Annotated in this window: 221 protein-coding genes, 1 tRNA gene and 1 pseudogene (2 of these 223 only partly in view); 82 read left to right on the top strand and 141 right to left on the bottom strand. The window is 50.6% G+C overall.

The features are described from left to right. The 3 genes from IE055_RS01335 to surE form a co-directional block, all read left to right on the top strand. A protein-coding gene (locus IE055_RS01335; protein ID WP_229794067.1) for a serine hydrolase domain-containing protein crosses the window boundary here: on the top strand, positions 1 to 225 show its 3' portion. 969 nt of this gene lie to the left of the window's left edge; the window shows 225 of its 1194 coding nt (coding positions 970–1194); its start codon lies beyond the left edge, outside the window; it ends in the stop codon at positions 223 to 225. A 25-nt stretch (positions 226 to 250) separates the two neighbouring features. After that, positions 251 to 1630: a peptide MFS transporter gene (locus tag IE055_RS01330; protein WP_189398206.1), complete on the top strand. Its 1380-nt coding sequence runs from the start codon at positions 251 to 253 to the stop codon at positions 1628 to 1630. A gap of 191 nt (positions 1631 to 1821) precedes the next feature. Next, the gene (gene surE, locus IE055_RS01325) at positions 1822 to 2685 is read left to right on the top strand and encodes a 5'/3'-nucleotidase SurE (protein ID WP_189398205.1); all 864 of its coding nucleotides are present in this window, start codon (positions 1822 to 1824) and stop codon (positions 2683 to 2685) included. A gap of 108 nt (positions 2686 to 2793) precedes the next feature. Here surE and IE055_RS01320 read toward each other — a convergent pair whose 3' ends face one another. The 6 genes from IE055_RS01320 to IE055_RS01295 all read right to left on the bottom strand — a co-directional run bounded on the left by IE055_RS01320 (position 2794) and on the right by IE055_RS01295 (position 8772). Then, complete coding sequence (locus IE055_RS01320; protein ID WP_189398204.1) at positions 2794 to 3933, bottom strand: PepSY-associated TM helix domain-containing protein; 1140 nt, start codon at positions 3931 to 3933, stop codon at positions 2794 to 2796. Between the two features lie 54 nt (positions 3934 to 3987). Further along, complete coding sequence (locus IE055_RS01315; RefSeq protein ID WP_189398203.1) at positions 3988 to 4704, bottom strand: hypothetical protein; 717 nt, start codon at positions 4702 to 4704, stop codon at positions 3988 to 3990. 6 nt (positions 4705 to 4710) lie between these two features. Further along, positions 4711 to 6093, bottom strand: a complete 1383-nt coding sequence (locus IE055_RS01310; RefSeq protein ID WP_189398202.1) for an OprO/OprP family phosphate-selective porin — start codon at positions 6091 to 6093, stop codon at positions 4711 to 4713. 59 nt (positions 6094 to 6152) lie between these two features. Further along, positions 6153 to 6605: a hypothetical protein gene (locus IE055_RS01305; protein ID WP_189398201.1), complete on the bottom strand. Its 453-nt coding sequence runs from the start codon at positions 6603 to 6605 to the stop codon at positions 6153 to 6155. Between the two features lie 111 nt (positions 6606 to 6716). After that, positions 6717 to 8156: an amidase gene (locus tag IE055_RS01300; protein WP_189398200.1), complete on the bottom strand. Its 1440-nt coding sequence runs from the start codon at positions 8154 to 8156 to the stop codon at positions 6717 to 6719. Between the two features lie 46 nt (positions 8157 to 8202). Continuing rightward, a complete protein-coding gene (locus tag IE055_RS01295) occupies positions 8203 to 8772 on the bottom strand; it encodes a GNAT family N-acetyltransferase (protein ID WP_189398199.1) in 570 nt (189 codons plus the stop codon). 250 nt (positions 8773 to 9022) lie between these two features. On the opposite strand from IE055_RS01295, the gene IE055_RS01290 reads away from it, so the two are divergent. Further along, entirely contained in the window at positions 9023 to 10147 is a 1125-nt protein-coding gene (locus IE055_RS01290) for a PepSY-associated TM helix domain-containing protein (RefSeq protein WP_189398198.1), read from the top strand. A 555-nt stretch (positions 10148 to 10702) separates the two neighbouring features. On the opposite strand, the gene IE055_RS01285 is transcribed toward IE055_RS01290, so the two are convergent. From IE055_RS01285 to IE055_RS01270, 4 genes are all read right to left on the bottom strand, one after another. Next, positions 10703 to 12811, bottom strand: coding sequence for a TonB-dependent receptor (locus IE055_RS01285; RefSeq protein WP_229794066.1), 2109 nt, complete (start codon positions 12809 to 12811; stop codon positions 10703 to 10705). Positions 12812 to 12924: 113 nt separating this feature from the next. Further along, complete coding sequence (locus IE055_RS01280; RefSeq protein ID WP_189398197.1) at positions 12925 to 16197, bottom strand: amidohydrolase family protein; 3273 nt, start codon at positions 16195 to 16197, stop codon at positions 12925 to 12927. A gap of 50 nt (positions 16198 to 16247) precedes the next feature. After that, the gene (locus IE055_RS01275; RefSeq protein WP_189398196.1) at positions 16248 to 19529 is read right to left on the bottom strand and encodes an amidohydrolase family protein; all 3282 of its coding nucleotides are present in this window, start codon (positions 19527 to 19529) and stop codon (positions 16248 to 16250) included. A gap of 189 nt (positions 19530 to 19718) precedes the next feature. Next, positions 19719 to 20660, bottom strand: a complete 942-nt coding sequence (locus IE055_RS01270) for a right-handed parallel beta-helix repeat-containing protein (RefSeq protein WP_189398195.1) — start codon at positions 20658 to 20660, stop codon at positions 19719 to 19721. Positions 20661 to 20968: 308 nt separating this feature from the next. Here IE055_RS01270 and IE055_RS01265 point away from each other — a divergent pair, with 308 nt between their 5' ends. After that, entirely contained in the window at positions 20969 to 22159 is a 1191-nt protein-coding gene (locus IE055_RS01265) for an acyl-CoA dehydrogenase (RefSeq protein WP_189398194.1), read from the top strand. 74 nt (positions 22160 to 22233) lie between these two features. After that, a complete protein-coding gene (locus IE055_RS01260) occupies positions 22234 to 23586 on the top strand; it encodes an aldehyde dehydrogenase family protein (RefSeq protein WP_189398193.1) in 1353 nt (450 codons plus the stop codon). A 76-nt stretch (positions 23587 to 23662) separates the two neighbouring features. Here the strand turns inward: IE055_RS01260 and IE055_RS01255 are convergent, their stop codons facing one another. The 11 genes from IE055_RS01255 to IE055_RS01205 form a co-directional block, all read right to left on the bottom strand. Continuing rightward, the gene (locus IE055_RS01255; RefSeq protein WP_189398192.1) at positions 23663 to 23806 is read right to left on the bottom strand and encodes a hypothetical protein; all 144 of its coding nucleotides are present in this window, start codon (positions 23804 to 23806) and stop codon (positions 23663 to 23665) included. Positions 23807 to 23839: 33 nt separating this feature from the next. After that, positions 23840 to 24145, bottom strand: coding sequence for an SDR family NAD(P)-dependent oxidoreductase (locus IE055_RS01250; protein ID WP_268244525.1), 306 nt, complete (start codon positions 24143 to 24145; stop codon positions 23840 to 23842). A gap of 303 nt (positions 24146 to 24448) precedes the next feature. Beyond that, the gene (locus IE055_RS01245; protein WP_189398190.1) at positions 24449 to 24835 is read right to left on the bottom strand and encodes a queuosine precursor transporter; all 387 of its coding nucleotides are present in this window, start codon (positions 24833 to 24835) and stop codon (positions 24449 to 24451) included. A gap of 419 nt (positions 24836 to 25254) precedes the next feature. Then, positions 25255 to 28110 (bottom strand): pectinesterase family protein, encoded by a 2856-nt coding sequence (locus IE055_RS01240; RefSeq protein ID WP_189398189.1) that lies wholly within the window; start codon positions 28108 to 28110, stop codon positions 25255 to 25257. A 42-nt stretch (positions 28111 to 28152) separates the two neighbouring features. Beyond that, a complete protein-coding gene (locus tag IE055_RS01235) occupies positions 28153 to 29067 on the bottom strand; it encodes a sugar kinase (RefSeq protein WP_189398188.1) in 915 nt (304 codons plus the stop codon). Between the two features lie 8 nt (positions 29068 to 29075). Next, the gene (locus IE055_RS01230; RefSeq protein WP_189398187.1) at positions 29076 to 29867 is read right to left on the bottom strand and encodes a gluconate 5-dehydrogenase; all 792 of its coding nucleotides are present in this window, start codon (positions 29865 to 29867) and stop codon (positions 29076 to 29078) included. A gap of 2 nt (positions 29868 to 29869) precedes the next feature. After that, the gene (gene kduI / locus IE055_RS01225; RefSeq protein WP_189398186.1) at positions 29870 to 30721 is read right to left on the bottom strand and encodes a 5-dehydro-4-deoxy-D-glucuronate isomerase; all 852 of its coding nucleotides are present in this window, start codon (positions 30719 to 30721) and stop codon (positions 29870 to 29872) included. 3 nt (positions 30722 to 30724) lie between these two features. Further along, positions 30725 to 33151, bottom strand: a complete 2427-nt coding sequence (locus IE055_RS01220; RefSeq protein ID WP_229794065.1) for a DUF4861 family protein — start codon at positions 33149 to 33151, stop codon at positions 30725 to 30727. Between the two features lie 21 nt (positions 33152 to 33172). Next, positions 33173 to 34468: a TRAP transporter large permease gene (locus tag IE055_RS01215; RefSeq protein ID WP_189398184.1), complete on the bottom strand. Its 1296-nt coding sequence runs from the start codon at positions 34466 to 34468 to the stop codon at positions 33173 to 33175. Continuing rightward, a complete protein-coding gene (locus IE055_RS01210) occupies positions 34465 to 34935 on the bottom strand; it encodes a TRAP transporter small permease (protein WP_189398183.1) in 471 nt (156 codons plus the stop codon). The genes IE055_RS01215 and IE055_RS01210 overlap by 4 nt, the downstream gene beginning before the upstream one ends. 8 nt (positions 34936 to 34943) lie before the next feature. Next, the gene (locus IE055_RS01205) at positions 34944 to 35927 is read right to left on the bottom strand and encodes a TRAP transporter substrate-binding protein (protein WP_189398182.1); all 984 of its coding nucleotides are present in this window, start codon (positions 35925 to 35927) and stop codon (positions 34944 to 34946) included. A gap of 172 nt (positions 35928 to 36099) precedes the next feature. Here IE055_RS01205 and IE055_RS01200 point away from each other — a divergent pair, with 172 nt between their 5' ends. Then, complete coding sequence (locus IE055_RS01200) at positions 36100 to 37584, top strand: glycoside hydrolase family 28 protein (RefSeq protein ID WP_189398181.1); 1485 nt, start codon at positions 36100 to 36102, stop codon at positions 37582 to 37584. 61 nt (positions 37585 to 37645) lie between these two features. On the opposite strand, the gene IE055_RS01195 is transcribed toward IE055_RS01200, so the two are convergent. After that, on the bottom strand, positions 37646 to 40342 hold the full coding sequence (locus tag IE055_RS01195; protein ID WP_189398180.1) for a TonB-dependent receptor: 2697 nt from the start codon (positions 40340 to 40342) through the stop codon (positions 37646 to 37648). A 370-nt stretch (positions 40343 to 40712) separates the two neighbouring features. Here IE055_RS01195 and IE055_RS01190 point away from each other — a divergent pair, with 370 nt between their 5' ends. The 12 genes from IE055_RS01190 to IE055_RS01135 all read left to right on the top strand — a co-directional run bounded on the left by IE055_RS01190 (position 40713) and on the right by IE055_RS01135 (position 55171). Then, positions 40713 to 40913 carry a hypothetical protein gene (locus IE055_RS01190; protein WP_189398179.1) on the top strand — a complete coding sequence of 67 codons (201 nt, stop codon included), beginning with the start codon at positions 40713 to 40715 and terminating at the stop codon, positions 40911 to 40913. Positions 40914 to 40964: 51 nt separating this feature from the next. After that, complete coding sequence (locus tag IE055_RS01185) at positions 40965 to 41993, top strand: LacI family DNA-binding transcriptional regulator (RefSeq protein ID WP_189398178.1); 1029 nt, start codon at positions 40965 to 40967, stop codon at positions 41991 to 41993. A gap of 198 nt (positions 41994 to 42191) precedes the next feature. After that, positions 42192 to 43628: a glycoside hydrolase family 28 protein gene (locus tag IE055_RS17985; protein WP_189398177.1), complete on the top strand. Its 1437-nt coding sequence runs from the start codon at positions 42192 to 42194 to the stop codon at positions 43626 to 43628. Next, the gene (locus IE055_RS01175) at positions 43625 to 45088 is read left to right on the top strand and encodes a UxaA family hydrolase (RefSeq protein WP_189398176.1); all 1464 of its coding nucleotides are present in this window, start codon (positions 43625 to 43627) and stop codon (positions 45086 to 45088) included. Before IE055_RS17985 ends, IE055_RS01175 begins: the two co-directional genes overlap by 4 nt. 25 nt (positions 45089 to 45113) lie before the next feature. Further along, positions 45114 to 46538 (top strand): glucuronate isomerase, encoded by a 1425-nt coding sequence (gene uxaC, locus IE055_RS01170; protein WP_189398175.1) that lies wholly within the window; start codon positions 45114 to 45116, stop codon positions 46536 to 46538. Continuing rightward, positions 46535 to 48049, top strand: a complete 1515-nt coding sequence (locus tag IE055_RS01165; protein WP_189398174.1) for a mannitol dehydrogenase family protein — start codon at positions 46535 to 46537, stop codon at positions 48047 to 48049. The genes uxaC and IE055_RS01165 overlap by 4 nt, the downstream gene beginning before the upstream one ends. 196 nt (positions 48050 to 48245) lie before the next feature. Next, positions 48246 to 48638: a MerR family transcriptional regulator gene (locus tag IE055_RS01160; RefSeq protein ID WP_189398173.1), complete on the top strand. Its 393-nt coding sequence runs from the start codon at positions 48246 to 48248 to the stop codon at positions 48636 to 48638. 31 nt (positions 48639 to 48669) lie between these two features. Then, the gene (locus IE055_RS01155; protein WP_189398172.1) at positions 48670 to 49839 is read left to right on the top strand and encodes an isovaleryl-CoA dehydrogenase; all 1170 of its coding nucleotides are present in this window, start codon (positions 48670 to 48672) and stop codon (positions 49837 to 49839) included. Positions 49840 to 49843: 4 nt separating this feature from the next. Then, entirely contained in the window at positions 49844 to 51454 is a 1611-nt protein-coding gene (locus IE055_RS01150) for a carboxyl transferase domain-containing protein (protein ID WP_189398171.1), read from the top strand. 2 nt (positions 51455 to 51456) lie between these two features. After that, positions 51457 to 52245: an enoyl-CoA hydratase/isomerase family protein gene (locus IE055_RS01145; protein ID WP_189398170.1), complete on the top strand. Its 789-nt coding sequence runs from the start codon at positions 51457 to 51459 to the stop codon at positions 52243 to 52245. Between the two features lie 19 nt (positions 52246 to 52264). Further along, positions 52265 to 54250 carry an acetyl/propionyl/methylcrotonyl-CoA carboxylase subunit alpha gene (locus IE055_RS01140; RefSeq protein WP_189398169.1) on the top strand — a complete coding sequence of 662 codons (1986 nt, stop codon included), beginning with the start codon at positions 52265 to 52267 and terminating at the stop codon, positions 54248 to 54250. Between the two features lie 21 nt (positions 54251 to 54271). Then, positions 54272 to 55171, top strand: a complete 900-nt coding sequence (locus tag IE055_RS01135) for a hydroxymethylglutaryl-CoA lyase (RefSeq protein ID WP_189398168.1) — start codon at positions 54272 to 54274, stop codon at positions 55169 to 55171. A gap of 58 nt (positions 55172 to 55229) precedes the next feature. On the opposite strand, the gene IE055_RS17920 is transcribed toward IE055_RS01135, so the two are convergent. Further along, positions 55230 to 55355 (bottom strand): hypothetical protein, encoded by a 126-nt coding sequence (locus IE055_RS17920; protein ID WP_268244519.1) that lies wholly within the window; start codon positions 55353 to 55355, stop codon positions 55230 to 55232. On the opposite strand from IE055_RS17920, the gene acnA reads away from it, so the two are divergent. After that, entirely contained in the window at positions 55354 to 58023 is a 2670-nt protein-coding gene (gene acnA, locus IE055_RS01130) for an aconitate hydratase AcnA (RefSeq protein WP_189398167.1), read from the top strand. The two genes, IE055_RS17920 and acnA, sit on opposite strands and share 2 nt — an antisense overlap. A gap of 109 nt (positions 58024 to 58132) precedes the next feature. On the opposite strand, the gene IE055_RS01125 is transcribed toward acnA, so the two are convergent. From IE055_RS01125 to hutC, 6 genes are all read right to left on the bottom strand, one after another. Beyond that, positions 58133 to 58909: a hypothetical protein gene (locus tag IE055_RS01125; RefSeq protein ID WP_189398166.1), complete on the bottom strand. Its 777-nt coding sequence runs from the start codon at positions 58907 to 58909 to the stop codon at positions 58133 to 58135. 132 nt (positions 58910 to 59041) lie between these two features. Next, a complete protein-coding gene (locus tag IE055_RS01120) occupies positions 59042 to 59329 on the bottom strand; it encodes a type II toxin-antitoxin system RelE/ParE family toxin (protein WP_189398165.1) in 288 nt (95 codons plus the stop codon). Further along, entirely contained in the window at positions 59326 to 59592 is a 267-nt protein-coding gene (locus IE055_RS01115; RefSeq protein ID WP_189398164.1) for a CopG family ribbon-helix-helix protein, read from the bottom strand. Before IE055_RS01115 ends, IE055_RS01120 begins: the two co-directional genes overlap by 4 nt. Before the next feature lie 121 nt (positions 59593 to 59713). Next, positions 59714 to 61240, bottom strand: a complete 1527-nt coding sequence (hutH, locus tag IE055_RS01110; RefSeq protein WP_189398163.1) for a histidine ammonia-lyase — start codon at positions 61238 to 61240, stop codon at positions 59714 to 59716. 21 nt (positions 61241 to 61261) lie between these two features. Then, positions 61262 to 62935, bottom strand: coding sequence for a urocanate hydratase (hutU, locus tag IE055_RS01105; protein WP_189398902.1), 1674 nt, complete (start codon positions 62933 to 62935; stop codon positions 61262 to 61264). Positions 62936 to 62972: 37 nt separating this feature from the next. Beyond that, positions 62973 to 63704: a histidine utilization transcriptional repressor HutC gene (gene hutC / locus IE055_RS01100; RefSeq protein WP_189398162.1), complete on the bottom strand. Its 732-nt coding sequence runs from the start codon at positions 63702 to 63704 to the stop codon at positions 62973 to 62975. Positions 63705 to 63801: 97 nt separating this feature from the next. Here hutC and hutI point away from each other — a divergent pair, with 97 nt between their 5' ends. Beyond that, a complete protein-coding gene (gene hutI, locus IE055_RS01095; RefSeq protein ID WP_189398161.1) occupies positions 63802 to 65061 on the top strand; it encodes an imidazolonepropionase in 1260 nt (419 codons plus the stop codon). Next, a complete protein-coding gene (hutG, locus tag IE055_RS01090; RefSeq protein ID WP_189398160.1) occupies positions 65054 to 66043 on the top strand; it encodes a formimidoylglutamase in 990 nt (329 codons plus the stop codon). Before hutI ends, hutG begins: the two co-directional genes overlap by 8 nt. Positions 66044 to 66061: 18 nt before the next feature. Here hutG and IE055_RS01085 read toward each other — a convergent pair whose 3' ends face one another. Next, positions 66062 to 66658, bottom strand: coding sequence for a hypothetical protein (locus IE055_RS01085; RefSeq protein ID WP_189398159.1), 597 nt, complete (start codon positions 66656 to 66658; stop codon positions 66062 to 66064). Positions 66659 to 66720: 62 nt separating this feature from the next. Then, positions 66721 to 67722 (bottom strand): adenosine deaminase, encoded by a 1002-nt coding sequence (locus IE055_RS01080; RefSeq protein ID WP_189398158.1) that lies wholly within the window; start codon positions 67720 to 67722, stop codon positions 66721 to 66723. Between the two features lie 113 nt (positions 67723 to 67835). Between IE055_RS01080 and IE055_RS01075 the strand changes: the two genes are divergently transcribed. From IE055_RS01075 to IE055_RS01065, 3 genes are all read left to right on the top strand, one after another. Continuing rightward, positions 67836 to 68546, top strand: coding sequence for a nucleoside 2-deoxyribosyltransferase (locus tag IE055_RS01075; RefSeq protein WP_189398157.1), 711 nt, complete (start codon positions 67836 to 67838; stop codon positions 68544 to 68546). Positions 68547 to 68622: 76 nt separating this feature from the next. After that, positions 68623 to 69918 (top strand): NCS2 family permease, encoded by a 1296-nt coding sequence (locus IE055_RS01070; RefSeq protein WP_189398156.1) that lies wholly within the window; start codon positions 68623 to 68625, stop codon positions 69916 to 69918. Positions 69919 to 69955: 37 nt separating this feature from the next. Further along, positions 69956 to 70513, top strand: a complete 558-nt coding sequence (locus IE055_RS01065; protein WP_189398155.1) for a phosphoribosyltransferase — start codon at positions 69956 to 69958, stop codon at positions 70511 to 70513. A gap of 58 nt (positions 70514 to 70571) precedes the next feature. On the opposite strand, the gene IE055_RS01060 is transcribed toward IE055_RS01065, so the two are convergent. After that, a complete protein-coding gene (locus IE055_RS01060) occupies positions 70572 to 71387 on the bottom strand; it encodes an SDR family NAD(P)-dependent oxidoreductase (RefSeq protein WP_189398154.1) in 816 nt (271 codons plus the stop codon). Between the two features lie 119 nt (positions 71388 to 71506). On the opposite strand from IE055_RS01060, the gene IE055_RS01055 reads away from it, so the two are divergent. Together IE055_RS01055 and IE055_RS01050 are read left to right on the top strand one after the other, a co-directional pair. Further along, positions 71507 to 72202, top strand: coding sequence for an SDR family oxidoreductase (locus IE055_RS01055; protein WP_189398153.1), 696 nt, complete (start codon positions 71507 to 71509; stop codon positions 72200 to 72202). 96 nt (positions 72203 to 72298) lie between these two features. Then, positions 72299 to 73405: an S-(hydroxymethyl)glutathione dehydrogenase/class III alcohol dehydrogenase gene (locus IE055_RS01050; protein WP_189398152.1), complete on the top strand. Its 1107-nt coding sequence runs from the start codon at positions 72299 to 72301 to the stop codon at positions 73403 to 73405. A gap of 68 nt (positions 73406 to 73473) precedes the next feature. Here IE055_RS01050 and IE055_RS01045 read toward each other — a convergent pair whose 3' ends face one another. Continuing rightward, on the bottom strand, positions 73474 to 73950 hold the full coding sequence (locus IE055_RS01045) for a universal stress protein (RefSeq protein WP_189398151.1): 477 nt from the start codon (positions 73948 to 73950) through the stop codon (positions 73474 to 73476). 457 nt (positions 73951 to 74407) lie between these two features. On the opposite strand from IE055_RS01045, the gene IE055_RS01040 reads away from it, so the two are divergent. Next, positions 74408 to 75781 carry a class II fumarate hydratase gene (locus IE055_RS01040; protein ID WP_189398901.1) on the top strand — a complete coding sequence of 458 codons (1374 nt, stop codon included), beginning with the start codon at positions 74408 to 74410 and terminating at the stop codon, positions 75779 to 75781. 34 nt (positions 75782 to 75815) lie between these two features. Here the strand turns inward: IE055_RS01040 and IE055_RS01035 are convergent, their stop codons facing one another. The 9 genes from IE055_RS01035 to IE055_RS00995 form a co-directional block, all read right to left on the bottom strand. Next, positions 75816 to 76232 carry a hypothetical protein gene (locus IE055_RS01035; RefSeq protein ID WP_229794062.1) on the bottom strand — a complete coding sequence of 139 codons (417 nt, stop codon included), beginning with the start codon at positions 76230 to 76232 and terminating at the stop codon, positions 75816 to 75818. Between the two features lie 16 nt (positions 76233 to 76248). Continuing rightward, positions 76249 to 78147, bottom strand: coding sequence for a DUF885 domain-containing protein (locus tag IE055_RS01030; RefSeq protein WP_189398150.1), 1899 nt, complete (start codon positions 78145 to 78147; stop codon positions 76249 to 76251). Positions 78148 to 78221: 74 nt separating this feature from the next. Further along, positions 78222 to 79568 (bottom strand): DUF4013 domain-containing protein, encoded by a 1347-nt coding sequence (locus IE055_RS01025; protein WP_189398149.1) that lies wholly within the window; start codon positions 79566 to 79568, stop codon positions 78222 to 78224. Continuing rightward, entirely contained in the window at positions 79565 to 80995 is a 1431-nt protein-coding gene (locus IE055_RS01020) for a rhomboid family intramembrane serine protease (RefSeq protein ID WP_189398148.1), read from the bottom strand. Before IE055_RS01020 ends, IE055_RS01025 begins: the two co-directional genes overlap by 4 nt. Before the next feature lie 218 nt (positions 80996 to 81213). Beyond that, complete coding sequence (locus IE055_RS01015) at positions 81214 to 82272, bottom strand: Glu/Leu/Phe/Val family dehydrogenase (RefSeq protein WP_189398147.1); 1059 nt, start codon at positions 82270 to 82272, stop codon at positions 81214 to 81216. Positions 82273 to 82311: 39 nt separating this feature from the next. Then, on the bottom strand, positions 82312 to 83670 hold the full coding sequence (gene lpdA / locus IE055_RS01010; protein WP_189398146.1) for a dihydrolipoyl dehydrogenase: 1359 nt from the start codon (positions 83668 to 83670) through the stop codon (positions 82312 to 82314). Then, positions 83671 to 84954 carry a dihydrolipoamide acetyltransferase family protein gene (locus IE055_RS01005; protein ID WP_189398145.1) on the bottom strand — a complete coding sequence of 428 codons (1284 nt, stop codon included), beginning with the start codon at positions 84952 to 84954 and terminating at the stop codon, positions 83671 to 83673. Between the two features lie 2 nt (positions 84955 to 84956). Next, entirely contained in the window at positions 84957 to 85970 is a 1014-nt protein-coding gene (locus IE055_RS01000; protein WP_189398144.1) for an alpha-ketoacid dehydrogenase subunit beta, read from the bottom strand. Between the two features lies 1 nt (position 85971). Beyond that, positions 85972 to 87204 carry a 3-methyl-2-oxobutanoate dehydrogenase (2-methylpropanoyl-transferring) subunit alpha gene (locus tag IE055_RS00995; RefSeq protein ID WP_189398143.1) on the bottom strand — a complete coding sequence of 411 codons (1233 nt, stop codon included), beginning with the start codon at positions 87202 to 87204 and terminating at the stop codon, positions 85972 to 85974. 231 nt (positions 87205 to 87435) lie between these two features. On the opposite strand from IE055_RS00995, the gene IE055_RS00990 reads away from it, so the two are divergent. Beyond that, a complete protein-coding gene (locus IE055_RS00990) occupies positions 87436 to 87912 on the top strand; it encodes an Lrp/AsnC family transcriptional regulator (RefSeq protein WP_189398142.1) in 477 nt (158 codons plus the stop codon). Positions 87913 to 87922: 10 nt separating this feature from the next. On the opposite strand, the gene panP is transcribed toward IE055_RS00990, so the two are convergent. The 4 genes from panP to IE055_RS00970 form a co-directional block, all read right to left on the bottom strand. Further along, on the bottom strand, positions 87923 to 89584 hold the full coding sequence (gene panP, locus IE055_RS00985; protein WP_229794061.1) for a pyridoxal-dependent aspartate 1-decarboxylase PanP: 1662 nt from the start codon (positions 89582 to 89584) through the stop codon (positions 87923 to 87925). A gap of 141 nt (positions 89585 to 89725) precedes the next feature. Further along, the gene (locus tag IE055_RS00980; protein WP_189398141.1) at positions 89726 to 90430 is read right to left on the bottom strand and encodes an SDR family oxidoreductase; all 705 of its coding nucleotides are present in this window, start codon (positions 90428 to 90430) and stop codon (positions 89726 to 89728) included. Next, positions 90427 to 91197: a queuosine precursor transporter gene (locus tag IE055_RS00975; protein WP_189398140.1), complete on the bottom strand. Its 771-nt coding sequence runs from the start codon at positions 91195 to 91197 to the stop codon at positions 90427 to 90429. The genes IE055_RS00980 and IE055_RS00975 overlap by 4 nt, the downstream gene beginning before the upstream one ends. Beyond that, positions 91198 to 91686: a 6-pyruvoyl trahydropterin synthase family protein gene (locus tag IE055_RS00970; RefSeq protein WP_189398139.1), complete on the bottom strand. Its 489-nt coding sequence runs from the start codon at positions 91684 to 91686 to the stop codon at positions 91198 to 91200. It abuts the gene before it with no gap. Positions 91687 to 91985: 299 nt separating this feature from the next. On the opposite strand from IE055_RS00970, the gene IE055_RS00965 reads away from it, so the two are divergent. Continuing rightward, positions 91986 to 92783, top strand: coding sequence for a hypothetical protein (locus IE055_RS00965; RefSeq protein WP_189398138.1), 798 nt, complete (start codon positions 91986 to 91988; stop codon positions 92781 to 92783). A 75-nt stretch (positions 92784 to 92858) separates the two neighbouring features. Here the strand turns inward: IE055_RS00965 and IE055_RS00960 are convergent, their stop codons facing one another. Beyond that, on the bottom strand, positions 92859 to 93515 hold the full coding sequence (locus IE055_RS00960) for a hypothetical protein (protein ID WP_189398137.1): 657 nt from the start codon (positions 93513 to 93515) through the stop codon (positions 92859 to 92861). A gap of 119 nt (positions 93516 to 93634) precedes the next feature. Between IE055_RS00960 and IE055_RS00955 the strand changes: the two genes are divergently transcribed. Then, positions 93635 to 95428, top strand: a complete 1794-nt coding sequence (locus tag IE055_RS00955; RefSeq protein ID WP_189398136.1) for an ABC transporter transmembrane domain-containing protein — start codon at positions 93635 to 93637, stop codon at positions 95426 to 95428. A gap of 69 nt (positions 95429 to 95497) precedes the next feature. Here IE055_RS00955 and IE055_RS00950 read toward each other — a convergent pair whose 3' ends face one another. Further along, positions 95498 to 95797, bottom strand: coding sequence for a YciI family protein (locus tag IE055_RS00950; RefSeq protein WP_189398135.1), 300 nt, complete (start codon positions 95795 to 95797; stop codon positions 95498 to 95500). Between the two features lie 2 nt (positions 95798 to 95799). Continuing rightward, on the bottom strand, positions 95800 to 96045 hold the full coding sequence (locus IE055_RS00945; protein ID WP_189398134.1) for a hypothetical protein: 246 nt from the start codon (positions 96043 to 96045) through the stop codon (positions 95800 to 95802). Positions 96046 to 96384: 339 nt separating this feature from the next. On the opposite strand from IE055_RS00945, the gene IE055_RS00940 reads away from it, so the two are divergent. Together IE055_RS00940 and IE055_RS00935 are read left to right on the top strand one after the other, a co-directional pair. Then, positions 96385 to 97317 carry an MBL fold metallo-hydrolase gene (locus IE055_RS00940; RefSeq protein WP_189398133.1) on the top strand — a complete coding sequence of 311 codons (933 nt, stop codon included), beginning with the start codon at positions 96385 to 96387 and terminating at the stop codon, positions 97315 to 97317. A gap of 34 nt (positions 97318 to 97351) precedes the next feature. After that, the gene (locus tag IE055_RS00935; RefSeq protein ID WP_189398132.1) at positions 97352 to 98083 is read left to right on the top strand and encodes an HAD family hydrolase; all 732 of its coding nucleotides are present in this window, start codon (positions 97352 to 97354) and stop codon (positions 98081 to 98083) included. A 372-nt stretch (positions 98084 to 98455) separates the two neighbouring features. Here IE055_RS00935 and IE055_RS00930 read toward each other — a convergent pair whose 3' ends face one another. Beyond that, positions 98456 to 99307: a LytR/AlgR family response regulator transcription factor gene (locus IE055_RS00930; RefSeq protein ID WP_189398131.1), complete on the bottom strand. Its 852-nt coding sequence runs from the start codon at positions 99305 to 99307 to the stop codon at positions 98456 to 98458. 158 nt (positions 99308 to 99465) lie between these two features. Between IE055_RS00930 and IE055_RS00925 the strand changes: the two genes are divergently transcribed. Continuing rightward, positions 99466 to 100632, top strand: coding sequence for an acyltransferase family protein (locus tag IE055_RS00925; protein ID WP_189398130.1), 1167 nt, complete (start codon positions 99466 to 99468; stop codon positions 100630 to 100632). A gap of 442 nt (positions 100633 to 101074) precedes the next feature. Here the strand turns inward: IE055_RS00925 and IE055_RS00920 are convergent, their stop codons facing one another. Next, positions 101075 to 101932 carry a LytTR family DNA-binding domain-containing protein gene (locus tag IE055_RS00920; protein ID WP_189398129.1) on the bottom strand — a complete coding sequence of 286 codons (858 nt, stop codon included), beginning with the start codon at positions 101930 to 101932 and terminating at the stop codon, positions 101075 to 101077. A 151-nt stretch (positions 101933 to 102083) separates the two neighbouring features. Here IE055_RS00920 and IE055_RS00915 point away from each other — a divergent pair, with 151 nt between their 5' ends. The 4 genes from IE055_RS00915 to IE055_RS00900 all read left to right on the top strand — a co-directional run bounded on the left by IE055_RS00915 (position 102084) and on the right by IE055_RS00900 (position 106671). Then, positions 102084 to 103100, top strand: a complete 1017-nt coding sequence (locus tag IE055_RS00915) for a helix-turn-helix domain-containing protein (RefSeq protein WP_189398128.1) — start codon at positions 102084 to 102086, stop codon at positions 103098 to 103100. Between the two features lie 174 nt (positions 103101 to 103274). Beyond that, positions 103275 to 104744 (top strand): alpha/beta hydrolase, encoded by a 1470-nt coding sequence (locus IE055_RS00910; protein ID WP_189398127.1) that lies wholly within the window; start codon positions 103275 to 103277, stop codon positions 104742 to 104744. Continuing rightward, positions 104741 to 105472: an ABC transporter ATP-binding protein gene (locus IE055_RS00905; RefSeq protein WP_189398126.1), complete on the top strand. Its 732-nt coding sequence runs from the start codon at positions 104741 to 104743 to the stop codon at positions 105470 to 105472. Before IE055_RS00910 ends, IE055_RS00905 begins: the two co-directional genes overlap by 4 nt. Beyond that, positions 105472 to 106671 (top strand): ABC transporter permease, encoded by a 1200-nt coding sequence (locus IE055_RS00900; RefSeq protein WP_189398125.1) that lies wholly within the window; start codon positions 105472 to 105474, stop codon positions 106669 to 106671. Before IE055_RS00905 ends, IE055_RS00900 begins: the two co-directional genes overlap by 1 nt. A gap of 74 nt (positions 106672 to 106745) precedes the next feature. Here the strand turns inward: IE055_RS00900 and IE055_RS00895 are convergent, their stop codons facing one another. Next, on the bottom strand, positions 106746 to 108638 hold the full coding sequence (locus tag IE055_RS00895; RefSeq protein WP_189398124.1) for a peptidylprolyl isomerase: 1893 nt from the start codon (positions 108636 to 108638) through the stop codon (positions 106746 to 106748). A 105-nt stretch (positions 108639 to 108743) separates the two neighbouring features. On the opposite strand from IE055_RS00895, the gene IE055_RS00890 reads away from it, so the two are divergent. Further along, positions 108744 to 109850, top strand: a complete 1107-nt coding sequence (locus IE055_RS00890) for an SAM-dependent methyltransferase (RefSeq protein ID WP_189398123.1) — start codon at positions 108744 to 108746, stop codon at positions 109848 to 109850. Here IE055_RS00890 and IE055_RS00885 read toward each other — a convergent pair. From IE055_RS00885 to IE055_RS00875, 3 genes are all read right to left on the bottom strand, one after another. After that, positions 109847 to 110998 (bottom strand): glycosyltransferase family 4 protein, encoded by a 1152-nt coding sequence (locus IE055_RS00885; RefSeq protein WP_189398122.1) that lies wholly within the window; start codon positions 110996 to 110998, stop codon positions 109847 to 109849. The two genes, IE055_RS00890 and IE055_RS00885, sit on opposite strands and share 4 nt — an antisense overlap. Positions 110999 to 111063: 65 nt before the next feature. After that, the gene (locus IE055_RS00880) at positions 111064 to 113223 is read right to left on the bottom strand and encodes a penicillin acylase family protein (protein WP_189398121.1); all 2160 of its coding nucleotides are present in this window, start codon (positions 113221 to 113223) and stop codon (positions 111064 to 111066) included. Then, positions 113220 to 113606, bottom strand: coding sequence for a VOC family protein (locus tag IE055_RS00875; protein ID WP_189398120.1), 387 nt, complete (start codon positions 113604 to 113606; stop codon positions 113220 to 113222). The genes IE055_RS00880 and IE055_RS00875 overlap by 4 nt, the downstream gene beginning before the upstream one ends. Positions 113607 to 113775: 169 nt before the next feature. Here IE055_RS00875 and IE055_RS00870 point away from each other — a divergent pair, with 169 nt between their 5' ends. Beyond that, positions 113776 to 114066 (top strand): hypothetical protein, encoded by a 291-nt coding sequence (locus IE055_RS00870; RefSeq protein ID WP_189398119.1) that lies wholly within the window; start codon positions 113776 to 113778, stop codon positions 114064 to 114066. A gap of 14 nt (positions 114067 to 114080) precedes the next feature. Here the strand turns inward: IE055_RS00870 and IE055_RS00865 are convergent, their stop codons facing one another. After that, a complete protein-coding gene (locus tag IE055_RS00865; RefSeq protein ID WP_189398118.1) occupies positions 114081 to 114515 on the bottom strand; it encodes a DUF1801 domain-containing protein in 435 nt (144 codons plus the stop codon). Positions 114516 to 114546: 31 nt separating this feature from the next. Next, entirely contained in the window at positions 114547 to 115422 is an 876-nt protein-coding gene (locus IE055_RS00860; protein ID WP_189398117.1) for an RDD family protein, read from the bottom strand. 139 nt (positions 115423 to 115561) lie between these two features. Between IE055_RS00860 and IE055_RS00855 the strand changes: the two genes are divergently transcribed. Next, a complete protein-coding gene (locus tag IE055_RS00855; RefSeq protein WP_189398116.1) occupies positions 115562 to 116899 on the top strand; it encodes a cytochrome P450 in 1338 nt (445 codons plus the stop codon). On the opposite strand, the gene IE055_RS00850 is transcribed toward IE055_RS00855, so the two are convergent. Beyond that, on the bottom strand, positions 116900 to 118297 hold the full coding sequence (locus tag IE055_RS00850) for an alanine/glycine:cation symporter family protein (RefSeq protein WP_189398115.1): 1398 nt from the start codon (positions 118295 to 118297) through the stop codon (positions 116900 to 116902). A gap of 16 nt (positions 118298 to 118313) precedes the next feature. After that, positions 118314 to 119021, bottom strand: a complete 708-nt coding sequence (locus IE055_RS00845) for an aspartate/glutamate racemase family protein (protein WP_189398114.1) — start codon at positions 119019 to 119021, stop codon at positions 118314 to 118316. A gap of 74 nt (positions 119022 to 119095) precedes the next feature. On the opposite strand from IE055_RS00845, the gene IE055_RS00840 reads away from it, so the two are divergent. After that, positions 119096 to 119899 carry a hypothetical protein gene (locus tag IE055_RS00840; RefSeq protein WP_189398113.1) on the top strand — a complete coding sequence of 268 codons (804 nt, stop codon included), beginning with the start codon at positions 119096 to 119098 and terminating at the stop codon, positions 119897 to 119899. Between the two features lie 3 nt (positions 119900 to 119902). Here the strand turns inward: IE055_RS00840 and IE055_RS00835 are convergent, their stop codons facing one another. From IE055_RS00835 to IE055_RS00815, 5 genes are read right to left on the bottom strand one after another with little or no spacing between them, the layout of a single operon-like run. Then, the gene (locus tag IE055_RS00835; protein ID WP_189398112.1) at positions 119903 to 120454 is read right to left on the bottom strand and encodes a PDZ domain-containing protein; all 552 of its coding nucleotides are present in this window, start codon (positions 120452 to 120454) and stop codon (positions 119903 to 119905) included. An 18-nt stretch (positions 120455 to 120472) separates the two neighbouring features. Next, entirely contained in the window at positions 120473 to 121129 is a 657-nt protein-coding gene (locus IE055_RS00830) for a hypothetical protein (RefSeq protein ID WP_189398111.1), read from the bottom strand. Continuing rightward, positions 121129 to 121764 (bottom strand): RNA polymerase sigma factor, encoded by a 636-nt coding sequence (locus IE055_RS00825; RefSeq protein ID WP_189398110.1) that lies wholly within the window; start codon positions 121762 to 121764, stop codon positions 121129 to 121131. The genes IE055_RS00830 and IE055_RS00825 overlap by 1 nt, the downstream gene beginning before the upstream one ends. 43 nt (positions 121765 to 121807) lie before the next feature. Then, positions 121808 to 123052 (bottom strand): winged helix-turn-helix domain-containing protein, encoded by a 1245-nt coding sequence (locus tag IE055_RS00820; protein WP_229794059.1) that lies wholly within the window; start codon positions 123050 to 123052, stop codon positions 121808 to 121810. Further along, positions 123025 to 123636, bottom strand: a complete 612-nt coding sequence (locus IE055_RS00815; protein ID WP_189398109.1) for a DUF938 domain-containing protein — start codon at positions 123634 to 123636, stop codon at positions 123025 to 123027. Before IE055_RS00815 ends, IE055_RS00820 begins: the two co-directional genes overlap by 28 nt. Before the next feature lie 321 nt (positions 123637 to 123957). Between IE055_RS00815 and IE055_RS00810 the strand changes: the two genes are divergently transcribed. Further along, the gene (locus tag IE055_RS00810; protein WP_189398108.1) at positions 123958 to 124491 is read left to right on the top strand and encodes a hypothetical protein; all 534 of its coding nucleotides are present in this window, start codon (positions 123958 to 123960) and stop codon (positions 124489 to 124491) included. A gap of 54 nt (positions 124492 to 124545) precedes the next feature. On the opposite strand, the gene IE055_RS00805 is transcribed toward IE055_RS00810, so the two are convergent. Next, complete coding sequence (locus IE055_RS00805) at positions 124546 to 125238, bottom strand: class I SAM-dependent methyltransferase (protein WP_189398107.1); 693 nt, start codon at positions 125236 to 125238, stop codon at positions 124546 to 124548. A gap of 105 nt (positions 125239 to 125343) precedes the next feature. On the opposite strand from IE055_RS00805, the gene IE055_RS00800 reads away from it, so the two are divergent. Then, positions 125344 to 125763, top strand: a complete 420-nt coding sequence (locus IE055_RS00800) for a GFA family protein (protein WP_189398106.1) — start codon at positions 125344 to 125346, stop codon at positions 125761 to 125763. Positions 125764 to 125782: 19 nt separating this feature from the next. Here the strand turns inward: IE055_RS00800 and IE055_RS00795 are convergent, their stop codons facing one another. After that, complete coding sequence (locus tag IE055_RS00795) at positions 125783 to 126103, bottom strand: hypothetical protein (protein WP_189398105.1); 321 nt, start codon at positions 126101 to 126103, stop codon at positions 125783 to 125785. Between the two features lie 345 nt (positions 126104 to 126448). Continuing rightward, positions 126449 to 126625 carry a hypothetical protein gene (locus tag IE055_RS00790; RefSeq protein ID WP_189398104.1) on the bottom strand — a complete coding sequence of 59 codons (177 nt, stop codon included), beginning with the start codon at positions 126623 to 126625 and terminating at the stop codon, positions 126449 to 126451. A gap of 156 nt (positions 126626 to 126781) precedes the next feature. Between IE055_RS00790 and IE055_RS00785 the strand changes: the two genes are divergently transcribed. The 6 genes from IE055_RS00785 to IE055_RS00760 all read left to right on the top strand — a co-directional run bounded on the left by IE055_RS00785 (position 126782) and on the right by IE055_RS00760 (position 132009). Continuing rightward, the gene (locus IE055_RS00785; RefSeq protein ID WP_189398103.1) at positions 126782 to 128158 is read left to right on the top strand and encodes a YiiX/YebB-like N1pC/P60 family cysteine hydrolase; all 1377 of its coding nucleotides are present in this window, start codon (positions 126782 to 126784) and stop codon (positions 128156 to 128158) included. A gap of 72 nt (positions 128159 to 128230) precedes the next feature. Then, entirely contained in the window at positions 128231 to 129154 is a 924-nt protein-coding gene (locus IE055_RS00780) for an isopenicillin N synthase family dioxygenase (RefSeq protein WP_189398102.1), read from the top strand. Then, positions 129151 to 130029: a ribokinase gene (locus IE055_RS00775; RefSeq protein ID WP_229794058.1), complete on the top strand. Its 879-nt coding sequence runs from the start codon at positions 129151 to 129153 to the stop codon at positions 130027 to 130029. The genes IE055_RS00780 and IE055_RS00775 overlap by 4 nt, the downstream gene beginning before the upstream one ends. 9 nt (positions 130030 to 130038) lie before the next feature. Next, positions 130039 to 131010 (top strand): nucleoside hydrolase, encoded by a 972-nt coding sequence (locus IE055_RS00770; protein WP_189398101.1) that lies wholly within the window; start codon positions 130039 to 130041, stop codon positions 131008 to 131010. 10 nt (positions 131011 to 131020) lie between these two features. Next, positions 131021 to 131608, top strand: a complete 588-nt coding sequence (locus tag IE055_RS00765) for a thymidine kinase (protein WP_189398100.1) — start codon at positions 131021 to 131023, stop codon at positions 131606 to 131608. 116 nt (positions 131609 to 131724) lie between these two features. Further along, positions 131725 to 132009, top strand: a complete 285-nt coding sequence (locus tag IE055_RS00760; RefSeq protein ID WP_189398099.1) for a hypothetical protein — start codon at positions 131725 to 131727, stop codon at positions 132007 to 132009. Positions 132010 to 132142: 133 nt separating this feature from the next. On the opposite strand, the gene IE055_RS00755 is transcribed toward IE055_RS00760, so the two are convergent. The 3 genes from IE055_RS00755 to IE055_RS00745 form a co-directional block, all read right to left on the bottom strand. Beyond that, positions 132143 to 132658 carry a hemerythrin domain-containing protein gene (locus IE055_RS00755; RefSeq protein ID WP_189398098.1) on the bottom strand — a complete coding sequence of 172 codons (516 nt, stop codon included), beginning with the start codon at positions 132656 to 132658 and terminating at the stop codon, positions 132143 to 132145. A gap of 187 nt (positions 132659 to 132845) precedes the next feature. After that, positions 132846 to 133619, bottom strand: coding sequence for a type I methionyl aminopeptidase (gene map / locus IE055_RS00750; protein ID WP_189398097.1), 774 nt, complete (start codon positions 133617 to 133619; stop codon positions 132846 to 132848). Then, positions 133619 to 133819, bottom strand: coding sequence for a ParD-like family protein (locus tag IE055_RS00745; RefSeq protein ID WP_189398896.1), 201 nt, complete (start codon positions 133817 to 133819; stop codon positions 133619 to 133621). Before IE055_RS00745 ends, map begins: the two co-directional genes overlap by 1 nt. A 177-nt stretch (positions 133820 to 133996) precedes the next feature. Between IE055_RS00745 and IE055_RS00740 the strand changes: the two genes are divergently transcribed. Then, a complete protein-coding gene (locus IE055_RS00740; protein ID WP_189398096.1) occupies positions 133997 to 134491 on the top strand; it encodes a hypothetical protein in 495 nt (164 codons plus the stop codon). Between the two features lie 9 nt (positions 134492 to 134500). Here the strand turns inward: IE055_RS00740 and IE055_RS00735 are convergent, their stop codons facing one another. Further along, a complete protein-coding gene (locus IE055_RS00735) occupies positions 134501 to 135250 on the bottom strand; it encodes a DUF481 domain-containing protein (RefSeq protein ID WP_189398095.1) in 750 nt (249 codons plus the stop codon). A gap of 189 nt (positions 135251 to 135439) precedes the next feature. Between IE055_RS00735 and IE055_RS00730 the strand changes: the two genes are divergently transcribed. After that, entirely contained in the window at positions 135440 to 135613 is a 174-nt protein-coding gene (locus IE055_RS00730; RefSeq protein WP_189398094.1) for a hypothetical protein, read from the top strand. Positions 135614 to 135637: 24 nt separating this feature from the next. Here the strand turns inward: IE055_RS00730 and IE055_RS00725 are convergent, their stop codons facing one another. The 3 genes from IE055_RS00725 to IE055_RS00715 all read right to left on the bottom strand — a co-directional run bounded on the left by IE055_RS00725 (position 135638) and on the right by IE055_RS00715 (position 138204). Continuing rightward, complete coding sequence (locus IE055_RS00725; protein ID WP_189398093.1) at positions 135638 to 135994, bottom strand: hypothetical protein; 357 nt, start codon at positions 135992 to 135994, stop codon at positions 135638 to 135640. A 217-nt stretch (positions 135995 to 136211) separates the two neighbouring features. Next, entirely contained in the window at positions 136212 to 136583 is a 372-nt protein-coding gene (locus tag IE055_RS00720; RefSeq protein WP_189398092.1) for a DUF2753 family protein, read from the bottom strand. Positions 136584 to 136797: 214 nt separating this feature from the next. Then, positions 136798 to 138204 carry a sugar porter family MFS transporter gene (locus IE055_RS00715; protein ID WP_189398091.1) on the bottom strand — a complete coding sequence of 469 codons (1407 nt, stop codon included), beginning with the start codon at positions 138202 to 138204 and terminating at the stop codon, positions 136798 to 136800. A gap of 312 nt (positions 138205 to 138516) precedes the next feature. On the opposite strand from IE055_RS00715, the gene IE055_RS00710 reads away from it, so the two are divergent. The 4 genes from IE055_RS00710 to IE055_RS00695 all read left to right on the top strand — a co-directional run bounded on the left by IE055_RS00710 (position 138517) and on the right by IE055_RS00695 (position 142774). After that, on the top strand, positions 138517 to 140604 hold the full coding sequence (locus tag IE055_RS00710) for a TonB-dependent receptor (protein ID WP_189398090.1): 2088 nt from the start codon (positions 138517 to 138519) through the stop codon (positions 140602 to 140604). Positions 140605 to 140686: 82 nt separating this feature from the next. Next, positions 140687 to 141355, top strand: a complete 669-nt coding sequence (locus IE055_RS00705; protein ID WP_189398089.1) for a PepSY-associated TM helix domain-containing protein — start codon at positions 140687 to 140689, stop codon at positions 141353 to 141355. A gap of 19 nt (positions 141356 to 141374) precedes the next feature. After that, the gene (locus IE055_RS00700) at positions 141375 to 141881 is read left to right on the top strand and encodes a DUF2271 domain-containing protein (RefSeq protein WP_189398088.1); all 507 of its coding nucleotides are present in this window, start codon (positions 141375 to 141377) and stop codon (positions 141879 to 141881) included. 32 nt (positions 141882 to 141913) lie between these two features. Further along, entirely contained in the window at positions 141914 to 142774 is an 861-nt protein-coding gene (locus tag IE055_RS00695) for a DUF4198 domain-containing protein (protein ID WP_189398087.1), read from the top strand. 16 nt (positions 142775 to 142790) lie between these two features. Here IE055_RS00695 and IE055_RS00690 read toward each other — a convergent pair whose 3' ends face one another. Beyond that, complete coding sequence (locus IE055_RS00690; protein WP_189398086.1) at positions 142791 to 142931, bottom strand: hypothetical protein; 141 nt, start codon at positions 142929 to 142931, stop codon at positions 142791 to 142793. Positions 142932 to 143057: 126 nt separating this feature from the next. After that, a complete protein-coding gene (locus tag IE055_RS00685; protein WP_189398085.1) occupies positions 143058 to 143258 on the bottom strand; it encodes a hypothetical protein in 201 nt (66 codons plus the stop codon). Positions 143259 to 143599: 341 nt separating this feature from the next. Here IE055_RS00685 and IE055_RS00680 point away from each other — a divergent pair, with 341 nt between their 5' ends. Further along, positions 143600 to 144061, top strand: coding sequence for a hypothetical protein (locus tag IE055_RS00680; RefSeq protein WP_189398084.1), 462 nt, complete (start codon positions 143600 to 143602; stop codon positions 144059 to 144061). A gap of 235 nt (positions 144062 to 144296) precedes the next feature. Beyond that, on the top strand, positions 144297 to 144761 hold the full coding sequence (locus IE055_RS00675) for a hypothetical protein (RefSeq protein ID WP_189398083.1): 465 nt from the start codon (positions 144297 to 144299) through the stop codon (positions 144759 to 144761). On the opposite strand, the gene IE055_RS00670 is transcribed toward IE055_RS00675, so the two are convergent. The 4 genes from IE055_RS00670 to IE055_RS00655 form a co-directional block, all read right to left on the bottom strand. Continuing rightward, the gene (locus IE055_RS00670; RefSeq protein ID WP_189398082.1) at positions 144758 to 147328 is read right to left on the bottom strand and encodes a serine/threonine-protein kinase; all 2571 of its coding nucleotides are present in this window, start codon (positions 147326 to 147328) and stop codon (positions 144758 to 144760) included. The two genes, IE055_RS00675 and IE055_RS00670, sit on opposite strands and share 4 nt — an antisense overlap. After that, entirely contained in the window at positions 147325 to 148272 is a 948-nt protein-coding gene (locus tag IE055_RS00665; protein WP_189398081.1) for an FHA domain-containing protein, read from the bottom strand. The genes IE055_RS00670 and IE055_RS00665 overlap by 4 nt, the downstream gene beginning before the upstream one ends. 265 nt (positions 148273 to 148537) lie before the next feature. Further along, positions 148538 to 151555 (bottom strand): HzsA-related protein, encoded by a 3018-nt coding sequence (locus tag IE055_RS00660; RefSeq protein ID WP_189398080.1) that lies wholly within the window; start codon positions 151553 to 151555, stop codon positions 148538 to 148540. 150 nt (positions 151556 to 151705) lie between these two features. Then, the gene (locus IE055_RS00655) at positions 151706 to 153307 is read right to left on the bottom strand and encodes a bifunctional AfsR/SARP family transcriptional regulator/alpha/beta hydrolase (protein ID WP_189398895.1); all 1602 of its coding nucleotides are present in this window, start codon (positions 153305 to 153307) and stop codon (positions 151706 to 151708) included. 263 nt (positions 153308 to 153570) lie between these two features. Between IE055_RS00655 and IE055_RS00650 the strand changes: the two genes are divergently transcribed. Together IE055_RS00650 and IE055_RS00645 are read left to right on the top strand one after the other, a co-directional pair. After that, positions 153571 to 154203, top strand: coding sequence for an RNA polymerase sigma factor (locus IE055_RS00650; protein WP_189398079.1), 633 nt, complete (start codon positions 153571 to 153573; stop codon positions 154201 to 154203). Positions 154204 to 154335: 132 nt separating this feature from the next. Continuing rightward, positions 154336 to 154995: a hypothetical protein gene (locus IE055_RS00645; protein WP_189398078.1), complete on the top strand. Its 660-nt coding sequence runs from the start codon at positions 154336 to 154338 to the stop codon at positions 154993 to 154995. Between the two features lie 42 nt (positions 154996 to 155037). On the opposite strand, the gene IE055_RS00640 is transcribed toward IE055_RS00645, so the two are convergent. The 14 genes and pseudogenes from IE055_RS00640 to IE055_RS00575 form a co-directional block, all read right to left on the bottom strand. Beyond that, positions 155038 to 156462: a nucleoside hydrolase-like domain-containing protein gene (locus IE055_RS00640; protein WP_189398077.1), complete on the bottom strand. Its 1425-nt coding sequence runs from the start codon at positions 156460 to 156462 to the stop codon at positions 155038 to 155040. Between the two features lie 939 nt (positions 156463 to 157401). Further along, positions 157402 to 157656 carry a hypothetical protein gene (locus IE055_RS00635; protein ID WP_189398076.1) on the bottom strand — a complete coding sequence of 85 codons (255 nt, stop codon included), beginning with the start codon at positions 157654 to 157656 and terminating at the stop codon, positions 157402 to 157404. Positions 157657 to 157763: 107 nt separating this feature from the next. Further along, positions 157764 to 158351 (bottom strand): hypothetical protein, encoded by a 588-nt coding sequence (locus IE055_RS00630; RefSeq protein WP_189398075.1) that lies wholly within the window; start codon positions 158349 to 158351, stop codon positions 157764 to 157766. Positions 158352 to 158463: 112 nt separating this feature from the next. Then, positions 158464 to 158958 (bottom strand): P-loop nucleotide/nucleoside kinase family protein, encoded by a 495-nt coding sequence (locus tag IE055_RS00625; protein WP_189398074.1) that lies wholly within the window; start codon positions 158956 to 158958, stop codon positions 158464 to 158466. Between the two features lie 268 nt (positions 158959 to 159226). Further along, positions 159227 to 159592, bottom strand: a pseudogene (locus IE055_RS00620) (ribosome small subunit-dependent GTPase A); the annotation flags it as partial. 622 nt (positions 159593 to 160214) lie between these two features. Next, positions 160215 to 160496 carry a barstar family protein gene (locus IE055_RS00615; RefSeq protein WP_189398072.1) on the bottom strand — a complete coding sequence of 94 codons (282 nt, stop codon included), beginning with the start codon at positions 160494 to 160496 and terminating at the stop codon, positions 160215 to 160217. Between the two features lie 254 nt (positions 160497 to 160750). Next, the gene (locus IE055_RS00610; protein ID WP_189398071.1) at positions 160751 to 161638 is read right to left on the bottom strand and encodes an AraC family transcriptional regulator; all 888 of its coding nucleotides are present in this window, start codon (positions 161636 to 161638) and stop codon (positions 160751 to 160753) included. Between the two features lie 208 nt (positions 161639 to 161846). Then, positions 161847 to 162098, bottom strand: coding sequence for a hypothetical protein (locus IE055_RS00605; RefSeq protein WP_189398070.1), 252 nt, complete (start codon positions 162096 to 162098; stop codon positions 161847 to 161849). A 351-nt stretch (positions 162099 to 162449) separates the two neighbouring features. Continuing rightward, positions 162450 to 162818, bottom strand: coding sequence for a DUF1493 family protein (locus tag IE055_RS00600; protein ID WP_189398069.1), 369 nt, complete (start codon positions 162816 to 162818; stop codon positions 162450 to 162452). A gap of 646 nt (positions 162819 to 163464) precedes the next feature. Further along, positions 163465 to 163977 carry a hypothetical protein gene (locus tag IE055_RS00595; RefSeq protein ID WP_189398068.1) on the bottom strand — a complete coding sequence of 171 codons (513 nt, stop codon included), beginning with the start codon at positions 163975 to 163977 and terminating at the stop codon, positions 163465 to 163467. 151 nt (positions 163978 to 164128) lie between these two features. Then, positions 164129 to 165025, bottom strand: coding sequence for a PhzF family phenazine biosynthesis protein (locus IE055_RS00590; protein ID WP_189398067.1), 897 nt, complete (start codon positions 165023 to 165025; stop codon positions 164129 to 164131). Positions 165026 to 165111: 86 nt separating this feature from the next. Then, positions 165112 to 165375, bottom strand: a complete 264-nt coding sequence (locus IE055_RS00585) for a hypothetical protein (protein ID WP_189398066.1) — start codon at positions 165373 to 165375, stop codon at positions 165112 to 165114. Positions 165376 to 165468: 93 nt separating this feature from the next. After that, positions 165469 to 165966: a hypothetical protein gene (locus tag IE055_RS00580; protein WP_189398065.1), complete on the bottom strand. Its 498-nt coding sequence runs from the start codon at positions 165964 to 165966 to the stop codon at positions 165469 to 165471. Between the two features lie 85 nt (positions 165967 to 166051). Then, positions 166052 to 166549: a DUF2306 domain-containing protein gene (locus IE055_RS00575; RefSeq protein ID WP_189398064.1), complete on the bottom strand. Its 498-nt coding sequence runs from the start codon at positions 166547 to 166549 to the stop codon at positions 166052 to 166054. A 335-nt stretch (positions 166550 to 166884) separates the two neighbouring features. On the opposite strand from IE055_RS00575, the gene IE055_RS00570 reads away from it, so the two are divergent. Beyond that, positions 166885 to 167205 carry a hypothetical protein gene (locus IE055_RS00570; protein WP_189398063.1) on the top strand — a complete coding sequence of 107 codons (321 nt, stop codon included), beginning with the start codon at positions 166885 to 166887 and terminating at the stop codon, positions 167203 to 167205. Here the strand turns inward: IE055_RS00570 and IE055_RS00565 are convergent. The 19 genes from IE055_RS00565 to IE055_RS00475 form a co-directional block, all read right to left on the bottom strand. After that, positions 167202 to 167747, bottom strand: coding sequence for a zf-TFIIB domain-containing protein (locus IE055_RS00565; RefSeq protein ID WP_189398062.1), 546 nt, complete (start codon positions 167745 to 167747; stop codon positions 167202 to 167204). The genes IE055_RS00570 and IE055_RS00565 overlap by 4 nt on opposite strands. 117 nt (positions 167748 to 167864) lie before the next feature. Continuing rightward, positions 167865 to 169334, bottom strand: a complete 1470-nt coding sequence (locus tag IE055_RS00560) for a hypothetical protein (protein ID WP_189398061.1) — start codon at positions 169332 to 169334, stop codon at positions 167865 to 167867. A gap of 277 nt (positions 169335 to 169611) precedes the next feature. Continuing rightward, positions 169612 to 169896 (bottom strand): hypothetical protein, encoded by a 285-nt coding sequence (locus IE055_RS00555; RefSeq protein WP_189398060.1) that lies wholly within the window; start codon positions 169894 to 169896, stop codon positions 169612 to 169614. A 69-nt stretch (positions 169897 to 169965) separates the two neighbouring features. Next, the gene (locus IE055_RS00550) at positions 169966 to 170424 is read right to left on the bottom strand and encodes a hypothetical protein (protein ID WP_229794057.1); all 459 of its coding nucleotides are present in this window, start codon (positions 170422 to 170424) and stop codon (positions 169966 to 169968) included. A gap of 64 nt (positions 170425 to 170488) precedes the next feature. After that, a complete protein-coding gene (locus IE055_RS00545) occupies positions 170489 to 170836 on the bottom strand; it encodes a hypothetical protein (RefSeq protein ID WP_189398058.1) in 348 nt (115 codons plus the stop codon). A 448-nt stretch (positions 170837 to 171284) separates the two neighbouring features. Continuing rightward, positions 171285 to 171737, bottom strand: a complete 453-nt coding sequence (locus tag IE055_RS00540; protein ID WP_189398057.1) for a hypothetical protein — start codon at positions 171735 to 171737, stop codon at positions 171285 to 171287. 132 nt (positions 171738 to 171869) lie between these two features. After that, on the bottom strand, positions 171870 to 172073 hold the full coding sequence (locus IE055_RS00535) for a hypothetical protein (protein ID WP_189398056.1): 204 nt from the start codon (positions 172071 to 172073) through the stop codon (positions 171870 to 171872). An 88-nt stretch (positions 172074 to 172161) separates the two neighbouring features. Next, positions 172162 to 172584: a hypothetical protein gene (locus IE055_RS00530; protein ID WP_189398055.1), complete on the bottom strand. Its 423-nt coding sequence runs from the start codon at positions 172582 to 172584 to the stop codon at positions 172162 to 172164. 82 nt (positions 172585 to 172666) lie between these two features. Further along, a complete protein-coding gene (locus IE055_RS00525) occupies positions 172667 to 173059 on the bottom strand; it encodes an ankyrin repeat domain-containing protein (RefSeq protein ID WP_189398054.1) in 393 nt (130 codons plus the stop codon). 97 nt (positions 173060 to 173156) lie between these two features. Continuing rightward, positions 173157 to 173867 carry a hypothetical protein gene (locus IE055_RS00520; RefSeq protein WP_189398053.1) on the bottom strand — a complete coding sequence of 237 codons (711 nt, stop codon included), beginning with the start codon at positions 173865 to 173867 and terminating at the stop codon, positions 173157 to 173159. 444 nt (positions 173868 to 174311) lie between these two features. After that, complete coding sequence (locus IE055_RS00515; RefSeq protein ID WP_229794056.1) at positions 174312 to 174986, bottom strand: ATP-binding protein; 675 nt, start codon at positions 174984 to 174986, stop codon at positions 174312 to 174314. Positions 174987 to 175075: 89 nt separating this feature from the next. Continuing rightward, positions 175076 to 175459 (bottom strand): hypothetical protein, encoded by a 384-nt coding sequence (locus IE055_RS00510; protein ID WP_189398051.1) that lies wholly within the window; start codon positions 175457 to 175459, stop codon positions 175076 to 175078. Between the two features lie 108 nt (positions 175460 to 175567). Then, complete coding sequence (locus tag IE055_RS00505) at positions 175568 to 176002, bottom strand: hypothetical protein (protein ID WP_189398050.1); 435 nt, start codon at positions 176000 to 176002, stop codon at positions 175568 to 175570. 82 nt (positions 176003 to 176084) lie between these two features. Beyond that, the gene (locus IE055_RS00500; protein WP_189398049.1) at positions 176085 to 176567 is read right to left on the bottom strand and encodes a hypothetical protein; all 483 of its coding nucleotides are present in this window, start codon (positions 176565 to 176567) and stop codon (positions 176085 to 176087) included. A 77-nt stretch (positions 176568 to 176644) separates the two neighbouring features. Beyond that, the gene (locus IE055_RS00495; RefSeq protein ID WP_189398048.1) at positions 176645 to 177040 is read right to left on the bottom strand and encodes a hypothetical protein; all 396 of its coding nucleotides are present in this window, start codon (positions 177038 to 177040) and stop codon (positions 176645 to 176647) included. A gap of 392 nt (positions 177041 to 177432) precedes the next feature. Beyond that, positions 177433 to 177519: transfer RNA gene (locus IE055_RS00490), tRNA-Leu, on the bottom strand. A gap of 344 nt (positions 177520 to 177863) precedes the next feature. Then, positions 177864 to 178337: a chemotaxis protein CheX gene (locus IE055_RS00485; protein ID WP_189398047.1), complete on the bottom strand. Its 474-nt coding sequence runs from the start codon at positions 178335 to 178337 to the stop codon at positions 177864 to 177866. Continuing rightward, complete coding sequence (locus IE055_RS00480; protein WP_189398046.1) at positions 178334 to 178702, bottom strand: response regulator transcription factor; 369 nt, start codon at positions 178700 to 178702, stop codon at positions 178334 to 178336. The genes IE055_RS00485 and IE055_RS00480 overlap by 4 nt, the downstream gene beginning before the upstream one ends. A 9-nt stretch (positions 178703 to 178711) precedes the next feature. Beyond that, positions 178712 to 180862: an ATP-binding protein gene (locus IE055_RS00475; RefSeq protein WP_189398045.1), complete on the bottom strand. Its 2151-nt coding sequence runs from the start codon at positions 180860 to 180862 to the stop codon at positions 178712 to 178714. Positions 180863 to 181248: 386 nt separating this feature from the next. Here IE055_RS00475 and IE055_RS00470 point away from each other — a divergent pair, with 386 nt between their 5' ends. Next, on the top strand, positions 181249 to 182088 hold the full coding sequence (locus IE055_RS00470; RefSeq protein ID WP_189398044.1) for a hypothetical protein: 840 nt from the start codon (positions 181249 to 181251) through the stop codon (positions 182086 to 182088). 71 nt (positions 182089 to 182159) lie between these two features. Here IE055_RS00470 and IE055_RS00465 read toward each other — a convergent pair whose 3' ends face one another. After that, positions 182160 to 182375: a hypothetical protein gene (locus IE055_RS00465; protein ID WP_189398043.1), complete on the bottom strand. Its 216-nt coding sequence runs from the start codon at positions 182373 to 182375 to the stop codon at positions 182160 to 182162. Positions 182376 to 182506: 131 nt separating this feature from the next. Between IE055_RS00465 and IE055_RS00460 the strand changes: the two genes are divergently transcribed. The 3 genes from IE055_RS00460 to IE055_RS00450 all read left to right on the top strand — a co-directional run bounded on the left by IE055_RS00460 (position 182507) and on the right by IE055_RS00450 (position 185597). After that, complete coding sequence (locus IE055_RS00460) at positions 182507 to 183736, top strand: MFS transporter (RefSeq protein WP_229794055.1); 1230 nt, start codon at positions 182507 to 182509, stop codon at positions 183734 to 183736. Between the two features lie 46 nt (positions 183737 to 183782). After that, entirely contained in the window at positions 183783 to 185231 is a 1449-nt protein-coding gene (locus IE055_RS00455; RefSeq protein WP_229794054.1) for a M20/M25/M40 family metallo-hydrolase, read from the top strand. A 66-nt stretch (positions 185232 to 185297) separates the two neighbouring features. Next, positions 185298 to 185597 carry a putative quinol monooxygenase gene (locus tag IE055_RS00450; protein ID WP_189398042.1) on the top strand — a complete coding sequence of 100 codons (300 nt, stop codon included), beginning with the start codon at positions 185298 to 185300 and terminating at the stop codon, positions 185595 to 185597. Here the strand turns inward: IE055_RS00450 and IE055_RS00445 are convergent. The 4 genes from IE055_RS00445 to IE055_RS00430 form a co-directional block, all read right to left on the bottom strand. Then, positions 185594 to 186022 (bottom strand): DUF3703 domain-containing protein, encoded by a 429-nt coding sequence (locus IE055_RS00445; RefSeq protein WP_189398041.1) that lies wholly within the window; start codon positions 186020 to 186022, stop codon positions 185594 to 185596. The genes IE055_RS00450 and IE055_RS00445 overlap by 4 nt on opposite strands. A gap of 73 nt (positions 186023 to 186095) precedes the next feature. Further along, positions 186096 to 186791 (bottom strand): helix-turn-helix transcriptional regulator, encoded by a 696-nt coding sequence (locus tag IE055_RS00440; protein WP_189398040.1) that lies wholly within the window; start codon positions 186789 to 186791, stop codon positions 186096 to 186098. Positions 186792 to 186837: 46 nt separating this feature from the next. Then, a complete protein-coding gene (queF, locus tag IE055_RS00435) occupies positions 186838 to 187680 on the bottom strand; it encodes an NADPH-dependent 7-cyano-7-deazaguanine reductase QueF (RefSeq protein ID WP_189398039.1) in 843 nt (280 codons plus the stop codon). 34 nt (positions 187681 to 187714) lie between these two features. Then, positions 187715 to 188968 carry a DUF819 family protein gene (locus IE055_RS00430; protein ID WP_189398038.1) on the bottom strand — a complete coding sequence of 418 codons (1254 nt, stop codon included), beginning with the start codon at positions 188966 to 188968 and terminating at the stop codon, positions 187715 to 187717. 106 nt (positions 188969 to 189074) lie between these two features. Here IE055_RS00430 and IE055_RS00425 point away from each other — a divergent pair, with 106 nt between their 5' ends. The 5 genes from IE055_RS00425 (at position 189075) to IE055_RS00405 (ending at position 194140) form a co-directional block, all read left to right on the top strand. Further along, complete coding sequence (locus tag IE055_RS00425) at positions 189075 to 189422, top strand: hypothetical protein (protein WP_189398037.1); 348 nt, start codon at positions 189075 to 189077, stop codon at positions 189420 to 189422. Positions 189423 to 189535: 113 nt separating this feature from the next. Then, on the top strand, positions 189536 to 190012 hold the full coding sequence (gene purE / locus IE055_RS00420; RefSeq protein ID WP_189398036.1) for a 5-(carboxyamino)imidazole ribonucleotide mutase: 477 nt from the start codon (positions 189536 to 189538) through the stop codon (positions 190010 to 190012). A gap of 4 nt (positions 190013 to 190016) precedes the next feature. Further along, positions 190017 to 191150: a 5-(carboxyamino)imidazole ribonucleotide synthase gene (locus tag IE055_RS00415; RefSeq protein WP_189398035.1), complete on the top strand. Its 1134-nt coding sequence runs from the start codon at positions 190017 to 190019 to the stop codon at positions 191148 to 191150. Between the two features lie 159 nt (positions 191151 to 191309). Then, the gene (locus IE055_RS00410; protein WP_189398034.1) at positions 191310 to 192773 is read left to right on the top strand and encodes a hypothetical protein; all 1464 of its coding nucleotides are present in this window, start codon (positions 191310 to 191312) and stop codon (positions 192771 to 192773) included. Positions 192774 to 192943: 170 nt separating this feature from the next. Further along, positions 192944 to 194140 (top strand): hydroxymethylglutaryl-CoA reductase, encoded by a 1197-nt coding sequence (locus IE055_RS00405; protein ID WP_189398033.1) that lies wholly within the window; start codon positions 192944 to 192946, stop codon positions 194138 to 194140. Between the two features lie 70 nt (positions 194141 to 194210). Here the strand turns inward: IE055_RS00405 and IE055_RS00400 are convergent, their stop codons facing one another. The 5 genes from IE055_RS00400 to IE055_RS00380 form a co-directional block, all read right to left on the bottom strand. Beyond that, positions 194211 to 194936: a proteasome-type protease gene (locus IE055_RS00400; RefSeq protein ID WP_189398032.1), complete on the bottom strand. Its 726-nt coding sequence runs from the start codon at positions 194934 to 194936 to the stop codon at positions 194211 to 194213. 64 nt (positions 194937 to 195000) lie between these two features. Continuing rightward, a complete protein-coding gene (locus IE055_RS00395; RefSeq protein ID WP_189398031.1) occupies positions 195001 to 195813 on the bottom strand; it encodes a transglutaminase family protein in 813 nt (270 codons plus the stop codon). Beyond that, entirely contained in the window at positions 195813 to 196763 is a 951-nt protein-coding gene (locus IE055_RS00390; protein WP_189398030.1) for an alpha-E domain-containing protein, read from the bottom strand. Before IE055_RS00390 ends, IE055_RS00395 begins: the two co-directional genes overlap by 1 nt. Positions 196764 to 196790: 27 nt before the next feature. Then, entirely contained in the window at positions 196791 to 198182 is a 1392-nt protein-coding gene (locus IE055_RS00385) for a circularly permuted type 2 ATP-grasp protein (RefSeq protein WP_189398892.1), read from the bottom strand. A 183-nt stretch (positions 198183 to 198365) separates the two neighbouring features. Then, positions 198366 to 199037, bottom strand: a complete 672-nt coding sequence (locus IE055_RS00380) for a Crp/Fnr family transcriptional regulator (RefSeq protein WP_189398029.1) — start codon at positions 199035 to 199037, stop codon at positions 198366 to 198368. Between the two features lie 86 nt (positions 199038 to 199123). Between IE055_RS00380 and IE055_RS00375 the strand changes: the two genes are divergently transcribed. Next, on the top strand, positions 199124 to 199939 hold the full coding sequence (locus IE055_RS00375) for a sterol desaturase family protein (protein WP_189398028.1): 816 nt from the start codon (positions 199124 to 199126) through the stop codon (positions 199937 to 199939). A gap of 3 nt (positions 199940 to 199942) precedes the next feature. Here the strand turns inward: IE055_RS00375 and IE055_RS00370 are convergent, their stop codons facing one another. From IE055_RS00370 to IE055_RS00350, 5 genes are all read right to left on the bottom strand, one after another. Next, positions 199943 to 201145: a right-handed parallel beta-helix repeat-containing protein gene (locus IE055_RS00370; protein WP_189398027.1), complete on the bottom strand. Its 1203-nt coding sequence runs from the start codon at positions 201143 to 201145 to the stop codon at positions 199943 to 199945. Positions 201146 to 201165: 20 nt separating this feature from the next. Further along, positions 201166 to 202113 (bottom strand): alpha-L-glutamate ligase-like protein, encoded by a 948-nt coding sequence (locus IE055_RS00365; RefSeq protein WP_189398026.1) that lies wholly within the window; start codon positions 202111 to 202113, stop codon positions 201166 to 201168. Positions 202114 to 202119: 6 nt separating this feature from the next. Next, entirely contained in the window at positions 202120 to 203619 is a 1500-nt protein-coding gene (locus IE055_RS00360; RefSeq protein WP_189398025.1) for an inactive transglutaminase family protein, read from the bottom strand. A 3-nt stretch (positions 203620 to 203622) separates the two neighbouring features. Continuing rightward, positions 203623 to 204312: a putative ATP-dependent zinc protease gene (locus IE055_RS00355; protein ID WP_189398024.1), complete on the bottom strand. Its 690-nt coding sequence runs from the start codon at positions 204310 to 204312 to the stop codon at positions 203623 to 203625. 82 nt (positions 204313 to 204394) lie between these two features. Further along, entirely contained in the window at positions 204395 to 205312 is a 918-nt protein-coding gene (locus IE055_RS00350; protein ID WP_189398023.1) for a glutathione S-transferase family protein, read from the bottom strand. Positions 205313 to 205551: 239 nt separating this feature from the next. Between IE055_RS00350 and IE055_RS00345 the strand changes: the two genes are divergently transcribed. Next, positions 205552 to 206976: a succinylglutamate desuccinylase/aspartoacylase family protein gene (locus IE055_RS00345; RefSeq protein WP_189398022.1), complete on the top strand. Its 1425-nt coding sequence runs from the start codon at positions 205552 to 205554 to the stop codon at positions 206974 to 206976. A 21-nt stretch (positions 206977 to 206997) separates the two neighbouring features. Here IE055_RS00345 and IE055_RS00340 read toward each other — a convergent pair whose 3' ends face one another. The 3 genes from IE055_RS00340 to IE055_RS00330 form a co-directional block, all read right to left on the bottom strand. Beyond that, positions 206998 to 209034: an extracellular catalytic domain type 1 short-chain-length polyhydroxyalkanoate depolymerase gene (locus IE055_RS00340; RefSeq protein ID WP_189398021.1), complete on the bottom strand. Its 2037-nt coding sequence runs from the start codon at positions 209032 to 209034 to the stop codon at positions 206998 to 207000. 249 nt (positions 209035 to 209283) lie between these two features. Then, positions 209284 to 209919: a TetR/AcrR family transcriptional regulator gene (locus IE055_RS00335; RefSeq protein WP_189398020.1), complete on the bottom strand. Its 636-nt coding sequence runs from the start codon at positions 209917 to 209919 to the stop codon at positions 209284 to 209286. Positions 209920 to 210014: 95 nt separating this feature from the next. Continuing rightward, positions 210015 to 210761: an SDR family NAD(P)-dependent oxidoreductase gene (locus IE055_RS00330; RefSeq protein WP_189398019.1), complete on the bottom strand. Its 747-nt coding sequence runs from the start codon at positions 210759 to 210761 to the stop codon at positions 210015 to 210017. A gap of 117 nt (positions 210762 to 210878) precedes the next feature. Between IE055_RS00330 and IE055_RS00325 the strand changes: the two genes are divergently transcribed. The 5 genes from IE055_RS00325 to IE055_RS00305 all read left to right on the top strand — a co-directional run bounded on the left by IE055_RS00325 (position 210879) and on the right by IE055_RS00305 (position 217844). Further along, complete coding sequence (locus tag IE055_RS00325; protein WP_189398018.1) at positions 210879 to 212297, top strand: sodium:solute symporter family protein; 1419 nt, start codon at positions 210879 to 210881, stop codon at positions 212295 to 212297. 197 nt (positions 212298 to 212494) lie between these two features. Beyond that, positions 212495 to 214747, top strand: a complete 2253-nt coding sequence (locus IE055_RS00320) for a TonB-dependent receptor (RefSeq protein ID WP_189398017.1) — start codon at positions 212495 to 212497, stop codon at positions 214745 to 214747. Positions 214748 to 214881: 134 nt separating this feature from the next. Continuing rightward, positions 214882 to 216444: a class I adenylate-forming enzyme family protein gene (locus IE055_RS00315; RefSeq protein WP_189398016.1), complete on the top strand. Its 1563-nt coding sequence runs from the start codon at positions 214882 to 214884 to the stop codon at positions 216442 to 216444. 1 nt (position 216445) lies between these two features. Next, positions 216446 to 217345, top strand: coding sequence for an alpha/beta fold hydrolase (locus tag IE055_RS00310; protein WP_189398015.1), 900 nt, complete (start codon positions 216446 to 216448; stop codon positions 217343 to 217345). A gap of 112 nt (positions 217346 to 217457) precedes the next feature. Then, on the top strand, positions 217458 to 217844 hold the full coding sequence (locus tag IE055_RS00305) for a TerB family tellurite resistance protein (RefSeq protein ID WP_189398014.1): 387 nt from the start codon (positions 217458 to 217460) through the stop codon (positions 217842 to 217844). An 80-nt stretch (positions 217845 to 217924) separates the two neighbouring features. On the opposite strand, the gene IE055_RS00300 is transcribed toward IE055_RS00305, so the two are convergent. From IE055_RS00300 to katG, 8 genes are all read right to left on the bottom strand, one after another. After that, complete coding sequence (locus IE055_RS00300) at positions 217925 to 218323, bottom strand: roadblock/LC7 domain-containing protein (protein ID WP_189398013.1); 399 nt, start codon at positions 218321 to 218323, stop codon at positions 217925 to 217927. 17 nt (positions 218324 to 218340) lie between these two features. Next, the gene (locus tag IE055_RS00295) at positions 218341 to 218877 is read right to left on the bottom strand and encodes a GTP-binding protein (RefSeq protein ID WP_189398012.1); all 537 of its coding nucleotides are present in this window, start codon (positions 218875 to 218877) and stop codon (positions 218341 to 218343) included. A gap of 4 nt (positions 218878 to 218881) precedes the next feature. Next, the gene (locus IE055_RS00290; RefSeq protein ID WP_189398011.1) at positions 218882 to 219637 is read right to left on the bottom strand and encodes a BLUF domain-containing protein; all 756 of its coding nucleotides are present in this window, start codon (positions 219635 to 219637) and stop codon (positions 218882 to 218884) included. A gap of 315 nt (positions 219638 to 219952) precedes the next feature. After that, positions 219953 to 220312, bottom strand: a complete 360-nt coding sequence (locus tag IE055_RS00285) for a hypothetical protein (RefSeq protein ID WP_189398010.1) — start codon at positions 220310 to 220312, stop codon at positions 219953 to 219955. A 560-nt stretch (positions 220313 to 220872) separates the two neighbouring features. Beyond that, on the bottom strand, positions 220873 to 221289 hold the full coding sequence (locus IE055_RS00280; protein WP_189398009.1) for a roadblock/LC7 domain-containing protein: 417 nt from the start codon (positions 221287 to 221289) through the stop codon (positions 220873 to 220875). 134 nt (positions 221290 to 221423) lie between these two features. After that, entirely contained in the window at positions 221424 to 222212 is a 789-nt protein-coding gene (locus IE055_RS00275; RefSeq protein ID WP_229794052.1) for a BLUF domain-containing protein, read from the bottom strand. Positions 222213 to 222385: 173 nt separating this feature from the next. Next, entirely contained in the window at positions 222386 to 222745 is a 360-nt protein-coding gene (locus IE055_RS00270; protein ID WP_189398007.1) for a hypothetical protein, read from the bottom strand. 217 nt (positions 222746 to 222962) lie between these two features. After that, entirely contained in the window at positions 222963 to 225176 is a 2214-nt protein-coding gene (gene katG / locus IE055_RS00265; RefSeq protein ID WP_189398006.1) for a catalase/peroxidase HPI, read from the bottom strand. Between the two features lie 354 nt (positions 225177 to 225530). Here katG and IE055_RS00260 point away from each other — a divergent pair, with 354 nt between their 5' ends. Next, positions 225531 to 225872 carry a hypothetical protein gene (locus tag IE055_RS00260; RefSeq protein WP_189398005.1) on the top strand — a complete coding sequence of 114 codons (342 nt, stop codon included), beginning with the start codon at positions 225531 to 225533 and terminating at the stop codon, positions 225870 to 225872. 39 nt (positions 225873 to 225911) lie between these two features. Here IE055_RS00260 and IE055_RS00255 read toward each other — a convergent pair whose 3' ends face one another. After that, positions 225912 to 226772 carry a LysR family transcriptional regulator gene (locus tag IE055_RS00255; protein WP_189398004.1) on the bottom strand — a complete coding sequence of 287 codons (861 nt, stop codon included), beginning with the start codon at positions 226770 to 226772 and terminating at the stop codon, positions 225912 to 225914. Positions 226773 to 226893: 121 nt separating this feature from the next. On the opposite strand from IE055_RS00255, the gene IE055_RS00250 reads away from it, so the two are divergent. From IE055_RS00250 to IE055_RS00235, 4 genes are all read left to right on the top strand, one after another. Continuing rightward, positions 226894 to 227286 (top strand): MAPEG family protein, encoded by a 393-nt coding sequence (locus IE055_RS00250; RefSeq protein ID WP_189398003.1) that lies wholly within the window; start codon positions 226894 to 226896, stop codon positions 227284 to 227286. A 6-nt stretch (positions 227287 to 227292) separates the two neighbouring features. Then, a complete protein-coding gene (locus tag IE055_RS00245; RefSeq protein WP_189398002.1) occupies positions 227293 to 228417 on the top strand; it encodes a hypothetical protein in 1125 nt (374 codons plus the stop codon). A 31-nt stretch (positions 228418 to 228448) separates the two neighbouring features. Continuing rightward, complete coding sequence (gene ybiA, locus IE055_RS00240; RefSeq protein WP_189398001.1) at positions 228449 to 228946, top strand: riboflavin biosynthesis intermediates N-glycosidase; 498 nt, start codon at positions 228449 to 228451, stop codon at positions 228944 to 228946. Between the two features lie 80 nt (positions 228947 to 229026). After that, positions 229027 to 229866, top strand: a complete 840-nt coding sequence (locus IE055_RS00235; protein ID WP_189398000.1) for a tetratricopeptide repeat protein — start codon at positions 229027 to 229029, stop codon at positions 229864 to 229866. A 6-nt stretch (positions 229867 to 229872) separates the two neighbouring features. Here the strand turns inward: IE055_RS00235 and IE055_RS00230 are convergent, their stop codons facing one another. Further along, positions 229873 to 230686: the 3' portion of a cupin-like domain-containing protein gene (locus IE055_RS00230; protein ID WP_189397999.1), read on the bottom strand. Its footprint extends 71 nt past the window's final position; only the last 814 of its 885 coding nucleotides appear in the window; its start codon lies off the right edge, out of view — the gene reads right to left on this strand; the stop codon is at positions 229873 to 229875.

Genomic DNA, 230686 nt, shown 5'->3' with positions numbered 1-230686 from the left:
GTAATTCCTTACGGTTACATGTGGTGGGCGATCGCTGATCAGCAAGGCTCATTCAACGACGGTGCATTCAGTGCGCGCGGAATTTTTGGACAACGTATTTATATTAACCCAAAGAAGAATATTGTTATCGTAGTGTGGAGCGCGCGACCTAAACCGATGAACACAGAACAAATAATCGACAACGAATTCTTTAGTGCCGCTACCGACTTTTACTGCCAGCGATAATCGAGCGCAACAACCCGGAATAATTATGAGTATAGATGCCTCTACGACCATGTCAGCCGATCAGCTAAGCGACACTGATTCTGCATTTTTAGGCCACCCGAAGGGCTTGGGCTACATTGTTTTTGCTGAGGCGTGGGAACGATTCTCGTTCTATGGCATGCAAGCGCTATTAATACTCTATCTTTCCAGTTATCTGTTACTTCCGGGCACGATTGAAAATGTTTTTGCGTTCTCCGGCTTTCGCGCCGCACTAGAAAGCGTATTTGGTCCGCTATCGACCCAAGCGCTCGCCACACAACTCGTGGGGCTATACATCGGCTTAGTGTACTTTACTCCGGTCTTAGGCGGGTTTATTGGCGATCGTTATATCGGCCGAACCAAGGCCGTTATTATCGGTGCAATCCTAATGGCTATAGGCCATTTTCTGATGGCTATCGAAGCTGCATTTTTGTTTGCCTTGTTGTTTCTGATTTTGGGTTCTGGGTTTCTTAAGGGCAACCTCACCGCTCAAGTCGGTCAGTTATATAAAGATGGCGATCAACGCCGCGACTCGGCCTATTCAATTTACACCATCGCTATTATTGTTGGTGCCTTCGCAGCGCCACTGATTTGCGGCACACTGGGGGAAGTCTACGGTTGGCATTACGGCTTCGGTGTTGCCGGAATCGGAATGGTGATTGGTATGATCATCTACATCTCAGGTCGACGCCATTTGCCGCAAGATTCTCAGTCAAAATCCGCCGGCAAACAAGCGCTCACACTGCAACCCGGAGACGGCAAACGAATCGCCCTGATTCTCTTACTGCTTGCCATCACCGCACTGTTCTGGACCGCCCAAACTCAGGTTTGGAACACGTACCCAATTTGGGTAAAAGGCCGAGTGGACCGCGAAATATTTGACCTAACTATTCCCGTCAGCTGGTTTCAATCAATCGACACCTTGGCGGTGTTAATACTGGCGCCAGTTGTGTTGTGGTTGTGGAAACGCCAGTCAAACCGCAACACCGAGCCCAGTGACTTAAACAAAATATCAATTGGTTTTCTTGTGTTCGGCAGCGCGTGTCTGTCGCTTGCTTACTCTGAACTATCTGGCAGCAGTGAGAAAATCAGCTTGATCTACCCAGTTATTTTCCATCTAATTTGCTCGGTCGGCTTTTTATATGCCAGCCCCACGATATTGTCATTGGTCTCTCGCTCTGCACCACAATCGGTCAATTCGGCACTGGTTGGCTGTTACTACTTGGCCATCTTCTTTGGCGGAATACTTAGTGGCTGGCTAGGGCGGTTTTATGAGGTCATGGCCCCGTCTGCTTTCTGGTTAATGCACGGTGCAATTGTCGCTTCCGGCGGCATACTGATTCTGTTTTTGCGTGGCCCCTTATTGACTGCATTAGTGAAAAAATAATTTGAACTGACTGTTCAATAGCATCGACTAATAATATTGATAGCGCCGCAAGTAGGTGCTATTGCCCCGTCAAGCTCTTGAATCCCCAAGGCCCCGTGCATCAGACTACAGCCTGATTCACGGGGCGCACCGGGAACAACTCGCCAACCCTAATTCCTCTCACATATACTACCGCCTTAAAGGAGACCGCTATGTGCCGACGTTCGCTCTTTACCCACTTACTGTGTTTTTCAATCGCTTTAGTCAGCACCTCATCGGCATTCGGCGCCGGTGCTAAAGGCTTTCGCATATTGCTGACTAACGACGATGGCATCAACGCGCAAGGCTTACAAGCACTGGTCAAAGCGCTTTCACCACACTATGACGTGGTGGTCTCCGCTCCAACAAAAAAGTGGGGCGGAAGAAGCCACGGCACATTGCTATGGGAAGGGCCAATGGAAGTTAGCGAATTCACATTAACAAATACCAACCCCGACACGCCCGCTTACCACGTGCCAGCCTATTCGGTTCAGGGTTTACCTGCCGATGCAGCGCGATTTGGTATCATCCAGCAACGCCAGAAAAAGCAAGCCGTCGATCTGCTCATCTCAGGCATTAATCACGGCGAAAATCTTGGCTCGTTGTCACATCTCTCTGGCACCATTGGCTCAGCCATGGAAGGCGCCTACTACGGCATTGCGGCTATTGCTGTGTCGATTGAAAGCAAAGCGGCCAAGGAGAATAAGTTTGACGCTGCCACGCAAGCTGTCTTAACACTAGTGGAAGCAATCCGAGAGAATGGCCTTCCCAAGGGAGTGGTTCTAAACGTTAACGTGCCGGAAAACACAAAAGGCGGCATACGCATTGCCCCCATGGATCACGATAACGTTAAAGTCGATGGCTTCACCAAAGCGGACGACAAATTCACGCCAATCTTCTCGTACCCGAAGGCGAATCTACCATACAGCGATATGACAGTGTATGAGGAAGGACAAATCGCGGTCACACCGATTCAGCTCGACTGGACTGATCACAAGACAATCAAAATGATGAACACTTGGAATCTAGACAAATAACACGCCAAACAGCGGCCGCATCGACACTGTGTAACCAAGCAACCTCTCTGATTTAGTTCACGCTTTGCACAGTGTCGGTTTACACACTCTGTCGGCCGCCATAACACTCTATCGGAAGCGCCTCCTAAACCACATACTCACGCCGAAAATAACCATCAGCGCGGTCATCAAACCAGTCAATGCGACCAACACCGAGCCCGCGGTTCCAGCGACTCTACCACTATGCAACGGCAAGCGGAGTGCGGCCACAAAGTCACCTGCAGTGTCACCAGCCGGGTCGGCGACCGCCAGTACCTCACCACTACCCGCTCCAACATACACCGTGATAGGTCCTAAACCGAGTGTGCCTGGCTGAGCCAAATTGACTCGGTATTGATTTGTGGACGCAGAGTACTTTACAACTCTAGGTAAAACAGCAAGTTGGTTGCGTTCAGCATACTCGACGGCTATCTCGAGCGCGCTAGAAAAGTCCACCGCATTCGCCGGCAACGATGCTTCATCAGCCACATCAGTTTTGCTGTAGGAGGATACGGTTTCGACAAGCGGATTAAATAGCTCGTCTTCCAAATTCATCGACAATCCTGTTAATGCGCTACTCAGCATCAACAGCCAACACCATAAGCCGATGCTTTTATGCAGTTGCAAAAACTTAACCTTCCAAGGGTAGCGCCACTGCACGGTCCAAGCACGTTTCCATTTCTTTAAAAATTGCTTACCTCGCGGCATTGTCAGGTACAAACCGATCAACGACATCAGCACCCACAGCAACGCAATGATGCCCATGATGCGACTACCCAAGGGCTTTGGCAACAACAGCCGGTTGTGCAGTTTATAGATAAACGGGATCAGGTTTTTTCTCTGTAAGCAGCACTCTCCCCACATGCGCTTACCTTTGATCTCTCCAGTAACAGGATTAATGAAGACTTCATCATAATCAATATCGTACGGCTCACCTGTTACTGGGTTATGTCTTGGCTCAACGTATGACACCAGAGCGTAGCTTGCGGCACTGACGATAGGCTGGTAGTTGACCCTTATGCGGGGATCGCTGGCTTCAATATGCGCTACCAGTTGCGTTGCCGAAAGGCTAGGTTCACCGACTTCGTCAATCACAAAAAGCTCGGGATTGAGCCAAATTTCAAAGCGATCCTGGAAGGCAATCACACTTCCGGTCAGGCCTGCGCACAGCAAAAACAACGCCATCCCCAACCCAAGATATCTGTGTAACTTAACTAAGCTAGTACGCATGGATAACCTCATCACCTAAATTCAATTTATTACTTTCGCTGCCGCAGTACGCCGCTAAAATTCCGCCGACAAACCTACCGTAATCCAAGTTTGACCGGTTGGTAGTGCATGCCCCTTTGGGTTAGCCAACCAACTGCGGTTAGCGCTGGCGAACACACTAGCGACCTCAGAAAGTGTCCAGTTCGCGTTTACCCCTGCCTGTGAGTAGTTTTCCTGCCCTGCAAAGCCAAAATCGAAGCCCTGCATGAGATATGGCTCGACACTAATTGACTCTGAGCCGAGATCAAACTCAGAACTTAGAAACAGCTCGACCACGCCGGCTGCGGCTTGCGTTGAATAGGTGTAGTCGACGCGGGGAACAATCCAAAAATCACGGTCAGCGCTGACGCTGAGGCTAAACTCATTGTCGGCTTCGCCTGTGTCCAGGAATATCAAGCGTGTATACCCAAGAGACACGTTCGCCACACCCAATTCAAAATCGTGAGTTATACCGAAGTTGAGTTCTTGGTACGATCCGCTATCGCTATCGCCAAACCAAATGCTAGTGCTAAGCGGTTGCCAATTCATCGCAGCTTGAACTGAGATCAAACCTCCGCTATCGAGGTTGTCTCTGGCTTGAGAGACATACTTGCTATGCTTTTCAATACCAAATTCGAACGCTGGTTTGGTCTCCACATCAGCTAAAACATCATTCCAATGCAGAACAGCGCAAAACAACACATAGCGGAGCAAGGCGGGGCCAAACCTTTGTTGACTTGTGCAGTCAATCAATTATCTTTACCACGTAACCTGACTGCGTACGGCAAAGGCATTGCCTTTGTGTGTGGCATACCCTTGGGGTAACACTTCGAGACTGTTATCAATCTCAAAGTGAACCCAATTAGCCGACAATCTTAGAAATGATTTTGGGTACCAATTCAATCCCACAGAAAGTGTCGACCCCTTACCACCGCTAATATCTCCACTGACGAGATCCATGTGGCTGCTGCGCAATGCTAGCTCGAGCGCACCCTTACCGCCCTCGCCCCAGCTAGTCGCTGGTACAACACCGCCGAATTTTCCGCGACTGCGGTCATAGTTGCGTTGCTCGCCACTGATTAACCAAGCCGCTTGCGCATAGCCGGTCACAAAACGTGACTCATCCAACTGCGTGTAATCCACTGTTTGCTCGCCAAATTCAGCTTGGAACAGCAGGCTATGATGCTGAAACGCCGCTTCCAAACCAACGTATTTCACGTCATTAGCGGCATGTTCGCCAGTATCAAATAGCGCAGCTAACTGATGACTCTCCGGGCGTGCCGAGACCCGATAATCTTCCTCACCAAGTGACACGTAATAGCTCGCTGCACCAAGATGCCAAGTATGATTCGAGTTGTGCAGCGGCGTCCACATAAGCCGTGTGGCCGCCTTCCAGCCTTCACTCTCACCCACTTCCGTGTCGAGCTGAGACTGACCGAACAAACCTGCGTTGAGCGACCAACGTTGGCCCTGGGTTTCAAACCCTAGCCCTACCGAACGCCCTAAGCTTAGTGAGTTATGCAGCGAGCGCTCCAAGAAGCTGTGATTTGAGTCGCTGGTTTCGTCATCGAGTGAAACCGAAGCTTCATGGTGCCCTAAGCGAATCGCCGTGTGATCACTCATTCGATATCGAACAAAAATATCCTCGTAGCCTATTTTGTCACCACCAAAATCCAACTCAGCCACATAGTCTAGCGATGGGGAAAATGCACCTTGAGCGCCTAATCTAACTCGCCGAATCTCGCTGGCTCGGCCATAGTCAGTTGTCTCAATATCACTGCGGGTCGCCATAATTTCGGTTTGAAATTTACCACGAAACTTAAATTGCGATTCACTTTCTGGCTGACTAAACTGAGGCGATGCCCCAGCCCAAGCCATAGCGCCACTTGCTGGGCTAACCACGGGTTTGGTTGCCCCTGTGACAGCTCCGACTTTAGAGTCCTCTTTAGATCCCACTTTTAATCCTGTAGCAGCGACGGCCTCAAGCCGGGCTAGCCTAGCCTTGAGTTCGTTTAACTGACGTTCCTGCGCATTCACCAGAGCCCGAATATCCGCCAGGCTGTCTTCTGCCACGGCCACAACTGGACATCCTGAAATTAAAGAAAGCACTAAAATGACGTGTGTGGATATGTTTCTGTACATAGCGAAAACCTGTTAAAAATTGTTCTTGATCATCATTAGTGATTGCAAATCCCAACCACTTAACGCGATACCTCAGAGTCACGCGTAAAGGTAAGCTCACCTTGGAGTTGCTCCCTGGCTAAATCGGCGACCCACTTTTCATTGATCCCCGCTGGCGTCAATGTCCATTCACTGCGGTATAAAAACCGGTTCCCAGAGCGCATTTGAACCCCATCACCTTGGCAATTAGCCTGCTTACGATCTGCTGACAACAAACACGTAGTCTGGTATACAGAGTAGACATCACGACCAGAAACAGTCAGAAACTGGCCATCTACCCGCACCGAGATATCTCCGCCTTCCCCATCGGTCCATGCACCGCTCCACGCCGTTTGTAACTCACTCGGCTCAACGCTAGCGACGTTAATAGAGGAGAAAAGGCTGCCGACCAGCAGCGCAGAAAACACGAAACCTCGACTACGGTCGTGGTGCAAGCGAGGCTTATAACTCAGTACAGTTTTAAAGATATTCATGTCTTACCTAATTGAAGGAGTGTTGAAAACCGAACGATTACTTTCCGCGCGACGACACAGGTGCGCAGGCATATGGTGGTCCGATATCGGATTGGCATTACACACATACTGCTACACCGACCAGGCGCTTAACGGCGGATGTTTATCACGCCACGGGCGGGCGGCCTCGAGTTCGCCAGCTAAACGGAACAATGTATCCTCACCACCATACGCAGCGGTAAACATCATGCCGATCGGTAAATTGCGTGGGTTCCAACACAGTGGCACGCTCATTGCGGGTACGCCTGTCACATTCGCCAACGGCGTGAAGGGACAGTAGCGCCACATTTGCTCAAGATACGCGTCAAGATCGCCTGAGTTCGCATCCAGTACCCCCAACTTGATTGGCGGTTGCGCTAAGGTTGGTGTCAGCATGACATCCCAGTCCTGCATAAAAGCGCCCAAACGCCGACCTAAATCAGTGCGAAATTGCAGCGCCTTAGATAAATCAACGCCACTTGTCGCCAAGCCTCGATGGTAAAGCGCGAGGTTACAACGCTCGACCGTTGTGTGATCAATTTCTCGGCACCTGTCGATGGCTGTCTGCTGGACCTCTGCCGCCATCGAGACCGCTAACATCGTGGTCACGTTGTGATGTAACTCTTGTGCGCTGTAATCAACAGAGGCGTTTACCACGTCATGGCCAAGATCACTCAGCAATGTTGTGGTCTCATCCAGCGCGGCTAGGCAATCTGGGTGCACGTTAATCCCTTGGGCGCGACCATCGCACACCGCAACTCTGAGGCGCTGCGGAGCTGCACTCACCTCTTGTAAGTAAGGACGCTTCTTAGGCGGCGCAGTATACGGCGCGCCGGTATCGACGCCACCACTAATATCTAACATGAGAGCGCTGTCTCGCACGCTACGAGTAATGGCATGATGTGTCATCAATCCATACCAAAACTCGCCGTCCGTTGGACCAGTTGGAACCCGCCCTCGACTCGGCTTTAAGCCAAATACCCCATTGCATGACGCAGGTACACGAATTGAACCGGCGCCATCGTTGCCATACGCAATTGGAATGATGCCTGCTGCGACTGCTGCCCCACCGCCGCCACCTGAGCCACCGCTAGAACGGCTTGCGTCCCATGGATTACGGCATGGCCCATGCAGTTGCGACTCTGTGGTCAGCGATGATGAAAACTCCGGCACATTGGTAGTACCCATGGGAATAAGGCCCGCCGCCTTGTAGCGCTTGACGACCTCAGCATCGAAGTCGATCACGGTACCGCGAGCCAAGCGACTGCCGAAGTCGCGCGCCACACCGTTGACATAGCCCACGCAATCCTTCATCGCCAATGGAACGCCAGCAAACTCAGCGGCATAATTTAGGTTGCGACTTTGCTCTGATGCTGATTCGGTTTGCACCGACACGAAGGCGTTTAATGGTTCATTGAGCTGAGCAACAAGTTGGTACGCAAGCTCGAGCAATTGCTGTGGATCGATCTCGCCGGCCTTTACAGACTGCGCTAACGTAAGCCCGTCACAATCAGCATACTGACTAAAATTCATTGCTTGTGCACCGAATTTGACAAAACAGTTCGGTAGAAGAATTTAGTCATGATTTAGCCTCTTCGGCGACAGCCGAGCGGAAGTCGTCGCGACTACAAAATGCCAACTGCGCGCGCTTTGTCGGCATCTCGACTACGCCTTGGTAGCAAAAACCTGCTTTTAGGTTCAAGGCGTGGATTTTTGAATTATCCGCATCCGGCTCAACCACGACTCGCTGCACTTGCGCGTGAGAAAAAATAAACTCAAGGATAAATTTGAACACATGCCAAGTGAACTTAGGCAACGGGGTTTGTGTCGGTGCAACAAGAATATGCATGCCGTAATCGCCTTGCTGAGCTTCATAGTACTCGGCGACATCATCGAGCTCAGCATTATAAAACTCAAATAAGAACACTGGAACTTGGTCAAAGCAGCCAATGAAGACCTGAGTGTTTTGGGTAGCCAATATTTTTTCGTACTCCATTGCCACCTGCTCCACACTGGTGTTCTGCAACATCCAAAATTTAGCGTGCGCGGCATTCACCCAAGCATGAATTAACGTTGCATCCGCGGTATTGCAATACGGACGAAGTGAAAACTGCCCTAATTCAGGCACACTTTTTTGGTAGACAAACACAGACAGTCTCCTCTCTCGATCAAACCCATCTAAGCGTTCAGCCGCGCAACTCACATTCACCAAATGTTTCGGTGTGTTTTAGCTTACCGGCTGGGAAGTTATAAGTTGTCAGTATAGAGAGATGAGCTGTATCAGGTAGTTGCTTAATCGCACACCATTGGTGACAAATTCACACCTGAGAAATTCGTCAAACCAGGCATACTAAAGCCTACAACAGCCACACTGACTGTCGGTAAACTGGAGAACAAGCATGGTCAAATTAATACTCACTCGTACCTACTGGCTAGCCTGCGCCACAACCGCATTTTTACTTGTTATTGCCGCCGTAACCGGTAGCGTACAGGCCTATTACTATGAGATCGATGAGTGGCTAAACCCCAACTTTTATCAAACCAATAACGAAGCGCCGATGATGCCGCCGGCGGACGTCATCGCCCTTTTCGAGGCACAGGTTCCAAGTGCCGAAGTTTGGTACCAACAAGTCGCTGAGGAACCGGGGCGAAGTAGTATGTTAGCGGTTTCTCAACGTGCGTCCTCAAGCGACCAAGTAGAACGTAAGCTTGAATACAACTATTACTATGTCGACCCCAGCAATGCTGAAATCATTGGCGCTCGGTCATGGGGTAAATGCTGTTTTGAACCAGAAAATTTGGTCAACTACCTGTATGAGCTTCACCACTCCTTAACCATACCCGGGGCACGCGGGTTTCAATTAGTCGGCGTGGTTGCCTGTTTATGGTTACTCGCCTGTTTGAGTCTGCTGGTGCGCGCCTTGATTGTGAAAAAAGGAGTGCCTTGGCTATCACTGTCAGCGCCTGCAACGATAATCGTCGCATTGATCATGCTGCCATTGTCCATCAGTAGCATCGCAATGAATTTTTCAGCTGAGATCTTCAAACCCATCACCTCTGTTTTCTCACCGGTTAAACCCAGTGTGTATGAAGAATATGGCAGCAAAGCTGAACAAGATTTTGGCGACCGCAATCTCAGTTATACCGATGCCTTTAACGTCGCCACAGTCGTAGGCGCACAACGCGACTGGTCGCAGCCTATTGGCGAGCTGTTTTACAGCCGAGCATATAACTTCTATGGAATGGCTTTTGGCAATCGAGACCCCAGCGGAATGGGCAACAATTGGCTGTACCTGAGCGGTGTCGACGGCCGCATTGTCGCAAGTAAAACACCTGCTCAGGGAACTGCTGGCGACCTGTTTTACTTCACCCAATTACCGCTGCATAGCGGGCGAATACTCGGGGCAGCCAGCCAGTTCTGGGTGTTTTTGGTTGGTTTACTCACCACAGCACTATCACTTAGAGTGTTCTTTTACGCATTGGCGCGAGGCTTAAAAGGCCGCGCATACCAACAGAATTCGTAGCTAATAATCGGTAACGATAGAGCCGTGCCAGGCCGATATATCACGACGGTTCGTACACGTCGGGACACTAAGCCGTCGAGGCCGAAGCAATAAACACCCAGTCTATGCCGCACATAAGGTTCAATTGCTAGCAGGATAGGCGCTCGCTAGATCGATCATTCAAACACAATCTATCGACGTGTTCCGTGTTCCGTGTTCCGAATAATGGCATCCAGAGCAACGCTAAGGATTTAGTCTTTTATTCACCTTGACAATCTAGCCGCTCAGCACGGACTCCGACGACGCGAACAGAAAGAACATACATATGAGCATTACTCTACCGAGGTTCAGCACAATGCTCGGTTGAGTTTGTATTCAGCGCAGGCCACTAATAACAGCGTTACTGACGGACTACCAAAGAAGGCAACTCGACTCTCGGCGATCCTTGCCTAGCAGATGCGGAATACGCCGCTAACTTAAGATGAGGAAATAGCTGTTGATTGAACAGGTCAACATTCTCAAGCCGACTATCCATACTACAATGGCTAGCCGACTTGAGAAGTCCTTGGGGGGACGTTAGAAATCGAAGCTGACTCTTAGGCCAATCGTACGAGGACGAGTACGATTAGCATTGTTCCAAGCATGATATGGGTCAATGTACTTATTCACATCGGTGAGATTCTGACCATATAACTCAAGACGAATCCCATCGATGGTCATGCCTAAGCGTGCGTCTAAAAGACCAATGGCATCAGAAAACTGACCGATGTTCTCCACAGAGAAACTGGTTCGATCCACATATGGCATTTCGTCGCGATAGCTATAACCCAAGCGGAAGAAGCCCGGTTTGTCGGCGGACCAATTAAAGTTATACATCGCACCTAAGGTATAACTGTAGTCAGGCACGTAATCGATCGGGTCACCGACGATGTTGGCTGTGTCGGTGCCGCCAATTTCTTTGACTTCGGCGTCGATCACCGCCAGTGATGCATCAAATGAGAATGCATCTGTTACATGCCACTTCATCGACGCTTCAAAGCCTGCGACTTCAACCTTACCGATATTACTGACAAAGCTTTCAAAACCGCGACCTTCAATAAACACTAGACCCCGACGCAGCATTTCGTCGTACTCGGTATAGTAAACCGCCGCATCAAAATACAGTTTGTTTTCAAACAAGTTTGCTTTGTAACCTAGCTCATAACTCCAAAGCGACTCAGGGTCGAAGTCGGGTAATTCAACACCATTGAAGTCGAAGCCATTAAAGCCACCACTACGAAAGCCCTTAGCTGCGCTGGCATAAATATTCTTACCGTCACTTAAGTTGTAAGAGAGGTAAACTCGAGGATCGACTGAATCAAATGAGCCTGCTTGAACACCTGTGGAACCTTCAATAAGCTGAGTCTGATCATCTTCAAAGTAACGCGCACCAACGCCAACATTCAGTCTGTCGGTTAACTGATATGACATATCCGCAAATACCGACAAAGATTCGGAGGTGTCGTGTGTGTAGTAAGAAGAGACAAAAATATCCGGCCCAAACTCAGTCACTACTTCAGGAATATTTAGGTCCACCTCCATGTCGCGGTAAAATATGCCAGCGGTCCATTGTAAGCGACTGTCAGCATTTGAAACTAAGCGCAACTCCTGAGCAAACTGACTTCCGACGTTATTTCGATTGCTGTAGCCAGCGAGTGTTCCGCCATAAATAGTTTCTGGCCCACCAAAATATGAAAATGGGTAGTCCAGATCCATCTCCGCATAGGAGGTTGAACTCAACAGTTCTGCAAAACCAAGATCATAAGTTACTTCCAGGTTATATAAATCATAGTCCCAAACTTTTGGCTTCAACGTAAGGCCTGGGTCAGTTGGAACATAGACGGTTCGATCAGGCTGCTCATAGCCTTGGCCAAGCTCATACTCGGCGTTGTATTTAACCACCGTTGCTAGTACATCTAAACTATCTGTTGGTGTCCACAGTGCTTTGACACGCACGGTTGAGAGGTCTTCGCCATTACCGTCTTCGATTCCGGCCTCTGGCTGATCTTGCCAACCACCACCATCTTTAACATCAGCCACCACGCGAACCGCGAACTTATCCTCAACTACTGGCATGTTCAGGATTGCTGTCACTCCTAAACCAGTATCGCCGTCGGCAACAGAGTATGCATCACCTTGCAAACTGCCAGAAAACTCGTGAGTGTTCGGCCGCTTGGTAATGTAACGAATTGCACCACCAACAGCGCCTTGACCATAAAGAGTACCCTGCGGACCTTTGAGCACTTCAACTCGCTCTAGATCTAGTACTCGGGTCGGTAATACCTCATAGCCTGTTAGGGCCATGGGAATTTCATCTTGGTAGATGCTGGTAAGCGCACCACCGCCGTGAGCATTGGCGATTCCACGTAGAAAAATCTGGTAGCTACCTGGGCCGTCTTCACGCATGGTTAACCCTGGCACGGCGAATGACAAGTCTTGAATGGTGTCGATACCTCGCGTTTCTAACTCATCACCAGTTATAGCTGAAATGGCCATTGGCACATCAACTAAGCTCTGTTCGCGTTTACTCGCTGTAACAATAATTTCTTCTAATACTACCTGCTCGGCACTGGCTTCCACCGCTAGAGTCGTTCCGAACGCCGCGACTGCCATGACTATTGCCCTGTCTATTTTAGTTCTCTTCATAATTGTTATCCCAAGTGGGTTTTTCACTGAACCGTCATAGTAGCGTTACTTTTGTATAGTTAGGAAGTTGCCAAACAACACCGCAGCGGTGCATAAACATCACCATGAATCAGCTATTGGCCGGAAGCTGCCCGATTCCAACCTGAGTGAGTGTGATCTGGCTGCTCCCAATAGAACTTACTTCGAGGGCGGTTGTAGTTACCAATTTCATCCATGCTGTAACTGTCATAGAGTCGGCCACCAACCATCGTCTGACGCACCGACTTTGTATTCAGAATGTTATCAAGCGGGTTTTTATCTAATACTATCAAGTCGGCCAACTTGCCAACCTCAAGGCTGCCCAGCACCTGATTGAGGCCAAGGGTTGTAGCACCATTTAGCGTGGCGGCTCTGAGCACGCGCTCATTACTCATACCGCCTTCATTCAGCAACTGCATTTCCCAATGCATGGCCATGCCTTGCACTTGAGAGTGAGATCCCACATTCACCAATACGCCCGCGTCATCGAGTTTTTTAGTGGATCGAGCGACCGACCTGAAACCAATATCCCAGCGCTCATCATCTGCGTGCAAACTGGTCATTCCGCGTGCGTACAAAGGGGCGGCATACTGAATACCCAGCGGGCTATATCCGCTGGTGACTTCGGGCACAAAACTATCAATGCGAGGGTCTTCCCACGTTCGAGTGGTTTGGTAAATATAATTCTCGCCCAATATTTCACCGAACAATGCGACTAACGTCGGCGTGCTGGCGGTTTCACTGTGGGCAAATAATTGCACTACGTCATCATAGTAATTCGCGACTGGTAAATTGTGCTCGACGGTATTGTGACCATCGAGTATCGAGCTAATGTTGTTATAAAAATGACTCTCGCCTTCGACCGACACCATTATGCCTGCCGCCCGGGCCGCTTTGACTAACTGCTGGCGTTGACTACGTAATGGTTGGCGGTAACTCTTGATTGTGCTGCCGCCCAGCGCACGCTTGCGAGTCATGACTTTTTCAGCATCGGCTAAGTTTGAAATCGGCGTGTAGACTGAATCAACTTTGCCAGGCCGTCCATAAACCACACTGCCGACGCTTACCGTGCGCGGACTCACAATGACCCCAGCGCGTTGCATCTCGCCAGATGAGTAACTGGATAACTCAGACGAATACGGGTCAAAGTTTGTGGTGACACCAAATGCCAACGATGCGTAAAGCGCCGCCTGCTTTTGCGGAATACCTCCGGTTGATTCGTAATAGCAGCTTTCCACATGACCATGCATGTTGATTAGCCCAGGCATAATTGTTTTTCCATGACTGGGAATGACCTTGGCAGACTTAGGAATCTCAACCTGATCGACCGGCCCAACAGCAGCAATACGATCACCATCGACAAGCACGGTTCCGTTCTCGATTACATCACGGTCGGACATGGTAATAATACGCGCGCCGGTGAAGGCCAGCATTCCTTTTGGCACATCACGCTCGACCGTCAGGTCAATTGATACCGGCGCAGAATACGCTAAATCGTCAACCGAAAAACTGTTAAGCGTGTCACCTAACAACCAATAAAGCCGTTCAGAATCACTCGCCCAAGCTAGGTTATAGCCCCCTTCATCCGAGAGACGAACCAGCGGTGTGGCGGGCGCGTTGGCAGACACATTCATGGCACCACCGGCGTCATTCAGTGGCATGGCATAGTAGCTCTGTTGTTGCTTAAACCCAATCCACTTTAGATTTGGGCTGACGCTCAACTCGGTTCGATCGGCACCCGACAACACGGCATGCGTTCTTTTTTCATAGCCGCGTAAATTGACGCTCTGCAGCTCAGTCACCACAGCGCCATTTTGATAGCTGCTATGTTGCAAAAATAGTCGCCGATCATCGGGCGAAAATTGTAATTTAACGCCGGACTTAGCAACCAGTACAGGTGATGTTTTAGTGCGTATGTCGAGCAAGAACACGCCGCTGTCATTACCGAAGCCACCCATGCATTTACTGTCATCTTGAACCCGATAGGCAAGTGTTTGGCCGTCGTGAGAGAATACTGGCTCTCGGATCACACCTCGACTCTTAATCACAGCCCGCGCGTTACCACCAGCTGCTGACATCACGCGTATAACGCTGCCTTTTTCGTCATCCCATTCAACATACGCAATCTGTTTACCGTCACTCGAATAGGCTGGTTCAAACTCAAATGCCCGGGATTTAGTCAGCCGCTCTGGTTTGCCGTTTGGTAGTGATTTATGCCATAAGCGACCCAATGCATTGAACACAATTGTTTGTTGGTCCGGTGACACAGCTAAGTGCCGGATGGCTTTAACCGCTACGGTGTCTGTTTGTATTGCCGCACTGGCATCAAATCGAGTTGCCTGAGTAATTCGATGCTTGGCATCGACGGTGAAGGGAATCACATTGGCGCTCGCCGTGTGGGTATCCACTTTGTATAACTTTCCCTTACCCCAAATAGCGATAAAGCGCCCGTCAGGAAACCAACTGTACTGCGGATAATAAGTGCCTTGAGCTATCCATTCACCTTGAAGATCACGATCCAATTGATCGTACACTGGGCGTTGCTCTCCAGTTTCTAGGTCGTACACAAACAATATGGTCTTCGCTTTGACGCGTCGCACAAACGCAATTGTCTTGCCGTCTGGTGAAACTTGCGCCGTGGTAGCGCCACCAAAGCCCTTCAACAGTTCCTTAGTCTTACCTGTTTTAAGGTCGCGCTGCATAACCGCATGCACAGTATGGTTGGCATCGATATAGACCCCTGTACCTTCAGGGCCGCCGACCTTGTGCGTGTTATACAGGTATCGACCATCAGGGGAAAACTGGGCTTCAGTAATATTTTGAAATGCGCTAGGTGATTCAACTATCGGCCATCCAGCACCGCCTCCAAGGTGATACCCTCGCAGCTCTGAAGTAAAAAGATCAGAATACGCTGACGACAACTTGGTGGCAGCGATGTACTGACCTTCTGGGCTCCAAACGACGTTGGTTAACACGTCTTTGGTTTCACGCGTAACTTGGCGCGCTTGCGACCCATCTAACCTCGACACCCATGCATTATCGCTGCCACTCTCATCACTCACATACAGAAGCAAGTTGCCATCTGGACTAAAGCGCGGCATCCGCACCATCGCTGGGCCGCCATGAACTAACGTTGCTAGCCCACCAGTTGTTGGTAAGGTATAAATATCGCCTAGCAAGTCGAAGACCAATAAGTCACCGTCTGGATGCACATCAACACTCATCCAGGTTCCTTCTTCAAGGCGAAACGCGGCGTCAGTATACGGTTGACCGGTATCGCTAACGTCCCAGCCCAATACAAATGAGGGCCAACTTAACAACGCTAAGACTACACAGGAAAATCTATTGGCAATTCGGTTAATACGCATCGGGATCACTTTTGGTTACAACTACTAATAACGAAATTCTGACTCAACAATTACTGACCTGACCAGGCTTCGTTCCAATCAATACCCTTGTAATCGGGCAGCTCCCAATAGAACTTGCTTCGCGCACGATCGTAGTTACCAATCTCGTTCATGTTTAGGCTATCAAACAGGCGGCCATTGAGCATGGTGTAACGCACGCTATTGGTATTACTTATATCGTCGAGCGGATTGGCATCGAGCACGATAATATCGGCCAGCATACCCACTTGCAGAGAACCGATTTGAGTATCGAGCCCCAGGGTCTCAGCGCCGTTAACCGTTGCTGTTCGCAGGATTCGATGGTTGCTCATACCACCTTGCGCCATCGACTGCAGCTCCCAGTGCAACGCCAACCCAAAGACTTGCCCGTGTGAACCCGCGTTGATGGTTACACCAGCATCATCCAGTTTTTTAATTGAGCGGCTGACCGCACGAAACCCGATGTCCCAAATTTCTTCAGCGGCATGCAAGCCGGTCATACTGCGCACGTGCAAAGGCGCGCCGTAGGGCGTGCCAACCGGGCTGTAACTCGATGTTGTCTCTTGAACATAAGACTTAATTTTAGGCTCATCCCAAGCTTGAGTGGTCTGATACAGATAATTCTCTCCCATGATCTCCCCAAAGGTGACGTTCAAAGTTGGGGTATTCGCGATGTCGCTGTGTGCCATTAACTGCACAAGATCATCGTAATGGTTCGCAACCGGAATGTTATGTTCCAACGCCATGTGGCCATCAAGAATCATGCTGATGTCAAAATAGAAGTGGCTCTCACCTTCTGCATCGACCATTACACCAGCCTCGCGCCCGGCTTTAACCAGTTGCTGGCGCGCACGGCGCGATGGTTGTTTATAGCTCTTAATGATTCGACCATTTAGCGCTCGTTTACGACGCATGGTATTTTCCGCATCGGCGTACGTATAGAGCGGCACATAAGTGCGATCACCTTTTCCTGGGCGGCCGTAAACAACCTTGCCAGTGGAAATAAATCGCGGCCCGACCAGCTCACCAGCCTGCAGCATTTCGGTGGTTGCGTAGGCTGCCAGCTCCGAGGTGTACGGGTCATAGTTGGTGGTGACGCCGTACGCAGCGGCAGCATAATGGCTGGCGTGTTTCTGCGGCATGATGCCACCGTAATAACAGCAGTCGATATGCCCGTGCATATCAATCAAACCGGGCATCACCGTTTTACCGGTGGTATCAACCACGTGCGCATTTTCTGGAATCACCACATCGTCAGCTCGCCCAACACTCACGATGCGGTTGCCTTCAACCACCACCGTTCCTTGCTCGATAATCTGATCGCCATCCATTGTGATAAGCCGACCACCACGAAACGCCACCACACCACTCGGGCGATCCAGCGGCACATTCAAACCCACGGTCGCAAATGGCTGCGGCAGTGGCTTATCGTTGGTCGTCAACTCGGTTACGTCAACACGGTATAAATCGTCACCTAAATTCCAATTCAAGGTTCGCGAGTCGGATGACCACGTCAGGTTGTAGCCGCTGCCTTCGGTCAAGCGAAACGTCGGTACCGCGCCAGCCGTGGCAGATACCGGAGTTAAGCCTCCAGTTTCCTTGTAGGGCATCACATAATATTGCTGGTTTTCCTTAAAAGCGATCCATTTGCCATCTGGGCTGCGCGACAACTCGCTGCGGTCCGCGCCCAATGCTTGCGCGTGATCTCGGCGCTCATAGCCATCCACTGTCACACTCGAAATTGAGGTATTTTTAGACACCGTGCTAGTGAAGTAAATTCGCTCTCCGTCAGCTGAAAAGCTCGGCTTACTGGCGGCGTCACCGATTTGTTGGGCCTCTCCGCCAGAAACTGCAACAGTATACAAACCTGGCGTGGAGCGATAACCGCCTAAGCCGTTGCCGCCCTCTTCGATACTATAGACAATCGTCTTGCCGTCTGGAGAAAATGCCGGTTGGCGTATAACACCGCGGCTTTTGACCAGCGTTTTTTTACTGCCCCCGCTCGGCGATATCAACTGTAGCGCACTGCCCTTTTCGTCATCCCATTCAACATAAGCAAGACGGCGATTATTCGGCGAATAGGCTGGATCAAACTCAAACGAAGGCGATTGCGTGATGCGTTTAGGCGTACCATCTGGGAGTGCTTTTTTCCATAGACGACCCAATGCATTAAAGATCAGCTCGTCATTATCGTTTGCCACGGCAAGCTGCCGAATCGCTCTTACCTGAACACCGTCAGGCGTTAAGGTATCAGCAAACTTAGGCGACCGTATAATCCTGTGCTTAGTGTGAGCAACAAAGGGAATCTCTTTGGCAACACCGGAATCCATGTTTACTTTGAACAGCTTTCCTTTACCCCAAATCGCCACATGCGTGTTGTCTGGAAACCAGTCGAATTGCGGAAAGTAGACGCCTTGCTGATAAAAGTCTGCTTGTTGGTCGCGATCAAGTTCAGCATACACTGGCCGCTGCTCACCGGTCTGAAGGTCATACACAAACAGTATGGTTTTGTCTTTTACACGACGGACGAAAGCAAGCTTCTGGCTGTCCGGCGACACCTGAGGTGACAGCGCACCGCCAAAGCCTTTTATCAACGCAACGGTTTCACCCGTTTCAAGGTCGCGTCGCATAATGCCATAGTTGACATGATTCGCATCCACGTAAATATGATGGTCGACGAGCCGCTGGGTGTAGTACACGTATTTGCCGTCGGGCGATAAATTGGGTTCTTGAATATCACGTTTGTTTTCCGGCGCATCGACTAGGGTACGACCTAACCCACCGTCCAGATGGAATATGCGCAAGGAAGACGTTTTCTGATCATTAAACCCAAGGTCAACACTGGTGGCGACCACGTATTCACCGTCGGCACTCCACGCCGGATTGGTCAACATACTGTCGGCGACCACGGTGACCATTCGCGCATTACTTCCGTCTGCATTTGCCACCCAAACGCGGTCGTCACCACTTAGATCACTAATGTAAACCAGCTTACTGCCATCGGGACTAAAACTCGGTATTCGATCAATCGCCGCGCCGCCACTCACTAAACGCGCTTCACCACCTGTCGCCGGCAGACTATACAGGTCACCGAGCAAATCAAAGACGATAGTTTGACCGTCTGGACTGACGTCCAAACTCATCCACGTTCCTTCGTTCAGTGTAAATTCGACATCAATATACGGCTGGCCGGTATCACTTATGTCCCAGTCTTCGGCCTGCGCTAATAAATTTGCGCAAGCTAAGTAACAAGCCGTCAGCGCAACTAACCCAAGCCGTTTGACTGTTGACAATTTTTTCAAAAAACACGACATGTCGTCGCCTCCAAAAATAGTAATTATTTGCTGGTCATACCGACTAGCGATTCCACTTCCACACTAAACCGTCGCTGCTCTTCTGCGCTCTGCTGCACTCTTCTGCACTTGGCAACTGATGCGATCGAACGAGCAAACCACATCAATGATGAAACTCAAGCAAGCTCCACTCCAGTGCTTGCCCAATTGTTACAGAGCAGTAAAAGGTCGAGGGTCAGCATTTAGCATCGTGGCCCCAACGTTGATACGCTTGACCTTATCAACGACAAAGTTTGTGTCATTGCCCGACACATAGCTTTTATCGATTTCAATCGCGCCGTTTTCATCAGCGTTCAGTCCATACGGCTTGTTATTTAATACAACTGACTGGGTTACTGACACTCGCGCGTCATCACTGGCAAAAAGCCCGTCGTCTTGGTTCGCTTGGAACACCGATTGCCATATCACGACCTGCGACCTTTGGTACGCCGCCAAACCGGCCGACTCACTACCGGAAATTTCTGAGTTGCTAATACTGACGTTAGAGTCATCATTGGTCCAAACCCCAAGATGGCTATCAGTAATGGTTAAATTGGTAACATCGACCTTGGCATTTCCATGCACACTGAGCGCCATTTTTTGCACCTTCTGTATCGACACATCAGCGATCTTGGACTCCCCATTGATAATAAAAATACCATGGCCGTCGTAGATATCGTCTTCTTGAATGCCCCACTTAAAGTTCTGCAAGTTTAGGTTTTTGAAGCTAACTTGACTGTTTTTTGTCACGAAGCCATTGGCCGCACTGAGCGAGCCATCGATCACAACCTCGCCTTCACCAATAATCGTCAGCTGTTTATCTTCAATAAGTGTGTAAGCACGGATCTGCAGTTCATTCAGGGGCGTATCGCGATAGGTTTTAGGCTGGTAGATGCCCGGCTTAATGCGCAACACTGCACCAGATTCTGCCGCATCCACTGCCTGTTGAATGGCATCGCCGCCAGAAAAATCACAGTGCGCAAATTGCGAGGCATCCACACAAGCAGTCAACACGTTGGCGCTTGTGCTGACTGACTCTGAAGCCTCTGCCGAGGTGCTTGTTAACACCGCTATTGCGACACAAGCCAGCCACACCATTTTGATATTTTGCATTACCATCACCTTTCATTGCGTTTTTTTGAACCCGGCTCACGCTAGTCGAAGTTAAGCCAGATTAGTTATTTTTTATTGAGTTCATCATACGGCGAAGCGGCCAATCTTTGGAGATGCGAATAGTGACTTGGCTGGTGCTAGCAGCTCACCAGAACACTCATGTTTAGCAACTATTAACAAATCACATTCCAGTTTACTCTGCCAACTGTGAATTACGTTGCGGCCAGGTATACGCCCCAAGAGGATCCCTTGTGTGTGCTGCCGAGCAATAAAACTACCCAGCTTAAGATTTCAGCGGAGAATCGACCATGAGCACGCCTAAAAGACCTAACTTCGACTGGCAAGACCCATTCCAACTTGAACATCTGCTCACAGAAGAGGAGCAGTTAATTCGTGATACGGCGCGCAAGTACGCGCAAGAAGAGTTACAGCCACGCATTATTCAAGCGTACCGAGATGAGAGCACTGACCCAGCTATTTTTCGAGAGCTAGGTTCACTTGGGTTGCTCGGCCCGACCATTGAGGGTTATGGATGCTCAGGTGTAGGTTACGTAAGTTACGGCTTAATTGCGCGTGAAATTGAAAGCGTCGACTCTGGCTATCGGTCAATGATGAGCGTTCAGTCAAGTTTAGTAATGTACCCAATTTACGCCTTCGGCAGTGAAGAGCAGAGACAAAAGTACTTACCAAAACTGGCTAGCGGCGAGTCAATCGGGTGTTTCGGACTGACCGAACCAGACCACGGATCCGACCCGGGTAGTATGATAACCCGCGCTAAAAGCGCTCCAGGTGGCTACCGTTTAAACGGCGCTAAAATGTGGATTTCAAATTCCCCAATCGCCGATGTTTTTGTGGTGTGGGCCAAAACCGACGATGGCACCATACAAGGGTTTATTCTAGAAAAAGGTTACGGCGGCCTAAGCGCTCCAAAGATTGAGGGAAAATTGTCATTACGTGCATCTATTACTGGCGAGATCGTGATGCAAGACGTGTTCGTTCCAGAAGAAAATAAGCTACCCAATGTGCAAGGCCTGAAAGGGCCAATGAGCTGCCTGAACAATGCGCGCTTTGGCATCGCCTGGGGCGCATTAGGTGCTGCCCAAGCATGCTGGGAATCTGCCAGACAATACGTATTAGATCGAAACCAATTTGGTCGACCCTTGGCGGCAAACCAGCTCATTCAAAAGAAGCTGGCGGACATGCAAACAGAGATTGGACTGGGTTTACTGGGCTGTTTGCAAGCTGGGCGGCTAAAAGAACAAGACCAACTGGCGCCAGAACTAATCTCGCTTATCAAGCGCAATTCATGTGGCAAATCGCTCGATATAGCACGTGCCGCGCGAGACATGCTAGGTGGTAACGGTATCTCTGACGAGTTCCCGGTATTTCGACATATGGTGAATTTAGAAACAGTCAACACCTACGAAGGGACCCACGATATCCACGCACTTATCCTAGGTCGAGCGCAAACCGGCATTCAGTCATTTACTGGTCGGTAAACAAAATAGCAGTAAAACATACCCCTTTAATTATACCAATTAAGCATTAGCGGATTACTTTGGAAATCAATGCCATGTTAACTCTCACTACAATTTTGAATGACGCCCGTGCGGCACAAGCCGTTTTTGCACACTACTCTCAAGAGCAACTCGACGCGTGCGCGCGCGCCGCTGGCAAAGCACTTTACGACAACGCACAGGAACTGGCCGAAGATGCGGTAAACGAAACCGGCATGGGCAACGTTGCAGATAAAACGCTTAAAAACCAAAGTAAATCACGTAATGTTTGGCACTACCTAAAAGGCAAAAAATCGACCGGAATCATTGAACGGGACGAAACCAATAGCATGATCACCATTGCTCATCCAGCTGGTGTGGTTGGGGCCGTTACGCCGACCACCAGCCCAAGCATGACGATTATGTGCAATGTGATGTGCGCACTCAAAGGTGGTAATGCCATTGTGATTGCGCCGCACCCGCGTGCCAAAAAAGTGAGCGCTAAAACAGTCTCGATTATTAACGCTGAACTCGACAAACTTGAGGCACCAAAAAAATTGGTTCAGTGTATTGAGCAACCCTCGATGCAATTGACCAGCGAACTCATGGCATCGGTTGATGTGCTTGTCGCAACCGGCGGGCCAGCGATGGTCAAGTCAGCCTATTCCAGCGGCAAACCATCATTTGGAGTCGGAGCCGGTAACGTACAGACCATTTTCGATGTCGACGTGGACTACCAAGTGGCCGCACAAAAAGTCATTGCAGGGCGGTGTTTTGACAACGGCATAATCTGTTCAGGCGATCAAAGTATTATCATTCCTCAGACGCATTACCAGCAGGTTATCGACGCTTTTACCTCGCAAGGAGCCTACTACATTGAAGACCAACGCGAGGCTGACAAACTGCGTGACGCATTGTTCAAAGACGGTTACACCAACCCAGATTTAATCGGCCAGAATGTCCAAGTGATTGCTCAACACGCCGGACTTGATGTACCCAAAGCTGCAAAGTTAATTGTCGTAAAATCAAATGGCCGAGACGACGACGTATTACGCAGCGAGAAAATGTGCCCCGTACTGTCGGCGTTCGCCTACAAAGATCTCCACCAAGCAATCTCCATCGCCAAAACTAACCTAGAGGTAAGAGGAAAAGGCCACACCTGTGTTATCCATTCCAACACGTTAGAGCATATCGAAAAAATCGGCGCCGCATTACCGGTCAGCCGTATCGCTATCAATGAGGCTGGCTCTTTGTCGGTGGGCGGCACCTTGCAAAACGGCTTTGTGCCAACCGGCACGCTGGGCTGTGGGTTCTGGGGTAATAACTCGACATCGGAAAATTTAAATTACCAACACATGCTCAATGTGCAACGCATTGGCTTCACCATGAGCGATAAATCAGTGCCATCAGATGCGGAGATTTGGGCATAGCCGCTCAAGGCTAACGGCTTGATGGAAAACAGACGGCCTTTTGCACACCAAACCGCGAGCGCAGGATCCCACTCCCTCACGCTTCGATTTGCCCGAGGTTAGCATCAATATTGGCGCCGTTTATGACGGGGTTCTGGCTCGCAAACCAGATCGTGTCTGCGATCTCTTCAGGCTGTGCCAACCGTTTATGCGCGATTCCGGCGGTGATCTGTTGATACACCTCTGGATATGCCTCTAAATGTTATTTCAGCATTTAGATTTCGGTGAAGCCCGGACATACGGCAGCCGTGTGAATCAGGATTGCAGCAAGGTCCTGAAAACTTGCACACATTTGCCCAATGGCCGCGTGCTTCGATACAACACAGGCATGCGTGTTAGCGACCGCTTTACGCCCTAAGGTAGAGCTAATGTAAATTATCGATGAACCGGGTTTCATACGCGGTATTAACCGACGATTCAAAGCTGCGGGCGCCACCACGTTTAGCTCCATCACGCGCCGCAAGATTTCACTCTCTAAGGTTTGAACCGTTTCTTTAGTCATCATCGCCGCGTTGTTCACTAACACCAATTTTTCAGGCTCGCCAATTAAATTTAGCAGCTGAACCCTGTGTTGCTGTTCCAGTTTGGCTCCAATAAATCTATCGCCATATTCTCAACCTGCCGCAACTCACAGGGCGATCGAGATAAGTTAATAACACGAAAACCCGCTTGCAGATATCGCTTGGCGGTCGCTCAACCGATTCCTTTGCTCGCACCGCTTATAACTAATACCTGATTCATGATGTTTCTCCAGAGGGCAATTTATTTAAACCTAAATAAGGTCTAAGTGTGGCCACTAATCCATAGATAATGGGTGTATCGGCTATGGCTGAACATAGCTAAAAAGATAATTACTCAGCATCAAACCAAGCACGCGCGCCATATCGCCAGCCACAATGGCCGCGCCGAACGTAACTAAACTCACGGTAACTGAATCGACACCTTGGCTGACAATTGTGCCGCCATTCTTACGCAGCCAGTGATGTTCGCCACGGGTTTTTCGTTTGATCCAATGAAATAGAAATACGTCAACGTATTGGGCAAGTATGTATGCCAGCATTGAGGCCAGCACGGCACCGACGGTGATTGCGTAAACGAGCGCAAATAACTCAACATCGCCCCGCACGCTCGTGCCGTTTAGTGGGCCAACGTCATCCGCCAAAGGCAGTGTTTGCCAAGGTGCCTGACCGCTTACATCGACTGCTGGCAACGCGTTTCAGCATTATGAATGCTGTGCTCTAACCAGCTGAGCTACATAGCCAATTTTTCCTTATTGGCGGGAACGAAAGGTATCGTTAACCGACAATAGTATCCGTTGCCGACTTGAATTGAGAGGTGAACAAGTACACTTGCGCCGTCGGCTAGTCAAGCCTGCTTTGCACGTTTTTAGTGTTTCCGTGGATTTTCTTGAATTGGGGATTTTTTGTTTTTCAACGTGCCTCTCACTACTCGCATTTTGATGCACACCTCTGACGGAGATTACCACGCTTCATTCTCAATGACGGTGTTTGATTTCGATCATAAAATCACCAACGTCCATTCTGAGCATAGCGAAGAATCTCCACTCACCAGACGGCCACGCTGCGCTCGTAAAGACAGTGTTTGAGTTGGGTTACAAATACACCGAGGTCATTCTGAGCGAAGCGAAGAATCCCCGCTCTGTTCAATAATGAGCATTTCACTCGCGGCCAGCAAAAAGGCACCGATTCCATGCGCATCATCGCGCACGCGGTCCGTTGTCACATAATACTCGTAGCTACCACTGCGATAAGGTTCACCACCCAATCCAGCGGAGCGACAGACGTTGTTTAGGTGCACAACACCATCCTCCACCGAAATCAACTCGTCCAGCAAACCTTGATACCCACGCTCGGCGATCGGTAAATAAACCGAGTCCAACATCGATAAACGAACGCCTTTGGCGATGGCATACACAAACATCGCCGAGCCAGATGCCTCCAGCCAGTTGTCGGCGCGATGACCCTGATCAGGCACCTGATACCAAAGACCTGTTTGATGCTGATACGGCGCTAATGCCGCTACCAGCCTCTTGAGAATAGCGGCCAACGATTCACGACCTGGATGATCTGCGGGTAAATGTTCATAGGTATCAACCAACGCCATGGCATACCAGCCCATGGCGCGTGACCAGAACCCAGGTGCTCGACCAGTCTTCGGGTCAGCCCAAGGCTGGAGTTTACTTTCGTCCCAGGCGTGGTAAAGCAGGCCTGTCTCCGGGTCACGTGTCTCCATCTCGATGCGCACAAACTGCTGCACGCTGTCCTCATACACGGCAGGGACCGACTCAAATTCAGAAGCGTAACGCACATAGAACGGCTGTGCCATATACAGCCCATCAAGCCAGATTTGCCACGGGTATTTGCGTTTGTGCCAGAAACCACCGCTGTCTGTACGCGGTTGCCACCTGAGCTGTGTGCGCAGCTGGTCCATTGCCGATTTATAGCGCGCATCGCCGGTGTCGGCGTACAACTCAAACAAGATGTTGCCGGCATTAATCGAATCGATATTGAATTCGGTGAGATCCAATGACTCGATTCTGCCTGACTCATCGATAAAGTGATCTGCGTATGCTTTGGCGTAGCGACGAAACTGCTCCGCGTCGGCCTCAGGGGCATGTGTCGCCAACCGTTGCATCCCCATCAACACTAATCCGTGAGTATAACTCCAAACGTAGGCACCGTCTGACTTGCGCATCAGCCATGGTTTTGGGAATCGCTCGATATGCTGACTCGCCATACGCAGCGCGACCGGGGCATCGGTAGTTGGCTGATTCAGTGCTGCATTCCGCAACGGCGACTCAAACAAGCCCACTTGTGCTTTAATCTGCGCCAGTTTAGCTTCTGGATCCCAACGTGCACCAAAGGTGTCGCGCGCGCTGATTTTCGCCTGCTCAGCAGTGATATTGTTGTTCAGCCAAGCATAGGGTCGTCCCGCTTTCTGAGAGCCGAAATAGTATGCACGATCGCCCCAGAGATTGGCACGGTTTTTCGCCGGATCGTCGTAGGTAACGCGAAAAATCGGTAAATCGGCAAGATTGTCCGAGTAACGATTATTAATGAGATAGAACTGCGCGTCGTAGTGACGACGTCCGAGAATAAAATTCTCCACACCGTCGAAGGATGAGTTTTTTATCACCAATTTTTGATCTTCGGCGCGTTCACCATCATGCCAAATGGCCGCGGCACCACCGCGACTAAAGAATGTCGAGTCGGTAATGTAACTCCAACCGCGAGGGCAAACGAAATCGGTATAACCCTCGAAATAAGCCCGGCGGTGATAATACATCCCGGCGTCTTTATTCCACAGACTGACCGTGTCCGCACCGCCGGTGATGAAGACACTGTCTTCACTTAAGATTCGAGTACCGGAGAGCAAACGCAGGGCAAACTGGTGCGAGTGATCGCCGCGCACAATGCCATAATCATTTACCACACGCAGTTGCAAAAAGCTGAGGTCGCTGGCCTTAATATTGATGGTGGAAGCGCCCCAGTCGTCCGAGTGGTCCTGGCGCCAGTTTGCGCGTAACAAGCTGGTCTTGATGGTTGTCTTGTCTCGACCTTTGCCAACAATCGCCACATTGTCTCGCGTCATGAACAGCTGTTCGTCGAATACGCCTTCGCCAACTAAAATTACCGCGGGGCCGTCAGAACCGGCCAGTTTATCGAGTGCGTCTTGAATGCGTGTGGTGTCGCCGGAACCGTCTTGTTCAACGCGCAAAAATCGGGGAGTCGGCAGATCGAGCTGCAGCAAGCCTTGTTGGTTCAGAGACTGCGCCACCATGGCCGCGAGGCGGTATGCGCCGAATTGCGAAAAATGTGAGTTATCTTCAATCAGGCCGTCTTCACCTGGCAGGTGCAGATAAACCTGCTTGCTGGCTTCCTCACCCAGGCTGCTCACCCATTGACGACTGAGCTGGTTGAGGTCGATCAGTGCAATGCCTTCAGCGGCGGCTAAGGCTCTCATTGCCGCTGGGTAGTCTCCGTGCGTTGGCACTAATTTGCCATCTTCGAATTTGCGACGGACGATTGACGTTAATAGCACAGGTGTGGCTTTCTTTGCTCTAGCCATCGCCACATAGCGCATCAAAAATTCCTGATATTCGCCATCGGGGGAGGTGTAACGCTCCGGGCTGTGGTCCTTGGCATCGTTGTGACCAAATTGAATCAACACCAAGTCGCCTTCAACCACCGCAGACTCCAGTTCAGCAAAAAAACCTTCGTCGATAAAACTTCGCGAGCTACGCCCACCCTGGGCCAGGTTGTTCACTCGGTGTTTGCCGGTGTAAAAATCGGCGAGTGCCTGCCCCCACCCCATTCGTGGGAACACCTCAACGCCATAGTTGCTGGCGGTGCTGTCACCGGCAATATGCACGGTCTTGGCACTCACCACACTGGCGAGAAACATCAGCGGCAGCAACAACAGGTTTACCGAACGAATCACGTTACAACGGCCAGTCAACAGCATCAGAAAGACTCCGAGTGAAGAAACAAGCGCGCACCACGAAGGCTACGCAGGAATAATGGCACCACGGTGCTGGATCACGCGGGATGCCAGTTCATGACCACGTTGGCAGGCGGAAACGATATCGGCACCGCGCAATCTTGCGGCCAGAAAACCGGCATTAAACGAGTCGCCCGCAGCGGTGGTATCAACCGCCTCCGTCTTGATCGACGGGACGATTTCGGTGCCTGCTTCAGAGCGTGCCAGACACCCTTCAGCACCCATCTTGAGAACAATCTCACGTGCACCAAATTCGGTTATGGCATCAATCGCTTGCGCGGGGGATTGATAACCAAACAGATCACTTTCATCTTCATACGTGGGCAAGGCAATTTGACTCAAGCCGTACAAGCGTTGGAACACCGACTGCGCCGCATTCGGGCTTTGCCACAACGCCGGCCGATAATTACCATCAAACAATACGGCACCTCTATTGCGACTGTAGTCAACCAGAAAATCAATAAGTCGCTCTCGTGAGGCCTCCGGCAGAATCGCAAGACTGATGCCGGAGAGATAAATCGTTGGGAAGCTTCGCAGCATTGAAAACACATCACTGGCGCGCTTAAGGTCGTCGAATAAACGACTGGCTGGTGAGTGTTTGCGCCAATACAGAAATGAACGCTCACCCTGTGCGTCGACATTGATCATGTACATGCCAGGAACCGAGTTTGGCATCCGCACAACTTGATCACATGCTATGCCTTCCTGTTCCCAGCTTTCAAGTAACCAGGTGCTCAAGGCGTCATCACCGAGAGCCGTAATGTACGACGGTGCCATACCCGCACGCGCCATATAAATCGAGGTATTCAGGGTGTCGCCGCCGAACCCCATGTCCAGCGGCTTGGTATTGGTAAGACTGGCTCGATCTGCCGTGCGCAGTTCCAGCATACATTCGCCAATCACGGCAATGCGATCACTCATGGTGGAGCCTACTCGTTTGCCGGTTTACCGATCGTGGCCAGAATGCCACCATCCACATACAGCACTTGGCCGGTAACAAAGTTACTGGCGGCCGAGCTCAAAAAGACGGCTGCACCCTTAAGATCGTCGGGATCGCCCCACTTACCCGCTGGTGTTCGCTGCACGATAAAGTCATTAAATGGATGTCCATCGACACGGATCGGTGCGGTCTGACTGGTGGCAAAGTAACCCGGCCCAATACCATTTACCTGCACATTACTGGCGGCCCATTCTGTTGCCATGTTTCGTGTCAGCATCTTCAAACCACCTTTGGCCGCCGCATACGCACCCACCGAGTTGCGACCTAGTTCAGACATCATGGAGCAAATATTAATCACCTTGCCCCCGCCGCGTTTGATCATCGATGCCACCACTGGCTTGGTCATGATAAACACACCGGTCAGGTCAGTGCGAATCACGTCTTCAAACTCGTCGACCGCCATCTCGAGCAAAGGCACACGCTTGATGATGCCAGCGTTGTTCACCAGAATGTCGATAGGCCCAACCTCGGCTTCGATGCGCTTTACTGCGCTGCCGACTTCTTGCTCATCCGTGACATTAAAACGGTAACCATGTGCCTTGATACCGGCTTTTTCATACTCGGCGACGGCCGCTTTGATTTTTTCGTCGCTTGAATGACCATTAATAACCAGCGTAGCACCGGCCTCGCCCAGACCCATCGCCATTGCCATACCAAGCCCGTGCGTCGCACCGGTTACCAGTGCTACTTTACCGTGTAGGTCAAATAAGTCCTGCGCCACAATTATTCCCCTGAAGCAAAGTCGGATGGACTCAGTTTGTCCATATCGTCGTAGTCTAGGTTCTCACCTGCCATACCCCAAATAAAGGTGTAATTACAGGTTCCCGCGCCTGAGTGGATCGACCAGGTGGGCGAAATCACCGCCTCTTCATTGGCAACCCAAATATGGCGCGTTTCGTGTTTTGGTCCCATGAAGTGGCACACGGCCTGATCTTCCGGCAGCTCAAAATAAAAGTAGGTCTCCATACGACGCCCATGCGTGTGCGCCGGCATGGTATTCCAAACACTGCCAGGTTTGAGTTCGGTCATACCCATTTGCAATTGACAGGTTTCGACCACGCCCGTCACCAGCAGTTTGTTGATCACTCGGTGGTTCGATGTTTCCAGCGCGCCAAGTTCTAGCTTCTCAGCGTCGTCCAAACCCACTTTCTTGGTTGGATACGCGTGATGTGCAGTGGCTGAGTTCAGGTAAAATTTGGCCGGGTTTGCGCCATCGACACTCTCGAAAGTGACCTCTTTGGTCTGTGCACCGATATACAGCGCTTCTTTGTAGGCCAGATCATACACCGTGCCGTCTACCGTGATGCGACCCGCACCACCCACATTGATGGCACCCAATTCACGACGGTCTAGAAAATGTTCTGCCTTGAGCGGATTAACCGTATCCAAATCTAACGCTTTTGACACCGGACAGGCGCCACCAACGATAAAACGGTCAATTTGGGTATAAACCAGGTTGATTTGATCTGCAATAAATAGGCCGCCCACGTGGAAGTTCTCCCGCAATCGGGCCATGGTGTAATTGGGGTAATCGTCCGGGTGGACAGCGTACCGCTCTTGATAGTTTGTGCTCATAACTTACTCTTTTGAATTCAATAATTTAGCTATTTGTACGACCGCCATAATCGCAGGGCCATACCCTTTTGGATCGTCTGACACCAAACGTTCACTCATATAATAGTGATAACTGCCATCACGCCCGAATCCAAGCCCCGCCACCTCGCAAATATTGTCTAGGTGCCAATGCCCATTTGCGTCAATCGAAATAAACTCCGTTACTAGGCCGTTATAAGCTTTCTCCGCAGCCGATTGGTAAGAGGATGGCAAATACCCTTGATTAACGGCTTTAGCAAGAAAGTAGGTAAACATCGCCGTGCCTGAGGCCTCGAGATAATTACCTGTGGCATCTGGCATGTCAGTGATTTGATACCATGCACCGGACTCATCTTGGTATTTAAGAAGACTGTCGGCCAACTCGGGAATCATCGCCAGCAAGGGTTCCCGCAGCTCAGCACGTTCAGCAGGAATCACATCCAAGATATCCACCAATGCCATGGCGTACCAGCCTAAACCGCGAGACCAGAAGTATTTCGAGCGCCCAGTTTCTGAATCAGCCCAGACTTGCTGTTTGACTTCATCCCAAGCGTGATAATACAACCCGGACTGCGGGTCGCGCAGGCGTTCGCGTGCAATAATAAACTCATGCGCGGCGGCTTCCACTTTATGTGGATTCGATTGCATGTTACCAACGCCAGCTAAAAATGGCATTCCCATGTACACGCCGTCCAACCAAAGCTGATGCGGATACCTCTTTTTGTGCCAGTATGCGCCGTCTGAAGTTCGAGGATGTGTTTCAAGCGTGGTCGCCAAGGCATCAATCGCGGCGCGATACTTAGCATCGCTGGTGCGAGCGTACAACCTTTGTATCATCTTGCCCGAGTTGATGTCGTCGATATTATAGTTCTCAGGCCGATACCCCTTGATCGGCTCATCGTCACCAAGGTAGCTGTCCATAATAGATTTTGCGTAGGTGCTGAAACGTGGTTCACCTGTGAGTTGCGATACGTCATCCAGTGACTCCATTAACAGGCCAGTGGTGTACGTCCATTGAGTTCGTCGCTCACGCACGTCGTCGAACTTGCCGTAGATCAGGCTGTCTCCGCGCCGAGTGATTTCAGAATCAGCCAAATTCACCGCAATTGTTGTCGGCGACATTGCCAGTGCTTGCTTTGATTTCTCTGTGACAATTTGAATGCGCGGCGCCAGTGTACGTCGCTCGACTTCTTGGTTTAGGAACGCCAACAAGTCTGCCCTATTTTGAATGCGCTGATGCCCCCCTTCCCATAGTGCTCCGAATGCGTACTGTAAAGTGTTACCTCGGGGTTTCAACACCACCACATAACTACTCTTATCGCGTGTTTGTTCTAAGAAATCTCGTTTCTTAAACAGTAAGAACATGCCGAGTGTGTCGTCAAATAACGATTGCTTTCCGATACTGGCGACATAGCTCCAGGCCTCGCCGGTGATATCTAAATCGCCAGTGATCAACTCGGTATCAGGATGCGCAACCAGTCCTACCGCGATATTGTCTAGCGGTTCGGAGGTGCTCAGGTTTACATCGACGATTGGACTGCCTGCGCGCATCGATAAGCCCGCAGACATATCGACAATCTGATCACCGGTATTCCATTGTGAATAATCGATGGTCATCGCAGAATATAAAGGGCCATTGACATCAATGGCGACCGATCGAGGCCCAGTTTCCGACACCAGTACCACCTCACTGCCATTCCAGTACCCGTAACCGCCAGCACCCAGACTCGAGCCGACTTTCAAGATATCCGCACCCCAGTCTGCCATTTCGTGGTAGCTTTGATAGCCGTCCTGACCAACATCCTGCAACACCATTTTGTCGGTTTTCTTGCCGAAAATATCGAACCCGTTACGCCAGTCTAAGTACACTCGGTAACCAATTTTATCACTCTCAATACCAGGTCCTTCGTAGCGGATATATTCACTGTGGTCAGTGTATTGAGCGGGCGGAGTTACTTGATTCACATTTTTGAAGGTGCCGCCGAGGTATTTTTTGTCCTGCCATTCGCCATCTTGCTTGATTGACACCTCCGCTTGTGTGCGTTTAAGCGGGGCTGAAGGGTGCAAACGTGTGTCAATAGTAAATGACTTGGTCTCCGACGCTGCCAGTCGGGTCAAAAACGCCAGATCATCGTAATTACCATCGCCATCGTTATCGATCATCTGCGTTGGCACCGCTTGGGACCCGGCCCAAACCTGAACGGATTGGCCTTCTGGTACACCAAGTTGATTCAGACTAAGATGCACAAACACATCGTCACGAGCGAACAAGGATGGGTTACTGACATTTAAACTAGCCAATGGTTCAGCCTTACTGTGTGACAGTTCCGGCGCCGCCGAATTAGTCTCGAGCGTTGTGCTCGTGCAAGCCGTTAGTGCGGCCAGCACGGTGACAATTGGGAGCAATTTCATGTTTGTTTTCCTCACAGACGGTTAGTCAATCAAGCCGAACGCACGTGGCAACCACTCGCTCAGACCTGGAAAATACGTAACAGCCAATAACGCGACAAACATCGCGAGATACATTGGCATTAAGGGTTTTACAATAGATGCGACACGGGTCTTACCGACCGCACAAGCCACGAAAAGAACACCACCAACCGGCGGTGTGCACAAGCCAATAGAGAGGTTTAACACCATCATAATACCGAAATGCAACGGCGACATGCCCAGTGCGACTGCAACCGGTAACAGAATGGGTGTGAAGATCAGCACTGCTGGTGTCATATCCAAAAAAGCGCCAACCAATAATAAGATCAGGTTAATGATCAACAGAATAATGATCGGATTATCGCTCAGCATCAGCAGTGTTTCTGCGGCAATGGTCGGGATGTTCTCGTACGCCAAAATCCAAGACATGGCCGTTGAAGTCGCGATCAGCAACATCACGATGGCGGTTGTTTTGGCAGAATTTAACAACACAGCGAACAAGTCTTTAACCGCTACTTCACGATACACGAATACTGACAACACGAGCGCATACAAAACCGCAATCGCGCCAGCTTCGGTAGCCGTAAAGATTCCGCCTAAAATACCGCCGATGATGAGCACGATTAGGAATAAGCTTGGCAACGCAGCCGATGTGGTTCGTATCACCGTGGCAAATCGCACGCGTTCGCCCGCCGGGAAGTTAAACTTTTTAGCATACGCGGCACTCACCAACATCAGCCCGAGTGCCACCAGTATTCCGGGAAGATAACCGCCGACAAACAACGCGGAGATGGAAACCCCACCACTGGCGACTGCAAACACAATAAGAATGTTACTCGGCGGAATCAATAAACCCGTAGTCGATGACGCGGCCGTCAGCGCGGCGTTAAACTCACGTGGATAACCATCTTTCTCCATCACCGGCATCATAAAGCTGCCAATCGCTGAAGTAGCTGCCACCGCGGAGCCTGAAATGGCACCAAACAAAGTACATGAGATCACGTTCACAAACGCGAGACCACCTGGCAACATCCCCACTAATGACCGAGCAAAGTCGATCAACCGCCGCGCAATCCCACCCTGCCCCATCAACTGCCCAGAGAGAATAAAGAACGGAATCGCCAGCAATGAAAAACTATCCAGCCCGCCGGCCATACGTTGTGCGACTGTAGTTAAGGCGGGAAACAAGTCTATGGAAATGAGCATCGTGGCGACGGTGGCGATTCCAATCGAAAAAGCAATCGGCACGCCTGCCAGCAACAGGATGGCAAAGACCACAAACAAAACCAAGATACTCATACCACTACCTCTTGTTCAAGCGTCACCAGAAAGTACACGCTGTAATACACGATCATAAGTCCGCTTAACGGCAGTACCGCGTAGACCCATGCCATTGGAATGCCAAGTGTTGCCGTGGTTTGTTTGAGTTCGTAGGTCAACTGCACCAGCATCCCGCCACCAATGACCAACACCGCCAGCGCAAATAGACCACAACAAATATCACTGATGGCATACAAACGACGCTTGCCAAGGTCTCCGACTTTGTGGTGAAACAGGTCAAGACCAAGATGGGCTCGTTCACGATAGGCGTAAACGCCACCCAACAAACCGACCCAAATTAGCAACGTCAAGGCCACTTCTTCTGTCCACGGACTTGGATCGCCCAGCACATACCGCGACACCACTTGCCAACTCACAACGGCTACCATTAGCGCCATACACACGGCCACCAATGTCTGCACGAATTTATCTAAAATTGCTGTCATATCCGCTCCTATAACGCGTTGATGGCATTCAGCATGTCGCCAACTGGCGTGCCTTCGTACGCCGCTTTCATTTCAACCACTGCGTCCATGAATGGTTGTTTATCAGGACGGATAATTTCTACGCCACTGGCTTCAATCGCGGCCAGAGCGTCATCGCTGGCTTGCTGCCATAGCTCACCCTGAAACACCACACTGTCCTTCACGGCTTGTTGCAACCAAACCTGCTCTTGTTCAGACAAGCTGTTCCAAATATGCAAGCTCATCAGCAAGATATCTGGCACAAACGTATGCTCGTCCAAACTGTAATAACGACTGACCTCATACTGCCTTGAGAGAAACAGGCTAGGCGGGTTATTTTCTGCGCCATCAACGACCCCTTGTTGCAGAGCTGTATACAACTCGCCCCAAGAAATCGGTGTCGCAGCGCCTCCCATTGCTGCAATCATATCGACTGAAGTTTGGCTCTTTTGGACGCGAATTTTTAACCCTTTTAGGTCAGCTGGCGTAGTCACTGGCTTATCGGTCGTGTAGAAACTTCGGCTACCCGCGTCGTAATACCCTAAACCTCGCAATCTCACCTTCTCCGGCGCGAGAAGCAACGATTGACCCACCTTTGAGTCCAGTGCTTTACGAAAATGTGCGTGATCTCTAAAAACGTAAGGCAAACTGAATACCTTCATCTCCGGCACGAAACTTTCCAGCGGGCTGGAGGATACTTTTGTCATCGCTAAGCTGCCAATTTGCAGTAATTCAACCAGCTGACGCTCCGACCCTAACTGACCGCTGGGGTATATTTCGATCTTCATTTTGCCACCTGAATACAGATCAAGTCGCTCAGCCATATGCACCATTCCCTTATGGACGGTATGACCGGTATCGAGTGCATGACCTAGTTTCAAAACGGTCACATCACTCTGCCCTGCACACGATGCCAGCAAGGCGGATAACAGAATCGGCAAATAGCGCCAATTCCGAATTGTCGGATTATGCATTCCTCCTCTCCATGCCAGTTTGCCTGGCTTTTTAGTCTTTGCCACATGGGCCAGTTTTATCCGTCTAGTATATAGTAAAATTTGTGCCACCGGTAGCAATTTGATGCTACTTTAGGAGCCCGCTCTGTCATAAAAACGACAATTAGACACCACTATAAAAGGTAAAACATCGATGCCAAACAATGCAGATATTCACCGCCGCCAACTACTCAAAGGCGCGTGCGCGGTCGCGATCGGCAGCAGCCTGCCCGCCCGGCGGCTACACGCAAGCGACCGCGATACCCAATGCAACTTCGACGACGCCGTGGAGGAAATCAAAACCCGCTTATTACCACCTAGCTTCCCAGATCAACATTATACTATTACCCAGTTTGGCGCCGTTGGTGATGCAACCAAACTCTGCACAGACGCAATTAACAACGCTATAGCCGCCTGTCACGAAGCCGGTGGCGGGCGCGTCATGATCCCTGCTGGCATATATCGAACTGGCGCGATCCGCCTATTGAGCAACGTAGAACTACACCTTAAACCCGGTTCAGAGCTGCGCTTTTCACAAGCCACCGAAGACTACCTACCCATGGTCCAAACCTGGTTCGAAGGCGTGGAACTGATGAATTATCAACCACATATCTTCGCACTCAACGCGCGTAACATCGCCATCACCGGGCAAGGACTTCTTAATGGTGGCGCCACCTTTGATGGATGGTGGTCGTGGCGCGGCCCGCGCAGTTGGAAAGGTGCGATTTCGGGCACGTCAACCGGTTGGCAACCCGGCATGCCCTATCAAAAAACAGCCCGTAATCAACTGATGCAAATGGCCGCTGATGACGTGCCGGTCAACCAACGCCGGTTTGGCGACGGACACTACCTACGCTCTTCCATGGTGGAGTTTAACCGGTGCAGCAATGTGTTAATTGAGGGCGTCACGATCAAAGATGCGCCATTTTGGTCGGTCCACCCAGTGCTGTGCCGCAACGTGATCGCCAAAAGTGTGACCATACACAATCCAGTTGGCGCCAATGCGGACGGCATTGACCCTGAATGCTGCGAAGACGTGTGGATAGACAACTGTTACTTCAATAATGGTGATGATTGTATTTCGATTAAATCTGGCCGCAATCATGACGGCCGTCGCATTAACACACCAAGCCGAAATATTATTATCAGCGATTGTCACTTCGAATCAGAACGATCTGCAATCTCTTGCGGTAGTGAAAGCTCAGGGGGAATCGAGAACGTGTACGTCAGCAACGTTGTCGCCGACAAGGTCTTTCGCCTATTCCGTATTAAAACTAACGATCAACGCGGCGGCTATACGCACAATATCCATTTACACAGTATCAAAGTTCACCACGCACTAGAAAACCTGATCGAAGTGCAGGCTAATTTCGGTGAGCCACTGAAAGACGATCCGCTAGAACTTGCTGCTAAACAAAAGCATTTTCCAAGCATTCGCGGAATCCACATCCACAAACTGCAGTGCAAGAAAACCCAACGGGCACTCAATATAGTAGGCACCCAGAAGACCCCTGTTAAGGCACTGTCACTCAACTCAATACAAGTCAACTCCGCACAAAAGCCAAACATTGTACTTTGGGCACCGAACGCAATTGCCACCGATACGAACATCAATGGCACGCCTCTAAAGCTCAAATAAAAAAACCGACCGGCGAAACTCGCCGGTCGGCATCAAACACCAAGCTTTTGAGAGTGCTTATTTAAAAGTTTGCGCGTACGCCCACAAAGTACTGGCGTCCGGTGCTATTGATCTCGCGCACCAAGTTTTGTGAACCATTACCCGTAGTAAACAAACGCTCCTCTTCATCGGTTAGATTAATCACCTCTAAGGTAAAGGTAATATTGTCATTTAGATTGTAGAACGCACTTAAGTCCGCGTGTGTTGGGCCCGTCGTATTCTCGGAAAAGTTACCGTTACTGCCGATGTTACGCGTTACGTAGTCATCACGATTATTGAGAGAAATCCGCGCACCCCAACGGTCAACCTCGTAAAAAATTGTGAAGTTGTATGAGTCTTCGGACAAGCCCGTCAGTGGCGCAATCGTATTAACACCATCACGTACCACCACGGTCTCCGCTTCAACATGCGAGTAATTAGCGATTATGCCGAGATTCGACAACAAACCAGGCAGTGAGCTAAACGACTGTTGGTAGGCAATTTCAAAACCATCTAACTCTGTGCCTTCCGTGTTTGCCGATGAGCTATAACGCCAGATCAGACTTGGATCCAGTAGCTCAGGTTGCGATGCGTAGATATTGGCAACGATGGCACGATCTTCTGCACGCAGTGGCTCAAAGGTAGTTGGTGATGAGATGAAGCTGTCGATATCTTTACGAAAGTAACTAAACGCCAATACGGCATCGTCGTCGAAATACCATTCAGCCGCCAAGTTGATGTCGTCAGACAACAATGGGTCCAACTGCGAGTTACCACCGGCTACCGTGAAATTCACGTCAGTAATATCCTTAGATGGTGCAAGGCTGGATAAGCCAGGGCGCGTCATGGTTCTGGCCAAACCTAACCGTAGCAACAAGTTATCAGTCAAGTCATACGCAAGGTTCAAAGACGGCAGAAATTCACTGTAGTCATTGGTTTCAACGTTCCGCTCACCCGACGCGAGGAAACCTTGCGCCGTCACATCCGTGGTGACATAACGACCACCAATATTGAACCGCAGACCGCGGCCAGCCAGCTCAGTATCCAGATCATAATCGACATAAAAGCCGGTTGTTTCTTCCTGCACCACCCAGGTTTGTGAGCCCGGACCGCGCGAAACACCGTACGGCGCTAAACCAAACGCAGGAATCGCTTTATCAAAATCGAGAACAAGGAAATCCAGTTCCGTCGCATTTCCGTGCGCACCTAAATCGGTGAAAGAGAACACAGTACTCAAATCAGCCAAGTTGCGGGGATCGTTAGATGGGCGATCACCTTGCACACTGGATACTTCACGATCATTGTAGATTGCACCGATTTTTACCGAACTCGAATCACTCAACTGCCAATCCAAATCCAAGCGTGCTGTATCATTCTGGCGGTCAACGTTGAAACGGCGCAACTGCTCGCCATCAATGATTTCGAAGTTATCGATGCTGGTGACATCAATATCGTAATCCATGGCCGCGACGTCTGGGTTACCGGTGAAGTCGTAGCTAAAGTTGGTGCCCGTCGGCGTCTGGATATTAACGCGAAAAATGTCGTTCTGATAATCAGAAGACGCCGTTCCCACCATACCCGACAAGGACATGTTGTCGTTCAACTGATAATCAAAATCGATGGTGTACTGATCAAAATCAGTTACGTCCAAGGACTGACGACTCTCTGTTCGCAGGCCGACTCCGTCGAAATTACCTGCCAATGCAATTTGACCGGTTGAATCCAACACCACTGAGTTAGGTGTAATCGCGGGGTAACCGTAATCACCACTGCGTCGGAACTGCGCAAACGAGTTATAACTATTCGTCGTTGAGTCAAACTCTGAGTGAACCCAGTTGATCCCGATATCGAGGTCATCGTTTGGACGGAACTGAAGACCGGCACTTAGACCCAAACGGTCCTGGCTGTGACGAAAACTATCTTGACGCGGTAATCGTGGAAACCAGACCTCACGCAGATCAACGCCATTAAGCTCATTATTTGCGGCAAAGTCACGGTCCGGCTGCGCCCAGCGAACGGTACCAAAACCATCTTGAAACGTGGTGCGTTCAGTATAGGACGCTGACACCATATAACCGAAAGTCTGGTCTTCATTGGTATTACTGATTGTGGCCGTCAAACGCGGATCAGCCTCTTCTGACAGATCGTTGTAGCCCAGTTGCGCAGAAACCGATGAATTAAAGCCAGCTCGATCAAGCGGCTTCAGTGTGTACAGGTCGACGCTACCGGCAATACCACCTTCTTCTAACGAAGCACGTGCTGCTTTGTTTACGTCAATACGGTTAAAAAGTTCAGCTGAAAACACATTAAAATCGAACCCGCGGCCACGGTTTACGCCGCCGGAGCTATCCAAACCACCGGTTGATGCCGGCACTTCCATCCCATTGAGCGTAACATGGGTGAAACCGGCACCCAAACCACGCAGTGAAACCTGACGCCCTTCGCCGCCCTGACGGACAATCGCCACGCCGGGTATACGCTGAATCGCTTCAGCCAAGTTTAAGTCAGGCATTTTGCCGATGTCTTCGCTCACGATGCTCTCGCGTGCATTAACCGCATTCCGCTTCAGTTCAGTAGCGCGTTGCATACTTGCTCGGAAACCGGTAACGACCACTTCTTCAAGTGTTTCGACCTCGGGACTCGATGATTCTTGGGCCAAAACGGGTGCACTCCCCAACAGCAGACCACTTCCTGCCATAAGTGCAATCGCACGCGAAATGGAATTAAGGCGATATCGCATTTTTTTCTCCTCTGGAAATTATTATGGTAATTTTCTGGCGTTTTGCGGGCGGATTTTTCCGCTCTTCTTCGATTCCGACGCGCCCCTCTCGGCCGCGCCCAAGCACATAATTCACAAATTCCAACAAAATTGCAACCAAATAATGCCATCGGTGGCAATTTTTATTCAAATAGTTGGAGTACGCCAACAAATGTCGCCGGACTTCACGACAAATTATCGCAAAATAAAGGTTTTCTTGGAGCGATTTTGCACGACCTCGCTACATATCAATACCAGCTTCTGCTTCACAAGCTGGCAACTATGTAAAGAAAAACTTACCCATACTCACTATTTATACGACATAATGTGCCAACGGTAGCACACCTTATGAATGCCCTTCATCAAGTCTTCGACCTTGTTAGATACAACCGAGTTTCTGACATTAATGAAACGTGACGGCGGTCCAGCACCAGCTAACTTAATGCTCGACCACGATGCCCCACATCTGCGTCACCCAGGCAAAAAGGCGACTGAGCTTACCGTCATGCTATGGCAATCTGAAAGCCTGTGTTCTAATAAGCGGATTTACTGATCACAGCTTCAGCTCGATAACTGCGACAGAACCCAGCACAAGTAAAACCATATGAACGAGTTCAACGATCAACGCGCAACCATCAATGACGTAGCACGGCTTTCCGGTGTTTCAAAACGGACGGTATCTCGGGTAATCAACAACTCCCCAAAGGTCGGGAAGGCGACGCGACTCAAGGTGCAGAAGATTATTGATGACCTCAACTATAGCCCGAATGCGCAGGCACGCGGGTTGGCGGCCAGGCGTTCCTATTTACTGGGAATGATTTACGACAACCCAGACGCACTGTATATCAACGATGTACAGCGCGGCGTACTCAGCATTTGTCGCAAGTTCGGCTACGAACTCGTGGTGCACCCGTGCGACATGCAATCAGACACACTCATTGACGAAGCGGTCAGTTTTGTAAATCGATCCAAACTCGATGGGGTCATCATCCTGCCGCCTATCTCCGAAAATAACGACCTCGCAGGTGCGCTCGGCAGCGCGAACGTCAATTACGTTCGTCTGGCTTCCATCGCGCTTGACACTGCTCGACACGTAGTCATTTCCAATGAACGCTCAGCAGCTGCAGCGATGGCAGAATACCTGGTGAAACTCGGGCATCGCCGCATCGGATACATTTCTGGGCCACGTCGCATGCGTTCAACTCGAGAGCGGCTCGAAGGTTTTTGTGATGCATTAGAAAAACATGGGTGCAAACCAGACGACGACATGATCGCACTTGGCGCGTACACGTTTGAATCGGGCATTGAGTGCACTCGCAAACTGATGGCCAATACCAACCCGCCGACGGTCATCTTCGCCAGTAACGACGAAATGGCGGTCGGCGCGATCAATGCAGCGCAAGATATGGGCCTCAAGGTGCCGCGAGATCTCTCCGTTGCTGGATTCGATGACAGCATACTGGCATCCCGAATCATGCCGCCACTGACCACAATTCGCAGGCCAGTACAAGACATGGCACGGCACGCCGCGACCAAGCTGATTGCCAGCATTGACGGTCGCAATGACGAAGCCGACGTGTCCATTATCCTGGTTCCCGAGCTTGTCGAACGCACATCGACGCGCTCCTTGTAGAGCGCCACAAATCCATTTGATTGGGCGCAAGTGAGCCCTCAGCGCATAACAAGGTAAGCAAGAGTCCATGCCACCGCCCTCCAAAGTGGGCTTAAGAATAGTTTGCCAACAGATATTGCCACCGGTAGCAAAACCGACTATTCTTGCACTCGAGCATAATAAGAACCACACAAACCTCAATGAAGAGCCGCTAAAATCATGGTCTACACTTCGAGAAGAACACTACTAAAGGGGATCGCAGTCACATCGCTGGCACCGAGCTTACTGAGCGCATGTCAGCGGCCTGACCCTGCGCGTTCACCCGATGCTTGGCACATGGCCAAGCAAATTCGCCAGCGTATTCAGACCCCAACCATTCCAAACCAAGCGTTTGACGTACGCGAGTTTGGCGCAGTCGGCGACGGACAACACGACAGCAGTGAGGCCATTCAGGCTGCGATTCAGGCCGCCAGCGATGCCGGTGGTGGTCGTGTATTGATCCCGGAAGGCATATTCATTACCGGCCCCATTCACCTTGAAAACAACATAGACCTGCACATTACAAACCAAGCGACGCTGAAATTTGTCACCGATCCAGATCGATATTTGCCTGCCGTACTGACGCGCTGGGAAGGCGTCGAACTGATGGGCTTGTCCCCCCTAATCTATGCCCACGGCAAGCACAACATTGCCATAACCGGCGGCGGAACACTGGATGGCAGTGCTGATGAAAAGACCTGGTGGCCATGGAAATGGGCCGAAACCGAGGACAATCCACACACCCAGCATCCCGCACGGGCCGCACTGTTTACCGACGCCGAAAACGGTGTACCAGTCGCCGAGCGCATGTATGCAAAAGAAGCCTATCTGCGACCACCGTTCATTCAGTTTTACGCATGCGACCGTATCTTGATCGAGGGCGTGACCATCAAAGAGTCTCCGTTCTGGCTTATCAATCCAGTGTTGTCGAAGAACATCACCGTACGCGGGGTCACCTGCCACAGCTACGGTCCGAATAATGATGGTTGCAACCCAGAAAGTTGTACCGACGTGCTGATCGAAAACTGCCTGTTTGACACGGGCGATGATTGTATCGCCATCAAATCAGGCCGCAACGCGGATGGCCGTCGAATTAACCAGCCTTCCAAAAACATTGTGGTTGCGAACTGCAATATGAAAGCCGGCCATGGCGGCGTGGTCATGGGTAGTGAGCTGTCTGGCGGTATTGAGAATGTGTTTGTCGAAAACTGTCAGATGAGCAGCCCAGAGTTGTGGAGCAGCATCCGGATTAAGACAAATGCCATGCGTGGTGGTTTTGTACGCAATGTCAACGTGCGCAATATAGATATTGGGACCGTGCGCGACATGTTACTGATTAACTTTTACTACGAAGAAGGATTGTCTGGTGATTATGTGCCGGATGTTCGCGACGTGCATATACAGGATGTCCATTGCGCAAACGCGTCGCGGATTTTGAACGTTCGCGGTTTTGAGCACGCAAAAATCAATGACGTGATACTGGAGAATGTGACGATTGACCATGCGGATAAACCGTCGATCGTAGAAAATGTCGGTCGTGTCACGTTGAAAAACATGAAGGTAGACGGCCACCACATCGAAACACTGAGCGATCTTCCCACGGAGCCCGCAGCATGAGTGCATTGCAGGTTCACGCGAATGACAATGTTGGCGTTGCGCTCACCGACTTGGATGCAGCGACGCAAGTCCTCGGCGTCACCCTTCGACATGCTATTCCCAAGGGGCATAAATTCGCCCTGCGTGCCATTGCTCGCAATGAGGCCGTCACCAAATACGGTCACCCCATCGGCATTGCCACCCAAGCGGTGGCAGTCGGCGAGCATGTGCACAGCCACAACCTGACAACCGGACTACGCAGTGGCGACCAGTATCACTATGCACCACTAGCAGCGCCTGAACTAGCGCGCGACCCCAACAACACATTTGAAGGGTATTTGCGCGCCAATGGTCAAGCCGGTACCCGCAACGAGATCTGGGTGCTCAACACCGTCGGTTGCGTGAACGCCACGGCCGCCCGTGTCGCACGCGCATGTGAGGCCAGTGCCAGCGTAGAAGGAATCCATGCTTTTTCACATCCGTTTGGTTGCAGTCAACTGGGCGACGATCTGGATTACACACGAAAGATTATTAGCGCCCTGGCAGCCCACCCGAATGCCGGTGGCGTGGTCATCATCGGTTTAGGCTGTGAAAACAATCAGCTAAGCCGCTTGCTGGAAGACATTGATCCTATCTTTCATGAACGGATTCGCTCTTTTACCGCGCAAGAGGTCGAGGATGAAGAAGCCAGTGGCATGCGTTCGATCCATGATCTGATGGAAATTATGTCGCAGGATAAGCGCACCACCCTACCTGCTTCCAAGCTCGCCTTGGGAATGAAGTGCGGCGGTTCCGATGCGTTCTCAGGACTCACAGCCAATCCCTTAGTGGGGCTGATGACTGATCGCGTAACGGCGTTGGATGGCCGCGCCATCTTGACCGAGGTGCCTGAAATGTTTGGCGCGGAGCAGCTATTAATGAACCGAGCTGAAAACGCAGAGGTTTATGCGCAAACCGTTGAGTTGATCAATCAATTTAAAGATTATTTTACCGCGCATAATCAACCGGTGTCGGAAAACCCCTCGCCTGGGAATATCGCAGGTGGCATCACCACGCTAGAAGAAAAGTCACTTGGCGCCATTCAGAAAGGTGGATCGGCGGTGGTTCGCGACGTCATCGATTACGGCGAACGTGCAACACAATCTGGGCTCACGCTGTTACAAGCACCCGGTAACGATGCCGTGTCCTCGACCGCACTGACAGCGGCCGGGGCCAACCTGATCCTGTTCACCACTGGGCGTGGTACGCCACTGGGTTTTCCAGTACCTACCATCAAAATTGCATCCAACAGCGGCTTAGCTGAACGCAAACCGCGCTGGATCGACTTCAATGCCGGTGCCATTCTCGACGGCACGCCTTTGCCAGATGTAGCCGATCAGCTCTGGCAAACCATCCTTGACATTGCATCGGGTAAACCTGCATGCAATGAACGCAATGACTACCGCGAAATCGCGATATGGAAGACCGGTGTCACTCTATAAATTAGTAAAAAATTAAGTACAGACAATGACGACGAATAAGCACAGTCTACTGGACCCTAACCGCCTGTTTCCGGCGGACTCCGCATCGCGCGAGATCGCAATCCAGCTCTACAACACCATCAAAGATCGCCCGATAATCAGCCCTCATGGTCATACCGACCCCAGCTGGTTTGCTAATAACGAGTGCTTCACGGATGCCACTAAACTATTGTTGGTGCCAGATCATTATTTGTTCCGTATGCTGTATTCGCAAGGGATCTCGATGTCCAGCTTGGGGGTACCTCGCGTTGACGGCGGTGCGGTAGAAACTGACATGCGCAAAATATGGCACTGCCTAGCAGAGAATTACCATCTGTTTCGGGGCACGCCATCCTCTATGTGGATGGACCACGTCTTTTACGAGGTTTTCGGCCTAAACGAGCTCTTCTCCCCCGCAACCGCCGATTCGTTCTACGATCATATTTCAGCACAACTGCAAACCGATGCTTATCGACCACGCGCGCTGCTGGATCGCTTCAACATCGAATTGATAGCAACCACCGAAGGCGCTATTGATGAGCTGCCTCACCATCGTGCCATTGCCGGCACGGAGTGGGCAAAGCGCGTCATTACGACGTTCCGGCCAGATGATGCGATTGATCCGTCACGTGAAGATTTCATTGATAACGTTGCTCGACTTGGCGAATTGACCGGTGAAGATACCACCACCTGGACGGGCTATTTAGACGCCATGCGAGCACGGCGTGCAACGTTTCGCGAGCATGGTGCCACGGCCACCGATCACGGCCACCCGACGGCGGCCACCGCCGATCTGTCGCGCAGCGAGTGTGAAGCGTTGTTCAGCAAATGCTTATCCGGTCACAGCACCGCCGCGGAACAAGAACTGTTTCGCGCACAGATGCTGACTGAAATGGCTGGGATGAGCTTGGAAGACGGCATGGTCATGCAGATTCACGCAGGCGCGCGACGCAATGTGAATCAACAGGTATTTGAACAATTTGGTCGCGACAAAGGCGCTGATGTGCCGTCATCCACCAACTATCTAGACGGTTTGATCCCCCTGCTGAACAAGTACGGGAATGAGACCAAACTAAATATCATTCTGTTTACGCTGGATGAGACCACTTATTCACGTGAGCTGGCACCACTTGCCGGTCACTTTCCTTGCTTAAAACTAGGTCCACCATGGTGGTTCCACGATAGCCCCGAGGGCATGTTGCGCTTTCGTCAGCAAGCGACCGAATCAGCTGGATTTTACAATACCGTTGGCTTCAATGACGACACGCGCGCCTTCCTTTCTATTCCAGCCCGGCATGACGTTGCGCGTCGCATGGATTGCCGATTCCTGGCGACTCTGGTCGCGGAGGGTAGACTGCGTCTGCACGAAGCAGAGGAATTAGCACCAGCACTGGCCTATGACTTCGCCAAACAGGGATACAAGCTGTCATGAAATTGACGAATCAGGCTCTGGCCGACTTACCGACCGGAGTTCAGGGCCCACAGTACGACCACACAGCCCGCGATATTGGCATCGTACACCTTGGCATTGGCGCCTTTCACCGCTGCCATATGGCCGTGTACACCGATGATGTGATGGCTCAGAAATCCGGTGATTGGCGGATTCTTGGCGTGTCACTGCGCAGCCAAACCATTTCTGACCAGCTCAATCCACAAGACGGCTTATACTCAGTTGTGATCAAGGACAGCAGCAGTTCCACCACGCGTGTCATTGGCAGCGTGGCTGGCGTCTTGTTTGCACCACAGAACCCACAAGCGGTGATCCAGGCAATCGCCAAACCATCAACACAAGTTGTGTCATTGACAGTGACTGAAAAAGGCTATTGTCACGACCCTGCGACGGGCGAGCTAAACCAATCACACCCGGACATACAGCATGACCTGGCAGACCTTGCGCATCCTGTATCCGCAATTGGTTACCTGGCTGCCGGGCTGCAAGCACGCAGAGACGCCGACGCCGGGGCGATCACCATATTGAGTTGTGACAACCTGCCTGCCAACGGTCAGACTGTAGAAAAAATTGTCACCAAGTTCGCTGGCCTAGTGGACGTCAATTTAGTTGAATGGATCGGTCAGAATGTGAGCTTCCCAAGTTCCATGGTAGACCGGATTGTACCGGCGATGGAAGCGGCTGATAAACTCGCATTCGCACAACGCACTGGTCTTGACGATGCCGCCGTGCTGCAAACTGAACCTTTCACCCAATGGGTTATTGAAGACAGCTTTGCTGGTGAGCGCCCTAGCTGGGAACGCGCTGGTGCCACCATGGTATCCGATGTCGCCCCCTACGAAGACGCCAAATTACGTATGCTCAATGGCAGTCACTCCGCCCTTGCTTACCTTGGGTATCTCGCTGGTTTCAATTACGTACACCAAGTGATGGCAGAACCGGTTTTTCGCCAGTACGTCGACGACTTCATGCGCCAAGAAGCCGCAACGTCGCTGCACCTTCCAACCGGAATGGATATTGACGCTTACCGTCGGGAGTTACAAGACCGCTACGATAACAGCGCGCTACAACATCGTACTTACCAGATCGCGATGGACGGAAGCCAGAAAGTGCCACAGCGCCTACTTGGTACCTTGCGTTACCACCTGGCAAACGAAGGCCCCATTTCGGCAACCTGCATTGCCATCGCGGCATGGTTGAGATATCTCAAGGGCGAGGACGAGCGCGGCCAACCGTATGAGGTTCAAGACCCGATGGCCGACCGGTTCACTGCGATATTTGATGAAGTAACGGGCGACCCAAGCGCACTGGTGGATGCGCTATTACAAGTCCAAGCTGTGTTCGGCCAAGACTTGATCATCAACGCCCGCTTCACCCAAGAGCTAACCTACTGGTTTACACAGATATTGGAAAATGGCGTCAGCGAGACCCTCAGTCTTTATAGCACACAGCAGAATGAGGCCAATAAACACATTAACCGCGTTAACGCCTGAACCCACCAGTATTGATCGCAGCCAGCGAACCGACTCATTATCGGCGCTGCGCTACGATCCCGCCTCCCGACCATGATTCGCACTCGATAACACACCAGACTTAAGCGCATCTAGTTGACGTTTACGTAAACGTAACTTTTGCGTATACTGGTGTGACAACGGTTACTTAGGCGCGTTCGCGCCCACCCATTCCAACATGTCTAAACGTTACACGATCCGCGAACTGGCAGAAGAATTCGACGTCACCACCCGTGCGTTGCGTTTCTACGAAGAAAAGGGCTTGTTACAACCGGCCCGCAGCAAACAAACTCGCACCTACAGCGCTGCCGACCGCACTAGGCTAAAACTGATTTTACGTGGCAAACGACTCGGACTGACGCTGGAAGAAAGCAGCGGCATCATTCGCATGTATGACCCTGAGGCCGGCAACCGTCACCAACTCGAAACCCTGTTGAGCAAAATTCGAAATAAGCGTGCTCAATTGAGAGAACAGCAAAAAGATCTGGAGCTTATGTTGCTTGATTTGCGCGACGCCGAGGAGCGTTGCTTACAGGCACTGGCTACGGAACCCAAACGCGCCAATGGCTAAAGGCGCCAACCACTGATCACACCACACGACTATGACCACGACATTCCCTTCTCTGCAACACTTTCTGGGCGAAGAAATCGATATGCTGCGTGATATGACGCAGCAATTCGCGACCACTGAGATTGCCCCGCGAGCAGCGCAAATTGATCAAGACAACCTTTTTCCGGCAGATTTATGGCGTAAATTCGGCGATCTGGGCCTGCTCGGCATCACAGTCTCTGAGGAATACGGTGGTAGTGACATGGGGTATCTCGCGCATGTCGTCGCGATGGAGGAAATCAGCCGCGCGTCCGCTTCAGTCGGTTTGTCGTACGGCGCGCACTCTAACTTGTGCGTCAACCAAATCTTCAAGAACGGCAGCGAAGCACAAAAAAAACGCTACCTGCCCAAACTCTGTTCGGGTGAACACATTGGTGCTTTAGCCATGTCTGAACCCAATGCCGGCTCAGACGTGGTGAGCATGAAACTACGTGCTGACAAGCGCGGCGACCACTATGTGTTAAACGGTAACAAAATGTGGATTACCAACGGCCCAGATGCCGATACGTATGTGGTGTATGCCAAAACCGATGTCAACGGCGGCTCCAAAGGCATAACCGCGTTCATCATCGAACGCGGCTTCGAGGGGTTTAGCCAGGCACAGAAACTAGACAAGCTGGGGATGCGCGGATCCAACACTTGCGAGCTGGTATTCCAGGACTGCAAAGTGCCGCAAGAAAACATCCTCGGGTTTGAAGGTGGCGGGGTACGTGTGTTGATGTCCGGTTTGGATTATGAGCGCACCGTTTTGTCCGGTGGTCCCGTCGGCATCATGCAAGCCTGCATGGATCTGGTGGTGCCCTACGTGCATGAGCGCAAGCAGTTTAATAAGGCGATTGGTGAATTTCAGCTGATGCAGGGCAAACTGGCAGACATGTACGCAGCGTTAAGCGCCAGCCGAGCCTATTTGTACGCGGTTGCCCGGGCCTGCGATGCACAACACGAAAGTCGTAAAGACGCCGCCGCGGTCATTTTGTTCACCGCAGAACACGCCACACAACTGGCGCTGCAGACCATTCAAGCCCTAGGTGGCAATGGTTATATCAACGAATACCCTGCCGGACGCCTGCTGCGCGACGCCAAATTATATGAAATCGGTGCCGGTACGTCCGAGGTCCGTCGCATGCTGATCGGACGTGAACTGTTCAACGAGACGCGCTAAGCCGATGAACATACTGCAAAGCAAAGTCAACATCCGAGCCGCGGAGTTTGAGGCCAACGCCGCGCATATGCAGCAACAAGTCTCAGACCTGCATGCCCTAATCGAACAAATCAAGCTTGGCGGTGGCGAACAGTATCAGGCGCGCCACAAATCACGTGGCAAATTGCTGGTCCGTGAACGTATTGATGCCTTAATCGATGCGGGCTCGCCGTTTCTTGAGTTGTCGCAGCTTGCAGCGTATGAATGCTACCCAGGCGAACAAGTTGCGGCCGCCGGCATCATTACGGGTATCGGTCGCATCAATGGCAAGGAATGCATGATTGTGGCCAACGACGCCACGGTTAAAGGCGGCTCGTACTACCCCTTAACGGTCAAAAAGCACCTGCGCGCGCAGGCCATCGCGGAACAAAACCATTTACCCTGCGTATACCTAGTTGATTCGGGTGGCGCCAACCTGCCACGCCAAGATGAGGTGTTCCCAGATCGCGAACACTTTGGTCGTATCTTTTTTAATCAGGCCAACATGTCCGCGCAAAATATACCGCAGATTGCCGCAGTTATGGGCTCATGCACGGCCGGCGGTGCCTATGTTCCAGCGATGGCGGATGAATCAATCATCGTCAAGGATCACGCCACTATTTTTCTCGCTGGCCCGCCCTTGGTCAAAGCCGCCACTGGCGAGGTGGTATCGGCACAGGAACTGGGTGGTGCCGAAGTCCATTGCCGTGAATCGGGCGTGGCGGATCACTATGCAAATAACGACCATCACGCGCTGCAGCTTGCCCGCAATGCTGTCGGTCGTTTGAACCGCTCCACCGCATCGCAGTTGGATATTCAGCCCAGCAAGCCACCGCGCTATCCAGCCGAAGATCTGTATGGCATCGTACCAAAGGACATGCGCCAGCCGTTTGACGTACGTGAAATTATCGCACGCGTGGTTGATGACTCCTGCTTTGATGAGTTTAAACAGCTGTTCGGGACAACCTTAGTCTGTGGATTCGCACACATTCACGGCTACCCAGTTGGCATCGTAGCCAATAACGGCATTCTGTTCAGCGAGTCAGCTCAGAAAGGCGCGCATTTCGTTGAACTCTGCGCGCAACGAAAAATTCCCTTGGTATTCTTACAAAACATCACCGGCTTTATGGTCGGCAAACAATACGAAGCCGGTGGCATTGCTAAACACGGCGCCAAAATGGTGACGGCCGTGGCCTGTGCCAAGGTACCTAAATTCACTGTATTGATCGGTAACTCCTACGGTGCCGGCAACTACGGCATGTGTGGCCGCGCCTATGATCCCAACTTTTTATTTATGTGGCCGAACGCCCGTATTTCAGTCATGGGTGGTGAGCAGGCTGCTGGTGTACTGGCGCAGGTAAAAGCCACACAAAAAGAACGCAACGGCGAAACCTGGAGCAAAGAGGAGGAAGCCGCGTTTAAGCAGCCTGTCCTCGACACCTATGAACGTCAAGGCCACCCCTACTTCGCGTCCGCCAGACTTTGGGATGACGGCGTAATTGATCCAGCACAGACCCGCGACGTACTAGGCTTGGCGATTGCCGCCAGTCTTAACAAGCCGATTGAAAACACGCAGTTTGGCGTGTTCAGGATGTAAATATGAGTGATCATATTCGACTCGACATTGACACCCAGGGCGTGGCCACCGTGACTTTAACACGTGCGGAGAAACACAATGCCTTTGACGACACCGTAATCGCGGATTTAACGGCGGTTTTCACCCAACTGGACCGCAATGACGACGTCCGTGTTGTGGTGCTTGCAGCAGAAGGCAAAAGCTTCTCCGCTGGTGCTGATCTAGGCTGGATGCAACGTATGGCGAGCTACACGGAGGCTGAAAATCATGCTGACGCAATGGCCTTAGCCACCATGCTGCATTGCTTGTATAGCCTGTCAAAGCCCACGATCGCTGCCGTCCAGGGTGCTGCATTTGGTGGTGCTGTAGGCCTAGTCAGCTGCTGCGACATGGCGGTTGCCAGCGATCGCGCCAGCTTTTGTCTCAGTGAGGTCAAACTCGGCTTAATTCCAGCCACTATTTCGCCTTACGTGATACACGCCATCGGCACACGCATTGCTCGGCGCTACTTTCTCACTGCAGAGCGATTCGATGCGCATCAGGCCAAACACATGAATCTGGTGCATGAGGTCGTGAGCCCAAACGAGCTGGATAGCACAGTGACAACGCTGACTAAGTCCCTTCTGAGTAATAGCCCGGCGGCACTCACTGCTTGTAAAACACTGATCGATACGGTCGCGGCACAACCAATCTCAGCGCAACTACGCGAAGACACCAGTCGCCGTATCGCCGCCATTCGCGTGTCGGAACAAGGCCAGGAAGGTCTTACCGCCTTCTTACAAAAACGCGCCCCGAATTGGGTCGAACAATAAGCAGCCCACTGAGCACTGTATGTTTGAGAAAATATTAATCGCAAACCGAGGTGAAATTGCATGCCGAGTCATCAAGACAGCTCGACGCCTCAACATTCACACCGTGGCCGTCTATTCCGACGTGGACCAACAGGCCTTGCATGTTAAGTCAGCGGATGAAGCCATTCATATCGGTGCAGCGGCATCGAGCGAATCCTACCTGCGAGGCGAAAAAATAATCGCCGCCGCCAAAGCCACCGGCGCACAGGCAATCCATCCGGGATATGGCTTCTTGTCCGAAAATGCGGACTTTGCAGAACAGTGTGCGGAAAGCGACCTAGTTTTTATCGGCCCTCCCGCGAGCGCTATCCGCGCCATGGGATCTAAGTCCGCAGCCAAAGCGTTGATGGAAAAAGCCGGCGTCCCATTGGTGCCTGGCTACCATGGTGACGATCAGTCTGTGGAGGTACTTAAAGCTGCAGCGGATGAGATGGGTTACCCGGTTCTACTCAAAGCCGTAGCAGGCGGTGGTGGCAAAGGCATGCGCCAGGTCTGGGACAGCAGCGAATTCAACGTTGCGCTGGACGATGCAAAACGTGAAGCCAAAGCCAGTTTCGGTAATGGCGATATGTTGGTCGAGAAGTACCTGCAACAGCCGCGCCATGTGGAAGTACAAGTATTCTGCGACCAACACGGCAATGCAGTCTACCTGTTTGAACGTGACTGCTCGATTCAGCGCCGCCACCAGAAAGTATTAGAAGAGGCACCGGCACCTGGCATCACTGAAGACTTACGTCACCGTATGGGTGAAGCCGCGGTGCGTGCCGCGCTGGCGATTGATTATGTTGGCGCCGGTACGGTAGAGTTTCTGCTCGACGCCGACGGCTCATTCTATTTTATGGAAATGAATACGCGGCTCCAAGTTGAACACCCAGTGACGGAAATGATCACTGGGCAAGACCTGGTTGAATGGCAGTTACGCGTTGCATTGGGCGAACCTTTGCCGCTGCGACAGGAAGCATTGAGCATCCACGGCCATGCTTTTGAAGCACGCATCTATGCCGAAGACCCGACCAACAACTTCATGCCCTCCACGGGCAAACTGCGCTGTTTACAAACGCCGACCGAGAACGATTACGTGCGTGTCGACACCGGTGTGGTCGAAGGCGATGTGGTCTCACCTTTCTACGACCCAATGATTGCCAAGCTGGTGGTCTGGGGCCCGGACCGAGATACCGCCTTGATTCGACTGCGTGCGGCTCTGCGCGATTACCTGATCGACGGCCTGCACACCAATGTCAGTTTTCTTCATACTCTGGCTGGGCATCCAGCCCTACGTGCTGTCGAATTGGATACCGGGTTTATCGACACGCATCAAACTGACTTACTCAGTGACGCCACTCCAGACGCCACACACCAAGTTCTTGCGAGTCTTTATCTCACATTGAAACGTCACAATATGGGTACACAAACCGTGTCGCCCTGGACGCAAAATACCGATTGGCGACTCAATCAACCAGCCAGTTTTTCCATGCAGTTTGACTGGCAAGGCGAACCACTGTCATTTGAAGCCAAGACGCTCCACTCCGCATCGCTAACTGAATATCAACTCAAGCTGGGCGAAGATAAATACCTCGTGTCGGGCGAGATTCAAGACACTCTCTTGATCGCGACCATCAACGGTCATCAGCGGCGTGCGACGGTGGTGGCGCACAGCGACGGCTACACCCTGTTCGCCAACTCACCAACACCCTACGTCTTTAACATCAGCGCGCCAGATATTGGCCAGCAAGCTGAAGGCAACACGGGGGATTTTAGAGCGCCGATGAATGGCACCATCGTTGAAGTTAGCGTCACCAATGGGGCCCATGTAAAGCGCGACGATGTTCTGTTGGTCATGGAAGCCATGAAAATGCAGCACACCATCAAAGCACCTGTTGATGGCATCGTTAAAGAGATCTTCTGTGTGGTCGGCCAACTGGTCGATGGCGGCAGTGAGTTGCTGCAGTTTGATGCGGATGCGTAAACCTGAGGTTACAACCCAACTATGAGCAATTCAAACTCCGTCACTATTGTCGAAGTCGGCCCACGCGATGGCCTGCAAAATGAAGCGACGCTCATTTCCGTCGCCGACAAGGTGGCGCTGATTGAGCAATTAGCGAATGCTGGTCTGCGTAAAATCGAAGCTGGCAGTTTTGTGTCGCCCAAATGGGTGCCACAAATGGCCGACAGCGGCGCGGTATTTGACCAGTTAAAAAGAAAACCCGGCGTGGCGTACACCGCACTCACGCCGAATATGCGTGGGTTTGAAGCGGCGGTGGCTGCACGAGCGGATGAAGTCGCGGTATTTGGTGCCGCCTCGGAAGCCTTCTCGCAGAAAAATATTAACTGCAGTATCGAAGAGAGCATCGCGCGCTTCGAACCTGTTATGGCGGCCGCAAAAGCGGCGGGCATTCCCGTCCGTGGTTATGTGTCTTGCGTGGTGGACTGCCCGTACGACGGCGCAATCGATCCACAGCAGGTTACGCGAGTTGCCAAGCAGCTACTTGCACTCGGTTGTTACGAAATCTCGCTGGGCGACACCATCGGCACCGGCACACCCAATACAATTCGTCGCATGCTCAACGCGGTGTTGGAGGAAGTGCCAGCGGCGCAACTTGCCATCCATTGCCATGATACCTACGGCCAAGCGATCGCCAATATCCATACAGCGCTGGAGCTCGGCATTCGCACCGTGGATAGCTCGGTCGGCGGACTTGGAGGTTGCCCTTATGCCAAAGGTGCTGCTGGCAACGTCGCGACAGAGGATGTGGTTTATTTAACGCACGGGCTCGGATTTGCCACAGGCGTTGATCTGCCTAAGCTGGTAGAGACTAGTCATAACATTGCCAAGATCCTCGGTAAGCCAAATCAATCGAAGGTCGCCAATGCCATGCGCGTCGGCTAAGGCGCGAGATACATCTGTTGGGGTTCGAGCGTTAGCCTTGCGGTAAGCGAATTCCGGCTCACCGAATCGAGACATCGAAACCGTCTTGATGGTTCTCACACAAGCACAATGGCATACTGTTGGCACGCATGCCGTCAAAAAACTGGCGGCACCATACCACCGCGCTGACAACGGAGTGATCCATGAGCAATTCTTTCAATGCCCTGTCGACATTTACGGCCAATGGCAAAGAGTATTCGTTTTACAGCCTGCCAAAACTGGCTGGCGACCACAACATAGATAAACTCCCCTTTGCCCAAAAAATCCTGTTAGAGAATTTACTGCGCCTGGAGAACGGTGTGGACGTCACTCGCAGTGACATTGAAGCGCTGCTCAATTGGGACGCCACCGCCGAACCCGACACGGAAATCGCCTTCACACCAGCTCGCGTTCTGTTACAGGATTTTACCGGTGTACCCGCCGTCGTGGATCTGGCAGCAATGCGCGAAGCCGTCGAAGCTCTAGGTGGCGACGCCGAACAAATTAACCCACTGTCTCCAGTGGAGCTCGTGATAGACCACTCAGTGCAAATCGATCACTACGGCACCAAAGATGCGCTGGATCTAAACGCTAAAATTGAGTTTCAGCGCAATAAAGAACGCTACCAATTCCTCAAATGGGGCCAGACCGCTTTTCATAATTTTGCCGTCGTGCCACCTTCAACGGGCATCGTGCACCAAGTCAATCTGGAGTATCTGGCACGCGTCGTGTTCGAAAATCAGGTTGATGGAAAGTTACTAGCGTACCCAGACACCTTGGTCGGTACCGATTCACACACCACCATGATTAATGGTGTTGGTGTCTTAGGCTGGGGCGTTGGCGGCATTGAAGCCGAAGCGGCGATGCTCGGGCAACCGATATCGATGCTTATTCCACAAACCGTTGGTTTTAAACTAAGCGGGCAATTGCCTGAAGGCGCCACCGCCACGGATCTGGTGCTTACCGTGGTCCAAATGCTGCGCGAATACGGTGTGGTGGGCAAATTTGTTGAATTCTTTGGCGACGGTTTGGATCATCTGCCGGTGGCGGATCGCGCCACCATCGCCAATATGGCACCTGAGTATGGGGCCACCAGCGGTATTTTTCCGATCGACGACGAAGTATTGCGCTATCTGCGCTTGACCGGACGCGACGACAGCGAGGTTGCATTGGTGGAAGCCTATGCCAAAGCGCAGGGGTATTTCCGCACACCCGGTCTGCCCGAAGCTCGCTATTCCGGACTGCTCAGTCTGGACATGTCTACGGTGGAACCGAGTCTGGCTGGGCCCAAGCGGCCACAGGATCGCGTATTGGTCTCTGCTGCAAAGGCTGCGTTTCTCGACACCTTGGCCGAAATGACGGAGGAACAAAATGAAACCGTGGTGGTCGAACAGGGCGATGAACAATTTGAGTTAAAACACGGCGCAGTCGTCATTGCGGCGATCACATCTTGCACCAACACCTCTAACCCAGCGGTCATGTTGGGCGCGGGATTATTGGCCCGCAACGCAGCGGCCAAGGGTCTGACGGTTAAACCATGGGTTAAAACCTCGCTCGCACCGGGCTCTCAGGTGGTGACCGAGTATTTACGCCAAGCCGATGTGCTGGACGATTTGGAGTCACTTGGCTTTAACGTGGTAGGCTACGGCTGCACCACCTGTATCGGTAACTCCGGCCCGCTCCCGCCTGCGGTTGGTGATGCGGTGAGAAACAATAAGCTAGTGGTCGCATCAGTATTGTCTGGCAACCGCAACTTTGAAGGCCGTGTCCATGCCGACGTTAAAACAAATTATTTAGCATCGCCACCACTGGTAGTCGCCTACGCTATTGCGGGGCGCATGGACATCGATCTCTACAATGAACCACTTGGGCAAGATTCAAGTGGTACCGATGTGTTTTTGAAAGACATCTGGCCAAGCAACCACGATATCCAATCGGTCGTCGCCAGCACAGTCAATGCCAAGATGTTTAAAGACAGCTACGCCAGTGTGTTTAATGGAAACCCGCAATGGAATGCGGTAGATGCCCCTAAAGCGGCACGCTATGAATGGCAAGAGGACTCAACGTATATTCGAAACCCACCGTACTTTGAGGGCATGGGAATTGATGTGGATGCGGTAGCGGACATTCAAGGTGCTCGATGCCTGGCACTCTTGGGCGATTCCATCACAACCGACCATATTTCGCCCGCCGGCTCAATCTCGGCAGACAGTCCCGCAGCAAGATACTTGAATGAACAAGGTGTACAAAAGGCCGATTTCAATTCCTATGGATCACGTCGTGGTAACCACGAAGTTATGATGCGCGGGACCTTCGCGAATGTACGGCTACGCAATCAACTCGCACCGGGCACCGAAGGCGGCTGGACCACACATATTCCAAGCGGCGAAGTGATGTCGATCTTTGATGCCTCCATGCAATACCAGGAGAATGACACACCGCTGGTAGTGTTGGGCGGTAAAGAATATGGTACCGGCTCTTCACGCGATTGGGCGGCCAAAGGCACCTTACTGTTAGGCGTCAAAGCAGTTTTGACCGAGAGCTTTGAACGCATCCATCGCTCCAACTTAGTCGGCATGGGCGTGCTGCCTCTGAACTACATACCCGGTGAAAGCGCTGAATCTTTAGGTCTCACGGGGCACGAAGTGTTCGATATAAGCGGACTTGAAAACGGCCATGCCAAGCAAGTCACCATCACTGCCACTAATGCCGACGGTAACACAACGACGTTCCAAGCCCGCGTCAGACTGGATACCCCGAAAGAGGTTGAGTACTACCAACATGGTGGCATCCTGCACTATGTGCTACGCCAGCTGGCAGCGAAGAAGGACTAAGTCAAAAACTCTCTAGCACCGAACATAAACAGATTACAATCTTCTGGCTGCCGCTAATGAAATAATGAAGTAGCAGCCATTCCCCCAATCTGGGTTGTTTTAGGGCTATCTAATCAGGCACAACTAATTCTGTCTGTTGGTAGGTCAAGGTATTCGATTTTAGATACAAGAATTGAGCTCTCAACTTTTTGTCCTGACTCAGAGCAGCAAAGATAGTTTCATAATATGAATTAGGAATAAAGAGGAACGCCTTGATTATAGAAATCTCGTTTTCAATTCCTCGCCGTTTCATAAAGCTGATATTATCCAACTCAGCCTGATGAGGCTGACCAGACTGTTTAATACTCTCTTCTAGGCTTATTACAGTTTCCATAGATAGACTAATGTCAATGCAACTTCTCATCGTCGGATGCGTGTACTTGTTGAATGCGTTTTTATAGTCTTGAAAAATCTTTAGATAGTCCGGTGCTTTTGGGAAATGTCGCTTCTGCTGATCAGAAAATTTTCTGTCATGTTCGAGCTGGAGTTTATTTGGCAACTTTTTGCCATACAGGTGTTTGCTATAGAATTCATTTGCGGAAGCAACATCTTTACTATTGCTAAAGGATTGATGAATATCATCATCGAAGTCTGTAAGACACAGGGCAGTCAATAATGCGACATGCTCATGGTATGTCCTTAATGCCGAACATGCGACGGCTGCATAATCTTGATTTATGACTTGAGCAATAGCTTTTGATTGAAACATCACGGCTGGAATTAAGACTGCGAGGTTCCCCTTCTTAGACTCGAATTCATCTCCTTTGACTCTCATCACTTCAGCCAAAACCAAATCCAGCCATTCGTTCCATCCGGATATAAGCTGCACCAAGTTGTTATGTCTCATTCAAATTTAGCCTCGCAGATTGCGTTGGTTATGTATGGTTGGCTTTTAAGCAGCGCTAAGCAATCAAGAAAACACTTGAATTAAAACCTAGCATTTGATCTTTCATATAGCTCCACAAACCATGTCGAGACACTAAGAATCTTTTTCTGCTTCCCTGTTATGCCAGACTCGAAGAATATAGATATCCTTGTCCTCGATGAGGTAACGCACAGTGTAATCCCTGACATAAAGATCACGGATTAACTCTGGGTTGTCTGCTTTTATGACGGGTAACCCTAAGTAGGGGAAAATTTTTAAGCGTGCGATGCCCTCTTGGATATCAATTGCTATACGCTTTGCTGCGAAAGGGTTTTTAACTTCTATAAACTCGACGACGCGCTGCAAGTCGTTAACCGACTCTGAAGTAAATCTTACATTCATACTTCAGGTTTAGGTTTTCGCTCTTCAGTACCCCAAGAATTAAGCCAAACATTCACATCGTTCTCACTCATTGTTCTGCCCTGCCGGACTGATTCTAAAGCTTCGAGCGTGTCTTGCCATCGCGAATCTTCTAGCGACTGTTTAGCTAAAAATTCGATAATCGCCTGATTTATTAGGTAATTTTTACTACGATCCAGCTTCTTTGCCAGAGTCTCCAACGGTTTATCTAACTCTTCATTTAAACGAATACTGGTAACACGCATGTTCCACCTACGCTAAGACGTGATTTGTAATACAAAGTATTACAAATCACGACCATAAAGGCTAGGCCCGCATTCCAAGATCCGTTAGAGAAATTTGGGTGTTTACGGACAAACGGTCGACTTAAAACCCCAAAACGCCCGATTCAAGCACGGTCGATAACTTTTCGTTTTGCAGCAACTCAACCGCTCGCTCAATATCGGTCGCGAAGTAACGGTCTTTGTCGTAGAACAAAACCTCGGCGCGCAGAATTGATTTTGCTTGCTCGAGCGGTTCGCTGCTTTTGAGTGGTTGACGAAAATCGATTCCTTGTGCCGCGGCGAGCCATTCAACGGCCAAAATCCCAGCCACATTCTCGAAGATATCTGCCAGACGCCGACCAGCAAAGGTGGCCATCGACACATGGTCTTCCTGATTCGCTGAGGTCGGCAGCGAATCAATCGAGGCTGGATGTGCCAGAGTTTTGTTTTCACTGGCGAGCGCAGCGCTGGTCACTTGGGCAATCATAAAACCCGAGTTTACACCGCCGTTTTCAACCAAAAAAGGCGGCAGTCCACTGAGGTTTGAGTCGATTAGCAAGGCCATACGACGTTCCGATAACGAACCGATTTCCGCCAGTGCAATGGCCAGCATGTCAGCGGCCATGGCGACCGGCTCAGCGTGAAAATTACCGCCCGAGAGAATGGTGTCCGTGTCTGCAAAGACCAGTGGATTATCAGACACCCCATTGGCTTCCACCAGCAACACCTCGGCAGCGAATCGAATCTGCTGCAAACACGCGCCTAACACTTGTGGTTGGCAACGGAGTGAATAGGGGTCCTGCACTTTGTCGCAACCGGAATGACTGGCACCGATCTCAGACTCCAACAGCAGCGCACGATACGCACTGGCCACGTCTTTTTGCGCTTGATGACCCCGCGCGTCATGAATACGCGCATCAAATGGAACCCGTGAGCCCTTCGCCGCTTCTACCGACATTGCACCAATAATGGTTGACGATTTAAGCGCATTTTCGGCGTAGAACAAGCCTTGCAAAGCGAATGCCGTACTTGCCTGCGTCCCGTTCAATAGCGCCAGACCTTCTTTTGGTGCCAGGGTGATCGGCTCAATGTCGGCTATTTCGAGCGCACGTTTGGCCGAGATACGCTCACCTCGATAAAACGCTTCGCCTTCACCTAACAGGACAGCGCTCATGTGCGCGAGCGGGGCGAGATCGCCTGACGCACCGACAGAGCCTTTCTGCGGAATCGCCGGGTAGACTTCACTGTTTACGAGATGGATCAACGCATTAATCACGGACAGGCGAATGCCCGAGTAGCCACGCGCGAGCGAGTTGATTTTGAGCACCATCAGCAAACGCACAGTGCTTTCTGACATAAAAGCACCAATACCCGCTGCGTGTGAGAGCACAATGCTGCGTTGCAAGGTCTCCAATTCATCGGGGGCAATTTTGGTGTTGGCCAATAGACCAAAACCGGTATTGATACCATAGACCGTGCGCTGTTCTTTGATAACGTTGGCAACCGTGGCTGCAGCGTGCTCAATGGCAGTTTCACACGCCGGATCCAGCGACACCTGCACAGCATGACGGTGCACCAGTCTTAATTCATCCAGTGAAAGTGTTCCGGGGTTTATTTGTAGTGTGTGCATTTCCTAATTCTCTCGCAAAAATCAAACATCCAACATCGGTAAATCCAAGCCTTGCTCGCGCGCGCAGTCGATCGCAATCTCGTAACCAGCATCCGCATGACGCATCACACCCGTGCCCGGATCATTGCGCAGCACCCGGGCCACACGTTGTTGCGCTTCCGCCGTGCCATCACACACAATCACCATGCCCGAATGTTGACTAAAACCCATACCAACACCGCCGCCGTGATGCAAACTGACCCATGTTGCACCGCTGGCAGTATTCAGCATCGCATTCAACAAAGGCCAATCGGATACCGCATCGGAACCGTCCAACATGGACTCTGTCTCACGGTTTGGTGACGCCACGGATCCGCTGTCCAGGTGGTCGCGTCCGATTACGATCGGCGCTTTTAATTCACCGCTGGCAACCATTTCATTAAAGGCCAGACCCAAACGCGCTCGGTCTTTAAGGCCAACCCAGCAAATTCGCGCTGGCAAACCTTGAAACTGGATACGTTCACGTGCCATGTCGAGCCAGTTATGCAAATGTGGATCGTCCGGGATCAACTCTTTGATTTTGGCATCAGTCTTATAGATATCCTCTGGGTCACCACTCAAGGCAGCCCAACGAAATGGCCCGATACCTTGGCAGAATAAGGGACGAATATACGCCGGCACAAAGCCAGGAAAATCAAACGCGTTCTCCACGCCCTCTTCCAACGCCATTTGGCGAATATTGTTGCCATAATCCAGGGTTGCCGCACCGCGCTCCTGTAAAGTCAGCATTGCTTGCACTTGAATTGCCATCGAGACTTTAGCTGCTTTCACCACCGCCGCCTCGTCTTTCTTACGCATATCGGCTGCTTGACGCATACTCCACCCTTGCGGCAGGTAGCCGTTCAATGGGTCATGCGCACTGGTTTGATCAGTGACCACATCGGGGGTTATCCCACGTTTCACTAACTCAGGAAAAATATCAGCCGCATTGGCCAATAATCCAATCGAGGTTGGTTTTCCGGCGTGTTTGGCTTCTTCCAGCATCGCCAACGCCTGATCCAGGCTGGTGGCTTTTTGATCTAGATACCGCGTCTTGATGCGAAAATCGATTCGACTTTCATCAACCTCAACGTCGATCATTGAAAATCCCGCCATGGTTGCAGCCAATGGCTGTGCACCACCCATGCCACCAAGGCCAGCTGTTAGCACCCATTTACCGCTCGCGTCGCCACCAAAGTGCTTCTTTGCAACGCTCACAAACGTTTCATATGTCCCTTGCACAATGCCTTGAGAACCGATGTAAATCCAGCTGCCGGCTGTCATTTGGCCGTACATCATCAAGCCCTGCTTATCCAACGCGTTAAAGTGCTCCCAATTTGCCCAGTGCGGCACCAGGTTGGAATTGGCAATAATCACGCGCGGGGCATTCTCATGCGTTTCAAATACTCCGACTGGTTTGCCACTTTGCACCAACAAAGTCTGATTATTTTCCAGCCGTCGGAGCACCTCCACAATCTTGTCGTAGCAGGCCCAGTTTCGGGCTGCACGACCGATTCCACCGTACACCACAAGGTCTTGTGGATGCTCGGCTACCTCGGCATCAAGATTATTCATCAACATACGCAACGGCGCTTCTGTCAGCCACGATTTGGCACTCAGTTCAGTGCCAGTCGCGGCCTTGATACTGCGTTTGATATCAGTTCGATTCAAATTCATGGTATTCATAGTCAACTCAGATCAGTTAAGCCGCCGATCAAATCGACGACCTGGGGTTAAAGTTAAGATGCCCACCTAGCCGATAACGGTTTCCTGGGTGGATCAAGGTCGCGACGCTGACGATGCCGCGCGATGAATAAGTTCGGCGCGAGACCCGTAAACACGGGGTTACGGTGTCTACGCCGAGATGGTTAGGCAGATCCGCAATTCCGCTTTCAGCAGGCAAAATCGCATCGATGATATGATCCGCCTCGGTCAGTGGCGCGACCTGCGACAAGTATTCATGCGGGGTCATACTGGCGAAGTTCTGCTGCAAGTATTCCGGGGCGAGTTCGGGGTTGACCAAACGCTCCTCCAATTGAATAGGCTGTTCGTTTTCCAAAAATACCAGCATTGACCGAAACACCTCCGCAGGCGATTTCAAGCCCAGCCATTGCGCCTGAGAGTCGGTTGCTGCGCAGGCCTCTAATCTCAATTGCTGCACCGCAAACCGGTGACCACGTTCACGAATCTCGTCTGCAATATTGCGGATTTCAATCATTGAACTCATCGGTCTTGAATCCGCAACAAAGGTTCCTAAGCCCTGACTGCGAAACAAAAAGCCCGCATCCGACAACTCCTCCAACGCGCGCCGTGCAGTCATGCGACTGACGGAGAACTGTTCTGACAAGCGATTCTCGGATGCCACGCGCGTGCCTGGCGTCAGGGTTCCACTCTCGATCTGATCCAGCAGGTGTTGTTTAATCGCTTGGTATCTGGGTTCGCTCACAAGGTCAATCTCGACGGTACAATCTGCCGCACATACTACTTGTATATACAACACTATACAAGTAGTATGAATCGCACCACGCAACTGAGATGTATTTATGTCCGCGCAGACCAAACCACCACAGCTCGACTGGCTAATCCGCAACGCACGCGTTGCTACTCTGAGCGATTCTGAACACACCTACGGCGCGCTTAACAATGCCACGATTGGGCTCGCGGCAGGCAAAATCGCGGTAATTGAAAGCGATTCAAATGCAGCCGAGACCTTACATGCAACGAACGAAATCGACGCACAACGGCAATGGCTAACACCAGGGCTTATCGATTGCCACACACACCTCGTTTTTGGGGGTAATCGCGCACAGGAATTTGAGTGGCGCCTGCAAGGCGAGTCTTACCAAACCATTGCCCAGCGCGGTGGCGGTATCGTATCGACCGTGAATGCAACGCGCACATTGTCACAGGAAGCGTTGTTCGAGCAGTCCGCACCCAGGCTGGAGCGGCTACTGGAAGAAGGCGTGACCACGGTAGAAATTAAATCGGGGTACGGGCTCAATCTACAACACGAGACCGCCATGTTAACGGTGGCTCGTCGACTTGGCGAAGAATACCCCGTGACGGTACGCACGACGTTTCTCGGCGCACATGCCGTTCCACCCGAATTTCAAGCTGCAAGTAACCCAAAACAAGCTTATATCGATCACGTTTGCCAGGAAATGCTACCAGCTATTGCGGAATCCGGTCTGGCCGACGCGGTGGACGTATTTTGCGAGGGTATCGGGTTCAGCGTGGCGCAGTGCGAGCAGGTGTTCCGTGCGGCACAGGCGTTTCAGCTCCCGATTAAAGGCCATGTAGAACAACTTAGCAATTTACGCGGTGCGGTGGCAGCCGCCAAACACCATGCCATGTCCGTCGATCACATCGAATACCTGGCAAACGATGATGTGCACGTATTGAAGGACACGGTCGCTGTGTTATTGCCGGCCGCTTTCTACTTTCTGCATGAAACTCAAAAGCCGCCCGTCAACGCACTGCGCGCGGCAGGCGTGGCGATGGCAGTCGCATCCGACCTCAACCCAGGCACTGCGCCCATGGCCTCGCTCCTAAACGCGATGAATCAGGCCTGTGTGCTATTTGACCTTACCCCAGAAGAAGCCCTGCGTGGTGCAACCTGTCATGCGGCACGTGCACTGAAGTGCCACGACAAGGGTGTTATTCGCGTTGGTGCAGATGCAGATCTCGCACTCTGGGGCATTGATCACCCGGCTGAACTATCGTACGCAATCAACTTCCATCGACCTACAGCAGTCTGGCAAGATGGAAAGCTCAGCAAACAAGCACGAATGTCAAATGCGTGACCACCAATTTAAGCAACTTTGGCAGGGGCGGACCGACCCCGAAGGCGGGGCTGCCGGCCTGCGTTTGCACCAGCATGTCCAGCCTTACTCCAGCGCAGTTGCCCCCGGAGGGATAACGCTGGTGGGGCTCGCCTCGGATCTCGGTGTGCAATACAATCTGGGCCGCACTGGCGCCCGGGAAGGGCCACCAGCGATCCGTCGCTGTCTCGCCAATCTCGCTTGGCACGACACCACGCCCTGCTACGATGCCGGCGATATCGAGATCGAAATCCAAGCTGACCGTGAACCTCTCCAAACAGCGCAAAGAGCCTATGCCGGTGCGGTATACAACGCGTTATGTAACCAACAATTTGTGATTGGTTTGGGCGGGGGGCATGAAATAGCTTGGGGTAGTTACCAAGGTGCACGCCATTACTTGGATCATTGCGGCAAAGAGCGCGCGGTGCTTGGCATCCTCAATTTCGATGCCCATTTTGACCTACGGACGCCACCCGACGGCGTCGCTTGGCAGGGCAGCTCTGGGACACCGTTCTATCAGGTTAGCCAGGACTGCCAAGATCGCGATGTTGCTTTTGAGTATGCGTGTATCGGAATTAGCCGGGCCGCCAATACACGTGCGCTGTTCGACTTTGCTGCGTCGCACAATGTCAACTTTGTACTCGATGACGAGTGCGCACCGGCCACCTGCGCAGCCTTGGTCGCGGACTTGGTAGCTAAGGTGGATGCTTTGTATGTGACCGTCTGCCTTGATGCCCTTCCCGGTGACCTTGCTCCGGGGGTCAGCGCGCCAGCGGCCTTGGGAGTCTCGCTAACCACTGTGTTAGACACCCTTAAGTATGTTAAACATGCCTGCGCGGAACGTAACGTAAAATGGTTAATGCTCGATGTCGCTGAAATGAACCCGTCCTTGGACCAAGATAATCGCACCGCCCGAGTGGCGGCACGATTAATCTATGAGGTAATGAATCTAACGTCTACCTAACGGGTAGTAACGCGGTGCTTACATATCTTCTGCCAATTCACTGCAACTGCGCAATTTTTCGGATGAAACGCCGATTTCCTTCGCAACCATCTCTTCCGCACATTCACGATATTCTGCCAGGCCGGTATTCGACTCCAGATCCAGCGCATTGAGATTCAAGGTATCAGGCAATTTGCTGGAGCATGCTTTAATTAGTTGCATTTGGAAATCCGGTCCAACTTTCTCCGACATGCCAGCGACTTCATCTGTCGGCACACCAAGACAGTTTGCCACTTTCGCCTCTTGCTCCTGTTTGTACTCTGACATCTCAGCTTGGTATTCAGCATACGCTTCGGGCGACAACTGCTCTTTAAGCGCTTTGTCGTTATTGGCTTCGATATCAGCCTGAGCATCTTTAAGTCGCTGCATCATCGCCAGTTGGCTTTGCACAAACTCGTCTTTACTGATGGTGCCTTCCTGTTGGGCGAAGGTCGGGGCGACAACCGCCAATGAGCAACACGTGAGCCCAGCAGTCAGGATTAGGGTTAATTTTTTCATAATAATGGGTGCGGCATACGCCACCGTACTTGGGTTTGGGTTAGGGTAAACCGGCATCATACCCAACTTGGGATTCACGAGAATACACAGTGTCGATTCTGTAATCTTCGTTACTCTCGTTACGAGTCAATTTATCACTCCTAGTTGGCCAGCTGAACCAAATACATTTGTTTCTTCTGGTCAGACAGAAAACTGGCCTCAAACCCATTTCGAATCAGAGCCAGCGTCTGAGAACGGTCTAGTCCGAGTGCCACGTGCATGGCATGGTAGTTCTCAGACAAATAGCCACCGAAATACGCAGGATCGTCCGAGTTAACAGTCACACAGAGTCCCTTTTCAAGCAGTTGCAAGAGCGTATGGTCTGCCATACGCTCGAACACACGCAAACGTACGTTCGAGAGCGGGCATACGGTCAATGGTATGCGCGTTTCTGCCAAGTGCGCCATCAACTCTGGATCATCGACACACCGCACGCCATGATCAATTCTATCTACCTGCAAGCGCTTTAATGCCTGCCAAATGTAATCAGCTGGACCTTCTTCGCCGGCATGTGCCACCAAACGATAACCGCGCTCACGCGCCGCAGCATACAGACGTACGAACTTCTCGGGTGGATTTCCTAACTCGGCGCTGGCAAGTCCAATCGCGACAAACTGGTCTCGAAACTCATCCGCCGCAGTTAAGGTCTGCAGTGCGTCTTCCTCACTCAGGTGTCGTAAAAGGCTCAAAATCAAACCAACAGACTGCCCCCAATCGTGTTCGGCCTCGTCGACCGCCCGTGTGAACCCAGCCATCATGGTTGAGAAAGACACACCATTGGGGGCATAGGTTTGTGGTTCAATCATAATCTCGCAGTGCACAATATTTTGTTCGCGACAGACGAGCAAATAGTCCATCATCAAATGATAGAAGTCCTCTTCGTCACGCAACACTGAGGCACCCAAATAATACAGATCGAGAAAGCTCTGCAGGTTCTTGAATTGGTATGCGGCTTCCACCTCGCCGACTGAGGCATAGGGCAGACCAATACCATGTTTGGCGGCCAGTGATAACATGCGGTGCGCTTGTAAACTGCCATCCAAATGCAAGTGCAGTTCAGTTTTAGGTATTGTCGCTAGCCATTCAGCGTATTGATCAAGCATGAAAATTCACTCGTTTTTAGGAATTAGGAAGGTGAAGCGAACACAAATTATCGTCAACGTGGTAAGGTCATTATACGCATTTTTGTTCGACCAATTTACCGGAGTTTCTACTCGTGATTCGCTCTCGTTCCCGATATTTTTCAGTACATTTTTACTTCACTCTTACCTTCTTCGCCGCACTGTTAACGGCGACGGCACAGGCTAAAAACATTCCTGACGATGCCAAGCCGACCTACTACATTTACCTGGCCGGACCCGAAGTGTTTTTACCCGACCCAATCCAAGCTGGCGTCGACAAAAAACAAACCATCGAGCGACTAAATAAGGAGCATAACTGGCCTTTCACCTTGGTTGGCTTATATCCGATGGACAACGAAATCGATGATTTTGCGCCTGATTTTAAAACCGGCATGAAAATCTATCACGCGAATATAGACCTTATGAACAAGGCTCATTTTATAACTGCCAATATGGTACGCTTTCGCGGCCCTAGCATGGACGTTGGTACCGCATTCGAAATGGGTTACATGGCTGGCTTAAACAAACCCGTGTTTGCCTACTACGATGCCAAACCGTTTTATGGTAAAAACGAAGCACCTGGAATCTATGCCGAGCGCGTTGCTCGTCATTACCCTGTCGACGCAGACAATCCAGGTAAAGACGCTCACGGCCAGTCCATTGAAGATTTTCAAATGGCCGACAATTTGATGATGATCGGAGCGCTCGAATCTGGCCGTGGCGAGATCGCCAACAGTTTTGAAGCCGCAGTTCTGCAAATCGCGCAAACACTGCAGTCCCAACTAAAACAAGGCATCACTCACTAATCTGCTCATTTTCAGAGCATTCTCCAGCAAGGCGTACTCCGTTTGTCGCTTTGCTACTCGCCATGGTACGCAACGCATGAATAACTGGCTCAACAACTTTTTTGCGATTGAACGCAATCACAGCTCCATCCAGCGCGAACTCATCGCCGGATTGACAACGTTTCTGGCGATGGCTTACATCACGGTCGTCAACCCCGCGATCCTGTCAGAAGCCGGGATGGATTTCGGCGCCGTCTTCGTGGCGACCTGCTTAGCCGCTGCGCTTGGCAGTATCGCCATGGGGCTATTGGCTAACTATCCTATTGCGCTCGCACCGGGCATGGGGCAAAACGCTTTTTTTGCCTACGGCATCTGTATCGGAATGGGGCATAGCTGGCAAGTCGCTTTGGGGGCGGTTTTTATTTCCGGCGTGCTGTTCCTCATTATTAGCGTGCTGCCGGTACGCGAATGGCTAATTAACTCCATCCCGCGTTCACTTAAACTGGGTATGGCCGCGGGTATTGGTTTATTCCTTGCGATCATCGCCCTGAGCAATGGTGAGGTCGTGGTGGATAATCCGGCCACCCTGATATCGTTCGGCGATCTGACGCAGCCGGCGCCAATGTTGTTGATGCTTGGTTTCGCACTCATCGCCGCATTGACTGCTCGCGGCGTGGTCGGTGCCGTGGTCATCGGCATTCTGGTTGTCACTGTGATTGCCTGGGGAACTGGCCTCACTGAATTCAAAGGTGTGGTCTCTGCGCCGCCAAGTGCCAGCGCTCTGCTGGAGCTCGATATCAGTGGTGCGCTAAACGTCTCGATGCTGACTGTGATTCTCACCTTGCTGCTAATCGATGTATTTGATACCGCCGGCACACTGGTTGGGGTTGCCACGCGCGCAAATATGCTGGATGCCGACGGCAAGTTGCCACGCCTCAACCGCGCCTTACTGGCGGACTCATCCGCCACGGCTGCTGGCGCACTGCTCGGCACCTCGTCCACCACCAGCTATGTGGAAAGTGCTGCTGGTGTAGAGGCCGGCGGTCGCACTGGGCTTACTGCAATCGTGACTGGCGTTTTATTCCTGGCCTGCTTGTTCATCGCGCCATTGGCGCAAAGTATCCCCCCGTTTGCTACCGCGGCTGCCTTACTGTTTGTCGCCTGCATCATGGTGCGGTCATTGGCCGATTTGGAGTGGGATGACATAACCGATACTGCACCGGCGGTGGTCGCGGCAATCAGTATGCCATTGAGTTACTCAATCGCTGATGGCATTGGCTTAGGCTTTATCACCTACGCCGCCATTAAAACGCTAGCCGGACGCGCCTCTGAGTGTCCGTTGGCGGTCTATATCATTGCGATCATTTTCGCGTTAAAGTTCACCTTTTTATAATATGCGGCCAGCCATTTCGGGCTGCGACAACAGAATTATGGACAAGATATTTATTACTGCGGAGGAACTCCTGCGCGATTCCTTCAAACTTGCCAAACAGGTGTGTGAAGGCGAATTTAAACCCAATTTTATTATCGGCGTGTGGCGTGGTGGCGCACCTGTTGGGATTGCGATTCAGGAGTATCTGGATTACGCTGGAATACAGACTGACCATATTGCGATTCGTACCTCGTCGTACACCAATATTGATCAACAGGAAAAAACGGTACGCGTTCACGGACTGGACTACATCGTTGACAATATCAATGCCGACGATCGTGTCCTGCTGGTGGATGACGTGTTTGATTCCGGCCGCAGTATTTTGGCGATCCTAGAACGCCTGAAAAAGAAGACCCGTCGCAATATGCCAGAACAAATCAAAATCGCCTGTCCCTGGTATAAGCCAGCACGCAATCAAACCGACATTGAGCCAGATTATTACGTCAATGAGACCGACGGTTGGCTGGTATTCCCTCACGAGCTGAAAGGGCTAACATTGGAGGAAATCCAACAAGGCAAGCCAAATATCGCCGACACCCTTCCAACGATCAACTAACGCCCAATTCGGGACCACCGGAGGCGCTCGAAGAGGACCTCCGGTTGGTGCAGGCGAACTAGTGTACGCCGAAAATTTTGCGAAAATCCACCTGACCATGTTCGTCGACTACGGCGGCGCGATACCGCTGCATACCTTGCACCCAGCGATCCGGGTCATTAGCGCGATTCTGATAATACCCTGCCACCTCTGGGTGTGTCAGGATCATGAATCGCTCCTCGTCAATACCCTCTAAGATACGCTCAGCGCATTGCTCTGGCGTGATCACTCCCGGCAGATTCTGCTGCCGCTCAGCCTCCGAGATAGCTAGGATATTCGTGTTCACATATTGCGGGCAGACCACGGAGATTTTAACCCCTTGGTGACCATGTGCAATCGCAAGAGAATCAGCCAGTGATACTGCGGCATGCTTGGTGGCACTGTAGGCCGCGTCACCAATCTGGACTAACAAACCGGCTGCGGACGCAACATTAACTAAGTAGCCATCGCCACGCTCGATCATTTTAGGCAACAAGTTACGTGCCGCCCAGACATGCGCCATCACGTGTAATTCCCAGTTTTTCTGCCAAACCGCGTCATCAGCCGATGCGGCATGGCTCGGCTCACCGACGCCAAAACCCGCGTTCGAAACAAATAGGTCAATGGGTCCGACCGCGCCTTCAGCTTGCTCGATCAGCGCATCAATATTCAACGCGTTACTCACGTCGCATTGAACCGCATGCCCACCAATTTCACTCGCAAGTGACTGTGCCGCCTCCAGATTCAGATCAGAAACCACCACATTTGCGCCGCCAGCCGCAAGTGCACGACACAAAGCAGAACCAATCCCTCCAGCCGCGCCGGTGACGACAACACTTTTATTTTTTATTTTCATTCGGCGTTTATAACATCAAAATGTACGGTTGACTAACCCAATACATTTTCTCAACACGACTCAGACTATCCTAGGGGTCGACTTACTAAGTATCAATTCGCTCAGGATTCAATGTGCCAATGCCGGAACAAGACAATCAGCAAAAAACCAAAGTCATCATATACGGCGGCAACGGCTTTGTTGGTACCCATGTTGCCAAAGCCTTGGTGGAACGCGCTTGCGTGGTCTGCTTAAGTCGCAGTGGGCACAAACCCTTACACCTCAAAGATGAGGCATGGAGCGAACAGGTCCGTTGGTGTAAAGGTGATGCCGCTGATCCGGACGAAAAGTTACTTAGCACTGCGAATATCTTAATTTGCTTAGTCGGTGCGCCGCCTTTGCCAACATTTTCTGACCACGCCTATCAACAAGCCATACACCAGAATGGCATTACCAATCGCAACGCAATCGAAGCAGCCGCACGCGCAGGCATTCAACGCGTCATCCTACTGGGCGCCAAAATCCCTTGGCCAATGAACAATAGGTACTTTGGCTATGCAGAGGGCAAACGGCTTGCTTTCACAGCAGCGGAAGAATTCAGTCAACGTAACGATAGGCACTGTGCGATCGTCTTACAACCAGGCGTAATTTTTGGCACCCGACACAATACTGAAGGCCGCCAGATTCGCCTAGAACCCGTCATGAAACCATTTTCACGGGTATTCCCCGGGCACTTCGTGGCAGTTGAACGATTAGCCAACCGAATTGCTGACCTCGCTCTGGTATCCGCCGACACCCTTCCCAATTTCAGTGTTATCTCAAATCGAGCCATCTAGCAAATCAAGCCATTTCGCATTCTTAATCGAGCCGCGTATACTCGGGTGCAACACACGATCTAAGCACAATAACTCTCTATATCTTCGGAGGTCACTATGGATGTAAGAGCCGCTGTCGCACACGCAGCAGGTCAACCCTTAACCCTGGAAACAGTGCAGCTGGAAGGTCCGCAACCCGGTGAAGTATTGATCGAGGTCATGGCCACCGGCGTGTGCCATACTGATGCCTTTACGCTTTCAGGCGAAGACCCTGAAGGGGCATTCCCAGCGATTCTGGGGCACGAGGGCGCGGGCATCGTACGCGAAGTTGGACCCGGCGTGAAATCTCTCAAACCCGGCGACCACGTAATCCCCTTGTACACACCAGAATGTCGCGAATGTGATTACTGCTTGCACCCTAAAACCAATTTATGCCAAGCCATTCGCACTACTCAGGGTCAAGGCCTAATGCCTGATGGTACATCTCGATTCTCTCTGAACGGCAAGCCGATATTGCACTATATGGGCTGCTCAACGTTTGCCAATTTCACCGTTCTGCCAGAGATAGCGCTGGCCAAAGTTCGCTCAGATGCACCGTTCGACAAGATATGCTACATAGGGTGTGGTGTGACCACCGGCGTCGGCGCAGTGGTATTTGATGCCAAGGTCGAACCGGGGTCGAACGTCGTGGTGTTTGGTCTTGGTGGTATTGGCTTAAACGTTATTCAGGGAGCGCGCATGGTTGGTGCCAATAAGATTATCGGCATCGACCTCAATGAGAGCAAAGTTGGGATTGCACGTGAGTTTGGCATGACCGACTTTATCAATCCGAGTCAGACCGACGACCTGATAGAAGCGATCGCAGACCTCACCAATGGTGGTGCGGATTATTCGTTTGAGTGCATTGGTAACGTTAATACAATGCGTCAGGCACTGGAATGCTGTCATAAGGGCTGGGGCGAAAGCATCATCATTGGCGTGGCAGGTGCCGGCCAAGAAATTTCCACTCGCCCATTCCAACTGGTCACCGGTCGCGTGTGGCGTGGCACTGCATTTGGTGGTGCTAGAGGTCGCACCGACGTACCCAAAATCGTAGATTGGTATATGGACGGCAAAATCGACATCGATAAACTCATCACGCATAAAATGCCACTGGATGACATTAATGCAGCGTTCGATTTAATGCATGCAGGCGAGAGTATCCGCAGTGTGATTGAGTTCTGAGCTCAGTGATTACATCGTTGTAGACTTCCGGCCCAGACGGTTGGAAGTCTACGTTCTCGACAACCCGTCTACAAGGTCACTGCTAACACGTCGCAAGGCGATTGCTTCAAAAGATCTACTGCAGTCGAGCCGCTGAATAACAATGCTAAGCCGTGTCGACCGTGACTGCCGACGACAATTAGATCACTACCGTGTGCCTCCGCTTCAGAGTGCACTGCGCGGGCGATGTCGCCATCTTCAACCACTTTGGTTTCTACTTTCTCGATCGTCATGGCCGCGGCAATATCGACCAATCTGCGCCGCGCCAATTTCAGCGCCTCATCGTAATTTTCGGCCTCGGTATCGGGAATAATGCTGGCACCGCCCATGACACCTGGCGCCACCACTGGTGAAAACGGCTCCATCACATGAATCAGCATCACATCGGCATCAAACTGGGTAGCCAAGAGTTCTGCACGCCGACATACAGGTAGATATTCTTCATCATCCACAGCAACAAGAATCCGTGCATAAGACACTGCTTTGGGTTGGGCACTTTCGGACATAAGGACCTCGAATAAATTTAGCTGTTGCAGAGCAAGTTATTCTCAATAGCATACACCTGTCACAGAAAATTGCACAAGCCTGTCTGCAAACCAGCAACATTGACCGCTGCTTTCGCCCGTTGACCCAACCGAACAACACGGGACATGCACCAACAATGGTTGATTTAAACCATCAAAACTGGTGGATATGCCCCAAACAAATTTAAACCGCACGAATCACCTTGTGTGAAGGTTGGTTATCATCAATAGTTAGCGGCAATGTTAGGCAACAGAATTCAGTGTGCTATTTGGCATTTTTTTTGCTTATCTTTCTACGCAGACTGCAGCACCGACTGAGCACTGTAAACAGAGGCGCAACACCGAGGGGAACGCGCATCGACGATGAATAAAGAGAGCCGACGGCGAAACACAAAGATGCCCAGACTTTCAAACTAAATGAGGTAACATTATCGTGGGGATTAAGTTCAAGAGTCGCATAGAATCCGACAGTCTGGGTCGCGTCCGTGTTCCAGATGCCGCCTTGTACGGTGCACAAACGCAACGCGCTATCAATAATTTCAATATCAGTGACCTACGCTTTCCAGCCAGCTACATTCAAAGTTTAGCTTTGATTAAAAAAGTTGCCGCGCAGGTGAATGGTGAACTTGGCCTGCTCGATCCAGAGCGTGCTCGTGCTATCCAGTTCGCTGCCAGTCGAATTTTGGCGGGCAAACACTTGGATCAGTTCCCGATCGATATATTCCAGTCTGGTTCCGGCACCAGCACCAACATGAATATGAACGAAGTGGTGGCCAATCTGTGTCGGCGTGAATGGCAAATTGATGTACACCCAAACGACCACGTTAATATGGGCCAGAGCAGTAACGACGTCATTCCAACGGCGATCCAGGTTACCTGTGTGCAGCAAGTTCGCGACGCCCTACTCCCGTCTATCAGACAATTAATTGAGGCCATCGATCAGCGTGCCGCGCCGCTCAATTACGTTGCCAAAACTGGGCGCACGCACCTCATGGATGCCATGCCCATTACCCTAGGCCAGGAAATGTCAGCTTGGTCCGCGCAACTGCGCGCCAGCCGATTGGCGATCGATGACTTCATTGGCAACATGACTGAGTTGGCACAGGGTGGCACCGCGATCGGATCCGGCGTCAACACACACCCTGAATTCGCCACCCGATTTGCTGCCGCTATCAGCGATCACACTGATTACGACTTTACCGCCAGCGATAATTTTTTCCGCGCGATCAGCTCACAAGACCTGTCGGTTGCTCTGTCCGGTCATTTAAAAGTTTTGGCAGTGTGTCTGAATAAGATTTGCTCGGACCTGCGTTGGATGAACAGCGGGCCCCTGTCTGGGCTGGGTGAAATCGAGCTCGAGCCACTACAACCAGGCAGCAGCATCATGCCAGGCAAGGTGAACCCAGTTATTCCAGAAGCCGTGAGCATGGCCTGTGCGCAAGTAATCGGCAACGATGCAACCGTCACAACGGCTGGTCTATCCGGTAATTTTCAACTCAACACCATGTTGCCCGTCATCGCATACAACTTGTCTCAGAGCATCGAGCTTATGCAAAATGCCTGCACACATCTGGCGGAATTGGCCATTCGACGCCTTACTATTAAACTTGAAAACATTAAGAAGCCGCTCGCTGCGAACCCAATACTGGTAACTGCGTTGAATCCAAAAATCGGCTACGAAGCTGCGGCCGAGATCGCTAAGGCCGCATACGCCAGCGGGCGTCCGATTATCGATGTCGCGCAGGAACACACTGACTTAAGCAGAGAAGAATTAGAACAACTTCTCAATCCATTGAATTTGACGAATGTGTGAGGTGGGCCAGGCGGTGTGCTGGTTGCCAACTGTATTATTCAGGGCAACCAGCGCCCGTTTGCTGACCACTCTGATCGGTAAACTCCCGCCAGTGAACCCAACCTTTTGGGCAAAGGAAACCCCACTCACGTTGTTTAGGAAAAGTAAAAAACAGGGTGTAGGCAACACGACCTTCGAGTATTAGACGATGTGCGTATTCGGCTCTGCGGTATTTCGGAATAAATGGCCAAAGGCGTCTGACGCCGGTTGGCGTCGCTTCGTACAAGCGCCCCCACAACACCACACCGATTGAGCGCCACGGATGATCATGTAAGGCGCGATCATCGTCACTGCCATCGTATCGGTGCAGATACAAATTGTGCCGACCAGACTTGCGTCGTAGATGCCAGCGTCGCATGTAGCGCTCACCGATAATTTCGTCCGGTGAGCGCCATTTTATATTTATACCCACGAATATTCGCGTTAGCTTAGGCCTGTTTGGTTTCCTGGATCCAGCGCTTCACTTTGCGCTCGAGCAGGTTTAACGGTAGTGCACCACCGCCCAAAATCGTGTCATGGAACGCACGAATGTCGAACTTGTCACCCAGCGCATCCTCAGAAATCTTACGTAAACGCTGAATGTCTATCATGCCAATCTTATAGGCTGTGGCCTGCCCAGGAATGACCAGGTAGCGACGAATTTCTGCTTCAATTGCCTGCTGCGGTGCTGGTGAGTTGGCCGCAAAGAAATCAATCGCTTGCTGTTGAGACCACTTTTTATGGTGCATTCCAGTGTCTACCACCAAACGAATTGCACGCCAGATCTCACTCCCCAAGCGACCGAATTCAGAGTTCAGCGTAGTATACGTGTCGGGCATCTCCTTCGCTAAGGCTTCACTGTACAGTGCCCAGCCTTCGATATAGGCCGTGCTGCCGGCTTGGGTTCGGAACGTCGGGATATCCTTCAACTCCTGAGCAATGGAAATCTGCATGTGGTGACCAGGCAGACCTTCGTGATAGGCGATCACTTCCAACTCATTTTTCGGCATGGCTTTCATGTCCGACAAGTGTGCGTAGTAGATTCCTGGACGAGAACCGTCTGGTGTGCCAGGAAAATAATGCTGAGGTGCCCCATCTTGCTCACGGAATGACTCAACACGTTTTACGACCAGGTCAGCCTGCGGCAGAATTCCAAAGTAGTTTGGCAATTCCTTTTTGATGTTGTCGATTGCTGCTGTCGCCGCATCGATATAGCCTTGTCGACCTTCATCGGTGTTATCGAAGTAGTAACGCGAATTGTCTTTGCTGTCTCGAATGTGTGCAAAGTACTCCTGCAGTGTACCTTTGAAGCCATCTTGGTCCTTGATCGCTTCCATTTGGGCACGAATGCGCTCGACTTCCTTCAGACCCAACTCATGAATTTCATCCGCAGTCATATCCGTGGTAGTGATGGTCTTCAGTCGGTAGGCATAGAACGCATCGCCCTGTGGCAAGGCGTGCACACCTTGTGCAACGTCATCTGACTGTTTGATATCCTCAGTCAGGAACGTCACCAGGTTTTTATAGGCAGGCGCCAAACTCTCCAACAATGCGGCCTTAGCTTGCGCAGTTAACTCATCGGCACGCTTTTGAGTAATGGCCTCCTTCTCTACTAATGCGGCCACTTTGGCATTCACATCAGCCCAAAGCGATGACGCTGTATCACTGTCATCAAACGGTTTTCCGGTAATGATTGCTTTGGCTTCGTCGGTGACGATTTCATACGCGAAACGCGGCGGACGAACCCCTTCGCTCGCCGCGGTTTTAGCCTGTGAGATCAATTCATTCATGCCAGGCCCGATTGCACGCAGGCGCGACACATAGTCCACCATATCTTGCTCGCTATCGACCTTATGGAAATTAATCATAAAGGTCGGGATGAACGAGTGTACCCCATTCATTTGGTGAAACACGTAACCACGGCGCATGAAGGGCTTACTGGCCTCAGCCATTTGGTACTGGTGCTCCCAGAGATCATAAGAGAGCTGCGCGTCTGGCGTGAGTTTGTCGTAGTCAAACATGGCTTTCATTTCAGCCACCGTCTGCCCTTTCCAGTCGATTTGTTCGATCTGCGCTTTCTCAGTCAAATCATCCAACTCACCGTAACGCTCTTTACGTCCCTGGAATGTCAGGCCGATTGGACTTTTCATGAGCTCTTCTTCGTATTTAACTTCAAACCACTCATTGAGTTTTTCGGTTTCGGACTTTTCTTGCGCCGCAGGCGCACTGGCGGCAGTGCTTTGGGCCGTTGCGCTTACCTGCGTATCGGCTGCGGGCTGGGACTGTTCTGCATTGCCATCAGAGGCAAACAACAGACTTGAGAATAAAACAAGGTAAAGGGGACGCATAAATGAGCCTCTCAGGCAGAATGTTTGGTTAATTGTGGTTCGATCATAGCCGTATGCAAAATAAGGATGCAAGTCTAAGCGGAAGCGTTGCGCATAGTGTAAATGTTTTGGAAAAACTGCGCGTTCTTTTCCTTACCCGGCATTTTTTTGTAACTGTCGCGCACCATCTGTAACGATAGATTGATCAGATCATCGTCGGCATCACGTTTATGAAAGTCCTGCAGCATGTCAATGACATAGGGATACTGCCCCAAGTCGAACAAACTGCGTGCGACGGTCATACACCGCTCAGCGTCATCAAGCTGATACGCAGGAACACGTTTCTTGAGCATCATGTAGCTGTCAGCTAACTCATCATCATGCCGCATTAGTGCTAGTTTATCGAAATACTTCGGCGCGAAGGATTCGAGTTCTTTAAAGGATCTGCCAGTACACATCAGCTTGAAACATCGACCCCACTGCCATAGCTGTGAGTTTGATGCGGCCACCTGCTGCTTGGCAAGCTCAATCGCAGCCGGATAGTCTCCAGACTTAATCAACACTTCGAGCTTCGCATTAAGCCAATCAACATCATCTCGAATATCCGGCGCAGTGATATTGTTCTGCCCTTCAAACCCCAATTTGTAACGGTTTTGATACACCAGATACCCGAGAATGTGAAAAGTCACTATGCCGTAATAATTTGAGATGATTGATTGCGCAAAGATCGAGAGTGAGGCTAATCGTTCACTAAAAATGAACGAGCTGAGCAGGCCGACGGAACCTAACATAATGAAGAGAAATAGCAGCATCACAAAGTAGGAAGTTCCGGTGGCGCTCACCACCGACATTAAGCGCTGCGGATTGATCGCGGGAAAAAAATCACCTTCGATTGCAATCACTAAGATTGCGGCTGGTAGCGTTACCATGTAGAAGAATGTGGCCAAAATACCCAGACCAACGCCAAATGAGGCAAATATTTTAGCGGTCGTAAAAGTCGCAAACACCACTACGAACACCACGCTGATCACGGGTTTTATGGACCCTTGAAAACACGCTTCGACCCCAGGCGCCTGCATATTGCCATGCGCTGTTTCCCGGAGACAGGCAAAGCTATACAGCGAGATCGCGATTTCAGGCAGCAAACTCAACAGACCTAACTGAGAAAAACTGGCCGCCAGAAACGAGGTAGCAAACAGCACAATGAGCGCGGACACGCTCAGAGGGTACAAATAAACATCACCCAAACGTCGCCAAAAAGGCTCGACCTCAGATTCCGCTTTCAGGTTTAAAAGACTGAATCCACAGATGAAACAGGCGTACTCAGCTGAAGGGTTATGCCGCAATGCAGACTCATCGGAGCACGCGTCACAATAATTATGGTCACAGTTCTCACAAGTGCGAATTGCTGTTTTTAACGGATGATAGGTGCAGTGCGTCATGCTGGTGCCCCCGGTGCCGCCATCAACCCCCGCGCCTGCTTATCGTAATGACGGGTTTTCTCTTCACGGCCAAGTTTTTGAAAATGGATGGCTATTCGCCGCGCCAGGGTGGCGATTTCCAACTCTCTCCCAGCCTCTGACTCCAATTCGGCGTAGATTGCTTCTGACAAGTCAGGTCGACCTAACTCCAAGCCTTTACCCAATAGATAAGCCTTTTGCTCAAACGACAACGTATTTTTCACTTCGGGTTTCATGCGACGCCACATCCTCAATTGCGCAATGAGAATCCGTTTACTGTTGCCGGCTTTGCCGATTCGCTGAATTAGATAGTCCCCGATTTTGGGGCCGGTTAACGCGCTGAATATATTAAACTCGATTTCGTTTAACTCTGGGTTGTTGGGGTCGGATTGCTTTAAAGGCTTAAGTAAAGCGTACGCTTGCTTAAACTCACACTGGCCAAGATGATTGTAGATTGACTGTAGACTACGTAAGCGCGGGTCGACGTTGGTCTCCGGCTCGGCAAGATACTCATCATCGATCACACTCGACTGCAGTTTCCGCTGCACGTAAACCAAGGCCGCCCCAGTTAGAAATCCACCAACGTGTGCCATATAAGCGACATTGGAGCCCTCGCTGAAAAGCAGCATAAAAAGCTCTTTGACTATGTAAGCCGGCAACATAATAATTGCTGCGGCGCGGAAGTAACCGGTGAACACAAACAACCAGTAAAAAAACTCGATCTTCCGCATTCCGAATAGCACCACGTACATCGCCATGACGCCGGAAATTGCACCTGACGCGCCGATCAATCCGGGGCTTAGCGAGCCTGACATAGTTTCGATGCCGGAAAACAGCAACCCAGACCCGATGCCGGAAATAAGATAAAACGCCAGAAATCGCTTACTGCCCAAGGCTGCTTCCACGGCGAACCCGGTTAGTAATAAGAACACCATATTCCCCAACAGGTGATCAATACCGCCATGCAGAAACAAGTGCGTGATCAGCGTTAACGGCGTGATGTTATTGGGGTCAAGCCCAAACGCGTTAGAGCTGATCTTTGCGACTTCATCATTAATCTGCGCTCGAATCCGCTTCCATTTGGATCGTTTCTTGAGCGGAATATAGCGTTTCTGATGTTCGTCTAGAAATTGGGCAAACCGTTGGTCGCTTGCCATGCGCCAGACCAACGCCATGTCACTGCGGTCGACCTCATAGCTCGGGTCAACCTTGCGCATATAAGAACGAAAGGCATTAATTTCGAGCTCTTCAAGTTCATAGGACTCGTACAAGGAGACCGCCTCGGTCACATGCTCTATATCACTAGACTGATAGAACGCAAAAATAAGGATGTTCAGGACGACAATCGAGAGCAGCACTATTGGCGGGCGCTTCCAATCAATCCTTTTTTCAACCGGCACAATAATCATGCGAGCAACTGGGATCCCAACGGTTTGATGAGTTTTGCGTAAGCTGTACTTAGCAGGGTAACGCCCAATGTTAGCGTATGCGAGCAGTGTCGTACAGAGGCTTGAAAAATCCTTATCATTGCAGCCGGCACAACCGTCTGTGTAGCGTTCGGCGCCGCCCCATTGCGACCTAGGCGGTAAGCCTAGCGGGTTACCGCCGCCAGGCCATAAAAACCGTACTAGGCAGCGTCGCTTACACCGCTGGAGGGCTTGAATCGCTGCTCTGCAATCTGTTCTGCCACTTCCGCCGTTGTCAAACCATCGGCGTCGCTGCGTTCAAAAATCTTATGCAAGGTATCGCCAATACCCTCGATTCTACTTCGGCACTCCGCCATAGGAAGGTCTTTGTACTGACGATATATTTCGATGATCCCGCCTGCATTTATAACAAAATCCGGTGCGTAAAGAATACCGCGCGCCTGCAACTGGGCACCATGTTCAGCGCGCGCCAGCTGATTGTTAGCGCCACCTGCAACGATGGTCGCCACAAGTTGAGGAATGGTGTCATCATTCAATATTGCCCCCATAGCGCACGGTGCAAACACGTCCGCAGGCACACGCATAATTTCATCAACAGACACCACTTTAGCGCCCAACGCTTCAGCTTTGGCCAAGTTTTGCGGATTAATATCGCACACAACACAGTCGGCGCCCGCTTCAATCAGCAGCTTGATCAAGTAACGACCCACCGCACCCGCACCCTGCACTGCAACGGTGACCCCGGTTAGACTGTCTTGGTGAAGTTTGTAGTTGACCGCAGAGCGGATGCCACAGAAGATCCCATAGGCAGTTAATGGCGACGGATCACCACCAAACTCCTGTTCTGCATTTACACCCAAAACATGGTTGGTTTGCTCAGCGATTAAGCGCAGATCGTCTACACAGGTACCGGAGTCTTCTGCCGTTACGTACACGCCGTTCAGCGAATCGATAAACTCACCCATTTTATGGAACAAAGCGGTGGATTTGTCTTTCGCTGGGTCACCGATAATGACGGCCTTGCCACCACCCATCGGTAATCCAGCCAAGGCGGACTTGTAGGTCATACCGCGACTCAAACGCAACACATCCTCGAGCGCCTGTGCGTCAGTGGCATAAGGATACATCCGACATCCGCCGACCGCCGGTCCCAACTTGGTGTTATGCACCGCAATAATCGCGCGCAGACCACTAACCGGATCGTCTATCTTTGCGACGTGCTCGTGGTGGTCAAACGATGGAGATTCACTCGCCTTCATTGCTAAAACCCTCTTAAAATCTCTTAAACTAGAATCTGGTTAAATATGCAAAGCTTTGCCAAGTGCGCGCAATGCCGCTTCTTGCAAACCTTCTGATTGTGTTGGATGCGCATGAATGGTGGCACCGATGTCGGCCAGAGTAGCCCCCATTTCAATTGCCAGTGAAAACGCGGCAGACAGCTCAGACACGCCAACACCAACCGCCTGAATACCAACCACGGCGTCATCAGACGCGCGCGCGACAACGCGAACGAAACCATCTTCTCGCTCCGTGGTCATGGCGCGACCGTTTGCTGCGAACGGAAATTCGCCAACTTTTGCGTCTTTAACCTCATGTGGCAATAAGCCACAACTCACGATCTCGGGATCGGTAAAACAGACAGCCGGAATACAGCGCTTGTCCCAACTGACTTTATGCCCGGCAATACGCTCGGCCACCATTTCACCCTGAGCCATCGCTCGATGCGCGAGCATCGGCTCACCGGTCACATCACCGATCGCGTAGATACCACGCATCGACGTCTGGCAGGCGTCATTTACATCAATGAACGGGCCGTTCATCGACAGCATCAATTCATCAACACCAACCGTATCTAAATTGGGACGGCGGCCGACGGTCACTAACACGTTCTCGGCCGACACGTCACCACGGTCTGTGTGCAGAACCCCATCTGCGTAGTTCTCGGCCTTCGTGTTCAACATGACGGACACACCCAAGGTGCTCAAGTGTTTAGCCACGGGCTTGGTCAGAGCAGAGTCGTAGAGCGGTAAAATACGATCCGCCGCTTCGACCACCGTAACTTGGCTGCCTAGCTTGGCAAACGCTGAACCTATTTCCAATCCGATGTAACCACCACCAACCACCGCCAATGCCTTTGGAACCTCAGACAGTGACAATGCGTCAGTCGATGACAAAATAGTCTTGCCAAACGGCAAAAATGGTAACTCAATCGGGCTGGAACCTGTCGCAATGACAATGTTCTCAGCACGAATCGTATGCTCTTCATCGTCTCCGCTTACTGTGACAGTCTTACCATCGACAAAGTGCGCTGAACCGCGAATCGAACGGACTTTTGCCTTTTTAAGCAAACCAGCCACGCCGTTGTTAAGACGCTCAACAATACCGTCTTTCCAGGCCACTGTTTTACCCAAATCGATCTCAGGTCTACCAAGTGAAATCCCCAGTGGGCCACTCGAAGCGTGTGTCATACGGTAAAATTCGTCCGCGGCGTGAATCAGCGCTTTAGATGGTATACAGCCCACATTCAGGCAAGTGCCACCATGCGCCTGCGGATCAACAATGACGGTGTCCACACCCAGTTGACCGGCACGAATCGCGCACACATAGCCACCAGGACCGGCACCAATCACAAGTAATTTAGTTTTAATATCAGCCATTTAACTCTCCACGAACAACATTGCAGGTGACTCCAACAGGGTTTTGAGCTTTTGCACAAACACCGCTGCATCCCAACCATCAATCACACGGTGATCGAAGGAGCAAGAGATATTCATCATCTTGCAAGGTTGAAATTGTTGTCCATCCCACATCGGGCGAATCTGCATTTTATTGACGCCAACAATAGCGACTTCAGGATGATTGATGATCGGCGTCGTCGCGATCGCACCCATCGCACCGAGTGAGGTAATGGTGATCGTACCGCCAGTCAGGTCTTCCAATCGGATTGTCCCGGCCCGCGCTGCATCCGCTAGGTCTGAGACTCGTTGCGCGTTCTGCCACAAGTTCGCAGCCTCGGCATGCTGTACTACGGTTACATTTAGACCGTTATCCGTTTGCGTAGCAATCCCAATATTCACCGCACCGTATTGATGAATCACGCCTGCGTCGTCATCAAACCGTGCATTTAATTCCGGCTGTTCACGAACCGCTTCCACAATGGCACGCATCAAAAATGGCAGCAGCGTCAGCTTCGGCCGCGCACCAGCGTGTTTTTTGTTTAAGGCTAAGCGCAACTCTTCCAATTCAGTCATGTCGATCTCTTCGACAATCGTGATGTGCGGAATGCGTGATTTGGAAAGCGACATCTTCTCAGCGATCTTGCGTCGCATACCGATGACTTTGACTTCTTTTACGCTATTATTTTTCACGTGCGCGCCCGGCGCTACCGGGGTCGCACCACCGCTTTCAATAAAGTCGCTCAAGTCTTGGTGACTGATGCGCCCCGCTGGCCCAGTTCCGGGTACAGAACGCAGATCCACCCCTTCTTCGCGCGCGCGTGCACGGACAGACGGTGCGGCCAGTGGTTTTGCGCCAGACACGCGAGTTGTCATTGGACGCTTGGACGCAACTGGTTTCGGCGCGGTTTGTTTCGCCTCTTCGTTTTCGGCAACCGGTGTTGGCGAAGTCGCTGGTTCGTCGGCATCGTCCACCGTGGCCTCGGCTGCCGTCACCACGTCTGCCAGACTGTCATTACCGTCACCGGCCACTTCCAACTGAATCAGTTTTGCGCCAACAGCGATTAAATCACCGATTTCACCACCCAGCCAGACCACTTTGCCAGCTACCGCACTCGGCACTTCGACTGCCGCTTTGTCGGTCATCACGGCCGCCACCACGTCGTCTTCCTCAATCTGATCGCCAATAGACACATGCCACTCGACCAGTTCAGCTTCTGCAATACCTTCACCAACGTCAGGTAATCGAATTGTATGAATACCCATGACTACTCCTCCATCAACTGATGTAATGCCGCAATAACACGCGCTGGCCCAGGAAAATAATCCCACTCCTGCGCGTGCGGGTAAGGCGTATCCCATCCTGTCACCCGAATAATTGGCGACTCCAAATGATAAAAGCACGCCTCTTGCACCTGAGACATAAGCTCGGCACCGAATCCACCTGTTTTGGTCGCTTCATGCACGATCAAACAACGACCGGTTTTCTTGACTGACTCAGTGATGGTGTCAATGTCCAATGGCAATAAGGTGCGTAAATCAATCACCTCTGCGTCGATGCCGGACTCTTCAGCCGCCGCTTCCGCGACGTACACCATGGTGCCGTAAGCCAGAACAGTAACGGCCTCACCGTCGCGACGAATGGCTGCCTTACCAAGCGGCGTCACATAGTAGTCGTCGTCCACCTCACCCAAGTCGTGCTTTTTCCACGGCACGATTGGCTGATCGTGATGACCATCAAACGGTCCGTTATATAAACGCTTGGGTTCCAGAAAAATCACTGGGTCCGGATCCTCAATTGCTGCCAATAACAAGCCTTTGGCATCTTGCGGATTGGATGGCATGACGGTTTTCAAGCCACACACATGGGTGAAGAATGCTTCCGGCGACTGGCTGTGCGTCTGGCCACCGAAAATACCACCGCCGGTCGGCATCCGAATCACCAGCGGACAGGTAAAGTCGCCCGCTGAACGGTAGCGTAACCGCGCTGCTTCGGATGCAATTTGGTCGATAGCTGGGTACACGTAATCCGCGAACTGAATTTCGACCACTGGATGCAAGCCGTAAGACGCCATGCCCACCGCAGCACCAACAATACCCAGCTCACTGATCGGCGCATCAAAACAACGCGTTTTACCGTACTTTTTCTGCAATCCCGCCGTACAACGAAACACACCACCAAAATAGCCAACGTCTTCGCCGAACACTACCACCCGTTCGTCGCGAGCCATCGCCACATCGTGCGCATCACGAATGGCCTCAATCATGGTCATTCTGCTCATACTAGTACCCCGCTTCCTGACGTTGCTTCACCAAGTGCGGTGGCATGGTTTCATACACACCTTCAAACATATCGCGCGGTGACGGCAGCTTACCGGCCCCCAATGTCCCATTGGCCTCGGCTTCTTTCTGTGCGGCGATCACCTCGGCACGAATTTCGGCTTCCGCCGCCTCGTGCTGTGCATCGCTCCATACACCTTCGTGAATCAGATGTTGTTTCAGGCGCTCAATCGGGTCGCCCAGAGGCCAAGCATCACTCTCTTCTTTAGCGCGGTAGGCTGAAGGATCGTCCGATGAGGAATGCCCGCCTTTGCGGTAGGTAACATGCTCAATCAACGTTGGGCCATGGCCGGCACGGGCGCGCTCTGATGCCCATTTTGCTACCGCATGGACTGCCAGATAGTCGTTACCATCAACTCGCACGGCTGGGATACCAAAGCCGTGTCCACGCGCCGCAAACGTACCGACACCGCCGCGTGCGATGCCTTGGAAGGTCGAGATCGCCCATTGATTGTTGACGATATTCAAGACCACCGGCGCGTTATACGTGGAGGCGAACACCAGCGCGGCATGAAAATCACTCTCAGCGGTGGACCCATCGCCGATCCAGCCAGTCGCAATTCGGGTATCACCAGAAATAGCCGATGCCATGGCCCAACCAACGGACTGCATAAACTGGGTTCCCAGATTACCTGAGATACTGAAAAAACCATGTTCCTTGGATGAATACATGATTGGCAGTTGGCGTCCGTGCAATGGGTCTTTCGAGTTAGAATAGATTTGATTCATCATCTCGACCATCGGGTAGCCACCAGCAATCAATAAGCCTGCCTGACGATAGGTCGGAAAATTCATATCCCCTTTTTCCAACGCCTTGCGAAACGCGCAGCTTACCGCTTCCTCGCCGAGGTGTTGGATATAGAAACTGGTTTTGCCCTGGCGCTGCGCATTCATCATGCGCTCGTCAAAGATGCGCAGGGTGAGCATGTGGCGCAGGCCTTTGATCAACTCATCGTGCGACAAGGTACCCGCCCAAGGGCCAACGGCATCACCATCCGCGTTGAGCACGCGGATAATCGAAAACGCCATCTCGCGAATCGCATTCGGGTCAACATCCAACGATGGACGATCAACTTCGCCCGCCTTGGGAATGACAAAGTCGGAAAAATCTGGTTCGTCACCCGGCCGACAACCCGGCTCAGGCACACGTAGGTGTAAGGGAGCAGTCTTACTCAATGTATTCTCCTTCAGTCACGCTGGTTCGTGGAATGGCACAACAACGAGTGCGTGATGTTGTTAGCCTAGCGTTCTTGGTTAAGGCATTGTGAGCCACCAGACTCCAACCCCTTTAAAATTATTATGCACCGAATTATATCGATGACATTGTGCATTTTTTATGCTTTGATACCCAAAGAAGCAGACTTTATGGTCTAGAATAGACCCTAAAAGCAATATTTTGGAATAGAAATGATCGATTTGAGTCCACAGGACATAACAATCCTCGAATTACTACAGGAAAATGCTGATCGCAGTTCTGCTGACATAGCGGAACAACTCAATATGAGCCAGTCACCATGTTGGCGGCGAATCAACAGATTGGAACAGGAGGGCGTAATCGAAAAGAAAGTAGCGCTAGTGAATCGCGACGCACTCGGCATGGACCTCGTGGCATTTACCACCATCAACCTAAGCCAGGCTGGGCGGCAAAATATGGAGATGTTCGAAGCTGCCGTAGCCAAGCTGGATGAGGTGGTCGAATGCTACACCATGACCGGCGCCTGGGATTACATGCTAAAAGTGGTCGTGAGGGACATTCGCCACTATGAAATTTTTGTGCGCAATCACCTACTGGTAAAAGTACCCAATATCGGCGAAATACACTCTCATATGGCGGTAACGGAGATTAAAAACACCACCGAGTTACCGTTGCACACCCAACTGTGACCTACTGCACTTAAGCCAGGGCATCCAGTTCGGACAGGATCGCGCGCGTGCCATCTCGCTGCGCCAAGTCACACTGCTCATTTAAGATGGTTCGCAGCGTTTCCAAGGTCGTCATCGGGTTTGCCATAACCACACGAAACACCGACACCGGCTGACCGCCATAGCGATGCTGCGAGAAACGTGTCCGCGACACAAAGGTTTTGCCTGCTGCGCGTTGCTGCTTTTGGATTCGCTTATTGGCGCGATCCAACACATCATTTATCACCATTTGCTCTGCCGACGATGCGCTTGCTAAGCGCGACTGCACAGCAGCCGGGGCATAACGGTAATTCAATATGTTCAGTTCTGGGTCGGTAATTAACTCGAAATCCGAGTGCGCATCGATCATACGAGCGAAGGCTTTCGCTTTCTCAACGTTTTGATCGATGATGATCTCGTATCCCTTGCGTCCGATGATATGGAACGCTGCGTGGACCAACATCGCCATACCTGGCCGACTACCTTCCATCGAATACTGCCCCAGATCTTTAGAACCGGCACGAAGAATATATTCAGCGTGGTGCTCCACCGCGCCGAGTGCCTGCGGGTCTTTAAACACCACCATCCCGGCACCCATGGGTACGTAAAGTTGTTTATGCGCATCAATCGTAACTGAATCAGCCAGTTCAATGCCTTTAAGAATGGGCTTGTAGGTGTCCGACATCAGAGTTGGCCCGCCCCAGGCAGCATCGACATGAAAGTGCGCGCCAACGTCCGCTGCGATCGCGGCCATCTCGGTTAACGGGTCCACCTGCCCTGTTTCGGTTGCGCCAGCAATACCAACAATCGAGACAATCCCTACCTGTTCAGACTGCAATCGAGCACAGGTAGCACGCAGCGCCTTGAGGTCAATCTTCGAACGCGCATCGGTCGGCACAGAGATCACATTATTGCGACCGATGCCCAACACGTCGGCAGCTTTGCTTAAGGAGTAGTGTCCGCGCTCAGAGACCACAATCGCCAGTTTGCGATACCCCGCGTGAAGCATGGCATTTGCAATACCTTCGCGCGCCAGCCCCTGAAAATCACCATCGGGGCGAAACATTTGATTTCGCGCCACCCAAAGTGCAGTGATGTTGGCGGTGGTGCCACCTGAACAGAACGACCCTAACGCACGTCGACTGTTGTGCAAATTATCCGCGTAAAAATCCGCATTCCGCTCATACACCAAACCGTGCAGCATGCCTAAAACCTGACGCTCCAAGGGTGTAAACGCTTTAGAGGTCTCGATTTTTACCAGATTCTGGTTTAGCGCGACCATAATGCGCGACAGCGGCAACATAAAATGGGGTAATGGCGTTGCCATGTGCCCGATAAACCCCGGTGCAGCAGTGTGCACTGACTGCGCCACCAGCTTATCTAGTACAAACTCTGTGTAATCCGACACAAACTGCGGCACTTCGGGAATATCGCTGTCGGAAAAGTCCGCTTCAATGGCTTTCAAAGATCGTTCACGCGCGACAATGCGATCAGTAAGAAAGCCCATCAAATTATCAGAAATTTCCTTATCAATAGCGCCCAGAGTGCTGTTCGGCGCCTCCGGCACTGTGAAAATACGATACAGATTTTCAAGGCTCGCGGTGGCGAGCGCATGTGAATCTGTTGAGTCTATTTTTACCGGAGTATGTTTCACGTCAGATAAGACCTAGCGGATAGTGTAGCCAGCAACATCGCTGAGAGTATGGACGCCGATTGTGAAGTAGTCGACCAGCACGCCATTATATAGGCAAGCACTCATGGGCATAAACATCAGATAGCCAAGAAATGTGTGAACTCAGGTCTCGATCTGCCCCAGGTTGGCATCCAACACCGCACCATTTAACACAGGATTTTGCGCCACGAACCAAATGGTTTCGGCAATCTCAGCAGGCTGCACCAGGCGGCGGTGCGCGATTCCGGCTGTGATTTGCGCTAACACATCTGGGTGTGCACCCAGATGTTCACGCAGCATTTCAGTCTCAGTGAAGCCAGGACAGATTGCAGCCGTGTGGATCATCGTTCCCGCTAGATCCTGACAGGTGGCCCGCATTTGCCCAATCACCGCATGTTTAGAGACCACGTATGCGTGAGTGTTGGCAACAGCCTTGCGCCCCAGCGTACTACTGATGTAGATGATCGACGAGTCCGCCAGCATATGAGGGATCAGTAACCGATTCAACTCCGCTGGCGCCACCACATTGAGTTCCAGCACACGTCGCAGGGTCACAGGCGTGATGGTCTGTGCTGATTCTTTGGTCATCACGGCGGCATTGTGAACCAAGCTCACGCGTTGCGGTGTACCGACCAACGCTTGCAGTTCTTCACCATGCTCTTGCGACCAGGTGGGGGAAGTCAAATCCACGGCCATATTTGTCACGCCCGGTATATCACAAGCCGAGCGCGATAAATTAACCACGTTCCAACCTTGCTGTGCAAATCGTGCAGCGGTCGCGTGCCCGATCCCCTTACTCGCACCCGTAATGACTAAAACCTGCTTCATGCTTGCGTCTCCTGTTGATCCACCAAACCAAGATAAGGTCGTAGGAAGTGAACCAAACCATAAATAATCGGGGTATCCAACAACGCAGATACCATCTTAAAAATATAATTGCTGGCCATGAGCGTCAACACAGCGGCCCAACTCATCTCGCCGGCAAGTAGAACCGCACCAAAGGTGACCAGAATCACCGTCATTGAATCGACAGCCTGACTCACCAATGTGCTGCCATTATTGCGCAGCCACAAATGCTTACCCTGGGTCTTTTGCTTAATCCAGTGAAACAGTGCCACATCTACGTATTGGGCCAAGATATACGCCACCATCGACGCTAGGACGGCGCCAGCTGTATTCGCGTAGATCAACGAAAACAGTTCCACATTGCCTTGCACGGAGGTGCCATTTGGCAATCCCACTTCACCGGCCAGAGGCAGTGTTTGCCATGGCGGCTGTATCCCGGGATCAATCGCCGGTAACGCGTTGCTCAGCCACATGATCCCGAGGATAAAAATGTTCAGCACCAACCCAACGGTCACCATGAAGTTAGCGCGTGCTCGCCCATACAGCTCCGAAATAAGGTCAGTGCATAAGAAAGTCAAAGGATACGCTAACACACCAACCGCCAACTGCATCGGCCCCACCTGCACAAACCGTGTGATGCCAATCACATTCAATAAGGTCATGGCGCACAGAAAAAAGCCGGCTAACAACAGAAACACACGTTCGCGGCGTTCCTGAAGTTTTGAGTCACTGATTGCCAAGGCTTGCATCTAGCGTCTCCAGCGGGCGATGCCCCATTGGTCTGGACCGGATGACACTCGCACTTCAAATGCATGAATCTTGAGTGCGTCCAGGTGCGCTGCATCCTCGGTGAGCTGTGTTAAAAAATAGCCTGCTAACTCCTCAATAGTTATGTTCTTTACCGGCAGCAGTAGCGTGTCTGTTTTCAACAGAGGTTGTGTGCGACCGTTATGCGTAACGTGATAGAAGTCCTCGTCTTCACTAATTTTTAGATGCGGGGACTGTTGTGCGATCAATGTGTACTCATCGTATTTCGCACACAAATCTTTCAAAATACGCTTATAAATTGCGTAATCAAAACACAAGCCGTTCTCGTCAATCTCGCCAGTAATCTCGACCCCGAGCCGCCAGTTGTGACCATGTAAACGCTCACGGTCGGTGGCTGAAAAAATGGTGAAGTGCGCGGCGGAAAAGTGCAGATACTGCTTACAAATTTCTATAGAGGTCAATCGTGGCATAACAGGATTGTTCGTCGTTTCGTTGAATTTCGGCTGGCACATGGTTTGCACCAGAACCAAAAGTTGTGTTCCAATAGCGAGCGGTCACCCAATCTACACCAAAGCAAGATTGAACAACAGTTTTTGTTGACATCGGCAGTACTTAAAAACTTGTGATCGCGCGTTGAACGAGGCGACTTTAAAAATCGCACCCATCGACCTGAGAGAATTTCGTTACTCGAACACTAACTTAAGTAACCCATTCCCTAAGTCCGGTCGGCTGCACACCTAACACCGACTTTTTAACGGAGATTCAACTAATGAAAAGCACGCTAAGTACGTTTTTACTGTTACTCACCACCTCACTTTGTTTGACCACTGCCCACGCCGAAAAGATAAACTTCGACTTATTGGCAGCCAGCCCGGTTGGAAGTTGGCAAGTACGAGAGGATATCGTTACCAATGCAAAAGGGCGTCAAACCGGCACCACGATTCGCACATCAATGTTGGGCTCAGAGGAACGTAATGGCGAGACACACTATTGGATCGAAATCGGCATCGACTCGTTTAAGATCAACAAAAAGGGACAACGCAAAGCCGATGGTGATCGCGCAATCATCAAATCGCTGATCCCAAAATCCACCATGGTTGGCGACCCAGCAAACGTACTCAATAATCTGCGCGGCTTCGGCGTTGAAACTATCATGCAAAGCGGCAATGAAAAGCCGATGCGGATGGGAAACAGTAAAAATATGATGTCAGGCATGATGGCTGCCTTTAATACCGAGATTCAATACGACTTTACTGATCTAGGTACAGACACCATTTCAGTGCCGGCCGGTGAATTCTCGACCCGCAAAATTAACGGTCAAGGCTCGGTCAGCATGAAGGTCGTATTTAAGAAAATTAATGTCGAAAGCGACAGCACCATGTGGCTGTCATCAAAAGTCCCATTCGGCACTGTCAAAACTGAGGGTACTTCCACAACCAACGGTAAACAGGACAGTTTTAGTTCGACTCTGCTTGAGTACGGCATGAGCGGCGCCAAGAGTGAAATTTCCGGCGAGCCGGAAGACCTGCCAGAAATGCCAAACCTAGGTGAACTGTTTGGCGGCTAAACCGATTCGATTTTAACGAACAACGAGGGCTGGACCGGAAACCGGTTCGGCCTTTTTTGATTTCAGCAACTGGTATTACTTTTTCCGTTGCAGCACCGAAAATGCGACAACCATCGTGGTGTCGATGGTTTTGAACGGTGCATCATCCATTGCTATCTGCAGTCGAACTCGATCTTCGTATCGACCCTCGACCCGTCGATACTGCCCATCGGCGTCAGTTTGCCAGTCGTCGAGCCGGGTGATCTGCGTAGCACCACAATCCAGGTAGGTACCATACACCACTTGGTAAGGCTGTGTATTATTCAAATCTCGCATTTCCACACGACCACAATCCATCGGCTTATTCGACTTGGTGTCTGGTTTGTGGGCAAGCCACGTCGTCGCACTATTGTCGCCTAGCTCCAACGGCCCCTGCGTAAAACGGCGCACCGAGCTTATCTGCAACTCACCTTGAGACGATTTGATATCGGCAGCGGCGAAAAAACTCACATCATTCGGTTTACTGTAACTCAAAGATACGCCCGCAGTCGGCGACTCTCCGGGAAAATAACGATATACGCCTTGGTTGGGGCCTTCTCCAAAACTGATCTCTAGGTAGTCTTGATCACCCGAACCACTGACAGTCTGTTTTTCAGGGAGCTCCGCCGAACACGCGATCAACGCCCCGGTTACGAGGCCCGAAAACATCAACTTGCTGATTGTTTTGTAATCCATACGGCTATTATCAAGCATGCGAAACGCACGATGCAATTGAATAAAAATTAATCGTTACCATGTAGTAAGAGACTCTACTAAATCCCAATTTACGCAAAATTGTGTGAATTGACGCTCACCGCTCAGCTGGACGCCCTATGCAAAGTAAAGCCCATACCGTTCTGTTCAAACTTGCGACCTATCTCAGCAAGTATAAGCTGACGTTGATTGCAGCCAGTATCGCCCTTCTTTTCACCGCGGGCGTGACCTTGGCAATGGGTCAAGGTGTACGACTATTAATCGATGATGGCTTCGTTGCTGGCTCGCCGGAAAAGCTGAATCAAGCTGCTTTATTCATTATCGGTGTTGCCGTGTTGATGTCCATTGGCACCTATGTTCGCTTTTATCTTGTCTCGTGGCTCGGCGAACGTGTCTCCGCTGACATTCGCCAGTCCGTGTTTGATCACTTGCTGACACTGCATCCCAGTTATTACGAGGAAAACCGCAGCGGTGAGATCATGTCGCGCTTGACCACCGACACCACGCTACTAGAGACCGTGATTGGCTCATCTGCGTCCATGGCATTGCGATCCTTTCTTACCTTTGTTGGCGGTATGATTTTGATGCTAGTGACCAATCTCAAGCTGAGCCTGTTCGTGCTCGCTGGGGTACCGGTGGTGTTATTACCCATCATGCTGTTTGGACGACGTGTGCGGAACCTGTCACGCCAGAGTCAGGATTCCATTGCCGATGTTGGCAGCTACGCCGGTGAAATCATCCAGCAGATAAAGACCGTTCAAAGCTATACGCAGGAAGCGAATGAGCAGGCAGCATTCGGCCAGCATGTTGAGACCGCGTTCAACGCTGCCAAGCGTCGTATCCGGCAACGTGCCCTATTGATTGCGGTCGTGATTTCGCTCATCTTTAGCGCGGTTTCCGCGATGCTTTGGGTCGGCGGAAATGACGTAATTAGTGGTGTCATGACTGCCGGTGAACTTGGTGCATTTGTGTTTTACGCTATTGTGGTCGCCGGTTCCGTAGCCACGATTTCCGAAGTGATCGGAGACGTCCAACGCGCAGTCGGTGCCGCAGAACGACTGTTCGAACTACTGAGTATTGAAAGCCTCATTCAAGCTCCGGTGCAGGCGCAGCCAGCTGGCCCATTGGCCGCCGAGCTAAAATTGGAGCAGGTCGAATTCGCTTACCCTTCGCGTCCGGAACAACCGGCTCTTAAGCAACTCAACCTCACCATCCCCGAAGGTAAGTCGCTCGCCTTAGTTGGCCCTTCCGGTGCAGGCAAGTCCACTGTTTTTGAATTGTTGCAACGATTCTATGACCCCAGCGCCGGACAAATATTGCTTGGTGGCACGGATCTACGGGCATTTTCGCCGCAGGATCTACGTCAGCAACTGGCGATTGTCGCGCAAACGCCCAGCTTATTCAGCGGTGATGTGTTTCACAATATTCGATATGGTAATCCCAACGCCAGCGAGGATGCCGTTATCGCCGCGGCCAAAGCAGCTAATGCGCATGAATTCATTACTCGTCTTCCAGACGGATATCGCAGCTATTTAGGCGAACAGGGTGTGCGGCTATCGGGCGGACAAAAACAACGCATTGCCATCGCACGCGCCATTTTAAAAGATCCGCGTATTCTGCTATTGGATGAAGCCACATCGGCGCTGGACGCAGAGAGTGAGTTTCGAGTGCAGCAAGCACTGGAAAACCTGATGCAAGGCCGAACCACCATCATTATTGCGCACCGGCTTGCGACAATCCGCAATGCGGATCAAATTGCCGTGATGCAAGATGGCTCGATCGTTGCTCAGGGTACGCACGAGGAACTACAGACCGCTTCACCGTTATACAAACGGCTGTCAGAGCTTCAATTTCAAGAACAAAGTAAGGCACATGACCGCGATCATAAGCTGGATGCGCCAGCCACAGCGTGAATCACTGAGATTGGCGTAAATTGTGCATTCAAGATTGAATAGAAAGCGGAACAGAAAGCGCGGAATGAGTCAGGGCAAGACCTTGAGGTACGGCTTGACCGTCACCTTGGCGTAGATACCATTGAGCTGGTACGGATCTTCCGCGGCCCAGTGCTCAGCGGCCGCTACGTTATCGAACTCAGCCACCACCAGACTACCACTAAAACCCGCTTCGCCGGGCTCACTGGAATCAATTGCCGGGTGAGGCCCAGCGATCAATAAGCGGCCTTCTGTTGACAACGCCTCAAGACGCGCCAGATGCGCAGGACGATGCACCTTGCGGAGTGGCAGACTGTCTGCCACATCCTCACTGATAATTGCGTACCACACTGTCAGTGCAGCATGCCGGTCGCAACCGCAATTTCCTGTTGTTCAACGCGCTCCAACTGGATGTCACGATAACGTTCGATACCTGCCTCAACCATAGACTGTGCAATATCGATCTTATCCATCGGCAACAGATCCTGCACTTGATCCGAGATGGTAATGGTCACCAACGGCTCGTCCGGGTTATCCGACCGACGCAATGCAATGTCACCATTCGCCAATTGTACAAGTTCAATTCTGGGTTCTGACATAATTCTCTCGTTAGTTTCTCTAAACCAGCCAAGTTCAGAGGTGTTATCAACCCGTGATTCTGTATCGCGAGCCATAAACTGATAATTGCGGCATTAACATTCAACGGCGCATTAGCGTGCACTGAGTCAAGGTCACTGAAAGTGCTCGACGCGGCGGACGCAAGGCCACTCGGCTACATAGTAGCACACTGCGCTTACAGACGCGTCGCTGCCATCCCAACCCGACACAAACCGCCACGCCATAGCCGACCCACCTTAATGGATTTCATCAGTCACTGTGTGTTTTAGTTTATAGTGTCCAGTCGGTAATATCTCAAGAGTTCGACCGGGCAAAATAATATGAAAAAATGGCAACGTGTGCTGCTACTCATCGTCTTTGCGGTGATAACCCTTGCGCTGTATCTGTTCACTCAGGTACGCCAACTCGAGATCGAGCAGGTCACAGATGACCTGTATGTTATTCGCGGCGTCGGCGGTAACACCTCGGTCCTACGCACCGAAGGTGGTGCGGTCGTGGTCGATAGCATGACTTTTCCAATGCAAGGCCGACTGATACGTGCCAAAGTCGAAGCCCTGACAGGACAACCTGTCGCATTGCTGATCAATACCCATTACCATTTGGACCACACACACGGCAACCCCGGTTTTGCGCCAAACACGACGGTGGTAGCCACAGAGCGCACCCTGTCGCACCTCAAGGTTCTGGACTCAAACTTTTGGGAAGGTGACGCCGCTCTATTGCTACCAAACGAGACGTTTACCGACCGCAAACAGTTTCAGCTTGGAAGTAAGACCATCACGGTCATTCATCCAGGCCGAGGCCACACCGACGGTGATTTAATCGTCTGGTTTGAGGAGGACCAAGCGCTCGCACTGGGAGACCTGTTTTTCAATCACCACTACCCAAATATCGATTTGGAAGCTGGCGGCTCAGTACAAGCTTGGCCGGCAACACTGGAAAACGTCTTAGCCCTGAATGCAGACACAATTATTCCTGGTCACGGTGCAACCACCGACCAACAAGGCTTGCGTGCTTTTCAGCGTTTTATGGCAGAACTTGCCACGTTGGGCAGGCAGGCCGCAGACAATAAACTAAGTCTGGACGCTATGCTGACGAATTCTCCGCTGAGCACCGACGCCGGATACGAACCCATCACAATGGCAGGTATCCCAATCGGACTAAACCGGAAATTCGTGCTGCGCCGAGCTTGGGAAGAAGCCACCGGCAATATTGAACTAAAAAATCCACCGCACCAATCTGCAAACAAATAACCACGCTTAGAACTCCCGTATTAATAAGACCACGATGCAAACACCTCGCGCCATTTTTTTCGATCTAGATGAAACATTGATTGCCAATAAGATGCCAGTGCCCACGCTGTTTCAGACCGTGTACAGTGACATCATTGGTGATCATGACGACACGGCCAGAAAAGCGTTCTTTCTGGCTTTACGCGAGAATGCCAGTACACTCTGGTCGACCATGTTCGATGCGGCGCATTCGCCGGAACGTCAGTTCGTAGACTGCTTTGCTGCCTGCCTTGTCGCTACCGGGCAAAGCCGCAACACCGGTCAACTGGCACAGGCCATGTTTGAACGGTTTCTAGACCTCAGCAGCAACAATGTCACGCTGCACCATGACGCGCTCGATACCTTACGCAGACTGCGCAAACAAGGCTTTATCACCGGCATCATCACTAACGGCATGGAGCGTGTACAACGGGGCAAAATCCTTCAAGTGGGCCTGGAATCGGAAGTTGATCATGTGACCATAAGTGCTGAGGCGCGTTCCCATAAACCATTTGCTCCAGTATTTGAACTGGCGCTCTCGCGCGCTGGCGTTGTGCCACACGAAGCCTGGCAGATCGGTGATCATGCCTTAAATGATGTGGCAGGTGCTATCCGAGCCGGCATGCGAGGCGTGTTCTACGACCCAGCACAAAATCGCCTGGCAACGGCATTCGACGACATCCCGGAGTCTCCACACCACACGATCAGCGCACTGGCAGACGTGATCAGCTTGATAAGTCCGTCTTGATTTAAGGCGTCATTCTCGCTCGCTTCAGCCAAATATCGCACATCAATCAAGAGTACTGTTTTCGCTATTTTGAGAAGGTGGCTTATTCGCGCTCGACAGCGAATAACATGATCTCTTAAAATTTCAGTTGAAAGGAGGAGCACATGCCGCAACGAGCAGCTACGATGCGCTTCAAAAGCGGGCTATCACCGTTTGCCAAACTCGAACTCCGCCGAGTGCCCAAATGGGTAACTGTCCATACGGTTTCTCACTTTCTGAGTGTCAAAGCATCGGACTCCCGCTCGACTGCACCGTTGAGCATAGGTTCAAGCCGGCTCATATTCCTAGCTACGTCGAGCTTATACTTGACACCGAGTGTCCACGACTGGATGGCTACACGCTCAGCTTGGTTCTTAAATCGGCGTTATACCGCTTTGACAATGGCAGTCGACGACCGTTTTTGAGCAACACCTCACCCGATTGTCCTGGCGGCGCTTCAATCGCTTGCACAAAATCAAGGCTAACGCCATAGGACCGATGCGTTCTGGCGAAATCACGCTCATTCATCTCATTCATAAACTTCGCCATGGTATTGCGGACTGGGTAGACTCGATCGCCAAGGTGGAGGTTCACGTAGTTGCCAGCCGACTCGACCCATTGAATATCGTCCAATTTAATGATGAACTCGGTACCGAGTTTCTTAACCAGAATCCGATCGGATCGCTGTGGATCATCCTCGCCCTGCTGCACCAATGACGCTTCACCACGCAAACGCAGCACGATGGATCGATAACCTTGAATAATGATCAAAAGCAGGAAAAATGAAATCGCGTCTTTTCGGTACTCATAAACGAAACCAACTGACCAGCTGCCAAATCGATAATCACTGCCCATGAGCCAATAAACCAGTTCTCTCATCGCCACCATCCCAATCACGTGGATGGCACTGAACAGAACAGACCAGAGAACGAAATTGAGCAAATTCGACCACAAGTTCACCCATGAAAACTTATCTGAGTCGATCACCCAGGCCACGAAGGGAATTAATGCCACAATCATCAACGAACTGCTGATCTCCCAAACAAAAGGCTCCCACAGCGCAAAGGGAGCTGGCCAATTACCGGCAGCCTTTTGTTCCATCAACACTGACGTGGCCAACACAATCGAGTTGATTAAAAAGAAAGCGACGATAAAACCAATCAGGTATTTTTTTTCATGTCGCAAAAAGTGTTGATGATGTTCCATTGTTTAAAGCCACCAATTCGGGTAGCTCAATCATAGTCAACATTCGTCACAAGAAATAGCCACTGGTCCCAAAGGCTCATCACTTCGACACAAAAACCACGCCATGGGTGATTCGCAGTGCAAACTTCGCTCAGCTAATCGACCAACACACACACGCTATGCAAGCCACACCCCAACCAACCTTGAACCGACGCCATGACATTGACTGGGTTCGAACTCTGGCCTTTCTTTTACTGATCTTTTATCACATCGGCATGTACTACGTGGCGGACTGGGGCTGGCACGTCAAAAGCGAACATCAAAGTGAACTGCTGCAGACGCTCATGTTGTTGATCAACCCATGGCGCATGCCGTTGATCTTCATCATCTCCGGCATGGCATTGGCCGCCGTCGAGCGCAAGTTTAATGCGCGCTCACTGATTACGATGCGCACCACCCGACTTCTATTACCAGCCATTGTGTGTAGTTATTTGATTGTCTGGCCCCAGGCCTATTTTGAGGCCGTGCAATACCATGGTTATACGGGCACTGCGACAAACTTCTTTCTCAACTACCTGACACCAGGCACTGAGCTTCTGCCTGAAATGCACCATAGCCCACTCGGCCTGTTTACCTGGAACCATCTTTGGTATCTGTTTTACCTGTGGACCTATACGCTGGTTTTCATTGCATTGAAACAGACGATCACCTTGCTCGAAACCCCGGTCCAATGGTTAGTCAAACGCCCATACCTTGGTTTGCCAGTCGTGGTTGGCTGGTTGGTACTGATAGAGCTGACTTTACCGCCACACTTCCCGAAAACGAACGCGCTGGTCGACGATTGGTACAACCACGCGCGCTATTTTTCGTTGTTAATTTTGGGTTACTACCTATTTCGCTCACAGGCTTTTTTTCAAAAAGTAGCCGATGCGCGGAACTGGTTTCTGATCAGCGCCATCGGCTTGTCAGTATTTGCACTCGTCATTAAGTCCGATGCTTGGTTCTGGCAATGGGGTCGGGCCACGCCACTGGTCATCCTTGTGAGCGCAGCATTGATGTGCATCTTCGCCATTTTCGCGTATGCGCACCGTCACCTAAATCAACCCTCACCCGTACTTCGCTACATGAACCAAGCGATCTTGCCTTGGTATATCGTGCATCAGACTATAACGATAGTGATCGCGTCCTTGATTAAACCGATAGCATTTGGCCCTATTCTGGAGGCGACGATTGTGATCATCGGAACGCTGCTTGGCTGCTTTTTAAGCTATGAACTGATTAAGCGTGTCAGAGTACTTCGAGCGATGTTTGGGTTGAAGAACGAGAAGAGAACTCGAGATTTTTAGACAAGTGACCGATAAGCTCTCACTATACTCGCCAGGTACAAAGGCGCCATGTAAACCAAGCCGAGACACCGGGGATCAAGTAGCACAACGTGTCTACAAACTGGCTGTTCATAGTGCTAGAGACTTGCTCGTAACCGAAGAAAAATACCAGCGTTAACGAAAGCGCGTAAACGATGGTTGCAATGCTTGCCCTACTTAATACACCGGATCAAAAGCAACTCGCTTACACAACTGAAAAAGGACATGGATAGCCACGTACCCCACTTATAGAAAAAAATGCCGAGGCTGTTGTGCTCGTCTGCTTCGAGGAGACCATTGATCATAATCGCGAGCGGGATAGATGAGAGTGCAAACAAACAATACGTCGTTATCGTCAAACCAATCAGGCCAGCCCAGTCAGATAACGACAAGTTGGCGATACCGTCTTTTACCATGACACTACTCACAGTTCGATGGCAGCACGCAGCTCAGGAATATAACGTCGAGACACCGGCACGAATTCATCCACACCCTGGAGACTGAGCTTTAGGCCTTGCGCATTACCGGCGATGTTGATCACGCTTTTCGGGTTCACCAGATACGAACGATGGCAACGAATGACACCAAGTTCTTGCAGCGCTTGTTGGGCTGCGGCTAGCGTCGTCCGCACAACTTCACGTTGCCTCGTGGATTGATCATCGTGGAAGTGAACCACCACATAGTTCTGCATTGCTTCAACAAATAACAGTGACGTGCCATTCACATCCAGACTCGCACCATACGTCGCCTGGATTGTTACCGCGTGTGTTGCCTGTGGCCTAAGACGCTGTGGCTCGATCGAACTCGCTTGTTTTTGATATTCATTTTTTGCGCGTAATTGCACCAACAGGCCGGTGAATGTCACCGGCAATACACCCAGTAACAAGGTATACCCCAGCATGGCGCCAAAAAACGAGTGCACCGTGTATTCACCTGGATAGACGCGACTTAACAGCCAGAAGTTACCCAAAGCAATCCATACCAGATTTAACAACGAGGCCAACATCCATTTCCACAGTGTCCAGCTGGCAGCTTGTTTCTTAATCTTCAGCACATACCGAACGACGAGATCGAATACCGTACCAAATACAATAGTCACCAGTCCGAAGCTCGCACACAACCACGGTAAGTCATCCCCAACACCGTGTAGCCCAAACGGTTCAAACAAAAACAGAAACACGGCCACAAACACACCGACCACCGAAATCTGCTTGAAGTCCCCGAACCAGCTTTCGCTGCAAGGAAATGGTTCATTCAGCCCGTTTAATAGATCAGCCAGCATAGTCGTGATCAATCACCAAATATCGAAAGACCCCGATTATAAACAGCTTAACGCGTGACCGCAGTGCGGAATTGCCTCGATCGCTACCGGCCAGTAGAATCTAAGTTCGACCTCAATAACTCAGCGCTGCGCGCTTGGTGATACCCACACCATGATTAATCACCTTACTATTTTATTAATCGGTTTTAGTGTGTTCACCTTGGCAATACTGCTGGTTGCTTACTGGTTTTTCTTGCCAGACATGCGCAAGAGTCTACCCGGAAAACTGGCTTGCAGCGCCCTGATCTTGTGCTTAATTCTCCTGCAACTAGCCCATTACCATCACATAGCACTGAACACCGACTTACTCGACTACCGAGCGTATGGTTGCTTACTGATGCTGGCACCACCGGCTTTCTATTTCTTCACCCGCGTGGTAATTCTGCCGGACCCGGACTATCCCTGGTGGCACCTAGTCCATCTAATTCCGTTGGGGTTGAGCTTTTTTGTCCCGCTTGAACACTTACCGCTGTTCGCATTTAGTATCGGTAGTCTGTACGTGGGCTGGAGCGTGGTCAAAGTATTGCAGTTACGCAAGCAACATGCGCGGTTCAAGTTTGAACTGTTCTTCTTTACTCTATTTGCTCTCCTAGCCGTGATGGCATTAACCCTCGGTTTGGTGTTACCGGTACTACCGCACGCCACGTATTACTTGCTGTATACGAATGCCATCTCCATCGCGGTTTTGCTGATTGCGGCCGCATTAATTTTCTTTCCTCAACTACTCGGCGATATACGCGAACTGACCGAGGCTGCGTACAGCAACTCTAAGTTGGCGAACATTGATATTGCACTTAAACGCGACGCAATTGAGCATGCGATGCGCGCGGAACACCTGTATGAGAACGAAGAACTTAACCTCTCGACGCTGGCTGAAGTGATTGACTTAACGCCTCACCAATTGTCTGAACTAATTAACACGGAATATGGCATGGGCTTCTCAAAGTTTGTGCGGGAGCATCGCGTGCGCGCCGCCAAGACCTTGCTGACCACGGATTCAACGTCGTCAATTTTGGCAATCAGCATGATGACCGGGTTCCGCACGCAATCAAGTTTTTACAGTGCCTTCAAGGAACTCACGGGCATGTCACCGGGTGCTTATCGAAAACACTATTCCACCCAGCGCTAAAGCAGATCGAGCATCATCGCGGTCGTGGAATGGGTTTCCAGATTCAGTAGATCTATGACCGGTTAGCCGAAAATATCGCCACACATCATCTAGTTTGATCCGGTATGGCTATTGTGTGCTAACGTAAACCCTCGTCGTCATTTATGACCCTTTCGTCAATTTCACATACTCACTATGAATCGAAAATTATTATGCCTTCTAGGCGCACTAGTCTTCGCCTCAAACAGCTTGTTCGTGCTCGCACAGACACCGTCGGAACTGAATTTCGAACGTTGTCAGATTGCACACGAAGCTGTTGCGCGCGATGCCGAATGTGCGGTGTTATTCCGTCCCGAAAATCCCGACGAGCCGAATGGTAAACAGATCGAATTGTTTGTGGCTCGTATTCCCTCGGTAGCCGCGACGCCAGCCCGCGATGCCTTTACCGTGATTCAGGGCGGTCCTGGAGCCTCATCCATTGATATGGCCATCGGCATGCACAAGATCCTCGAGCCAATACTGAGTAAGCGCGACGTGCTCATTGTCGACCAACGCGGTACCGGGCGATCCAACCCGCTGCGTTGTGCCGAGTCTCAATCAGACACGCTCTACGAAGACTTCGATCCTGAAAAATTCAAAGAGGAACTGAGCACTTGTTTGTCGGACCTCAGCCACTCGGATTTACGCTACTACACCACCTCGGTCGCAGTGCAGGACTTGGATGCCGTACGCGAGGCCGCGGGTTACGATCAACTCACAGTGTATGGCGTCTCGTACGGAACTCGTGTAGCACAGCATTATTTGCGACGCTTTCCACAACGAACTCGTGCCGTGATTCTAGACGGTGTTGCGCATATAGGACTCAATCTCGCTGGCGGCGAAGTTGCTCGACGTTCGCAAGACGCGTTCACCAATTTGAGTCAGCGCTGTCACCAAGAACCCAGCTGTAAGTCGGCGTTTGGAGATATTACAGCATCCTTCGAAGCATTGGTTGCGTCTCTCAAAGAAAAGCCCGTCACCGTCACGTTGCCGCATCCAAAAACCGGCAAGCTCATAAACCAGCAATTAACGGAGTTTCATCTCTATGGCGTGGTGCGCATGCTGCCCTACTCAACCGAGGGCATTGCTATGCTGCCCTTGGTTTTACATCAGGCGAACGAAGGTTACTACACACCGTTAGCGGCCTTGGTCATCAATGTTGAAGGCAGCATGCAAAACACCTTCGCCACTGGCATGCATAACTCGGTGATTTGCGCAGAAGACCACCCTTTTATCACGACTTCAGATCTCCAATCTTCGCGTGGAACCTACATTGGTGATCGCATGCAGGAAGTCATCGACCTGTCTTGTAAGGCTTGGCCACGCGGCGAAATGGACGCCGATTTTCGCGAGCCATTCGACTCGGATAAACCAGTGCTGATTTTGTCTGGCGAAACTGACCCAATCACGCCGCCTGAAAACGGTGACGTCGCAGCCAAGATGTTCGGTCATGCGCAACACGTCGTTGTGCCTGCACATGGCCACGGAGTAATTGGTCGTGGTTGCGTCCCGGGCTTGGTGCGCGATTTCGTCGCCAAAGGCAATTTTGAGGAATTCAACCCTAACTGTGCAGCGCGCGAGCGTGCTGTGCCCTTTTTCATCACCAGCACAGGGCCAAAACCATGATTCAAGCAAACAATTTAAAGAAGTATTTTGGTGCTGTGAAAGCGGTGGATGGTGTGTCTTTCAGTGCAGAAAACGGCAAAATTACTGGCTTACTCGGCCCTAATGGCGCCGGCAAGTCCACTACTCTGCGCATGCTCTACACCGCCTTCAAACCGGATTCCGGCTCCGCCACGATTGACCAGTTCGACATCACGCGAGAAGCGGAATCAGTGCGCGCCTCAATAGGTGTATTGACTCATGGTGCCGGTATTTATGAGCGTCTCAGTGCACGCGAAAATGTGCGTTACTTTGGTGAGCTGCATGGACTGACAGGCGCTGCGCTAAACAAACGAATCGATCAACTAGCTGAACTGCTTGAGATGCAGGACTTTATTGATCGACGGGCAAAAGGCTTTTCACAGGGTCAGAAAACGAAGGTGGCATTGGCGCGTGCCTTGGTGCACGGCCCCCGCAATGTCTTGCTGGACGAACCAACGAATGGCCTCGACGTGATGGCCACGCGTGGATTGCGTAAAGTGATTCAGCGCCTGAAAGACGAGGGGCATTGTGTCTTGTTTTCAAGCCACGTAATGCAGGAAGTCGCCGCCCTGTGCGACCAAATCGTGATTATTTCCGGTGGACTCGTCGCCGCCAACGGCACGCCCGACGAGCTGCGCGCGAGTACGGGTAAAGACAACTTGGAAGACGCGTTTGTGTCGGCTATCGGTTCAGAAGAGGGTTTAGTGTAATGCAAGCAAACAAAATCAGTAATCTGCGCGGTTTCTGGACTATTCTGCGCAAGGAAATCATAGACAACCTGCGCGACCGTCGAACTTTGACCACCATGGCGGTATCAATTATTGTTGGCCCAATGTTGATGTTTGGTTTTCTGTGGTTTGCAGAGAACACGGTTAAAAAGGAAACCGATCTGGTGAACGCCAAACCCATCGCCCTGCCAGTGGTTGGTGCTGACAAAGCACCTAACTTAATTGCCTGGCTGGAACAAAACAACTTTGAGATTGTTGAACCACCAGCGGACCCGGAGCAAGCAGTAAAAAGCGGCGATGAACGCATGGTGCTGGAAATTAGTGATCAATACGCTGAGGCCTTTACACAAGGTACCTCGGCACCAGTCCGGTTAATCCACGATAGTTCGGTAAGCGGATTAGAGAAGATCGGGTACCGAACGCTGCAAAAAACCTTACTGGCTTACAACTCGCAGATTGGCGCAATGCGGCTGATGGCGCGCGGTGTAAGTCCAGAAGTCGTCAAGCCGTTGCAGCTGAATTCTTCCGACGTGGCGAATCCACAAGCACGCAACGCACAAATTTTGAGCATGATGCCGTATTTGATCGTGTTATTCATTATGGTCGGCGGTATGTATTTGGCCATCGACACCACCGCTGGTGAACGTGAAAAAGGCTCGCTTGAACCGTTGTTAACTCAACCTGTGGCGCGACATACCATTTTGCTCGCCAAGCTGGGGGCGACCATGGTGTTCTCCGCGCTGACGCTTCTGCTGGTGCTCATTGGTATTGGTTTGGCGATGGAGTACGCGCCGATTGACATGATCACCTTGTCAATTGATGCGGCGAAAATCGTTAAGACCTTTATCGCTTGCTTGCCATTCGTGTTCCTCGGCTGCGCAATGATGGTGTTAATGGCGTCGTTCACCAAAAGCTACAAAGAAGCTCAGTCATATCTTGGCATGTTGATGATCGTACCGAGCTTGCCGCTCATGTTGCTGATGATGATGTCACCGCAGCCGAGCGTTAACAATATGTGGATTCCAAGCTTGAGTCAGGGTTTGATCATTATTCAAACCTTCAAAGGCGAGGCAATCGACACAAGCCTGATCGCACTATCGATGGCGGGTAGTACGCTGATCGCGATGGCGCTGACCTTTATTGCGATTAAGCTTTATCAGCGCGAACGTATCCTTGGCTAACACCCAATAAACGTTAACCACTAACAGCGGCCCGTTCACGTTGGGCCGCTTTTTTTGTGTCTATAAACCGTAAATCAATCGCCGGCTTTTCCTTCAAGTGCAGCCCTAGAGCTTGTCGGTACGGCAATATTACACAAGCCAATGCGACCTGCTGGATGTAAAAACCAGTCCTCTTTACGCGTCGTGCGCGCTGCCACATGCTCACGAAATGCGGCACTGTCGGTACGCATGACGGCAATATCGATACTGCCTTCAGGTAAGGCACTGGCCACCTTAACCGAATCAATTGGCACGTATTGAGCTGGGTCCTCATAAAAACCCAGACTACCCGTACCACGCGGCAGAGTTGTGAGATGCTCCATACCTTCCAGTACACGGCCAACCAGTGTCACATTTAAATCCAAATGCCGTGGAGAATGCCCGGTCACCACATACAACCCTGAGCCGTTCCCTGAGTCATCACCCATGCCACGCGAGACTCCGACCATGCCGTAGCAATGCGCAAGCCAAGCCTGCTTACCATCACTTGCGGTGGGCAACCCATCCACAAACCCAACTTGGTCGGCGTAGGAATCCCGGCTCTCAACTGGTGTAAACCCGACCGCTTGCGGATCCGCGAAGAATTCGACTTTCACTTTTTGTTTCGCGCTGCCAAGTGACTTGGCTGCCGATTCCTCGCCAGCCGTATCGCCCCATTGTGCGACGTAGTTCTCCTGCGAGCGAATCACAGCGGTACCATCGAAATACCCTTCTCGCGTCATCAGCAGAATATTTTCCACGTGCTTCGGCGCGAACTGTGGCGCCAATTCGATCACCACGCGACCACTGGGTAGTTGCATCACGATAACACGATCCAGGTCCAGCGCCCGCCACGTAGCATCCGTAACGGCGTTCTCATCGTCGGATAGCAAATAATCTGGATCCACAAAATCCGGCTTCACGGGATAATGGTAACTACGATACTTAGTCATATCCGGCTGCCCCGCTTCATCCCAAGCCAACCACCATAAACGCGCCAGGACCCAGGACCCGAATGCCAGACGCTCGACAGCAAAGGATTCAAAATCCTGTGCCACAACTTTGGCGGATTTACGCTCTGCTCGCTGCTTTGGATCGCGGCTAGGTTTTACCAGCGAGATGGATTTATCCAAATCAAGCAATTGCGGCAAATACGAGTGGCTGTCCGCCAGCAACGCCCAGATCAAGGCCTGCGGGTCGCGCAGTACAGCCGCACGCTGTTCATCACTCAGAGCCGGAAACCACGTGTCTTGAAACGCCATTTGATTCGCCTGCGTGGATACCTTAGCCGACAACCCCAAAGGCAAATACATGACCACATCGGATTCAAAGTAGCCATGCAAGCCTTTCTGTCCGCTCAACTGACCGTCATAGTTCGCCGTGGTGTGGTGCGGGTTTGCCAGGTCACCAACGAAGTGCGACATCAGTCCCGCGTATAGCAACGCTTCGTTGATCGCTGCTTCATACTCAGAGTCAGCAGCGGTGTCTGGCACCGAACTCAGCGCGTCTACCATGGCCTGATACAGCTGTAAGACACGCCACGGCGCAGTACCGACTTCCACGGCGCTAAGGCCTTTGGAACGTGCATCCTGTTGGTATTGTGTTAACTCGAAAGGCACGTCGGTGTGGGCTTTAACTTCGGAGTAAACACGTTCGAGATTGATGTAATGCGTGCTGTAATTACTGTCACGATCCTGTTGGCTCATATACGGTGCACGCCACACGATATCGGGCACATTCGAGAGATGGGCGAGCATATGATCGCGTGCTAAAAACGGGGTCACCAGCTGCGCATTATCCTCCGCCATTTGACGTAGATTTTGAACCGCGACGCGGGTAACCACATCATGGCCGCGCTCGCCCCAACCCCAGACCAAGGGACTGACAGACAGCGTAATTAAACACAAAGTGGCGCTGGCAGCGCGGGTAAAGCGTCGAGAATTAAACATAAAGATTCCAGTTAAGTTTAGGGCTTCACGCCCAGACATGTGGTCAGTAGTTTCACAAACAGTTGCTAGTATGCCGAAGCAAGGTTACAAACTTCAAATAATTCCATGTCATCGTTTGCCGATTCTAAAAACTCGACCGAGACCAGCGCATTGCCCCTGGCCGACCGGCTCATCGACTGGGCGGAGCTCGGCAAGCTCCCCGATTTTCTTGTTCGGTATGGCATCCGTCGATTATGTCGAGCGCGGCTGAAGGACGAATACATCGATGATCCGGCACGCCAACAACAACGATTTCAGACATTGATTGAGTCACTGCGCAGCAGCCCAATCGCGATCGAAACCAACACCGCCAACGAACAGCACTACGAAGTGCCCTGTGAATTTTATTTAGCAGCACTGGGTGAGCGGCTCAAGTACAGTTGTGCCTATTATCCTGAACTTGACGGCGCAAAGTCGAGTCACACCAATCTTAATCAGGCCGAGGAAGCGATGTTGTCGCTGTACATGTCAAGGGCACAATTGCAGGATGGGCAATCAATTCTCGAATTGGGCTGTGGTTGGGGTTCGTTAACTCTGTGGATGGCCGAAAGACTACCGTCAGCGCGGATCACCGCAGTCTCCAATTCTGCCACTCAAAAAGCGTTTATTGATGCACAATGCAGATCCAAAGGTCTGAGTAACGTGACAGTAATGACCTGCGATATGAATGAGCTGACGCTGGCGCACGCGCAGTTTGATCGCTGCATCTCAATTGAGATGTTCGAACATATGCGCAACTATCAGCAATTGCTCAACCGCATTGCGGGCTGGTTGGACGCCAATGGCAAGCTGTTCATCCATATTTTCGCGCATCGCACCTTGATGTACCCGTTTGAAGTACAGAACCGGGATGATTGGATGTCGAAATACTTTTTCACCGGCGGCCTGATGCCCGCGACCGACACACTGCTCCACTTTCAGGACGATCTTCGACTTGATCAGCGCTGGCTGCTGAACGGTAAGCATTATGAACGCACATCGAATGATTGGCTGGCAAATATGGACGCGAATCGAGACCAAATTGAGGCCCTATTTACTCAAACATATGGTGCTGACCAAGCCATACGTTGGGTCAATCGCTGGCGTTTGTTTTTTCTAGCTTGCGCCGAACTATTTGGTCTGGATGATGGGCGTCAATGGATGGTTGCGCATTATTTGTTCGATAAGCGCTAACGCTTTGACTCGGTGCTCGGACTGCACGGCCCGTCAGTGTAGAGCTGAGTTGCTTTCGCCGGGTCAGTACTGAGCAGTTGTTCACAAAGCGCTACGGTACGCTCCGCGGCGACTTCGGCGCACCACAGGTTCGCCATGCGCTGTTGTGCAGCGCGCCCCATCGCCGCTAAACCTGATGGTGAGAGGGTAAGAACTCGCTCGAGCGCTGGCTGATAATCATTCCTGTGGTAGAGAAATCCACTTTGGCCATGCTCGATCAACCATGCCGCAGCCCCAAGCTCAGCACTCGCGATCACACAACACCCGTTTGACATTGCCTCGTTCACCACCATGCCCCAGCCCTCTCCATGATGGCTAGTCATCAGAAATACATCGGCTTGCCGCATGTGCTCAATCACCTGCTCTGGCGTCTGCCAACCCGTGAGCGTTACGTGGCCCCGTAAGCCCACTTGGTTTATCTGAGCGTCGACCTCCGTCCGTAATTCACCATCACCGATCATGGTCAGATGACATTCGCGACCACCATCCAGCAGCGCCCGCGTGATTTCAAGCGCCATATAAGGTTGCTTGACCGGGCTTAGGCGCGCACACCAGAGCAACTGCAAGCACGCATTCGGCGTTCGATCAATCCCGACTTCAGGCCGATGCATAAAATACCCGTAACGCCAACTCCGCCCTCGAAACAGACCGAGGTTATTAAGGTCCGCAGCCGCATAGCGCCCGATTGCTAAAAAGTGATAGTTGGCACGATCCACCGAGTAATAATTTTTAATCAGGTGAGGTAATCGCGACAGACGCCGCCAGACCGTCGGCGTTTTTTTCCACAACCGCTCCTGACACGCAAAGGTCAGTTTTCCCGCACGGATTCGCGCGCGTACAAAGCCAATTGGAAATCGCCCTTGAATAACCACGTCCGCGTTGTCAATCCACTCGAGAGCTTCGTCGCGCTCGACATCGGATTGCCACCATCGAAGAATACAGCGGTCTTCGTACTCATCGCGCCAACCCATCTCAGTGCGCGCATCGCTGGTTGGTTGGTGGAAGACGATACGAAAATTATCCGCACCCAAGTGCGCCACCATAGCGCGTGCAAAATGCATCTGATGGTAGGAAGCTTGGTTAGTCAGAAAAAGGATACGTAACGACATGCCAGAATTATACGTGACACCGCCAGGCAACTTAACCCTATTGCGCCCCAGACTGGGCGATTGCGTTAGCGACCTGTCTGTGGTCGGTAACGCCGAGTTGCGCGTGACTCAAGTGCCGCCTTGTTCAGCACCGGCCTGCGCCACTGTCGCTCAGCAAACAATGGTGCTTGATCCGCATAATGCGGCGAGTTTTGGTCAGTGGTGGCACTGCCAAACTGATGGATTACCCGTGCTGTTTGTTGCCCACTGGCATCCCATTCCACCAACGCAATCCAGGTATCACCATGCGACGCCCAGGGCTTCTGGTCTGGCTCGAAATCCAGCGCATAAATTGCGCGCAGCACGTCCGGGCCACCATCCACCGGCACATCGACCTTGCCTCGCACCAGACGATTCACCTCGCCCCAGCGTACCCGGTAACCACCGTAGTGACAATTGAGATAGTCAACGGCCTGCGCCAGTGCTTGGCGTAATGGACCCTCAGAGCGATCCTGTGGGGTCTCGCTTTGCGTAATTTCGCGCATTACCATCACGGCCAGTGCGGCATGCAAATTATTTCGATCGGTGTTGTAATCCCAGTCGCGTAGATAGGTTTGCGCCGCTTGGAGGGTCGGCTCGGCACTGAGATCGAGTTGCAATAACGCCTGAATGATCCGAGCGTGATCCGAATCTCGAGCATATCGGGTATCAAACTTCTGGGCTAACAGCTGGTCGCGACTTAAGCGCGTATGACCATCATTGAGCTGAAGCAATCGCAACGCGCGATTGGTTTGGTTTATCGCCAAACCCATCGACGGCGGAAAGTCATTGGACTGCAAATTATCGCTGCCGTCGGTGGCGCTAAACGGCGTATTGTTGGCATTGAATATCAAACCCGACTCTGGGTTAATCAGGGTTGGCACCTGATCAAAATCACGATAGCGCTGCCAGATGAGGTCGCGCCGGTTTCCGGGTAGGTCTTTGCGCCAATCCCAACCAGGCAATCGCTCTGGATACTGCGCATTATGAATAAAACCAATATTGCCGTCTCGGTCTGCGTACACATAGTTAATACTGGGCAAGGCATTTAACGCCATGGCGGCCATAAATTCCGTTAGATTCCGGCTGCGATTAAGTCGATAGTACTGCTCGAGCTGGCGGATCTCCCCCATACCAGCATAGCGGACAGCAATGGTATTGTGGTCGCCCTCAATCACCGAGCCATGCTCACTACGCAACAAACGACGCTGTGCCGGAAACCGAAATGGTCCCCAAAGGTGGACATCAATGGTCACTGACTGCACGTCGAAGTCGTGCCAGTTTCCATCCAACTCATATTGTAGCGGGTCTTGTGGATTGCGCGTCAGGACATAACTATCAACCAAATCAATATGGTTAACCGTATTCGCCCAAGCAAGGCTCGGGCCATATCCATGCAAAATGACTGGCGTACCTGGAAACACACCGCCCGACATAACCCAGCCGGCCTGCGATTGCAGATGTGTCTCATACCAGGCAACTGGACCCGTCATAGGCTGATGCGAATTGATCAATAAACGCGTGGCTCCGTCAGTACTGCGCTTTGGCGCCACCGCGATAGCATTCGAACCCAGTTCGACACCACGAGCTTCGGTCAACGACCATGAGTGTGCTTCAGAATTGGGTGACAAGGCTATCTCAAGGCTGCGCTCAGGGTCGAACAGGGATTTCAAGGACTTATCTAAACCATAAAAAAAAGGGGTCTTGAACATAAAGCCCGCCACGACATCTTGCGCAGTGAAAGGGGCTAAACCGCGCCAAGTTTGATCCGGGTGTTGCGCGGCATAGAGGTTCAGACCGTCAGCGTACGCGGTTGCCAAGGCCTTCACATCGTCCGGCACATCGGTTGCATAGCGTTGTTCAATTGTCGGCCAGATTTGCATAAACGACACCACGTAATCTGTCGCCGCAGCGTCAAAACCTCGGTAACGCGCTAACACACCGCGGGTTGCCGCGATGGTTTCCTGCATGGTCTGGAAGTCGTCCTCCGCATGGGCATACGCCAGCCCGAAGCTCACGTCGGCATCCGTGATGCCAAATATTGCAGGCACACCCCATTCATCTCGAATAATTTCGACGTCGTATTCAGAGGCTTTGGTACGCAATACCTCAGCGCTGGGGTTTGCCGGCAAAGGGTCGTATAACCAAACCGCGGTCGCCAGTATTAGCAGCAATAGGCACAGCAAGGCGAGTTTTAAGTAGGTCATTCTGGGTCGTCCGCTGGTGGATGTAGCTTCTCAATTAGCCCGATAGGTCTCTGGTCTGGGTCATTAATAAACGCCATCCATTCTTGCGTTCCGTCACCATGCTGATGAATCTTATGAGGCATTTGTAAGATCGTGACACCCTTTAACTCAAGTGCCTTTATGGCAGATTTCAGGTCACGAATCTCAAAGTACAGAATCGATTCTGGCTGTACGACGTCTGCCCGCGACAGCATGATACGTATCCCATCACAGATCAGAAATGCCATACCCTCGAACTGGAACTGACATCGCAGGCCAAGATATTTCTGGTACCACTTAATGGATGTTTCTAGGTCAGACACGGTTCTGGTGATCTGGCCCACTCGGGTTACAACGACAGACATAGTCTCCTGCGCGCCAGCGACGGCTTTTCTAATGCGGTTAATATCACTAAATCACCCAACTGGGTGATTTACTGTGACTGCAATCAGGGTAGGATACAGCATATACCGATCCTACAGGGTACCAGCGGTGTGCTGGTAGATGGACGAACAATTAAAAAGGAGCACAATTATGTATGCAGAACAAATCGATATCACGCAACTAACCCCTATTCAAGCCAAGGTTTTATCTCGCATAGCCTATCAAACCTGGCAAATCACTGGCCGCAGCGTGGCATTACGAGATCCTGAGCTGCTGACCAAGCTGGAAATTATTCTGCGACAGACACATGAGCATGGTCTGCTGCGCGAACTCCTGTCACTCGCGGAAGAACTGCGTGACCTTGGAACAGTTTGCCTAGTCTCTGAACGCGTGGTCGAAGATTTTCACGAACTCGGTGTGTGCGTGTCTTACGCGGCTTAATCCATCACACTAAACTAGAGTCGAACTTCGTGCGAATTGGCTAAGTCGGCAAGACCGCGTTTAACTAAAATGGCCACGACATCCAGGTCAATGTCGTTCAGGTGCTTGAGATACAAACACGACTTACCTAGTTTATGGGGTCCCAGCTTGCTCATCAGATCAGCATAATTCTGATAGCCCGGCATAATGTAAAGTACCGGGCCACTTTTGCGCATCGCAAATCCGGACGCCATAAACTGTCCCTCATCGCCATTCGCGCGGTAATACGTGTATTCGCCGTAACCGATAATACTTCCGCCCCACATTTTGGGTTTCGCACCCGTTGCTCCACGAAATAGGGCATCCAGCGTTTGCGCCGCTTGGCGAACTGACTCTGGGTGTAGGCTGGCGATGAAGTCCGCGACACTGGCTTCGTTTTTGGCTGTCTTTAGACTTATTTTCTTTGTCATACTCGTTGCCTTCCCCCCAATCTAAATTCGTCTAAGAAGCTTGGGGTATCTCGAGCGGAGACGCCCGCTCCTGAAGCGTTGGTTTTCGCGTGTCGATTACTACTGTCTCGGAAATCTTGTCCTGGATCGCCTGGCGATTTACATCCCAGTACACTTGCATATACCCAAGTAAGCCGGTTGCCAACCCAGCGCCATAGCCACCATACCGGCCGAAGCTGTCCCATAACGAAAGGTCACGACCATCAATACGAATTATTCGTGTACCGACAATCCGTTTACCAACAGTCTGCCCGTTAAGCCACGCCACACAGACGGTGAAATAGACCGCAGCCCAACCAAAACTGATGCCTAAATCCGCGAACATACCACGTAACCAATCGATCACACTGGGTGTCAGTACGTCACTGGATTTCGGTTTTGTCTCATCGCTATCGAGGTCCCAGTTCTGCCCTACTCCACCGTTTTGCTCGTTGGCGATTGCCAACTCAGCCTGCGCATCGACTAGGGCATCGGCCGCTTTAATTTCTTCTCGGGTCGCTCCCTCCACATCGTCACGTACTTCTACGACGGCGTCTAGACCAGCCATTTCAACGATTGAATCTTCGGTGACCGCCGTGACGGCAACCACAATAATTAGACACAAAAGGGCGAGAGTGCAAAGCAGCACACCTGCGACCATACGATTACCTCGACGCACGAGTTGCAAGCCAGCAGCCAAAGATAATACGCCGGTGACGCCAATCAATATTGCACCATTTAAGGAGGCGATTAAGCCCACCACAATAAGATCCAGCAATATGCCGATCAAGCGCTTGCTTGGACTGGCCAGTGCTTTGCCAAGTAATTTTTCAGATACCTTAAAGTCGTAGGGCGTGATATAGCGCCTAGGGTCCTGGGTATTGTGCATTTAATACGTACCGCTCACTAATTTTAATTGACAACAGTGCGACAATCGATTCTTAGTCGATTTTTTTGATCGCGACCTCATCTAATCTCCACGAAAATGGTATACATTATGTCCACCATCAACCAATCGGTGCTTCCCCATGACGGCTCCACTGCGCGCCATACCTGGTGAAAACGGCCTACCGGTCGTCGGCCATACGCTACAGTTTATTCGCAATTGCAATGCCTTGTTTCAGGAAATGCATGGAAAATACGGCCCCGTGTATTTTAACCGGTATTTGTCTACTCGGGCCGTACATTTGATGACACCGGCGGGCAACGAATTTGTATTATTAGATCGAGACAAAAATTTTTCCAGCCGGCGCGCATGGAATAAGTCGTTGCGGCACCTATTCCCAAACGGTTTAATGCTACGCGACGGTGACGAGCATCGTCAGCACCGACGTTTGATGGGGGCCCCTTTCAAAGCCAGCGCCTTGAAAGGTTATGTCGAGGACATGAACCCCTCGATCGCCAGTACCGTAACTGGTTGGGGTTTACAACGTGACTTTCGGTTTTATCGCGCCATCAAAGAGTTGACCCTGGATCTGGCCGCAAACATTTTTGTTGGGCAATCGCTAAACCGTGAGTCACAGCGCGTGAACCGTGCCTTTGTTGATTTGGTCGAAGCCTCCATGGTGGTGGTTCGATACCCTGTGCTGGGTAACAAATACCAACGCGGCCTTGAAGGCCGGGCGTACCTAGTGGATTACTTTGGATCACGCATCGCCGCCAAACAACAGTCGAAAGACACCGATATGTTTGCCGAGATTTGTCGTGCCCAGGACGACGATGGCAATGGTTTCAGTCACCAGGATACCATCGACCACATCATCTTCCTTATGATGGCGGCACACGACACCACCACGAGTGCTTTATCCAGCGTGTGCTTCGCGCTGGCGAAAAATCCGGAATGGCAACAGCGCATTCGCAATGAAGCCCAGGCGTTCGGCAGCGCCCAACTCGATTACGATCAAATGCCCGAGTTTGAATCCGCTGAACTGGTATTCAAAGAGGCCTTGCGTTTGTATCCGCCTTTACCCGTCATTCCGCGTCAAGCACTGCAGGACTGCGAGTTTGAAGGATTCCAGATTTTACGGGGCGACCAAGTCTTTGTAAGCCCCTATTGGACGCATCGTACACCAGAGATCTGGAGTAATCCGGAACAATTTGACCCGGAACGTTTTAATTCGGAACGTGCCGAAGACCGGATACACAAACACGCTTGGATACCGTTTGGCGGCGGCGCGCACAAATGCCTGGGGCTGCGATTTGCAGACTTTCAGGTCAAGCTCGTCTTGTTTCATCTGCTACGCCATTACGAAATCAGCGTCAAACCCGGCTACGAAATGCCATATCAACCCGCGCCAATTGGCAAACCGATCGACTTATTGCCGTTACAGCTGAAACCGATCCATCCTGGTCGCGCCGCAGCCTGATTACCAAATGTCCGTTTCAGTTCGACCTTGAACCGGGCATTTTGCTGCTTGGAACTCGGGCTTGCCACCGGCCAGACGCTGGCGTTGATAATCCCGTGTGACCGACAACACGGTTCGCGTAAGCAGCACCAGCGCCACCACATTGATCACTGCCATCAAGCCGAAAGCCATGTCTGCCGTAGCCCAAACCTGGCGCAACTGCACATTGCAGCCGATGAACATCATTGCCAAAAAAACCATTGTAAAGCCGTGGCGCCCCCATTGTGTATCGAGCTTAAAGAAGTGCAGATTACTCTCAGCGTAAGCGTAGTTCCCAACGATTGAGGTAAAGCCGAATAGGCAAATAGCCAGCGCCACGAAATGGCCACCAAGAGGGCCAATATGCGTGGTCATAGCACGTTGAGTCATGCGAATACCTTCCATTTCACCACTCAAAGATCCGTTGGCAAGCAGAATCACAAACGCGGTGCAGGTACAGATAACAAGCGTATCGAAAAACACGCCTAACATTTGGACGTAGCCCTGAGACGCGGGATGGTTAGGTGTAGGCGCGGCCGCCGCAGCCGCCTGCGGCACACTCCCAGCACCTGCTTCGTTCGAATACAAACCACGCTGGATACCATTTTTTAGCGCGGCTGCAAACGTTCCGGCGCCCGCTTCCTGCCAACCAAAGGCAGAACTGACAATCTGCCAGAATAAGTCAGGGATCGCCGACCAATTTGCGATACAGATTCCCAGTGCCATTAACACAAAAATAGCGCCCATCACCGGCACGACCAGTTCGGAAAACCGAGCGATTGATCGCAGACCGCCGACCACGATCACAGCAGCTAAAACGGTCAACGCCAAGGCGGTGTAGACGACTGGGATCGCATAACTGTGATTCAAGGCATCGGCGATCGTATTGGCCTGAGTGGCGCTAAACACAAAGCCATACCCGAACAACACGAAACACGAGAACAGTCCCGCAAGCCAAGGATTATTCAACCCCTGTTTGATGTAGTACGCTGGACCACCACGAAATTCGTTATTAGCGTCTCGCACTTTATACACTTGCGCTAATAGGCTTTCCGCAAACCCAGTGGCCATACCCAGCAAGGCAATCATCCACATCCAAAATATCGCGCCTGGCCCACCCAGCGATATCGCGATGGCAACACCGGCTAAATTTCCAGTGCCAACACGCGCGGATAAACTCATACACAACGCCTGAAATGAGCTAATACCCGCCTGGTTTGCTGAACGGCTGTTCTTGAGTAAGCTGAACATGTGCCCAAAATGGCGTAGCTGCAAAAACCCCAAGCGCACGGTAAACCAAACGCCAACTGCAATCAGTGCATAGACAAGAATGGCGCCCCAAAGCACGCCATTAATTTGTGAAACAAGGTCGTAAATCATCATTTATCTCGTTGTTCTATTCTGCGTCTGAGCCACCATCGAGCATAAAATCGACCGCCGCATGCGCATGAATGGCAGTGGTGTCGTATAAGCTCAGGGCAGTATCTGCCTGATTCACGAGCAAGCCAATTTCCGTGCAACCTAATATCACGGCCTCGGCACCGCGTGCCTGCAAGTCAGAAATAACCGATAGATACGCGGCGCGTGATGCATCACGTATCCGCCCCTGACACAGTTCCTCATAGATTACCTGATGTACCAGGATACGCTGTTTAGCATGCGGGATTATCACATCAAGTCCGGCAGCCTGTAAGCGCCCGACATAAAAGTCCTGCTCCATGGTAAACGCCGTACCTAACAGGCCGACCCGGCGAACCCCATCGCAAACCAGTACTCCCGCCGTGGCATCGGCAATATGAAGTAAAGGAATGTTAATCGCAGCCTGAACCTGATCGGCTACCTTATGCATAGTGTTGGTACAGATCAGCAGGCCTTGCGCCCCGGCACGTTCAACCGCCCGCGCCGCATCACTGAGGATAACCGCCGTGGTAGCCCAATCGCCCTGATGTTGCAACTGTTCGATCTCGGCAAAGTTCAGACTCGCCAGCACCAGCTTTGCGGAGTGCAAACCACCCAACTGCGATTTGACCCCTTGATTGATGGCCTGATAGTAGGTCACGGTACTTTCCCAACTCATGCCACCCAGTAAACCAATCGTCTTCATCTGTTCTCTCTAGTGTTAATCATGTATGCACGGTGTCACAAAGTGCGCTACAGTCGCCAACTTCGCAAGCTACAATGAGTCCACCTGTAATGCAAACTCCGATCAAAGTGATTCTACTGTCCGTCTTCGTCATCGGTGTGATTGCGGCGGGAATGTGGTTGCTCCCAAATAGCGTCAAAACCATGCCACAAAACCAACCTGACGCGGAGGCCGCGAACACCGAAACCTCGGACGCCAGCAACCCGTTCGTATCGCAAAGCGGCCAAATTTCACCTCAGATGCTGGAGTTTATGGTGCGCGATGTGAGCGCGAAATTGCGTGATGAGCTCTTAACTGTGTTTGCCGATGACACGACGACTGCGACGCAAATCGCAACACTGGCGGAACAAAAGATTCGACGTGACGTTGAACTACTTTCCAGCATGTCAAACAGCCAACCCTGGTCGCTGGTGAACAACACCACCGCGCAGCAAGCCCGCGTTCAGGACCAGACTGCACTCGAAACCAATCGCGTTCGATTTGAGCACGCACTGACGGCCGTGCTAAACGCCGAGCAGCAACAGCGGTTTAGGGCATTTGAGCGGCAACGCGCAGAACCCGTGTACCGTAATAGTGCGACCCTATTTGCTTTAAAACTGAATATCGGCGTCGGTGGTTTGTCCGACGACCAAGTGATGGCCGTCAATCAAGCGTCTGTGGAACTACTGGGGGCAGCGTTAGACACACTGCCTATTGGAACAACCATTGGCCAACAGCTCTTGGCCGACAAGCAACGTATACCGGCATTGATGCGCTTCAGGAACGCTACCTACAACGTATTGACCGCAGAGCAGAAAGCTCGGTTTGCCGACTCCCTGGCATCGTCGTTAATAAACTAGACACTATTTGCGCTTGATTGTCATCACATAACCCGGATGATTGATTTCGCCCACGGTAACTGGAATCTCTAACGCTTCTGGTCCGCGATAGACCTTGAACAGCATAGTCTGCCCGGTTTTCATTTTCATCAGCTGGTGGTAGTACGCCTCTTTGATCTCATCCATCTTACTGGAGACCAGATTCACGCCATTTAGTTCCACCACCATGTCACCGGTTTGAAGACCTGCGGCTTTGGCATTGTGTCCGGGCGTCACACAGGTAAGCTGAACACCACCCGGCGTAATCTCTGAACAGATACCCAGAAATGGTTTGCGAATCGGATCTTGATTCACCGTAATGGTTTCTTCGCCACTCATATCCAACAACTTCTTGGCCAAGAAGCTGATCTCATACTTGATCTCATCCTGATGCTTTTCTTTGGTCCAGGCTTTGATGTCTTTGCTTTTGTTCTTCTCCTGCTGTTTGCTTTCGCCAGCGTGGGACACCTGCAAAACCATGGCGGTCGCCAGCAAAATCATAGCGGTCAGAGGTCGTTTGAGTTTCATTGTTTTCATTCGTTTACCTAATACGGATCAGTATCGTGCGTTCACTACATTGTCTTTGCGCTGATAAAAAAGTCGGTTCAGCTCATTGAGCACCTCGACTCGATCAGACCACAAAATTTGCAAGCGCTCAGCATCCTGCTGCGACGCTGAGTTCGTTGCTTGCAACTCCTGATCGACGTAAGTCAACTTCCAGTAGAGCCGCTCGGCAGCGGCTCGATCGTCGTCGCTCAGCACATCATTTTGTGCCACTACCTGTTGTAACACGGTTTCTAAACCGCGTGAATTCAACATCAACTGGTTTATGCTGGCTTGCATCTGATTGCTAGCGCGCTGTTGCTGTGTGCTTTGCTGATTCAGCATAAACACGCTGATCAAGCCAACAAACGCGATAGATGCAGCTAAAGTATAAATTGCACGAGTCAACGAACTGTTGGGATTTGTTGTCGCTTGCTTTGTGTGCGACCGCAGCGCCATAATTTGCGCCGACGGCAGTTCGCTCGCGGCCAATATCCGTTGCCAAGCATCTTCCGGCGGTGCCTGGTCTGCGGTATCAAATATTCTCCCAGCCATCTTATCCAGATACGCCATCTCGGCCTGACATTGAGTGCAAGATTGAACATGCGAGGCCATCGCATTGGGAATGCCATCGCGGAGGTCATTGAGTTGTTCTACTGTTGCGTGCATTAGTGTTCACCTATTGTGGAACCGAATTCCGAGCTTGGAATACGCTCACGTAAAAACTGTAAAGCCCGAGCTACCACTGACTTTGAATAACTTGGGGTCTTATTGACTAGGTTTGCAATTTCATTGTGCGTGTAACCTTCTACCTCTTTGAGCCATAAAATCAAACGCATGTCTGCCGGCAATTTATTCAGCAGCAGAGTCATATCGCTCTGGGCTGTCAGTCGCTGTGAAAAGTCATGGCTTGATGAAGGGTAAACACCATCACTACCGGTATCCTGCATCTGCTCAAAAAAACCGTCTTCGTCACTCGACATAACGGCATTATGCTTTTTGTGCTTGCGCAAATACATCAAACTTTCATTCACCGCAATCTGTCGCAACCACATCCCCAATGGCGCTCGACCTTCGTAAGTCGGTAATTTATTGATCAGCTGTATAAACGTATTGTGCAGCACGTCTTCCGCACACTCTGTCGAACCGCATATTCCCAACGCTAAAGTGAATATGGCGCGCGAATACGTTTTATACAGCTGACCATGCGCACGAGGGTCGCCCTGTTTGGCATCCAGCACAATATCGTCAGCCACCACCTGCTGAAAACGTTGGTACTGGATTGATGAGTTTCCACCGTGCATAAGACTAAGATGCTGAAGGTTCGACTATGGTCGCAAAAAAATATTATTTCGGCAGTAAACAGGTAATCAACTGTTTATGAGCCACTGAATCCAAAACCTGACCACCAACTTCAATCATACCGAAGTCGATATCCTGCGCGCCATTAAAGTCAGCAAATCGTTGTAATTCAGCGCCCAGCGCAGCCACGAAGTCAGCATGTTGGACGTCATTCAGATACAGGCTCAAGACCTGCAAGCAACCAGATTGCCGGTCTACCTTGCAGTCAACCCGACCAGTGAAATGGTGTCCATACAAAATCGGCAAGACAAAATACCCATACCGACGCTTAGCAGCCGGGACATAGCACTCGATCTGATAGTCAAAATCAAACAGTTGCCTAAGCCGACTACGTTGAATGACGCAATTGTCAAATGGTGACAAAATACGAACGCAGCGCCGACTGAGCGGTTTAGAAAGTTGCGACAAGCTTTTAGGCAACGCGTAGACCGGCTCCTTAAAACTCAGTTTAGGCAGTTTCAGCTCAACCAGATCTCCGACCTCGCATAAGTCTCGACACACAGCCTGTACTGGTGCACGCATACCTCTGCGTAAGTAGGCGATCTCACCGGCTGTTCCCAAGCCGTTGGTGGTAAGAAACCGATTAATCAGATGGTGTGCGTAGTCAGCCTCCGTTGGCATATCTGTGGCAACATTCGACGGCAAAACGCGCTCAGTCAGGTCATACACCTTTTGGAAGCCCACACGCTGCGAGACCATCAACTCGCCCTCCATGAACAGTTGCTCTAGGGCAACTTTCGTTGGTTTCCAATCCCACCATCCGGTGCCCTTGGGCATGGCCTGATTCGCCAGATCGCTGGAGCGCAACGGCCCTTCAGATTGAATTCGTTGCAACACTTCGGCAGTTAATTTGTCATTTTTTGGATGCCAATGACGCTGACCAGACGCGAACTGGCGCTTACGCGGCAAAGAAAACCGATAATCTGCAATTGGCAAATAGGCCGCGGCATGCGACCAATATTCAAACACCTTACGCCGCTGAAGAAGTTGATCCAACGTGGTCTCTGAGAAATTACTCACACGATTCCACAGCGTGTGCAAATGCGCTCTTGCCACCACAGAGATGGTGTCGATCTGCACGTAGCCGAGCTGTTGAACTGCTCGTTCCGCCGCAGCAACACCTCGGCCAAACGCATCCTTGCGGTGCAAGCCCTGACCTTGTAACGCGAGTTTTCGCGCTTCAAATGGCGACAATTCCATACTCAGGCCTGGCGCCGAAAGATCAGGCATTGGTTATTGGCCGGCATAGTGTGGTCCGCCACCAGAACCATTCCGGCCGATTGCGCTAATGTGGCCACCGCTTCAAAGTCCCGAATCCCACTGCCCACACCACGCGAACGTAAACGCGCATCGAAGGCGCGATTGCTATCGCTGGTGAAGCACTCGGCATATTTAAACGGGCCGTAACACACAAAATAACCATCACGCTCCAGTACTTTGGGAAGCTGTGCAAACAGTGCTTGAACACTAGTCCATGGCATAATATGCAAGGTGTTCGCAGTGTAGACCAGCGGGTAGCGCACGGCTGAAGCAAACCACTCAGGCCGCGTCACATCCAACTCAAGAGGGGCCGGGGTATTCGTCAGTTCAGCATTAGCTAACTGTGCTCGAATGCCCTCGAGATTCTCAGCCAGATCGGAGGTCTGCCAACGCAGTGACGGATTAGAGGCAGCAAAGTACACAGCATGCTGTGCGGTGCCTGAACCAATTTCCAGCACCGATTCCACGCTTGACAACAAATCTGTAATAACACTCAGGATCGGATCTTTGTTACGTTCGCAGGCGGGAGAAAATGGGATTAAGGATGCAGTCAAGATCACGACTCCTGTATATTTTTATCTGTGTTTAAGTGTTTTATTCGTCGTCCCAAACTCAATCAACACCCTCTGGTTAACTTACGAGCATGAGTTGCGCAGGGCGCATTATGTAATGTGAATTTGACAAACTCTACACGACATCGTATGTATTCGTTTCGTAAACAATTGTAATTCACATACTTATCACGTAGGCTGAAAATGGGTATTGGGTCAGGCCGTTCAATTCCTGCCAAACAAAGTCAGTCAATAATAAAGGACACGAATTACTGCCTGGTAACTATTTACACGGGTGGTCGCAAAGGGTGAGAGATGGTTGTTATGAAGATTGGTAAAGTTATCGCAATCAGTTGGCTGATGCTTCAGCTACTTGGAGGGATCGCTACAGCTCAAGAAAACACCGCACAATTCTCCCTCATAGGGAAAACGGACTCGGAGAAAACCTTGGGTCGACATTACACGGTGAACCGCTACCTAGACGATACGTGCACGAAGCCTAAACGAGGCAGCCGCATGTATCGCGCGAAGTATGTGGATGACGTCGAAGTGTTTGACACGATAGATATTCCTTCATCAGAGCCGTTTATTTTTCAAGTTGATTACGAAGAAAAGCGCCGCGATACCGAACGGTCTTGTTCCGCATCGATTGGTTTCAACCCTGAAGCAGGACGGCGCTACCGCGCTGATTATGACGTGTCTGGTCAGGTTTCGCGTTGTCGAATCACCTTGTATGACGTGACTGAGGGCGAGGTTGAATTGACACCCGAGATTGTGCCGGAAACCATGTGCACTAAACGCGGAGCCAACGGCAATTCTAATGGCGTACCAACACACGCTATGATCGAACGCTTTTAGAATCTAAAACCAGCTCACTAAATTAGTTTCGTGTTTGAGTCTCGAGCCGGTGCGCTACCCAATATTGGACAAGTAAATTCCAACCGAGTTAAATGATTTTGACTCATCCAAATCTGGTACGGTATGACTTTCATAGCGCCCGACGTGCGTCACGCCCGACAACGCTTGCTGGGTAACACGCGAATCGGCAACCACCACTAGGCAGAAAGTCTGTAAAAAGTGACTCAGTAGCGGTAGATTGTCTCGATCATAAAACACATCAGCGACCAACAGCACACACTCTGCAAGATTAACGCCACAATGCTCAATCGCGGTCTCGCATTCGATCTCCAAATCATTAATTGCCGCGTTCAGTTGAGTCACACGCAGAGCGGTTGCATCTAAATCCACACCGAAAACTTGGCTTGCTCCCGCTCGCCGAGCGGCCAAACCCGCGATCCCTGACCCACAACCAAAATCAATCACCATTTTCCCGCGAACCATCACTGGGTTGTCCAAAATATAGCGCGCCAGCACCTGCCCACTGGCCCAACAAAACGCCCAATACGGTGGTGATTCCATAAGGTCTTGGACTTGATCTGCTGACAACAAGTGCTGCGGATAATCGGCACCGAGCAGTGCGAGCTGTATTTCTGACACTGCGGGTAGCGGCGTCACTGTTAATCGAGCACCGGGCACACGTCGGCATAACCCGGCTTCCAACGCCGCCATTTCTCGCTGAATACTGGTTTTTTGCTGGTTTTTCATCATCATTTTAGGCGTACAATTATAATCACCAAACGCTGTGTCGGCGGAACTATGCTATAACTAAGGCGTATCTGATGAGTTAACAATTTCATAAGGAGAGCGAATATGGCAGAGCGATTCAGCGCAAGTGGACAATGTCTATGTCAGTCGGTACGTTTTACCGCCGACACTGTGTCGAAGCACATAGGTGCCTGTCATTGTACGATGTGCCGAACTTGGGGCGGCGCACCTTTTCTGGGGCTCGAATGCGGATCTCAGATCGAGTTTGAAGGCCCGGTCAACACCTACGAATCATCCGACTGGGCAGAACGCGGCTTCTGCAGCAACTGCGGTACGCATCTTTTTTACCGCCTCAAAGACAGCAACAAATACGTGATGCCTGCGGGGTTATTTGACGGTCAAGCCGACCTCGTGTTTGATCATCAAATCTTTATTGATGAAAAGCCTTTTTACTACAGCTTCAGCAATGCCACTCAGACCATGACTGGCGCTGAAGTATTTGCAGCCTACGCGCCCAAAGAGTGAGTCAGCGACGAGCGAAACTTCAGAGACAAAGCGGAACCAATCTCTGATTCGTCTTTATGGGAAAACACAACTCCGCCTCATTGTAGAAGAGCGCGCCGTTCCAAACCCGTTGGCGCAAGACATTGTTAAATGGCTCCCCACAGACGGAATCAGCCGCATACACACCTAACGCTGTATTTTCCCGATATGGCTCAACCTCATCGGCATTCGAGTAAAATAGAGTATGCGAACTGACTATCATGATTCCCTTGGTTTCCAACGGGGCAATGTCGAGTTCCTTCAATGCCAGACGCGTGAGTGCGCCATACCCGTTGGATTCGACGCGGTAGCTTCCCTGCACTTGCCACAACCCGGGATCCAGTTCAGCGCCCTGATAGCTGCCGTCTTTAATGTAGATTTTGAGCTGATGCGTACCGGGAGACTAGTGTAGGCCCAGCGCGGACAATCTGACAGGCTGTTGCTTCACCGCAACATCCAGATAATTACCATTACAGCTGTTGCCAGCCGACATTTGGTGTGTGAACTGATTTGCCTGCACACACTATTGCCGGCAACCTCTGACCTTAGGCCCGCATTCATTCCAACTCTGAACACGACTCGAACTGGCACGGTATAAAACCCATGCCCAGCAAGTACTAAACCCGGTTGGAGCCGAACTTTCATGCTCCGCTGAAGACGGCGAGACTTAATCGGGCCGAAATAGACGCTGAGGTATACGCTCAATGATCTGTTCAGCATACCGCAGGTCAAGTTCAACGCGATGATCCTCACCGATAGCACAGATCATCACCAACTCCAGTTCACGCCCATTCGGCAACGTGCAAATAATAGAATCGTCAACACGACGAAGCGAAATTTTCATACGAACCTCCCTGTTCAATGCGACTATTTTAAGCGCGGTCCAATCTGCATGCCTCACCCATTGGAGTGAATTGCTCGTCTCCGCGACCACGACTATAATGATCCAACGATTGGCGCGACGATCTTCGCCCAGTCCCCAAAATCGCTGCGGACGCCAATGCCCTATTCTGACGACTCACACCAATTACTACGCATCCACCAAGCGATAACGACCCTGGACCAGACGCTTGAGACCCTCCTGCTTGAGGCACCTAAACAAGCGGAGCTTGCGCAGATCATTACCAACGCGCATTTCACCAGTGCGCAAGATGACGCGATCGCTCACTGGTTTGCAGGCTTTATCACCGTGCGACGCAACTTGTTATCGTTGGTCGACATCATTATCAACACCACTGGCGGCCCCAATAAGATTTCTTTGTCACACAGTTACCCGTACTTTGTTCTCGGCTACTCCGCGCTGTGTTCGGTATACCGTATGGACCGATACCTTATAACCAAAGTCGCTCATCACACCATCGTTCAACGCAAATTGAATCAGGCGTTCCCCAGTCATCGAATTGAACGCAAACAGTTCAACGCGATCTACAAATCACTGGTGGACCCGCTCAATGCGTTGCGCATTCATCGTGCCCATCGCACGCTACGAAAACAATATAAGGCCATCCGTATAGCTGTCGAGGATACGCCGATTGAGTTGACCTTCGCTGGACTGAAGAAACAGGAACGATATGTAAATCTAAGTCGCTCAAACTTTCTGTTGAACTGGCTTCGATCTCGGCGTTTGGTGTGGCGACGTCGAGGCGCGTCGGCCAAACAAAAATCGGTATTCACGGTGCTGGAGTACGGCGGTCGCATCGCCTCTGAAATTAGTCTGCCTCGCCCCAAACGCGTTACCCCACAGATCCGTGGTGAGATAGCGGCACTGTTAAAGCCGGGCGACATCCTGGTTACACGTCATCGTCGCGCGCTGACAAATTTGTTCCTGCCTGGTTTCTGGCCGCATGCAGCCTTATACGTTGGCTATGACACCGATCGTACCCGCATGGGTATCGGGATTACTTCAGAAAATGCAGATTATTGGTGCGAGATGAACTGCACACTGGAAGCACTGAAGGATGGGGTTCACTTCAGACCCTTATCCGACACGCTGAGCGTCGATGCCTTCGTTGTGCTGCGTCCGAACTTTACGGAACAACAGGTCGCCGCCGCGCTGCAACGCGCCAGCACCCATCGCGGTAAGGGCTACAACTTCGATTTCGATTTCTTTCGCTCCGATCACTTAGTGTGTACGGAGGTGGTTTATCGCGCGTTTGATGGCTTAGATGGCCGAGAAATGCCATTACAGGAGCGCATGGGACGCAAAACGCTGTCGGCAGAAGACTTATTGGATCTGGCGCTCGATACCGATTGGGCCGACCCCATTGCGATCTTCGGTGTCGATGACAGTCAACAACAGTTGGTAACCGGCACCGAAGTCCGCCGTATTTTGGATTATAGCTACCGCTCAAAGCCAACACGTGAAACGGTGAATTGAGCTAAATTCGCATACCGTTTTATGCCAGTCTACGTTATCCTCTGGCTGTTAAATTGCACCCGATTCACGCATATGAACCAGATTCCAACCCTAGATATTACCGACTTTGAACGGGACCCTGATACCTTTACTCAGGCTTTCAAAGCGGCCTATACCGAGTGGGGCTTTGCCGGCATTACAGGCCATAATATCGAACCCGAACAAATCCGCGCTGCGTTTGATGCTGCGGCAGACTTTTTTGCTTTACCGGTCGATATTAAATCCAAATATGAGACTGACGCCGCCGGTCGCGCCCGAGGCTATGTCCCATTTGGCACCGAGAAAGCCAAAGATGCACAACATGCAGACCTCAAAGAGTTCTATCACGTAGGACGAGAGAACCCCGCAGCGGCACACTTGGCAGACAATGTTTGGCCGAGTGAGATTCCGACGTTTCGCGCTAGCTTTGAGTCATTATTTGCGTCGCTGGATACGTTGGCTCATCGGGTACTCAGCGTATTTGCTCTAAGCCTAGACCTACCGCATGATTATTTTGAATCGCGTGTTGACCAGGGTGAAGCCTTGCTACGTATCCTGCATTATCCGCCCATTACGGATACCGAGATTCCCAATCTGCGTGCAGCAGCGCATGAAGATATTAATCTGCTGACACTCCTGGTCGGCTCTGAGCAGGATGGCCTTGAGGTACTGAGCCGTCGTGGTGACTGGGTTCCGATTAGCATGATCAAGGGGACAATCATCTGCAATGTTGGCGATATGTTGCAGCGACTTACCAATGGTATGCTGCCTTCCACCACGCACCGCGTAGTGAATCCACAAGGTGACAAAGCCCGGGCGAGTCGGTACTCAATTCCGTTTTTCATGCACCCGAACCCGGATACGTCTCTCGCATGCTTGCCGCAGTGCGTTAACGCAGAGAACCCATTACGCTATCCACCAACCACGGCCAGCGAATACCTGAATGAACGACTTAAGCAGATCGGGTTAATCAAGTGAGTGACCTGATCATCAATATCGGTTCGATCAACATTGATTACGTATACCGCGTTCCGCACTTCGTGCAACCAGGTGAAACACTGGCCAGCGAGACCTTTACCTCCGGTCTCGGCGGCAAAGGCGCAAACCAATCAGTCGCCATTGCGGCCGCTGGCGGTCGGGTAAAGCATATCGGCAAGGTCGGATCGACTGATGGCTGGGCCATTGAACAACTCAATCAAGCGGGGGTTGATACTTCTCTGATTGAGACCACATCAGGTGCCAGCGGTCACGCCATCATCCAGGTCGATGCGCAGGGTGAAAACGCCATTGTCTTGCATGCTGGCGCTAACCATCAGTTGAACGTAAATGAACTACGCACCGCCCTGAAAGCGAATCAGGATGCGAAACTACTTCTAATGCAAAACGAGTGCAACCTACTCGCCGAAAGCCTGGAACTGGCACGCGCGATGGGCGTGCCCTGCGCGCTCAACCCAGCCCCGATGACCAGCGACATCAACCACCTTCCACTGGAATCGCTTGATACTTTGATCGTCAACCGTGGCGAAGCGGCGGCATTAGCGGGCACCGAACAAATCAACAAATTAGTCAGCCAATTGCAATCGCGCTTTAAACACACTCGTGTTGTGTTGACGCTCGGTGGGGCTGGCTCGATATTGATACACAAACAACAAGTCTATGAATGCCCGGCCATGGCAACGAAGGTCGTTGATACCACAGGGGCTGGCGACACCTTCGTTGGCTATTTTTTAGCCGGTCTCGTTGCCGGCATGTCAGACCAAGACAGTCTACACCGTGCTTCTCAGGCCGCCGCCATCGCGGTCTCGCGCCCCGGGGCAATTGACGCCATCCCCACCTTGGCAGAACTTAATTAGGAACGACTCATGCCCAAAATCATCTTGGACACCGATCCCGGCATCGATGATGCACAAGCTATCGCGTTTGCGATCGCACACCCTGACATCGAATTACTCGGTCTAACCACTGTATTCGGCAACGCAGAAATAGAAATCACTACGCGTAATGCATTGCATATCTTGGATGTCTTCGGTCAACCACAGGTCCCGGTAGCCCAAGGTGCATCTGACCCGCTACATCAAACACGCTACCCAGCGCCCGACTTCGTTCATGGTACAGATGGCCTAGGCAACATCCACATTACACAACCCAGTTCCGCTCCGGTGTCAGAAAGTGCTGCCGAATTTATAGTTCGAATGGCAAGCGAGAACCCGGGCGAGATTACCTTGGTCGCCATTGGACCACTCACCAATATTGCTCACGCTGTGAGTCTCGACCCGTCGTTGCCAGCGAAGGTCAAATCACTGGTGGTCATGGGCGGTAGCGTGGCGCACCCGGGCAATGTGACCCCGTTGGCCGAAGCTAACTTTTTCAACGATCCACATGCCGCGGATGCGGTGTTCGCACACGATTGGCCAGCCACCATCATCGGATTAGATGTTACGTTGCAAACTGTGTTGCGGGATCAAGACCTTGCGATGATACGCGACGCAGCCGGGCGCGCCGGAAAATTCTTATGGGACACCAGTCGTTTCTATATCGACTTCTATGCCAGCCGCTTGGCGCGCCTCGGCTCGACTGACCGTTCTTGTGCCATGCACGATGCCAGCGCCCTGGTGTACACGGTTCTTCCTGACGCATTTCAGTTGATTGCCGGCCCAACACGCGTCATCAATGACGGTATCGCCGCCGGCCAATTGTCGGTCGATACCCAACAAGAGCCCTATGTACTGCCTGCCTGGACGGATCGACCACTTACTTCAGCCGCAATCGGTGTGGACGCCCCACGCGTACTCGACACATTTTTGAGCGCCATCACCAACCACTCCTTCAACTAGTTGATCGCGCATGGCCAAACTGTATTTCTATTACTCGACTATGAACGCAGGTAAATCCACCACGCTCTTGCAATCGAGTTTTAACTATCAAGAGCGGGGCATGAATACCTTGCTGCTCACAGCGGCATTGGATGATCGTTTCGGTAAAGGCAAAGTCAGCTCACGGATCGGCTTGTCGCAACCGGCGGACTTATTCAGCCCGGATGTCGACCTATTCGAACATGTAGAACGCAAACACAGGGCCAAGGCTATACACTGTCTTCTCGTGGATGAATCACAATTCCTGCGTAAGGATCAAGTCTGGCAGCTGAGCGATGTGTGCGATCGACTGAGTATTCCGGTGCTCTGCTACGGCATCCGCACTGACTTTCAAGGACAATTGTTCGAAGGCAGTAAATGGCTGCTCGCGTGGGCCGATGTATTAGTCGAACTTAAAACCATCTGCCACTGCGGCAGCAAAGCTAATATGGTGGTGCGCGTCAATGAAAAGGGCGAGGCGATCCGGCAAGGGTCACAGGTCGAAATCGGTGGAAATGATCGCTATATCTCACTGTGCAGACGGCATTTTAAACAAGCTTATTTGAGCGACGACAACTAAAAAATACGATTTTAAAATTATTTGAATCCAATCTGAACAGAGTTGCATCTAAGTTTACAGATACACCACAACGGTGATCTTAAACATCAACTTAACTTAATTGGAGAAAGATAATTATGAAACGCATTGTGTTAACCGTAAGTTTGGCGACAAGTTTGTTGTTGAGCAGCCTAGTTCAGGCAAGTGACGCGTCGGTTGCACCATCACCGGCCCGCAAGATCGATACAATCACTGTTGTGTCTCAGGGCGACCCTGCTAATTATGAAGTCTACAGCTTGAATCACACCAAAGCTGCCTTACAGGAATCTGTGGAATTGATGGTAGATACAATCTCAGACCGGGTTCTTTCACGGGACGACGACAACTTCGCTATCGCCGCTAGTGCCGGCTCAGCAATCTAATGATGTGGGCTAAAGTGAGGTGGCTGTCTCTTGATCACGGACAGCCATCACGCCGAAACACCATCACACGCAACGCAGTACAACATCACTAAACACCATGCTCAGGCATGGTGTTTTTTTATTTGCTCGTCACTCAACTGGGACGATAGTTCGGATACACATACGCTTCTTCTTTCTCGATTCGCTGTGTGAGTGCTTCCCCCATCTGCGTCAACCGATCAACAAACACCACGTCATACACCGCGTCAGCTTTGGTCGCCTCCTCCAAAAAACGCATAATCGACCGAGCAATTTTATCCATTTCTGACTTGACCGAAGTCACTGCTTGTTTCGCGCTTGGTTTCTTTGCAGTCTTACGCAGATAAATATACAACGACGTATTCTCTTTAAGCAGGTGATCGACGAACTGCTCTTTGAACTTTAGGAGTAATTTTCGAGTGAGTTCGGTTTTATGATTTTGCGCTGCCGCCAACGCTTTCCAGTACACTGCCATCAATTCTTTGTGTTCCTGCTCTAAGGTTGGGACCAGCGTCGATTTATAGGCAATTCGGGTATTCGGGGCAAAGTTTTCCTGGGATTTGTCCGCCGTCGTGGGCGCAGCGCCTTTGATTTTCTCGGGCGCCAGTCGGTCTAGCAATTTGTCAAACATTGAGCCTGCTCCTGGTTGTGGTTGTCACGTAGGAAAAGTGAGTTACTACGGGCCTCCCAACCAGGTCCGATACTGGACAATATACAACAAACACATGATATTTATGCAAATTTATAAAATAATTTGCAGTAACGACGGCGCCACTCTCCGACTATTATGGACGACCGGTGATAGGCCGTCAGCTTTACTAAATCACTTCGCCTTCGCGCAACGTCAACACTTCAAAACCACTCTGAGTAACAAGAATCGTATGCTCCCATTGGGCAGAAAGCCCCCCGTCCACCGTACGTACCGTCCAACCATCGGACATAGTTCGAGCCCGCGCACTGCCTTGATTGACCATCGGTTCAATCGTGAAGGTCATACCTGGTTTTAATGCCAATCCGGTCCCCGGGCGACCATAGTGCAAGACTTCTGGTGCTTCATGCATATCGCGCCCAATACCGTGCCCACAGTATTCTCGCACCACGCTATACCCAGCTTGTTCTGCGTGTTTCTGGATCGCAAAACCGACATCGCCCAGACAGCTGCCAGGGCGCACTGTTCGAATGCCGCACACCATAGCCTGATACGCGTTCTGAACCAATGAACGTGCCGCGTTCGACGCCTCGGGCATGATATAAGTCTGACTCGAATCCGCGATATAACCACCGTACTCCAGTGTGATGTCAAAATTGACGATGTCCGCTTGACCAAGCACCTCATTCTGACTCGGTATCCCGTGGCAGATCACGTCATTGATCGAGGCATTCAAAGCATACCGATAACCATACTGACCGATACTGGCTGGTCGTGCGTTGAGCTCAGAACAAATATATCCAGTGACGAAATCATTGACCTCCATGGTCGACACACCTGGCTTGACGATCGGCTCCATGGCCTTGAACACGTCTGCCAACATCTGACCAGAACGACGCATAGCGTCAATTTGCGACGCCGACTTTATCTTGACCTTATTCATCACGCCGTCTGTGCTGACGCTAAATCTTCAGTGAGCAAATAGCGCTGCAGTATCTCGTTGTAACTCAAACTAGGATTGGTTTCACACAATTTACCCAGCCGAATCCAAAACTCGGCTTGCGCGTTAATAGAGCGTGACATTGCTTTGCTTGAACTCCGAATATCATCATGCAACTGATCGCTGATTTTTAGAATGCCCATATGTATAACACCGCGAATTATATGATCCATATATATATCATATATAAACTGACAAAGCAGCAAACCAAGTTTGATAGACGCGCCAGTACGTCGACGATGTATGCGATGGAAAATTAATTTATACTCCGTGCACAGGGTCAAGGGTTAATCAATGAGTGAGCACACCAAGTCAAGTCTATGCGGGGACTAAAAACGATAAGCTATTTTAGCGAAGATGCGGATATGACCCGCAAACGGGCGGGTATTCGCGCTGAGCTCAGCGCCAAAGCGTTATCAGACGAGAACTTACGCAGTATGCGTTCATTTCTACGACATATTGAAGCAGGGAACTGGGAACGTGCCGTCAAATATTTGCGCAGACTGTCTAAAAGCAGCCTATTTCTCACCGCGATTGCGCGCGGTGGCTTCGTAATTCGCGACTCTGCCCAACTTAATCGGCGCGAGATCATCAATCGAGTAATCCAGCAAATTAATGCGCGCAATAAGATTCGTTGGCTGCGTACTCTCACCTATCACGGTTACGTAAATCAGGTATCCAGTGCATTATTTACCGAGTTTCGATGCGACAGCTTGGCGGCATTTTTTATCATCAAAAATAACCGCCTACGCATTCATCGCGGCTGGGTTCAAGGTTGGACACCAGAACAAACCGCACGCAAGATGCAACGCTGATCGCGCCGATTACTCAGCCTTCGGTCGCTCACCAAAGTTGTACACCAAACTGAGTAATGACACCGTGTCGGTCTTTTTCGACGTTGGTGCTGGGTCAGTATTGTGCCTTACGATCACCTGTGCTTTGAGAGAAAAACGAGAATTCATCGCCACCAATAAGGCCGCATCACTCTGCGCATAGGTATTGTCCGATCCGATTTCGGTCTTCAGATTCCATTTGAACTTGGTATTGTCCGTCAATTCGGTATTGAACTTGGAACGCAACACCGCCGTTGAACCACTGATATCGATCAGAGTCGGCGCTAACGCAGGGTCTGCGGCCGGAATGATTTCTTCTGTATCACGGTAACCGATACCAATACCCGTTTCCCAGGTTGTACTTTCACGATCGATCAATTTGTAGCTGTAACCCGCTGAGATACTGGACTGCTCGGTAAAACCGTCGAACTGGTCGTCCAAGTAACTGAGGCTCATAAATAGGCTACTACGCTCGCTCAAACTCCGTTCTAGAGTATACGCGGCCTCCAGGCTGTCGGCAGAATCTAGGCCATCGCTCGATGACTGATACACCGCAAGATCGAACTCATTGGACCAGGCAGTGCCTTCCCAGAGGAAATTGAGGCCCAGATTGATGGTTTCACTTTGTGTATTGCCGCTGGCGCGCATATAGCCCGCTTCGCCCTGGCCGGACCAGTCGCCCGCTATAGCCGAACTACTGACTAAGAGCGAACAGAGGATAGATGCAAATTTTCGTAACATGGAATCGCAGTATTGGGTGAAATAAGGGCGCCGATTGTGCTAATAAACACCGCTAGATTCAAGTTGAATCAGGCACTCATTGCTGGTTTTCGTGCATACCGCGTTAAAAACACGTCGATCGCCACTTGATCTAAAGCATGCTTGAGATATTAAAGTTGACGTCACATTCAACGTATTGGAGAAAACCCCATGCAGATAAAACCGACACTGGCAATCCTAGCCAATCGAGCGCGATCACAATCGCAACAACCCGACTCAGAGAAAGATTTAAAACAGGCAGCTCGACCGATGCCTGAGTCCACTCTGCGCATGCCGTGTCTGCAATCGCTCAGTATCTACGGTGTCTGGGCATCAAAACTATAGATACCGTACCCCTTGATAACTTATTTAATGAATGCGTCGGTGATGCGTAATGATATCAACTGCACTTTTGTCAGTCAGTAAATCATGCATCGCCGCCAGCTTACTCGGTGGCAACGACGCTAGAAAGTTTTTACGAATCTCTGAACGCAATCGTTTGTAGATTTCGTGGAGTTGCAGGTGTGTTTTTGTTGCGTCCGCTTGAGCAGCGACTCGCAACAATACGTCATCCGCGTCCACATTAATAATGACGCCACTGTGTCGATAGAGTATCAGCGCGAACTCTGACACCAGTGCCAGTGCTTTAGCAGATAGATGCTTGGTATCCAATTCTTCAATATTCATGATCTCCCAACCCAAACGTAAAATGTGTTGTTGACGCATTGGAACACAAATTGCCACAAACCAATATAGTCTTAACGGACTAGAGCCCGCTCATACTAATGACTAATCATTGCCCGAAGCTTCTTGGTAATTACGTCTAAACTTAGCCCTTTGATACAAGCATAGTGCATAAACTAAACGTTTTCTCCCAGTTGCCGAAGATTGCGCACGGTCCGTGTGCGCAATTGCACTCAATAGTGACTCCAACGTGAATTGTTTAGTGCAAACTGGACAATAAATGACACCGCTTATGCACCATCAACGTGGAGTAAGTGATAATTGAGGCGCGATACAGTGCAGGGTGACGGCCATCGCTGATAGGGGTTGAGGTTACTGCCTTCAAAATAAATGCGTGCACGGACTCGAGGACCTCCCGTGCCGCAGCTACTTCACCACGCTTTTGGTACACATCCGCGATATTGTGATGCGTAACGACAAACGACGAAACCGCCTCTTCCGGTTCGTTCCAGTCGTCAAATAACCACTCTGCCTGGCGTCTGGCCGCCTCATAGCACTGCATCGCTTGATCAAACTTTTGGCCGAAGAAATACTGGTTCCCGCGCTGAATGTGCGTCTTCCACTTTTGCATTGAGCAAATCGTTTGCATAGATATATCGGATCGATCACCAATGAAAAGCAAGAACTAAAACAAGCCAAGGCCGTACTTGCTTCACACCGTTTAGTAAGTCAGATTGTTGGGAAGCCCCTAATCTAACTTAACTCAACACTAAATGCAAACGATTCTCATTTGCAATGATGACAATCATTAACAGCCCGCTGAAACTGACGCTCTAACCAGGGTGCTACCAGAGTTTTTCCATTTCCTCGAGTGTCTTGCCTTTGGTTTCAGGCAGATACTTCCAAACAAAGATAAAGGTCACAATACAAAAGAAGGCAAAGATGAAATACGGCAAAGCACCATTAAAATGTGTGACATTGAGCTCACTGCGATTCACCAACGGGAAGGACGTCGCAACTACGCCATTAAAGAGCCACTGCGCGCCAACGGCAATCGACATCGCCAGACTACGTGCACGATTCGGAAAGATTTCAGACAAAATCACCCAGACCACTGGGCCCATCGACATTGCAAACGAACCAATAAATACCAGAATCGCGACCAGTGAAACCACGCCCATTGACTGCGTGTAAATCGTCACACCCAACACGGTTAGGCCCAACATCATTCCAACGGTGCCAGCGAGAAACAACGGTTTACGACCCCAGTGGTCAACCGTGTAGATCGCCACAAATGTAAACAACAAATTAACTGCACCAAGCCAGAGCTGCTGCTTGAGCGCATCCTGCGGACCGTAGCCCAGTGCGCTACTAAATATCTCGGCACCGTAATACAGGATTGCATTGATGCCGGTCACCTGTTGAAAAATCGATAACATCACACCAATGAACACCGCGAAACCGAGTCCACCAGCCAGTAACACTTTCAAATTAGTGACTTCAGCTTCGTCGAACGAGGCCTTGATTTGCGTCATATGTTGTCCGACGACCGCTGGATCTGGATACACTCGGCTCAAAACCCGTTCTGCGTCATCAAAACGCGACTTCATTGCCAACCAGCGCGGGCTGTGCGGCACGAACAGCAAAGCCACCAGAAACACGCTTGCCGGTAACAACTCCGACCAGAACATCACGCGCCAGCCTCGCTCCAGGTTCGAAGCGTGTACTGCTTGCAGTGCTTCCTGTGACAGCCCTTGCGCATTACCACCACCGATATAATACGTGGCCAGAAAAACGGCGAAAAAACCAAACACGATCGCCAACTGATACAACGACACCATACGCCCACGCAGTCTGGCAGGCGATATTTCTGCGATATACATCGGCGCGGCCATGGAAGCGAAACCGATTCCAACCCCACCAATAACCCGGTATACGATTAACTCGGTTAACGAACCAGCCACACCGGACCCCCAAGCCGACACACAGAACAAGACTGCAGATAAAATCAGCGTAAATTTTCGACTGATTGCCTTAGTTAAATAGCCCGCTACGAGTGCGCCAAATAAACAACCGTACAAGGCACTGCCAACGGCCCAGCCTTGCTCCGACGGCGTCAGTGAAAAATACTCAGTGAAGTACAACTGTGTACCACCGATGACACCGGTATCGAACCCGAATAAAAAGCCACCGATAGCGGCAATGAGCGACACGCGCAAGGTGAAAAACCGATTGGTCTCAGCGTGATTCATTATGAACTGTCTCCTGTGTGATGGATAAAGCGCGATCTTAAGCACGATACACGCCAAAATAATTATTGTTATATCAGGCCAGAATTATACGTCTCAGACTCATCGCAGCAGCGTATTTCTAAGCGTATACCGGAATTTGTACACCGAATACGTATGCATTTGACCGATTCCAATGTTTACCAACCGCATCGATCCGTAAGTTGCACATTTTATCAAGCATAGAAAGGTTGATAATTAAAATGCGAATCATTAGTATTCGCAATAATTAAACCTACTCGGTAAGACTACTAACTTACCTTCGCTCATCATCTTATGAACACAGTACTTAAACCGACCGCACTTTTCATCGCCAGCATCCTAACGTCAACAGTTGCTCTTGCCGACGACAATGGTACCGACCGCCCGATCGAAGAAATCTCGGTGTGGGGAACCGCCGTTCGCGCATCCTCTCTCACCTTACAAGATGACGCTATCGCAATTAGACAGGCAGATCATATCAGCGACCTGCTACGCACGATCCCCGGGGTTGACGTTGGTGGCGCGCACTCGCTAAACCAACGCATTACTATCCGCAGTATGGATGACAAAGATTTACGGATTACCATCGACGGTGCGAATCAAAACACCTATATGTATCACCACATGGGCAATTTACAGATTCATGCCGACATCCTTGAGAAGGTTGACGTGGAAGTCGGCACCAATTCGGTGGTCGATGGTGGGCTTGGCGGTGCAGTGCGCTTTAAAACCAAAAACGCGGCACAACTATTGGAATCAGGTGACACCATTGGTGGACGCATACAAGCAAGCTACGGCGACAATTCTGGTTCCAGTCTGGCGTTTACAGGTTTTGCACAACTGGGTGAAAACTGGGACGTGCTGGCTTACGTCAACCAGGTAGATCGCGACAATTACCAAGTTGGAGGTGGCGAGATTAAGACCTTCCATGGCGACGTGTATCCGGGTACAGACGGCGTCGTACGCGGCTTGGAAGGCGAATTGAGTGACATGTTAATCAAGCTAGGCTGGGATATTACCGGTGAGCAGCGTGTTGAACTGGGTTTTGAAAGCTACCAAGACGAAGGTGATTACAGCTATCGACCAGATATGGGGCTAGCCACCGACCTTGCAATTACCAACTCTCTGCAAATCCCGCTGTTGTGGCCCACGGAGTTTACCCGTGACACCTTAACGTTGAATTATGACCTTACCCTGAGTGATCACACTTCAATTGCGATTGCAGCGTTCACCAACGAAAGCCAGCTACAACGCGATGAATCCGGTTGGGCGCAGAACTCGGCATTTGCCGCCTATGCTGGCCAGGTCACTGGAACTGCAGAAAACCGGGGCTTGAATCTGCTTGCCAGCACTGAACTAGGGTCACACATGCTGACTTACGGTGCAGAACGTATTCGCTATAACACGGAGTATGAGTCAATTTATCTGGTCGGCGGTATCGATCAGTCGAGTGAAACGGCAACCAACACGGCACTCTTCATTCAGGATCGAATACAAATTAGCGACCGCTTTGCTGTGATTCCAGGTGTTCGATATGACCAATATGACGTATCGACCGTGGTGGTGAACGACGAATTCAGCGACACCACATTTAGCATAGCAGGGGAAGTTAACATTACTGACTCGGTGTTGGTCAAACTCAGTACGACGGAACTATTCAAAGGCCCTGAAGTTGGTGAAGTGTTTACTGGCGCGGGCTTATACGACACCGCGAATCCAGGCATCGAGGCCGAGACCGGACGTAATAATGAAATATCACTTGCATACCAAGGCGAGCATTTTAGCGCTGGGGTCACCTTTTTTGACACCGAAATTGATAACTACATTTACGACTATGCACCAACACCAAGCACGGTCGAGGCAGGCTATTGGAAAGACAACATTGGCACCATGCAGTTAGACGGGTATGAAGCGTATGTTGGTTTTGAACAAGGCGGCTTAAATGCGTTGCTTACCTTCTCGCAAGCCGAAAGTGAGTTGGCTGCATTTACCCCATTCGCCACACTGGACGGCGCACGCCTCGATCGCCAGCAAGGTGACACGATCAGCGTCAATCTCGATTACCACTTCGACTCACCGAATCTGACACTGCATTGGGATTTACTGTCCGTCGATAGCGTACCCTCGGGTCTGGACTTAGACGGCGCAACGCTCAATAACAGCAAAGACAAATTTACAGTGCACAATGTTTCTATGCGCTGGACACCGAGCACGCTCGAGTCTGTATCGTTGACGGTTGGTGTCGACAACGTATTCGATGAGTATTACGCCTCTCAGTCGTCTCGAACTGGACTGAGTCTGCATCCACGCTTTGGTGAGTTGTACCTGCAAGACTTTGAACCAGGTCGCAACATTAAGGCAACGTTGAGCTATGCGTTCTAAGCTAGCACCAAACCCCTAAATTATTACGGCCTCCACGAGAGGCCGTTCCCCGTTCGGAATAAACTGAGAGTCAGTTCGTTGCATGCACACAACAACTAAATCTGTATCAACCAGCCCAACCAGACAAGCGTGGGACTGGACCAAATCCGACGTCGCCAAACGCGTGTTCAAAATTGCCCGCTGGCTACACATTTACTTGTCCACCACTGCCTTGGCCATCGTACTGTTCTTCAGCGTGACTGGGTTTACGCTCAATCATGCAAACTGGTTTTCAGGCGCCGCTAAAACAGGCATTGATACCTATACGCTACCCGACGAAATCAGTTCTGCGCTGAGCGACCCTGCCGTGTTTCCGACCGCTTTAGTCACCGAATATTTACGGCGTGAACACGGGCTAAGCCATCCTCGCTCAATCGATCACGACCTAGAGCTGGGCGAAGTCAGCTTAGACTTTCCGTTGCCGGCAGGTTACGCGTTCGTATCCATTCTCGTCCCCGATCAGATAATCGAGATCGAACACCAATCCGGCAACCTCTGGGTATTAATGAATGACCTGCACAAAGGTCGGCATACCGGAGCCGCGTGGTCGACATTCATTGATTTCTCGGCAGTCATTATGACCTTGTTAGCGGTGGCAGGGATCTTAATTCTTTTTCAACTCAAAAAATACCGCAACTGGGGACTGGCGCTGACCATTATTGGCGTTCTAACGCCGCTGATCTGGTATCTGCTTTTCGTCCCCAACTATTAACGCACAGGGTAAGTTTTATATGTCAGCTTTTCGATCTCTTGGTATTGGTGGTGGCAAAACGCTCGCTATCGCCGGTTGTTTAATAAGCGCAATGGCCAGTGCCGAATCCATCTCTTTGTCGGTGACAGTACCCGAACTTGAGGTCGACCCGTATCACCGTCCCTACGTCGCGGTCTGGCTTGAAACGCCGCAACGCAAAGGTGTCGAGGTCATTAGTGTGTGGTATGAACAAGATGAATGGCTCAAGGATTTACGGCAGTGGTGGCGAAAGCTTGGCCGTGCTGACGCCACGGCGTATCAAGGCGTCACTGGCGCAACCCGCAAACCCGGCACGTACACCTACGAGTGGCAAGTGCCCGAGGGAATTACTGCTGGCGACTATGTATTGTGTTTCGAAGCCTCGCGCGAGGCTGGCGGTCGTGACTTTCTACGCCAAACAGTTTACCTCGGTGCCGGTACGCCACAAGCATACCAACTAACCGGCAACTATGAGTTCGGTGAAATCGCTATTTCCATTCAACCCTAGTTCAAACCTAGTTCAACTAATTGAGGCTATTGATGCGCATCTCAACCCCCATACGAATCCTTACTCTGATCGCCGCGACGCTATCGGCAACCCCGGTGCTAGCGCACGGCCGGTATGTCCTTCCCAGTCACACTCTCTTGTCGGGCGAAGAACCACAATCGGTAACACTGAATGCCAGTATCACCAACGACATCTTCCATCCGGATAAACCACTGGGTAATAATGGCGGTGGCAGCGCCAACCCGTTCTTACTAAAAATATTCAGTCATGTGACACCCTATATCACGGGCCCTGACGGCAAAACTCAAGAAGTAATCGAGCTCACCGCGTTTACTCGACAGTCTACCGGCGACGTCACATTGAAAGAAGATGGCACCTATCGCGTAACCATTGAACAAACGCCGACGCAGATGATTTATTTCAAAAACGCGGATGGCTCACCCAATCGGATTATTGGTGAACGTTCCGCGTTACCACCAGGCGCGACCGATATCGAAGCACACCTCATTAGCGCTCGCGTTGAAACCTTTATTACAAATAACGCTCCGACACCACTTGCCAAGCATGCGAGCGGATCTGGCATCGAAATTGGCGGCACCGCGCACCCAAACGATCTATTCGTCGGCGAACCGGCGACATTCCAGTTATTACTGGACGGACAGCCGCTGACAGCAGGCGTTGACGCGCACCTTGAGTTTGGTGGTACACGCCATCGCAATGAACGTAACACGCAAGCGTTCACCACCAACGAGGCTGGTGAAATCACCGTTGAGTTTGCACAAGCTGGTTTTTATCTTTTGGAGGTCGAGGTAAGTGCGCCCGCACCGAAGACGGATAAAGTAAAAGCAAGACACCATTCCTTGTATCTTACGTTAGAGGTATTCCCGCAATAATTAGCGAGGGCGGCACTTATACCGTCATAAACATGCACAAGAACAACGCACTCATCAATAGATTGCCATAGATTCGCGCATGCACGCTGCGGAAAACACCTACGCCGAAGGTCGATTTAAAGTTTTCGAAAAGTTGCAGTTTTATCTTTGTAGCCATGATGGTCCAACCTCAAATTTTACCTGATTTCGCGCCACCAGCTCGGTGGTGCGATCTTATACTTACACTGTAAATCGATGCTAAGATCATCGGTATTACACGCTATTACAGTTCGTTATTTGCCACTCAGTCGAATACCGACAGAGCGCGCCGGGGAGCGGCAACACTAATCGTTTCGACACCATCAAGATGTGCCTGAATACCGCTCAGAGGCCACTTGCTCGCATAAAGTTCAAACGACACAGGCTTGAGTACTAACACCGCCATCGCCAGCCCAAGACCAAACCAAAGGCTGGTTGCAGTACAGGTTTTAAATTTCGTCTTCATTGTTGTTACTCCCCAAGTTCATGCGCGGTTTAGAAACGCCATCCATGGCACCCAACTCCTTTACACCGCCACCCGTGTAAATTATTTCTGATCCAGCCTCATTGTCGCGACGCTGTCTCTTTCGATGAGGTAATGATGCACCTAGAGTGTGCTGAGGCGTATTACACCTTATTACACGCTTCGTAGAACGAACTTGAAAACACGCAGTCATTCAGGTAGGGACTTAAGTAGGGTTACAGAGCGTCGAATCAGTGCTAAGTTGAAGTCCCTGAGGCGACAGACCGAATCGCGCTCAGACTTACTTAACGATCATGTCGAACATAAGGTGAAGGAGGCTATGAATGTCCAAACGGCGTAACTGCGTAACAATAAAAAAAACCCTTGTCTTGAACGAGAGTAATTCTCGAGGTGGGCTGGTTAAAGTAAAACTAAAGCCCAGAAAAAAAAAGGTTAGCAAAGATCCAGTGGTGTATGCAGGAAAGGTAAAATACAAGTGCCAGAACATCGATGTCATCGAAGCGCACTTTTCCAGTACGGATAATAACGTTAACGTGCAAATCCAGTTTAAGATCCCAGCAAGAAAAAATATCTGGTTCACCGGACCAGCCATCAGTGCGACAGGCAAGGACCTGGCCTATATTGAGCAGTCATTATCGAAATCTTGCGCTAGCGAAAAAAATAACTTGCTCACTTTTACCTACACTATGCCCCCGGTTGGAACCAGCATATTGGAGGATATTTATTTTGAGACATCGATCGGTCTTGTTGACCCAGAGAGCGAAGTGGAGCGTGACCCGCACTAGAAACGGCTCTTCAAGGCCTATGATGCGAATGAAGTGTGCTCTGTCTAGGCGTCACCTAGAAAATACTTTCGTTCAATCCGTCTTGATGGCACGGGTAGAACGCAAAATTGACGCCTTGATAGGGTATTACCATCTTGGGGATTGATGCTACTGTAGAAAAATCTTTACGGGGGATGTGAACGGGCAATTAAGCTTATATGAACACCATAAAACTTAGTAACAACGGAGATAATCAATGTCTAACCCTAATGTTAGCGTCGTAGAGAAAAACGACAAAACCTACCTAGTCTTGAATGAATGGGATGGCAGCGGCGGAATCGTCAATGTCACGCTCACCAGAGGCGTTGAAATTTCGTCGAATCCGGTGGTCTACGCGGGCGTCCTGATGTACGGCAGCACGTCGATTGACGTCATCGAAGCCCATTTTTCCAGCGGCATTAACAATGACAATGTGCAATTGGCAATCACCCTTGGCGACTCAGGTAACTATTTCACCGGCAATGCGACGGACTCTGACGGTGCGGTTTTACAGTACATAACGCAAACAATGTCGAAAGCGCCGGGGGCTTCCGTTAATAACCTATTAACCTTCACTTATACAGAGCCACCGGCAGGTACCGACATTTTTAAGGACGTCTACTTTTTAACTCATCTGGGAACTATCGATCCAGGTGACGAAGTCGATCGTGATCCGCATTAATCGGCACAAAGCCCTTCAGTTTCAGGCTGCGTGAGCCGTCTAAAAGACTCATTCACGCAAAGCTTTTTAAACCACGGAAACGTAAACCATACTTTTCCAACTCCGGTTTCTAACGCTTCTTCAACTGCAACAGCTGCCGCTATTTGGTTATCCGACATCGTATAAACAATCGCGGCGGCATATTCAAAATCACTCTGATCAGGAAATTTTTTTGTCGCCGCATTCAAGGTCTTAATCGCCTCGCTGTGATTACCGTTCTGTGCAAACGCTTGAGCACGATCTCTGAATTGCTTGATCGTTGCAGGCGGCGACGTCAAGTCAATCACTGCATCATAATACTGTGCTGCCAGATCCAACTCCTGATTTAACTTGTGCGCATCCGCGATATTCAAGAGGTATGTGGTATTTTGATCGGATATCTCGAGCGCACGTTTGAAGTTGTCGATCGCACCCTGATAGTCGCTGCTGAGCATAAGCGCGACGCCAAGATTTGAGTAATTGGATCCACTCTGATTCGACTTTAGCGCTTGATTGAAATCTCGTATGGCGCTGACCAAATCGCCCTGACGCATTGCGACTGTTCCCCGCAAGCTAAGTGCAAACGAGTAATCCGAGTTCAGTTCAAGCGCGCGATCTACTGCCGCCATCGAAGCAGTATAATTACCAAACGAGTACTCCGAGGTTGCCAAATTGTAAAATGTCTTGGCCGATGGCCGTAACACAGAGTTCTTTCGATCCAACTCCAGCAACCGTTGTGGCTGGTTGCCATAGTACGCCAGATCGGTTTCCAAGTTGATCAACGCGGACTTATCTTTTACCACCTGCTGTGCGAACGCAAAGAGTTCTTCGGCTTCGTCGTGCCGCTCTTGCTGTAATTTTACGTAGATTTTCGCCGCCAGAATGGAAGGGTCTTCATTCAGGGCGTCCGGGGCATAGGCCAAAATTCGTTCCAAACGAGTTAGATGTACGCCATCCCCAGTCACCGTATTCAATCGCTGCGACACGCGTCGTGCCAAGTCGTAAGCCGGTATAAAAAACGGCTGGCGTGCGATCAACTTGTCCAGGGTAATAAGGTGCTCGGGCTTGGCCTGCTTGCCGTTTTCACTGTCGAGAAAGACATCCAGGTAGGTCCGATAAATATCTTCACTCACGGCCATCTCTGAATCGCCTTGCGCGGCTGCAGGATAAAGTGCCAATAGTTCTGCACGCAGTGTGTTACGAATGTCGGTCAGGTTCTGCACCGCAACCGGCCAGCTCCGCTGTTCGGTGACAGCCATCTGAGGACCATCATACTTACGTAATTTCAGGTCACATTTATTTCTGCCACAGTCGGCCAACAGATTCAGAATTGACGTCGCACCTGTAGCCGTCGCTCGTTGTCGATAATCACCTTCCACCGCATCGAATTCCCTGCTTGAAATCAGACCGGTGTCTTGTAGCGACAACACCGCCTGCTCCGCTGTTGTCTGTAGGGTACTCTGAATCAGCGGCATCAGCTCGTCATTAAACTCTGGGTCTGTCGTGATTTCGATCGTGTCGAGCGCCACAAAGTGCACCGTATCGTTAGCACCACTGAATAACGGGGAATACTTAATGATGCCCATGCCAACCACAAAACCAGCGGCCAATAGCGCGCCGCGACTCAGCCAGGCTTTCCAGCGCGGTGCGGCGGAAGGCGTTGGTTGCAATGGAATCAATTGCGTGGTGTCATCAGCTTGCTGCCCTTCTGGCTGCTGCGCATTGCGCAAAAACTCAGCCACTTCAGACGCGGTGTATAAACGGTCTGCGGGCGCTTTGCTTAACAGGTTGGATACCACTTCGCCTAAGCGTAATCCAAGCACTGACTGAGCATCGGACGCCAGCGTGAAAGGTGAGCTCACGATTCGTTCTAACAAGGCAGCTTTATTCGCAGTTTCACCAAATGGGTGACGCCCCACCAAGGCTTGATATATCAACACCGCCAGCGAAAATAAATCTGAACGGGTATCCACGGGTTGCCCGGTGGCCTGCTCCGGCGATAATGAAAAATAACTGCCACTCACGCTCCCAGACCGCACTGCACCGTCTTCAGCCAGATAGTCATCCAATTTTACGCGCGCAATCCCAAAGTCGGCAATTTTAGCCACGTTGTGTTGGGTAATCAGTACGTTGTCGCCCTTCAGGTCACAGTGTGCAATACCTTGCTGATGTGCGTTGGCCAATCCGTCTGCCACTTCCGCCAACCATCGCAACACGACTGCACGCGATGGTGCCTGTTGCAAACGTTGAGTCAAGGTATGACCGCCAACGAACTCAATAACCAGACCTAACATCGAATCTTGCTCTACCACGTCGTACAATTGCACGATATGGGGGCTGTTTAGCTGCGCCAACAGTTTGGCTTCGGCCCGTAGACGTTGTACTAGTCTGGCGGTGGCAGGCTTTGACGTATCCACGCACTTGATGGCAACGTCGCGCTCAAGCTCCGAGTCGCGCGCCAGGTACACCACACTCATGCCACCACGGCCGAGTTCACGCAAAACCTGGTAACGTCCAAGACGCGTTATATGGCTCAATGCGTCACTCATGCGGGGAACTGGTCCTCTCGCACGCCCTCTTTGTAGATTTCAAAGCGAACAATATTGGTGCGCAATGCGCCGCGCCGACGCTCAATAAGTTGTGACTGTCCGGTGACCCCAGGCAAGGCCGATGCAACCTGACGCCGAGCACGAAATATCTGAATATTCATGTGGGTCTCTTCCAGACCTAGTTGTTTGAACAGTAACTGCGTATCTAGCCAACCCGTGTCGGGCGACTCAGTCTGCCGGTGGCGCAGAAGATGTAACAGCAAGTAATGGTGCGACCGCTCACCGAGATCATGGGTAACGCCGTTCTCCATGACGCTCAGTCGCGTGCTTTCTTCATCCTGACTTACGTCGAAACGAAACAACACGTCCGCCAGCGTGGTTTGCTGTGGATTGAATTCCTTAGTGGCGTCGTCTTCGGTGATCAGAAAAAACGTCCAGCGTTTGCCATCGAACTCGATTACATCACCGTGATCAAACGGACCGCTCTCGTCGCCAGATGAGACTGACTCAGCAAACCATTGTTCACGATCCGGGCAGCGGTAGACCGCCAACTCGGGCTTGGCCTCGTTCGGTACTAGGCTGCTCTCTGGTATATCGATGATCTCGTGCATCGCAGCTTGATTGATCAACATTGGCACGGGCGGTGAGGTATCTCGAATCGTGAGTACGGCCTCGCCGACACCGGCAAAGTCAATGGTGTCGCCAACGTTTAACACCACCGACTGCTGCGCGGGAATGATCTTGTCGTTCAACTTAACGCCATTACGTGACACATCCTTGAGCAACCAGTCCGGCTCACGCCATTCGATCACGGCATGAAACTTCGAAACGTAGGCAAAATCCAGTTGAGTATCGACGGTGTCTTTCCGCCGCCCAAAAGTATGGTAATCGCGCAGGTAACGCAGACCGTTACCGCTCGGGCTTTTTAAGTCAAACGATGCCACAGTATTTGTTTGCGAGTAAGTGCTGATTGAAGGTGAACAGCCTGGGTGCGAGAGCTGTCGTACCGCTTACTGAGCGCGAACCACAATGACTCGGGTAACCGGCATGCCACCAACATTGCATGGGGGCAATGTCGAAGCACCAGCAACGACCGAACCTGTGACACGCACAGTTGTGCAGCAAAGGATAAATAGATTTAGCGCAGATAGCCAGCGCTAATGTTGTTCACTGAAGACGCAATATCTCTAGGGGCTTGATGAACGTGCATTAAGGTGCGGTAAAAAACCGCACTGCCTGACGCGTCACATTACCCTGATTGTCTTTTACTTCGGCAAAAATGTGGCGCTCGTGTTGGTTCTGCGGTAACGCCGATGCCAGTGTTAAGCGATACACTCCACCACCCTGATGCGAGAACAGGTTTTTAAGTTCTGACCCAGCAGCAAACCCATTGACGCTAAAGTCTGCTGTTACCGAAAAGGTGTCCAAATCAACCCCGGTATAGGCGTCGGCCACTGCCACCACAATTGCCGTGACAGGTACAGTGTTCACATTTGCCCGCGGCTGGCTAATCGTTAGCGTCGGCCGGTTATCGTCAGCCATCCAACCAAGATGCCGTCCATTCGCAGCCGACACATCAATCGGGGCACCTAAGTCGATCCAGCGTGCCACCATCATCTTTTGCGCCATGCTCAAGCTCGTCATGCCACCAGCCGGATGCGCCGTACTCGCTACAAAATCCAGATCCGCATTATTGGCGGAAGTTCCCGCTGGCAAGGTGGATGCATCACCCGGCACCGATTCAGTCGGATGATCGGCATTGGACCAGCCATCCAGACGTGCTCCGAATAACTTCCAGGTTAAGAGACTGCGGCGCGACTGAAATCGCCGGATATAGCGACTGGCATTGGATTGTCGCCAACTTTTGTTCGGGATCACTGGTGGATATCCGTACTTCGCACCCGAATCATTGGCCAGGCGATAATAATCATTTGGCACATGCGTCCCAGACTCCTTGCTGGTGTCGTCCAGCACCAGCTGCCCGGCGTTCTGACTGCCGTTGTGACACGCAATACAGTGGTTCTGCAGAATCGGGCGAATATCCTGATAGAACTCGACATTCACGGTCGCAGTCGGCACCTCACTCAGACCAACATTGCCTGCATTGTCGCCCGTGACGATGGGGGTAGAGGTCGACAAATCTCGCACCGTATACGTTGAATTGCTAGCGGCGGTTTGTTCAAAATCCAATGGCATTTGCGAGTGCGCATGACAACCACCGCAGTTACTACGCTGCTCACCCGGGCGCACCTGATGCCAAGTTTGGGACATATTCAATACCATGCCGTACCGGTCGATGGTCTGAAACGTAAATGGCGTATCCGCGGGCAACTTGACCAAAAAGCTAGTATCGGGGTTACCTTCTGGATCCATAATTGGCTGCCCGCTTTGATCAAATTTTCGCACCGGTATCTCACCAAGGATTCGCAGCTTCTCATTGGCATGACTGTAAAAATCGCCAGCCAGATTAGACGGTGAATTATTCGGGCCGTAACGCCGGTCGGTGATCGCCTCCATCGCGAGCAAGCGCACTGCCCAGATATCCGAATTGGTGTACTTGCCCGCATCTGCGCCCTGCCAGAACCAATTACTACTCTGATCATTTTGCGACGTATTAAATGCATCCAGCCCATCAAACTGACTGCTACCACGGCCTGGCGACGTGTCACGCTTATACAAGCTGCTCGATCCAACCAAACCGTACGCCGTGCCTGCCGGCAGCTCGGCGTGAACGGAACCGTCATTGGGCAACCAAGGCTTACTCGCGGGCTCATCGACGCCGTGAATATCGCGCCACGGCACCACCGCACGCGGCCAGGCCTCGTTGTAACGCGGGTCATTTTTGATTAACTTCAATTCACTCGGGCTGTTTACCGGCTGCATACTGTCAATCACATACAAGCCTGAATCGTAGTACGGCAGCGTGGTCGGTCGATTCAAATCGTTCGCTGGTCCGGGTGTCCAAGCGACTAATAGATCATTGTGCGGCGCGGCTGACGGATGGGTGAATTTTCCGACCCGAGGGCCGCCATTGGGGTCTTCGGGTGCCGCAGAATCGCCAGGGTGCGTCATGGGTGTCAACGCGTAGTAGCCCTGCGGTGTAAACGAATCTCGAAATGTGGTTTGTCCATGTGCAGCGTTCACTGTCTGCAAGATGCCCGGGTTCAAGTTAGGAAACGGACTGCCAAACGCGGGTTGATTGGGATTTGGTGGCGACGCCGGCAACGCAAATAAGGCACCGAAGCCATTATTGTTCAGGTTGTAATACTGCTCCACCACCACTTCCCCGCTGGAGACCTGCGTAAAGAAGTGGTATGCATTCGGCGAGGTCATGGCACTGACGAATGGCGCCCAGTTTCGCCCATCTGGATCAATGGTCCACACGCCCCATAAACGTCGGTCACGGATCCCTTGCGACTCATAGCTCGAGAACATGATTCGTCCATCATTCAAAATGGTCGGATGCAGCGCGCTGCCGATGGTCATGGGCGCAATCGCGTGCACGTTAGCACCATCCAGATCCATCACAAACATCTGCATGGTTGGCGTACTGAAACCTTTGGTCGGCACAAAGCCGTTGCGATTACTGGTAAACACCAGTTTATTGCCCGGCAGTGGCATTGGCCCCAAATTCAAGATGCCATAACCGAGTCGATTAAACGACGATGCGGGGTCCAGCGGATTGCGCTCATCCCAGTTACCATTACCAGTATTCGGCGTGAATTCGCCATGGGTAAGCTGTTCGATTTGCCGACTGGCTAAGTTGATTCGATAGATATCTGCGCCAAGTCGAGGCAGGTCTGAGCGCTGAGAGTTTAGTTGCGTTAGGTCATGAAACAGACTGTAGAACACCCATTGACCGTCAAATGAAACAAAGGGGTCTGTGACACTGCAGACCTCACAATCAATCAAGATTTCTTCTGTACCATTTGTGCGTAGCAACACCAAATCAGCGCCTGGGTCCAAGCGCCCAGGATGAAACACCTCGGGCCAGGTGGTATTTTGAAAGTCACCGAAGCGCGGTTGACGAACATAGACAATGTCATAGCAGACCCCGATTTTGGAGTCAGGACACGATTCTGGCGCTGGCGGATATACCAGCCGCGAGTCTTGCAAAAGGTAGGTAATAATCGGCACTAAGCGAGTCGCATCGGCAAATGCGGTAACGCTGAATACCAGACAAGCAGAACAGAGGCTAACGAAAAAAAATCGGAACGAGTGGCGCATGGCGTTTGGGCATTAATAGTGTTTTCATAACCAACTCCGGCTCACACCGTGTGTGACCGAGCCCTACGCAACCACGTTGACGCTATCACAATGCGGGGATCAGACGCAATTGTTTACGCTGTCGCACCACACAAACTACGCTCGCTCAGACTACAAATTGTGCTCAGCCAGGAAACGGCCAATTTCGTCTACGCAGACCTGCCACGCCGGCTCATGTCCCAACAGAATATGATTATTGCTTTCCAGTGGCACAAACCGAGCATTCGGAATGCCGATCGCCAATTCACGCCCCTGCGCTAACGAAATGCGTTGATCATGGCGCGAGTGAAACACGATGGTGGGCACGTTCACCTGCGACAACAGGTCACGCACATCAATATCACCAAAGGCTTGTTGAAAACGCACCGCATTTTCTGGCGAGGTGGTCTGACGCTGAAACTCATCAAACCAATCCAAGGCTTGCGGTTTCGCATCGGGCATAAACGTCTGTGAAAAGATATGCCGATAAGCAGCATTTTTTGCGCCCCAACCGTGTTTGGTCAAGGTAATAACCGCCTCGCGCCGTTCTTGTTCTTCCGGGCTCGCGCCGATCCGCCAGCCACTGGCATAACCCGAGATCAGAATCAGTGCGCTAACTCGCTCTGGGTGGCGCACTGCGTATTCAATCGATACCGCACAACCTTGTGAAATGCCCAATAAAGGAAAACGCTCCAAGTCCAGTTCATCAACCACAGTCTCAAGATCGCGCACAAAGACCTCCTGACAGATCTCGTCCACATCCCAGTCTGACAAACCATTCCCGCGCTCGTCATACCGAATGAACTCGCGCTCCCGAGCCAGCACATGATACAAGTCGCCCCAAATCGGGCTATCCCAGTCAAGCTCAAGGTGATTCAGCCAGTTTGCAGCTTTAACGATGGGTGAACCACTACCAACCGTGGCATAAGCGATTCGAACACCGTCCGATGTCTGGCAGAAGTTAATTTTCTGGCGACGCAACTTTGCACGCGTTGGTTGCTCGCTGTATATCTGCGGCGGTGCTTGTAAATAATCGTCGAAATCCGTGGTGGTTGAAATACCAGCTTGTTTTAACTGAGCTGTAAACTCAGTAACCACGCGTTCTGCTTGCTCTAGCTTGCCAAGACGCCGCAAGATATTCACATACGCCTTGGCGGCATCTTCACTAAATGGCTCCAGCGCCAGCCAACGTCGGGCCCAGTTTGCACCTTCTTCCAATTCAATTTCAGTATGCATCGCCAGTCGACGCAACGCATTCAAGCGTAAGAGACGCACTTCCTCACGCTCAGCCACCAACCAGGCCTGATACACCGGCTGATTGGGCAAATCTAAGCCGTCTAATAACTCTGCTTCGAGACTGCTGGCGAATGCTCGCAATTGCGCTACTGAGATAACACGTGCAGCGTCAGTCAATTCGGCGCGGATACGGTTCAAGTCAAGGTCGAACGGTGCCATGTCCAACTGCACGCGTTCACGATCTGCCATGATCGGCGACTCCACGCTGCCTTTTAACACACCGCGCAGCTTACTCAGCGACCACCGCAGAGCGCCGCGTGGATCGTCTGGAACTTCCCACAGCAATTCACACAGCCGTTCACGACGATGTGGGCGCGCCGTTAAACAGAGAAAGGCTAATAGTGCTCGGGTTTTTCGTGATGCGGGCAGGTTTATCTCGTGCCCATCATGACTCAGGGTCAACTCACCCAATACATTGACCACAATTCGCTTGTCCATCCAACTCCTACAAATACCACGCAAAAAACACCAATTACCACGCTCATTACCACGGTCAATGTAACGCCCCATTCCTACTATGGCGTCATTCACAGGGTCGACTGCTAAATACGGCGTTTTCCGAACCACTTAGGCTGGACTCGACCTTCAAAACCGAGAGCTTAATTCACGAGAAAGCGAATGTTCGATCTTAAACCAGAAACACCACAATACATAGCACTGCACGAGCTTGATCGGTGGTGTTTTGCAGGGGGTCGAGCGTTATGACTACATCTGCCGCCTTACAAGCATCTCATGTCACAAATTTGGGTGTCAGCGCCCGCATCCCCGACAAGCAGTTGATCGACCTCATCGCGTTACAGCGAGATCGGCGTGCTCTGGCTGAATTGTATAACCGCTACCAATCCCCTGTCTGCGGTCTGCTTCAGCGCGGGGGCTGGCACACCAAACTTATTGGCGAAATTTACAACGACGTCATGCTCACAGTTTGGAACAAAGCGTCAACGTTTCGTGGGGAATCCAAAGTATCCACCTGGATATTTGGTATTGCGGTACGAATTCGTATGGCACACAACCGTAAAGAAAACCGCCACCAGGCGAGTGATGACCGCGAGGTCGAAGTGGTCGGTGATCAGGCACAGCGTGATGCACTCGAGCAAGCCACACAGAAGGCGGATAACGAAGCCACCCTGCACGCAGCGCTGACAAGCCTATCAGACGCGCACCGCACCGTTATTGAACTTGCTTATTTCTACGGCTATGACACACAAGAAATCGCCGACATGCTTGATTGCCCGCTGAATACAGTAAAAACCCGCCTATTCTATGCGCGAAAACACTTAAAGAGCTGCATCATGGCGCTTTCAACTAATACGATGTGCACTACGCAAGTCTAAAATAAAACGAGCCAATTGAACCATTCCCCTGTTTTTCAGCACCTAGGGAGAGACGCTGTGCTCGCGCTTTGGGTGCGCAAATGTGACGCGATCTTACGCAGCAGACTGCAATCATTGGCTGGGGGAAGCATTATGTCCGACGACAACAAACCGCATAACGTCTTGAATGAAATGGCGGTGTTCGACTATGTGGCGGGCAACCAAAGCGACGAGAATCGCACTAACTTTGAACGCCTAATTACTGACAGTCGACCGCTTCGTGAATCGGTGGCTGACGAACAACTTTTACGCGCAGCGCTCAAAGACTACGCCAGAAATAACTCAACGCCCTTGCACCTCAGTTCTGAGAATTTCCAGGATTTATTGCGGCACATCGATGAACTGGCAGCTGAGTCTGACGACGACCTCCGTTTCCTGCCACCACGCGAATCCAGCACGTGGTCAGTGATTGGCGGGGTCGCCGCAACACTGTTACTTTGCGCCACGCTGTTCCTCGACTGGTACTCACGCCAGCACCAACCCGAGCGAGTGCTGCCGTCCAGACCAGCCAGCTACCCAGACCTTGGAGAACTGATATCGGAGCAACGGGCTCTCCAGATCACTTTCGCGCGCACTGCCGACCATGAAGCCATATCTAAATTGATGCAGCGCTACCAATTGCAGCCAGTCAGTCACACTGGCGCGGCCTGGGTGGCTTTCTCGGCGACCCCGCTATCTATTGCACAACTCAGCGAGATCAATTCGAGGGGCGACACCATCTCTGTGCGCATCATTACCTTTTCAGACCGGTAATATGGTGACTGCGGCTACGCTCGGGCAATAAAACCCGGGGACTCACTCTAGTACGTCGATAATTAAACGCTGATACCGAGTCAAACGTGGCGTTCCGTGATCTGTTACCGCCAAAACAACGTGAATGGTGCCGGTGCCTGGCGGCATCACGCGGTCAGATTTAATTTTGATCTCTGCTTTGGCCTGATCAAACCCGTTAATAACATGTTTAATACCCGTGTCGGAGCTCGACATCGCGCGAGTTCCCGGCTCTTCATAAACAAACCAATGAAACGACAAAGCATCGTTATCTGGGTCATGCGACGCCGTGGCACTTAGGTCAATTGTCTGACCGGAGGTTGCGCGTAGCCGACTCGGATGATCCAATACCGCAACAGGCGGATGGTTGGCTTGCGTATAGGGTTTAATTGTCCAATCCATTCTGGCCGCGAAATCATTTTGATAAGCCTCACGCCACCGCCAGATCGTTGCGTGATTAGTGGTGTGCCATTCACCGTCTACACCTTGAACTTCGTCTTGCACATTGGTCCAAATTGGGCGCGTTTCAGGCTCTAAGAACCACTTTTCCATCTTTGGCGTGTACAACTCATATCGACCGCCCCAACCGCCCCAGTTGGGGTATTCGGGATTCGTTAGCCCAAGCTGCAACAGGTTTAGGAATGCTGGGGTATCGCCCTCCATCATGAACTTCCATCTCGGGTATACAGCACCTAAGGGGCCTTTTTGTCGCACATGTTTATCTAACCATTCATTCGACACCAAGGAAAAGTCCGCGCCTGAAAAGCGACCATGAAAACGATCACCGCCAATGGCAATCCAAGTCGCGTGATGAAATCCACCTCCCGCATTGACGCCGGGCGTCACAATGTAAAAAAGGTTGGGAAAATGCTTGCGAATCCAAGGGCCACTATTGTCTTGATCAGAGATGGCATAAACTCGAAGTTTAGCAACGAACCGCGCCAACTCAGCCTTGCTGCGCGTTTCGCGTACCTTCCAAAGCGCCTGCGCGAGCACATTGGGTCCGCCCCAGACGTTGACCCACAGCGGCCGTTTGTCTTCCCGGTCGGCTTGCGCAATCAAAAGCTCTGAGCCCGGCGAGTCCATGCCCTCTCCAACCGCCGCCATGTCGTGCACAGGCAAACCTTGGCTAACATGGTTCAGCAAGACTTCGGCTTTTGGAAAACCCGGTTCGTGTAAATTTAAATTGGGTTCGACCTCACCGTATGCGGCAACAATCTTCTTAATAATTTCGGGGTTGACCTGGTCCTTATTCTTGCCGGTCGAAGTCGCTACCAAACCTTCAATATCCACGTGATTTGAGTAAGTGAGCAGGCGGACCAATGACATTTGATCATCTGGATCTCCGCCGATATCCGTAAGCACGAAAAGACGGTGCCTGTCACTCGACGAAGCCAGCAACCCATCATTTGCGATGACCGGTGTCGCCAAGACGACCAAGATAAACATACATACACAATCAAATCTAGAAAACGTTGTTTTTGCCACTTCGTGATTCCTCCTGACTCAGGTGGTCACCGCAATGAGGCGTTTAAATAACGCGTGCTCATTTTGACGGTACTCGAGCATTGATTACGCGAACCATTTTGTCAAACCTTCCAACGCATGAGGTTAACAAGCGTGCCCGAAACAGCACGAGCTAACCCCAAAGTTACACCCGAAACAAATTGAATCTAACCACACTCATTCCAGTTTCTGATTGACGAAGTCCGCGATTTCTTGATTTGGTCGCTGATGAATCGCGACTCTGTCTACGGCGGTAAGGTCTTGACACAAAAATGGCACTGTCCGCGTAAAGGCTTGGGAGCAGGATGCTATACCAGCGCCCTGAAACACCGTCACCAGAGATGCTTTAGACAAAGATTTTGCAAGGTGGTCAGGATTAAAACGATTATCCACCTCGTTATCGTTCCCTAGACGATACAGCTTGAGCTTTTTGTCGATGTTAGAGAGCGTCCGAGTTTAAAATAGAGGCCCGTACCTAGGTGCCATAAGCACTGCGGTGGTGATGCGCGCATCTAGCCCCCCCATGAGTAATGGCGCAACACCAACAAAACGCGGTTCAGAATCACGCGAACATAGAATCGAGTCGTTTGGCTTCGCCGCGCACTCCGCGTCGCGACCAGCGACATTGACGGTTGCACCGAGTCACCTCAATGTGTTGCAGGTACCCATCGAAAAACCGATCGTACCCACCCGTTGACGCTAAAACTGGGGCTTAAGTAAAAGATGTTTTATGACGGCTTCGACTACGCGCACAATGCGACGTGTTCGCGCGACCAACGGGCCGAATGCTGTATTTTCGAACGCTACTCCCCCCACATCTGGATGGCTTGGTTCGATAACTTCCTTACCAGAAAGTCGCTAATGGTAAATCAACTCTACGGACTACTCGGCCCCGTACTTTTCTTTAAACGCAACGCACATGGCACCGTCTGGGTCTTTTTCACACTCCTTCATGATCATTTCACACCCTTGTTTAACACCGGCTTTGACCGACGGTCTGTCTGATTCGTCCCAGCCTTCCATTTGCTCTTCTGTGCCAAGGTCAACACAATTATTATACAACGCCTGCTCACCAGAGACTGAACAGCCACCGACACATAACAAAACCATTAACAGCCAGTTCTTCCTACTTTTCAATTCTTTCTCTCCGTTGCTATTCGTTACCATCTTTCTTCGACGTGGTCGTTCGCTCAAACCGCATAGTCAGACAACGCATTCACGCTCAAGAATGCCACCTATGGATGTCACCGAGCATTAGTGACAACACTTCGCCCCAATAACTTACCGATTCGCTGCGCATCCAAGTCCATAACCCGTTTACTCCCATGTGTCACGAGCATTGTCCTCGATCCATCGATGTGAATCAAATTTAGCTCATAGGTGTCATAACTACCACGTGCTTTGATTGTCTTCTTCAACAATTGCACAGCGTTTACACGACTAAAGGGAATTGCCAACGTTTCCATACCAAACGGCCTGATCCGCCGTATGTAAACAGTCTCGGTAGACACATCAAAAGAAATCGTATTAAACAAAGAAAGCATCATCCATATGCCCATCAGCAGGAAAACTAAACCAGCAACTAACGTAAACACGCTTCCTAGCTGCCCGCTGTCGGCCCCGAACAAATCTACAGGCTCGAAAAATGACAGATAACCCAGAATGCTGATACCGACGATCGCCGCAGATACACTCACAATTAGGTTAAGCATGCTCGGGTTGAACGTCAGATTTTGCGCGCCAAAGTCATCACGAAGGCGGAAGGTACAAAAGTTCGCCCCTTCATCACTGAGCGGTTCCCACACCGACTTGTCGTAGTCCTCTCGGCTCACTCAATCACACCCGCCATGGCTTAATCTCCCACGGCATCCATCGCTATAAAACTAATGTCACTGTACACTCTTTTAACGTGGCGATCAGCGATAGCCACGCATTCCGCTGCGCTTATTTATCCTTAACTACTTCTGTGATATTGAAGCCTTCACTCGTCGTTGGCGCGGTAAAAAAACGGGTCACAGCCTCAAACATCTCAACCGAGTCCGTGTTAACTCGCTCAGGGCGATTTTCACGCCGCTTGGCAATGCGTTCAAGGCACACGTGCTCTGGCGTATTCAGGTATACCATTTCGTGCGGCGCGTTGACCTTTGAGAAGATCGCTCGGAACCAAGCCCTCTGTGAAACGGTATTGGCCGGAAAATCCATAACAACATCGCCCCCCGCAGTCAGTACCGCCTGCACCAGCTTTTTGACCTGAGACTTAAGCAGACCCGAGTATTTTATATAGTCTTCCAGTGACTTGATCTTATTGGGATAGAGCGACTGAAGCCACTCATCTTCTGAAATCAAAACTGCGTTTCGATTTCGCGCAATCTCCACAGCTCGAGTGGACTTGCCTGCCCCCATTTTTCCACAAAAAAATACTAACTCACCCTGCTTCATTCTCTTTCTCAATTGGTTTTTCCCCAACGGCACATGAGTGTCCGTCCCTCATGATAACCACACGGCCGACTAGACGCGACCTTGTTAGGCAATGCCCGAGTTTTTCAATATCGCCTATACCCACTGTTCAGGTAGAGCTCTCGGTCTGTCGATTGGGGCGTAGCCACCAAACAGGCAGATACGTTGAACATCGCGTTAAACCCACTTATTCAGCGTTGTTCTGCGCTCTTGTAGACGCTTATCCTACTGGCTCAAATCGTAGGAAGCTTTATGTTGTATCCTTTGTCTGCTTCAAGCGCTTTGCTTCTTTAACCATTTTGCCGAACTCGCGGTCACGCGCACGTTTCTCAGCCAAGGTTGCTGTTGCCAACACATTTTCGCGTCGTAATTTTTTGTAGTTGGCCAACCTTCGCCCACCCAATACGTTCTCTTCAACCGCCTGCAACACCGCACAACCCGGCTCGATTACGTGATTACAATCGGCAAACTGGCATTGCATCGCTAAGAACCCGATGTCTTCAAAGACTGGGCCGATGGAGCCTCTGATTTCAACTACCCTCAACTCACGTATGCCGGGGACGTCGATAACGAGCCCACCGGAAGGGAGTTGGTGCAATTCTCGATGAGTTGTGGTGTGACGGCCTTGATATCCTCGTGTCGGCTATTAGCTGTGTGAAAAAGGGACGAGACCAAGTCTGTAAAGTGCTTCACTCATAATTTAGCCCCATTATCTCCGTAACCCAGCCCTATTTTCGATGCAATGGGGCATCACTTGGTGATCACCCTCACGTTAATTCCATGCACAATGGTTGACTGCGTTTTGATGCCATCAGCCGTGGTTTTGCAGGTAATAATTAGTTCCTCGTTGCTCACCCACACCAAGTTTGGGAGAGGCTGACAGTATCCCGCAAAGAATGTCTCTCCCATCTTCGCCTTTGGAAACGACTTCCAAGACTCGATAACGAAGTTATCACCGTATGGTGCATGCCCTGCTTCTGACTTTGATTGGTATTGCTTTACGGACCACAATCGATTTGGAGATTCGTAAATATTGACTTACTCCCAATCCATGAGAAACAACAGGTGTCTACTGTAAAAGTAAAATGCTACGGCCAGAATGCCTAGCGAGAATAGTGCGCCGCTAGTTTTTCGCTTCACGTTTGCTACCTACCGAGCTGTGAGCTCGAGCGTGTTCTAGCAAGGCGACCGTATTTAGTGGTGTATGAAATATACCACCACACTTTCTTACCATAACACTACTCACTGAACACGCTAATTTTCCTGCCATTGCTACTAGCTTCGTCGTAGATTTCGTTTAGACCTGTAACGAAGTCTTGAAGCTCAGGGGGCACTGAACCAGTCTGTAGGTTTATAAGGCAGAAAGGCGGCTCAAGTTTATTGATGCCTCCCGTAACCAAACTGTCTGCTAGGGCATTCAAATTTCTACCATGCCAGTCTGGCGCGCCAACCTGCGGCAGTAATTGAGAGAAATAATCGTCAGGGGATTGAATTTCACTCCAGTCAATAATAACTTTCACGATCGCATGCCTACTAAAAAACCAACAACCACACCGCTATAAACTAAGTGGTTTACAGGCTCATGATTTATAGACGAAGCAATACGCAATCGAAAGGTAGCCAAGCACGTGAAAAGAACACACCACCAACGATCTCGCTTAGATCGAAAACTTGGACTTTTCGCCACCTTAAACAGATTCATTAATTCTCCGAACTGCCCGCTATTATTCATCGCTTACTAACTTTAGATTGTTGCTGTTGATGATGATGGAGGCTAAACGCCGTCGCTGTTCTTGATAATTGGTACCCACCAACGTACCCTCATTTCACTAAAATGTCTCCAAGGCATAGGGAAATAGGCCACGATGTCAGGTTTACTGCCATCCCGCTCATAACCCGTCGCAGAAAACCATTCGCTATAAATGTACCGGTTCGTTTTCATCGCCCCACGATATAAACAGTCAAACTCCGCGTAAGTTGCGGCAGGAACGCTATGAGTTTCAAATGTCGTTGCCTTGTCGCCAGTATCGTATTCCACACCAAGGACGTCTAAAAACTTATCTTGCGCTTTTTTTTCGTCGGGGAAGTATGCAGTCAGTAATGGGGAGCCACTTACCAATCCTGGCTTACCGTCAGTCAATTCGCAAAGAGATTTATAGCCATCTGAGCCGACATACTCTTTCCAAAATTTCTTGCCGTTTTTAGTGAAATCGTCAAACTCAAACCGTTTACTTTTCCCGACGATATTAAACGATGCCTTCTCTACTATTTTATATTCCATTCTCTCAACCTCAACAGGTTCTAAAGGAAAAGAGGCTTTGCGGTATGTTGTAATCGTCGCATTAGCAGAGCGAACCTCACTCGGGTTTACACCATGAATTTTACGAAATGATCGTGTGAATGCATTTGGCGATGTATACCCATACTTCATTGCGATGTTCACGATGGTAGCTTGAGTGCTTACCACATCGGCGGCTGCCAAAGTAAACCTTCTCCTTCTTACGTACTCAGAGAACGTAGTATCAAAATAGGAGAAAAATACTCGATTCAGATGAAATTTCGAACAACAAGCGATTTTTGCTGCATCATCAATAGAAATTTCACCAACAAGATTCTCTTCCACATACTCTATAACTAAGCGAATTCGATCTACCCAACGCATGCTCTAGCCTCTAATTGAGCCTGCAGGATAATGAGTCTCCATGTTCACTGTCTCACCTTTTTTTGCCATATATCTTGAAAATCAACTACGAGCTTATTCAGCTGCCAGGCTTCGCGGCCACGGGCGCACCCAACGATCGGGGGCAGTGGTCGTTTTTTCATTGATCGGGTAGGTAGGTTGCTCTTGAACTCAAACGCTTAAGCTCAGGCTATTTTTTAAAGATAGATACGAAAAGTTCTACGACAAACACGATTAAAAACAATACCAATAGAAACCATATAAATTCAGTGGGCAAGCTAGTTAAAGCTTCAGTAAAGTTTAGCGGTTTTCGCTCTGTAGACGGATAAAAACCCTTTGACTTTGAGTAGTCATACCCTGCCAAAAGAAGGATAAAGGTCAATCCAATACCAACCAAAACAATCAGCTTATAAATTTTTAACCGCTCTTTTAAAGGCTTCAAATTAATCCTCCCAATGCGATACCTAAACGCCACACCTAAGTTGTTGGCGCACCCTGAGTTCGAGTAGCCCCAGCATAGCAATATACATAGTGACGTATCAGATGAAATTACCAAAGTCTCTAATGCGTCGTTTTAAATTTTCGTGGGCTCTGTCTTATTCAAGGAATTCAGAAATGCCGGCCATGCTCCTTACCGAACTCTACTCGGCGCATTGAAACCATCATGGTCTGAACAAACACCGGAATAACTAGTACCGTCGATATTTTCTTTGTTGAGTTTAGACATGTAACACCAATGAAGGCTACTGCGTAGCAAGTGTCCGAGCGATGAGACCGTTTGTGTTAATTCTTGTTACACGTTCGGCCGGCTCAGTGGATCTTGCCAAGCCTGATTGTTGGCACACATCACCAGATGATTTAATGTAACGTGAAGAGTGCCGCATAACTCACGGTCGCTTCGACGGAGCACATGTTTTTGCAACAAACCAACCAATAGGCCTAGTGGATTAGCGCTTTGCTCCGGACCAAATATCTTAACCCAATCGAATTGGGAAATATCGACACTGAACTTGTTTGCATAGGCTTCTATGAATTCTTTGCCATCCTCTCCCGCTAATTGAGACTCACATAGCAAACATGTTTTTCCGTTAGGTTCACGATTAAGTAGCCCAAGTTCCGACACGGCAAAATCTTTTATCTGCTCTAGAGAAATTGGGGTCATCTAACTAAATCGCGCACATTGTTAAAACGGTGAAGCATTAGAATATCATTTGGGCTATTCAATGCCACTAAAGTGCGACGCCCTTATTTAATCTGGTTTCCTATTTCGGTCTTTACTAAAAAGCGATATCCATGCAGCCAACTCGATTACGACACCAAGTATTGACAATACTGACGCCGAGCCGACCCAACCTAAAATATAGAAAACACCTGCGAGCAAAAAGAGGGCTAACGCCACTCCATGCTCTCCATTATTGTTCATTGCATCATCTAGCGCGGCAAGTACCGGCGATAACGAAGTAGGTTTTAATATGCCAGTCGAGCGCCCCCAAACCTACGCAGCGGGCGTACATGTACATGGCTTTGTGATATTTCATTCAATAGTGCACGTATGGTTTAAACATATTGATATTGAGTTTGCAACCGAGCGCTTCGATATACTTTTTAAGTGAGCAAAGCATCATATCACTTCCACCCGAGCGATCACTATGCTTGTGAGTATTTAGTATAAATTTTGCAGATAATCCTTTTTATACTCATTACTCATGCATTAACGAGGTGTGTAGCGCCTTTCCAAGGGGAGCGTTGACAAGCGCGTCCCGCACAATTGCTGCGTTTGCGGCGCAGTGTACTTTGACAATTTGTTATCAGTCATTTTGACCAAATGCACAGTATGCCCATATCTGTGCAGTGAATTCACTATCACCAGCATCAAACGTATTTACCAAAAATATGTTTTTCTTTTCGTAGGTCCCGCGTATCCACAGAGAAAAATCTGTACTATCTCCAATACGTAAGTTATCGATCTCACTTGCAATTCCTAGCCCCCAGTGATGTCCACGCAGGGTACCGGTAATTTGAGGTTCTCTATACTTGTTAGTTAGTGTTTGAACGAGTAACTGATATTCTTGCTTAAAATGAGAAGCCATTTTCTCTGCAGCACCGCCTTCTGTGTGACGAGGATCCAGCTCGGACATATGCTCAGCTGTAATTGTAGCCACCGATCCATAAGGCATATTGTTCTCGTCAAAATCATAATCAGATAAATCTGGAACTTCATATGGACTCGATCGTTTGGAATGCCCATTCTCAAGTATTGGTACCAATTTTCGAGGAGGCTCAAGGAGCAAACCTTCTATAATATCGACTATATTTTCCATTATTATCTCTCACACTTATAACGCCTGCTTCAGCTGAGCCCAAGCCGGAGTGTTTTTGTATTAATGTTTGAGCGCAGCGAGCAACACAAAAAACGCGGAGGTTTTAACGTCAGACCGGAAGCGCTTGAATGGCCATTTTGTGTCGTTTCTATCAACGCAAAATATAATCCCCGTCTACCTTTAGAATAGCGCCTCCTCCAAACCATACCTGACAATTACTTATATTAACGCCTTTCGAGAAAAGCTGGACGTAATTAGGAAAGTCGCGGAAACTATTTTGTTCAATTTTCATCACCTCACCATCCCATTTACCGTGCTTCAAGAGATAATAGCCAAAAGCTGCATTTCCTGAACCTGTTGCCGGATCTTCTAAATAGCCAAAAGTTGGAGCGAAGACTCTAGTTCGATATTTGCTATCTTGAGTAGCTGACTCTGCCGAATACAAGACAATAATATCAACTCCAATTTGAATACAAAATTCGTTAAGAGTTCGAAGGTCCGGCGCCACGGAAAGTATAGACTCAAGCCCTGCCATAGGAACAACAAGAGTCTCAAGTCCTCCATTTACAATTTCGATTGGTTGCACTGGGTCAATATCATTAGCATGACAATCAAGGGCCGTGACAATATCAGTTACGCCTATTTTTTTTGCGGAAAACCGGGCAGGCGGCGCCGATATATACACGCACTTTTCACTTTTGTAGCGATTCTCAACCACCAAGCGATCCGAGTTTGTCGCAATAGACAATATTGCCTTGTCTTGCATTGCGACACTATTGGCGACGATATCGTTGAGAATCGCTATTGTTGCATGACCACAGAAGGCTACTTCACGTTCGGAAGAGAAGAACCTAAGTGCGTAGTCGGTATCCGTGCCAGGACTGACATAACCAACCTCACTGACAAACCCTTTCAGTTCTTTTGCAACCTGAAGCATTTCTGCACTAGAAAGGTCATCTGCTGAGTTAAGGTATACAGCAGCGGCTGGATTCCCAGCTGAATATTGAGAGGCAAAAGCATCTATCTTTTTAAATCTTAATCTACGCATGATTTCCTTTTGGACTTACGCCCAGGTTGGGGCGTGACTTAAGGAGCGTCCTGCTGCGTTTGTTAGCAGCAAACAAGATCATCTTGTTATGTGTTTTTGAAACCATCTTTTACACCCTGAGGTACTTCATAAGATCCATCCATTTCCTTTGGCCGAAGGTCGGGATGTTGATTCCAGAGCGGTTCCATTATGTCTGTATACAAATAACCCATTACGAAACCGACTCCTTTCCTCATTTGTTCGAAGTCTTCCTTCGAAGAATTATCCATGATTTTTTTAAGTTGCTTATCCAACGTAGATGAAATCCTCATTGCTAATAAGCTAGTTTCTTCAGCCAACTCTCTATCCATACTTACTTCTCTTAATACACATACCACCTTTAAAAAAAGCGTGCATCTTTTTGCGTGTCCGTGCCTCTTGCAGCATTTTCATGTTTGAACTTGTTAGTTTTTTTGGTACATCTTCGGAACAACGACTCCAATTTTTTCATAAAATTCGTTTAGTTTTCTTGCGCCGCTTTTATTTACAGACAGCGTTTTACCCCAGCCCCCCATGTCAATACGAACTCTAGAGCACTCGAAACATACTTCTAGGCGCACTTCACCATATTCAGACATGTAGGAGAGATAGTGACGGGGACTAAAACACATTCCTAAAGGACCGCCCTCTACCGCGAGTTCCTTGATAATTTTTACGGCTTCTACGATTAAAACGAAATCAGAAATACTCTTTTTTTGGACTACGGAGTAACCATCTATTTCCTCTAATTCGCTACGGTTCAATTTAGGGTAATTATCTTTTAACTCATGCCTATCAGCGATGGTGGCGACTAGCATGTTGCCATCTACTGCATCGGGGATACCCCTCGGCAATTCTACCGCTTTCAACGAATCTAAACTCAGAGCTACGACGACGACTAATGTATGAATTAAGTATTTCACTCAGGGATAAACCTCACACCTAGCTTATGGGCAAACTGCAGCAAAGCGCAGGTTTGTCGAGCCGTCGGCGACATTGACCGCCTTGTTAGCCATTTTTCTTGTTCATACTAAAAGTATGGCTACGATTTTTATTGATCATATAGCCGCCGATGATAAATGTGGCAATACTCGACGAAATTACTAAGCTCCAAAATAAAGAACCACCGCCGATAACCGTGCCCACTGCTGGAACTCTTACCGCAACCTCTGAAAACATTGCCGCGATAAGTCCGACATAGGACCACAGCATAAAATCATAGTGAATTTTCAACCAATTTTGACTCCTTCGGAAAAGTACAGGAACCAAAATACCAGCTGTCACAAGTGTCATAGACCCGATTGCCATCCAATGGAAAGGACCAAAAGAGTATATTGATTTAGTAAAAAGTGCCGTGACATTCATTGAGATCATAGCGGCAAAATAGGCATATCCAAGCATTTTATGCTGCTTAGTTCCCTTAGTTAAAAGAATCACCAGAGCGCCAATCAAGATGGCTATAACGGCGCATACCGTATGAACAAAACCAATATTGGAACTAAACATTTTTCTCTCCTTGAGTTTGGCTAACGCCTTTCAAACGAGCGCGTTGAAAACGCGTGCGAGCCGACGGCGTGAAGTTTTTTGCCTTGTATGGTTGATTCCGACACATAAACATCCTTTCTCCATGTTCGTCTTACGGGTAAATTGAGACCCACCTTCGGTAACGGCCGAAGGCCATTGTTAGTAGCTCGATTTGCGACGGGTTTTAAAAACCGATAACAAGAATGAGCGCTAGCAATCTCTCAAGCTTATCTTCGAATAGGCTTTTGGGATGTGGCCCTGGTGGCGTCGCGGTGCGCAGCACTCAAGCCCGTATAACAAGCAAGAGGTAGCTTAGCATGAACCAACCTGAAATCAATGTCGGCATCGACACTTCTAAAGGTCAACTTGATATCGGTATTATTTCCTCAAACCAATTCTCTTGCGCTTCTAATGATGGCAACGGCATCACCTCTGCCATTGAAAAACTGCTTTTGACTCACCCTGATCGTGTAGTGATCGAAGCCACCGGTCGGCTGGAATTCCCCTTCGCCATCACTGCCTATAGGGCTGGTTTATCAATTGTTATCGGTGATGCGGCTCACGGCGGTTACCTAGCTAAAAGCACGGAAAAACTCAGACCTTACCAAAGATTTTGCACGCATGTATTATCCGCTTAGCTACCATACGGGTCCATGGCGAGCAGATAAGCTCTCAGCTCTGCCTTGTTAGGATTTGATTCTAACCAATTACGCAGTTCTTTGACTTTCTGATAGTCTTCTTTGCCAAATTTTTTCTCATAAAGGGCCGCAAATGTTGCCTTCGTATCATTGACCCGAATCTGTTTTTGCCAATGATCAGAAAAAACACTATTTACCTTATTGGCAATACCCTGCTCCTTCAGATATTCCCACTCACCTTTATCTAGCCACACGCCACCAACCCGGGGGCTGTAATCCAACTTATGGTCTGTGTCAGCGCTTATTCGGTACTTAAGCATGATCGAACCAGTCAATGGGCATAGCAATGCTGACTTGGAATCTTCCAGTTCGTACGGGGTATCCGTGGTATTCGCGAGTTCAGCATTATTTCGCTCACTCCACGCCACGAAGTCTTCAATTAATATCCAGTTTCCCTGACAAGCTGAACAGGTATGAGCTCTAAATGAACTCTCGATAAAACACGGTTGCAAGGTATTGGTTTTACAGCTTGGGCACTTCATAATTTCCTCATTATTCTTTTCATATTATCGATTCGCTATTCACTGGCTCGTGGTTGAGTAACTCGTTCACAACCAGCGGCGGTGTTAGGTTAAGCCTAATCAAGTCGTGGCTAAAAACTAGTCGCTCAATAACAAATCATAAATCGGCGAGATAGTTGGCAAGTCGGCCAAGATCAATTCATACAGTGAAAAGTCGACCTTTTTCACATTATCGTTCTCCGACTCTTCTCTTCTGGACTTCAAGACAAATAAACTGCTCCCAAGCTCAACGATCTGTGTTAACCCACTCTGGTATCCGCTTCCAAATACCTTAGTATTGGTATTGGTCAGAAGGTCGTAAATTGATCTTTGCCCTCCGTTTGACGTAAGCACCAACTTATTATTCAAACAAGAATAGATTCCGGTTTCAGTATCGAGTGGAATCTCAACACGGTTAAATCGTTCATCGATGTAATTTATTGATGGAGCAGGAGAATAAGATGATCCTGAAAACCGCTCATAAAACAGCTTACCCCAAGTCTCACACGCCAAATATAAAGAAGCATTTTTATTGTCTTGCAAATAAATGGGAGACCGCAATGTGCCATCTGATAATACGAATAGGTCGCGAGTATCGGGCTCCCAAATAAGGTGGTCTTGATATTCCTTGATGTAATCACAGCCTGCGTTGGGGTAATTTGGCATAACATCCACGCTCAAATTATTTGCTATTCGAATTACGTTATCGTACGCGCAAACAAAAATGCCTTTTGAGGTCTTAGCGCTGCCACTAAATGCGGAATAATAAAAGACCGTACTATCTTCTTTTAATAGACGCGTTTTCTTTGACTCGGGGTCTATTTCCCAATATTGCATTACTTGCGGAGCGTCGCCGTTTTCTGGCGTTAAATACACGCCAATTGCAGTCTTATCAGACTGTAAAGGGTTATCGAATACAAATCCTCTACCCCAATATTCCTCGCCATCCGGAAGAAAATCGTACGTGATTGGTGAAAGTGTTTGTCTGCCGTGGTCAAAAATAAAATTACGTGAATCACCCGGTTGAACTTCACAATAATCGCTTACTGAAATGTAGGAGAAATTATTGACCACAAAGATCTCTGACCCGAACCCTAAACATGATTGCCACGGCCCCAGGCTCCCCGCGTATTCCACACCAAAATAGTTGATGAATTTCACGCTTCCAGTTTGTGAATTGGCTAAAAACAGGTTCCCCATGACATCGACCCAAACTTCACGACTATTTGCCCTCGTTACACGAATAGACGTTTCCCCTGGAGATTGGAGGCTGGCTACTTTGGACGCCTTCTTAGTCGCTGCATCAAAGACATACAAAGCTTCTTGCCGGTAAGATCCAAAAACACCACCGCCTTCACTCGTTTGGGCAACAAAAACCGCATGCCGCGGACCAATTTTATGTAGCCCATCAGTATAGCGATAGTCCAAATTGTTAGGATTTGGCGGGTAAAAAATCTCTTTACTTTTATAAACAGTCGCTGCTTGGATAGGCGAAGTAAGTAACAAAGATAAAAGAGCGCACAGCAAAAAAAACGCAGCCCTGGCTACTATAGAATTTTGATTTTTCATCATGATCTCTCCATCAACCATTGACTCTGTTGCGTTAAACAATATCCGTATCCATGTTCCAGTTTACTACGGACGCGTACTAAACGCTTGCTTACTGGTTAGTAGTCTAGTTTTGAAGTGGTGACTCTCCATCGTAACTTTCATATGTTTCCCAACCTTCCTCAAAAAGGTCGCGTCGCCATACTTGTGCACAGCCTTGCGGATGAGGGTCGCTATACCAAGGAAAAGAAACAACACCTTCTTTTTCTTCTGAACTTGACCGCTCTGTTAAGTTGCTTCACTTTTGAATACCCATTACTGCTCCTAATATTCCAAGAAGAAGCATAGCCAGAAATGGAGCTGACGATAATAAGAAGAAGCCTTTGTTCATCTTTTCTCCGAACAAGGTAACTACAATCAGATAGGGAATAGCTAAAACCAGCATCGCCGCAAAAAGGTACCCAAAAATCAGAAGCCCACCATTGCCTGAATACTCAGACCAGATGAAATTTGCCGCGGGAACGACAAGAAGCAGTGCGATAAATGACCACACTAAAACCATAGCCTTGTCCATGACACTCATACGCCCACCTAGCACCACAATCTGGGATGCATAAACCGCGTCCGATCGCATTGATAGTGTTTCGCCTTGTTATGACTCCTGTTCAATTGCCTTCCTTAATTCGAGTGAATAGTCAATTACTGAAGAACAGTAGGCTTGACGATAATATTCTAAATTTAAACTGCTCTTTAAAATCTCTGATCTAGGTAAAGAAAATCTAACCAACCCTATTTTTTCATTGGGATTTAGATCAGTCAAAATCAGCCGGTCGTTAGACTGACTCAAATAGATGTCTTGTATTGGAAGTTGCTTATTCTTCTTAGGGTATTCAACACGAACCGCTATTTCACCATTAGCTTGAGTAGACCACTTTAAATCTAATTTATGGCGTAGAGCCTGACCTAATGATTTAAATTCGATTTCTTCTATTCTCTGTTCGGGGCGACACCTGTGGTCCGAGATTATTTCTTCTAAGCCATCTCTCTTGCTGGCCGTACAACCTGAAACCACCAACGTAGTGATTAGAATGGTAAGGAGTCTAGTAGTCATAACGCCCGCCTCAAAGGCACGCAACATGTTGAGTGTCCAACGAAACCAGTGATCGTTTGCCTTTTTATACGCTATTGGTATTTTCGCTCCTTATTGTAAATATTGTGAGCACTCCAATTGCGCCAATTAAAAGACTTGCAAAAAACAAGGCCAACTCAAATTCTGCTCCGAATAACGGCATAGCGACAGCTAGTAAAACACCCAGTAAAAGCAGGCTGAGCAACCCAGCGAATAAGTACGCCACATACTTTATTAGTTTGCCTCCTTTACTATTCAACGCAGCAACTATACAGAGATAGGCCATACAAATAATTAAAGCGACAGGGTGTAGTTCACCCATAAAGATTTTTACTATTCCAACGCCTGCCATCATCGAGAACAGGGCTGAAAGTAGGTATTTAGATAATTTCATGATTTGCCTTTGCATATTACAGCTATATAAAAGCCGGATTAGTTTTGATTTGCATGTGCCGGCGTAGTGTTAAAGCACAAACCAAGCAGGCAACCGAGATCCAGCCAGCTTAGTAGCAATTTTTGATGACATTGTCTGGTTAATTCCGATACATAAACATCCTTTCTTCATGCTCGTCTTACGGGTAAATTGACGCCCATCTCCGTTAACAGCCGAGGACCATTGGCAGTAGCTCGCTTTGAGACTGGTTTTAAAAACCTATAACTAGCAAGAGCCAGCTTAACATGAACCAACTTGAAATCAATATCGGCACCGGCACTTCCAAGGAACGACAGTACATCGCCACCAGTCCCGTACGGCGAAGGAAACGGTCAAGCCCATCTGCACATAGTGTAGAGAGCGCTTCTGAGTGGAAGTGGAGCGCAGCGGCTTATTACGCATTTCACTACTATTTGACCTTCACAAAATACTCTCGGGAATTGGATACATCTTCGAGTAACGGACTACCCATGTAGACCCAATACGTATTGTTATCAACGAAATTGAGCAGCGATATAATCTCCTGGTTATACATGGTGTATTTAATTGCAACGGAGTAAGGAGTGCAGCCCAGATTTACATAAGCAACACTCTCATTTGCACCTTTCCAGTCGTACGATTTACCGCTAATTTCAACTTGCCTAAAGGGCACATCTTTCATTGTCATCAGACCCTGGGAATAGGTAATCTCGGCGGTGCCCACGATCTGATTTATGAACTCATGTGTGTGCTCAGGAATTTTCGCATACGAAGCTGTATAGTTCAGCGTAAGCTTATGATCCGATCTCCAAGTGCCATCTAAGGAAGGACAAGAGCTAACACTCTCTGAAATAAAAGCAACTATAAATAATGAAGTTCTCATGCTGTCCTTTATCTTGTGTAACGTCCCAAGTCCGGACCGAAACGAATTGGTTTGAGTTACGTCATTAAAGCACAGAAGCGGGCTGCGCAACGCGTAGCATTGCAACCATACATTAGCATGTCATATTTGTGGCTACTCGTTCTCTATCTTACGATCTATCCTGTATGCCGAAAGTATCGCTGCACCGCTAAGTATGAAAGCGGGTATTCCAAATTGCCAAAGGTTTAACTCAAGATAAACCCGAGAAATCAACGCAAAGAGAAACATCCCTAAACCACATACGGCACAAAACCAAAAAGCTTTTGATGTATTGAAGAAAATATATTGTTTTTCCATGCTTATGCCTAAATATTGTTTAGGTCAGCGACTTTGTAACAGGCGCTGTGCGGAGAGCCGAAGATGACTTTGATTAATTTGTTACGTGTTATTGGTTAATTGCTTGTTCCAGATAATCGACCGACTCAGCTACCGAGATTGTAAAAAAACCGCCTTGTCCAGAATCAAAGGCCTCTCTCCATATTTGGTAACCTTCCTTGTAATTTGACAATATACCTGCCTGTCCACTTAATTTCGTAACACTAGCCTTCAATGCTTTAGGACTAATAGGCAAGTGTGAAATGTCACTGCCATACCCCGAAGGTGCTTGAGGGTTCTTAATTCGAAGACCGTCAATACTAATATGAATAATTTCCTTGCCCTCACGCCTGTCGATCTGGACAATCGTAAGCTTCGATTCAGCTTCGTGATCTCTTGTTTGATAGCTCCAGATTTGACCGACTGAAAAATCACCAGCCAAAGCTGTAGATACCATAAATATTGAGCTAAAAAGTATTAATAGTTTCTTCATTGCTCTCTTATTGTTAACGCGGGCCGAGGGAGTTCGCGTCCATGTGCTCGACACGATTTAATGTTTGTTCCTATGGGGCTGACTATATAAATTCTCTAATTTTCGTATTTGCACCATATTTTTCTAATAGCTCCTTCATTTCGGTGATCTCATACTCAACTGCATAATCATAAGCTCGCCAATTATTGCACCAAATACCGTTTGGATTTGCACCTGCTCTTAAAAGCGCCTCGGTAATTATAAGTATATTCTGTCCATGCAAAGTTTTAGAGGATCGATACTCAGACAATAGATAATGAAGATAATCCGACAATTCATCTTTAGCTTGTGGAGATGCTCCCGCCTTCAAGAGACTCTTTATCATCTCTACATCCTTAAGATGGAGATAAACTTCCAGATACGAGAAAACTTCTTCTTTCTTCTCAGCAAAAAACTCCAGATCTATAAGGGTATCTAGCAATTCTTGACGCGTCATGTTCACCTCAGGTCAACACCGAGCGCCGCAACGTGATGGCGAAGCCATGAAACGAAGGTCTGCGGAATACATGACAGAGAGTTCTTGCCTGGCCTTATTATGGTTTCGTGATTCTTGGTACATTGTTCATAAACGCGACGACTTCGTTAGCAATATTGCCTAGTGCTTTAGCAACGGCTTCCAATTCAGCTTTTTTGATTGTTTCGCTAAAGTTCGTATCGCCGGACGACTTCTTAGTAGTGAAATCCTCAGTACTTACTACAGATTTCACAATGATTCCTGAACGGACATCAAGTAATACGGCTTCAATCGAGCAATAGGATTTGCTTTCGTTAGGATCGATAAACCTATATTTTTGATAAGACTGGCAGGAGCTTCTGTAAGCAAGTAATAAATCAGCTTGGAATCGTGCCGCCGCTTCCCGTAATACCGGCAACGATCTTTTTTCAGATACCAGCATTGCAGGCAAAAATGACGCATCATAAACCCGGTCGGATGCCCTCAGTTTGTTGATCAGTCTCTGAACTAATGAATCATTCAGCTGCGTAAAATCATTTGAGTAAAACCGCCAATAGTTGTCGGTACTGAGTTTCAGGATTGCGATTCTGTTTTTCTCGGGCAATGTTACCTGGTAATTTAACAGTTCGTTTATCTTCTTACCATCGTCCCCAAACGCAGCGCCCTCAACGAGTCCATCGTTGAAGTTCGTTACCGCTCCTTGATGATAACTCTTAGGCCGATCAACAGACCCGACAGTGGCGCACGCCTGAAGAAATAAACAGGCGATCCCTACATAGATTACTCTCATGATTCTCCTTTTTTAATACTCATAACACAGTGAACAAAGACGCCCGCGAAGTGAGCGTAGCGAATGGCAATGTTTCACTATGCTACGTGTTTTCATTTGATATCGCGCCATTACCTAAATTTATTTCATGAAGCTGACCATGAAAATCGGCAACCAGAGCAACGTTTTCTTTAACCTACATTCCTTCGGTTAGGATTTCAGGGCCAGATGAACCCCATAACTTCCTCTGTTGTAGAGCCCAATTTCAACCTCTCCCCACGTAAGTAAACAATCCCTATCTGACAGCTAAATAACCCAAAACATGCAGTAAAATCTACTTGTTGGGGGTAGGTCCGATAGGTAACGCCTTGCTAAGGAGCATTTTGGCTGAATTGGAGTTTTGGGTACAGTGGCGCAGCCACCCAAAACGGAAGGTAAGACGAAATGCCCCTCTTGAGCAATTTGTTAGCTCTTATACTCCACCTCTATTGGAAGTTTAAATTTCTTGGTTATTCGACGAGCTTCGACCTCAATACCCGATAAATCGAAGTAGGTATTTGGTAATATGCTCGAATCTAGTTCTATCGATATACGAGTGAAATCACTACCTTTATCTTCTTGAACGATAGGATCGTTTACTCTTACTCCTTTTTTAAACTCTATAGTAGTAATACGGTTTGAATTCCTGATTTTCGCAACTAGTGTAGAACAAACTGCATTGAGCGTGGCAAGCCCTAACTTACAAAGCTCGTCACCAACCTTAATGTTCTTTTTTTGATTGTGACAGCCCATGTGTAGCGAAAGGAATATAATTGCGGCCGGCAATTCGTTAACTGCTGAATGAGGATCAAGTGGCATGCCGGCGTCATACCATACTTCCAGCTTATTTAAAGAAACATTCATTTTGACAGTGGAGCAATTACCTTCAATAAATTCATCTGCTGCATGGCATAAAGCTTGAAATGCTAACATGGTGTTTAACTTGGGATCGTCAAGTTCTCCCAAGTACATGGAAGGTCGTCGCCTTACTGGTTCTAATCCTTTTAATACTTCAATTTCGTTTGAGTCATATGATTTTGACATATTACTATCTCGAAGAGAGCTAACGCCGCTATTTGCGGCAAATTTGGAATGGACCATTTTGTGTTAGCGTAAGCGTTAAGACACAAATAAGGACCATGGAAAATTTGTCCCGCGCTTGCGCAGCAAGTGCGTGCAAGGTAGCCTTGTTAGCACTCGAGCGCACTGACTTTAACCACTGTAACATAAGCCACACGACCTCCACGCCACCACGTTGCCTTTGTACCAACTTTAAGTCTTTCATGATGATATATTCGACGCTCGTCACTTAAAACCCACATATTGGCATAACCTTTTTTGGGAATATTGCCAAGTGTGGTATCCGTTATAACCCGGCCACTTTCATCAAGTATCTCTGGCCAGATCATGTGAACCCCTTCAACTTGAGGGTCGTCTCCGTCATAAAGGAAATCCACTCTCATTCCTTGCCCAGGCTTAGCGTTTTTTATTTCCTCGGCTAAATCAACTTCATATTCCACTATGAAATCTGGTTGCCTTTTCGTTCTCTCTTCGTACGGTATATGTGGTTCCATAATGTAATGCTAACGCCACAAACAGGGGCCGCAACGCAGGTGCGAAGCGCCGGAGTGGAGGTCCCGGCCGTGCAGCGGCCCTTGCCGGTTTACTTTGTTATGCATTTTCTAATGTTGCTCGTATTCGCTTAGTTTCAGGAGCACAACCATTGGTGGAGTTCCTTGCTTCCCAACGTAAAGAATGGATAGATATGCTGAAACAAAATCCTCTTTACTTAAGCACAGCGTACCGATATCGGTGGTTTCGTTTACACGTGTCGTGGCGACCTGGATCTCGGTGCCCTGTGGCATAAGCTGCCATCCTTTACCTTTAGTTTCAATCTTTCGATAGCTCACGCTCGTGAAATGCCTTTCGCCGAGTTCAACGAATACAAGATTGGTGGGGATGCGAGCTGAAATACGCTGGCAATCTACTCCGCCATCCTTCTGCACTTGTATATCAATGCCGGCCTCTTTAGCAGATTCCGACGACATTTCTTTCCATCCCACGGCGAGGCAGCTATTCGAAATCAGAATTAATACAAGTGCATGGAATATTTTCACGATGCTCACTTATGCATAACGCCAAAGCTATAGGCGCGCAAGAATTGCGCGTCCAGCCCGTAGGGCGTAATACCCTTTCTTGTTATGTGTGTTTCTCATGGCTTTTTTGCCAGAAAGACAACTGATAGTCATCGTAATCTTCGCTGTTTTCAGGAATGAAAAAATCTACTGTGCAAGGTTTACCTGGAAACAAAAATGCCAATTTTGCTTCGTAGATTTCTTTTAACGCATTTCCTATTTCTATCAATTTATCTGAAGAAATATCATCACAACCCCGATGGTGTATGTCGACAATATGAAGATGATTAATTACCCATTCAACGGATTTCGGAGTGGCCCCCTCTTGTGCTTCGAAGCCACGGATGTTTTCTATAGCCTGCTCATCTAATGGTTCACTAGTTTGAAAAATATAGTTTTCGAAAGCCACAAACTGAGGATTAAAAACGCTAACGTACGCAGTGGCTAATGAAAAATTACCCATACAGGACAGCCAAGCTTCGAGATCTATTCCAGCTCCGTTATTCCATTTGGATAATTCACTCTCCATACTTGGTGGAATCTTCATACTACACATAACGCCCTTGGCATGGGCGACCGGCGTGGCCGGGAGTCCAGCCCGAAGGGCGAACATGCCCAAGATTGTTAGGCATCGAAAACTGCATGGCCATTTAACGCCGAATCTCCCAATATTTCTCGAGTCTTTTTCTTAAAAAGATTAAATTTAATATCTGCCGAGATTTCATCCCCATTCTCATAAATTTCTTTGTACAGGTTAAGAACTGTAAGGAAAGTTTCTTCTAGCTGTTCCCCAGCTCTGAAACTGAATGATATCTTTACTAATCCATTTTCAATCTTTGCAGTTGCTGTCGTATCTATTGTCGCAGCCAAAGTAATTTCTTCACTTTTCAGAGCTCCTATGCTGGCTTGAACCAATAGATCAAACAAATTATTTGTTTCATAAGTCTCTCTTCGAGCATATTGAAAAACTTCAAAAATAAGTATTAGCTCTAATCTTGGCTGAAAGCTTACTAATTTCATTTATCAACTGCCTAACAGCTTATTATTGAGCGCGCTCGATTTCGCCCAAATTGATATTTCGCAAAGACTTCATATCCCTTTGTTTTACCTATGCTTTTTCTCACTCCCTCGTTTTTCCTTGGTGTGAAAGTGTGCGTGCGCAATATCAATCCTAGCAGTGCGCAATAACATTCTCAATAAAATATCTAAGCCTTTGATTTTCTTTGCTTTGTTTAATATCAAAAGTGGCAAAGTGTGCGCGAGATGGGGCGTAAAGTTACCCATTTTTAGTAAATCAACGGGATATACTGTTTTTTTTTACAGTTTTTTAGTTGGAAAAATATGACCGGATATCCGGCGTAGGCTGGAGTTTTAGTTCGTGAAATTCGAGAGGGATTTTGAGACTTTTGGAATGGTGCCCAGGAGAGGACTTGAACCTCCACGGCCGTAAGGCCACTAGCACCTGAAGCTAGCGTGTCTACCAATTCCACCACCTGGGCATACTGCATATTGTGGATACGTGAAGTGATCACGCTGCCCTGGGATCGTTCGACACGCTACGCGTGGCCGCTTTGCGGCACTTGAACTTCGTCCATTCGGACTCGGTTCTTCGTCTACCAATTCCACCACCTGGGCATACTGCATATTGTGGATACGTGAAGTGATTCACGCTGCCCTGAGATCATTCGACACGCTACGCGTGGCCGCTTTGCGGCACTCGAACTTCGTCCATTCGGACTCGGTTCTTCGTCTACCAATTCCACCACTGGGGCAAGGAGGGGCGATTATATAGCGTTGTGCGCTGGTGCAAAAGCGGAATTTAAAAATTCTCGTTAGTTTTTAATCATTCTCGGGCGTCGATGGAATCGAGGCTTACGATGAGCTGCGCGGTGTTGCCGCGCCACTTTAGGGGTAAAACGTAACTCAGGCGTTCGGGCTTGAGACTGTCGTTGTCGAGGTGGCCGCTGATGACTTTGGGCGTGGAGATATGAAACTCGGGGCCGAGGGTTTTTCTTACGTTGCCGGAAATCGTGTTGGCGACTTCGCCAACGATGTCGGACATATACTGATCTGAGAATTCGGACTCGCCCAGGCTAAGCAACAGGTACTTAAGCAAGGCACGCGACGACGAAAAAAATACGAAGCCTTTGGTTTTGCCTGAAATTGCAATCGCCCCGGTGAGATCGAGGCCCAGTTGTTCGTGATTCCGCACTAGGTATGGCGTACCGAGTTCAAGTGACTTTCGGTCCTTGGAGACGTGCGCGAAGTAGCGAGATACACCATCCAGAAAGGTAGTGATGTGTTGTAAATCTTTCATCGTTGCCCCGCTACTTTTAACACCTGTTCGATTGCGCTTTGCAAATCACTTTCGGTAAATGGCTTACACAGAAACCCGTTGGCACCGTACTTGAGCGCGGTGATGGCTGTGTGTTTGTCAGACAAGGCCGACACCACCAGAATCGCGGCTTTAGGGGCGATGGTCACCATGTGGCGAATGCATTCAACACCGCCCATTTCGGGCATGGTGAGGTCCATGGTGACTAAGTCTGGTAGCTCTTTTTTCGCGGATTCCAGCGCCTGACGCCCGTTTTCAGCACGTTCGACTTTGGCAAAACGCGAGAGCAAACTGCGGCTGATCTTGTTTCTGATCACCAGCGAATCATCAACTATTAATAGCTTCATGTGCGACTCCTAGGCCACCTTGGCGTTCAACGGGGAGTCGTCGATCTGGCTTGAACTACTGAACAGGAAAATAAATTGGGTGAACTCCTTGGCCACACTGCGCACCTGAACTTTGGCACCAATCTGTTTGGCCAAATCCCACACCAGCGGTAGGCCCACACCACGGCCAGCGGTGGTGTCGACGTGTGCTTTGGTGCTGAATGGTTCAGTAAATACAAACTTGAGCAGTTCCGCCTTAGATAATGTGCGGTCTGCGACCGACTCAGCGTGCTGCCCTTTGATTGCACGCTCAATGGCGGCGTAATCGAAACCGCGACCGTCGTCTTCAACCACAAAACGATAATTCCCTTGGCCATCGTCACTTAGCAACACCTGAATCCGACCGATGCGGGGTTTGCAGTGCGCGCGTCGACCGTCGACCGATTCAATACCATGTGCCAGGCTGTTTCGCACAAGTTGCACCGCCATCGAATACAAAGATTGTTCAAGGTCGCGGGGTAACGGGTGTTCGAAGCCCCGAACTTCCAGCTGCGCTGTCACGCCCTGCTCTTGTGCGATGTCGCTGACCATGGTTTGCAACCCATGCCAGCGTTGATTGATTGCTGGTGGCATCACCGTGCCAACAACGGGCACATCAAGGTCTTGTTTGCTGGTGGCCTGATCGTAGCGAATACCGTATTGTTGAAGCCGCTCGCACAAGCTTTTGAGCAGCTCGATGTTTTCAATGATTTGCTTGAGCGCCACGGTCAGTGGCAACACATCCCGGCCACTCACGGACTCTGATTTCGCTCGTTCCAGCAATTCGGCAATGTCTTCTTCAAACGCATGTACCTGCTCGCCCAGCGTCGTTAAACCAATACTGCGTGCATCGCCTTTGACACGATGCGCGAGCGGCATGATCTGCGCTAGACTGTGAGCAATACTCTGAGCCTGACCACGCTTACTTTTGAGAACCTGGTTCATCTTGGTGAGTGATGACATACCCTGCTCGATAAATAACCGCAGTTCGTCAGGGTTGATCGGCAAGATCTGTGAAAACAACGCCAATTGTGTATGCATCTTGGTTTCAGAAGCTTCCTGAGTACTGCGCAGCTTAACGCGGTCGGTAATGTCCTGCACCGTTACCAGTAGCACGGTTTCGCCGTCTTCCTGCACCAACGGGGCAAAGCTGAAGTTCAGATATTTTTCTTCGTGCTTGCCATTCGGTGTTTCTACAAAGGCTTTTACTTCTTTCAGTGGATTGAGATCGCCAATCAAATCCGGGCTCACATGCTGTTTGAAATACAGCGAGATAAAATCATGCGCACTGCGCGCCGTAGACTCAGTGACGTATCGATTTAAGAACGCAGCAAATTTACGCCCGGCGATCTGATTAGTGCCGAAAATTTCTTCCAGCCGGCCAGAGTGTTGCAGACCGATTCGCAGGTTCGCATCCACCAGACACACACCATCATCGATGCTGGCAAGCAATTGATCGGATTCATGCTGCTTGAGCTCTAGCCGACGATCACGGGTACGCAGCTGGTTCAGGAAGTGAAATAAAATCACAAAAAAGTTAATCGTTGCAAGTGAAATACCAGCCACTTGTGCGCGCCGCAATAAGGTGGTTTGTGCTTCTGCTTCATGACTGAAGTGATCCGTGAGCTGGGTCATGAGGTCGAACAGCACCAGGTTATTGCGCGCGATGAATTCGGAAGCAGGCTGAATCTCTTCGTCGGTAATCAGCGTATCTTTCATCAGTGGTTTGATCGCCGTGTCAAATCCAGACCAGAGTAAATTAGCCTGATTGAGCAATGCCCTTCCACGTTCCGTCGTCACCGCGTCAACTTGAATTTTCGCGCCGGTTTCGGTCGAGGTGGCCTGCCCACCGTGTGTCAGCGCATTCAGCGTTTCACCAAACAAGGTGTAATGACTGCGCAGCTCTTCCAGACCAGACTGATACACCCATTGCTGTAACTTTTGTGACTTGATGTACAGCGTGGCTTTCGACATCTGCTGACTCAAGGTACTTTGCCGCGCGGCCAGATTGATCAACTCGGTCTGCTCCGCGATCTTGCCAGAAGTATAAAAATTGAGAATCAGTACGCCTAAATCAAAAATAATGAATAGCGCTATGGAAATGACGAGAAATCGGTATTTACCGAACAACTTGGAGAACACGATTTATTTTCCTCTACCAATAGGTAGCTCTACCCAGCCAACAATCATGGCCAACCGGTCCCCATTCTTAGGCCTCTGCATGACATAAATATGACGGCTGTCTACAAAACTTGAGATTATGCCGCTCTGACAGTAGACCTTGTCCGGCTAGGGTTTTCAGTCGTCTGACACGCTGACAAAAATTGACAATCTCTGGTCCGGCGGTGCCGATTTGCAATTGCTGCTCACAGTTTTGATAATCCACCCACAAAAAACGATCTGGTCGCAGAACTGATGCAAACAATATCGCCACACGATGTGGCTTGCGGCCAAAGAATCACTGATAAAACATTGGGCGAAGAGAACTTGCGATAGCCAGTCTCGGATGTGGGGTTTTTGATTAATTTATGACTCAGAGTAAAAATAAACTATTGCTGTTTTTCGATCATGAGGACAGCCACAAAACCTGCTTATTGATGTTCCTCAAACTGAACGAGGAGAATTTTGCTCAAGCGCAACGGTTTGCCAATCAGTTCGACATGAAATTGCCTCGCCAATGGGGCGTGGAGTGGACTGAACCAGAAGTAACCGCGCAGCCGGATTACATTCAGGTTGAGTACCAAAGCAATGCTGGTGAGGAACTGCCCTACGAACTCCTGCATGGCTTGTTCCGTGCCGGACTGCGAGGGGCCGCAATTGAGTCGCACTTTCCAGATAGCGACACCACCATGCAGCACTTTTTCGTTCGAGGTTCAATGGTGACGTCTAAGTCGCTGTATAAACGTGTGGACCGTGCTGCCGAGATTGTTGCCGGTCAGTTCTCCAAACCCGAGGACGAAGCTGAGCAGCCCGAGCTAGACAAACCGATGTCTTTGCGCCGGATACTCATGGAGCGCGAGCAGGCGCAGGCAGAACAGGCTGATACGTTCGATGAGACAGAATCAATTCAGGCAATCGCCCCCGAACCAGACGCCGAGGCGCTGGCTGATCTAGACGCTGAGACCGATGAGCTGTTGCGCAAATCACTGATAAAACAAGCCATCGTCAAAGGCTCAATACAAGGATTACCGGCTGGCGTGATCGCTGCGCTGGTGCTCGACGACTGGTGGTTGTGGCTGGGTCTGGGCGTACTAATCGCTATTGGGTTATCGCTGTTCTATGTGAAGCGCAACCTGGATGAGTTCGAGAATGAAGATTTCTCGATCGAACTCGACGACGGCTTCTCCGAAATCAGCCAAACTGACTAAGCGCACACGAACCCAGATTGCGACGCGGGTTTTAGCGGAGGCGTTAGCGGCCCACCATGTGAGTGACTAGTTCATGTACCGTTCTCACGCATGGCTTTCTCACGCTCTTTGACGGCATCTTGCAGCGTATCTTCAACGTCTTCGGCTTTTTCCAAGGCATCCAGCTGCGGTTCAATCATGCGCTCCAGCGGTGTTTCAGTTGACGGTTCTGACGAACCGCTTCCGCAAGCGCTGAGCAGGACAAACATACTAATGGCAAGGCTGACCGACATAATCTTTGTTGGCATGACACACTCCCGGTTAAATTAACTGCGTTGAATAAAAACTTTAGCACAATGCGTGGCGGTGTTTTGCACCAATATCCTTTACACTAAGCGCTCACCTGCGCATTCGTTAAAGACCGGCCAATTCCAGTTACGTGATCGATACCCTCCAGCAAAAGCGTGCCACTCGCTTCGTATTACTGACGGTTTTTGCCTACGCCATTGGCTTCGGCATCATCATGCCAGTGCTGCCAGAATTGATCGTCGAATTGGAACAAGTTTCGCTATCAGAAGCTACGTGGATTGGTGGTTTAATTGCAGCCTCGTACGCCGTATTCCAATTCCTTATGGGCCCACTGGTTGGCAATCTGGGCGATCGCTTTGGCCGCAGACCGGTCTTTTTGGCGTCTTTGGCTGGCTTCAGTGTGGACTTTTTTCTCATGGGTTTCGCTCAGAACATTCTCTGGCTGTTTATCGGTCGTTCTATTGCCGGCGCACTCGGAGCGATCTTCGGCCCGGCCAACGCAGTAATGGCGGATATCTCGAGCGCACAAGATCGAGCCAAACGTTTTGGCATGGTTGGTGCTGCTTTTGGGATTGGCTTTATGGTCGGCCCAGCGCTGGGTGGGCTGCTCGGCGACATCGGCACTCGAGTGCCTTTTTTCGTGGCCTCGGCACTCGCTGCGTGCGTTTTTGTGTATGGATTGGTGGCGTTTCCTGAAACCATGCCGGCATCATCGCGTCGATCTTTTTCCCTACGCCGTGCTAACCCGGTTGGCGCGCTGCTCAGCTTAAAGCAAGTACCCGGTGTGTTGGGTATTGCCGCGGTTTATTTTATCTGGGTAACCAGCACTAATATCTACCCGGTGAGTTGGGCTTACTTTGCGCCGATCAAGTTTGGTTGGGACAGCAAAATGGTTGGTTTATCTCTGACGCTGGTTGGTATTTCCATGGCGTTAGTACAAATGCTATTGCTGGGGCGGGTTGTGGCCCGCTGGGGCGAACGCGGCGCAGCAATTATAGGTTTGAGCTCGGCCACGCTGTCAATGCTGTTTTATGCGTTCACCAACAGCGCCCTCTTAACCCTGGTTGTGTGTCTGGTAGTCGGTATTCAAGGCATGGTCATGCCCAGCATCAATGCCATGATGTCACAACGCACGCCAGTTGATAGTCAAGGCGAACTGCAAGGCTTTAATGGCAGCTTAGCCGCATTAGCAGCCTTGGCCGCACCGTTAATCTACAATACGACACTGTCGTATTTTACCGCCGCCGACGCCGCCGTGCATTTTCCAGGCGCGCCATTTATTGTCTCTTCGATACTGGCAGTCATCGCGCTGGTGGCAATAACCCGACTCAACACGGCCACTGCCCTCGCTACAGAATAACTAACGCAACATGTTCCACTTTCATCGACATTTTTCGGAGTCCAAAATGAAATGTTCCACCGCCATCAACCTGATGATTAGCGGAGTGCTCGTGTGTATGAGCACAGCAATCCACGCCCAGACTGACGACAACTCGACATCAAGTCGTATTGAGCCGGCGATTTTAGAGACAGCCAATGCGCTGATCGACACCGCACTCAAAAGCAACCTTGGGTATGAGATTGTTGAATCTTTAACGACCGAAGTCGGACCACGACTGGCTGGTTCAGAAGCTGAAAAACGGGCGCGTGACTGGGCCGAGAAACTGGGCGATTCATTGAGTTTCGATCGCGTATCAGTAGAAGAGTTCACCATGCCATTTTGGGATCGCGGACATCTGCATATTTCACTCACTCAGCCGTACAAACAAGCGCTATATGGCACCGCGCTGGGCGGATCAGCACCAAGCACGGAGGACCTGGAAGCTCCGGTCGTTTATTTTCGTACCGTGCATGACATTCAGAACATCAATGACGGTGAATTAAACGGCAAAATTGCGTTCATTGATGGTGAGCCGATGGTTAAAAGCCAAACGGGAGCAGGTTACGGGCCAAGTAACCAAAAGCGTCGAATCGGCTGGCAACACGCCCAGCGCGGTGGTGCTTCGGCACTGGTAATTCGCTCGGTTGGTTCGGATTCGCACCGCTTTCCACACACCGGCATGATGAGCTCAGACAACAACAACTGGGCGACGATTCCAGTCATCGCGATTTCCAATCCAGATGCGGATCATTTGCGTCGTCTGCATGAGCTCAATAAGACCATGCATCTCTCTCTGCACTCAGGTTCAGACTGGCAGGGCGATGTCACCAGCGGCAATGTGGTATTCGACCTAGTCGGCCGCGATAAACCCGACGAAATTGTCCTGATCGGCGGCCACTTGGACAGTTGGGACCTTGGTACCGGCGCGGTTGACGATGGTGCTGGTGTGGCAATCACCACCGCCGCAGCCGAATTGATCGCACGTTTACCACACCGTCCACGTCGAACCATTCGCGTGGTGTTATTCGGGGCCGAAGAAGTGGGGTTGCTCGGCGCCAGAGCGTATGCCGCGCAACACGCAGCGGAATTGAACAATCACGTACTCGCCACCGAATCAGACTTCGGAGCCGAGAAAATCTGGCGCTTACGCTCAAACGTCAACCCAGACGCCAACGCAGTGATCGACGGGATCGGTCGTCAAATCGAACGATTGGGGATCGTGCGTGGCGATGCCAAGTCGCCTGGTGGTGGACCGGATATCATCCCGTTGGCAGCCGCTGGTGTACCGACCGTGCGTCTGGACCAAAACGGCACCGATTACTTCGATCTGCACCATACGCCGGATGATACGCTGGATAAGATCAGCCCTGAAGCATTGGCTCAAAATGTGGCCGCTTACGCCGCTCTGGTCTATATTGCGGCTGAGAGCGAAGCGGAATTTCGCCTCCCTAAAGCGACCGAAGACAAAGAGTAGATGACCAAACCCGAGCGGTGACGCATCACCGCTCGGGTTCGCAAATCAAGACGAAAGGGGCATAGCATGATTGTAGTCTGGGGATGCATTGAAACAACGGCGGAACACGTGCAGCAAGTTCTGAATCTGAGCCTGCAACACGTACATCGTTCTCGTACCGAGCCCGGCTGCATCAGCCACAGCGCTAACATTGATGCCGAAAATCCACACCGCGTGGTGTTCTTCGAGGAATGGGAGAATATGGATGCGCTCAAAACCCATTTTTCGGTGCCGGCTTCATCGGAATTCGTCAATCAAGTAGCTCGACTATCGGTATCGCCACCAGAGATTCGCGCTTACACCGCGGAACCAGTCAAACTAGGTTAAACAATACGCGTCAAGGCGATCAATAGCACCAGCCCAATTAACAGCCAAACAAGGACTCTGGCACGGTATTCTGGTCGTGCATTCTGGCTTGGCACAACCGCTTTGAGGTCCTCTGGAATCGGCATTGGACGCAACGCCGACACGTTGGCACCACCGGTATTCCCGATCGGTACCCAGCCAAACAGAAAGCCCGGCACCACCGCCACTAGGCGCAGTGTCTGGCCGATCACCTCGCGCCATCGCCGTGTGCGCATACCGACCCGAAACATCCAGGCGTGCGTGATGAGATGAGGAAAGAAATAGCGCTGCCCGAGTATATGCGCACGTTCAAGTCGTGCAAAACTCACATCGTACTGCTGAGCCAGATATGCCTGGCGCGCCAGCGCCATTTCTTGCTCGAAGGCGTGTTGTGTCTTTGCTTGCATGCTTGAGTTCCCACAGTCATTGAACGAACGCCAAGGTTACTGGGGTTTGTCAGCTTGGTATTGAACCAATCGCCTATCCAGACGCGGCCTGCAATAACTGAGTTGGAGTGAGTCCAAACAGTTTTCGCGCCGACCGGGTGAAATGCGCCTGATCGGCGAACCCTCCTGCCAACGCCGCCTCCGCCAAACTCATCGACATTGCCTGTTTGGCGGACACCCGGATGGCTTGCCACAATACCCATTTCGACAAGGGGACTCCGAGTTGCTGCTTTGCCAAGGTGCGTAATCGGGACACCGAGATTCCGGCGTGCTGCGCAGCGCGTGTCACCGCCCCATTTAATGGTTGCCCGTGCAAATACGCCAGCGCGTGAGCCAGCCTAGGATCGAGATTCGATTCGGACACGTTCAGGCCTTGGTGCAACTGTGCGTTCAAATCAGAGAGTGACAGAGACAAATCCAATCGTTCGGACTCCGGCAATCGGCAGATGTCGGCGTCACCGGCTTTTTGCATCCAGATTTGCCCCAATGCGGACTGCGGCTCAACCAGTAACAGGGTTAACGTAGACGTTGGCAGGAGTTGATGTGGTGCGTCGGGACGGACCAGCAACGCGTGGCCCTGAATCGTTTTTCCACTGGCATCAAGCATCGACAAGGGCGTTTCGGCCTGACAGATCTGCACCGACGCATGCCGATGCACTGCATTGTCGCCGGCCGCTCCGCGATACAACAGCAGGCACTGATCAACATGGACTTCTCCCCGCCAGCCCACTTAACGCTTCTCTCGGGTGCCAATGCGCATGCGGATTATGAACCGGCTATTGGCGAACAGTGCGCAGGTGTGGCAAGGGCGCATACCCCGGCGTGTAACGCATTGGACTGATATCCAGACCGCCACGACGTGTGTATAAAGCCTGCACAGCGAGCTGCTGCGGCGCACAGCGATCCATAACATCGACGAAGATGCGCTCAACACATTGCTCATGAAATTCATTGTGTTGACGAAACGAAATCAAATATCGAAGCAAGGCAGCATGATCGACCTGCGTGCCCTCGTACTTGATGATCACACTCGCCCAATCGGGTTGATTGGTAATCAAGCAGTTCGATTTCAGTAGATGGCTGTGAACGGTTTCAGCAACACGGGCGGCACTGTTCGACAACTGGAGCAGTTCGGTGTCCACCGTGTAAGTCTGCACATCAATGTCCAGTGCATCCAGACAAGTGCCTGGAAGTTCACCAATCGCGAACGCACGAGCATCATGTGCTGGCATTAGGGTAAGCCGCACAGAACCCTCGGCTACCGCCTCCAGATCGCGCTGTAATACCTCCGCCACCTCAGACTGTGAGGCGAACGTGCTCTGGTTGAAACTGTTTAGATACAGCTTGAAGGATTTTGATTCTACGATGTTAATTGACCCGGCATCGAAGATCACCTGCGCCAGCGCCACCATCGGTTTGCCACGCGGGTTTAACCAAGACAATTCGAACGCCTGCCACACATCGTGACCAGCGAATGGCAACGCGCTCGTGATCCCAAGCGGTGTGCGATTCAGGCTACGCGGTACGGGCTGCAATAGCTCGGGACTGTATTGGGATACGTACTCAGTTGGCCTACCCAAGCTCAGTGCCTGTAACGCGTCATTTTTATCGTCAACCATGCTTGCTACTCCACAGACAACCTGTGTGCAATGTTTAAACCGGCGCCGCAGCCTGCATAATCAAGCCGCACAACCAAGCGCCGTACGTGCCTAGTACATAGCCGAAGACCGCCAACAACACACCGACCGGAGCCAGCGCAGGATGGAAAGCCGCCGCCAATACTGGCGCAGACGCCGCACCACCAATATTGGCTTTACTGCCAATCGCCAGAAAGAAATACGGGGCTCGGATCATCAGGCCCACAACCACTAACAAGACCACGTGGATCAGCATCCAAATCCCACCAACTAGAAATAGACCAGGGTGATCAGCCAGGGTTCGGATATCCATCTTCATGCCAATGGTCGCCACCAGCAAGAAAATGAAAATCGCGCCGATCTTAGATGCACCGGCCCCTTCGTAGCTCCGAACGCGAGTGAACGACAACACCACGCCGATTGTCGTGGCAATGACGATCAACCAGAAGAATTTCGAGGTCAGACTAAATTTAGCCAGCCCAGGGGCATGCACTTCCAGATACGGGGCAATCAGATCCGCGCCGGCATGCGCGATGGCGGTGGCACCAAAGGCGATGCCAGCCATAACCATCAGGTCAGTAGTGGATGGGTTGCGCTCGATGCTTTTTCCATAAGCTTCCATTTTTTCTTGTAAGCGTTGCACCGAACTGGAATCCGCTTTGAAAAATCGATCCAGTTGCTCTTTACGCTGAATACCGATCAATAAAAAAGCCATCCAAATTTCTGCCACGATAATGTCTACCGTGATCATGATCCCAAATAGGGTATTTGACGGACTGAAAATTTCATACATCGCGGCCTGGTTGGCGCCGCCACCTATCCAGCTTCCCGCCACCGTGGTCATGCCACGCCAGACTGCCTCTGGCCCCGCACCGCCAACCAGGTCTGGGTTGAATGCTGACACGATAAGAATCGCCAGCGGACCACCAATAATGACACCGACGGTACCGGTCAAGAACATGACCACGGGTTTAAAACCCAGGTGCGCGATTTCTTTCAGGTCCACGCTCAGCGTCAGCAAAATCAAACAAGCGGGTAGCAGGTATCGCGATGCCACGTAATACAGCTGAGAGTGCTCACCATCCACAATATTGAACGTGTTCAATAAGGAAGGGATGAAGTAACACAGCAGCAACATGGGAACGATGCTGTAGAATTTAACGAGTTTCGGGTGCGTGCTGTGTGAGGTTCGGAACACCAGGGCAAGAATCCCTAGGAGCAAGCCGAGCACCACAGCATCGTTCGTAATAAGTACATTTGAAGTATCCATCGCGGTATCCTATCAGTGCCGATGTGCGGGCACAATCGAAACCCGTTCTGCCAGCTTGGGCACGCATCCACTCTTAATTTTTACCTTTACGCACGGTGACTCAACTATGAAACGACTTTCTCTGATTCTTCTCACGCTGTTGCTCGCCTCCTCTTGCACACAGGAAACCCAGAACAAATTTGGCCGCGCAGTGCAAAACTGGACAGGCACTGACGGTGTGCTTGAGATTTACGCAGGTGATCGACTAGTTCGCCGCTTCCTTGAAATTGACAAATTATCCACCGCAGTCTCCACACGCGGCAGCGATGCCCGCCCTTACCGCTTCGGGTACGGAATTCTTGACCTTAATTTAAACGGTCAAGTAGACCCGGGTGAACGTAAAGTTTACTTTGAGTTCAGTGATTATTCGACGCCGTATGTGTTCTTTGAGAAGCCGAAAAACGCACAGCTTTAAGATCAACACTTATTCTCAGAGTCTGTGCTCAAGCAGTAGTCTTTAAGAGCGGAGTTGACTATCATATATGGCCTTTTATACGACGCACCCGTTTAAGGGCAACCACCTGAACTATGGCTAAAGTACACATCATTATGGGCTCCCAGTCTGACTGGCCGACTATGCAGCTCGCCACCAAACCGCTGGATGATTTAGGTGTGGCTTATGAATGCAGCGTGGTATCCGCTCATCGCACACCACAACGACTCGTTGAGTTTGCTGAAAATGCTGAAACGAATGGCGTGGAAGTCATTATTGCTGGTGCCGGTGGTGCCGCACATTTACCCGGCATGACCGCAGCGATGACGTGGATTCCGGTCGTAGGCGTTCCCGTCAAATCCGCCAGCTTAAATGGCTTGGACAGCCTGTTGTCGATTGTGCAAATGCCAAAAGGCGTCGCGGTTGCTACCCAGGCAATCGGCACCTCCGGCGCGTTCAATGCTGGACTGATGGCGGCACAGATTCTCGCCGGTTCAGATAAAGAACTGCGTGAGCGAATCAAAACATGGCGCGCAAAACAAACCGAGTCGGTACCGACCAACGTGGAATAACATTATGTCTGTGGTGATTTTGGGCAGCGGCCAACTGGCCAAGATGCTCGCTGAAGCGGGGAATGAAATCGGCATTTCCTCAACTTTTGTGGTCAAGCATGGTGTATCTGCTGACCCGGTTGGCGGGCTGGGTGAAGTACACCGACACGACTCTGACGACCAAGCGCAGGCGTGTCTGGACTCGCTACCCAACGTAACTGCGGTCACCGTCGAGACCGAAAATACCGCCAGCAGTTTACTCAGTTTACTCAGTGAGTCTTTTCCGGTTCGGCCAAACACCGCGTGCGTGGTTGCGTGTCAGAATCGTGAACACGAACGTCAACTACTGGACCAACTGAACATCCCCACCGCACCACACGCCGTGGCACGAGAACACAGTGCGCTCACGTCCGTGGTTGAGCAAATTGGTTTTCCGTTAGTGCTCAAAACCCTGTCTGAAGGCTATGATGGCAAAGGACAATGGGTGGTCGAGTCGGCCAAAGAATGGGAATCGCTCGATCAATCCACCTTGACACTGCCGCTGTTGGTGGAAAAGAAAATCGATTTTATACGCGAAATTTCACTCATCGGAGTGCGTTCCCCAGAAGGTGAAATCCGTTTTTATCCGCCCGCTGAGAACATACACATTGGCGGTATTCTGATCGCGTCTTTTGCGCCTGCTGCCAATCTTTCAAACACGATCTTGCAGCAAGCGGAAACCAATTTAACCAAACTTATGGAGCATCTGGACTACCAGGGCGTGATGGCCATGGAGTGCTTCCAAACGGCTGATGGCTTGCTGGTGAACGAATTAGCACCACGCGTGCACAACAGTGGCCACTGGACAATGGACAGTGACGTCACTTCTCAGTTTGAAAACCATATGCGCGCTATTACTGGCAAGCCACTGGGTATCACTCAGACGCAAAAACACACACTGATGCTCAACATCTTGGGCGAGATCCCTGCCGGCCTGTCGGCCGCACCTGAGCCGTTCTCCTTGTACGACTATCGCAAGTCCGCGCGTCCTGGACGCAAAGTTGGGCATTTGAATTTGCAATATTCGGACTCCAAATCACTGGTCTCTGCGCTACACACTTTGGCGAAAGTCTGGCCCAACGAATTCGTGCAAACACTAATCACTCAAATTAAGGATTGAAGCACTCAAACTGCTCCGTCACATTGAGACTATGGTCGGATTGCATACCAAGTACGTAGCGTACGATGATAAGCCGCGCGACCACCTCCATAGAGAGACGCTGGATTGCTTACCTCGTGGGGTAGCTAATAATAAATTACAGAAATTGAAGGTTGAAAGATGAAAATAAATCGATGCGTTGCCGCGATACTTCTCGGTGTTGCACTGATGGCATCCAATGCGCAAGCGCAGGACGTAAACTTATCTCAGGTCCTTGAGCGCTTGGAACGTTTAGAAAAAGAGAATCAGGAGCTGCGTGAAAAATACGACGCACTCGCAGCTAAGGTCGGCATGAAAGCGCCGACCGCGCAGATTGCTAAGTCCACAACGCGCGCCACTGAGCGCTCGCAGCCACTGGTGCAATACGACCCTGAATTAGGGTATGACTTCCTAGATCCGACCACCAACATCAATCGCAAGCAAGTGCTTCTGTTAGATAAGCGCCAGTCGGGTGCGTTGTCGAAGAACGTGGTAAATCTGCAAGGTGCTGTGACCGCGATTGCCAACTACCAGAGTTCCAACGAACCAAACCTATTTGGCTACCTGATGCGTCACCCAACCGCCAACAACCAAGTTGGCACCACCGTATCCGAGGCGACGATTCACTCTGCCCAGTTAGGATTTACTGCCACGATGGGGGACTGGGTAACCGCCAGCGCCGAACTGTTGTTTGATCCGGAGCAAAGTTTTGGCACCGGTACTAATACGGCACTAACGCGCAACCAAACCCAAGTACGTCGCGCATACGTGTTGTTCGGCAATCTTGACGAGTCACCGCTGTACGCCAGCATCGGCAAGATGGCAGTACCATTTGGTTTGACTGACACCGTGAACCCGTTTACCGCGTCAACCGTTTGGCACGCCTTCGGGGGACTCGCAAATGGTGCCACGTTCGGCTACCAAAATGATGGTTTGAACATCTCCGCTATGGCAATCCAAGGTGGCTCACAATTTCGCTCCGCAAATACGCCGGTCGACGGCACTGCGGTACCCAGCAAGTTGAACAATTACGCATTGAATGCAAGTTATGAGTTCGGTGCCGATTCAGATCAAAGTTTGTTGTTGGGCGCCTCCTATCAACGCGGTACGGCATATTGTCAGGGCTTTCCGATTACTCACTTTGCACTGTGTGAAGAACCGAACGGTGCCTATGATGTGTACGCGCGCTGGAACTCGCCGGACTGGACTGTCAAAGCCGAATTCGCCAAGACTGAAGACGAGTGGCCAGGCACATTCAACCCATTGATTCCAGAGTTTGCCGCCAGCAAAGTGACCAGCATGGACCTCGGCGTTCAATACCGTAACCAACTATTTGGTAAACCAACGGCGTACTCGTTTGAATTCAGCAATTTTGAAGCAGGTCCTGCCGGCTCAGAATGGGAACGTCAAAACCAATGGGTTCTGGGCATTGCTACACGTTTGGCACCCAGTGTTAAGTTGTTCGGTGAGCTGATCAAAGTTGAAGGCTACGCGCCTCTCAACTTCCTGACTGGCGGACACGTACCAGGCCGACCTGACATTCCGGCCAGTGACGCCTCGGCAGACTCAGACATCCTCATGCTGGGCGTCAACGCTGCATTCTAAACTGACCAGACATACATGAGCGCAATCAAGCCTCACACCCTTCGGTGTGGGGCTTTTTTGTGTCTATTAACCACATCATGAATGTCGTTAAAAAACGCGCATTCATCGCTACAACCGCTTAAAGTGCTCTGCTAATCTAACTGTCCACGACAACAAATTCGAGAGCAATAATGAGTAACGATAACGCGAATAGCTCAAGTTCCGCACCCAAAATTCCCCGGCAAACCAATGATTACACATCGGAAGCCGTAGCCGAACGGCAGCAGTTCGTGTACGACCAGACACAGGTTTCACTCAAGCACGTGACACATGGATCACTGCCACTGGACAGTTTAGCTGGCAATATTGAAAATTACATTGGCGTGGCACAGGTGCCCATTGGCCTAGCCGGCCCACTGCGCATTAATGGGCAGCACGCCCAGGGCGATTTCTACATTCCAATGGCCACTACCGAAGGCACCTTGGTGGCGAGCTACAGTCGCGGCATGCGTGTATTGTCAGAACTGGGTGGCGTAACCACAACCGTGATTGAACGCTATATGCAACGTGCGCCAGTATTCCATTTTGACGACGCACAACAAGCGTGCGATTTCGGCGATTGGGTAGCACAGAACATGATCGCGATTCGTGACGCCGCCGAGGCCACCACGTCGGTTGGCAAGTTGTCACACATTGAGCAGTACGGCGTTTCACGTATGCGCTTTCTGCGTTTCAACTACACCACCGGCGATGCTGCGGGTCAAAATATGTGCGGCAAAGCCACATTGGCAGCTTGCCAGTGGATTCAACGACATTATCCAAAGCCAGTGCGATATACCCTATCCGGTGCAATCGACACCGATAAAAAGCACTCTCAGATCAACACCTTGCATTCGCGTGGTGCACGCGTGGTTGCCGAGGCCGTACTGCCAAAACAACTCATACACGAGGTTATGCGCGTTGATACCCGTGATATGTTTGCTGCGCGTCAGGTTTCCAATGTCGGTGCCCTACTGGCAGGCTCGGTAAATAACGGTTTGCATGCAGCCAATGGGCTGGCGGCCCTGTTTATAGCCACCGGTCAGGATGCGGCAAATATTGCGGAGTCGCACGCGGGCATCGTGTATGTGGACTTGTTAGAGAATGGCGACCTTTACTGGTCGATCACGTTACCCTCGGTCATTATCGCCACGTACGGTGGCGGAACTGGTTTAGGGTCACAACGCGAGTGCCTTGAGATCATGGACTGTTATGGTAAAGGGAACGCGCTTAAATTTGCTGAAATATGTGCCGCAACCGTATTGGCTGGTGAACTGTCGTTGGCCGCCGCCGTGTTGGCGGGCGACTGGGTAGCAAGTCACGATCGCCTCGGAAGAAATCGCCCTTAGACCGACAGCCGATCACCTTTGTTCGTCACCGTCAGCGAACTCGACGTCCATGCCGAGTGTGTTCGACGTCTCAAGTGCTGATGGCAGCGAAACTGTCGCGTAACGCATTCGACCAAGCGTCCGATAGTTTAGTGAACTCCGGGTCACCAGCATCGATACGCTGATATTGATTCACCTTACACGCACCATTCTTAATCACGGCTAAGTCCAACGGCATACCGACCGACAAATTCGATCGAAGTGTGCTGTCCATCGACAGCAAGGCAGCTTTACGTGCATCGTCAAGGCTCGTGGAACGCTGAATGACGCGATCTAATATCGGCTTGCCGTATTTGTGCTCCCCAATTTGCAAAAAGGGTGTGTCATGCGTCGCTTCAATAAAATTGCCTTCGGGATACACCAGAAACAAACGCGGATCACCACCAACACGCTGGCCTGCCACAATAAATGAAGCGGCCGCTGACTGATTCATGCGCGTTAGTTTCTCATTAATTTCAACCGTGGTCTCGGACAGCATACTGCCGATTATCTCCACCGACTGGAGCAGGCTCGGTGCGAGCATAAACGACGTTTCTTGAGTCGCTTCCGGGTCGTCAATGGCCTCCGTGAGTTTGGCAATCACGGTTTGTGTGGTCGACAAGCTGCCCGCCGTCAAAATAACAATGACGCGCTTGCCTGGGTCTTCAAACACAAACATCTTTTTATAGGTTGCGATATTATCGAGGCCGGCATTGGTGCGTGTGTCACTCAGCAGCACCATGCCTTCGTCTACCATCAAACCGACACAATAGGTCATTTACGCTTTTAAATAGTGGTTGGAGTAAACACGCACATTAAGCTAACTGATCGCATTTGGAAAGCTATTGTTGAGCGTGCTGAATATTCACTGACGTTTGCATCGTTTCTTGTCCGACGCCACGTGAAATGCCTCGAATCAGCGCGGCATCCTGCGCGTCGATACCGGAACCCACTCGGATGTAACGCGCGTCGGGACAACAGTTGTTGGTCGGGTCAAAACCTACCCAGCCCAGATCAACAATATTAAGCTCCACCCAAGCATGACTGGCATCGTGGCGATAACCGTCTGTATCGGTTAACAGGTAACCGGTAACATATCGCGCAGGGATCTGGTGCTGCCGAGCAATGGCTAGAAGACAATGTGCATAATCCTGGCACACGCCTTTGCCTAACGCCAATGCCGCCGCCGCCGTCGTGGCCATTTTCGTTGCACCAGTCGTGTACTCTATCGCGGTATGCGTGTGACGCATCAATGCGTGCGCTAGGTTCAATACATTGCCTTCTTCAACGACCACATCACGAGCAAGGTCAACCAAAGCTGGGGTAAGCTTGGTCAACGGACTGTCGCGCAGATAGACCTGCGGTGAAACGACATCCCCAGGGATGGTGTAAACACCGTTGGTGTCGAACGTGTCGACCTCGCCTTGAATGTGGATTTCGAGTGCGGTGTCAAGATTGTCGACAGACATGGTGCGAATAGTGTCGCCAGCACCATCTACAATCTGACGTCCGAACTCCGCGCCGTCTGCTGTGACTTCCCAACGGACTATTTTTTGCGCATTACAGCTGGCTGGAATCAAACGGTGGCTTTGGGTGATCATGCGTTGCGGCTCACTATAGTGATAGGTCGTGGTGTGATTCACAAACAGCTTCATTATCGCTCCCCGAATAGAAATGATTCGCCGATTCGTTCAGCCAGGTGATTATTCTCCAGAATAAAATCACGCAAATATTCGTGCAGTCCGTTGCTGATGATCTGGTCAACGCTAGTCGACGAGATGTCATCAAGCATACGCAGTGCATGCGTCTGCGCGGGTAAGTACTTTTGATAACTCGAGCATAAGTTATCCAATTGTTTTGTCGTCTGACGCACACAATGACTGAGCGAGCGAGGACATCGGCGATTCAGAATTAGAAACTCAGCGACTTTGGCTGGGGAGTGATCACCACCGTACTCCCAGTGGAACGAACGATAGGCCCCAAGCGCTCGCAACAAGGTACTCCACTGGTAGTTGTCAATGCCACCGCCAACCACCTCAGTGGTAGGTAAAAGAATGTGATATTTGATGTCTAACGCACGCGCCGTGTTGTCCGCCCGCTCAACAAAATATCCTAGACTGAAAAAATCACTGCCATCATTGTGGAGTTGTGTGTTGATAAACGCTCCGCGTACCATCGACGCCTGACGCTTGACCCAATCACACAGTTCCGGCAACGCCAGTCGGTTTGCCGGGTCGGCCTCGAACTCACGGAATGCGAGATACATCTGATTGATGGCAAGCCAGACTTCGCTGGTAATTGCAGTGCGCACCTGACGGGCATTATCTCGAGCCACACGTAAACAGCTGACAATACTGCTCGGGTTACTGTCGTCATAGATCAAAAACTGCACGACATTCTCTTCGCTCTGCTCGGCATACACCTGACTGAACTGGTTAATCGTATTGGTCGCGGTAAGGATCGAATGCCATTCAGACGCGTAGCCACCCGACTGCGCAGGGATCATTGACATCCGGTAGCCGACTTCCATATGCCGTGCAAGGTTGTCTGCTCGCTCCATATAGCGAGAAGTCCAAAATAGCGATTCAGCATTACGACTTAGCATGTTTTTGTTCCAATCTTGTTAGTCCAATTAATTCGACAATACCCATGTGTCTTTAACACCACCGCCTTGCGACGAGTTGACCACCAAGGAACCTTGTTTCAAAGCAACACGTGTCAAACCACCTGGACACAGCTCGATTTTTTCACCAACCAGACAGTACGGTCGTAGGTCTACGTGTCGCGGCGCGAGCTCTTGGTCGACATACGTTGGCGTGGTTGAGAGCGCCAACGTTGGCTGGGCGATGAAGTCATCAGGATCAGCCAGTATCCGCAGACGGTAGGCTTCGATCTCTTTTTTGCTGGCAGCCGGGCCGACCAACATTCCATAGCCACCCGAACCATGAACTTCTTTTACCACCAGCTCAGGTAAGTTGGCTAAAACGTAGTTAAGATCATCGGGCTCTGAGCAACGCCAGGTTCGCACATTGTTCAATAGCGGCTCCTCACCCAGATAAAAACGAATCATTTCCGGTACATAGGTGTATACGGCTTTGTCGTCCGCTACACCTGCACCAGGCGCTGAGCAAATCTGTACACCACCAGCACGATACGCGTTCATCAAGCCGGGGACGCCCAGCATTGACTCCGGGCGAAAGCACAGCGGATCAATAAAACTGTCATCGATGCGCCGATAAATGACGTCCACCCGGCGCGGTCCGCGTGTGGTACGCATATACACAAAATCGCCTTTGACAAATAAATCTCGGCCTTCCACTAACTCGACACCCATCTGGTCTGCCAAAAAGGAATGCTCAAAGTACGCGGAATTAGCCGATCCCGGCGTTAACACCACGACCGTTGGCTCCTGCTCACATTTGGGTGGTGCCACTGATTTCAAGGTTTTTCTGAGCAGGCTGGGGTAGTTGTCGACCGGCATAATGCGATTGCTGCGAAACAAGGCCGGAAATAGCCGCATCATGATTTCGCGATTCTCCAGCATATACGACACGCCCGACGGCGTTCGGCAATTGTCTTCTAACACGTAGAACTCATCTGGGCCAGTCCGCACCATGTCCACGCCAACCACGTGCGAAAACACTTTATGCGAAGGCGAAATGCCCACCACCGCTCGTTCGTACGCGTCATTCTGATAAACCAGTTTAGCCGGGATGCGGCCCGATCGGACAATTTCGCCGCGATGATAAACATCCCACAAGAACGCGTTCAAGGCACGTGCTCGCTGCTTGATGCCGCGCTCCAATTTAGACCACTCGTTGGCAGTAAAAATACGCGGCATGATATCGAACGGAATTAAACGTTCCGTATCACCGCCTTCACCATAGACAGCAAATGTAATTCCGATTTGTCGAAACAGAGTTTCAGCTTCACGGTGCTTTTGCAACAACACGGCGGGATCGGTACTTTCGATCCACCGCAATACATCTTTATAGGGCTCTCGCACACGGTCGCCCGACTTCATTTCATTAAATGACACGCAGGAATTTCCTAAGATAAGTCTCGATATTGGATGAACCAACGACGTTGCTGGCGAGAAATAGCGTCACTCGTGGTCCATACCATGGAACCGATCTAGCGACCACATCACCCATTGTGCAGAATTTGCCACGGTTTGTCATACTGATCGCAGAGAATAATTCGCAGATCAATCACATGTCGCGTCTAACCAAGCTCGCATCGCATCCAGGTCAAGCAGCTCGATATAACGATAACCCAGGCTAACAAACCCCAACGACTGCAGCGTGTGTAACGCCTTGCCAATCGAGACTCTCGAGACGCCAATCGTGTACGCTAACTCTTCCTGCCGACAAACGAAGTTGCGGTGCTGACCGGAAGTCTTGGCCATAGTGAGCAGAATGCGAGCCGTACGTTGCGGCAAAGGTAAGCGACGAATGGCATCCAGCATCTCCAGCAACAAATGGGAACGCAGTAAGGTTGTGGTCAGCAAAGCCTGCGAGATTTCAGCATGTTGTGCATACAACTGCATGAAGCTATGTCCCGTCAGCTGATACACCGACGTATCTCGGCCAGCGTACACGTCATGTGTTCTCGGCAAGTCAGTAAAAAGGGTAAATTCTCCGAAGCATTCGCCTGCACCCAAGATCGCTGTCATCACAAATCTGCCATCACGCCCATAGACTCCAACATGGGCCACACCGTCGGCGACAATGGAAATTCCCGGCAATGTGGTGCCTCTGCTATGCACCAACTGACCATCTTGATACTGCACTAATCGACCGGCAGCCTTGACCTTCTCCACCACGGGTGGGCTGAGCTGTGAAAGAAAGTTTGGCGTATTAATGCGCAATAGATCCATCGAACACCCAATTGCTAAATAGTTAGCATTATGCTGCCGAATTCACTGCTAACGTGCAAGGTCAATCGATCATTGGCAGCGTGGCTATGAAACCGGAACTCGTGATTATCGTGGCAATCTTTAGCGGATTTATTCTGCTCGAGATCGCTCTTACTCAGTTTTTTCACAAACCTGGACAGACCCGTTCGGACGCATTGGTGGAGTCGATCAGCACCGGCGTATTGATGTTCATTACCCAACCTTTGGCAATCGCAGGCGGCATGGGCGTTGCCGCGCTACTAGCACCTGACTGGCACAACGCAATCGCGAACTGGCATTGGCTGGCAGTCTTTGGGTTGTTTTTAATCTTCGACGACATGCTCCAATATTGGTGGCATCGCCTCTCACACACCGTTCCCTGGCTGTATAATCTGCATCGGCCGCATCACAATGCGGCGTACCTATCAATCCGAGTGGTGTATCGCAACAACGTCTTCTACTACCTATTAATGCCTGGACTTTGGTTCTCCGGCGCGTTGTTGTACTTCGGTGGTGCGCACGTCTATGCCATCTACCTGGTCATTAAGATGACCGTTATATTTGCTGCACACAGTGACGTACGATGGGATCGTTCACTGTATCAGATACGCGGTTTGTCACCACTGATGTGGTTGCTTGAACGAATTATTTCCACGCCAGCCACTCACAGCGCTCACCACGGAAAACATGCTGCCGATGGTGTCACGCACTACAAAGGCAACTACGGAAACCTGCTGTTTCTTTGGGATGTGCTGTTCGGCACGGCAAAAATTACCCGGCGTTATCCGGACGAGTTCGGCGTCGAAAACCTACCCGACACATCAACCGCTGAACAACTATTGTGGCCGCTCATCAAACAGTCGACTGACAAGCCGACCACATGAGATTCAATCATCCAGTAATAAACTAAATGGCGGCAACACGGCGTCAGACCTGCGGTCATTGCCTTGCAGTAAAGCGCGGATACGACGAAATGCGCCGACCTGACCATCCGCAACGGATCCGGCCACCGGGGTAAAGTCCGCTATTTGCGCAAAAGCACCATGCATGGCATTTTGGTAATAGCGAGAATAATGTGCTGCCGCCTGTGGCTTATCCCATTGCGCCACGATATTGGTGGCTGGAAACCGCTCCTCATCTGAGAACGTATTATTCGCCTCGAAATTAAAGGCTTTGTCACTCCCGCTTGGCAGCGCAATATAGGTCGCCTTTTGTGACCCGGCAGCCCGCAATACAGTATTGTAGCGCGCGCGAATACCACGTCCCGCCGATACCGAAATGCCGCGGTTGTGCGCGGTGTAAATCAAATTATCCTCGAACAGCAGGTTTTCGAAGTCAGCATCGTCAAAAAATAGACCTTGAAACGAACGACTACCCATCATCGCAACATTTCCCCGAAAAACCGCATTACTTACTGGTCCTTGCCCTTGCATAAAATCCACATGGGCACTTGGTGCTGCATAGATATGCTGGGCACCAAAGTTGTTAGTGACACTGGCCTGATCCACTCCACCAAACTTGAAACAGTCGGCCGCCACCCAGTCACAACGGTTAGCGTCGACAGCGATCTCACGTACGCCGAAAAATATATACGCCGCGCTTCGCACATCGGATACCGAGTTGCCTTCAACCACTATGTCAGATGAATCTTCACCAACATTGATTCCATACAGCGTGCTGACCTGAGTGTAGACCGGTGCTTGCCGGTTGAATTGATTCTTGCCGTGAATCTGCGAATTTAGAATGTCGACATCGCTGCTAGCAAAAATACCAATACCTTCACGCGATTCAGCCACCACCTTAAGCGCGTCTATACGCAAATGACGTGACGCCTCAATCTCGATATGCGAGAACACTGCTGGGTTCGATTTATTACTCGACTCGAGCGTCACAAATTGTGTGAAGACACGGTCTTTAAGCGTCAATACGCCATAATTGCCAGGTGCTAAACGAATGATATCGCCCGAATTTGTGTTTATCAGCGCCGCTGATAATTCCGCGGGATTCTGTACCTGGATCGTGGCGGCACTCGCTTGATGCACGATGCTGGTAAAACACAACACCAGCCAGATCGAGTTGAACCAAGTCATGGTCTGCCTCTCAGTTCGTATCACTGGAAATGGGTTTTGACGTAGTCGACGCGCTGCGCCACGGTTGGCGTACGTCGATACTTGAGTGCCTCGATTTGCTTCAAGCGAGGTAGCAAGCCCAGACGATTTGCCATTTGAATTGCCAACCCAGGACGCGCATTCAATTCCAGAACTAACGGGCCGCGATTCTTATCCAATACGATATCGGCGCCCAAATATCCAAGCCCACACATTTCATAGCAACCCGCCGACAGATGTAACAATCGGTCCCAGCTCTCGATAACGATATCTGACAGGTCTCTATCCGTATCCGGGTGGCGTGTTACCGGACGATCGAACTGCACCGCAGATCGGGCCACACCTGTAGCGATACTAAGCCCCACACCGACGGCGCCCTGGTGTAGATTGGCTTTACCATCACTCGCATGCGTTGCCAGCCGCAACATCGACATCACCGGGTAACCTCTGAACACCACCAAGCGAATATCCGGCACCCCTTCGTGGCTTAGACCATCGAACACCGGGTCAAATTCAATCAATGCTTCGACCACGGCCACATCCGCAGCACCACCCAAACTGAAGAGCCCGGCCAAGATGTTTGAGACATGACGCACGATATAGTCGCGACTGACATAATCACCGCTGGCCTTTTTATAACCGTTTTCATCCGAGTGCAAAATGACCAGAATGCCTTTGCCGCCGCTGCCTTTGGCCGGCTTAATGCAGAACCCTTGGTGTTTTTGCAAAATCTCGAAGACCAACTCCACATCGTGCTGATACTGCACCACACCCAGCAAATCGGGCACTGCGATTCCGTATTCTAAAGCCAATGTTTTGGTCTTCAGTTTATCGTCAACATTCGGAAATAGGCTGCGGTCGTTGTAACGTGAGATGTACGCAAAATTACGTTGGTTCATCCCCATCACACCAAGACGTCGCAGCTTAAATGGATTCGCGAGGTTAAACATATTGGCCTAGAAATGATCCGTCATGGGTTTAAAGCGTCGCAACTCCAAAAGTCGATAACCGGTGTACTGTCCCATCAACAAAACCGCCGCCATAATCAGCGCATGCACTCCGAGGAAGTTAAAGGCCCAGTGACGAATCAACGCGTTGTCCATCATGAGATAGGCAATTACCGCCACAATCAAGCTACCGAAGCCCTGAACCAGCACTTCCTTACCGCCTTCTTCTTCCCATAGAATCGACATTCTCTCAATGGTCCAAGCCATGATAATCATCGGGAAAAACGTCACAGTGAGCGCCTCCGTCAAGCCTAGCCTGAACGCGATGATGGTAAACAACACGATTATTCCAATCACCAATATCACGACGGCGGATATGCGCGACACCAACAATAAATTGAGGTGCGATAGATATGACCGTATCACCAGACCGGTGGACACGATCAGCAAAAATCCAACCACACCGTTCAGTAACTCCGTTTGGATGAAAGAAGTTGCGATCAAAATAGGCATGAAGGTGCCACTGCATTTAATGCCGACAATCACGCGTAAAAACACCACCACCAACGCCCCGATCGGCAATAACAATATGCCTTTAAACAGGTTTTGCTCGGCAATTGGTAAATTGTATAAACCAAAATGAAAGCTCTCGTTGTCTGCGAAGCTTGCATTTGCTTCCTGTAAGGCACTCTTGGTTTCACTGCTGATGGAAAATACAATCTTGGAGTTATTCCCTCCAACCACATCCAACAGTGCAGGCGAGTCCTGTAACCAAATCAAAACCGGGTGACCCGGACTCAAACTATTGGATTGCAGATCAAATAAGTGCCAGCGCTCATTGAAGTACGCTTGTACCAACGGAACCAGTGATTGGTTTCGACGCCCGTCTTCCAGGACCAGACCGCCAACCCGGCGACTGGGCACCGCCGCCATTTCCAACAGATGCAAAAACACGTCGGTTTTGGTGTGGCGTGACAGCAACATCGCGACAGTTTGATCCTCAGAATCAAGCATGGACTCAAGTTGTCGCACTAGCAATCCAGTATCCGCAGACTTTTGGAACACATCATTCAATAAGGTCTGCGCCGAACTTTGATAGGGCTCTTCCCATGGTTCAAAGTTACTCACTGGCATCGGTTTCGCCGGTTTCGGCTCCGAGCGCGCTTCCTTGTAGGTCGCCTGGTAATACAGTGTTTGACGACCTTTGACGTGCCGTTTGCTCCACGTGACCTTCGCACTCGAATTGTCTCGATCAACATGCACACCGTACGCCGGAGATGCGGTAAACTCCTCCATCAGTTCGAAATTCGCGTCCCGCGGAAGGTTCAGCTGTGCATTAACCGCGCCGTTATTGCCAGTAAAACTAATTTCGGCTTCAACTTGCCAAACCGTGATCTGTTCCCCAGGCGTCAGAGGCACACCTATTTCAACGTGTCGGTAATAAATGGTCGATAAGCCGACGACGATGAGCGCGAGTACCAGAAAGAAAAAAGGCGCGCGAGCTGACATGAGTTATTTTCCTCCCAGCAACATTTTTTGACTCACATCAACCACGGCGATGTCCCGCAAAAAACTACGTCCGAGTAATACCTGGTAGTCCAGATTAGTTCGATCCGACAGATTAAATAACTGCTTTCGATACACCTGACCGCCTACCCGAATATCCAATTTAATTTCATAGCGCTCTTCTGTAATTGAGTTACTTGCTTTGACACGCACCTGATCAAATACGGGATACTCAATGGTCTCTGCGTCCTTCTTTTTATTTAAACTAAAACGGATCCAGTCATCGCCATTTCGCTCAAATGGCTGCAGGTGGTAAACACCCAACGACGACGTATCTGCACCGGTATCCACACGCGCAGTGAGCGTCATGCTTTCTTTGGCAAGTGTTATTTTTTCAACCTCACCGAGTATCAACTTAGTCGAGCCAGCTGCTACCGCGACGGGTTTAGCGGTGGTGCAGCGCTCCACCACCTTGGTTGTTTCTTTTACTTTTTCAAATTGCTTTATCTGCGTACCGAGCTCTGCCAGTCGCGCATCACAGCTGGCTTCAAATTTTCCGGCCAAACTGGCTTCCATGCTCTCGAGGCGCTGCTTGAGTTCATCGTGTCTAGTCATGGATTCCGTATCGGGCTGTGGCGTCGAAACACACGCGGCCAGAGCTAAAGTCAGCACTAAAACGGGCAGGAACTTAGTCATAATTAAAGGGGCAGTTTAGATTTCGATGTATGTTAGCGACATTCGTGACGCGTGAACAGTGTTATGAATGAATAGCTTGAGGTCACTTACCCGTGATCGATAGCTCATAACCCCGCGCTGGGAAATGCACGTGCAAGGTCCCGAATCGATCGGTGTGACGCGCAATAATCCAGCGGTTGGCATCAACACCAACTAACTGCCCCGTGACACCGTCGCGTGCGTAATCATTGGGCCGAATCACCACACTAGCGCCAATATCATCATGTTCACGCTGGGTGGTTGGTATCCGACGAGGCTCACTCTCGCGGGCGGCCTGACATACCTGAGCAGGTTTAATCTTCGCCTTCTCACCGTGGCCGAATGCGCGCATTCTAGCCTGCCATGCCAAAGCCGACGATTTGCCTTGTAAGTACTTCTCGGGGCGCGTTAGATCTGCAAACCACACCACGTGATACGCGGCAAAGTCAGCAATGGTAGGCTTATCACCGAAGAGAAATTGATTGTCTGCGGCGCGCGCATCCAACTCATCACGAAACGCGTTTAGTGCAGCGACACGTTCAGTTTTTGACAATCTTGGCGCTTTCGACGTTTTTGCTACTCGAGCACGATCTCGCATCAACCTGACAATCTGCCACGGCCAGTATCGACGCAACAACATACCCAGTGCGGATTTAGGAATCACGCTTTGCACTACCGCCATAAACACGGCCTGCTCGGTATGTTGCACAAAGGATTGAATCTCTGCGGCACAGTTCACCAAAGCAAGCTGCGGGTTGCTTGCCAGATCGGCAATCTCTTCTGCGATCAAATTGGAATCACAAAACAAATCCGCACCAATCTGTGCTACAGGAATTCGACGGTAACCCCCGACCAGCGGATCAAGCACCGGCCGCGGTGGTTGCGGTGGCACAACCACAGACTGCCAAGCCATATCGGTATAACCGAACAAGCAACGGATTTTTTCTGAGTATGGTGATACTCCATAGTGATGTAGGATCATCGCAACAAGGTATAGGATTTAAGTCGCAAAAGGTATGAGTATACGCGTCGCGCTGCACTCACAGCCAGTTGAATTTAAATTCACCCGTCTGCTCGATCCTAGAATCGAGCAGCTCACGGCAACCTTCTTGTCTCGCTTGGTAAAGATTACCGAAGTATGTCGAATTTGACACATAGTTTTCCAACCGGTACGGCATAATGAGGCAACACAATAGAATACGATTACACACCACATCCACGATGCATCAGGTTTTCACCAAGCCCCTCGTTCTAAGCAGTCTGTTAGGGTTATTCGCAAACGATTACGCATACGCGCAAACATCCGCTGCAACCGATTCTGTCCCCGACCAAACTATTCTTGTACAAACCGACGTGGCCGATAACACCGAGCCGTTACAAGACAACGCTGTGCCGCCAAGCACGACGGCCAAGGCGATACCGACACCTGGCACAGAGGACGCTGACGGTATCGAGCCGGCGACGCGAGCACCCAATGTTGAAGATGAACCGCTTCCAGCGGAATTGACGATCCTTAAACAAATCGTCAAACCGGGTAAATCAGCTGTCCTGAAATGGGAAGTTGAGGCTACGTTCGTCGATGCTTCGGCACCGGTACCCGTGTTGGTGGTCAATGGTACAACACCGGGTCCTACCCTGTGTTTGACCGCAGCAATTCACGGCGATGAACTTAATGGTATTGAGATTGTGCGGCGCGTGGTGCATGAAATTGACCCAGAAAAACTTACCGGTGCCGTCATCGGAGTACCAATCGTCAATCTCCAAGGGTTTCAACGTGCGAACCGCTACTTGCCAGATCGTCGCGACTTGAATCGCTACTTTCCTGGACGTATCAAAGGCAGCTACGCATCGCGGATCGCTCACTCGTTTTTTAGCGAGATTATTTCGCATTGCGATTTCTTGGTTGACCTGCACACCGGCTCACTCAGCCGCACCAATTTACCGCAAATTCGGGCCAACCTGATGATTCCCGAGGTCGCTGCGCTGGCGGAAAAAATGGGTTCCATTGTCGTTTTACAGAGCAAAGGTGCCTCCGGCACGTTACGCCGCGCGGCCACCGAGGCAGGCATTCCGGCCGTCACTCTGGAGGCTGGCGCACCCAATAATCTGCAGAAAGATGCCGTTGAGTCTGGAGTTAAAAGCGTGCTCAGCGCCATGGATTCGCTGGGCCTGACGGCGCCGAAACCGTTTTGGAAACGCAGTCAGGAACCTGTATTCTACCAATCCACTTGGATTCGGGCGCGCAAGGGCGGCATCCTGTTCAGTAAAGTTGAACTTGGCGACACAGTCAAAAAAGGCAGCGTACTGGGGCTATTGAGCGACCCGATCAGTAATCGAACAACAAAAATCATTGCCCCCATAGAAGGGCGCGTGATTGGAATGGCTCTGAATCAAGTCATGTACCCCGGCTTTGCTGCCTATCACATTGGACTAAAATCTTCGATTGTCGACGCCGCGCAACCACAAGACCTGATACCAGAAGAACCTTCACCTGACGCCAGTGACCCAGATATAGCGGAAACCAGTAGCACCGACATACCCACCTCAGAGACCGAGGAAATTGACTCTGACGAGGCGGAATTCGACGTAGATGAAAGCACTTCGATTGAAGAAATGGAGCTGCCGACGGTCGACGCTGATGATTAAACCAACTCGCAAATACGCACGCTAAGGACACGTACCTTGCTCAAAGTACCCAGCGCTGGTTTCAGCCAATGTGGTGTAACTAAATGTATTGAACAATCCTAAATAATCGTTCGACCCTACCGCGTACACGAGATACGCACTGGTCGTCGCACGCCCAGCGAGTACATGCGCGTAATTGCTGCTGGTGAACGTCTCACAACTCGTACCCGGCCCATTGGGAGTCGAATCACACACGTTGCCAAGTCCGTCTTGGTCGTTATCGGCCTGATCAGTGTTCGCATCGTTAGGGCAATTATCAGCAGCATCGGCTACGCCATCACCGTCACTGTCGGTTGGCGTCGCGCCGCCCGTGCTGCAGGCTTGCAGCGGGCCCGCACAACTGCTGTCGGCATCCGCAACCCACTGACACTGACCATTACTCTGCGGGTATTCACGCATGGTAAATGCAGCAGTCCCAAACGCCAGATAACACTGCGCATAACCGCTGCCCCAACTGATGTGCCCCTGTTGAATATGCAAGTTGTAATCGCCGTTCACACCGGCATCGACCGAATACGAGACCGACGCCGACGTCGACAAACCACTGACATCAATGGCTTGAATCTGCGCAATTGCCGAACCACCGGGTAGATTGCACGCCTGCGCGGTAAATGTGGTGCCATTTACCGTTGCGTCAACGGTGCTTTGCGCATTAAAACTCACTGTTACCGAGGCGAGATCTTGATTTATATCCGTCACGGTCCCCTCGATCGTGACGCATTGTTGTGCAACTGTCGCCGTCAAACCAGACAGGACCGGTGCGGCGTCCGGTGGTGGCGGGCCCACGCGCTGGGTGTCACTGACCGCCGAACTGGACTTTCCTTCATTATCTACTGCGGTGACTTCAACCACATAGAGCCCATCAACCAGACTCATCGACTGCTGCGAGAAAGACGCACTTCCACCGCTCAAGCTTACCGACAGACTTTGGATTTCCGTGGTCGTCGTCGTCCCTATCTCGGAAATCACAATGCTCACTTCCGACAATTGCGTGTCGTCACTAGCCGCACCAGAAATGGATAAGACATTGCCACTCGCAGCGACCGACAGTGATGTAATCTCCGGCGCTTGATTCCGGCTCACGCGCAAGTTGTTCTGCGCAAAATAGTCACCCAAAAAGTGGGCAAAGTTAATACTCGCCGCACCGATATAACTCCCACTCGCGCCTGCACCACCAGACCAAGAATGATCTAGATCATCGAGCCACAGCATGGCAACACGATTAGCGCTCCACAGCGCAAGGCTGGCCGTCTGGCCGTTGCCTTCGCTAAGGGTCACCGTACCCGCCTGCTGGGTCACACCATACAAGGCAGCATAACCGTTGGCATTTTGCTGGTTGTAACAGGTATTGACTGTGGTGTCGGCGGTACCGTGACCGACGACTGCCAATTGGGTATTGAAGTAGGATTGATAGGCCGCACCCGCATAGTTCTCACAGCGCGCCACAAACGTGTTACTGCTGACCGATTCACACGTTGAAATCGCACCGCTGGAACTGGTACCAATTGTCGGTCCGGCACTGGATGCGACCCCAGCAAAAACATCCGGTGCGACACACGCGGCTTGCGCGGCGAATGTGGCGCCCGAAGACAAACCTGCAATGTAGATTTGATCGGCATCGATGTTGCGGCTGGCATCACCGCTCATGGTGTTAGCAAGACTAATCACGTTGGCGTAATCACCCGAGTTTCGATTAATTGCGCCCTGCCAATACGACCAACAACTGAACCCAGCTTTATTCATTGCGTCTGGCACCGCGACCACCATACCGTAATCCTCCGCGGCGGTTTCAAGGTTGGCGGTGAGATAGGCGCTGATTGGCTGCACACATCCATGTAATACGATCATCAGAGCGCGGCCATCGCCGACCGAGGAAATTGAATCAGGGGTATAAATGTGTACGGAATTAAAGCCACCGATGCTGACATTTTGCTGCCAGCTGCCAGCTTGTACAGTCAGCGGCAAAAAAGCAAATAGAGTAAAGATCGCGGCCAGATGCCGCCGATAAGAATAGAACATCGTTGTTCCTCCGAGTGGATATGCGGCCGTTCGAATACGGTGTTCGAAAGTGATTATTGGACGTTGTCGGCCTGGGGTTTGATGGGCGGCAATAACAGACAACAACACCGCGCGAACAAATTCAACTAATGTTGAATTGCAGACAAATGATATTCAACAAACGTTGAGAATGTCAAGCGCACTGGCGCCAGGGCTAACGAAAGCACTCTGACGATAAACGAAAATAGGGTGAGGTTCGCTAAGCGGCGATCAGCCACATACGCGTGTGAATCCAGCAGCCATAAAGGGAATCATAGCAGTGTAAGCTGCCTCTAAATCGTCGGAACGACACTTGCCATTTGATAATTTGTCGATCCGACCAGTCTGCGCAAACGTGAGCGTTAGCGCACCAGAGAGGTTTTGATAACACCAATAAATATCTTCTTCCCGCGCCTGCGGTAATGCCTGCTTGAGCGCCGCGATAAACTCACTAACCAGCTCATCGAACAGGCTCGACATCATGGACTTGCCCCAGACCGGCGAGTTATTCACATAAGCAATCAGAGCCAGATAGTTTGTCCAGCCTTCGTCCGCCGCGCCCAATGCCATCTTTAATGGTCGCAGAAATGCTTCAACAATCTGCTCTACACTGGGTCCCTCGGTGCCAGCTTGTCGCTGGTACTCGCGAAGTGCGCTTAAACGCGAACTGTTGAGCAATTCGGCACGGCGCTCAAAGACAGCATTAAACACGTCGATTTTGCGGCCAAAATGGTAGTTTGCAAGCGCGACATCAACGTCAGCGCGACTAGCGATCTGGCGCATGGTAACGCCGTCATAACCATGGATGGCAAACAGTGCTTCGGCAGCGTCTAGGATTCGTTCGCTCTTGGAGGATGATTTGGGCACTGGTTTAGCACTAAAAGGCAGAAAGGTTGTGTTGATTATAAGAACCTCGCAGATTAGCGTCAATTTCGCTGTGCGGCCAGTGGCGCCCCTGCCGTTTACAACCGTAAGCCACCATCAATCTCCAAAACCCGTCCGTTAAAATAGTCATTTTGCAACGCGAATAGAACACCCGATGCGATTTCAGCTGGTTGCGCCATTCTATTCACTGGGATTTGCGCCTCAATACGTGACAGAATTTCTGGTGGCATACTGGCGGTCATCTCCGTGCGCACAAAACCCGGCGCGATCGCGACCGAACGTATTCCATAGCGTGCCAATTCCTTGCACCAGGTGGTGCTCATGGCAACCACGGCCGCCTTGGTAGCCGAGTAGCTGGTCTGCCCTACGTTCCCGGCACGACTGATACTGGAGATGTTGACGATCACGCCTTTGACCCCAGCCTTAACCATGTGCGCTGCCGCCTCTCGTCCGCAGAGAAATGAGCCGGTCAAATTGACATCTAACACTGACTGGAAACGAGACAACGCCAAACTGGTCACATCACCCTCTCGCTGTTTGAGTAACAAACCGTCGTTGGTTACCCCTGCATTATTGATCAATGCATCCACCGCACCGCACGCATCAACAATCCGTTGAAACACATCGACCACTTGAGCCTCGTCACATAGGTTTGCGGCATAGCCCGTGGCGCCAGGAAGCTGAGCTATTGCTTGGTCGATTCGTTGCTGATCAATATCGATCAAGACCACGTTTGCATGGTGTGCTTGCATGGCGCGGGCCATCTCCAGTCCTAAACCGCCGGCGCCGCCGGTGATGACAATTACTTTGCGTGTAAGTTCCATAGTTTACCCTGTCTGATCGGTTGTAATTTTAAAACGGCGCTAATCATTGCATAAATACAATTGCAAATTCAACATACGTTGAATATAGTTTGCGGATAATTTTAAGAGGCCACCATAATGACACCCGAATTGTTCAAATACCTAATCACTTTCAGCTACGCCGGACTGGTTCTCTGGTTATCCTGGGTCGGCATGCGACGCACCAGCGATTTGAAAGGCTTTGCAATAGGGAACAAAGACATGAGCCCGTATGTTATCGGTTTCACATTGGCGGCCTCAATTGCCTCCACGGCAACCTTTGTTATTAACCCGGGGTTTGTCTACCAGGATGGACTCTCCGCTTTTCTGCACTACGGCGTCTCAGCATCACTCGGGATTCTCGCCGCATTCTTGGTCTTGACACGCGGCTTTCTTCGCCTCGGTGAGCAGCACCGAGCCCTAACCATCCCCGAATGGATTTATCATCGCTATCAGAGCCGAGAATTACGTCTGTTTTTCGCGTTCATTAACTTGCTGTCAATCACCTTCGTCGTACTGATTTTAGTTGGTTGCGCAATCCTGATGACCGGGCTGTTTCCAGTGACTCAAACGCAGGCACTTATCATCATCTTACTGTTTGTATTCTCGTACGTTTTGATGGGCGGCACCTATGCGCATGCGTATACCAATACTTTGCAAGGCGTCATGATGCTGATGATCGCACTGCTCTTATTCGTCGATGGCATGGATTATTTTGATCAAGGCATTCTGTCCTCATTGCAATCGGTCAGTGAGCATTACGCCAGTGTGTATAACCCCGAGAGTCGTCTCTACTACGATTTCATCTCCGTCTTTCTGAGCGGCTTCGTCGTCACCTTTGCGCTGATGTTACAGCCACACATTCTGACCAAGGTGCTCTATCTGCGGGGCGAACACGATATCGCAAAATTTATAACCACCACCGTGGTTGTCGGCTTTTGTTTCAGCCTGATCCTAGCAGTGGGTTTTTATGCACGCTTGGCCGGGCTTGATATACCCAATCAAGACGCCGTAGTTCGTGAGTACTTGCTGCACCGGTTTTCTGAAGGTGCACTCGGTCAATACATCCTCACCTTCATCTTCCTAACCTTGCTGGCCGCTGGAATGAGCACGCTAGATGGCATTCTGGTGTCACTCTCCGCCATGGTGATCAATGACATCGCCACCCCTCTTTTTGGCGGTCTAAAGAACGCATTAATGTGGTCACGTGGCTTGTTAATCCTGGTTGGCGTTGTAGCCCTAATACTGGCCCTAAATCCACCACCCCTAATTGGCTTGTTCGCACAAAAAGGCGTTTACGGATTGGCCGCGGCATCCGCTGCACCAATTCTATTTGGCGTATTACTCACCCGGCCACTACCCGCTTGGATAATCGGCATGGCCGCCGCGATTGGGCTTGCTATGCACCTGATCTTGAATCTGTTGTTGGGTGTCACCAACCCCGCTGTTTCGGCCACGGTGGCAATTGGCGTTTCCGTATTGCTCGTCGGTTGCTACACGCTTGTGACGCGTAAATAGCCGCCCCCTGACAGCGATCGACCCTCCGTGTGTTGACAGTTCAACAATCGTTGAGTATTCTGAAATCAACAGTTGTTGAATTTCTATTGCCTGCATTTTGGATTTAATCACTGTCATACAAACTTAAAACTATTTATAAAATCAGTAAGTCACTGCCCTGCCGGTGATTTACACGACATCGCCAGAGGAGAAATACCATGCAGAAGTTAACTGCACCCAGATTTGTGCCCACAATGGTGGCACTGGCTTGCCTATCGGTTCCCGCAATGGGCCACGCGCAAGCCGAATCCGACGCACAAGCTCAACCCACTCAATTAGAAGAAATTGTCGTCACATCGCGTCGCATTTCAGAAAACTTGCAAGACGTCCCCGTTGCGGTATCCGCATTTAACAGCATGGCCTTGAGTGAGTCAGGGGTAGAAAATATCACGGACTTGCAACAACGCTTGCCAAATACGACACTGCAAGTAAGCCGTGGCACCAGCACCACCTTGACCGCCTATATCCGCGGTGTCGGCCAACAGGATCCGTTATGGGGGTTTGAACCTGGAGTCGGGGTTTATGTTGATGATGTTTACGTTGCGCGACCACAGGGCGCAGTGCTGGACATTCTCGATGTCGAACGCGTTGAGGTGCTACGGGGCCCACAAGGCACACTGTATGGCAAAAACACGATTGGTGGCGCACTCAAATACGTGACACGCAAACTGCGTGATGCTGATCAATTTTCAGTCGAAGCTAAAGTCGGCTCCTATAACCAGCGCGACCTGAAAATTTCCGCTGCGGCACCACTGATGGGCGAAAAACTGTACATCGGAGGCGCGGTTGCCTCACTTAATCGCGATGGCTTCGGCGAATTCATCAACCTAGGCGAAGAAAACTACAACAAAGACATGGTGGCCGGACGCATCGCCGCTGAATTTTACCCAACGGATAATCTATCGTTTAAATTCACGGCTGATCGCACCGAAGACAACTCGAACGCCAAAGGCGGTCATCGCTTAACGCCAAGTGATCTGACGGGTGAGCCTGTATTGGAAGACGTTTTCAGTACCCGTGCTGGCATGTCGACCGAGAACTATGTTGAAAGCGAAGGATACGCATTGCATGCAGAATGGGTAATCAACGATAGCTTAACGCTGCGTTCAATTACCGCCGCGCGCGAAGGATTTACCGACACCAATATCGATTTCGACAACACCATCTTGCGTTCTTTTGATGTCCCCGCGCGTTACGACGATGATCAAACAACACAGGAGCTACAACTGAGTTACACCGGTGATAACTTGGATATCGTTGGCGGTCTTTATTACTACACTGGTGAAGCATGCGGAACATTCCATGCTTTACTCGAAGAGTTCGCCGGAGGCGCCTTACCGATTTCTGCGACCACCGAGGGCTGTGTCGACACCACCAGCAGCTCAGCCTACGCACAAGCTAACTGGACCCTCAATGACCGTTGGTCACTGACGCTAGGCGGTCGTTACACCCAAGATGAAAAAGACGCGACCGCGAAGAACACGTTGTTCCTCGGTCAAGTGGTTGACTTTGATACGACGCCGATTGCACCGGGCATTGTACGAACCGATGCGGTCGGCAGTGAGGACTGGTCTGAATTCTCCCCACGGGTTGGCCTCGAATACCGCACTGCTGGTGACAACCTGATTTACGCCAGTTACAGCGAAGGCTTCAAATCAGGCGGTTTTGACATGCGTGCGCGAACCGACCAGATCGCGTCCGGTTTTGACCCCTACGACCCGGAGACTGTTGGCACGGTTGAAATCGGCTACAAAGCGGAGCTGTTCGACAATCGTCTGCGCGCGAACGTCGCGTATTTCAATTCGGATTATCAGGACCAGCAGGTCACGATTCAACGTACCATCGACAGCGGTGCGGATTTCGCCTCCACCGTGTTAAACGCAGCGGATTCCAGCATTCAAGGGGTCGAACTCGAGCTTGTCTATGCCGTATCTGACGCTTTAACCGCGAACCTTACTGCCGGCCTGTTGGACGCCGAGTTTGATCAAGTTCTCACCGCGGACCCAAACACTGGCAGCTTGACTGATGTCGCCGATTTTTGGGGTTTCGCGAACACACCCGACACTTCAGTCAATTTTGGTTTCTCACACCATAGCCGCGTGTTCTCAGATTGGGGCATGGTCGTTACCGGCAATATTGCTTATCGCAGCGACACGCAAATCTTTGAGGTGCCTTCGCAACTGGACGAAGAAGCCTACACCCTATTTAACGCGGGGCTGACCTTTACCTCGCCGAATAATCGACTTTGGATTTCACTGCAAGGTAAAAACCTAGGAGACAAAGAATATCGATTAGCTGGATATAACTTTGCCACGACCGAAGCTGGACCAGGCCTTGGCGGCGAAGACACGGTCGTTGGCTACTACGGTGACCCACGCACCATCAGCTTGAGTATCGGTTACCGCTACTAATCTGAGCCACTCTGTGCGGTGACACCCGGGTTGTAACCGACCTGGACACAGCCTGGCTGTCACCCAATTTCCATCATGCTGCATAGCAGCGAACTGTCGGCCCGACACGCCGGCTGACTTAAGAAGTGATAAGTATGGACTTTTTTGACGCAAAGGCGCCGTTTCTGCCTGAAATTTTCGCATTACATGGTAAATGGCGCAGCCAGGACATCGCTGCCAGTTGCGGCGAAACACACCTGACCTGGCAACAACTTACCAACGAGGCACACCAGTTTGCGCATGGTCTAGCGCAACACGGAATCGAGGGCGGGCAAACGCTTGGCGTCGTCATGTCGAACGGCCTACCGATGTTAACCACCTTGCTCGGTGCCATGGCTGCTGGCGTGGTTTCAGTTCCAATCAATCTTTCCGTAAATGATGATGCCTTACTCGGCATGCTGATGGACGCGAAGATTAGCGCCCTTGCCGTAACACGGGATCAGGCACAAAGACTAAATCGCCTCCGCGATCGTTTGCCCGCAAGCCTGACGCTTTGGTTGTGCGACGAGCCCGACGAAGGCTGGACGCCCTTTGCCGATCTGATGGCAAACCAACCGACCAGCTTACCCAGTGTTGATATACACCCAACGTTGCCACTGAACATCATCTACAGCTCGGGCACAACTGGTCTACCTAAAGGCATCGTACACAACCATGCAGGACGACGTGACTGGGCCTACGACCTGGCTATCGCGCTGCGCTACCACGGCAAAAGTCGAACCCTATTGACGCTGGGTTTGTATTCAAACATCTCCTGGGTAGCGATGCTCACCACCCTGCTTGCCGGCGGCAGCGTTGTGATACATACACACTTCGATGCGTTCTCATTTCTCGATACCGTCAAGCATCAGCAAATTACGCATACCGCCATGGTGCCCATTCAGTTTCAACGTATTGTCGAGGCCATCGAACAGACAACTGACGCGATCGACCTGTCTAGCATGCAATCCATGATGAGTTGCGGTTCACCCTTGCACGCAGACGTCAAACGCGCGTTATTCAAGCAGTTTGATTGCGGCATCATTGAGCTTTACGGCTTAACTGAAGGCGTGATTACGACGATCGACCCCGAACAATCGGAGGGCAGATGGTCTTCCGTAGGCAAGCCATTGATCGGAACCGACATTCTTATTCTTGACGACGAAGACCGTCCGGCGCCCGCAAATAAGAGTGGAGAGATCGTGTCACGTGGACGCATCACCATGCCCGGATACCTTAATCGCGAGGATGCCAATCGAGATGCCAGCTATACCGACCCGCATGGCCGCCTGTGGCTGCGTACGGGCGACATTGGTTATCTAGACGATGCGGGTTTTCTATACATCGTGGATCGAAAGAAGGATATGATTCTATCCGGTGGACAGAATATATATCCGCAAGATATCGAGGCTGTTCTGTTTCAGCACCCTGCGGTCAATGACGTCGCCGTGATCGCTGCCGCAAGTCGTAAATGGGGCGAGACTCCGGTTGCGCTAGTAGTCCGCAACGCCGACACGCGTGACGATGCGACTGCAATCATGACTTGGGCTAACCAAAAACTCGGTAGGCAACAACGAATAACTGATGTTATCTTTATCGACGAATTGCCGCGTAATCCGAATGGTAAAATTCTAAAGCGCGAACTGCGTGCGCGCTACGCACAAGATCAATATCACTAAGATGGATTTAAGCAAACGAGAATTCAAGGTAATCGAATACACAAGCCAGGACGGCCTCAAACTGTACGCACGCGATTACGTCTTGGCACACGGCGCGGACGCACGTCCGGTAGTCTTGTGCATGCATGGACTCACTCGCAACTCCGCTGACTTCGAACCGTTGATCCCTTATCTATCTGAACGCTATCGGTGTGTGGTGGTGGACCAACGCGGTCGAGGCTTATCCGACTACGACAGCAACAGCGCGAACTACACACCGCAAACTTATGCGCAGGACATGTTTACATTGCTGGCGCATCTACAGATCGAAAAGGTCACAATTATCGGCACGTCCATGGGCGGCATCATTGGCATGGTCATGGCGGCCATGCAACCGCAACGCGTTACCGCCCTGGTTTTGAACGATATCGGTCCTGAAATACCTGCCGACGCGTTGAACCGGCTCAAAAAATACGTGGGAAAACTTCAACCGGTAACGAACTGGCCCGAAGCCATTGCACAGACGAAACTGATAAACCAAATCGCTTTCCCCGATGCTTCGGGCGATGACTGGGCAGCGTTTACTGCACGAATCTATACTGAAGACAGCAGCGGCAAGCCAGTTCTTGCTTATGATCCGCACATTTCTGATGCCTTTAATGACGACTACAATGAAAACAGGCCGGCGGATATGTGGCCCTTGTTCACTACAATCAAGGATCGTCCGATGCTCATAATCCGAGGGGCAATTTCTGATCTGCTGACGCGCGAATGTGTGACGAAAATGCAGCAACTAAATCCAAGCCTGCACCAAGTGGAAGTACCACGCGTTGGTCATGCCCCCATGCTAGACGAGCCCGAATCCATTCAGGCCATCACCAAATTTCTGTCGCAATACGCAGTGATCGAGCCGATCGCGTAAAAGCCAATGAAACCACATCGCCTCTCCACTATAAAACAGCATAGAATAGCAGGCTACAAAAACAGTTACATTCGACTTGCTATGCTCGGATAACGCCCCCATCTATGCTTTTATGAAACCAACGATCCCTCCAAAGGCAGCACTATTGCTTGCCACAATTACGATTACCGCCATCGACGGTGAACTGGACGCACACGAGATGGCAATCATTAACCGCTTAGACGGCTTTAAGACCACCGATGACTGGAACACCGCGATTGCTGTGTGGAACGATACACCGCTAGAAGACTGTATCCCGCTGGTTGCCGCCTCTTTAGACGAAAAACAACAACGTATCGCGATGGCGAATATGTTCGACATTGCCATGGCGGATGGTTATTTGGACGAAGCCGAAAACTTGCTGCTTCGTGCGTACGCCAATACTTTTGAAGTCAGTGAAGCCGACATCGAAAAAATCGTTGACGTAATTACCATAAAAAACGATCGCTCTAAGTTTTAAACTTTCAGGCGATTGCGCGAACAGATGCCATTAAAAAGGGCGGCTCATAGGCCACCCTTTCAATCCTTTCAGAGAAGCGACTAGGCCTCGATTTTTTGGATGACTTCCGCCATGCGTTTAGTAGCAAATCGCGCCTTGGCTAAAGACAAATTGACGCGAGCGGCCACCGTCACAACGCACGGCAAACCCAAATATGATGTCCGTACAAACAGCATATTTCCCTCTCCTGATTCCACGATAGTGACATTGAACTCACCTTTCAGAACCTGTTGAGCAGCAGACTCACTTAAGGCCGAAATGGTGCTACTCATGGCAGCCAACTTATCAGCTTCAGCGCTCAATTCTCGCGTGGCAAATGACTTGATGGAAAATCCATCTGTCGTACATAAACTGATGAGTGCAATTTCGCGGTTCTCTTCACAGAGCCTCTTGATTTCATCCAGCAACTCTGGTTTTACGGGGATCGTTTTATCAGACATTGTCAAAATTCTAATGGTTATGCAGCATATTGATTGATTGCATTAAAGATATGCAAAATCGACATCGCCGAGTTCTTGTCACGCGGGTCGATTTGGATAATCGGCGCCACAATTTTATGGTGTTCTAATAAGGCCTGGATTTCACTATTCAAAGCGGTCATGCCACCGTCGCCGGCATCTTCGCAGTGCGTCACGGCAACCACGCACGTGGTGCGTTGTTCATGCGGTGCGAAGAACGTCAACAACTCATCCAGATTATCGTAATCCGGTGTCTCACCGTACTTGAGCAGGATCAATAACCCCCAGAGCGAGGTGTTCACGAAATTCCATAAAAATGAGTAGCGTGATTGACCAGGGACTCCGTACAAACCAAGTGCGGTGTCCGAGCTGAGCGAAATTCGACCGTAATCGATACCCACAGTGGTGTATTTTTTACCAATGTCGATAGTGGATTCAGCTTCAGTCTCCAGTGGACTGATCTCACTTAAGGTTTTGACCAGCTGCGTCTTACCCGCGCCGACTTCGCCTACGATGGCGAGCTTTCGATATTCCATGCTGTTACCTTGATTTGAATAGAAACTCTCGCATTTTCCCATAAAAGCCATTGGAACGCGACGCCTCAATATTTGCCGTGGTCACTGCCGCAGCGCCACTCGACGCCGTCGCCAGTTGCGCATCTTCCTCGTAAGCAAATGCGTTTAGAAGCTCAAGGCGATCTAGCTTTTGTAGGATTACGTCGATTTGTCTACGCGTTCCAAAATCCCCGCCGTCAACCAAGCTCTCGTAAGTGTGTGGTCGCTTAGTGAGTCGTGCACAAAGCTCAATGATCGTTGGAGACTGACTGATTTCAGAAAAGTCGGGCCAGCCGCGCAGCATCAATTCTTTGCCCGAGTAATCGCAGGCGGTTACCCTTGGTTTACTCAAATCATAGAATAATTGAAGAAGCTCTGTTTGGTGCGCATCAAAGTCTCCAATCTCTCGGTTGTGCCGATTAACAAACCGAATGAACTCGGGTGCCTTTTGAACGGACTCCAAGAGTTTGAAACTCCATTTAGGAAAAAACCGGTCAGAAATTGAACAATCAAGGAGCTTTTCAACATCGGTATGCCTAGGATCATCACAGATATTTGCAAATAACGCATCGACGTCATCGACCTTGCCTTCAATGATTTGTAAGTAGTGCGCCTTTCGAAACGACATCACTGATGAAATACCGCGTTCGGCATTCCGTTTTCGCGAGCGTGCGTAAATGTCAGACAGACCGACAGGAATTACGACTCCATCTTTACGCACCCGAACTCGGCTTATGTACATAATACATTTCAATTGATCCACCCCCTGAATAGGTAACTATTGCCATAGTATGATCTCGCCTTCCATTGACCAGTTCGCCGCTCCTGGCATTCACGAAATCATGCATTTGTATGAAATCAGGGGAAATCTACACACTACCCCTAGCCGCACACACAAGCGTTAACCTACCAGTGACCCTGTATTATGTTCGGTCGTAAATCGTAACCGAGCATTCTGCTGTGTTGCGGACGAATTCAAAATTCCGGCGTACTAACCGGAACTCGACAAGTGCTTGACGGTGTGACACCGAGTTACTTGCCGAGCAGGTTTAGACGACTAAACTTCTAGCGCGTCGTCGATGCTCTGTACTTTACGACGAGCCAAAGCAAGGTTTGATTTGCCTTTGTCCAAAACTAGGTAAATGAACAGGCCAGTGTTATTCAGCGATGGTTTAATGATATGCAGTTGAGTATCCAGGGTAATCAAAATATCTTCGATTCCACCCTCAATGCCTAGCGACTTCATCGTATCCATTTTAGCTTTTACTACTTCAGTATTACCTGCTGCAGCCAGCTCCAAATCCACACCAGAACCAATTGTGCCCAGTGACATTCCCGTTGTGTAATCCACGATGCATGCGCCCATCGCGCCGTCGATTTCCATTAACCCATTCAAGCTACCGTCAATATTTGCCATATCAGTTGTTCCTCTAAATTTGAAATAAAAATTTGATCCAATCCCACCCTAAGTCGGCGGTCCCTGCCTATGCGGCGTGATTATACACAAAAATACATTATGTAAAGTTTTTTCTCCAATAAATACAGTGATTTAACACAATCACGGGTATTTTCAGCTTGAAAACGCAAATAGTTCGCATAAATCCTTATTATCAAAATACTAGACAGCTTGACTATGTCCGAATTGTCTTTTTGCGTTGGACAAATCAACCAGTGTCGAAAAAATAGACAGGCCAATGGAAGACGTACAAATCAACCAATTTATAGGCACCGAATCGAAGCCGTAGGCGAACACGCCACTGACATGCTGCAATTTAATCGAGCTGACGTAACGTTGCTGATCACGGTGCGTCCTACCTAAATAACTGCACGTTGAAGCACGGACGGTGCCGTATTTAACGCGGAGTACAACCGTAGGTCGTTAACATGGGTCACCCGGATCGTCGCCAGCGGCGCATCATGCAAGGTTCGACTACAAATCGGCTGATCTCGCTCTATCCCCGTGACCCGAAATCTGCTTTACATCACGCTTTTCAATTCCGAAATGGCATTTGCCAGCCGCATGGCTTCATACCGCGCATTAGCAAGTTGCATTTGGTTGTTTACGGCTAACGTCAATACGCATTCCTTGTCGAGCAACTTAGTAAGCAAAAATAAGATATTACCGCCCTCAGTTTCAATGGTGGTAAAAGTCGACGGGAGCGCCAGTAACTGCTGAGCTGACGCGGCGCTTAACGACACTATGGTGCTGGCCATGGCCGCCAGTTTATCCACTTCAGTCGTTCTAGCGCTGGATGTCACGGACCGAATGTTGAACCCGTCTACCGTGCATACGCTGGCCAGAAATATTTCTTTCCTAGCTATACACAATGATTTCAACATGTGTTCCAGCCGCGATTTGAGTTCATCACTGAACCCAGTATCAAGGTTACTCATTTGTCCTACCCGCCTTTATTCCCTGAGAACTCAGAGCTCACACAACCAACTGAGCCTTGCCGATTCCAAACCATCTCTATCCAGCGCGAACTGGGAAACCCATTGACGCCCAAGCCGCTATGAATAGATCCCAATCATATCCGGCTGCCCTGTGTCGCACCCAGAAAACGTTTCATCTTATAAATAAAACGAAGCGCCGATTTCTCCAGCGGTGCGACTCCACTCTCAGCCTGTGGTGTAACTGTTTTCAGCAAGCCAAGCGAATCGAATTTATCCAGATATTGGTCCAGTTTTTCACTGCTCGATACTTGGTTCAGTGCCAATAAGTCCTGGTATCGCTGTGGTCGATTAGTCAATAGTGCGCATAATTCGACCAATTCTGGAGATTGATTAATCACGCTGAAATCTGGCCAGCGAATTAACTTCAAAGTTCGATCTCGATACGATGCTTTATGGTCAGCGGCAATCTCAGACACGTCATAGAACTGATTAAGTAGCGTCAATTGACCCGCAGTTAACTGCGCAACCTGATTCGACTGATCCGCCATGAACTTGGTGAAACCAGCGTCAAGACTCAGTGACTCGGCAAGCTTCATATGCCAATCGGAGAAGTAGCGTTTTCTCGCCACCGTATCAACCAACACAGTGAAGTTCTCATGGCGTTTGTCGCAGTTTAATTTCACCAGCAGTTCATCCAGTTTAGTGGTGCTGCCTTCAAGTACTCCCAGATAGTATCCACCACGGTAGGTCAGCATGCCTGTGATCTGGTTCTGTGTATTTCTCGCTCTTGAAATACGATAAATTTCTGACAGCCCAACTGGAATAGTAGCCCCGTTACGTCGACACGTTACCTTACTAATATATGTAATACATCTCACTTTTGTTTCCCCTTCTGAATCACGCCGTCGTTGTCGGATGGTCATGGCGTAATACTAATCACTTAGTTACATGAACCTGTAAAACAGGTTCAGTAGTAGAAATAATTCGGAGTGTGTTACAGACTTCGCGTTAGCTTTGGGGATCGAGTCAGTTTCCCTAAGCCAAGGTGCACTTTGTTGCACCGGCAATCATCAGCAACACCCCTACTCGTGTATTGCTAAACTTCTAAGTCCTCTTCAATCGAGTGGACTTTGCGGCGAGCTAGGGCCAGGTTAGATTTGTTTCGATCCAGAACAAGATAAATGAATAAACCGTTATGACTTGCCGTTGGACGAATAATGTGAAGCTGGTCTTTCAGCGTGATCAAAATGTCTTCAATCTCACCCTTAATACCCAGAGACTTCATGGTCGCCATTTTGGCTTTAACCACTTCAGAGTTGCCTGCGGCCGCGAGTTCTAAATCCACACCGCCGCCACTGTGGCCGAGCGACATGCCGGATTTGTAATCCACGATACAAGCGCCCAATGCGCCGTCAATGGCTAAAAGTTCCTTAAGACTTGATTCAATGTTTGCCATAGATACCCCCCAAGGTATGACTTTTTCTCAAAATTGTAGATTGGCAGCCCTCACTACCAGACGATCAACATACACCAACTTAACGGGGTTTGTCGAGAAAAAGACACGTACGCGATTTTTTTCTAACCCAATCATTGAACGCACCTATAAAGTGAAACGGCCCTTTCTCGTCTGCTACAAGAAAGGGCCGCAATTTTTATAGACTTATTTCGTAGGCCTAGAATCTTCCAAGATTCATTACTTTGGTCCATGCACTTACGAAGTCCTTAGTGAACTGATTATCTGCATCGCCAGCACCGTATACCTCCGCAATCGCTCTGAGCTCAGAATTTGAGCCAAACACGAGATCCACCGGGGTAGCTTGCCAACGCAGTTCGCCAGTTTTGCGATCGACGCCGTCGTAAACGCCGTTGGTTTTATCGGACTTTTGCCACGCTGTCCCCATATCAAGCAAGTTCACAAAGAAGTCGTTACTCAGCGCACCAGGACGATCTGTCAGCACACCCAATTGAGACGCCTGTGTGTTGGCATTTAGCGCTCGCAAGCCTCCCACTAAGACCGTCATTTCAGGCACAGTTAAGGTCAGTAGATTAGCGCGATCAACTAGCATCTCAGCCGGCGACAAGGCACTCGAAGCGCCATAGTAGTTGCGGAACCCATCGGCTGCTGGCTCCAGGAGCGCAAATGATGCTACGTCAGTTTGCTCCACTGTTGCATCACCTCGGCCGGGCAAAAATGGTACGGAAACCGTCGTGCCAGCCTGCTCCGCGGCCTTTTCGATTGCGGCTGCACCTGCCAGTACGATCATGTCGGCCATTGAGATTTGCGTTCCGCCATTACCACGTTTATTGAAATCAGACCGAATCTCACTCAACGTCGACAACACTTTTGACAGTTCCTGCGGATTATTTACGGCCCAGTCTTTCTGTGGCGCGAGACGCAGGCGCCCACCATCGGTACCACCGCGCATGTCTGTACCGCGATAGCTGGCTGCCGACGCCCAAGCTGTGCGCACCAACTCCGATACGCTGAGGCCTGACTTCAGTATGTCTGCTTTGATGTCAGCTACTTGACTCGCATTCACCAAAGGATGGTCTGTGGCAGGAATTGGGTCCTGCCAAATCAACGCTTCGGTTGGCACTTCGGAGCCAACATACCGCGCACGCGGCCCCATGTCGCGATGCGTTAGCTTGAACCACGCTTTAGCAAAGGCAAGTTCGAACGCTTTCGGATCCTTTTGGAATCGTTGAGCGATCTCACGATAGCTTGGATCCATTTTAAGCGAGAGATCTGTTGTGAACATGATCGGCGCGTGTCGCTTGGTCTTGTCATGCGCGTCTGGCACCAGCATCGACGCTTGGCCATCCGCTGGGATCCACTGTACTGCGCCAGCAGGACTCTTAGCTTGCACCCATTCAAACGCAAACAGGTTATCTAAATACTGCGAACTCCACGCTATCGGATTTGCGGACCATGCTCCCTCCAGCCCGCTGGTCATGGTATCAGCGCCTTTACCAGTACCACACTTGTTTTTCCAACCAAAACCCTGCTCTTCGATCTCGGCTGCAGACGGCTCTGCGCCCACACAATCAGCTTTCACGGCACCATGGGCTTTACCAAACGTGTGACCACCGGCGATCAAGGCGACCGTTTCTTCATCGTTCATCGCCATCCGGCCAAACGTCTCCCGGATGTCCTGCGCCGCAGAAATTGGATCGTGGTTACCGTTAGGGCCTTCCGGGTTGACGTAAATCAATCCCATCTGCACCGCGGCCAGCGGCTTTTCGAGCTGACGTCCTTTGGAGTAGCGCTTGTCATCCAGAAACTTGGTTTCCGGTCCCCAGTAAACCAAATCAGGTTCCCAGTCATCGGTGCGGCCACCTGCGAATCCAAACGTCGTAAAGCCCATTGATTCCAACGCCACATTACCGGTCAACACCATCAAGTCTGCCCACGACAGCTTGCGCCCATATTTTTGCTTGATTGGCCACAACAAACGACGTGCTTTATCCAAATTGACGTTGTCCGGCCAGCTGTTCAACGGTTCAAAACGCTGTTGGCCACCGCCGGCACCACCGCGCCCATCAAGTACACGATAGGTTCCCGCACTGTGCCAAGCCATGCGGATGAAAAATGGACCATAGTGGCCGTAGTCCGCAGGCCACCAGTCTTGTGAGTCGGTCATCACCGCTTCGATCTCCTTCTTCAGTTGGTCGAGGTCAATCGTGGCAAATTCCGCCGCGTAGTCAAAATCGGCGCCATACGGATTCGATTCAACGGAATGTTGGCGTAGCGGTGTGAGGTCTAATTTTTCCGGCCACCAAAATTGTGGGGACTTAGCCGGACCGGTCGCATACGCGTTTTGAGATGCGGCCAGCATCGTCAACGACAAAGAAAGTGCCGTGAACAGAGATTTATAGGGTTTAAACATGTGTCGCTCCATTGCGTGTTGAAGGTTTGCAATGAAACTATAGAACAAATTTTTTAGATTAGTATCTGTAATTCGATTCATTATTTAGATAACAATCATCGGATTTCTCAATCACAACGTGTCAGGTCACGCCAGGCCTAAAGATGGATTACCGATTTTGAGCGCACTCGTTGAGTGCAGCTTGCCCAAAAAAGACGCAAGCAACGCGGTGCGGTGTTTTACACTCATTTGCGCAAACGTTGATTAACATCTTGTTTACAAAGCACTTTTATAAACATACGTCCAGTTGGCACTTAATTTGCTATTCGAACACCGGGTAGGTTGGTGTCTAGGGTCATTGGTTGAGTTGTAGATATGAAAGTAGATCGATACATGGTGAATTTGTTCTTTGAGATTAAACGCAATTTACCGCCGGAGCTGGGTGACGATTTAAAAATTTCCAGCGCCGACTTAAGTAGCGCGATGATCAATGTCTATTGGTCCAGCGACGACAACATGGTTCGCACGCTAGTGGAAGCGTTTTTTAGACGTGCCGGAGACGAGTGGTATGTGCAACTGCAACCCAAGAAGCGCTACTACCGGGGCGTTGAGATCGCAGAGAATCGTGCTCACACACAGTCGAAGTCGATCGCGCGTCCAGACTCGGACAAGCCCAAAGCGAAAAAGCGTTTTTATCGCGGCGCACTCGTCGAATAGTGCTCAAATGTGACCGTGATTACGGCCTCCAATTCAGATTCACGGGACGGCAACTCGCCTTATGTGTTGAGAGAGGTTTTCACACAGAAAATCACGCACTACCCGCACCCGCGAGGTTTGACGTAGATCGGCATGGTAGACCACCCAAATCTCCCCCATACGCATTGGCTCTGATATCCGTACCAGCTCCGGAATGCTGTCGCCGAGCAGGCACGGTAAACTGGCGACACCAACGCCCTGCCTAGCTAGGTCGCATTGCAACGGCACATTATCGAAGAAGCCAACCGCGCGGAGGTGGTCAAAACCATGGCGTGGCCGCCAACGCTCAGGCGATCCCCATGCCAGCATCCCGGATTGCGTACCCGGAGAGGCTGGATTGTATCTATCTATGTGCGCCTGTGTTGCGTAAGCCGCCATGGTGAATTCACCCAAATCCCGTCCGACCAGTTCATCCGGTGGCTGCCGCATAATCCGTATAGCAATATCCGCTTCGCGTCGCCGCAGATCCGCAGAGCGATAACTGAGTTCTACCTCCAGCTGAATATTTGGAAAGTGCTGCCGAAACAGATGCAAATCGAACAGTAAGGTCGAATGCGTAAACCAGTCGGGTGTGGACAACTTAACCACCCCTTCCAACTGCGAATCACGCCCAGTTACTGAGCGCTCAATACCCTGTACGCTGTCCTCTAACTCCTCAGCGCCATGCCGCACCTCCTCGCCCGCGCTGGTGAGAGCCAAACGGTGGCCATTACGTTCGAACAAACGTGCGCCCAAGGTGTGTTCCAGCTGATCTATTTTGCGCAAAACCGTTGAGTGACTGGTGCCGAGGCGCAGCGCGGCCGCTCGAATTGACGGTGCCCGTGCCACCGCCAAAAAAACACGATAATTATCCCATTCCATAGCGGTCTACCAATGAACCATTTTTCTATCAATACCCATTCAACTGTCTGTATAAAAACCAATATAGTGATCCCCCACAGTAAACACAAGCTTTAACTTTAACGTAACAGGAGTGCAATTGATGACCCTTCTTATTTGTGTGACGATCCTTTTCACCTTGCCATTTATACTCGCGCTTTGGTCGGTCTACTACCGGATACAGCTGGATGGAAAAGCCGATCTGCAAAGTCCCAGAGTTCAGGCGGCCAGATTAACTGGTCGAGGCCATCGCATCGTTGCAGCCCAAAATAACGCCTGGGAAGCCTTGATTCTATTTTGCACCGTATTAATCGGTGCGCAAATAGCCAAGGTCGAGATCGATTTACTGACACTGCCTGTGATGCTGTTCACCGCTTCTCGCGTTGCGCATGCAATCGTTTATGTTGCGGGCTGGTCTGTTATTCGGTCGACCGTATTTTTTATCGCTATGATTGCCCTGGTTTGGATCTTTCGAATTGCCTACGGCGCCCTTTGAATTGCCATGACACACAGTACAAAACTTGCACCCTTCAAAATACCGGCGACTGAGCTGCACGCGTTTGGCGAATTCAGTTTGCCTCAGGCACCTCATGTGACCGTGTTTGAGCGCATTGACGCCATACCACAGCAGTTCTTTCGCGTTCAGCGCAATCTTACCCAACTTGAAAATCTAGTCACTCAGATCACTGTTCCTTTTGAGTTCATGTTGTTCGTTGGTAAATTAAGCGTTGGATATTATCTGCAGGTTGGCATTATCGGAGAAGAGAATTATCCGACCAGTGTGGTTTCTGCATATGCTAGTGGGCAGAGTGACGACAATCATCAAGTCAAAATCGTGTACGGTCGCCGCTGGCTGATCGAAGAATCTACGCCGAGTTCAGAAGTGTTACAGACTGCATTGTTGGCTGTACAGAAAGCGCGCGAACACGAGCTGCGAGAAAAACTTTCTATTATTTTTAACACCCAAGAGCAGCAAGGCACACCGTTTAACAGCCACCAGGACGCACCCTTGATGCGGCACGTAAAGCGCGAATTGCAGTCCCGGCTATCGGAAACGATTTCGGACCAAGTTTCTAGGCTGCGTTTTGATGGTCACCGCTTTTCAGTCACCCGCACAACGCCAGTTTCACCAACGCAAACGGCATTTGAGCTGGACTTCGACATTCCGGCACATGGGCGCCCTGAGTTCTCCAGACGATACCCCGAATTCGCTCATCAAACACTGCTCGTGGTGTGCGACCCACTGCAAGCCAATCAATTTCTGCACCGGGTTGTTGAAGCGATGTTGACACAAAGCCAGCGTTACACTTGTGAGAACACTAGATTTTCCGGATTCCCTCGATTCGGCAGTCAGATAAACGCCGTCAGTTTAGCCCGTTTCTCCTACCAGACTCGACGTCCTGCCGAGGTCAGCGCTGTGTTTCATCAACATTTTAAACGCATGAGCCAGCAAGTCGACGGCGACAAAGTACCAAGCATTAACGCCAACGAACTCGGGGCGCAACAGCGCGCCAAATTAGCGTTAAGCGGCGTGCAACAAGGTCATCTGCCGTATGATTACGAGCAGGAAAAAGCTGAGGCGCCCAAAACCAAGCTCAGCGCACAGAGTGGTATACTTAGCGGATAACCTGTTCGTCTAAGGAGCCAGTTCGAACCTAATGCTATTTCCACCCTCAACTGCAGCACGGTATTTCTCAATGTGCGACGCGTCCGACTTGATCGCACGCAATGCCAACTACCCATTTATGTTGGACGACGAAGTGTGGCAAACCGTCGAACATTATTATCAAGCAAATAAATTTGTGGATGCGCAGTATAGGCAGCGAGTCCGACAAGCAGTCACCGCAGAACAAGCCCGAGAACTCGGTCGATCATGGTGGCGACGCAAGCGTCCGGATTATAAGCAAGTGAGAACCACTCTAATGACGCGCGCTGTGTACACGCAATGCCGAACCCATTCTGAATTGCGCAACCGACTACTTGATAGCGGCAATATCCCGTTGGTGGAGAACAGTCAGTTCGATTATTTTTGGGGCTGCGGCCGGGATCAGCGCGGGCTGAATCATTTCGGCGAAGTATTAATGAATATACGACAAAAACTGCAAGAGGAAGGAGCAGACGACTCACCGTCATCGAGCAGACATCCCCAATCTTGACCAATCACTGCCAATTTAGATTTGCATTCCGTGACGGCTGCCATAAACTGAACGATAGGAAAAACACTTCGGGAGTGATCATGCGGATTTCAAGACTGGTTAAACAACAAATCTTGGTCGTTTTACTCGCCACTTGCAGCCTGCCAGTAATGGCCGACGACGGTTCAGTTTGGTACCAGCAAGGTCTGAATCACTACGCGGCTAGTGCACCTGATCATGGTCGCGCGTTTAAATTATTTGGCCAGGCAGCGCGTGCTGGTTACCCTCGCGCCCAATACCAATATGGCCTGATGTACCAACGCGGTGAAGGTGTGAATCGCGATTACACCAAGGCACTGCATTGGTACAAGCTTGCTGCAGGCCATGGCCTAGGGGTCGCAGACCATCATATTGCGCAGATGTACCAACATGGGCATGGTGTTCGCCCGAGTTACCAACAAGCTATTTACTGGTACTCACGCTCTATCTCGCATGGCTATGAAGCAGCCGTTAACCCCTTGGAAGAAATTTATCGCCGCAATTATGGACTGACATTAAACCTGGTGCAGTCGGGCTCCCTACTTGCACAAGTTGCCGATGGCGGTGATCGGACATCACAATACAACCTTGGTTACAAATACTATATTGGTCACGAGGTCGACCAAGACCCAACCATGGCCGCGATGTGGTTTCTTCGTGCTGCGGAACAAGGTGATGGCGATGCGCAATATATGCTGGGAAAAATGTATCACACGGGTGAAGGACTCGATCAAAGCTTTGATCGCTGCTACTTCTGGAGCACTCTGGCAAATTTCACCCAACATGAAGAGGCCGCCGCGATCCGAGATCTCTGTTTGTCCAAAATTTCACCCGAAAAACACGCGACCTTAAATAGGGAGATTGAAGCCAAACGCGCAGAAATACAAACGCCGGTGTTCTGAGACCGGTTATTTCGAGTTACGCTTCGCCACGAACTCTTCGATGCGTCGATTGGTCTTGGTTTGCACACGACGCTCACGACGCGACAAGCGTCGCCCGGCTGCGGCGCCTTGGAGACGCAACCCAGTAACCCGCGTTAGCCAGCGCTTCCACACGGCACTAATGTATTGCCACAACGAACCGGATAACGCATGCAAACTAAGCTGAATGCCAATGCCCTCATACGCCACACAGTACCAATAGCCTGCGGGAATATACACAGCATCACCGTGATCTAATTCAGCCACATAACCCGACACGAACTTGAGTGCCGGATACTGATCAAACTGCGGCGCTAGAAAATTGATATCACGAATCGTATGCTGGCTTTTACCAACTCGATACATCAAAGGCGTTTGCTTCGGCGGTATCAACAGAATGTGTGCACGTGCGCCAAAGTGACAGCGCACCGTGTGCATCACTGACGACGCTTGCTGCATCGGCTCCACCGCGTGCTCGCCACCTACGTACAATGAAGTCAGGCGAGTCAAAAATCGAAATCCGAGTCTTGGATAGGTGAAATCCGCAGCTATCACTGACCGCTCGCCCACCGCAACCTGCGCAACCCTCGCTCGCGGCGCGGCAGACAGGCGCTCTACTGCGTCTTTCAGACGCATCACAGCGGTGGGCTTGACGATCGCAGAGGCCGGCTCTGAACCGTCAAAATAACCGGCAGACAGCTCGCCCGCGCGCTCCTGCACGTAATCCAGATTCCAGTTACGCACCGCCGGCCAATTTTTAGTCAGGTCACCAAAAACCACCGGTATGCCGGTCGCCTGATAC

Origin of the sequence: Arenicella chitinivorans (assembly GCF_014651515.1) — a bacterium.
Taxonomy (GTDB): Bacteria; Pseudomonadota; Gammaproteobacteria; order Arenicellales; family Arenicellaceae; genus Arenicella; species Arenicella chitinivorans.
Note: the sequence above shows the minus strand (reverse complement) of the source record. Positions and strands in the feature narration are given on the sequence as shown.

Bases quoted from the DNA above. Each gene is read 5' to 3' on its own strand.
- IE055_RS01330 (WP_189398206.1), top strand. From the start codon at position 251: ATGAGTATAGATGCCTCTACGACCATGTCAGCCGATCAGCTAAGCGAC.
- surE (WP_189398205.1), top strand. From the start codon at position 1,822: ATGTGCCGACGTTCGCTCTTTACCCACTTACTGTGTTTTTCAATCGCT.
- IE055_RS01320 (WP_189398204.1), bottom strand. From the start codon at position 3,933: ATGCGTACTAGCTTAGTTAAGTTACACAGATATCTTGGGTTGGGGATG.
- IE055_RS01310 (WP_189398202.1), bottom strand. From the start codon at position 6,093: ATGTACAGAAACATATCCACACACGTCATTTTAGTGCTTTCTTTAATT.
- IE055_RS01305 (WP_189398201.1), bottom strand. From the start codon at position 6,605: ATGAATATCTTTAAAACTGTACTGAGTTATAAGCCTCGCTTGCACCAC.
- IE055_RS01300 (WP_189398200.1), bottom strand. From the start codon at position 8,156: ATGAATTTTAGTCAGTATGCTGATTGTGACGGGCTTACGTTAGCGCAG.
- IE055_RS01290 (WP_189398198.1), top strand. From the start codon at position 9,023: ATGGTCAAATTAATACTCACTCGTACCTACTGGCTAGCCTGCGCCACA.
- IE055_RS01285 (WP_229794066.1), bottom strand. From the start codon at position 12,811: ATGAAGAGAACTAAAATAGACAGGGCAATAGTCATGGCAGTCGCGGCG.
- IE055_RS01280 (WP_189398197.1), bottom strand. From the start codon at position 16,197: ATGCGTATTAACCGAATTGCCAATAGATTTTCCTGTGTAGTCTTAGCG.
- IE055_RS01275 (WP_189398196.1), bottom strand. From the start codon at position 19,529: ATGTCGTGTTTTTTGAAAAAATTGTCAACAGTCAAACGGCTTGGGTTA.
- IE055_RS01270 (WP_189398195.1), bottom strand. From the start codon at position 20,660: ATGCAAAATATCAAAATGGTGTGGCTGGCTTGTGTCGCAATAGCGGTG.
- IE055_RS01265 (WP_189398194.1), top strand. From the start codon at position 20,969: ATGAGCACGCCTAAAAGACCTAACTTCGACTGGCAAGACCCATTCCAA.
- IE055_RS01260 (WP_189398193.1), top strand. From the start codon at position 22,234: ATGTTAACTCTCACTACAATTTTGAATGACGCCCGTGCGGCACAAGCC.
- IE055_RS01240 (WP_189398189.1), bottom strand. From the start codon at position 28,110: ATGCTGTTGACTGGCCGTTGTAACGTGATTCGTTCGGTAAACCTGTTG.
- IE055_RS01235 (WP_189398188.1), bottom strand. From the start codon at position 29,067: ATGAGTGATCGCATTGCCGTGATTGGCGAATGTATGCTGGAACTGCGC.
- kduI (WP_189398186.1), bottom strand. From the start codon at position 30,721: ATGAGCACAAACTATCAAGAGCGGTACGCTGTCCACCCGGACGATTAC.
- IE055_RS01220 (WP_229794065.1), bottom strand. From the start codon at position 33,151: ATGAAATTGCTCCCAATTGTCACCGTGCTGGCCGCACTAACGGCTTGC.
- IE055_RS01215 (WP_189398184.1), bottom strand. From the start codon at position 34,468: ATGAGTATCTTGGTTTTGTTTGTGGTCTTTGCCATCCTGTTGCTGGCA.
- IE055_RS01210 (WP_189398183.1), bottom strand. From the start codon at position 34,935: ATGACAGCAATTTTAGATAAATTCGTGCAGACATTGGTGGCCGTGTGT.
- IE055_RS01205 (WP_189398182.1), bottom strand. From the start codon at position 35,927: ATGCATAATCCGACAATTCGGAATTGGCGCTATTTGCCGATTCTGTTA.
- IE055_RS01200 (WP_189398181.1), top strand. From the start codon at position 36,100: ATGCCAAACAATGCAGATATTCACCGCCGCCAACTACTCAAAGGCGCG.
- IE055_RS01195 (WP_189398180.1), bottom strand. From the start codon at position 40,342: ATGCGATATCGCCTTAATTCCATTTCGCGTGCGATTGCACTTATGGCA.
- IE055_RS01190 (WP_189398179.1), top strand. From the start codon at position 40,713: ATGCCCTTCATCAAGTCTTCGACCTTGTTAGATACAACCGAGTTTCTG.
- IE055_RS01185 (WP_189398178.1), top strand. From the start codon at position 40,965: ATGAACGAGTTCAACGATCAACGCGCAACCATCAATGACGTAGCACGG.
- IE055_RS17985 (WP_189398177.1), top strand. From the start codon at position 42,192: ATGGTCTACACTTCGAGAAGAACACTACTAAAGGGGATCGCAGTCACA.
- IE055_RS01175 (WP_189398176.1), top strand. From the start codon at position 43,625: ATGAGTGCATTGCAGGTTCACGCGAATGACAATGTTGGCGTTGCGCTC.
- uxaC (WP_189398175.1), top strand. From the start codon at position 45,114: ATGACGACGAATAAGCACAGTCTACTGGACCCTAACCGCCTGTTTCCG.
- IE055_RS01165 (WP_189398174.1), top strand. From the start codon at position 46,535: ATGAAATTGACGAATCAGGCTCTGGCCGACTTACCGACCGGAGTTCAG.
- IE055_RS01160 (WP_189398173.1), top strand. From the start codon at position 48,246: ATGTCTAAACGTTACACGATCCGCGAACTGGCAGAAGAATTCGACGTC.
- IE055_RS01155 (WP_189398172.1), top strand. From the start codon at position 48,670: ATGACCACGACATTCCCTTCTCTGCAACACTTTCTGGGCGAAGAAATC.
- IE055_RS01150 (WP_189398171.1), top strand. From the start codon at position 49,844: ATGAACATACTGCAAAGCAAAGTCAACATCCGAGCCGCGGAGTTTGAG.
- IE055_RS01145 (WP_189398170.1), top strand. From the start codon at position 51,457: ATGAGTGATCATATTCGACTCGACATTGACACCCAGGGCGTGGCCACC.
- IE055_RS01140 (WP_189398169.1), top strand. From the start codon at position 52,265: ATGTTTGAGAAAATATTAATCGCAAACCGAGGTGAAATTGCATGCCGA.
- IE055_RS01135 (WP_189398168.1), top strand. From the start codon at position 54,272: ATGAGCAATTCAAACTCCGTCACTATTGTCGAAGTCGGCCCACGCGAT.
- acnA (WP_189398167.1), top strand. From the start codon at position 55,354: ATGAGCAATTCTTTCAATGCCCTGTCGACATTTACGGCCAATGGCAAA.
- IE055_RS17920 (WP_268244519.1), bottom strand. From the start codon at position 55,355: ATGGATCACTCCGTTGTCAGCGCGGTGGTATGGTGCCGCCAGTTTTTT.
- IE055_RS01125 (WP_189398166.1), bottom strand. From the start codon at position 58,909: ATGAGACATAACAACTTGGTGCAGCTTATATCCGGATGGAACGAATGG.
- IE055_RS01120 (WP_189398165.1), bottom strand. From the start codon at position 59,329: ATGAATGTAAGATTTACTTCAGAGTCGGTTAACGACTTGCAGCGCGTC.
- IE055_RS01115 (WP_189398164.1), bottom strand. From the start codon at position 59,592: ATGCGTGTTACCAGTATTCGTTTAAATGAAGAGTTAGATAAACCGTTG.
- hutH (WP_189398163.1), bottom strand. From the start codon at position 61,240: ATGCACACACTACAAATAAACCCCGGAACACTTTCACTGGATGAATTA.
- hutU (WP_189398902.1), bottom strand. From the start codon at position 62,935: ATGAATTTGAATCGAACTGATATCAAACGCAGTATCAAGGCCGCGACT.
- hutI (WP_189398161.1), top strand. From the start codon at position 63,802: ATGTCCGCGCAGACCAAACCACCACAGCTCGACTGGCTAATCCGCAAC.
- hutG (WP_189398160.1), top strand. From the start codon at position 65,054: ATGCGTGACCACCAATTTAAGCAACTTTGGCAGGGGCGGACCGACCCC.
- IE055_RS01080 (WP_189398158.1), bottom strand. From the start codon at position 67,722: ATGCTTGATCAATACGCTGAATGGCTAGCGACAATACCTAAAACTGAA.
- IE055_RS01070 (WP_189398156.1), top strand. From the start codon at position 68,623: ATGAATAACTGGCTCAACAACTTTTTTGCGATTGAACGCAATCACAGC.
- IE055_RS01065 (WP_189398155.1), top strand. From the start codon at position 69,956: ATGGACAAGATATTTATTACTGCGGAGGAACTCCTGCGCGATTCCTTC.
- IE055_RS01060 (WP_189398154.1), bottom strand. From the start codon at position 71,387: ATGAAAATAAAAAATAAAAGTGTTGTCGTCACCGGCGCGGCTGGAGGG.
- IE055_RS01055 (WP_189398153.1), top strand. From the start codon at position 71,507: ATGCCGGAACAAGACAATCAGCAAAAAACCAAAGTCATCATATACGGC.
- IE055_RS01050 (WP_189398152.1), top strand. From the start codon at position 72,299: ATGGATGTAAGAGCCGCTGTCGCACACGCAGCAGGTCAACCCTTAACC.
- IE055_RS01045 (WP_189398151.1), bottom strand. From the start codon at position 73,950: ATGTCCGAAAGTGCCCAACCCAAAGCAGTGTCTTATGCACGGATTCTT.
- IE055_RS01030 (WP_189398150.1), bottom strand. From the start codon at position 78,147: ATGCGTCCCCTTTACCTTGTTTTATTCTCAAGTCTGTTGTTTGCCTCT.
- IE055_RS01025 (WP_189398149.1), bottom strand. From the start codon at position 79,568: ATGACGCACTGCACCTATCATCCGTTAAAAACAGCAATTCGCACTTGT.
- IE055_RS01020 (WP_189398148.1), bottom strand. From the start codon at position 80,995: ATGATTATTGTGCCGGTTGAAAAAAGGATTGATTGGAAGCGCCCGCCA.
- IE055_RS01015 (WP_189398147.1), bottom strand. From the start codon at position 82,272: ATGAAGGCGAGTGAATCTCCATCGTTTGACCACCACGAGCACGTCGCA.
- lpdA (WP_189398146.1), bottom strand. From the start codon at position 83,670: ATGGCTGATATTAAAACTAAATTACTTGTGATTGGTGCCGGTCCTGGT.
- IE055_RS01005 (WP_189398145.1), bottom strand. From the start codon at position 84,954: ATGGGTATTCATACAATTCGATTACCTGACGTTGGTGAAGGTATTGCA.
- IE055_RS01000 (WP_189398144.1), bottom strand. From the start codon at position 85,970: ATGAGCAGAATGACCATGATTGAGGCCATTCGTGATGCGCACGATGTG.
- IE055_RS00990 (WP_189398142.1), top strand. From the start codon at position 87,436: ATGATCGATTTGAGTCCACAGGACATAACAATCCTCGAATTACTACAG.
- IE055_RS00980 (WP_189398141.1), bottom strand. From the start codon at position 90,430: ATGAAGCAGGTTTTAGTCATTACGGGTGCGAGTAAGGGGATCGGGCAC.
- IE055_RS00975 (WP_189398140.1), bottom strand. From the start codon at position 91,197: ATGCAAGCCTTGGCAATCAGTGACTCAAAACTTCAGGAACGCCGCGAA.
- IE055_RS00970 (WP_189398139.1), bottom strand. From the start codon at position 91,686: ATGCCACGATTGACCTCTATAGAAATTTGTAAGCAGTATCTGCACTTT.
- IE055_RS00965 (WP_189398138.1), top strand. From the start codon at position 91,986: ATGAAAAGCACGCTAAGTACGTTTTTACTGTTACTCACCACCTCACTT.
- IE055_RS00960 (WP_189398137.1), bottom strand. From the start codon at position 93,515: ATGCTTGATAATAGCCGTATGGATTACAAAACAATCAGCAAGTTGATG.
- IE055_RS00955 (WP_189398136.1), top strand. From the start codon at position 93,635: ATGCAAAGTAAAGCCCATACCGTTCTGTTCAAACTTGCGACCTATCTC.
- IE055_RS00945 (WP_189398134.1), bottom strand. From the start codon at position 96,045: ATGTCAGAACCCAGAATTGAACTTGTACAATTGGCGAATGGTGACATT.
- IE055_RS00940 (WP_189398133.1), top strand. From the start codon at position 96,385: ATGAAAAAATGGCAACGTGTGCTGCTACTCATCGTCTTTGCGGTGATA.
- IE055_RS00935 (WP_189398132.1), top strand. From the start codon at position 97,352: ATGCAAACACCTCGCGCCATTTTTTTCGATCTAGATGAAACATTGATT.
- IE055_RS00930 (WP_189398131.1), bottom strand. From the start codon at position 99,307: ATGGAACATCATCAACACTTTTTGCGACATGAAAAAAAATACCTGATT.
- IE055_RS00925 (WP_189398130.1), top strand. From the start codon at position 99,466: ATGCAAGCCACACCCCAACCAACCTTGAACCGACGCCATGACATTGAC.
- IE055_RS00920 (WP_189398129.1), bottom strand. From the start codon at position 101,932: ATGCTGGCTGATCTATTAAACGGGCTGAATGAACCATTTCCTTGCAGC.
- IE055_RS00915 (WP_189398128.1), top strand. From the start codon at position 102,084: ATGATTAATCACCTTACTATTTTATTAATCGGTTTTAGTGTGTTCACC.
- IE055_RS00910 (WP_189398127.1), top strand. From the start codon at position 103,275: ATGAATCGAAAATTATTATGCCTTCTAGGCGCACTAGTCTTCGCCTCA.
- IE055_RS00905 (WP_189398126.1), top strand. From the start codon at position 104,741: ATGATTCAAGCAAACAATTTAAAGAAGTATTTTGGTGCTGTGAAAGCG.
- IE055_RS00900 (WP_189398125.1), top strand. From the start codon at position 105,472: ATGCAAGCAAACAAAATCAGTAATCTGCGCGGTTTCTGGACTATTCTG.
- IE055_RS00895 (WP_189398124.1), bottom strand. From the start codon at position 108,638: ATGTTTAATTCTCGACGCTTTACCCGCGCTGCCAGCGCCACTTTGTGT.
- IE055_RS00890 (WP_189398123.1), top strand. From the start codon at position 108,744: ATGTCATCGTTTGCCGATTCTAAAAACTCGACCGAGACCAGCGCATTG.
- IE055_RS00885 (WP_189398122.1), bottom strand. From the start codon at position 110,998: ATGTCGTTACGTATCCTTTTTCTGACTAACCAAGCTTCCTACCATCAG.
- IE055_RS00880 (WP_189398121.1), bottom strand. From the start codon at position 113,223: ATGACCTACTTAAAACTCGCCTTGCTGTGCCTATTGCTGCTAATACTG.
- IE055_RS00875 (WP_189398120.1), bottom strand. From the start codon at position 113,606: ATGTCTGTCGTTGTAACCCGAGTGGGCCAGATCACCAGAACCGTGTCT.
- IE055_RS00870 (WP_189398119.1), top strand. From the start codon at position 113,776: ATGTATGCAGAACAAATCGATATCACGCAACTAACCCCTATTCAAGCC.
- IE055_RS00865 (WP_189398118.1), bottom strand. From the start codon at position 114,515: ATGACAAAGAAAATAAGTCTAAAGACAGCCAAAAACGAAGCCAGTGTC.
- IE055_RS00860 (WP_189398117.1), bottom strand. From the start codon at position 115,422: ATGCACAATACCCAGGACCCTAGGCGCTATATCACGCCCTACGACTTT.
- IE055_RS00855 (WP_189398116.1), top strand. From the start codon at position 115,562: ATGACGGCTCCACTGCGCGCCATACCTGGTGAAAACGGCCTACCGGTC.
- IE055_RS00850 (WP_189398115.1), bottom strand. From the start codon at position 118,297: ATGATTTACGACCTTGTTTCACAAATTAATGGCGTGCTTTGGGGCGCC.
- IE055_RS00845 (WP_189398114.1), bottom strand. From the start codon at position 119,021: ATGAAGACGATTGGTTTACTGGGTGGCATGAGTTGGGAAAGTACCGTG.
- IE055_RS00840 (WP_189398113.1), top strand. From the start codon at position 119,096: ATGAGTCCACCTGTAATGCAAACTCCGATCAAAGTGATTCTACTGTCC.
- IE055_RS00835 (WP_189398112.1), bottom strand. From the start codon at position 120,454: ATGAAAACAATGAAACTCAAACGACCTCTGACCGCTATGATTTTGCTG.
- IE055_RS00830 (WP_189398111.1), bottom strand. From the start codon at position 121,129: ATGCACGCAACAGTAGAACAACTCAATGACCTCCGCGATGGCATTCCC.
- IE055_RS00825 (WP_189398110.1), bottom strand. From the start codon at position 121,764: ATGCACGGTGGAAACTCATCAATCCAGTACCAACGTTTTCAGCAGGTG.
- IE055_RS00820 (WP_229794059.1), bottom strand. From the start codon at position 123,052: ATGCCTGATCTTTCGGCGCCAGGCCTGAGTATGGAATTGTCGCCATTT.
- IE055_RS00810 (WP_189398108.1), top strand. From the start codon at position 123,958: ATGAAGATTGGTAAAGTTATCGCAATCAGTTGGCTGATGCTTCAGCTA.
- IE055_RS00805 (WP_189398107.1), bottom strand. From the start codon at position 125,238: ATGAAAAACCAGCAAAAAACCAGTATTCAGCGAGAAATGGCGGCGTTG.
- IE055_RS00800 (WP_189398106.1), top strand. From the start codon at position 125,344: ATGGCAGAGCGATTCAGCGCAAGTGGACAATGTCTATGTCAGTCGGTA.
- IE055_RS00790 (WP_189398104.1), bottom strand. From the start codon at position 126,625: ATGAAAATTTCGCTTCGTCGTGTTGACGATTCTATTATTTGCACGTTG.
- IE055_RS00785 (WP_189398103.1), top strand. From the start codon at position 126,782: ATGCCCTATTCTGACGACTCACACCAATTACTACGCATCCACCAAGCG.
- IE055_RS00780 (WP_189398102.1), top strand. From the start codon at position 128,231: ATGAACCAGATTCCAACCCTAGATATTACCGACTTTGAACGGGACCCT.
- IE055_RS00770 (WP_189398101.1), top strand. From the start codon at position 130,039: ATGCCCAAAATCATCTTGGACACCGATCCCGGCATCGATGATGCACAA.
- IE055_RS00765 (WP_189398100.1), top strand. From the start codon at position 131,021: ATGGCCAAACTGTATTTCTATTACTCGACTATGAACGCAGGTAAATCC.
- IE055_RS00760 (WP_189398099.1), top strand. From the start codon at position 131,725: ATGAAACGCATTGTGTTAACCGTAAGTTTGGCGACAAGTTTGTTGTTG.
- IE055_RS00755 (WP_189398098.1), bottom strand. From the start codon at position 132,658: ATGTTTGACAAATTGCTAGACCGACTGGCGCCCGAGAAAATCAAAGGC.
- map (WP_189398097.1), bottom strand. From the start codon at position 133,619: ATGAATAAGGTCAAGATAAAGTCGGCGTCGCAAATTGACGCTATGCGT.
- IE055_RS00745 (WP_189398896.1), bottom strand. From the start codon at position 133,819: ATGGGCATTCTAAAAATCAGCGATCAGTTGCATGATGATATTCGGAGT.
- IE055_RS00740 (WP_189398096.1), top strand. From the start codon at position 133,997: ATGCGGGGACTAAAAACGATAAGCTATTTTAGCGAAGATGCGGATATG.
- IE055_RS00735 (WP_189398095.1), bottom strand. From the start codon at position 135,250: ATGTTACGAAAATTTGCATCTATCCTCTGTTCGCTCTTAGTCAGTAGT.
- IE055_RS00730 (WP_189398094.1), top strand. From the start codon at position 135,440: ATGCAGATAAAACCGACACTGGCAATCCTAGCCAATCGAGCGCGATCA.
- IE055_RS00725 (WP_189398093.1), bottom strand. From the start codon at position 135,994: ATGCGTCAACAACACATTTTACGTTTGGGTTGGGAGATCATGAATATT.
- IE055_RS00720 (WP_189398092.1), bottom strand. From the start codon at position 136,583: ATGCAAAAGTGGAAGACGCACATTCAGCGCGGGAACCAGTATTTCTTC.
- IE055_RS00715 (WP_189398091.1), bottom strand. From the start codon at position 138,204: ATGAATCACGCTGAGACCAATCGGTTTTTCACCTTGCGCGTGTCGCTC.
- IE055_RS00710 (WP_189398090.1), top strand. From the start codon at position 138,517: ATGAACACAGTACTTAAACCGACCGCACTTTTCATCGCCAGCATCCTA.
- IE055_RS00705 (WP_189398089.1), top strand. From the start codon at position 140,687: ATGCACACAACAACTAAATCTGTATCAACCAGCCCAACCAGACAAGCG.
- IE055_RS00700 (WP_189398088.1), top strand. From the start codon at position 141,375: ATGTCAGCTTTTCGATCTCTTGGTATTGGTGGTGGCAAAACGCTCGCT.
- IE055_RS00695 (WP_189398087.1), top strand. From the start codon at position 141,914: ATGCGCATCTCAACCCCCATACGAATCCTTACTCTGATCGCCGCGACG.
- IE055_RS00690 (WP_189398086.1), bottom strand. From the start codon at position 142,931: ATGGCTACAAAGATAAAACTGCAACTTTTCGAAAACTTTAAATCGACC.
- IE055_RS00685 (WP_189398085.1), bottom strand. From the start codon at position 143,258: ATGAAGACGAAATTTAAAACCTGTACTGCAACCAGCCTTTGGTTTGGT.
- IE055_RS00680 (WP_189398084.1), top strand. From the start codon at position 143,600: ATGTCCAAACGGCGTAACTGCGTAACAATAAAAAAAACCCTTGTCTTG.
- IE055_RS00675 (WP_189398083.1), top strand. From the start codon at position 144,297: ATGTCTAACCCTAATGTTAGCGTCGTAGAGAAAAACGACAAAACCTAC.
- IE055_RS00670 (WP_189398082.1), bottom strand. From the start codon at position 147,328: ATGAGTGACGCATTGAGCCATATAACGCGTCTTGGACGTTACCAGGTT.
- IE055_RS00660 (WP_189398080.1), bottom strand. From the start codon at position 151,555: ATGCGCCACTCGTTCCGATTTTTTTTCGTTAGCCTCTGTTCTGCTTGT.
- IE055_RS00655 (WP_189398895.1), bottom strand. From the start codon at position 153,307: ATGGACAAGCGAATTGTGGTCAATGTATTGGGTGAGTTGACCCTGAGT.
- IE055_RS00650 (WP_189398079.1), top strand. From the start codon at position 153,571: ATGACTACATCTGCCGCCTTACAAGCATCTCATGTCACAAATTTGGGT.
- IE055_RS00645 (WP_189398078.1), top strand. From the start codon at position 154,336: ATGTCCGACGACAACAAACCGCATAACGTCTTGAATGAAATGGCGGTG.
- IE055_RS00640 (WP_189398077.1), bottom strand. From the start codon at position 156,462: ATGTTTATCTTGGTCGTCTTGGCGACACCGGTCATCGCAAATGATGGG.
- IE055_RS00625 (WP_189398074.1), bottom strand. From the start codon at position 158,958: ATGAAGCAGGGTGAGTTAGTATTTTTTTGTGGAAAAATGGGGGCAGGC.
- IE055_RS00610 (WP_189398071.1), bottom strand. From the start codon at position 161,638: ATGCGTTGGGTAGATCGAATTCGCTTAGTTATAGAGTATGTGGAAGAG.
- IE055_RS00600 (WP_189398069.1), bottom strand. From the start codon at position 162,818: ATGACCCCAATTTCTCTAGAGCAGATAAAAGATTTTGCCGTGTCGGAA.
- IE055_RS00595 (WP_189398068.1), bottom strand. From the start codon at position 163,977: ATGGAAAATATAGTCGATATTATAGAAGGTTTGCTCCTTGAGCCTCCT.
- IE055_RS00590 (WP_189398067.1), bottom strand. From the start codon at position 165,025: ATGCGTAGATTAAGATTTAAAAAGATAGATGCTTTTGCCTCTCAATAT.
- IE055_RS00585 (WP_189398066.1), bottom strand. From the start codon at position 165,375: ATGGATAGAGAGTTGGCTGAAGAAACTAGCTTATTAGCAATGAGGATT.
- IE055_RS00575 (WP_189398064.1), bottom strand. From the start codon at position 166,549: ATGTTTAGTTCCAATATTGGTTTTGTTCATACGGTATGCGCCGTTATA.
- IE055_RS00570 (WP_189398063.1), top strand. From the start codon at position 166,885: ATGAACCAACCTGAAATCAATGTCGGCATCGACACTTCTAAAGGTCAA.
- IE055_RS00565 (WP_189398062.1), bottom strand. From the start codon at position 167,747: ATGAAGTGCCCAAGCTGTAAAACCAATACCTTGCAACCGTGTTTTATC.
- IE055_RS00560 (WP_189398061.1), bottom strand. From the start codon at position 169,334: ATGAAAAATCAAAATTCTATAGTAGCCAGGGCTGCGTTTTTTTTGCTG.
- IE055_RS00555 (WP_189398060.1), bottom strand. From the start codon at position 169,896: ATGAGTGTCATGGACAAGGCTATGGTTTTAGTGTGGTCATTTATCGCA.
- IE055_RS00550 (WP_229794057.1), bottom strand. From the start codon at position 170,424: ATGACTACTAGACTCCTTACCATTCTAATCACTACGTTGGTGGTTTCA.
- IE055_RS00545 (WP_189398058.1), bottom strand. From the start codon at position 170,836: ATGAAATTATCTAAATACCTACTTTCAGCCCTGTTCTCGATGATGGCA.
- IE055_RS00540 (WP_189398057.1), bottom strand. From the start codon at position 171,737: ATGAGAACTTCATTATTTATAGTTGCTTTTATTTCAGAGAGTGTTAGC.
- IE055_RS00535 (WP_189398056.1), bottom strand. From the start codon at position 172,073: ATGGAAAAACAATATATTTTCTTCAATACATCAAAAGCTTTTTGGTTT.
- IE055_RS00530 (WP_189398055.1), bottom strand. From the start codon at position 172,584: ATGAAGAAACTATTAATACTTTTTAGCTCAATATTTATGGTATCTACA.
- IE055_RS00525 (WP_189398054.1), bottom strand. From the start codon at position 173,059: ATGACGCGTCAAGAATTGCTAGATACCCTTATAGATCTGGAGTTTTTT.
- IE055_RS00520 (WP_189398053.1), bottom strand. From the start codon at position 173,867: ATGAGAGTAATCTATGTAGGGATCGCCTGTTTATTTCTTCAGGCGTGC.
- IE055_RS00515 (WP_229794056.1), bottom strand. From the start codon at position 174,986: ATGGTCCATTCCAAATTTGCCGCAAATAGCGGCGTTAGCTCTCTTCGA.
- IE055_RS00510 (WP_189398051.1), bottom strand. From the start codon at position 175,459: ATGGAACCACATATACCGTACGAAGAGAGAACGAAAAGGCAACCAGAT.
- IE055_RS00500 (WP_189398049.1), bottom strand. From the start codon at position 176,567: ATGAAGATTCCACCAAGTATGGAGAGTGAATTATCCAAATGGAATAAC.
- IE055_RS00495 (WP_189398048.1), bottom strand. From the start codon at position 177,040: ATGAAATTAGTAAGCTTTCAGCCAAGATTAGAGCTAATACTTATTTTT.
- IE055_RS00485 (WP_189398047.1), bottom strand. From the start codon at position 178,337: ATGAAAGATTTACAACACATCACTACCTTTCTGGATGGTGTATCTCGC.
- IE055_RS00480 (WP_189398046.1), bottom strand. From the start codon at position 178,702: ATGAAGCTATTAATAGTTGATGATTCGCTGGTGATCAGAAACAAGATC.
- IE055_RS00470 (WP_189398044.1), top strand. From the start codon at position 181,249: ATGACTCAGAGTAAAAATAAACTATTGCTGTTTTTCGATCATGAGGAC.
- IE055_RS00465 (WP_189398043.1), bottom strand. From the start codon at position 182,375: ATGCCAACAAAGATTATGTCGGTCAGCCTTGCCATTAGTATGTTTGTC.
- IE055_RS00455 (WP_229794054.1), top strand. From the start codon at position 183,783: ATGAAATGTTCCACCGCCATCAACCTGATGATTAGCGGAGTGCTCGTG.
- IE055_RS00450 (WP_189398042.1), top strand. From the start codon at position 185,298: ATGATTGTAGTCTGGGGATGCATTGAAACAACGGCGGAACACGTGCAG.
- IE055_RS00445 (WP_189398041.1), bottom strand. From the start codon at position 186,022: ATGCAAGCAAAGACACAACACGCCTTCGAGCAAGAAATGGCGCTGGCG.
- queF (WP_189398039.1), bottom strand. From the start codon at position 187,680: ATGGTTGACGATAAAAATGACGCGTTACAGGCACTGAGCTTGGGTAGG.
- IE055_RS00430 (WP_189398038.1), bottom strand. From the start codon at position 188,968: ATGGATACTTCAAATGTACTTATTACGAACGATGCTGTGGTGCTCGGC.
- IE055_RS00425 (WP_189398037.1), top strand. From the start codon at position 189,075: ATGAAACGACTTTCTCTGATTCTTCTCACGCTGTTGCTCGCCTCCTCT.
- purE (WP_189398036.1), top strand. From the start codon at position 189,536: ATGGCTAAAGTACACATCATTATGGGCTCCCAGTCTGACTGGCCGACT.
- IE055_RS00415 (WP_189398035.1), top strand. From the start codon at position 190,017: ATGTCTGTGGTGATTTTGGGCAGCGGCCAACTGGCCAAGATGCTCGCT.
- IE055_RS00410 (WP_189398034.1), top strand. From the start codon at position 191,310: ATGAAAATAAATCGATGCGTTGCCGCGATACTTCTCGGTGTTGCACTG.
- IE055_RS00405 (WP_189398033.1), top strand. From the start codon at position 192,944: ATGAGTAACGATAACGCGAATAGCTCAAGTTCCGCACCCAAAATTCCC.
- IE055_RS00400 (WP_189398032.1), bottom strand. From the start codon at position 194,936: ATGACCTATTGTGTCGGTTTGATGGTAGACGAAGGCATGGTGCTGCTG.
- IE055_RS00395 (WP_189398031.1), bottom strand. From the start codon at position 195,813: ATGAAGCTGTTTGTGAATCACACCACGACCTATCACTATAGTGAGCCG.
- IE055_RS00390 (WP_189398030.1), bottom strand. From the start codon at position 196,763: ATGCTAAGTCGTAATGCTGAATCGCTATTTTGGACTTCTCGCTATATG.
- IE055_RS00385 (WP_189398892.1), bottom strand. From the start codon at position 198,182: ATGAAGTCGGGCGACCGTGTGCGAGAGCCCTATAAAGATGTATTGCGG.
- IE055_RS00380 (WP_189398029.1), bottom strand. From the start codon at position 199,037: ATGGATCTATTGCGCATTAATACGCCAAACTTTCTTTCACAGCTCAGC.
- IE055_RS00375 (WP_189398028.1), top strand. From the start codon at position 199,124: ATGAAACCGGAACTCGTGATTATCGTGGCAATCTTTAGCGGATTTATT.
- IE055_RS00370 (WP_189398027.1), bottom strand. From the start codon at position 201,145: ATGACTTGGTTCAACTCGATCTGGCTGGTGTTGTGTTTTACCAGCATC.
- IE055_RS00365 (WP_189398026.1), bottom strand. From the start codon at position 202,113: ATGTTTAACCTCGCGAATCCATTTAAGCTGCGACGTCTTGGTGTGATG.
- IE055_RS00360 (WP_189398025.1), bottom strand. From the start codon at position 203,619: ATGTCAGCTCGCGCGCCTTTTTTCTTTCTGGTACTCGCGCTCATCGTC.
- IE055_RS00355 (WP_189398024.1), bottom strand. From the start codon at position 204,312: ATGACTAAGTTCCTGCCCGTTTTAGTGCTGACTTTAGCTCTGGCCGCG.
- IE055_RS00350 (WP_189398023.1), bottom strand. From the start codon at position 205,312: ATGATCCTACATCACTATGGAGTATCACCATACTCAGAAAAAATCCGT.
- IE055_RS00345 (WP_189398022.1), top strand. From the start codon at position 205,552: ATGCATCAGGTTTTCACCAAGCCCCTCGTTCTAAGCAGTCTGTTAGGG.
- IE055_RS00340 (WP_189398021.1), bottom strand. From the start codon at position 209,034: ATGTTCTATTCTTATCGGCGGCATCTGGCCGCGATCTTTACTCTATTT.
- IE055_RS00330 (WP_189398019.1), bottom strand. From the start codon at position 210,761: ATGGAACTTACACGCAAAGTAATTGTCATCACCGGCGGCGCCGGCGGT.
- IE055_RS00325 (WP_189398018.1), top strand. From the start codon at position 210,879: ATGACACCCGAATTGTTCAAATACCTAATCACTTTCAGCTACGCCGGA.
- IE055_RS00320 (WP_189398017.1), top strand. From the start codon at position 212,495: ATGCAGAAGTTAACTGCACCCAGATTTGTGCCCACAATGGTGGCACTG.
- IE055_RS00315 (WP_189398016.1), top strand. From the start codon at position 214,882: ATGGACTTTTTTGACGCAAAGGCGCCGTTTCTGCCTGAAATTTTCGCA.
- IE055_RS00310 (WP_189398015.1), top strand. From the start codon at position 216,446: ATGGATTTAAGCAAACGAGAATTCAAGGTAATCGAATACACAAGCCAG.
- IE055_RS00305 (WP_189398014.1), top strand. From the start codon at position 217,458: ATGAAACCAACGATCCCTCCAAAGGCAGCACTATTGCTTGCCACAATT.
- IE055_RS00300 (WP_189398013.1), bottom strand. From the start codon at position 218,323: ATGTCTGATAAAACGATCCCCGTAAAACCAGAGTTGCTGGATGAAATC.
- IE055_RS00295 (WP_189398012.1), bottom strand. From the start codon at position 218,877: ATGGAATATCGAAAGCTCGCCATCGTAGGCGAAGTCGGCGCGGGTAAG.
- IE055_RS00290 (WP_189398011.1), bottom strand. From the start codon at position 219,637: ATGTACATAAGCCGAGTTCGGGTGCGTAAAGATGGAGTCGTAATTCCT.
- IE055_RS00285 (WP_189398010.1), bottom strand. From the start codon at position 220,312: ATGGCAAATATTGACGGTAGCTTGAATGGGTTAATGGAAATCGACGGC.
- IE055_RS00280 (WP_189398009.1), bottom strand. From the start codon at position 221,289: ATGAGTAACCTTGATACTGGGTTCAGTGATGAACTCAAATCGCGGCTG.
- IE055_RS00275 (WP_229794052.1), bottom strand. From the start codon at position 222,212: ATGACCATCCGACAACGACGGCGTGATTCAGAAGGGGAAACAAAAGTG.
- IE055_RS00270 (WP_189398007.1), bottom strand. From the start codon at position 222,745: ATGGCAAACATTGAATCAAGTCTTAAGGAACTTTTAGCCATTGACGGC.
- katG (WP_189398006.1), bottom strand. From the start codon at position 225,176: ATGTTTAAACCCTATAAATCTCTGTTCACGGCACTTTCTTTGTCGTTG.
- IE055_RS00260 (WP_189398005.1), top strand. From the start codon at position 225,531: ATGAAAGTAGATCGATACATGGTGAATTTGTTCTTTGAGATTAAACGC.
- IE055_RS00255 (WP_189398004.1), bottom strand. From the start codon at position 226,772: ATGGAATGGGATAATTATCGTGTTTTTTTGGCGGTGGCACGGGCACCG.
- IE055_RS00250 (WP_189398003.1), top strand. From the start codon at position 226,894: ATGACCCTTCTTATTTGTGTGACGATCCTTTTCACCTTGCCATTTATA.
- IE055_RS00245 (WP_189398002.1), top strand. From the start codon at position 227,293: ATGACACACAGTACAAAACTTGCACCCTTCAAAATACCGGCGACTGAG.
- ybiA (WP_189398001.1), top strand. From the start codon at position 228,449: ATGCTATTTCCACCCTCAACTGCAGCACGGTATTTCTCAATGTGCGAC.
- IE055_RS00235 (WP_189398000.1), top strand. From the start codon at position 229,027: ATGCGGATTTCAAGACTGGTTAAACAACAAATCTTGGTCGTTTTACTC.